This window comes from Nocardia sp. NBC_01009 (genome assembly GCF_045208035.1).
Classification (GTDB): Bacteria; Actinomycetota; Actinomycetes; order Mycobacteriales; family Mycobacteriaceae; genus Nocardia.
The window spans coordinates 6,725,471-6,953,119 of record NZ_CP108695.1 but is presented as its reverse complement, the minus strand read 5'-3'; the positions used below and the strand labels follow the sequence as shown (position 1 = coordinate 6,953,119).

General features: G+C 66.1%; 215 protein-coding genes, 4 tRNA genes, 3 rRNA genes and 3 pseudogenes (1 of these 225 running past the window's edge). 121 read left to right on the top strand and 104 right to left on the bottom strand.

Features of this window, described 5'->3' with window-relative positions; genetic code table 11:
* Window positions 1-108: 108 nt before the first annotated feature.
* The 3 genes from OHA42_RS31280 to OHA42_RS31270 form a co-directional block, all read right to left on the bottom strand.
* Complete coding sequence (locus tag OHA42_RS31280) at window positions 109-945, bottom strand: glutamate ABC transporter substrate-binding protein (protein WP_406231329.1); 837 nt, start codon at window positions 943-945, stop codon at window positions 109-111.
* Window positions 946-993: 48 nt separating this feature from the next.
* On the bottom strand, window positions 994-1,722 hold the full coding sequence (locus OHA42_RS31275; protein WP_328413222.1) for an amino acid ABC transporter ATP-binding protein: 729 nt from the start codon (window positions 1,720-1,722) through the stop codon (window positions 994-996).
* Between the two features lie 179 nt (window positions 1,723-1,901).
* Complete coding sequence (locus OHA42_RS31270) at window positions 1,902-2,537, bottom strand: HD domain-containing protein (protein WP_406231328.1); 636 nt, start codon at window positions 2,535-2,537, stop codon at window positions 1,902-1,904.
* A gap of 676 nt (window positions 2,538-3,213) precedes the next feature.
* Between OHA42_RS31270 and OHA42_RS31265 the strand changes: the two genes are divergently transcribed.
* The 3 genes from OHA42_RS31265 (at window position 3,214) to OHA42_RS31255 (ending at window position 7,028) form a co-directional block, all read left to right on the top strand.
* Window positions 3,214-4,200 (top strand): GlxA family transcriptional regulator, encoded by a 987-nt coding sequence (locus tag OHA42_RS31265; RefSeq protein ID WP_406231327.1) that lies wholly within the window; start codon window positions 3,214-3,216, stop codon window positions 4,198-4,200.
* A gap of 319 nt (window positions 4,201-4,519) precedes the next feature.
* On the top strand, window positions 4,520-6,055 hold the full coding sequence (gene miaB, locus OHA42_RS31260; RefSeq protein WP_406231326.1) for a tRNA (N6-isopentenyl adenosine(37)-C2)-methylthiotransferase MiaB: 1,536 nt from the start codon (window positions 4,520-4,522) through the stop codon (window positions 6,053-6,055).
* A gap of 379 nt (window positions 6,056-6,434) precedes the next feature.
* Window positions 6,435-7,028, top strand: coding sequence for a hypothetical protein (locus tag OHA42_RS31255; RefSeq protein WP_406239714.1), 594 nt, complete (start codon window positions 6,435-6,437; stop codon window positions 7,026-7,028).
* A gap of 60 nt (window positions 7,029-7,088) precedes the next feature.
* Here the strand turns inward: OHA42_RS31255 and OHA42_RS31250 are convergent, their stop codons facing one another.
* Window positions 7,089-8,471 (bottom strand): DUF349 domain-containing protein, encoded by a 1,383-nt coding sequence (locus tag OHA42_RS31250; RefSeq protein ID WP_406231325.1) that lies wholly within the window; start codon window positions 8,469-8,471, stop codon window positions 7,089-7,091.
* A gap of 276 nt (window positions 8,472-8,747) precedes the next feature.
* Between OHA42_RS31250 and OHA42_RS31245 the strand changes: the two genes are divergently transcribed.
* The 8 genes from OHA42_RS31245 (at window position 8,748) to OHA42_RS31210 (ending at window position 17,711) form a co-directional block, all read left to right on the top strand.
* The gene (locus OHA42_RS31245) at window positions 8,748-9,533 is read left to right on the top strand and encodes a hypothetical protein (protein ID WP_406231324.1); all 786 of its coding nucleotides are present in this window, start codon (window positions 8,748-8,750) and stop codon (window positions 9,531-9,533) included.
* Window positions 9,530-10,468 (top strand): tRNA (adenosine(37)-N6)-dimethylallyltransferase MiaA, encoded by a 939-nt coding sequence (gene miaA, locus OHA42_RS31240; RefSeq protein ID WP_406231323.1) that lies wholly within the window; start codon window positions 9,530-9,532, stop codon window positions 10,466-10,468. Before OHA42_RS31245 ends, miaA begins: the two co-directional genes overlap by 4 nt.
* Complete coding sequence (locus OHA42_RS31235; RefSeq protein ID WP_406231322.1) at window positions 10,465-11,304, top strand: TrmH family RNA methyltransferase; 840 nt, start codon at window positions 10,465-10,467, stop codon at window positions 11,302-11,304. The genes miaA and OHA42_RS31235 overlap by 4 nt, the downstream gene beginning before the upstream one ends.
* Window positions 11,305-11,360: 56 nt before the next feature.
* Window positions 11,361-12,242: a diaminopimelate epimerase gene (dapF, locus tag OHA42_RS31230; RefSeq protein ID WP_406239712.1), complete on the top strand. Its 882-nt coding sequence runs from the start codon at window positions 11,361-11,363 to the stop codon at window positions 12,240-12,242.
* A 201-nt stretch (window positions 12,243-12,443) separates the two neighbouring features.
* A complete protein-coding gene (gene hflX, locus OHA42_RS31225; protein ID WP_406239710.1) occupies window positions 12,444-13,955 on the top strand; it encodes a GTPase HflX in 1,512 nt (503 codons plus the stop codon).
* A gap of 170 nt (window positions 13,956-14,125) precedes the next feature.
* Window positions 14,126-15,028, top strand: a complete 903-nt coding sequence (locus OHA42_RS31220) for a lysophospholipid acyltransferase family protein (RefSeq protein WP_406231321.1) — start codon at window positions 14,126-14,128, stop codon at window positions 15,026-15,028.
* A gap of 60 nt (window positions 15,029-15,088) precedes the next feature.
* Window positions 15,089-16,156: an alpha/beta hydrolase gene (locus OHA42_RS31215; RefSeq protein ID WP_406231320.1), complete on the top strand. Its 1,068-nt coding sequence runs from the start codon at window positions 15,089-15,091 to the stop codon at window positions 16,154-16,156.
* A 409-nt stretch (window positions 16,157-16,565) separates the two neighbouring features.
* Window positions 16,566-17,711, top strand: a complete 1,146-nt coding sequence (locus OHA42_RS31210; RefSeq protein ID WP_406231319.1) for an acyl-CoA dehydrogenase family protein — start codon at window positions 16,566-16,568, stop codon at window positions 17,709-17,711.
* A 139-nt stretch (window positions 17,712-17,850) separates the two neighbouring features.
* On the opposite strand, the gene OHA42_RS31205 is transcribed toward OHA42_RS31210, so the two are convergent.
* The gene (locus OHA42_RS31205) at window positions 17,851-18,459 is read right to left on the bottom strand and encodes a hypothetical protein (RefSeq protein WP_406231318.1); all 609 of its coding nucleotides are present in this window, start codon (window positions 18,457-18,459) and stop codon (window positions 17,851-17,853) included.
* Between the two features lie 506 nt (window positions 18,460-18,965).
* Between OHA42_RS31205 and OHA42_RS31200 the strand changes: the two genes are divergently transcribed.
* Window positions 18,966-19,916, top strand: a complete 951-nt coding sequence (locus OHA42_RS31200; RefSeq protein ID WP_406231317.1) for an alpha/beta hydrolase — start codon at window positions 18,966-18,968, stop codon at window positions 19,914-19,916.
* A gap of 388 nt (window positions 19,917-20,304) precedes the next feature.
* On the opposite strand, the gene OHA42_RS31195 is transcribed toward OHA42_RS31200, so the two are convergent.
* The 12 genes from OHA42_RS31195 to OHA42_RS31140 all read right to left on the bottom strand — a co-directional run bounded on the left by OHA42_RS31195 (window position 20,305) and on the right by OHA42_RS31140 (window position 30,696).
* On the bottom strand, window positions 20,305-20,967 hold the full coding sequence (locus OHA42_RS31195) for a histone deacetylase (protein WP_406231316.1): 663 nt from the start codon (window positions 20,965-20,967) through the stop codon (window positions 20,305-20,307).
* Between the two features lie 267 nt (window positions 20,968-21,234).
* On the bottom strand, window positions 21,235-21,624 hold the full coding sequence (locus OHA42_RS31190) for a VOC family protein (RefSeq protein ID WP_406239708.1): 390 nt from the start codon (window positions 21,622-21,624) through the stop codon (window positions 21,235-21,237).
* A 2-nt stretch (window positions 21,625-21,626) separates the two neighbouring features.
* Window positions 21,627-21,917 (bottom strand): ArsR/SmtB family transcription factor, encoded by a 291-nt coding sequence (locus OHA42_RS31185; RefSeq protein ID WP_406231315.1) that lies wholly within the window; start codon window positions 21,915-21,917, stop codon window positions 21,627-21,629.
* 207 nt (window positions 21,918-22,124) lie between these two features.
* Window positions 22,125-22,721, bottom strand: coding sequence for a hypothetical protein (locus tag OHA42_RS31180; RefSeq protein ID WP_406231314.1), 597 nt, complete (start codon window positions 22,719-22,721; stop codon window positions 22,125-22,127).
* Between the two features lie 38 nt (window positions 22,722-22,759).
* Window positions 22,760-23,746 carry an MlaD family protein gene (locus OHA42_RS31175; RefSeq protein ID WP_406231313.1) on the bottom strand — a complete coding sequence of 329 codons (987 nt, stop codon included), beginning with the start codon at window positions 23,744-23,746 and terminating at the stop codon, window positions 22,760-22,762.
* The gene (locus OHA42_RS31170) at window positions 23,743-24,816 is read right to left on the bottom strand and encodes an MlaD family protein (protein ID WP_406231312.1); all 1,074 of its coding nucleotides are present in this window, start codon (window positions 24,814-24,816) and stop codon (window positions 23,743-23,745) included. The genes OHA42_RS31175 and OHA42_RS31170 overlap by 4 nt, the downstream gene beginning before the upstream one ends.
* Window positions 24,813-25,901, bottom strand: coding sequence for an MlaD family protein (locus tag OHA42_RS31165; RefSeq protein ID WP_406239706.1), 1,089 nt, complete (start codon window positions 25,899-25,901; stop codon window positions 24,813-24,815). Before OHA42_RS31165 ends, OHA42_RS31170 begins: the two co-directional genes overlap by 4 nt.
* An 11-nt stretch (window positions 25,902-25,912) precedes the next feature.
* Window positions 25,913-26,941 carry an MlaD family protein gene (locus OHA42_RS31160; protein WP_406231311.1) on the bottom strand — a complete coding sequence of 343 codons (1,029 nt, stop codon included), beginning with the start codon at window positions 26,939-26,941 and terminating at the stop codon, window positions 25,913-25,915.
* Complete coding sequence (locus OHA42_RS31155) at window positions 26,929-27,948, bottom strand: MlaD family protein (protein WP_406231310.1); 1,020 nt, start codon at window positions 27,946-27,948, stop codon at window positions 26,929-26,931. Before OHA42_RS31155 ends, OHA42_RS31160 begins: the two co-directional genes overlap by 13 nt.
* Window positions 27,945-28,997 (bottom strand): MlaD family protein, encoded by a 1,053-nt coding sequence (locus OHA42_RS31150; RefSeq protein WP_406231309.1) that lies wholly within the window; start codon window positions 28,995-28,997, stop codon window positions 27,945-27,947. The genes OHA42_RS31155 and OHA42_RS31150 overlap by 4 nt, the downstream gene beginning before the upstream one ends.
* Before the next feature lie 5 nt (window positions 28,998-29,002).
* Window positions 29,003-29,869, bottom strand: coding sequence for an ABC transporter permease (locus OHA42_RS31145; RefSeq protein WP_406231308.1), 867 nt, complete (start codon window positions 29,867-29,869; stop codon window positions 29,003-29,005).
* Window positions 29,869-30,696: an MlaE family ABC transporter permease gene (locus tag OHA42_RS31140; RefSeq protein WP_406239705.1), complete on the bottom strand. Its 828-nt coding sequence runs from the start codon at window positions 30,694-30,696 to the stop codon at window positions 29,869-29,871. The genes OHA42_RS31145 and OHA42_RS31140 overlap by 1 nt, the downstream gene beginning before the upstream one ends.
* Window positions 30,697-31,180: 484 nt before the next feature.
* On the opposite strand from OHA42_RS31140, the gene OHA42_RS31135 reads away from it, so the two are divergent.
* Both OHA42_RS31135 and OHA42_RS31130 read left to right on the top strand, forming a co-directional pair.
* Entirely contained in the window at window positions 31,181-31,789 is a 609-nt protein-coding gene (locus tag OHA42_RS31135; protein ID WP_406231307.1) for a TetR/AcrR family transcriptional regulator, read from the top strand.
* Window positions 31,790-31,793: 4 nt separating this feature from the next.
* Entirely contained in the window at window positions 31,794-32,444 is a 651-nt protein-coding gene (locus OHA42_RS31130) for a TetR/AcrR family transcriptional regulator (RefSeq protein WP_406231306.1), read from the top strand.
* Window positions 32,445-32,503: 59 nt separating this feature from the next.
* Here the strand turns inward: OHA42_RS31130 and OHA42_RS31125 are convergent, their stop codons facing one another.
* Entirely contained in the window at window positions 32,504-33,289 is a 786-nt protein-coding gene (locus tag OHA42_RS31125; protein ID WP_406231305.1) for a GntR family transcriptional regulator, read from the bottom strand.
* A 100-nt stretch (window positions 33,290-33,389) separates the two neighbouring features.
* The gene (locus OHA42_RS31120; protein ID WP_406231304.1) at window positions 33,390-34,976 is read right to left on the bottom strand and encodes a flavin-containing monooxygenase; all 1,587 of its coding nucleotides are present in this window, start codon (window positions 34,974-34,976) and stop codon (window positions 33,390-33,392) included.
* Between the two features lie 159 nt (window positions 34,977-35,135).
* Here OHA42_RS31120 and OHA42_RS31115 point away from each other — a divergent pair, with 159 nt between their 5' ends.
* The 8 genes and pseudogenes from OHA42_RS31115 to OHA42_RS31080 all read left to right on the top strand — a co-directional run bounded on the left by OHA42_RS31115 (window position 35,136) and on the right by OHA42_RS31080 (window position 44,301).
* Window positions 35,136-35,558: an AraC family transcriptional regulator ligand-binding domain-containing protein gene (locus OHA42_RS31115; RefSeq protein ID WP_406231303.1), complete on the top strand. Its 423-nt coding sequence runs from the start codon at window positions 35,136-35,138 to the stop codon at window positions 35,556-35,558.
* Window positions 35,555-36,133 (top strand): helix-turn-helix domain-containing protein, encoded by a 579-nt coding sequence (locus tag OHA42_RS31110; RefSeq protein ID WP_406231302.1) that lies wholly within the window; start codon window positions 35,555-35,557, stop codon window positions 36,131-36,133. The genes OHA42_RS31115 and OHA42_RS31110 overlap by 4 nt, the downstream gene beginning before the upstream one ends.
* Window positions 36,134-36,578: 445 nt before the next feature.
* A 16S ribosomal RNA gene (locus OHA42_RS31105) occupies window positions 36,579-38,095 on the top strand.
* Window positions 38,096-38,437: 342 nt separating this feature from the next.
* A 23S ribosomal RNA gene (locus OHA42_RS31100) occupies window positions 38,438-41,569 on the top strand.
* A 122-nt stretch (window positions 41,570-41,691) separates the two neighbouring features.
* Window positions 41,692-41,808 (top strand): 5S ribosomal RNA (gene rrf, locus OHA42_RS31095).
* The 16S, 23S and 5S rRNA genes sit together here, the layout of an rRNA operon.
* A 115-nt stretch (window positions 41,809-41,923) precedes the next feature.
* Window positions 41,924-42,589 carry a class I SAM-dependent methyltransferase gene (locus OHA42_RS31090; RefSeq protein ID WP_406231301.1) on the top strand — a complete coding sequence of 222 codons (666 nt, stop codon included), beginning with the start codon at window positions 41,924-41,926 and terminating at the stop codon, window positions 42,587-42,589.
* Window positions 42,590-42,773: 184 nt separating this feature from the next.
* A pseudogene (locus tag OHA42_RS31085) lies at window positions 42,774-42,995 on the top strand (carboxylesterase family protein); the annotation flags it as partial.
* Window positions 42,996-43,107: 112 nt separating this feature from the next.
* On the top strand, window positions 43,108-44,301 hold the full coding sequence (locus OHA42_RS31080) for a carboxylesterase family protein (protein ID WP_406231300.1): 1,194 nt from the start codon (window positions 43,108-43,110) through the stop codon (window positions 44,299-44,301).
* Window positions 44,302-44,352: 51 nt separating this feature from the next.
* On the opposite strand, the gene lexA is transcribed toward OHA42_RS31080, so the two are convergent.
* Window positions 44,353-45,063: a transcriptional repressor LexA gene (gene lexA, locus OHA42_RS31075; protein WP_406231299.1), complete on the bottom strand. Its 711-nt coding sequence runs from the start codon at window positions 45,061-45,063 to the stop codon at window positions 44,353-44,355.
* A 209-nt stretch (window positions 45,064-45,272) separates the two neighbouring features.
* On the opposite strand from lexA, the gene OHA42_RS31070 reads away from it, so the two are divergent.
* From OHA42_RS31070 to nrdR, 3 genes are all read left to right on the top strand, one after another.
* The gene (locus OHA42_RS31070) at window positions 45,273-45,752 is read left to right on the top strand and encodes a hypothetical protein (RefSeq protein WP_406231298.1); all 480 of its coding nucleotides are present in this window, start codon (window positions 45,273-45,275) and stop codon (window positions 45,750-45,752) included.
* Window positions 45,753-45,876: 124 nt separating this feature from the next.
* A complete protein-coding gene (locus tag OHA42_RS31065) occupies window positions 45,877-47,223 on the top strand; it encodes a hypothetical protein (protein ID WP_406231297.1) in 1,347 nt (448 codons plus the stop codon).
* 150 nt (window positions 47,224-47,373) lie between these two features.
* The gene (gene nrdR / locus OHA42_RS31060) at window positions 47,374-47,850 is read left to right on the top strand and encodes a transcriptional regulator NrdR (protein ID WP_328403605.1); all 477 of its coding nucleotides are present in this window, start codon (window positions 47,374-47,376) and stop codon (window positions 47,848-47,850) included.
* 39 nt (window positions 47,851-47,889) lie between these two features.
* Here the strand turns inward: nrdR and hrpA are convergent, their stop codons facing one another.
* Window positions 47,890-52,161, bottom strand: a complete 4,272-nt coding sequence (gene hrpA / locus OHA42_RS31055; protein ID WP_406231296.1) for an ATP-dependent RNA helicase HrpA — start codon at window positions 52,159-52,161, stop codon at window positions 47,890-47,892.
* A gap of 160 nt (window positions 52,162-52,321) precedes the next feature.
* On the opposite strand from hrpA, the gene OHA42_RS31050 reads away from it, so the two are divergent.
* From OHA42_RS31050 to OHA42_RS31035, 4 genes are all read left to right on the top strand, one after another.
* The gene (locus OHA42_RS31050) at window positions 52,322-52,954 is read left to right on the top strand and encodes a Pr6Pr family membrane protein (protein WP_406231295.1); all 633 of its coding nucleotides are present in this window, start codon (window positions 52,322-52,324) and stop codon (window positions 52,952-52,954) included.
* Window positions 52,955-53,113: 159 nt separating this feature from the next.
* On the top strand, window positions 53,114-53,521 hold the full coding sequence (locus OHA42_RS31045) for a Pr6Pr family membrane protein (RefSeq protein ID WP_406231294.1): 408 nt from the start codon (window positions 53,114-53,116) through the stop codon (window positions 53,519-53,521).
* A gap of 19 nt (window positions 53,522-53,540) precedes the next feature.
* Window positions 53,541-53,738, top strand: a complete 198-nt coding sequence (locus OHA42_RS31040; RefSeq protein WP_406231293.1) for a Pr6Pr family membrane protein — start codon at window positions 53,541-53,543, stop codon at window positions 53,736-53,738.
* 28 nt (window positions 53,739-53,766) lie between these two features.
* Complete coding sequence (locus tag OHA42_RS31035; protein ID WP_406231292.1) at window positions 53,767-54,990, top strand: aspartate aminotransferase family protein; 1,224 nt, start codon at window positions 53,767-53,769, stop codon at window positions 54,988-54,990.
* Between the two features lie 20 nt (window positions 54,991-55,010).
* Here OHA42_RS31035 and OHA42_RS31030 read toward each other — a convergent pair whose 3' ends face one another.
* Complete coding sequence (locus OHA42_RS31030; protein WP_406231291.1) at window positions 55,011-55,580, bottom strand: DUF1152 domain-containing protein; 570 nt, start codon at window positions 55,578-55,580, stop codon at window positions 55,011-55,013.
* A gap of 209 nt (window positions 55,581-55,789) precedes the next feature.
* Entirely contained in the window at window positions 55,790-56,314 is a 525-nt protein-coding gene (locus tag OHA42_RS31025) for a GNAT family N-acetyltransferase (protein WP_406231290.1), read from the bottom strand.
* Window positions 56,315-56,550: 236 nt separating this feature from the next.
* Between OHA42_RS31025 and OHA42_RS31020 the strand changes: the two genes are divergently transcribed.
* A complete protein-coding gene (locus OHA42_RS31020; RefSeq protein WP_406231289.1) occupies window positions 56,551-58,191 on the top strand; it encodes an acyl-CoA synthetase in 1,641 nt (546 codons plus the stop codon).
* A 16-nt stretch (window positions 58,192-58,207) separates the two neighbouring features.
* Here the strand turns inward: OHA42_RS31020 and OHA42_RS31015 are convergent, their stop codons facing one another.
* Window positions 58,208-58,936 (bottom strand): SDR family NAD(P)-dependent oxidoreductase, encoded by a 729-nt coding sequence (locus tag OHA42_RS31015; protein ID WP_406231288.1) that lies wholly within the window; start codon window positions 58,934-58,936, stop codon window positions 58,208-58,210.
* Between the two features lie 207 nt (window positions 58,937-59,143).
* On the opposite strand from OHA42_RS31015, the gene OHA42_RS31010 reads away from it, so the two are divergent.
* A complete protein-coding gene (locus tag OHA42_RS31010; RefSeq protein WP_406231287.1) occupies window positions 59,144-60,205 on the top strand; it encodes an AraC family transcriptional regulator ligand-binding domain-containing protein in 1,062 nt (353 codons plus the stop codon).
* Here OHA42_RS31010 and OHA42_RS31005 read toward each other — a convergent pair.
* On the bottom strand, window positions 60,122-60,589 hold the full coding sequence (locus tag OHA42_RS31005; RefSeq protein WP_406231286.1) for a hypothetical protein: 468 nt from the start codon (window positions 60,587-60,589) through the stop codon (window positions 60,122-60,124). The two genes, OHA42_RS31010 and OHA42_RS31005, sit on opposite strands and share 84 nt — an antisense overlap.
* Before the next feature lie 108 nt (window positions 60,590-60,697).
* Between OHA42_RS31005 and OHA42_RS31000 the strand changes: the two genes are divergently transcribed.
* Entirely contained in the window at window positions 60,698-61,366 is a 669-nt protein-coding gene (locus tag OHA42_RS31000) for a DUF5134 domain-containing protein (RefSeq protein ID WP_406231285.1), read from the top strand.
* Here the strand turns inward: OHA42_RS31000 and OHA42_RS30995 are convergent, their stop codons facing one another.
* The 4 genes from OHA42_RS30995 to OHA42_RS30980 all read right to left on the bottom strand — a co-directional run bounded on the left by OHA42_RS30995 (window position 61,367) and on the right by OHA42_RS30980 (window position 64,407).
* On the bottom strand, window positions 61,367-62,041 hold the full coding sequence (locus tag OHA42_RS30995) for a PhzF family phenazine biosynthesis protein (protein WP_406239703.1): 675 nt from the start codon (window positions 62,039-62,041) through the stop codon (window positions 61,367-61,369).
* A gap of 237 nt (window positions 62,042-62,278) precedes the next feature.
* On the bottom strand, window positions 62,279-63,106 hold the full coding sequence (locus OHA42_RS30990) for a hypothetical protein (protein WP_406231284.1): 828 nt from the start codon (window positions 63,104-63,106) through the stop codon (window positions 62,279-62,281).
* 121 nt (window positions 63,107-63,227) lie between these two features.
* Complete coding sequence (locus tag OHA42_RS30985) at window positions 63,228-63,767, bottom strand: carboxymuconolactone decarboxylase family protein (protein WP_328403579.1); 540 nt, start codon at window positions 63,765-63,767, stop codon at window positions 63,228-63,230.
* Between the two features lie 52 nt (window positions 63,768-63,819).
* Window positions 63,820-64,407, bottom strand: coding sequence for a peroxiredoxin (locus OHA42_RS30980; protein WP_328403577.1), 588 nt, complete (start codon window positions 64,405-64,407; stop codon window positions 63,820-63,822).
* Window positions 64,408-64,518: 111 nt separating this feature from the next.
* Here OHA42_RS30980 and OHA42_RS30975 point away from each other — a divergent pair, with 111 nt between their 5' ends.
* The 5 genes from OHA42_RS30975 to OHA42_RS30955 all read left to right on the top strand — a co-directional run bounded on the left by OHA42_RS30975 (window position 64,519) and on the right by OHA42_RS30955 (window position 67,688).
* Window positions 64,519-65,475: a hydrogen peroxide-inducible genes activator gene (locus OHA42_RS30975; RefSeq protein WP_406231283.1), complete on the top strand. Its 957-nt coding sequence runs from the start codon at window positions 64,519-64,521 to the stop codon at window positions 65,473-65,475.
* The gene (locus OHA42_RS30970) at window positions 65,453-65,953 is read left to right on the top strand and encodes a gamma-glutamylcyclotransferase family protein (RefSeq protein ID WP_406231282.1); all 501 of its coding nucleotides are present in this window, start codon (window positions 65,453-65,455) and stop codon (window positions 65,951-65,953) included. Before OHA42_RS30975 ends, OHA42_RS30970 begins: the two co-directional genes overlap by 23 nt.
* A 122-nt stretch (window positions 65,954-66,075) precedes the next feature.
* On the top strand, window positions 66,076-66,666 hold the full coding sequence (locus tag OHA42_RS30965; RefSeq protein ID WP_406231281.1) for a TetR family transcriptional regulator C-terminal domain-containing protein: 591 nt from the start codon (window positions 66,076-66,078) through the stop codon (window positions 66,664-66,666).
* Between the two features lie 84 nt (window positions 66,667-66,750).
* Window positions 66,751-67,491, top strand: coding sequence for an SDR family NAD(P)-dependent oxidoreductase (locus tag OHA42_RS30960; RefSeq protein ID WP_406231280.1), 741 nt, complete (start codon window positions 66,751-66,753; stop codon window positions 67,489-67,491).
* Window positions 67,491-67,688: a 4-oxalocrotonate tautomerase family protein gene (locus OHA42_RS30955; protein WP_328403569.1), complete on the top strand. Its 198-nt coding sequence runs from the start codon at window positions 67,491-67,493 to the stop codon at window positions 67,686-67,688. The genes OHA42_RS30960 and OHA42_RS30955 overlap by 1 nt, the downstream gene beginning before the upstream one ends.
* A 55-nt stretch (window positions 67,689-67,743) precedes the next feature.
* Here OHA42_RS30955 and OHA42_RS30950 read toward each other — a convergent pair whose 3' ends face one another.
* Complete coding sequence (locus OHA42_RS30950) at window positions 67,744-68,343, bottom strand: TetR/AcrR family transcriptional regulator (RefSeq protein ID WP_406231279.1); 600 nt, start codon at window positions 68,341-68,343, stop codon at window positions 67,744-67,746.
* Between the two features lie 18 nt (window positions 68,344-68,361).
* Here OHA42_RS30950 and OHA42_RS30945 point away from each other — a divergent pair, with 18 nt between their 5' ends.
* A complete protein-coding gene (locus OHA42_RS30945) occupies window positions 68,362-69,810 on the top strand; it encodes an amidase (RefSeq protein ID WP_406231278.1) in 1,449 nt (482 codons plus the stop codon).
* 94 nt (window positions 69,811-69,904) lie between these two features.
* A complete protein-coding gene (locus OHA42_RS30940) occupies window positions 69,905-70,438 on the top strand; it encodes a cation:proton antiporter (protein ID WP_406231277.1) in 534 nt (177 codons plus the stop codon).
* Between the two features lie 38 nt (window positions 70,439-70,476).
* Here OHA42_RS30940 and speD read toward each other — a convergent pair whose 3' ends face one another.
* From speD to OHA42_RS30920, 4 genes are all read right to left on the bottom strand, one after another.
* Entirely contained in the window at window positions 70,477-71,685 is a 1,209-nt protein-coding gene (gene speD / locus OHA42_RS30935; protein WP_406231276.1) for an adenosylmethionine decarboxylase, read from the bottom strand.
* An 8-nt stretch (window positions 71,686-71,693) separates the two neighbouring features.
* Window positions 71,694-72,794 carry a type III PLP-dependent enzyme gene (locus OHA42_RS30930; RefSeq protein ID WP_406231275.1) on the bottom strand — a complete coding sequence of 367 codons (1,101 nt, stop codon included), beginning with the start codon at window positions 72,792-72,794 and terminating at the stop codon, window positions 71,694-71,696.
* A gap of 126 nt (window positions 72,795-72,920) precedes the next feature.
* On the bottom strand, window positions 72,921-75,419 hold the full coding sequence (locus tag OHA42_RS30925) for a DEAD/DEAH box helicase (protein ID WP_406231274.1): 2,499 nt from the start codon (window positions 75,417-75,419) through the stop codon (window positions 72,921-72,923).
* A 61-nt stretch (window positions 75,420-75,480) separates the two neighbouring features.
* On the bottom strand, window positions 75,481-76,434 hold the full coding sequence (locus OHA42_RS30920) for a PAC2 family protein (protein ID WP_406231273.1): 954 nt from the start codon (window positions 76,432-76,434) through the stop codon (window positions 75,481-75,483).
* Window positions 76,435-76,723: 289 nt separating this feature from the next.
* Here OHA42_RS30920 and OHA42_RS30915 point away from each other — a divergent pair, with 289 nt between their 5' ends.
* Both OHA42_RS30915 and OHA42_RS30910 read left to right on the top strand, forming a co-directional pair.
* On the top strand, window positions 76,724-77,401 hold the full coding sequence (locus OHA42_RS30915; protein ID WP_406239701.1) for a DUF5642 family protein: 678 nt from the start codon (window positions 76,724-76,726) through the stop codon (window positions 77,399-77,401).
* 168 nt (window positions 77,402-77,569) lie between these two features.
* Window positions 77,570-78,772, top strand: coding sequence for a DUF4192 domain-containing protein (locus OHA42_RS30910; RefSeq protein WP_406231272.1), 1,203 nt, complete (start codon window positions 77,570-77,572; stop codon window positions 78,770-78,772).
* A 189-nt stretch (window positions 78,773-78,961) separates the two neighbouring features.
* On the opposite strand, the gene galE is transcribed toward OHA42_RS30910, so the two are convergent.
* Both galE and OHA42_RS30900 read right to left on the bottom strand, forming a co-directional pair.
* Window positions 78,962-79,942, bottom strand: coding sequence for a UDP-glucose 4-epimerase GalE (galE, locus tag OHA42_RS30905; RefSeq protein WP_406231271.1), 981 nt, complete (start codon window positions 79,940-79,942; stop codon window positions 78,962-78,964).
* A 3-nt stretch (window positions 79,943-79,945) separates the two neighbouring features.
* Window positions 79,946-80,632: an iron dependent repressor, metal binding and dimerization domain protein gene (locus tag OHA42_RS30900; RefSeq protein WP_328413207.1), complete on the bottom strand. Its 687-nt coding sequence runs from the start codon at window positions 80,630-80,632 to the stop codon at window positions 79,946-79,948.
* A gap of 285 nt (window positions 80,633-80,917) precedes the next feature.
* Here OHA42_RS30900 and OHA42_RS30895 point away from each other — a divergent pair, with 285 nt between their 5' ends.
* Both OHA42_RS30895 and OHA42_RS30890 read left to right on the top strand, forming a co-directional pair.
* A complete protein-coding gene (locus tag OHA42_RS30895; protein ID WP_406231270.1) occupies window positions 80,918-82,144 on the top strand; it encodes an acetoin utilization protein AcuC in 1,227 nt (408 codons plus the stop codon).
* Window positions 82,137-84,920 (top strand): GNAT family N-acetyltransferase, encoded by a 2,784-nt coding sequence (locus OHA42_RS30890; protein ID WP_406231269.1) that lies wholly within the window; start codon window positions 82,137-82,139, stop codon window positions 84,918-84,920. The genes OHA42_RS30895 and OHA42_RS30890 overlap by 8 nt, the downstream gene beginning before the upstream one ends.
* A gap of 202 nt (window positions 84,921-85,122) precedes the next feature.
* On the opposite strand, the gene OHA42_RS30885 is transcribed toward OHA42_RS30890, so the two are convergent.
* The 3 genes from OHA42_RS30885 to OHA42_RS30875 form a co-directional block, all read right to left on the bottom strand.
* A complete protein-coding gene (locus OHA42_RS30885) occupies window positions 85,123-86,091 on the bottom strand; it encodes a sigma-70 family RNA polymerase sigma factor (RefSeq protein ID WP_406231268.1) in 969 nt (322 codons plus the stop codon).
* Between the two features lie 191 nt (window positions 86,092-86,282).
* The gene (locus OHA42_RS30880; RefSeq protein WP_406231267.1) at window positions 86,283-87,800 is read right to left on the bottom strand and encodes a methyltransferase; all 1,518 of its coding nucleotides are present in this window, start codon (window positions 87,798-87,800) and stop codon (window positions 86,283-86,285) included.
* Window positions 87,801-87,901: 101 nt separating this feature from the next.
* Complete coding sequence (locus OHA42_RS30875; protein WP_406231266.1) at window positions 87,902-88,642, bottom strand: VOC family protein; 741 nt, start codon at window positions 88,640-88,642, stop codon at window positions 87,902-87,904.
* 294 nt (window positions 88,643-88,936) lie between these two features.
* Here OHA42_RS30875 and OHA42_RS30870 point away from each other — a divergent pair, with 294 nt between their 5' ends.
* Window positions 88,937-90,193, top strand: a complete 1,257-nt coding sequence (locus OHA42_RS30870) for an MFS transporter (protein ID WP_406239699.1) — start codon at window positions 88,937-88,939, stop codon at window positions 90,191-90,193.
* Window positions 90,194-90,211: 18 nt separating this feature from the next.
* Here the strand turns inward: OHA42_RS30870 and OHA42_RS30865 are convergent, their stop codons facing one another.
* Window positions 90,212-90,628: a DUF3099 domain-containing protein gene (locus OHA42_RS30865; RefSeq protein WP_406231265.1), complete on the bottom strand. Its 417-nt coding sequence runs from the start codon at window positions 90,626-90,628 to the stop codon at window positions 90,212-90,214.
* Window positions 90,629-90,735: 107 nt separating this feature from the next.
* On the opposite strand from OHA42_RS30865, the gene OHA42_RS30860 reads away from it, so the two are divergent.
* Window positions 90,736-90,972, top strand: a complete 237-nt coding sequence (locus OHA42_RS30860; protein ID WP_328403537.1) for a DUF3039 domain-containing protein — start codon at window positions 90,736-90,738, stop codon at window positions 90,970-90,972.
* Here OHA42_RS30860 and OHA42_RS30855 read toward each other — a convergent pair.
* The gene (locus OHA42_RS30855) at window positions 90,945-92,213 is read right to left on the bottom strand and encodes a YihY/virulence factor BrkB family protein (protein WP_406231264.1); all 1,269 of its coding nucleotides are present in this window, start codon (window positions 92,211-92,213) and stop codon (window positions 90,945-90,947) included. The genes OHA42_RS30860 and OHA42_RS30855 overlap by 28 nt on opposite strands.
* A 189-nt stretch (window positions 92,214-92,402) precedes the next feature.
* Between OHA42_RS30855 and OHA42_RS30850 the strand changes: the two genes are divergently transcribed.
* Together OHA42_RS30850 and OHA42_RS30845 are read left to right on the top strand one after the other, a co-directional pair.
* Window positions 92,403-94,154: a DEAD/DEAH box helicase gene (locus tag OHA42_RS30850; protein WP_406239697.1), complete on the top strand. Its 1,752-nt coding sequence runs from the start codon at window positions 92,403-92,405 to the stop codon at window positions 94,152-94,154.
* A 6-nt stretch (window positions 94,155-94,160) separates the two neighbouring features.
* Window positions 94,161-94,406 carry a hypothetical protein gene (locus OHA42_RS30845; RefSeq protein ID WP_328403533.1) on the top strand — a complete coding sequence of 82 codons (246 nt, stop codon included), beginning with the start codon at window positions 94,161-94,163 and terminating at the stop codon, window positions 94,404-94,406.
* A gap of 12 nt (window positions 94,407-94,418) precedes the next feature.
* On the opposite strand, the gene OHA42_RS30840 is transcribed toward OHA42_RS30845, so the two are convergent.
* Window positions 94,419-95,036, bottom strand: coding sequence for a TetR/AcrR family transcriptional regulator (locus tag OHA42_RS30840; RefSeq protein WP_406231263.1), 618 nt, complete (start codon window positions 95,034-95,036; stop codon window positions 94,419-94,421).
* A 106-nt stretch (window positions 95,037-95,142) separates the two neighbouring features.
* Here OHA42_RS30840 and OHA42_RS30835 point away from each other — a divergent pair, with 106 nt between their 5' ends.
* Entirely contained in the window at window positions 95,143-95,883 is a 741-nt protein-coding gene (locus OHA42_RS30835; RefSeq protein ID WP_406231262.1) for an SDR family NAD(P)-dependent oxidoreductase, read from the top strand.
* Here the strand turns inward: OHA42_RS30835 and OHA42_RS30830 are convergent, their stop codons facing one another.
* Window positions 95,884-96,669 (bottom strand): AraC family transcriptional regulator, encoded by a 786-nt coding sequence (locus OHA42_RS30830; protein ID WP_406231261.1) that lies wholly within the window; start codon window positions 96,667-96,669, stop codon window positions 95,884-95,886.
* A 54-nt stretch (window positions 96,670-96,723) separates the two neighbouring features.
* Here OHA42_RS30830 and OHA42_RS30825 point away from each other — a divergent pair, with 54 nt between their 5' ends.
* Window positions 96,724-97,299, top strand: a complete 576-nt coding sequence (locus OHA42_RS30825) for a class I SAM-dependent methyltransferase (protein ID WP_406231260.1) — start codon at window positions 96,724-96,726, stop codon at window positions 97,297-97,299.
* A gap of 81 nt (window positions 97,300-97,380) precedes the next feature.
* On the opposite strand, the gene OHA42_RS30820 is transcribed toward OHA42_RS30825, so the two are convergent.
* Window positions 97,381-97,935 (bottom strand): SWIM zinc finger family protein, encoded by a 555-nt coding sequence (locus OHA42_RS30820; protein WP_406231259.1) that lies wholly within the window; start codon window positions 97,933-97,935, stop codon window positions 97,381-97,383.
* Window positions 97,936-98,162: 227 nt separating this feature from the next.
* Here OHA42_RS30820 and OHA42_RS30815 point away from each other — a divergent pair, with 227 nt between their 5' ends.
* Window positions 98,163-99,380 (top strand): IS110 family transposase, encoded by a 1,218-nt coding sequence (locus OHA42_RS30815; protein ID WP_406231258.1) that lies wholly within the window; start codon window positions 98,163-98,165, stop codon window positions 99,378-99,380.
* Window positions 99,381-99,385: 5 nt separating this feature from the next.
* Here the strand turns inward: OHA42_RS30815 and OHA42_RS30810 are convergent, their stop codons facing one another.
* Window positions 99,386-101,212: a DEAD/DEAH box helicase gene (locus OHA42_RS30810; RefSeq protein ID WP_406231257.1), complete on the bottom strand. Its 1,827-nt coding sequence runs from the start codon at window positions 101,210-101,212 to the stop codon at window positions 99,386-99,388.
* Between the two features lie 118 nt (window positions 101,213-101,330).
* Here OHA42_RS30810 and OHA42_RS30805 point away from each other — a divergent pair, with 118 nt between their 5' ends.
* On the top strand, window positions 101,331-102,104 hold the full coding sequence (locus OHA42_RS30805; protein WP_406231256.1) for a TetR/AcrR family transcriptional regulator C-terminal domain-containing protein: 774 nt from the start codon (window positions 101,331-101,333) through the stop codon (window positions 102,102-102,104).
* A gap of 71 nt (window positions 102,105-102,175) precedes the next feature.
* Here OHA42_RS30805 and OHA42_RS30800 read toward each other — a convergent pair whose 3' ends face one another.
* Window positions 102,176-102,370, bottom strand: a complete 195-nt coding sequence (locus OHA42_RS30800; protein WP_029903635.1) for a hypothetical protein — start codon at window positions 102,368-102,370, stop codon at window positions 102,176-102,178.
* Window positions 102,371-102,643: 273 nt separating this feature from the next.
* Here OHA42_RS30800 and OHA42_RS30795 point away from each other — a divergent pair, with 273 nt between their 5' ends.
* The gene (locus tag OHA42_RS30795) at window positions 102,644-103,003 is read left to right on the top strand and encodes a DUF952 domain-containing protein (RefSeq protein ID WP_379065536.1); all 360 of its coding nucleotides are present in this window, start codon (window positions 102,644-102,646) and stop codon (window positions 103,001-103,003) included.
* On the opposite strand, the gene OHA42_RS30790 is transcribed toward OHA42_RS30795, so the two are convergent.
* Together OHA42_RS30790 and OHA42_RS30785 are read right to left on the bottom strand one after the other, a co-directional pair.
* On the bottom strand, window positions 103,004-103,651 hold the full coding sequence (locus tag OHA42_RS30790) for a response regulator (RefSeq protein WP_406231255.1): 648 nt from the start codon (window positions 103,649-103,651) through the stop codon (window positions 103,004-103,006).
* Window positions 103,648-104,853, bottom strand: a complete 1,206-nt coding sequence (locus OHA42_RS30785) for a sensor histidine kinase (RefSeq protein ID WP_406231254.1) — start codon at window positions 104,851-104,853, stop codon at window positions 103,648-103,650. The genes OHA42_RS30790 and OHA42_RS30785 overlap by 4 nt, the downstream gene beginning before the upstream one ends.
* Window positions 104,854-104,960: 107 nt before the next feature.
* On the opposite strand from OHA42_RS30785, the gene OHA42_RS30780 reads away from it, so the two are divergent.
* Genes OHA42_RS30780 through OHA42_RS30770 form a run of 3 tightly spaced genes read left to right on the top strand, consistent with a single transcriptional unit; the run spans window position 104,961 to window position 107,369 of the window.
* The gene (locus OHA42_RS30780; RefSeq protein ID WP_406231253.1) at window positions 104,961-105,656 is read left to right on the top strand and encodes a GAP family protein; all 696 of its coding nucleotides are present in this window, start codon (window positions 104,961-104,963) and stop codon (window positions 105,654-105,656) included.
* A 44-nt stretch (window positions 105,657-105,700) separates the two neighbouring features.
* Window positions 105,701-106,183: a cation:proton antiporter regulatory subunit gene (locus tag OHA42_RS30775; protein ID WP_328403509.1), complete on the top strand. Its 483-nt coding sequence runs from the start codon at window positions 105,701-105,703 to the stop codon at window positions 106,181-106,183.
* A gap of 4 nt (window positions 106,184-106,187) precedes the next feature.
* Entirely contained in the window at window positions 106,188-107,369 is a 1,182-nt protein-coding gene (locus OHA42_RS30770) for a cation:proton antiporter (protein ID WP_406231252.1), read from the top strand.
* Here OHA42_RS30770 and OHA42_RS30765 read toward each other — a convergent pair whose 3' ends face one another.
* Window positions 107,370-108,131 (bottom strand): rhomboid-like protein, encoded by a 762-nt coding sequence (locus OHA42_RS30765; protein WP_406231251.1) that lies wholly within the window; start codon window positions 108,129-108,131, stop codon window positions 107,370-107,372.
* A 175-nt stretch (window positions 108,132-108,306) separates the two neighbouring features.
* On the opposite strand from OHA42_RS30765, the gene eat reads away from it, so the two are divergent.
* From eat to eutC, 3 genes are all read left to right on the top strand, one after another.
* On the top strand, window positions 108,307-109,728 hold the full coding sequence (gene eat, locus OHA42_RS30760; protein ID WP_406231250.1) for an ethanolamine permease: 1,422 nt from the start codon (window positions 108,307-108,309) through the stop codon (window positions 109,726-109,728).
* Window positions 109,725-111,137, top strand: coding sequence for an ethanolamine ammonia-lyase subunit EutB (locus tag OHA42_RS30755; protein WP_406231249.1), 1,413 nt, complete (start codon window positions 109,725-109,727; stop codon window positions 111,135-111,137). The genes eat and OHA42_RS30755 overlap by 4 nt, the downstream gene beginning before the upstream one ends.
* 158 nt (window positions 111,138-111,295) lie before the next feature.
* A complete protein-coding gene (gene eutC / locus OHA42_RS30750; RefSeq protein WP_406239695.1) occupies window positions 111,296-112,096 on the top strand; it encodes an ethanolamine ammonia-lyase subunit EutC in 801 nt (266 codons plus the stop codon).
* On the opposite strand, the gene OHA42_RS30745 is transcribed toward eutC, so the two are convergent.
* The 3 genes from OHA42_RS30745 to ppgK all read right to left on the bottom strand — a co-directional run bounded on the left by OHA42_RS30745 (window position 112,071) and on the right by ppgK (window position 115,479).
* Window positions 112,071-112,937, bottom strand: coding sequence for an MHYT domain-containing protein (locus OHA42_RS30745; protein WP_406231248.1), 867 nt, complete (start codon window positions 112,935-112,937; stop codon window positions 112,071-112,073). The genes eutC and OHA42_RS30745 overlap by 26 nt on opposite strands.
* 219 nt (window positions 112,938-113,156) lie before the next feature.
* The gene (locus OHA42_RS30740) at window positions 113,157-114,503 is read right to left on the bottom strand and encodes an RNA polymerase sigma factor (protein ID WP_406231247.1); all 1,347 of its coding nucleotides are present in this window, start codon (window positions 114,501-114,503) and stop codon (window positions 113,157-113,159) included.
* Window positions 114,504-114,720: 217 nt separating this feature from the next.
* Entirely contained in the window at window positions 114,721-115,479 is a 759-nt protein-coding gene (gene ppgK / locus OHA42_RS30735) for a polyphosphate--glucose phosphotransferase (protein WP_406239693.1), read from the bottom strand.
* Between the two features lie 169 nt (window positions 115,480-115,648).
* Here ppgK and OHA42_RS30730 point away from each other — a divergent pair, with 169 nt between their 5' ends.
* Complete coding sequence (locus tag OHA42_RS30730) at window positions 115,649-116,566, top strand: inositol monophosphatase family protein (protein WP_406231246.1); 918 nt, start codon at window positions 115,649-115,651, stop codon at window positions 116,564-116,566.
* 60 nt (window positions 116,567-116,626) lie between these two features.
* Here OHA42_RS30730 and cei read toward each other — a convergent pair whose 3' ends face one another.
* Window positions 116,627-117,307 (bottom strand): envelope integrity protein Cei, encoded by a 681-nt coding sequence (cei, locus tag OHA42_RS30725; protein ID WP_406231245.1) that lies wholly within the window; start codon window positions 117,305-117,307, stop codon window positions 116,627-116,629.
* Between cei and OHA42_RS30720 the strand changes: the two genes are divergently transcribed.
* Window positions 117,291-117,557 (top strand): hypothetical protein, encoded by a 267-nt coding sequence (locus OHA42_RS30720; RefSeq protein WP_406231244.1) that lies wholly within the window; start codon window positions 117,291-117,293, stop codon window positions 117,555-117,557. The two genes, cei and OHA42_RS30720, sit on opposite strands and share 17 nt — an antisense overlap.
* A 126-nt stretch (window positions 117,558-117,683) precedes the next feature.
* Window positions 117,684-117,986 (top strand): DUF4193 domain-containing protein, encoded by a 303-nt coding sequence (locus tag OHA42_RS30715; RefSeq protein WP_062988999.1) that lies wholly within the window; start codon window positions 117,684-117,686, stop codon window positions 117,984-117,986.
* A 19-nt stretch (window positions 117,987-118,005) separates the two neighbouring features.
* Here OHA42_RS30715 and OHA42_RS30710 read toward each other — a convergent pair whose 3' ends face one another.
* Window positions 118,006-118,539: a DUF3093 domain-containing protein gene (locus OHA42_RS30710; protein WP_406231243.1), complete on the bottom strand. Its 534-nt coding sequence runs from the start codon at window positions 118,537-118,539 to the stop codon at window positions 118,006-118,008.
* Window positions 118,540-118,642: 103 nt separating this feature from the next.
* Between OHA42_RS30710 and dut the strand changes: the two genes are divergently transcribed.
* Together dut and OHA42_RS30700 are read left to right on the top strand one after the other, a co-directional pair.
* Complete coding sequence (dut, locus tag OHA42_RS30705; protein ID WP_406239691.1) at window positions 118,643-119,089, top strand: dUTP diphosphatase; 447 nt, start codon at window positions 118,643-118,645, stop codon at window positions 119,087-119,089.
* Between the two features lie 5 nt (window positions 119,090-119,094).
* Window positions 119,095-120,069, top strand: a complete 975-nt coding sequence (locus OHA42_RS30700; protein WP_406239689.1) for a DUF3710 domain-containing protein — start codon at window positions 119,095-119,097, stop codon at window positions 120,067-120,069.
* A 221-nt stretch (window positions 120,070-120,290) separates the two neighbouring features.
* On the opposite strand, the gene OHA42_RS30695 is transcribed toward OHA42_RS30700, so the two are convergent.
* Window positions 120,291-120,986 carry an alpha/beta fold hydrolase gene (locus OHA42_RS30695; protein WP_406231242.1) on the bottom strand — a complete coding sequence of 232 codons (696 nt, stop codon included), beginning with the start codon at window positions 120,984-120,986 and terminating at the stop codon, window positions 120,291-120,293.
* Window positions 120,987-121,115: 129 nt separating this feature from the next.
* On the opposite strand from OHA42_RS30695, the gene OHA42_RS30690 reads away from it, so the two are divergent.
* The 3 genes from OHA42_RS30690 to OHA42_RS30680 all read left to right on the top strand — a co-directional run bounded on the left by OHA42_RS30690 (window position 121,116) and on the right by OHA42_RS30680 (window position 123,156).
* Window positions 121,116-121,493, top strand: a complete 378-nt coding sequence (locus OHA42_RS30690) for an OB-fold nucleic acid binding domain-containing protein (protein ID WP_379065571.1) — start codon at window positions 121,116-121,118, stop codon at window positions 121,491-121,493.
* Between the two features lie 3 nt (window positions 121,494-121,496).
* A complete protein-coding gene (locus OHA42_RS30685; protein WP_406231241.1) occupies window positions 121,497-122,279 on the top strand; it encodes a DUF3159 domain-containing protein in 783 nt (260 codons plus the stop codon).
* A 244-nt stretch (window positions 122,280-122,523) separates the two neighbouring features.
* Window positions 122,524-123,156: a sigma-70 family RNA polymerase sigma factor gene (locus OHA42_RS30680; protein ID WP_406231240.1), complete on the top strand. Its 633-nt coding sequence runs from the start codon at window positions 122,524-122,526 to the stop codon at window positions 123,154-123,156.
* A gap of 40 nt (window positions 123,157-123,196) precedes the next feature.
* On the opposite strand, the gene OHA42_RS30675 is transcribed toward OHA42_RS30680, so the two are convergent.
* Both OHA42_RS30675 and OHA42_RS30670 read right to left on the bottom strand, forming a co-directional pair.
* Complete coding sequence (locus tag OHA42_RS30675) at window positions 123,197-123,868, bottom strand: potassium channel family protein (protein ID WP_406231239.1); 672 nt, start codon at window positions 123,866-123,868, stop codon at window positions 123,197-123,199.
* A 2-nt stretch (window positions 123,869-123,870) separates the two neighbouring features.
* Window positions 123,871-124,536, bottom strand: a complete 666-nt coding sequence (locus tag OHA42_RS30670) for a potassium channel family protein (protein WP_406231238.1) — start codon at window positions 124,534-124,536, stop codon at window positions 123,871-123,873.
* 237 nt (window positions 124,537-124,773) lie between these two features.
* On the opposite strand from OHA42_RS30670, the gene OHA42_RS30665 reads away from it, so the two are divergent.
* The 3 genes from OHA42_RS30665 to OHA42_RS30655 are packed head-to-tail and all read left to right on the top strand — an operon-like array spanning window position 124,774 to window position 128,480.
* Window positions 124,774-126,765 carry an APC family permease gene (locus OHA42_RS30665; protein ID WP_406231237.1) on the top strand — a complete coding sequence of 664 codons (1,992 nt, stop codon included), beginning with the start codon at window positions 124,774-124,776 and terminating at the stop codon, window positions 126,763-126,765.
* The gene (locus OHA42_RS30660) at window positions 126,762-128,150 is read left to right on the top strand and encodes a class I SAM-dependent RNA methyltransferase (protein ID WP_406231236.1); all 1,389 of its coding nucleotides are present in this window, start codon (window positions 126,762-126,764) and stop codon (window positions 128,148-128,150) included. Before OHA42_RS30665 ends, OHA42_RS30660 begins: the two co-directional genes overlap by 4 nt.
* A 30-nt stretch (window positions 128,151-128,180) precedes the next feature.
* Entirely contained in the window at window positions 128,181-128,480 is a 300-nt protein-coding gene (locus OHA42_RS30655; protein WP_406231235.1) for a DUF1330 domain-containing protein, read from the top strand.
* 4 nt (window positions 128,481-128,484) lie between these two features.
* Here the strand turns inward: OHA42_RS30655 and OHA42_RS30650 are convergent, their stop codons facing one another.
* From OHA42_RS30650 to glsA, 3 genes are all read right to left on the bottom strand, one after another.
* On the bottom strand, window positions 128,485-129,288 hold the full coding sequence (locus OHA42_RS30650) for an enoyl-CoA hydratase (protein ID WP_406231234.1): 804 nt from the start codon (window positions 129,286-129,288) through the stop codon (window positions 128,485-128,487).
* A 195-nt stretch (window positions 129,289-129,483) separates the two neighbouring features.
* On the bottom strand, window positions 129,484-130,170 hold the full coding sequence (locus OHA42_RS30645) for an SIMPL domain-containing protein (RefSeq protein WP_406231233.1): 687 nt from the start codon (window positions 130,168-130,170) through the stop codon (window positions 129,484-129,486).
* Between the two features lie 80 nt (window positions 130,171-130,250).
* Entirely contained in the window at window positions 130,251-132,116 is a 1,866-nt protein-coding gene (glsA, locus tag OHA42_RS30640; RefSeq protein WP_406231232.1) for a glutaminase A, read from the bottom strand.
* Window positions 132,117-132,395: 279 nt separating this feature from the next.
* Here glsA and dxs point away from each other — a divergent pair, with 279 nt between their 5' ends.
* Window positions 132,396-134,291 (top strand): 1-deoxy-D-xylulose-5-phosphate synthase, encoded by a 1,896-nt coding sequence (gene dxs, locus OHA42_RS30635; RefSeq protein WP_406231231.1) that lies wholly within the window; start codon window positions 132,396-132,398, stop codon window positions 134,289-134,291.
* A gap of 762 nt (window positions 134,292-135,053) precedes the next feature.
* Here dxs and OHA42_RS30630 read toward each other — a convergent pair.
* The gene (locus OHA42_RS30630; protein ID WP_406231230.1) at window positions 135,054-135,644 is read right to left on the bottom strand and encodes a CGNR zinc finger domain-containing protein; all 591 of its coding nucleotides are present in this window, start codon (window positions 135,642-135,644) and stop codon (window positions 135,054-135,056) included.
* A gap of 102 nt (window positions 135,645-135,746) precedes the next feature.
* Here OHA42_RS30630 and OHA42_RS30625 point away from each other — a divergent pair, with 102 nt between their 5' ends.
* Window positions 135,747-136,163, top strand: coding sequence for an SRPBCC family protein (locus tag OHA42_RS30625; RefSeq protein ID WP_406231229.1), 417 nt, complete (start codon window positions 135,747-135,749; stop codon window positions 136,161-136,163).
* Between the two features lie 51 nt (window positions 136,164-136,214).
* Here the strand turns inward: OHA42_RS30625 and OHA42_RS30620 are convergent, their stop codons facing one another.
* On the bottom strand, window positions 136,215-137,498 hold the full coding sequence (locus OHA42_RS30620) for an HRDC domain-containing protein (protein WP_406231228.1): 1,284 nt from the start codon (window positions 137,496-137,498) through the stop codon (window positions 136,215-136,217).
* Between the two features lie 22 nt (window positions 137,499-137,520).
* On the bottom strand, window positions 137,521-138,072 hold the full coding sequence (locus tag OHA42_RS30615) for a DUF3000 domain-containing protein (protein ID WP_406239687.1): 552 nt from the start codon (window positions 138,070-138,072) through the stop codon (window positions 137,521-137,523).
* A gap of 325 nt (window positions 138,073-138,397) precedes the next feature.
* Here OHA42_RS30615 and hemE point away from each other — a divergent pair, with 325 nt between their 5' ends.
* From hemE to hemQ, 4 genes are all read left to right on the top strand, one after another.
* Window positions 138,398-139,462 carry a uroporphyrinogen decarboxylase gene (hemE, locus tag OHA42_RS30610; RefSeq protein ID WP_406231227.1) on the top strand — a complete coding sequence of 355 codons (1,065 nt, stop codon included), beginning with the start codon at window positions 138,398-138,400 and terminating at the stop codon, window positions 139,460-139,462.
* Window positions 139,463-139,570: 108 nt separating this feature from the next.
* Window positions 139,571-140,116 (top strand): uridine kinase, encoded by a 546-nt coding sequence (locus OHA42_RS30605; protein ID WP_406231226.1) that lies wholly within the window; start codon window positions 139,571-139,573, stop codon window positions 140,114-140,116.
* Between the two features lie 22 nt (window positions 140,117-140,138).
* Window positions 140,139-141,485, top strand: a complete 1,347-nt coding sequence (locus tag OHA42_RS30600; protein ID WP_406231225.1) for a protoporphyrinogen oxidase — start codon at window positions 140,139-140,141, stop codon at window positions 141,483-141,485.
* Window positions 141,486-141,701: 216 nt separating this feature from the next.
* Entirely contained in the window at window positions 141,702-142,397 is a 696-nt protein-coding gene (gene hemQ / locus OHA42_RS30595; protein WP_328403444.1) for a hydrogen peroxide-dependent heme synthase, read from the top strand.
* 188 nt (window positions 142,398-142,585) lie between these two features.
* Here the strand turns inward: hemQ and msrB are convergent, their stop codons facing one another.
* The 4 genes from msrB to OHA42_RS30575 form a co-directional block, all read right to left on the bottom strand.
* Complete coding sequence (msrB, locus tag OHA42_RS30590; protein WP_406231224.1) at window positions 142,586-143,029, bottom strand: peptide-methionine (R)-S-oxide reductase MsrB; 444 nt, start codon at window positions 143,027-143,029, stop codon at window positions 142,586-142,588.
* 47 nt (window positions 143,030-143,076) lie between these two features.
* Entirely contained in the window at window positions 143,077-144,438 is a 1,362-nt protein-coding gene (locus tag OHA42_RS30585; protein ID WP_406231223.1) for a glycosyltransferase family 87 protein, read from the bottom strand.
* Window positions 144,439-144,491: 53 nt separating this feature from the next.
* A complete protein-coding gene (locus OHA42_RS30580; protein ID WP_406231222.1) occupies window positions 144,492-146,048 on the bottom strand; it encodes an alpha/beta hydrolase in 1,557 nt (518 codons plus the stop codon).
* Between the two features lie 79 nt (window positions 146,049-146,127).
* The gene (locus OHA42_RS30575; RefSeq protein ID WP_406231221.1) at window positions 146,128-146,889 is read right to left on the bottom strand and encodes a pyrimidine reductase family protein; all 762 of its coding nucleotides are present in this window, start codon (window positions 146,887-146,889) and stop codon (window positions 146,128-146,130) included.
* A gap of 35 nt (window positions 146,890-146,924) precedes the next feature.
* Here OHA42_RS30575 and zapE point away from each other — a divergent pair, with 35 nt between their 5' ends.
* Together zapE and OHA42_RS30565 are read left to right on the top strand one after the other, a co-directional pair.
* Window positions 146,925-147,944, top strand: coding sequence for a cell division protein ZapE (gene zapE / locus OHA42_RS30570; RefSeq protein ID WP_406231220.1), 1,020 nt, complete (start codon window positions 146,925-146,927; stop codon window positions 147,942-147,944).
* Between the two features lie 93 nt (window positions 147,945-148,037).
* Entirely contained in the window at window positions 148,038-148,832 is a 795-nt protein-coding gene (locus OHA42_RS30565; RefSeq protein ID WP_406231219.1) for a tyrosine-protein phosphatase, read from the top strand.
* A gap of 55 nt (window positions 148,833-148,887) precedes the next feature.
* Here the strand turns inward: OHA42_RS30565 and OHA42_RS30560 are convergent, their stop codons facing one another.
* From OHA42_RS30560 to OHA42_RS30550, 3 genes are all read right to left on the bottom strand, one after another.
* Complete coding sequence (locus OHA42_RS30560) at window positions 148,888-149,382, bottom strand: GbsR/MarR family transcriptional regulator (RefSeq protein ID WP_406231218.1); 495 nt, start codon at window positions 149,380-149,382, stop codon at window positions 148,888-148,890.
* A gap of 152 nt (window positions 149,383-149,534) precedes the next feature.
* The gene (locus OHA42_RS30555) at window positions 149,535-150,314 is read right to left on the bottom strand and encodes an ABC transporter permease subunit (RefSeq protein WP_406231217.1); all 780 of its coding nucleotides are present in this window, start codon (window positions 150,312-150,314) and stop codon (window positions 149,535-149,537) included.
* Window positions 150,315-150,366: 52 nt separating this feature from the next.
* Window positions 150,367-151,254 (bottom strand): ABC transporter ATP-binding protein, encoded by an 888-nt coding sequence (locus OHA42_RS30550; RefSeq protein ID WP_406231216.1) that lies wholly within the window; start codon window positions 151,252-151,254, stop codon window positions 150,367-150,369.
* Window positions 151,255-151,384: 130 nt separating this feature from the next.
* Here OHA42_RS30550 and OHA42_RS30545 point away from each other — a divergent pair, with 130 nt between their 5' ends.
* Complete coding sequence (locus OHA42_RS30545) at window positions 151,385-152,140, top strand: alpha/beta fold hydrolase (protein WP_406231215.1); 756 nt, start codon at window positions 151,385-151,387, stop codon at window positions 152,138-152,140.
* Here OHA42_RS30545 and OHA42_RS30540 read toward each other — a convergent pair.
* Together OHA42_RS30540 and OHA42_RS30535 are read right to left on the bottom strand one after the other, a co-directional pair.
* On the bottom strand, window positions 152,137-152,676 hold the full coding sequence (locus OHA42_RS30540; protein WP_406231214.1) for a GNAT family N-acetyltransferase: 540 nt from the start codon (window positions 152,674-152,676) through the stop codon (window positions 152,137-152,139). The two genes, OHA42_RS30545 and OHA42_RS30540, sit on opposite strands and share 4 nt — an antisense overlap.
* Complete coding sequence (locus OHA42_RS30535; RefSeq protein ID WP_406231213.1) at window positions 152,673-153,914, bottom strand: MFS transporter; 1,242 nt, start codon at window positions 153,912-153,914, stop codon at window positions 152,673-152,675. Before OHA42_RS30535 ends, OHA42_RS30540 begins: the two co-directional genes overlap by 4 nt.
* Before the next feature lie 309 nt (window positions 153,915-154,223).
* Between OHA42_RS30535 and OHA42_RS30530 the strand changes: the two genes are divergently transcribed.
* Both OHA42_RS30530 and OHA42_RS30525 read left to right on the top strand, forming a co-directional pair.
* A complete protein-coding gene (locus OHA42_RS30530; RefSeq protein ID WP_406231212.1) occupies window positions 154,224-155,540 on the top strand; it encodes a cytochrome P450 in 1,317 nt (438 codons plus the stop codon).
* A gap of 51 nt (window positions 155,541-155,591) precedes the next feature.
* On the top strand, window positions 155,592-157,121 hold the full coding sequence (locus OHA42_RS30525; RefSeq protein WP_406231211.1) for a flavin-containing monooxygenase: 1,530 nt from the start codon (window positions 155,592-155,594) through the stop codon (window positions 157,119-157,121).
* On the opposite strand, the gene OHA42_RS30520 is transcribed toward OHA42_RS30525, so the two are convergent.
* Window positions 157,118-157,627: a YncE family protein gene (locus OHA42_RS30520; protein WP_406231210.1), complete on the bottom strand. Its 510-nt coding sequence runs from the start codon at window positions 157,625-157,627 to the stop codon at window positions 157,118-157,120. The genes OHA42_RS30525 and OHA42_RS30520 overlap by 4 nt on opposite strands.
* A complete protein-coding gene (locus OHA42_RS30515; RefSeq protein WP_406231209.1) occupies window positions 157,617-158,135 on the bottom strand; it encodes a hypothetical protein in 519 nt (172 codons plus the stop codon). Before OHA42_RS30515 ends, OHA42_RS30520 begins: the two co-directional genes overlap by 11 nt.
* Window positions 158,136-158,293: 158 nt before the next feature.
* Between OHA42_RS30515 and OHA42_RS30510 the strand changes: the two genes are divergently transcribed.
* Entirely contained in the window at window positions 158,294-159,232 is a 939-nt protein-coding gene (locus tag OHA42_RS30510) for a LysR family transcriptional regulator (protein WP_406231208.1), read from the top strand.
* A gap of 360 nt (window positions 159,233-159,592) precedes the next feature.
* On the opposite strand, the gene OHA42_RS30505 is transcribed toward OHA42_RS30510, so the two are convergent.
* Window positions 159,593-160,786 (bottom strand): hypothetical protein, encoded by a 1,194-nt coding sequence (locus OHA42_RS30505; protein WP_406231207.1) that lies wholly within the window; start codon window positions 160,784-160,786, stop codon window positions 159,593-159,595.
* Between the two features lie 624 nt (window positions 160,787-161,410).
* On the opposite strand from OHA42_RS30505, the gene OHA42_RS30500 reads away from it, so the two are divergent.
* Window positions 161,411-162,298, top strand: a complete 888-nt coding sequence (locus tag OHA42_RS30500; protein ID WP_406231206.1) for a hypothetical protein — start codon at window positions 161,411-161,413, stop codon at window positions 162,296-162,298.
* Between the two features lie 17 nt (window positions 162,299-162,315).
* Here the strand turns inward: OHA42_RS30500 and OHA42_RS30495 are convergent, their stop codons facing one another.
* From OHA42_RS30495 to OHA42_RS30470, 6 genes are all read right to left on the bottom strand, one after another.
* A complete protein-coding gene (locus OHA42_RS30495) occupies window positions 162,316-163,533 on the bottom strand; it encodes a sigma factor-like helix-turn-helix DNA-binding protein (RefSeq protein WP_406239685.1) in 1,218 nt (405 codons plus the stop codon).
* A 51-nt stretch (window positions 163,534-163,584) separates the two neighbouring features.
* Entirely contained in the window at window positions 163,585-164,019 is a 435-nt protein-coding gene (locus OHA42_RS30490) for a dihydrofolate reductase family protein (RefSeq protein ID WP_406231205.1), read from the bottom strand.
* A 426-nt stretch (window positions 164,020-164,445) separates the two neighbouring features.
* Window positions 164,446-164,958, bottom strand: a complete 513-nt coding sequence (locus OHA42_RS30485; protein ID WP_406231204.1) for a DUF2199 domain-containing protein — start codon at window positions 164,956-164,958, stop codon at window positions 164,446-164,448.
* A 380-nt stretch (window positions 164,959-165,338) separates the two neighbouring features.
* Window positions 165,339-165,413, bottom strand: a tRNA-Val gene (locus tag OHA42_RS30480).
* A 1-nt stretch (window position 165,414) separates the two neighbouring features.
* A tRNA-Cys gene (locus OHA42_RS30475) sits at window positions 165,415-165,485 on the bottom strand.
* A 48-nt stretch (window positions 165,486-165,533) separates the two neighbouring features.
* Window positions 165,534-165,606 (bottom strand) — tRNA-Gly (locus tag OHA42_RS30470).
* Between the two features lie 480 nt (window positions 165,607-166,086).
* On the opposite strand from OHA42_RS30470, the gene OHA42_RS30465 reads away from it, so the two are divergent.
* Window positions 166,087-166,158: transfer RNA gene (locus OHA42_RS30465), tRNA-Val, on the top strand.
* 46 nt (window positions 166,159-166,204) lie between these two features.
* On the opposite strand, the gene OHA42_RS30460 is transcribed toward OHA42_RS30465, so the two are convergent.
* A complete protein-coding gene (locus OHA42_RS30460; RefSeq protein ID WP_406231203.1) occupies window positions 166,205-166,339 on the bottom strand; it encodes a hypothetical protein in 135 nt (44 codons plus the stop codon).
* 1,114 nt (window positions 166,340-167,453) lie between these two features.
* Between OHA42_RS30460 and OHA42_RS30455 the strand changes: the two genes are divergently transcribed.
* Window positions 167,454-167,759, top strand: a complete 306-nt coding sequence (locus OHA42_RS30455; RefSeq protein WP_406231202.1) for a hypothetical protein — start codon at window positions 167,454-167,456, stop codon at window positions 167,757-167,759.
* A 444-nt stretch (window positions 167,760-168,203) separates the two neighbouring features.
* Here the strand turns inward: OHA42_RS30455 and OHA42_RS30450 are convergent, their stop codons facing one another.
* The gene (locus OHA42_RS30450; protein WP_406231201.1) at window positions 168,204-168,374 is read right to left on the bottom strand and encodes a hypothetical protein; all 171 of its coding nucleotides are present in this window, start codon (window positions 168,372-168,374) and stop codon (window positions 168,204-168,206) included.
* Between the two features lie 359 nt (window positions 168,375-168,733).
* On the opposite strand from OHA42_RS30450, the gene OHA42_RS30445 reads away from it, so the two are divergent.
* Window positions 168,734-169,480 (top strand): hypothetical protein, encoded by a 747-nt coding sequence (locus OHA42_RS30445; RefSeq protein ID WP_406231200.1) that lies wholly within the window; start codon window positions 168,734-168,736, stop codon window positions 169,478-169,480.
* 79 nt (window positions 169,481-169,559) lie between these two features.
* Here OHA42_RS30445 and OHA42_RS30440 read toward each other — a convergent pair whose 3' ends face one another.
* The 7 genes from OHA42_RS30440 to OHA42_RS30410 all read right to left on the bottom strand — a co-directional run bounded on the left by OHA42_RS30440 (window position 169,560) and on the right by OHA42_RS30410 (window position 176,067).
* The gene (locus OHA42_RS30440) at window positions 169,560-169,973 is read right to left on the bottom strand and encodes a hypothetical protein (protein WP_406231199.1); all 414 of its coding nucleotides are present in this window, start codon (window positions 169,971-169,973) and stop codon (window positions 169,560-169,562) included.
* Window positions 169,970-171,523 carry an FAD-dependent oxidoreductase gene (locus tag OHA42_RS30435; RefSeq protein ID WP_406231198.1) on the bottom strand — a complete coding sequence of 518 codons (1,554 nt, stop codon included), beginning with the start codon at window positions 171,521-171,523 and terminating at the stop codon, window positions 169,970-169,972. The genes OHA42_RS30440 and OHA42_RS30435 overlap by 4 nt, the downstream gene beginning before the upstream one ends.
* A 409-nt stretch (window positions 171,524-171,932) precedes the next feature.
* The gene (locus tag OHA42_RS30430; protein WP_406231197.1) at window positions 171,933-172,523 is read right to left on the bottom strand and encodes a DUF202 domain-containing protein; all 591 of its coding nucleotides are present in this window, start codon (window positions 172,521-172,523) and stop codon (window positions 171,933-171,935) included.
* Entirely contained in the window at window positions 172,481-172,834 is a 354-nt protein-coding gene (locus OHA42_RS30425) for a YidH family protein (protein ID WP_406231196.1), read from the bottom strand. The genes OHA42_RS30430 and OHA42_RS30425 overlap by 43 nt, the downstream gene beginning before the upstream one ends.
* A gap of 225 nt (window positions 172,835-173,059) precedes the next feature.
* Entirely contained in the window at window positions 173,060-173,761 is a 702-nt protein-coding gene (locus OHA42_RS30420) for a hypothetical protein (protein WP_406231195.1), read from the bottom strand.
* 101 nt (window positions 173,762-173,862) lie between these two features.
* On the bottom strand, window positions 173,863-175,188 hold the full coding sequence (locus tag OHA42_RS30415; protein ID WP_406231194.1) for an MFS transporter: 1,326 nt from the start codon (window positions 175,186-175,188) through the stop codon (window positions 173,863-173,865).
* A 162-nt stretch (window positions 175,189-175,350) separates the two neighbouring features.
* Window positions 175,351-176,067: a hypothetical protein gene (locus OHA42_RS30410; RefSeq protein WP_406239927.1), complete on the bottom strand. Its 717-nt coding sequence runs from the start codon at window positions 176,065-176,067 to the stop codon at window positions 175,351-175,353.
* 135 nt (window positions 176,068-176,202) lie between these two features.
* Here OHA42_RS30410 and OHA42_RS30405 point away from each other — a divergent pair, with 135 nt between their 5' ends.
* A complete protein-coding gene (locus OHA42_RS30405; RefSeq protein ID WP_406231193.1) occupies window positions 176,203-176,889 on the top strand; it encodes a TetR/AcrR family transcriptional regulator in 687 nt (228 codons plus the stop codon).
* A 758-nt stretch (window positions 176,890-177,647) separates the two neighbouring features.
* Here the strand turns inward: OHA42_RS30405 and OHA42_RS30400 are convergent.
* The gene (locus OHA42_RS30400; RefSeq protein ID WP_406231192.1) at window positions 177,648-178,994 is read right to left on the bottom strand and encodes a family 1 glycosylhydrolase; all 1,347 of its coding nucleotides are present in this window, start codon (window positions 178,992-178,994) and stop codon (window positions 177,648-177,650) included.
* 266 nt (window positions 178,995-179,260) lie between these two features.
* On the opposite strand from OHA42_RS30400, the gene OHA42_RS30395 reads away from it, so the two are divergent.
* The 3 genes from OHA42_RS30395 (at window position 179,261) to OHA42_RS30385 (ending at window position 180,990) form a co-directional block, all read left to right on the top strand.
* Window positions 179,261-179,707 (top strand): winged helix-turn-helix transcriptional regulator, encoded by a 447-nt coding sequence (locus OHA42_RS30395; RefSeq protein WP_406231191.1) that lies wholly within the window; start codon window positions 179,261-179,263, stop codon window positions 179,705-179,707.
* Between the two features lie 62 nt (window positions 179,708-179,769).
* Window positions 179,770-180,426, top strand: a complete 657-nt coding sequence (locus tag OHA42_RS30390; protein ID WP_406231190.1) for a hypothetical protein — start codon at window positions 179,770-179,772, stop codon at window positions 180,424-180,426.
* Between the two features lie 240 nt (window positions 180,427-180,666).
* Window positions 180,667-180,990 carry a putative quinol monooxygenase gene (locus tag OHA42_RS30385; protein WP_406231189.1) on the top strand — a complete coding sequence of 108 codons (324 nt, stop codon included), beginning with the start codon at window positions 180,667-180,669 and terminating at the stop codon, window positions 180,988-180,990.
* A 225-nt stretch (window positions 180,991-181,215) separates the two neighbouring features.
* Here OHA42_RS30385 and OHA42_RS30380 read toward each other — a convergent pair whose 3' ends face one another.
* Window positions 181,216-181,878, bottom strand: a complete 663-nt coding sequence (locus OHA42_RS30380) for a GntR family transcriptional regulator (protein ID WP_406231188.1) — start codon at window positions 181,876-181,878, stop codon at window positions 181,216-181,218.
* 80 nt (window positions 181,879-181,958) lie between these two features.
* On the bottom strand, window positions 181,959-183,311 hold the full coding sequence (abaF, locus tag OHA42_RS30375; protein WP_406231187.1) for a fosfomycin efflux MFS transporter AbaF: 1,353 nt from the start codon (window positions 183,309-183,311) through the stop codon (window positions 181,959-181,961).
* A 262-nt stretch (window positions 183,312-183,573) separates the two neighbouring features.
* Here abaF and OHA42_RS30370 point away from each other — a divergent pair, with 262 nt between their 5' ends.
* The 7 genes from OHA42_RS30370 (at window position 183,574) to OHA42_RS30340 (ending at window position 191,658) form a co-directional block, all read left to right on the top strand.
* Complete coding sequence (locus tag OHA42_RS30370) at window positions 183,574-184,485, top strand: dihydrodipicolinate synthase family protein (RefSeq protein WP_406231186.1); 912 nt, start codon at window positions 183,574-183,576, stop codon at window positions 184,483-184,485.
* Window positions 184,486-184,515: 30 nt separating this feature from the next.
* On the top strand, window positions 184,516-185,976 hold the full coding sequence (locus OHA42_RS30365; RefSeq protein WP_406231185.1) for an aldehyde dehydrogenase family protein: 1,461 nt from the start codon (window positions 184,516-184,518) through the stop codon (window positions 185,974-185,976).
* Window positions 185,973-187,208 carry an NAD(P)/FAD-dependent oxidoreductase gene (locus OHA42_RS30360; RefSeq protein ID WP_406231184.1) on the top strand — a complete coding sequence of 412 codons (1,236 nt, stop codon included), beginning with the start codon at window positions 185,973-185,975 and terminating at the stop codon, window positions 187,206-187,208. Before OHA42_RS30365 ends, OHA42_RS30360 begins: the two co-directional genes overlap by 4 nt.
* 153 nt (window positions 187,209-187,361) lie before the next feature.
* Window positions 187,362-187,619 (top strand): (2Fe-2S)-binding protein, encoded by a 258-nt coding sequence (locus OHA42_RS30355; RefSeq protein ID WP_406231183.1) that lies wholly within the window; start codon window positions 187,362-187,364, stop codon window positions 187,617-187,619.
* A 118-nt stretch (window positions 187,620-187,737) separates the two neighbouring features.
* The gene (locus OHA42_RS30350) at window positions 187,738-189,165 is read left to right on the top strand and encodes an FAD-dependent oxidoreductase (protein WP_406231182.1); all 1,428 of its coding nucleotides are present in this window, start codon (window positions 187,738-187,740) and stop codon (window positions 189,163-189,165) included.
* The gene (locus OHA42_RS30345; protein WP_406231181.1) at window positions 189,165-190,166 is read left to right on the top strand and encodes a proline racemase family protein; all 1,002 of its coding nucleotides are present in this window, start codon (window positions 189,165-189,167) and stop codon (window positions 190,164-190,166) included. The genes OHA42_RS30350 and OHA42_RS30345 overlap by 1 nt, the downstream gene beginning before the upstream one ends.
* 103 nt (window positions 190,167-190,269) lie before the next feature.
* Window positions 190,270-191,658, top strand: a complete 1,389-nt coding sequence (locus tag OHA42_RS30340) for an amino acid permease (protein WP_406231180.1) — start codon at window positions 190,270-190,272, stop codon at window positions 191,656-191,658.
* Window positions 191,659-192,126: 468 nt separating this feature from the next.
* On the opposite strand, the gene OHA42_RS30335 is transcribed toward OHA42_RS30340, so the two are convergent.
* Both OHA42_RS30335 and OHA42_RS30330 read right to left on the bottom strand, forming a co-directional pair.
* Window positions 192,127-192,453 (bottom strand): winged helix-turn-helix domain-containing protein, encoded by a 327-nt coding sequence (locus OHA42_RS30335; protein ID WP_406231179.1) that lies wholly within the window; start codon window positions 192,451-192,453, stop codon window positions 192,127-192,129.
* Window positions 192,454-192,637: 184 nt separating this feature from the next.
* The gene (locus OHA42_RS30330) at window positions 192,638-193,225 is read right to left on the bottom strand and encodes a hypothetical protein (RefSeq protein WP_406231178.1); all 588 of its coding nucleotides are present in this window, start codon (window positions 193,223-193,225) and stop codon (window positions 192,638-192,640) included.
* Window positions 193,226-193,463: 238 nt separating this feature from the next.
* Here OHA42_RS30330 and OHA42_RS30325 point away from each other — a divergent pair, with 238 nt between their 5' ends.
* A complete protein-coding gene (locus OHA42_RS30325; RefSeq protein WP_406231177.1) occupies window positions 193,464-193,745 on the top strand; it encodes a hypothetical protein in 282 nt (93 codons plus the stop codon).
* Between the two features lies 1 nt (window position 193,746).
* Here OHA42_RS30325 and OHA42_RS30320 read toward each other — a convergent pair.
* The 3 genes and pseudogenes from OHA42_RS30320 to OHA42_RS30310 form a co-directional block, all read right to left on the bottom strand.
* Window positions 193,747-193,966 (bottom strand): annotated as a pseudogene (locus OHA42_RS30320) (type II toxin-antitoxin system RelE/ParE family toxin); the annotation flags it as partial.
* Window positions 193,967-194,254: 288 nt separating this feature from the next.
* Entirely contained in the window at window positions 194,255-194,425 is a 171-nt protein-coding gene (locus OHA42_RS30315) for a hypothetical protein (protein ID WP_406231176.1), read from the bottom strand.
* Between the two features lie 24 nt (window positions 194,426-194,449).
* Window positions 194,450-194,748: pseudogene (locus OHA42_RS30310) on the bottom strand (transposase); the annotation flags it as partial.
* Between the two features lie 110 nt (window positions 194,749-194,858).
* Here OHA42_RS30310 and OHA42_RS30305 point away from each other — a divergent pair.
* Complete coding sequence (locus tag OHA42_RS30305; RefSeq protein ID WP_406231175.1) at window positions 194,859-195,602, top strand: hypothetical protein; 744 nt, start codon at window positions 194,859-194,861, stop codon at window positions 195,600-195,602.
* A 329-nt stretch (window positions 195,603-195,931) separates the two neighbouring features.
* Here OHA42_RS30305 and OHA42_RS30300 read toward each other — a convergent pair whose 3' ends face one another.
* A complete protein-coding gene (locus OHA42_RS30300; protein WP_406231174.1) occupies window positions 195,932-197,524 on the bottom strand; it encodes an ADP-ribosyltransferase domain-containing protein in 1,593 nt (530 codons plus the stop codon).
* Window positions 197,525-197,626: 102 nt separating this feature from the next.
* On the opposite strand from OHA42_RS30300, the gene OHA42_RS30295 reads away from it, so the two are divergent.
* From OHA42_RS30295 to OHA42_RS30225, 15 genes are all read left to right on the top strand, one after another.
* Complete coding sequence (locus OHA42_RS30295; protein ID WP_406231173.1) at window positions 197,627-198,304, top strand: macro domain-containing protein; 678 nt, start codon at window positions 197,627-197,629, stop codon at window positions 198,302-198,304.
* Between the two features lie 496 nt (window positions 198,305-198,800).
* Complete coding sequence (locus OHA42_RS30290) at window positions 198,801-201,032, top strand: SulP family inorganic anion transporter (RefSeq protein ID WP_406231172.1); 2,232 nt, start codon at window positions 198,801-198,803, stop codon at window positions 201,030-201,032.
* Between the two features lie 270 nt (window positions 201,033-201,302).
* On the top strand, window positions 201,303-203,549 hold the full coding sequence (locus OHA42_RS30285) for a SulP family inorganic anion transporter (protein ID WP_406231171.1): 2,247 nt from the start codon (window positions 201,303-201,305) through the stop codon (window positions 203,547-203,549).
* 99 nt (window positions 203,550-203,648) lie between these two features.
* Window positions 203,649-204,080 carry a TIGR02611 family protein gene (locus OHA42_RS30280; RefSeq protein ID WP_406231170.1) on the top strand — a complete coding sequence of 144 codons (432 nt, stop codon included), beginning with the start codon at window positions 203,649-203,651 and terminating at the stop codon, window positions 204,078-204,080.
* Window positions 204,077-204,691: a (2Fe-2S)-binding protein gene (locus OHA42_RS30275; protein ID WP_406231169.1), complete on the top strand. Its 615-nt coding sequence runs from the start codon at window positions 204,077-204,079 to the stop codon at window positions 204,689-204,691. Before OHA42_RS30280 ends, OHA42_RS30275 begins: the two co-directional genes overlap by 4 nt.
* Window positions 204,692-205,003: 312 nt before the next feature.
* Entirely contained in the window at window positions 205,004-207,064 is a 2,061-nt protein-coding gene (gene thrS, locus OHA42_RS30270) for a threonine--tRNA ligase (RefSeq protein WP_328403292.1), read from the top strand.
* On the top strand, window positions 207,061-207,648 hold the full coding sequence (locus OHA42_RS30265) for an HIT family protein (protein WP_406231168.1): 588 nt from the start codon (window positions 207,061-207,063) through the stop codon (window positions 207,646-207,648). Before thrS ends, OHA42_RS30265 begins: the two co-directional genes overlap by 4 nt.
* Window positions 207,649-208,323 carry a phosphatidylinositol phosphate synthase gene (gene pgsA, locus OHA42_RS30260; protein ID WP_328403288.1) on the top strand — a complete coding sequence of 225 codons (675 nt, stop codon included), beginning with the start codon at window positions 207,649-207,651 and terminating at the stop codon, window positions 208,321-208,323. It begins immediately after the preceding gene.
* A gap of 61 nt (window positions 208,324-208,384) precedes the next feature.
* Entirely contained in the window at window positions 208,385-209,338 is a 954-nt protein-coding gene (locus OHA42_RS30255; RefSeq protein ID WP_406231167.1) for a phosphatidylinositol mannoside acyltransferase, read from the top strand.
* Window positions 209,335-210,459 (top strand): glycosyltransferase family 4 protein, encoded by a 1,125-nt coding sequence (locus OHA42_RS30250; protein WP_406231166.1) that lies wholly within the window; start codon window positions 209,335-209,337, stop codon window positions 210,457-210,459. The genes OHA42_RS30255 and OHA42_RS30250 overlap by 4 nt, the downstream gene beginning before the upstream one ends.
* Complete coding sequence (locus OHA42_RS30245) at window positions 210,459-211,502, top strand: NUDIX domain-containing protein (protein ID WP_406239684.1); 1,044 nt, start codon at window positions 210,459-210,461, stop codon at window positions 211,500-211,502. The genes OHA42_RS30250 and OHA42_RS30245 overlap by 1 nt, the downstream gene beginning before the upstream one ends.
* A 491-nt stretch (window positions 211,503-211,993) precedes the next feature.
* Window positions 211,994-212,914, top strand: coding sequence for a pyridoxal 5'-phosphate synthase lyase subunit PdxS (gene pdxS / locus OHA42_RS30240; RefSeq protein WP_328403282.1), 921 nt, complete (start codon window positions 211,994-211,996; stop codon window positions 212,912-212,914).
* 330 nt (window positions 212,915-213,244) lie between these two features.
* A complete protein-coding gene (locus OHA42_RS30235; RefSeq protein ID WP_406231165.1) occupies window positions 213,245-214,135 on the top strand; it encodes a LysR family transcriptional regulator in 891 nt (296 codons plus the stop codon).
* 161 nt (window positions 214,136-214,296) lie between these two features.
* Window positions 214,297-214,788 (top strand): hypothetical protein, encoded by a 492-nt coding sequence (locus OHA42_RS30230; protein ID WP_406231164.1) that lies wholly within the window; start codon window positions 214,297-214,299, stop codon window positions 214,786-214,788.
* 110 nt (window positions 214,789-214,898) lie between these two features.
* Window positions 214,899-215,633 (top strand): SDR family oxidoreductase, encoded by a 735-nt coding sequence (locus tag OHA42_RS30225; RefSeq protein WP_406231163.1) that lies wholly within the window; start codon window positions 214,899-214,901, stop codon window positions 215,631-215,633.
* Between the two features lie 609 nt (window positions 215,634-216,242).
* Here the strand turns inward: OHA42_RS30225 and OHA42_RS30220 are convergent.
* The gene (locus OHA42_RS30220; RefSeq protein ID WP_406231162.1) at window positions 216,243-216,863 is read right to left on the bottom strand and encodes a hypothetical protein; all 621 of its coding nucleotides are present in this window, start codon (window positions 216,861-216,863) and stop codon (window positions 216,243-216,245) included.
* A 246-nt stretch (window positions 216,864-217,109) separates the two neighbouring features.
* Here OHA42_RS30220 and OHA42_RS30215 point away from each other — a divergent pair, with 246 nt between their 5' ends.
* A complete protein-coding gene (locus OHA42_RS30215; protein ID WP_406231161.1) occupies window positions 217,110-217,931 on the top strand; it encodes an acyl-CoA thioesterase in 822 nt (273 codons plus the stop codon).
* Between the two features lie 56 nt (window positions 217,932-217,987).
* On the opposite strand, the gene OHA42_RS30210 is transcribed toward OHA42_RS30215, so the two are convergent.
* Complete coding sequence (locus OHA42_RS30210) at window positions 217,988-219,679, bottom strand: APC family permease (RefSeq protein ID WP_406239682.1); 1,692 nt, start codon at window positions 219,677-219,679, stop codon at window positions 217,988-217,990.
* Window positions 219,680-219,897: 218 nt separating this feature from the next.
* Here OHA42_RS30210 and pdxT point away from each other — a divergent pair, with 218 nt between their 5' ends.
* Window positions 219,898-220,548: a pyridoxal 5'-phosphate synthase glutaminase subunit PdxT gene (gene pdxT, locus OHA42_RS30205; RefSeq protein ID WP_406231160.1), complete on the top strand. Its 651-nt coding sequence runs from the start codon at window positions 219,898-219,900 to the stop codon at window positions 220,546-220,548.
* A 161-nt stretch (window positions 220,549-220,709) separates the two neighbouring features.
* Complete coding sequence (locus OHA42_RS30200) at window positions 220,710-221,465, top strand: YebC/PmpR family DNA-binding transcriptional regulator (protein ID WP_406231159.1); 756 nt, start codon at window positions 220,710-220,712, stop codon at window positions 221,463-221,465.
* A 247-nt stretch (window positions 221,466-221,712) separates the two neighbouring features.
* Here the strand turns inward: OHA42_RS30200 and OHA42_RS30195 are convergent, their stop codons facing one another.
* A complete protein-coding gene (locus OHA42_RS30195; RefSeq protein ID WP_406231158.1) occupies window positions 221,713-222,666 on the bottom strand; it encodes an NADP-dependent oxidoreductase in 954 nt (317 codons plus the stop codon).
* Window positions 222,667-222,736: 70 nt separating this feature from the next.
* Here OHA42_RS30195 and OHA42_RS30190 point away from each other — a divergent pair, with 70 nt between their 5' ends.
* The gene (locus OHA42_RS30190) at window positions 222,737-223,738 is read left to right on the top strand and encodes a GlxA family transcriptional regulator (RefSeq protein ID WP_406231157.1); all 1,002 of its coding nucleotides are present in this window, start codon (window positions 222,737-222,739) and stop codon (window positions 223,736-223,738) included.
* Window positions 223,739-223,895: 157 nt separating this feature from the next.
* On the opposite strand, the gene OHA42_RS30185 is transcribed toward OHA42_RS30190, so the two are convergent.
* Together OHA42_RS30185 and OHA42_RS30180 are read right to left on the bottom strand one after the other, a co-directional pair.
* Window positions 223,896-225,350 carry an alpha/beta hydrolase gene (locus OHA42_RS30185; protein ID WP_406231156.1) on the bottom strand — a complete coding sequence of 485 codons (1,455 nt, stop codon included), beginning with the start codon at window positions 225,348-225,350 and terminating at the stop codon, window positions 223,896-223,898.
* Window positions 225,351-225,423: 73 nt separating this feature from the next.
* Window positions 225,424-225,630, bottom strand: a complete 207-nt coding sequence (locus OHA42_RS30180; RefSeq protein WP_328403260.1) for a DUF5988 family protein — start codon at window positions 225,628-225,630, stop codon at window positions 225,424-225,426.
* Window positions 225,631-225,720: 90 nt separating this feature from the next.
* On the opposite strand from OHA42_RS30180, the gene OHA42_RS30175 reads away from it, so the two are divergent.
* From OHA42_RS30175 to ruvA, 4 genes are all read left to right on the top strand, one after another.
* The gene (locus tag OHA42_RS30175) at window positions 225,721-226,236 is read left to right on the top strand and encodes an O-acetyl-ADP-ribose deacetylase (protein ID WP_406231155.1); all 516 of its coding nucleotides are present in this window, start codon (window positions 225,721-225,723) and stop codon (window positions 226,234-226,236) included.
* 71 nt (window positions 226,237-226,307) lie between these two features.
* Window positions 226,308-226,754: an acyl-CoA thioesterase gene (locus OHA42_RS30170; RefSeq protein WP_406231154.1), complete on the top strand. Its 447-nt coding sequence runs from the start codon at window positions 226,308-226,310 to the stop codon at window positions 226,752-226,754.
* Window positions 226,755-226,858: 104 nt separating this feature from the next.
* Window positions 226,859-227,428 (top strand): crossover junction endodeoxyribonuclease RuvC, encoded by a 570-nt coding sequence (ruvC, locus tag OHA42_RS30165; RefSeq protein WP_406231153.1) that lies wholly within the window; start codon window positions 226,859-226,861, stop codon window positions 227,426-227,428.
* Window positions 227,425-227,649, top strand: the 5' end (the start) of a protein-coding gene (gene ruvA / locus OHA42_RS30160) for a Holliday junction branch migration protein RuvA (protein ID WP_406231152.1). 381 nt of this gene lie beyond the right edge of the window; the window shows 225 of its 606 coding nt (coding positions 1-225); it begins with the start codon at window positions 227,425-227,427; its stop codon lies beyond the right edge, outside the window. The genes ruvC and ruvA overlap by 4 nt, the downstream gene beginning before the upstream one ends.

Below are 227,649 nucleotides of genomic sequence, written 5' to 3'. Positions count from 1 at the left end.
GGATCATCCTGGCCGCGCGATGTGCAGGGCTTGTAGCGACGGTGAAAACCATCCCTCAGCACGTCGAGAGCGATTGGGTGGCCCTTCCGGACCACCCAATCGGCAATCTCAGTACCGGTTCACCGTCGGCGGAGTCGGGGCCTGGTAGCCCGAGACACCGACCGTCGTGTCGAACGCCTTCTTCCAAGAGCCGTCCGCAATCATCGCCTCGATTGCGTCGTTGACCTTGTCGCGGAGTTCCTTGTCGCCCTTCTTCACGCCGATGCCGTAGTTCTCCGTGGTGAACGGCTTGCCGACGACCTTGTACGAGCCCGCACTTTGCGCGGCATAACCGGCCAGAATGATGTCGTCGGTGGTCACCGCATCATACGAACCTGCCGAGAGGCCCTCGAGGCACAGCGAGTAGGTGTCGTTGGTCTGCAGCTGGGTGTCGGGGTAGTTCTTCTCGATGTTCTGGGCGGGGGTCGAGCCCTTCACCGAGCAGACCTTCTTCCCCTTCAGATCATCGGGGCCGTTGATGGTGCTGTTGTCGGCCTTCACCAGCAGGGACTGGCCGGCAACGTAGTAGGGCCCGGCGAAGTCGACCTTCTCCTTGCGCTTGTCGTTGATCGAGTAGGTGGCGATGATGTAGTCGACCTGTCCGTTCTCGATCAGCGTCTCGCGCTGGCCGGACGGGGCCTCCTTGAAGGTGATGCTTTCCGGCTTCACGCCGAGCTTGCCGGCGACGTACTTGGCGACCTCGATATCGAACCCGCTGTAGGAGCCGTCCTTGTTGCGCAGGCCGAGGCCGGGCTGGTCGAACTTGATCCCGACGGTGAGTTTGCCGTCCTTGGCGTTGTCCAGGGCGGTCTTGCTGTCGCCTCCGCCACAAGCGGCTGCGGTCGCGGCGGTCAGCGCCAGGGCGATCGCCCCGACACCGATTCGAAGCGCACGGTTGATCCTCATCGAGTTCCTTCCCTCATATGGTTTTCGATGGCCGTGATTGTCAGATGGTCAGTGGCTCAATATTTTCCCGAGGAAATCCTTCGCGCGCTCGGATTTCGGCGCGGTGAAGAATGCCTCCGGCTCGGCATCCTCGACCACCTGTCCGTCGGCCATGAACAGCACCCTGTTCCCGGCGCGACGAGCAAAACCCATTTCGTGGGTGACCACCAGCATGGTCATCCCTTCTTTGGCCAGCGACACCATCACATCGAGCACCTCTTGGACCATTTCCGGGTCCAGTGCGGAGGTCGGCTCGTCGAACAGCATCACCTTAGGGCTCATTGCCAAGGCGCGCGCGATGGCTACGCGCTGCTGCTGGCCACCCGACAACTGCGCCGGGTATTTGTCGGCCTGGTTGGCGATGCCCACACGTTCGAGCAGTTCCATCGCCCGGGCGCGGGCGTCGTTCTTGGCGATCTTGCGCACCTTGAGCGGCGCGAGCATCACGTTCTCGACGATGGTCTTGTGCGCGAACAGGTTGAAGGATTGGAACACCATCCCGACATCGGCGCGCAATGCGGCGAGCGCGCGGCCCTCGGCAGGCAGCGGCACACCGTCGATGGCGATATCGCCGGAGTCGATCGGCTCCAGTCGGTTGATGGTGCGGCAGAGCGTCGATTTCCCGGACCCCGAGGGGCCGAGAACAATGACGACCTGTCCCTTGGGAACTTCGAGGTTGACATCCCGCAGCACATGGAGCTCACCGAAGTGTTTGTCCACATTGCGCATCGAGATCATCGGCGCACTGGTCGCGGCGCTCTCATCCCCGGTCGTGGCGGCCCCGGTCGTGTCGGGCGCGGCAGCGGCGTCGGTCATGCATCAAGACCTTAAGCGGAAAATACGAATTTGCCCGAGTTTCCGCGACACACCGCCCCGCCGCGCCGAATCGACACGTGCCTGTAACCTTCCGGTCGGCCCTACTCGGGCCAGCTCGAGCCCTCGATCACCTCGACGAAATCGGTTCGCTCGAAGCCGGGCACGAATCGGGCGAGCACGTCGGCTTTGACATTGCCGAAGGTGGTCTGCGGCCGATCCTCGATGCCGTGCGTGAACGCGGCGAGAATTCGCTTCTTGAAGTCCGGGCGCGGGTGCGCGGCGACTATGGCGTCACGAATGTCGGCGGGCAGATCGCGGTAGCCGATCCCGAGGACATCGAGTTCGACACCCGCGGTGACCAACGCGATCTCCGGTCGCATCCAGTGCGGGATCTCCGGTGTGGTGTGCAGCGCGATGGCATCCCACACCAGCCCCACCGACTCCTCCGGAATGCCGTGTGCGCGCAGGAACGCCGCAGCCTGCTCGGCGCCGTCGATCTCGAATCTGCGGTCAGAGGTGCGGTATTCGTCGGTCAGGCCGAGGTCGTGGAACATCGCTCCGATGTAGAGCAGCTCCGGATCGAACTCGAGGCCGCGACGGGCGCCCTGCCAGGCACCGAACAGGTAGACGCGGCGGGAATGGTCGAACAGTAGATCGTCGGTGGCGTCGCGAACCAGTTCGGTTGCGGCGGCGGCCAGGCGGCTGTCGGGGATGACGATGTCGGCGATGTGGCTCATGGGGACTCCTGGTGTTGGTGTTCTCGTCATCGAGTCTTGTTGCGGCCGAAGGTCGCAGCCATGTCTGTATGGACAGGTATCCCTCGGATTCGGCCATATTTCCGCGATAGGCTCGCGGTATATCTCGCGAGGTTCGCCACATCGTTGTTTCCCTGCCTACCACGGCGTGCGACAGCTCGACATCACCGGACCGCTCGGGGTGTCATCGCTAGCTCTAACGCCGTCCTGACCCGGGATCGCGGTGGACCTGCCCACGTCAGCCGCGTCGAGAAACGCGTTGTCCTGCGATGGTGGGACTGCTCGTGGTCAGCGGTCCGAGTCCTCGAGTATCGGCGTAACCGTGTCTCGCGCGGGATCGGCCGGGCGGCATACGGTGAGCAGCCCTTCGCGGACGAGGCGGCGGATGAGCACCACACGCCCTTGTTTGTCGATATGGCCGGGTAGCTGATTCGCTGCGCATTCTCCGGTTTCGGGGAGAGCGCTTGGATACAGAAGATCGTTCAGGCCCACGGTGACCCCTGGATGTGAATGACACGACTTCGGAACGGGCCTAGTGCTCGTTTACGGGTTGTTCCTGTTCAGGCCGTGGAGTGTTGTTGCGGCTGAAGACCGGGTGATGTCCGTACGGACATATATCCCTCGAATTCGGACATGGCCAGGCGAATAGGCTTGCGGCATGTCTCGCAAGGTTCGTCACATCGTGTTCCTGGCCTACAACGGCGTGCGGCAGCTCGATATCACCGGACCACTGGAAGTGTTCGCGACCGCCCGCGACCTCGGGGCGCGGTATCGATGGTCGGTGTGCTCTGCCGATGGCGCGGACGTGACCACGGCGACGGGTCGACTCGCTGTCGACGGCCGGGTCGAGCGCGTCCCGATCGACACCGTGGTGGTCCCCGGTTCCGCGGATCTCCCGCGCAACCGAATCCCCGCGACTCTGCTGACCGATCTCGCCGCGCTCGCTCCACGAGTGCGCCGGGTGGCCTCGGTGTGCACCGGCGCGTTCGCGCTGGCCGAAGCGGGCATGCTGGACGGCCGCCGCGCGACCACCCATTGGCGACACGCCGCCACGCTGGCTCACCGCTATCGCGCCGTCCGCGTCGAGCCGGATGCCATCCACGTCCGTGACGGACATGTGCTCACCTCCGCAGGCGTGACCGCGGGCATCGACCTCGCCCTGGCGATGGTGGAGGAGGATACCGGCGCCGCCCTGGCCCGCGAGGTTGCTCGTGACCTGGTGGTCTTCATGCAGCGCCCCGGTGGACAATCGCAATTCTCTGCCGCGCTGCGCACCCCGGCGGTCCGCCACGATCCGCTGCGCGCGGTCGTCGACGCCATCGCCGCCGACGCCGCGGCCGACCATTCCGCACCAGCCCTTGCCGCTCGCGCGGGCCTGAGCATCCGCCACCTGACCCGCCTGTTCCATGACCAACTCGGCACAACCCCCGCCGCATACGTCGAGTCCGTGCGCGTCGAGGCGGCACAAGCCCTGCTCGCCGAGGATGCAACAGTTACCGACACGGCCCTGCGCACCGGCTTCGGCAGCGACGAATCGCTGCGGCGCGCATTCGGTCGTCGCCTCGGCATCACGCCCTCGGCATACCGCGCGCGCTTCCGCACCACAGCCAACGGCACCGCCGAGACCGACACCCATCACGCCTAGCCCGAACGGGCACACTCGCTCGGCTCGGGCGAAGGCGAGGCTGCCGCGCGCCGCTCGATCGGGCGTAGCTGGACGGAGTCCGCTGTCAGTCGCGCTTGGCCCGAGCGAAGGCGAGGCCACCGCTCGATTGGGCGTAGTTGGGCGGAGTCCGCTGTCAGTCGCGCTTGGCCCGAGCGAAGGCGAGGCCACCGCTTGATCCGGCTCAGTTGGGCGGAGTCCGCCGTCAGTCGCGCTTGGCCCGAGCGAAGGCGAGGCCACCGCATACCGAGGCGCTGAACGGCGCGGATGCCGGCGGCCTTACCCTGGATAGGTGAATTCGATGGGCCAGGTAGAGGGAGCAGTTCGCAGCTACGAGGTGCGCACCTTCGGCTGCCAGATGAACGTGCACGATTCCGAGCGTTTGTCCGGTCTGCTGGAGGACGCGGGATACGTGCAGGCCGCGCCGGGGGCGACGGCCGACCTGGTGGTTTTCAATACCTGTGCGGTTCGCGAGAACGCCGACAACAAGCTCTACGGCACCCTCGGCCACCTGGCTCCGATCAAAGCCGAACGGCCCGGTATGCAGATCGCGGTAGGCGGCTGCCTCGCGCAGAAGGATCGCGACACCGTGGTGCGCAAGGCGCCCTGGGTCGACGTGGTGTTCGGCACCCACAACATCGGCTCGCTGCCGGTGCTACTGGAGCGGGCCAGGCACAACCACGAGGCGCAGGTGGAAATCCTGGAATCGCTCGAGGCGTTCCCCTCGACGCTGCCCGCCAAACGGGAGTCCGCGTATGCGGGCTGGGTGTCGATCTCGGTGGGCTGCAACAACACCTGCACCTTCTGTATCGTGCCGTCGCTGCGCGGCAAAGAGGTCGACCGTCGCCCAGGTGACGTACTGGCCGAGGTGCAGGCACTGGTCGACCAGGGCGTACTCGAGGTGACGCTGCTCGGGCAGAACGTGAACGCCTACGGAGCTTCCTTTGCCGATCCCGAGGAACAACGTGATCGCGGCGCATTCGCCAAGCTGCTGCGCGCGGCCGGACGGATCGAAGGACTCGAGCGCGTGCGTTTCACCTCGCCGCACCCGGCCGAGTTCACCGACGACGTGATCGAGGCGATGGCGGAGACGCCCAATATTTGCCCACAGCTGCACATGCCGCTGCAATCCGGCTCGGACCGAGTGCTCAAGGCGATGCGCCGCTCCTACCGCAAGGCGCGCTACCTCGGCATCATCGAAAAGGTCCGTGCGGCAATGCCGCACGCGGCGATCACCACCGACATCATCGTCGGCTTCCCGGGCGAAACCGAGGAAGATTTCCAGGAGACCCTGGACGTGGTGCGCCAGGCCCGCTTCACCAGCGCCTACACCTTCCAGTACTCCAAGCGTCCCGGTACGCCCGCCGCCGATATGCCCGATCAACTGCCCAAAGAGGTGGTCCAGGAGCGCTACGAACGGCTCATCGCGCTGCAGGAGGAAGTCTGCCTGGACGCGAACCGCGAGCTGATCGGCACCGAAGTGGAGCTGCTGGTCGCCGAGGGCGCGGGCAAGAAGAACGCGGCCACCGCCCGCATGAGCGGCCGAGCCCGCGACGGCAGGCTGGTGCACTTCCGCCCGCCCGTCACGGAATCGGGCAGCGCCGGCACGATTCGGCCCGGCGACATCGTCACCGTCGACATCACCGGCGCGGCTCCCCACTACCTGATTGCCGATGGACCCGTGCGCACCCATCGCCGCACCCGCGCGGGCGACGCGCACGAGCGCGGCATCACGCCTAAGACCGAACCGATCGGAGTCGGCCTCGGCCTGCCTCGCATCGGCGCCCCGGCCCCGGAACCGGCCGCCGCGGGCTGCTCGACCGGCTGTGGCGCATGAGCGTGCACAGCGAGGCAGTCGCTCCAGCGCCCATCGCGAGGGCGCCGCGGTTCGGCGTGGTGGTAGGCGCGCGGAAATCGTGTTCGGAGTGTGGACGAGGTGTGCCGAAACTGAGCATCGACGAGGTAGCGGCATGAGCGGCGCGCCGGACGAGGACAGCGACGCGACGCGCGAACCCGGGGGAGCGGAGCTCGCGTCCGGCCGCAGCGCGGACGGTGCGAATCCGCTTCCGGCCGAAGGCGAATCGAACCCTGGCGCCTCGGATTCGGCAGCAAATACTACCTCGCGTAGTGGGTCGGCTGCCGGTGTCGGACGCACCGATGGCACAGTTGTCCCGGGGAGTGCCGACCATGATGACGCCGAACGAAACGAGGGCTCAGTGAATTCGGTCGAGAGCAGCAAAGACTTCGAGCAGTTCCGCGACGACCTCGACGCCGTCGAGCGCCGTGTCGCCGGTGAGATCGATCCCGGCATCCGCGCCATGGTGGTCGCAGGCGCGGTGTTCGTGCTGCTGGTGTCGCTGGTGCTGCCGCACGCGGGCACCGCACGCGGCTTCGACGTCTTGCTCGACACCAGCGCCGCAAGCTTCGAGCACATCGGCCTGCCGTCCCGGATTTTCGTCTGGTTCGTCGTCATCTTCGGCATCGGTTTCTCATTGCTCGCCCTGATGACCCGTCGCTGGGCATTGGCCTGGATCGCGGTCGCCGGATCCGCCATCGCAGGTGCCTTCGGTGTTTTCGCCATCTGGCACCGCCAGACCCCCGGTGTCGGCGGCCCCGGCGGCGCCAACTACTACGGCGCAGGCCCCGGCATCGGCCTGATCCTCGGCGCACTCGCCGCCATCGTGCTGACCTTCCACTGGGTGCGCGTCGTATGGAGCCGCACCGCAATGCAATTGGCCGCGGAAGAACAGCGCCGCATCGCCGCGGCCGCCGCGGAAGAGCGCGACCGCCGCCGCTTGATGGGCGAGTAACCCACCCGACCTGCCGGATGGCCGTTCCTGGAATCGGTCTGACAGACCGTCTCCCCGGTGTCAGAGGTTGCTGACAGCGCCCTCTGCCGCCTCGGCCCATTCACGCCACTGCTTGGCCTGTTCCATGGCTTTCTCGGCGTCACGCTTATTGCCCGCCGCGGTCGCCTTCGCTGCCTGCTCCTCGAATTGCGCTACCCGCTCACGGAATTGGGCGGCCCTGGCCATTGCCTCCGGATCGGTACGGCGCCACTGTGCGTCGACCGCGTCGCGGACCCGCTTCTCGATGGCGCGCAGCTTGCCTTCCAATTCCTGGATCCGCTCCCGCGGCACCTTGCCCAGTGCATCCCACTTGTCCTGGAGTTCGCGCAGCGCGTTCCGTGCGGTATCGAGGCCGTTGGCCGGATCGATGTGCTCGTAGGCGTGCAGCAGCTCTTCCTTGGCGATGGCATTGTGTTCGAACTCGGCGTCACGTTCGTTGACGGCGGCATTGCGCGCGGCGAAGAACACATCCTGGGCGCTCTTGAATCGCCGCCACAGCGCCTCGTCGGCCTCGCGCGGCGCGCGGCCCGCGGCCTTCCATTCGGCGAGCAGGTCACGGAACACACCCGCGGTGCCGACCCAGTCGGTAGAGCCCGAGAGTTCCTCGGCGCGCACGCACAGTTCTTCCTTGCGCGTCTTCGCGGCCGAACGTTCCCGATCGAGCTCGGCGAAGTGTGCGCCGCGACGGCGGTTGAACGCCTCACGGGCCTTGGAGTAGCGCTTCCACAACGCGTCGTCGACCTTGCGGTCCACGCCGCGAATGGACTTCCACTCGTCGAGGATTTCGCGCAGCCGATCGCCCGCGGCCTTCCACTGGGTGGACTCGGTAGCGATCTTCTCGGCCTCGGCGCACAGCACTTCCTTGCGTTCGGTGTGCTCGTGCCTGGCCTTTTCCTTCTCCTCCTTGGCGTGTGCCGCCGCCTCTTCGGAGTGCTCGGCGATCGCGGCGAGCCGGCGAGACAGGCTATCGATATCGCCGATCACCGCTGCGGTGGACAGCGACTCGGCGATGGTGATCGCCGCCGCCTTGGTCTTGCGTGCATCCGCGCCCGCGGCCAGCCGCGCCTCCAGCAAGGCCACCTCGGTGGCCAGGTCGTCGAATCGGCGACCGAAATGCGCAAGGCCTTCGGCGGCGTCACCGGCCTGCCAGGAGCCGACGATGCGTTCACCGTCGGCGGTCTTCACCCACGCGGTGCCGTCCTCGTCGACGCGGCCCCAGACACTGGGATCGCTGGCGGTCGGGACGACCACAGGATGGGGATGTTCGCCGGGAGCCGGCTTGATAGCGTGCGGCTTGGGATGAGCCTGCGCGGCGCCCGGTTTGGGGGCGCCGGGCTTCGGGACGTCCGAGGGGCGCGGTGTCGTGCCGGGGGTGGCCTTCGCGGTTCCGTTGCTGTCCGTCATTGCTCCTCGTCCCTGCCGCGCGTCACGGCTGCCTGGTTACGCCCTAGCTCATCCCATTGAACCCGGTTCGAGCCCTGCAAACTATCGATCGACGTCCTCACGCGGATGATTCCCAGGGAATGCAACCCGTGATGACCTGGGTTGTAGCACCTCGAACACTATCAATCTCGGCCAAGTTTGCGGCAGAGACACTCGAACCCGACCGGCCGCGGGGTCGCCCGGGGACCGGTACCCGCGGTGCGTGGCGCCGGTATTGCGAACGACTACGGTTACGTCGTGTTCTCCATTGCGGCCCTGGTCCCGTCGCCGCCGATCCTCGTGCCCGAGCTCTGTGGCGGTGTCGCGCATGTGACCGGGGCGGATCCCGTCGGTGTGCCCGCCCTGCTGCGTGCGGCGGCACTGGAGGCCGCAGGCGCTTTGGCGGTCGCACAGCATTGGCTGGTGATCGGGGCAGGCGCCGCCGACGCGCAGCTCGCGCCCGACACACTCGGCACATTCCGTGGGTTCGGGGTCGACACTCGGGTCGCACTATCGAATCCAGCCCTCTCGACAAGGTCTGCTGACGACGTGCCGGACCCACAGCTTCCGCTGCCGGTGTTGATCGCCGGATGGTTGCGGGGGCAGGTCGCGCCGACCACGGAGGCTGCGGCCCGTATCGTCGCCGCGGATACCTCGACGGCCCGCTGCGCCGAAATCGGCGCAGAGCTACGAACAGTGCTCGACGATGCACCCGAACCACTGGGCGTGCTGGTGATCGCCGACGGTGCAGCAACACTGTCCACGGCCGCACCCGGCTATCTGGATACCCGCGCCACCGCCGTCCAGGACGATCTCGATCGCGCGTTGGCCGCGGGCGATCGGGCCGGACTGCGCGCCTTGGATCCGGCATTGTGCGCCGAGCTGGCGATGGCAGGGCGGGCCGCCTACCAGGTGCTGGCCGGGCTGTTCGCCGCCGATCCGAGCGATCCGGAGGTCGAGACGCTCTATCGGGACGCGCCTTTCGGCGTCGGCTACCAGGTGAGTGTGTGGCGCCCGGTGCGCGAGCAGGGTGATGCGCCGTGACGATCACCCCGATCGCCGTCGTCGGCCCCACGGCCACTGGCAAATCGGATCTCGGCCTCGACCTCGCCGAGCGACTCGGCGGCGAAATCGTCAACATCGATGCGATGCAGCTCTACCGCGGCATGGACGTGGGCACCGCCAAACTCGCCCCCGGCGAGCGTCGCGGCATCCCGCACCACCAGCTCGACGTACTCGACGTGACCGAGACCGCCACCGTGGCCGCCTACCAGGCCGCCGCGATCGCGGACGTCACCGCGATCATCGCGCGCGGGCACACTCCGGTCATCGTCGGCGGTTCGATGATGTATGTCCAAGCGCTGCTGGATGATTGGGAGTTTCCCGCCACCGATCCCGAGATCAGGGCGCGCTGGGAGACCCTGCTCGCCGAACAGGGCCTCGTCGCGGTGCACGAGGCGTTGCGGGCGGCCGATCCCGCCGCCGCGGCGACCATCCTGCCCACCGACGGCAGGCGGATGGTGCGCGCACTCGAGGTCGTCGAACTCACCGGCCGCCCGTTCGCGGCCTCGGCGCCCGCCATCGGCGAACCGCGCTGGGGCACCGTGATCATCGGCGTGGATCGTGATACCGCCGAACTGGATTCGCGCATCGAGCGGCGCACCGCGCTGATGTTCGAGTCCGGACTGGTCGAGGAGGTACGCGGTCTCATAGATGTCGGCCTGCGCGACGGCGTCACAGCGCGCCGGGCGATCGGCTACGCACAAGTCCTGTCCTACCTGGACAACGAATACGACCTGAACCACGCGCAGGAACGCACCCTGATCGGCACCCGGCGTTACGTCCGGCGCCAGCGCTCGTGGTTTCGGCGGGATCCCCGGGTGCACTGGGTGGACGGCGCCGACCCCGAGCTGGTCGCCACCGCGCTGTCTCTGCTGCCCGCGCAACGTCTCGACAACACAGAACGGACTCCGCAGTGACAAGACGTGTGAGTACCCGCAATGCCTCGGTCCAGGTCTGGCAGGCATACCTGAACAATCGCACCAAACGCCACCGGGACAGCCGTTTTCTCGTCCAGGGCGTGCGCCCGATCACCCAGGCGATCGCCAACGACTGGCCACTCGAGACGATGCTCTACCGGCTCGGCGCGCCCGAGCTGTCGAGCTGGGCACGTGAACTCCTCGACACCAGCGGCGTGCCGCAGGTCGGCCTGGTGCCGGAGCTGATGGCCGAACTCGGCGAAAAGGCAACCGGCATACCGGAATTGGTGGCCGTTGCGGTATCGCGGCAGCCCGAGCTGGACACGTTCGAACCCGGTGAGCCCGGTGACACCGCACCGCCGGTGGTCGTGGTCTTCGACCGCCCCAACTCGCCGGGCAACCTCGGCACCCTGATCCGCTCGGCGGACGCCTTCGGCGCGAGCGGTGTGATCGTCACCGGCCACGGTGCCGACCAATACGACCCGCAGGCCGTCCGCGCCTCCACCGGCTCGCTGTTCGCCATGCCGGTCTACCGCGCCGCCGGCGCCGCGCAAGTGCTCGAATTCCGGGACCGGCAGGTGCAACGCGGCATCCCCACCCGCATCGTCGGCACCGACGAAGATGGTGCGAGCGCGGTCTTCGACCACGACTTCACCGAGGCGACCATTCTGGTGATCGGCAACGAGACCAGCGGCATGAGTGCGGCCTGGCAGGATGCCTGCGACGACATGGTCTACATCCCGATGGGCGGCACCGCCAGCTCGCTCGGGGCGCCGTCGGCCGCGGCGGCCACGCTGTACGAAATTTCCCGCCAGCGCAGGACGTTTGTCAGATGACTCACCCGCGATCAGCCGGGAGCACACCGAACAGAGAGAATGGGAACGTGGCAGACATCGAATTTTCGAAAGGGCACGGCACCCAGAACGATTTCGTGGTGCTGCCCGACCCGGAGGTTCGGCTGGAGCTGACCCCGGAGCGGATCGCTGCGCTGTGCGACCGCCGGCGTGGCCTCGGCGCCGACGGTGTGCTGCGTGTGGCGCGCGCAGGCGCACTGCGCGAGCGCGGTGTGCTCGACCGGATCCCCGACGGCATCGACGCCACCGACTGGTTCATGGACTACCGCAATGCCGACGGCTCGATCGCGGAAATGTGCGGCAACGGCGTCCGGGTTTTCGCGCACTACCTGGCCACCAGCGGCCTCGAATCGCGTACGCAGTTCGTGGTCGGCAGCCGAGCCGGGGCACGCCCGGTCACCGTGCACGCCGCCGACCCGGTCAACGGCGATGTCACCGTCGACATGGGTGTGGTCCGCGAGCTGGGTCTCTCGACGGCCACCGTCACGGGCTGGGCGTTCTCCGGAATCGGGATCGACGTCGGCAACCCGCACCTGGCCTGTGTCGACCCCGGCCTGTCGGTCGATGCGCTGGCCAAGCTCGATCTGACCGCCTCACCCGGCTATGATCCTGATCTGTTCCCGCACGGCGTCAACGTCGAGATCGTCACCGCGCTGGATGCCGACAACTCCGTCGACATGCGTGTCTACGAGCGTGGTGTCGGTGAAACCCGTTCCTGCGGAACAGGAACCGTCGCCGCTGCCGCCGCGGCACTGGCGGACTCCGGATTCGCGATCGCCACCGACAGCGGCGAGGTCCGGGTCCGGATCCCCGGTGGCGAGGTCATCGTCACCCTCCGCGGCGGATCCGCCCAGCTGCGCGGCCCGTCGGTGCTCGTCGCCTCCGGCCGCATCGCCGCAGGCTGGTGGCAGGCGCTCTGAAATTCCGGCCCGGCGCGGCGTCGCAATACTCGGATGCGCTATGTCGGTGGATCGTGGGACCATGGATCTTGTATGACGAAACAAGAGACGTATGAATTCACGCCGGCAGCCGACGATGACGACTTCACCACGGCCGCCGATGAGGCGAGCTTGGACGAAGTCGCCGACACCGGTGACGTAGTAGCCGAGCACAAGGCGCGCATGGCGCGTTCGGGCTGGACCAGAGAATCCAAGTCCGCGGACCCGACAGTCGGCGAGATGCAACTGCAGGACCGCAGCTCACTGCGTCGTGTCGCGGGTCTGTCCACCGAGCTCACCGACATCACCGAGGTCGAGTACCGGCAGCTGCGCCTGGAGCGGGTCGTGCTGGTCGGCGTCTGGACTTCGGGCAGCACCGTGCAGGCCGAGGCAAGCATGGCCGAACTGGCCGCGCTCGCCGAGACCGCGGGTTCCGAGGTACTCGAAGGTCTGATCCAGCGCAGGGACAAGCCGGACCCGGCTACCTACATCGGTTCCGGCAAGGCCGACGAACTGCGCGCCGTCGTCCTGGAGACCGGCGCGGACACGGTGATCTGCGATGGTGAGCTCACTCCCGCGCAGCTGACCGCGCTGGAGAAGGTCGTCAAGGTGAAGGTGATCGACCGGACCGCGCTCATCCTGGACATCTTCGCCCAGCACGCCACCTCCAGTGAGGGCAAGGCGCAGGTCGCCTTGGCCCAGATGGAATACATGCTGCCGCGCCTGCGCGGCTGGGGTGAGTCCATGTCCAGGCAGGCCGGTGGCCGTGCAGGCAGCAACGGCGGTGTGGGTCTGCGTGGTCCCGGTGAGACCAAGATCGAAACCGATCGTCGCCGCATTCGCGAGCGAATGGCCAAGCTGCGCCGCGAGATTCGTGAGATGAAGACCGCGCGCGACACCAAGCGGGCCCGCCGCAATTCCAGTGGCATCCCGTCGGTCGCGATCGTCGGCTACACCAACGCGGGCAAATCCAGCCTCATGAACGCGCTGACCGGTGCGGGCCTGCTGGTCCAGGACGCGCTGTTCGCCACCCTCGATCCGACTACCCGGCGCGCCGACCTCGACGACGGCCGCGAGGTCGTCTTCACCGACACCGTCGGTTTCGTGCGCCACCTGCCGACCCAGTTGGTCGAGGCATTCCGCTCAACCCTCGAAGAGGTCACCGGTGCCGACCTGCTGCTGCACGTCGTCGACGGCTCCGACTCGCTGCCCGCTGAACAGATCAAGGCGGTCCGCGAGGTGATCACCGACGTGATCAAGGAGTCCGGCTCGGCCGCGCCGCCGGAGCTGCTGGTGGTCAACAAGATCGACGCGGCCGATCCGGTGGAGCTGACCCGGTTGCGCGGGGTGCTGCCCGACGCGGCCTACGTGTCGGCCCACACCGGCGCGGGCATCGCGGCACTGCGCGAGCGGCTGGCCGAGGTCCTCGGCGGACTCGATGTCGAGGTCAGCGTGCTGCTGCCCTATACCCGTGGCGATCTGCTCGCCCGCATTCACGCGGACGGCCGGATCACCGCATCAACCCACGAAGAAGGTGGCACCCGGGTGCGGGCACGAGTACCGCAGGCACTGGCCGCGGCGTTGTCGGAGTACGCCCACGCCGGGTCCGCCGCAGAGGTTTACAGCGCTCCCGACACCAACGGATATGCCGAGACCAATGGACATTCGGAGACGAACGCCCCATTGCAGGACTGATCGCCGCAACGCGGAACCAGGTGTGACGTAACGCTCACCGTTCTGTTGTGCGAGCGTGCACGGCCCGCCGACCATCGGTCGGCGGGCTTTGTGCATTCCGGGTACACAACTGATGCGACGCAGTCGATTTCGTTACGATATCGTCGTCGAATCGACATCAGGAGGGTTCCATGTCGCACGACAACTCCGGCTCGGCCGTTTCCCGTGATCGGCCATCCGGTGACTCGTCGCACACCGGCGTGCTCAGTGACGGTGCGCCGCTTTCGGTTTCACTGACCGACACCGATCTTCGGGTGCTCGACACCCTGCTCGCGCCCCTGCGCGCCTGGACGAGCCCCCGCTACTACGGCCTCGGGAACATCCCTGCCGACGGCCCGGTTCTGTTGGTCGGCAACCACAACCTGATGGGCGGCATCGACGCACCGCTGCTGCTGCCGGAAGTTCTGCGCCGCCGCGGCAGGCTCATTCGCGGCCTCGCCGAGAATGTCCTCATCTCGGTCCCCGGTGTGCGCGAACTGCTGCACCACTTCGGTGCCGTTCGCGGCAATCGGCGCAACTGCCTTGCGCTGCTGGCCCGCGGTGAGGCCGTCATCGTCTTCCCGGGTGGTGGTCGCGAGGCGGTGCGCCGCAAGAACGAGAAGTACGTCCTGAAATGGGAGGGCAGGTCCGGATTCGCGCACATGGCGATCGAAGCGGGCGCGCCGATCGTGCCGGTGGCGATGATCGGCGTCGACGACGCCTACGACATCGTCTTCGACGGCGATCATCCCGTGCTGCGACCGCTGCGCTGGGTGGTCGAGGCCCTGGGTCTCAGCAAAGATCTGACCCCGCCGCTTATCCGTGGCATCGGTCCGACCGTGCTGCCCCGACCGGAGCGCTTCTACTTCTCGGCGGGTGCTCCGATCGATCCTGCGCCGTGGCGCGACGCGGTCGACAAGCATGCTGCCGCAGTGGAATTGCGCGATGTCGTGCGCAAGGAGCTGGAGGAGGAGCTGAAGTTCCTCTTCGCCGAGCGGGAGCGCGACTCCGGTCGAACCCTCATCGGTCGGCTGCGTGGCCTGCTGAATCGTTGACGATCGGGCCTCACCTGCGCTGTCAGCAAATTCTCAGTTAGTGGCAGCTACGGTGGTCCCATGCGTTGGACACGAAGACGAACGGCGGTAGCGGCGGGTGCGGTAGTGATGTTCCTGGGGGTACCTGCAGCGTCAGGTGGCCTCGCTACCGCGGTGTCCGCACCGTCGGATCCGATCATCGCCTCCGGTTCGCTGCTCGCCTCGCCCCGTTCGTCGGACGGTTCCCGCATCGACAGCTTCACCATCACCGACGATCGCAACCTCGTCCTCCAGGTGTTCTCTGCCGCTATGAACAAGAACATCGAGGTCAAGGTGCAGCGCCCCGCCGATGCCTCGGTCGCGCGTCCCACGCTGTACCTGCTTTCGGGAGCGGGCGGCGGCGAGGATGAGGCCACGTGGGACTTGAAATCGTCCGCATCACAATTCTTCGCCGACAAGGATGTGAACGTCGTCCAACCGGTCGGCGGCGCGTGGAGCTACTACGCCGACTGGCGCACCTCTGACCCGGTGCTAGGCGTGAACAGATGGCAGACCTTCTTCACCGAAGAATTGCCGCCGCTGATCGACTCCGCGCTCGGCGCGAACGGCACCAACGCGATCGCGGGCATTTCGATGTCGGGCACGCCGGTGCTGCAACTCCCCATCGCCAAGCCCGGTCTCTACCGGTCGGCCGCGGCCTACAGCGGTTGCGCTCAGATCAGCGACCCGATCGGCTGGAACTTCGTCAACACCGTCGTCGCGGCAGGCGGCGGCGAATCCGTGAACATGTATGGGCCGCAAGGTGATCCGATGTGGGCGGCCAACGACCCCTACGTCCATGCCGACCGACTACGCGGCACAAACCTGTTCATCTCCAACGGCCCCGGCATCCCCGGCCAGTGGGACACCCTGAACGGTCCCTACGCCCTACCCGGCGTCGGCGGCCTCGCGAACCAGGTGACCCTCGGCGCCGGCCTCGAAGCCGCCGCCAACTACTGCTCCCACAACATGCAGAATCGTCTCAACCAGCTCGGCATCCCCGCCACCTATGACTTCCAGTCGACCGGCACGCACTCCTGGGGCTATTGGCAGCAGGCGCTGGTCGCCTCCTGGCCAGTTCTTGCCAAGGGTCTGGGCCTGCCTGCTTGAGCCGGTGATCGCCAGGATCTCCGGCGACCAGTGCTCGCCGTCTCCTGGCCCGAGCTGCCCGAAGCCTTTCATCTGGAGACCGGGCGTTGTCGGAATCTCGAGGGATGCGCTCACCGCGCCGCGGGCAGGCCGGCCGAGGGCTGCGGCCTCCCAGCTCGGGCTCGTGGTTGCCGGGATCTCGAGGAGGTCGCGCCAGTCGACGGTTCGTCGGATCTCGCCATGGTCGAGCCTTGCCGCTCGGGTCACGGCGTTTGCCGGGAATCTCGATCTGCTGCGGAAATCATCGCCACCAGACCAGGTAAGGCAATAAATTTCGGATGCGAAGTGAACTGGCATTCTCTTTCCGGGTACCGTATGTAGCAACAACGGGTCGGTGTGGACCGGCCGCTGTGGTCACTAGGAGGTTGGTGTGGAGCGCACATTGTTCGAACCCGAACATGAACTGTTCCGGGAGTCGTTCCGCAAGTTTCTCGATCAGCACGTCGCGCCGAATCATCCGAAGTGGGAAGAGCAGGGCATCGTCGATCGCGGGGTCTGGCTCGAGGCAGGTAAGCAGGGATTCCTCGGCATGGCCATGCCTGAGGAGTACGGTGGCGGCGGCGTCAAGGACTTCCGCTACAACGCGATCGTTGCCGAGGAATCCGTCCGCGGCCAATACTCCGGCCTCGGCTTCGCCCTCCACAACGACGTCATCGCTCCCTACCTCTCGGAGCTCGCCAACGACGAGCAGAAACAGCGCTGGCTCCCCGGCTTCTGTTCCGGCGAAATCATCACCGCCATCGCCATGACCGAACCCGGCACCGGCTCCGACCTCCAGGGCATCAAAACCCGCGCGGTTCGTGACGGCGACGACTGGATCCTCAACGGCGCCAAGACCTTCATCACCAACGGCATCAACTCCGACATCGTCATCGTCGTAGCCCAAACCGACCCCGACAAGGGCGCCATGGGCTTCAGCCTCCTCGTTGTCGAACGCGGTATGCCCGGCTTCGAACGCGGCGCCAACCTCGACAAGCTGGGTCTCAAAGCCCAAGACACCGCCGAACTGAGCTTCACCGACGTCCGCGTTCCCGGCAAAAACCTCCTCGGCACCGAAGGCATGGGCTTCATCCACCTCATGCAAAACCTGCCCCAGGAGCGCCTCTCCATCGCCGTCATGGCAGCCGCCGCAATGGAAGCCTGCCTGGACATGACCATTCAGTACGTCCGCGACCGCAAAGCTTTCGGCAAGCCCATCGGCGCCCTTCAGAACACCCGCTTCGTGCTGGCCGAACTGGCCACCAAAACCACCGCCGTCCGCGTCCTCGTCGACCGTTTCATCGAGGACCTCAACGCAGGCAAGCTCTCCGTCGAGGATGCTGCCATGGCGAAGTGGTGGAGCACCGAGGAGCAGGTAGACCTGATCGACCGCTGCCTCCAGTTGCACGGTGGCTACGGCTACATGAAGGAATACCCGATCGCCAAGGCATACATGGACGCTCGCGTCCAGACCATCTACGGCGGGACAACCGAGATCATGAAGGAAATCATCGGACGGTCGCTGAAACTGTCCTGACGGCAAGCGGTTTCGGACTCCAGTCGGCGGCAGATGTCAGCCGTCGACTGGAGTCCGTACGTTTGGATCCGGCCGAGGTTCGAGAGTGCTCGCACGGTGGCGCCTGGACCCCATTCGGCGGCGGAAACGGCCGCGGGCGCTATTTGTCGTCGAGGACCTTGATCTGCTCGAGGATATTGGCCCATACCTCCTGATACTTCTCGATGGTGTTCGCCCCATCATCGGTGATGGTCGACAGTTGTTGTTTGGCCGAAAGATGGATCATGTCCAGTCGTTGGGCGTCCATCAGCGCTTGGCGAATCTTTTCCAGCGGTTTGTAGACGCCCGCACCGATCAGATCTACCAGGGCAGTAGCGCCCAACCCGCTCGCGAGGGCCGTATTCCCCAGCGCCAGACCGACAATCGCACCCACGATCGTCCCGATCAGCACCGTCGCGATAAGCAGAGCAATCGCCAATCGGATCTTGAAAACAAGGTCGATTCTGCGTCGTGCCTGACGGAAGAACTCATCGGTATCGGTGAGAGCAAGCCCACCTGCGACATTGGACAGTGCCGTGTCCGCCGTGGGCGCAGCGGAGGCGCCGAGTTCATCGGTGAGCTGCCGAATTTCCTGTGGTGTGAGAACAATCCGGTCTCCACTCGGAAGCGTCACATCCGCAGACTCCCCGGTGCTGCGACTACGACGGATCGCCTCCACCATCGCCGTCGCCGAATTGGCCGCAACCATTGCTACCACCGCTTCGATCACCGTTCTCTCCCTCGCATCGTCATGCTGAACGGATCGGTCTGCGATGCTACGTCGGCGAACCGGGTACACGCAGGGTTTTGCCTGCGGACGATCGAGGGCACCTGAGTCGGCGCGGTCGACCTCTGGTTCCAGGCGTGACGCCGTGCTGCTAGCAAGCCCGCCTCCTACTCCCCGGCAACTTGCAGACGTGGGTGCCCCGCTCGGCCGCGATCAACCGTCGTCTCTCGAAAGCATTGCGCACGAACGCGACACGCTTGTGAGGCATGTAACAGGAGAGTTGTCTCGGCCGACTACCACTGCATCGCCGCTCGGTATGCGGTGCCGATGCAATACGGGTCAGCATTCGGACCGGCTGAACCCGGATCTACCTGCGCGGGTGGGTGCCCGCTGCCCCGAAACAACCCGAACCACCGAACCCTGACGTCGTGGTCACCGCTGACGCTTGACTACTGGCTGCTCAGGACGCACCGGGGTTATGCACTGCAAATCTCGGGTACAACGGAAACATGAGGGCTTCAAGGCATTTGGTGTTGCTCGTCAGCGTGCTGGTCACCGCGGTATCCGCGCTCGGCCTGTCCGCTTCCCCTGCCGCAGCAGCCCCGGCCGGAGCGGATGTGGTCGACGATATTCCCCTGGACGGCTCCGTATCCAGGATGGACGTCTACTCGCCATCGATGGATCGTGTGGTGAGCAACAGGGTGATTCGGGCTGCGGGCGGCTCGGCCCCCACCCTGTATTTGCTCACCGGTCTCGGGGGCGGTACGGATGGGATCTCGTGGTGGGACGACACGGATGTCCGAGAGTTCTTCGCCGACAAGCATGTCAATGTGGTGATGCCGGTCGGGGGCGCCTACAGCATGTACACCGACTGGCTCACCGACGACCCGGCGGTCGGCCGTAACCGGTGGCAGACCTACCTGACGCAGGAACTGCCTCCAGTTCTCGACAGGAAACTCGGCAGCACCGGACGGAATGCGATAGCAGGAGTGTCGATGAGTGCGGCCTCCGCGGTCGACCTCGCGATCCAAGCGCCCACGGTGTACAGCGCCGTGGCCGCCTACAGCGGGTGTCCTTGGGCTGCGGATCCGCTCGGGGTGGCGATGATCACCGCGCAGGTGGGGCGTGGTGGCGGCAACCCGGTCAACATGTGGGGTGCGCTCGGCCAAACGGTTTGGCGTGCGCACGACGCGTTCGCCAACGCGGGCGTTCTCGCCGGAAAGACCATTTACCTCTCAGCAGCTACCGGTACTCCCGGCGCGATCGATGAAGGTGGACTGCCGTTCCCGCCGATCGAGGCGATCGCGAGCTCGTGCACGTCGGCCTTCGCAGGCAGGCTCGCCGAGCTCGGTCTGCCTGCGGTGCATGTCAACCGCCCGGAGGGCTCGCACACCTGGGGACAGTTCGAAACAGACCTGCACGATTCCTGGCCGCATTTGGCTCGTGCGCTCGGTTCGTGAGATATCCGCCAGGGCGAGCACGTCCGCAATCGAGATGAGCTCACCGCGCCAACGGACCGCGTTGTGCGCTGCCCGCATCCGCACCGAACCATCGACGAGTGGCACATGACTGTGGCAATTTCGACAGCCCTCGCTCATGCGCCACTCGACGAGTGCTGAGGACCGAAGCCCATTGAACGCCAGGTGGGATCGCTGCTGAAACGACGCCTGGGCGGGCGGGGCGCTGAGGATGCCTGGCTTGATCGGTGGGTTGAGGGTGGCTATCGCCTGTCGAACAACACGACGGTTCGGCATGGTCGGTCCGATCACGCGCCGATTTGGGGCGAGTCGAGCAGTCGCGACGAATGCGGAATTCATCGGCGCGGGACCGAGTGCGGTTTCGACGGGTTCATGAGGCGAGTAGGGCGGCGATGGAGTCGGCCGACCAGCCGGTGTCTACGCCCGGGCATGTCACCAGGTAGGCGGCGATCTGTTCGGTGGTCCATCCGTGCGAATCAGCAAGGCCTGCGGCTAGATGAAGGAGATAGGCGGCCGCAGGCGGATTGCCGGGGAGGTCGGCGAAATGCGGAGGGGCGGTCAACGTGAGGAGGGGGTAGCCGTCGTGAGTGCCTGCGCAGACCAGTGTTTCGTACCGGCCGGGGCCAAGTGTGCTGCGACCCGCGGCGATTGCTTCGGTCAGGTCCAGATCGGCGCCTGGTTCGCGGTACATCTCCTGTGCGGCGATATCGGAAAACTGAGCGGCGGTGATCAGGTGGGCGCGGGCGGCCATCGTGCCGGGACTGTCTGGGGCATAGAAAGCTCGGCCGCCGGTCCAGACCAGTGATTCGGTGGCAAAATACAGTTGGCCGCGCAGCATGACCGGGACGGAACGTGCCGGGTCGGCGGGGTTGCGGCAGCCGGGGAGGGCCAGGGCAACACCTTCGGGGGTGCCACCCGCGAGGTAGCACCGTAACCGCGGCAGATGCATGTTCGACCCGTAGGCCGCGTACCAGACCAGGCTCGTCCCGTCGTCGGATCGGCCTGCCGTGTGGAAAGAATCGTTGCCAGGCATCGCCTCGACGATAGGCACTGCGGCCAGGTCCACGGCGGAGCAACGCGATGTCGCGGGCGGATCGGTCGCCGAGCGCGGGGTGGCGGAGAAGATCGACAGCATCCCGCAGGGTTGGCTGCTCCGCAACCGGTGCGTGAAATCAATCTCCCCTTCAGGAAGTGCCAACTCCAGACTAGATTGTCTGAGACACTTTGGGAATCTGATTGTCTCCGCTGCTCGACTTCGACATCGCTGGGCTATATCCCGGAATTCAGGGGAGGGCGGAGCTCAGTTCGTCTGCTGTGCGATCTGGATGAGATTGCCGCAGGTGTCATCGAGAATCGCGACGATCACGGGCCCGTGGTCCAGTGGCTCCTGCGTGAAGCGGACGCCGAGAGCGCGCAGCCGGTCGTATTCGGCGCGCACGTCGTCGACGGCAAACGAGGTGAACGGGATGCCGTCCTCGACGAGAGCCCTCTTGAACGGGCCCGCCGCGGGGTGGCCGTCGGGCTCGAGTAGCAGCTCGACGCCGTCCGGCTCCTGTGGAGACACCACGGTCAGCCAGCGGGCCTCGCCGAGCGGGATGTCGGTCTTCTTCGTGAAGCCGAGCACGTCGGTGTAGAAGCGCAGGGCCTTGGCCTGATCGTCGACCAAGACGCTGGTCACGTTGATTCGGATCATCATTCCTCCTCGAGCCAGCGGTCCGTGAGGTGCCGCAGGGGCTCACGATTCAGATGGTGGAACTTGTATCGGCCGTCCCGGCGGGTGCTGATCAGGCCGGCGGCTTCCAGCACGTCGAGGTGCTGCGAGACAGCTTGCCGGGATGAGGCGAGCCGGTGCTTCATGGTGAGCCTGCTGCAGATCTCGAATAGCGTCTGGCCGTCGCGGTCGGCCAGCTCGTCGAGGATCGCTCGGCGGGTCGGGTCGGCCAGCGCCTTGAAGACGTCGCCGGGCTCGGCAACAGTACTCACGCTCGTCAGGATAGGCAAGTGGCTACTTGCCTGTCAAACGTCTCGATCTGCGCATCCGCTGTTACCGGACTGATGCATCAGTCGGTTAATCCGGGGCACTGTCCGAGTCTGTACCGGTGTGGAGGATTTTCGGCAGGGAAGCCCTGGCCGAGCAGGTGAGACCCCACTGTGCCGGACAGCGTTCGTGGGCACGATCAGCAGGTCGTACTACTTGACCGGGAGCGTGCCGTCCAGGCCACCGACATCGGTGATCTTCCAGTCGGAGCCGCGGTCGACGGTGATGTTGTAGGTGACCGTAGTCTGCGCCCCGGCGGGGTTCTGTGCGTTCGTGGAGCTGACGGTGACGAAGACTGTCACCCGGTAGACGCCGTCGCGCTCGGACAGGATCTTGGCCGTGATCGGGCTGCCGGTCGATGCCCACTTCAACGGGGTGAGCAGCTCTTGCAACTTCGGTGCGGTCGCATCGAACTTGTTGGCAAGGGCGGGTGCGGTGTTCTGCTTGAGCCGGCCGACCCAGGAGGCGAACTCGGCGTAATTGACGGTGGCGGCGCCGACGGCGTAGTCGGTGGCGATCTGCTCGGCGTGGCGGTTGTCGGCGGCCACCCGGTCACGCTCGGCGAGGTCGCCGCGTGCCGCGAAGAGGAAGCCGGCGAGCGTGACGGCGAGGATCGTCAAGGCAGTGGTGGCCGCCGCCCATGCCACCGTGGTGACCGGCAGTGAAATAGACCGCGGTGCGGCATCGGTTTTCGACGCGACCACCTCGGTAGTCTCGGCGTCGGCGGTCTTGGTGGTGTCGACGTTCATTTCGGCTCCGAATGATCAGTTGTCGGACTGCGTTGGCGCTATTTGACGGTGAGCTGAAGATTCAGCGTCCCGTCGGGGCTGGTGGTCTCGAGCGCCTGGGTGATGAGGCTGCCGATGTCGAGTGGCCGCACCGCATTCGTCGCGAGCGGGATCAGCGGTTGCAGCAGCGGGATCATCGTCGCCAGGTCCGGTCCGATCGCATTGATCCGTTCGGCCAGCTGACGTAGGAACGGGACGAGTCCGACGGTCTCCGGGGTGTCGATGACGTAATCGGCTGGGACGTTGCCCTTTCGGATGACCCGCGCGATCGCCGCCGCCACCTCGCTGACCCGAGGACCGAAGGCGGCCCACGGTCCGGAGGCATCGGTCAGCGCGGGCCCCGACCACGCCATATCGTTCGCGTTGGCTTGGAACGCTATGAGCATCTCGCGGATGACATCAGAGCGGGCCAGCAGTGTTGCGGCCAGCAGGTCTGTCGCGCGGGACAGTTGCGGGACGACCGTTTCGGTGCCCGCCAGCCCCTCGGTGAAGGTCTGGATGATGGCGGCCATCGCCTGCGGATCCAGCTGGTTGAGCAGCCGGGTGGCGGTCTGTGCTACCTGCGGGATCGAGATCGGCATCGTGACCTCAGCGGCATCCACGATCTGTCCGTCGCGCAGGTATGGTCCGTCACCGCTGGCGGGGCGGAAGTCGAGATACGGTTCGCCGAGTCCGGACAGTGTTTCGATGCGGGCCATGCTCGAGCTCGGAATTCGGTATCTGTCGTCGATGCGGAACTGCACCGAGACCGTGGTCCCGGTGTGCGACACCGAGGTCACAGTGCCGATCTCGATGCCCGACAGCAGCACCTTGGAGCGCGGCAGCAGACCGCCGGAATCGGTCAGCACCATGGTCGCCTCGGTGTACTCGTTCAGCCAACCGACCCGCACCACCCCGAGGGAAAGGTAGGTGCTGCCGACAAGGAGGATCGCGACGATAGCGCCCAGGGATGCCATCGAGCCGGGTTTGACCGAGGAGACCTTCACCGGACCGCTCCGATCATCCGCAGCGTGGCGACGATCCGATCGACCTGGTCGTCGGTGGCCACGGGGCTTGCCGCACCGGTCTCCGCCGCGATGCGGGTCAGGTTCACCGTCGGCCCGCGTTCGACGAACGGGATGACCTTGTCGCGCAGCAAGGCCACCAGCCGATTCAGATTGGCGGGCGCGGACAGGTCGAGTGGGTTGGCGGCCAGCAGCATCGGCACGAAGGCCTCGGCCGCGGCGTCACCCGCCTGCAGGAGGGGGCCGAGCCAGGCCACCGCGTGCCCGACGATGCCGAGGGCGCCGACAACGCCGAGCGTCAGCACCAGGGAATTCGCGAAGGCCGGGATGTCACGCGCGCCGCGTTCGGACAGCAGGACGTCGAGTTCTTCCCAATTGTCCTGCACTGCCGTCACATCCTGCTGGATGGCGTCGAGGAATCGGCCGACACTGTCCAGATTGTCGGCCACGTCCTGGGTGTCGCGGCCGAGCGTCTCGAATATCCGAGCCGTGTCTGCTGGTCGCTCCGGCAGCACGGCATTGGTCCGGTTGATGATCTCCTGCACGCTGTGCAGCGCACCGCCGCCGATGAAGGTCGACATGCCTGCCATCAGGTCCTCGATCTGCAGTGCGGGGCGGGTCTGCGGTAGCGGAATCGTGCCGCCCGGCGGCAGGGTCTCGGCGAAATCTTTCGGGGGAGTGGTGAGTCCGATGTAGATGTCACCGAGGATCGTGTTCTGCCGCAGCTGCGCGGTGGTGGTGGTCGGCAGCCGCACCGACTCGGAGATCTCGACGATCGCGTCGATGCGTCCGGGATGCTGTGTCGAAGGATCGACGACGGTCACGGTGCTCAGCGTGCCGATCTGCGCGCCATTGGCCACCACCTTGGCCTGCTTGGGCAGGTTCAGTGCGTTCGCGAACTCGATCCGGACCTGATAGGTCGGGCCGGACACGGATGCGCCCGGCACCGGCACCGACGAGGGATCGAAACCGCAGCCGCTGACCAGCATCCCCGCCGCGAGCGTGCTGGCAAGCCAGGAACCGGTGCGCCGCACCACTGTCCGCCTTCTCATCGGGCACCCACCGATCCGAGCACGATTGCGGCCAGGTCGACACCGGCAAGGCCGTTGTCCGATGTCTTGCATCGGCCGGGTGTCACCGTGTTGACCGCAGCGCAGATCTGATCGGCATCCGCCTGTGGCAGAGCGATTTTCGGCGTGGCCAAGGTAAGCCGGACCTTGCCGGTCTCCGGGTCGATCGCGCGCTGGAATGCCCCGACCAGGGCCGGGATCATATCGATGACCTGTTTCAGTGATCCGACGCCCGCGCCGAGCAGCCGCAGGTATGGGGCCAGATCATCGACGCCGCCGAGTATTTCGCGGCCGTACTTGCGGGCGATGTCGTTGAACATCGGAAAGTCGACCAGGAGTGAGTCGACGATCTGGATGACCTGTTGCCAGACCTCGTTGACGAAGGCGATGCCGGGCCCGGCATTCAGCAGCGTCGTCTTGATGTCCTGCCAATTGACCGAGATGCTGGTCGAGAGTTCGCCGAGCGCGTCGAGCAGCGCACCGATATGGCCGATGGCGGCGTCCGGTGCGCGCAGTGCGGTGCCGAGATCCTGGATCAGGGCATTCATCTTCGGCCCTGTCCCGGAGGTGGCGCGCTGGAAGGCGGCGACAGTGTCATGGATCCGGCTGCGCTCCGCGGGGCCGCCGTTGCCGCCGAGCTGGTCGGCCAACGCCGAGAAGGCCGCCAAGGTTTCTGCCATGCTCTTCGGTGTGAATGTCCTTGTCACGCAGGTATTTCGGTTCCAATCTGGTGCACCGGGTTCGCCGAGCATCGCGAGATTGCGATCGGCGACGAGAGTGTCGGCGACCGTTGTCGCGATGACCTGCCCGGTGAGCGGGTGGTCGGCGTCGACGTCGAATTCGACACGGACGCCGGCACCGTCGGGCGCGAGCGCCGTCACGGTACCGACCGGCATGCCGAGCATGGTCACGTGGTTGCCGGGGTAGAGGCCGACGGCATCGGGCAGGATCGCGCAGTAGCCGATGGTCTTGTCCAGCGGACGGAAAGCGACGAAATAGCCTGCAACGGAGAGGATTGCAACGAGGACGCCGCCGATCAAGGTGACGAAACCCGGCGAGGCGAGCATGCGTTGCACGATCAGCACCCCTTTCCCGGCACCGGGACGCAGACGGCCGGTGCGGATATCGTGTCCGCGGACTGGTCGACGACGATGCCGTCCTGTGGGGTCACCGCGGTCTGCAGCCGGTCGTGGGCGGTGCGCAGGGTGCCGAGCGCGCCGTCGAGTTTCCCGACGAGCTCACGCAACGCGGGCAGCGTCGCCGAGAGCTTGTCGACCATCGGCTGAAGTTGTTCGCGCCAAGACGGTTCCAATGCCGCGATTCTGGACAACAGTTCAGCGGCGATCCGCAATGCTTCGGTGATCTCCGCCTTTTTGTCGAGGCCTTGCACCTCGAGCAGGCCGATCTTGCGGACGAACTGTCCCACCAGCGACCGGTTGCCGTTGATCGCGGTCAGGAACTCGTCGGTGACGATCAGCGCCCGCGACACCTCGGCATTCTGCTTGGCGAGGATCGTCACGAACGACTGCATGGCGGCGCCCATCCGGCGCAGCCCGTCGGGACTCCGGTCGAGGGAGGTCTGCACTGCGGCCAGGTTCTCGCGCAGCGTGCTGCCGTTCACCTCGGCCACCGGTTTCGCGGCATCCTGAAGCGTCCGAACCAGGCTGTAGGGCAATGTAACCCGTTCGGGTGGGATCGACTTGCTGCCCAGCGGCGTCGTCCCGGCGGGAATCATGGCGACGTAGTGGCCGCCGACGACGGTGAGCATCCTGATCTCCAAAGTGGTTGCGTCCCCGACGAAGACATCCCGATCCACGGTGAACGTCATCCGCACCCGGTCCGGCTGCAGCTCCAGCGAGGAAACCGTGCCGACCGAAATCCCCGCGACCCGTATCTGATTGCCCACCCGGATCGACTGTGCCTCCGACAGGTACGCGGTGTACGTGCGTTTCCCCAGCGGCAACACAGAGAGGACGGCGGTCGCGGCGAGCGCGATAACGATCAGAATCGCGCCGATCACCCCAAGGCGCAGTTCGCGGCGATTCTTGGTGGCCTCGTGCCGGTCGCGACCTCGACGCCCGGGCAGCCTGATGGTCAGTTCTTGCATATCGCAATCCTTTGCCCGGCGATCAACACCGCGACCATCGACGGCACCTCGGCATTACCCTTCGAGCAGGTGAGATCGACATGGACCGCGGACCCGCTGGCGGGCACCAGCGTCGACAGCGACTGCAGCAGGCCGGGTAACTTGCCGAGCTGGTCCAACGCGATGTCCGGGTCCGGAAACAGCAGGCGCAGGTCGCGTTCGAGATGTGGGTTGGTCGTCTCGGTGAAACCCAGGGTGGCAAGCAAGCTGTTGAGCGGGCCCAGCGCGGACGGTGCGACGCTCGCAAAGTCGATCAGGCCGTCGAGCTTCTCCTGAAAAGCGGTGAACACGTCGGTCAACCCGCGCAGCAGGGTGATCAGATGCGGTGACTTGCCGCCGATCCTGGTGGAGATCGACTCGAGATTCGCCACGATGGTGGAGATCACCGTCTGCCGATCGGTCACGTACGCGCTGAGCTTTTCGATCGCGTCGAGGGCGGGCCCGATCCCCGAACCATTGCCCTCGATCACCGCGAGCACGCTCTCGGTGAACTGGTTGAGCGCACCGGGAGAGAACTCCTGCAGGACCGGCTGCAGTCCGTTGAAAAGCCGGGTGATGTCGAAGGATCCGATGGTGCGATCGGTCCCGATGATGCCGGTCGACGCCTGCTTCGGGGTCGGATGCTCGGGCTGGCGGATGTCGATGTAGCGCTGTCCGGTCAGTGACTGGTACCGGATGGCAAGGGAACTCGCGTCGTAGAGGGGCCGGTCGCTGTGCACCGTGAATTCGACCCGCGCGCGGCCCTGCACCAGCGAGATTTCCGCAACCTTGCCGACTGCGACCCCGAACATGCGGACATCGTCACCGGTCTTCAAGCCGCTGGCATCGGTGAAATCGGCTCGGTAGCTGTCGGTATCGCCGCCGATGGGCCGAATAATGGCCGCCGCGATCATGGCGAGCAGGGTGATCATCGCCGCGGCGAACAGACCGAGCTTCCATGCGATCGGGAAGGTCGACGTCGGTGTCATCGCGTCCCTCCCGGCGCGGCGAATCCGGCCTGACCGAGCAGCGGCACCGAGAGTCCGGGGACACTGCGCAGGGTGACCGATGCGTTGAGGGTCGGACCGTTCGGGGTGTCGGCGAATATGCGGTCGAGTCGTTCGATCAGTTCGGTGAGTTCGGCATGCGAGCGCGCCGGGTGCGGCACCGTCGCGGCGATGGCTGCGATGAGGGGCGCGAGCATGTCGGTGTAGCTCGAGAAATGTTGTCTGGCAACATTTCCGATGGCGCCGATGTCCGGGAACGCGTCGTCGACGAGCATGCCGATGGTCGCATCGAATTTTTGCCGGTCGTTCTGGAACACCTCGATGTCCAGCACGGCTTTCAGGAGTTTGAAAGTGGCCGAGGTGAACGACCCCAATCCGTCGTAGAACCTCGCGAATTGGTCGATCAGGAACGAGGAAGGGTACCGCTGAGTGTCGGCGACCGCCCGGCTCAGCATGACGACGGCTTCCAACATCGGAGTGAAGGCCTGCAGGTCACCGCTGAATGTCCGGAGCACCTCGGCGAATTCGGGAGTGAAGACCTCGGTCGAGGTCTCGGTGAGTGCCCGCAGCAGTCGGCCCATGGTCGCGTCGGCCACGCGGTGCGCGTTGGCGCCCGCCAGATCGATGACCGCTCCCGGCCGTAGCGGCGCGCCGCCCTCGGCCCGCTTCAGCGCGACGGTGCTGATGCCGAAGAGATTCTGCGGTGCGTAGTCGACCGCGAGATCTTCGGTGAGACCGGCCGTTGGGGATCGGTCCAGGTCCAGGGTGATCAGCTGGCGGCCAGCACCGATGCTCGCGATGTCGGTGATCTTGCCGACGTCCACGCCGTCCAGGCGCACCGTGGTGCCCTCGATGATGCCTTCGCCGATGCGCTCGGTGCGTAGCTGGATCTGCATGCGCGTGTCGTCGGGGGCGTTGTGGTACCCGGTCCAAGCCAGTGCCACCGCGACGATCGCAGCCAGCGCGGCCCCACCGAGCACCTGAGAACTGCGCCGCCCCATGGTGACCCCGGGCAATCCGTAATTCGGCATTCGGCTCACCCCGGGAATTCGATCGAGGAGTTGACGCCCCACAGCAGCAGGGTCAGCAACATATCCAGCGCGATGATCGCGACGAAGCTCGCGCGCACTGCCCGGCCCGAGGCGATACCGACGCCTTCCGGGCCACCGGAGGCAAAAAACCCGTAGTAGCAATGGATCAGGATGACCGCGATGCCGAACACCAGAATCTTGATCACCGCAGCGAGCACGTCGTAGCCGCTGGTGAACTGGAAGAAATAGTGGTCGTAGACCCCGCCCGCCTGGCCGTGCAGCAAAACCACCACAGTGTCGCAGGCCAGGTAGCTCAGAATCAGGGCGATGAGGAAAGTCGGTACGATCGCGATCGCACCTGCGATGACCCGGGTGGTCACCACGAACGGAATCGAGCACAGTCCAAGGGATTCGATCGCATCGATCTCCTCGGAGATCCGCATGGAGCCGATCTCGGCTGTCATCCGGCAACCAGCTTGGGCGGCGAACCCGACCGCGGCCGCAATCGGCGCCAGCTCACGGGTATTCGCGAACGCGGACACCACACCGGTGACCGGGCCGAGGCCGATCAGATCGAGCGTGGTGAACGACTGGATGCCGACACCGGCTCCCATCGCGATACCGAGCACCACCAGCATGGGCACCGTGCCGCCACCGACGATGACCGAGCCGCGGCCCCACGTCATATCGGTGATGGTGCGCATGGTCTCGGCGCGATAGCGGCGTAGCGTCAGCGGAATCGCGGCCAGCGCCTGCAATACGAAGCCGACCGCGAACCCGGCACTTTCCAACGGCGTCAACACCCGGCCGCGGTTGCGCACGAGGCAGCTGACCGAGCGAAAGCCCTTGGGCACGTAGGGAGTAGCTGTCATCACGCCACCCGCAGCGGCAGGAACATCGCGACGACCTGGGTGATCACCAAGTTCACCACGATGATCGATGCCACCGACAGCACGACGGCAGCATTGACGCCGTCGGCGACGCCGCGCGGTCCGCCGCTGGCCTCCAGACCGCGTTGGCAGGCGACGATGACGACGATGAACCCGAACAGCATCGACTTCAACAGCGAAATCCACACGTCGGTGAGCACCGTGAAAGAGCCGAAGGTCGCCCAGTAGCTGCCAGGGGTGACGTTCTGTGCGCCGATCGCGACCGCGTAACCGGCGACAATGCCGACGAAGATGATCAGGATGTTCAGCAGCGGCGCGACGAGCAGCATCGCCGAGACACGCGGAATCACCAGTCGGTGTACGGGATTGATGCCCATTGTCCGCAACGCATCGATCTCCTCGCGGACCGTACGCGCGCCGAGATCGGCAGCAATCGCCGAAGCGCCCGCGCCGCCGAGCAACAGGCCCGTTGCGATCGGGGCACCCTGCTGGATCACCCCGAGGCCACCAGCCGCGCCGATCAGCGAGTCGGCGCCCAACTGATGGATCAGCTTGCCTACCTGCACGGAAACCACGACACCGAACGGCACCGCCATCAGCACGGCGGGGATCGCGGTGACGGTGACCAGATACCAAGCCTGACGCAGCATTTCGGGCCACTGGAACCGCCGCGCGATGATGTCGGAGACCGCGCCCCGCGTCGACTCCAGTCCCAGGTCGACCACCCGCCCGAACGTCCGCAGACTCGACAGTGTCGTGTCGGTGACGTTCTTACGCGCGATCTGTGCCGCCGTCGGTCCGCCTTTCATTGCCATCGGCGCTTCGGATTCCATCGATAGTCCTCCATCGACCCCCCGCCGTGGACCGCAGCCGCAGCGATCCGGAGGCCTTCCCCAACGCTAGGTTTCGCGGGCGACGTTGCCCATGACGTCACGCGTCACAGTGTTGACGGTTTCCGGCAGCTCGTATCAGAGCGATCACCGACGACTATGAGCGTGCTCACGACGTACCCCGAATGTGATCGATGCCATGCACTGTTCGCGACGACGCTAACACTGCCGAATAGTGAAAACAACGGTATCAATTTCGCCCCTGGACCGGGGTGCAACCAGGTAAGTTCGATGACCGTCCGCGTCGCCGAAAGATCTCGGATGTCGTTGTGGTGCTACACCGATCGCGCCGACTTCTCGATGCAGGAATGCCGGAACCTGGCAAACATGCCGCGTACACTGGCGCGACAGTCCATTGGCCACGATCGCGAGGCAACGGCAACCGACGACACGGGGTGAGCTGATGACAACCCGACGCGAGGGCATCCTCGACGCGGCACGGGGACTCATCGTGCGTGCGGGGTACGCGAGCGCAAGCATGCATGCCGTCGCGCGTGCGGCAGGCGTCACCCGGCCCGCCCTCTATGCGGAGTTCGGTGACCGCGACGAGTTGTTCGCGGCGCTGTTGGCTCGTGAGGAGGAACGAGTGCTGGCCATGGCGGCCGCCGCGACGCCGGAACTTGCCGATGACGCCGATCTGTCGACTATCGACGTGGCCGTTCTCGGAACGGACGCCGTCGACATCTTTCTCGATCAGGTGCTCGCTGCACCGGAAACCTGGCAGTTCGTCCTGATGCCGGGCGACGGTCTGCCGCCCGCAATGCACGAGCGGGTCACGCAGGGGCGCAATGCGATTCGGGCGCGCAGTGAGTTGCTGTTCGCCGTGATCGCGGCACTGGCCGATCGGGAACTCGACACCGAGATGATGAGTCATGCCTCCATCAGTGTGAGCGAGACGGCGGCTCGGATCATCGTGTCCGAGGGCGGACGCGGCAAGCGTGCGGCGTTGTCCAAGACCATGCGCTGGATGGCACGCCGGATGGTCGCTGGCACCGGAATCGAGAAGGGATAGTGCGGTGGCACAAGTGAAGCGGGCGGCCGGCACGCCGGCCCGGCGGCGCTACGCCAAGCGCCTGCAACCCGCTGATCGACGTGAACAGCTGCTCGACGTCGCGCTGAATATCGTTGCCGAGAGCGGATTCGCCGATGTCAGTATCGCGGCAGTGGCGGAGCGGGGTGGGGTGACCCGGCCGGTCGTGTACGACTCGTTCGGTAGCCGCGATGAACTACTCGCGGATCTGGTCGAGCGGGAGACCACCCGGATGCAGGAGGCTGTCCTGCGGGCGATGTCGGAGGTCGACGGTTCGATCAGGTCGGGCGCCGACCCCCGGGATGTGCTGGCGGCAGCGCTCGTTCGATTCCTGGCCGAGGTACGGGCCATGCCGGAGACCTGGCGGCTGGTCTACTTCCCTCTCAGCGGCGTGCCCTCGACCCTGCGGGAACGCGTCGTGCAGGCGCACGACCAACCGCGGGGCCCGCTGCATCGAGTGCTCGGTGCCTGGCTGACCGGCCGGCCGGATGCCGACGAGGTCGACCTCGATGTGCTGGTGCAGCTGATCCAAGGGTTGATCCAGACGGCTGCGCGGCTTGTTCTCGACGAACCCGACCGGTTCGACGTCGACCGGATTCTCGCGCAGTTCGATTTGGTGCTCTTTCAGGAGTCCTGACGCCGGATCAGTCGTTCTCACCGGCTGCCGCCGAGGAACTTCGGGAGCCAGCCGTGAGGTCACGGCGTCACTGCGGACACCTCGGCTCGTGGCTGCGCGGCGGCAGCAGCCGTGACGAGTTGCCGAAAATGCTCGATGACCTGATCGTGATACGCCCGGATCAGGGTGTCGACCATGTCGATCGCCGCGTCCTCGACCGTGGCATCCGACTGCCACAGTGCGAGCAGTTGCCGGGCAACCCGCACATGACCCTCGGGTTCCAGCGGTTCGTAGAAGGCCGCACCCGCTTCGGGTGTGGCGATGAGGATGTCGCCGACGGAATTGAACAGGTTGAGAAACGCGCTCTGTCCGACCGCGGCGAAGCCGACGCGCAACACGTGCAGCTCGGCCTCCATGATCTCGCTGACTCCTGCCCGCCCGGCGCTGACGAGCAGCTCGAACCGGTCCACCGCGCGCGCCAGTGCGGTCAGGTCGTAGCGGCGCGGGTCCGCGGCCACGGTGCGGATAGTCTGCATGAGCAATAGATGATCGACATCGATGATGTCGGCGAAGATCTTGGCGGCGCGCTCGGGCAGCTGCCTGGAGTGCCGGAAAATGTAGTGCGCGGTATCGATCCCGCCGTAGAGGTAGATGTCGCGAACGATATTGCCGAGTCCGCGGCGGGCTTCCACGAACCCGAGGGCGGCCAGCCTGCCGAGCGCGCTGTTCGCGGTCGGTGTGCTGATACCGAACTCCGCGGCCACCTGACGCACCGATGGCAGCAGCTCGCCGGGTGGGTAGACGCCCGCGGCGATCCGATAGGCGAGCTCGTCGGTGATCTCGTCGACGATCGTCGGGTTCTTCACGCTGGGATTCTCCCAGGTCCCCACGGCAGCGGGCACAGGCCGGACGAACTGTGGCGGGCCGCCCGGCCCGTGCGACCTCGGCAGCGCGGTGGCCGATGGATTACGCACCGGCCCTGGAGTCGGCGGCGCGGCGCACGCCGCCACCGGTCGATGTCGATTGCGGTGTCTCGTACCGGTAATCGTCCAGCGGAAACTTCCGGTTGCCCCGGCGCGCCTCGAAGAATCCCGACGGCCGCACATAGGTGGTGTCACCGTGGGAATTCCGGTAGTAGGTCGGCACATGCCCGTTCAGCTCGGTGAGGTAGTACCGCAGCGATTCGCCCTGCCGGTAGATCGCACGGTGGTAGGCGTCGGCGGCCTCCTTGCGGACCTCCACCACCGTGGCCTGCCGGGTGCCCGCCTCGGTGATGGCGCGCACCGCGTGGTCGGCGGTCATTTCGACGAAGGCGTGCCAGCCACTGCCGGTCCACGAATAGGGGCCGCACAGCGTCCAACGGTTCGGCAGCCTGGGCACCGACACGCTTTGATACGCCTGCAGACCTTCCTCGTTGTAGAACCTCGCGAGGTCGAAGCCATTGCGGCCCACCACCGTTCCCGGTCGGTAGGTCTCCGGATCGGAGAACACCTCGTAGCCGGTGGCGAGCACGATCACATCGAATTCGTGCAGGTTGCCGTCGCGGGTCCGGATGCCCGTTGTGGTGATCGCGTCGATCGGGTCGGTCACCAGGGCGACATTGTCTCGGTTGTAGGCCTTCAGGTAGCTGTTGGACATCGTCGGCCGCTTGGCCAGGACGCCGAAGTCTGGTGTCAGTCCCGCGCGGGTGACGGGATCCTTCACGACCCGGTCCAAATACTTCCGGTAACAGGCGATGCAGGCGGCGTCGAACCTGTCCATCGCAGGGCGCACAAGGCCCGTCGGCGCTTTGACGACCCCGCGCAGCACCAGATCGACCAGAACGAGCGCGCTTCCGTGCAGCCCTGCCTGCAGTCCGGGAATGCCGAGCAGGCGTTGCACGGCGGCGGGCACCTGGAAATCGGGCTTGGGCACCGACCACACCGGGGTGCGCTGGAAGACCTCCAGCCGGGCCACCTCGGGTGCGATGGCCGGAATGATCTGCACCGCACTGGCTCCGGTGCCGATCACGCCGACCCGCTTTCCAGTGAGGTCGTACTCGTCGTCCCAGTCGGCGGGTCGCTGGATCTTGCCCTCGAACGACTGCTGGCCCGGGATGCCCGCGTCGTCCTTGGGCCGGACGAACGCTCCGACGGCACTGATCACGAAACGTGCGGTGACGACGGAACCGTGCTCGGTATGCAGCTTCCAGTAGTTGCCCGCGTCGTCCCACTCCTCGCGTGCGACGTTGGTATGGAATCGCACGTGCGAGTAGAGCCCGAACCGCCGCGCGACCTCGGCGTGATAGGCCTTCACCTCTGCACCGAGCGGAAAGAAACGGCTCCAGCGCGCATTGCGGGCGAACGAGTACTGATAGGCAATGGCCGGGATGTCGACACCGATGCCCGGGTAGTGGTTCTCGTGCCAGCTGCCACCGACGTCGTCGGCGCGTTCGAGGATGACGAAGTTATCGATGCCGGCCTTGCGCAGCTTGACGCCTGCCGCGATGCCGCCGGGTCCGGCCCCGATCACCGCCACCTCGAATTCCGGTGGCATTGCTTCCTCGACCGCCATGAGTCCTCCAGATTCAAGCGACACTGTTGTTCACACTGTATAACACAGTTGAGGTCTTCCGTCTGAGACAATATCTCGGTCAATCGCCGGCGCCGGTGGATTCGGATCGCTACATTTCGCCAACTGGGACAGAACCGGTTCGATGAGGATGCAGTTCACGTGTTCGATGGGGATCTACTCCGCAGCACCTCGAGCGTGCGTGTCCTCATGCAATGGGCGGACGGGCGCATCATGACCGGCATCCACACCATCGGCCAGGACATGCTCTCGGCCGCAATCCCGATGAGCAGCGTCCGTTTTCGACATGCGGCGCCCGCGGACACCACTCGTCACCGCGCGGTTTTCGAGCTCGAGCCGGAATTCCGCGCGGAGGTCAATGAACTGGCGTTCGACTGCGCTTACCTCGACATTCCGCTGCCGCAGGCCAACGACTGGGCCCGAGACGCCTGCGAGCAGCCGTGTCGCGATCTGCTCACGGCTTGCCGCGCGCGGACCGGCGTCGCAGGCTCGGTGCGTGACCTGATGGTCCGCAACTTGGCGAAATTCCCGACCAACTCGCGGTCGCCACCGGACTGTTCATGAGTCCGCGCACGCTCTCGGGCCGATTGCGCGAGGAGGGGACGTCGTTCCGTGTGCTGGTCGACGAGGTGCGGCAGATGATGTCGAAGGCGCTGCTCACCCACACCGGCATGACCACCGAGCAGGTCGCAGCGCAACTCGGCTATGCCGAAGCGGCGTCCTTCATTCGGGCGTTCCGACGGTGGGGAGGCCGCCCGCCGCAGGAATTTCGGGCGCGCGCCTCGGGGTCGCGAGCATCGGCGGCCGAGCTCTCCGTGAGCACCTTTCTGGACGAGCACATCCACCTCACCAATGACACACAAAGAGATGGCGGAAACCTGCTCGCCTTGATCTATGGACCCGCAACACCCACAGGGTGGGATCGTTGGGCGCAGTTCGTGCCCGGGCGGTTGTCGGCAGAGTCGAACGGAAGCCGGGCAGCCGGCTATTCGAATCGATCCAGGCGCCGTTCCATCCGATGTCGGCATCAATCCGAGTCCCACGATCGTTGCCATGGAGGTAAAGCGGTGATGGCGATGCGTCCGCGGCCGGGGGAGCTCGGCCCGCATCGGCTATTCATGCCGCAAAACCCCCGGTAATCAGGCGATTTGCATATTCGCCAAAGCGTCACGTAATGTTCTCCAAGTCAGAGCGACACGGACACCGACCCGGAGCCGAGAAGCCCAGCGGAAACGCTGAGCGGAGGGCCTGGGAAACGAGGTAGGACGAGGAGCGCCTGGCCACCCGGCTCAACCGAGACCCCGATTTGGTTCGGGTTCAACGCTGAGCTAAGCTTGAACAAGTGCCTCACCGATCAATCAGAGTAAATCTGGGCGATGGTGTGTGCGTGTGTTCTTTGAGAACTCAATAGTGTGTCGATGAATGTCAGTGCCAATTATTTAATTGGTTCCGGCCTTGCATACCCCCCGGTTGTAGGGTTGGACATTTAGTCAGCAAATCTTTTTGCTGGCGTTTTGTTTTGCTAGGTTTTCGGACTCTAGTTATTCTTCTGATTGCACCCTTTCGGGGTGTGGTTGTGAGTCTTCAACGGAGAGTTTGATCCTGGCTCAGGACGAACGCTGGCGGCGTGCTTAACACATGCAAGTCGAGCGGTAAGGCCCTTCGGGGTACACGAGCGGCGAACGGGTGAGTAACACGTGGGTGATCTGCCTCGCACTTCGGGATAAGCCTGGGAAACTGGGTCTAATACCGGATATGACCAAGAGCTGCATGGTTTTTGGTGGAAAGATTTATCGGTGCGAGATGGGCCCGCGGCCTATCAGCTTGTTGGTGGGGTAACGGCCTACCAAGGCGACGACGGGTAGCCGACCTGAGAGGGTGACCGGCCACACTGGGACTGAGACACGGCCCAGACTCCTACGGGAGGCAGCAGTGGGGAATATTGCACAATGGGCGAAAGCCTGATGCAGCGACGCCGCGTGAGGGATGACGGCCTTCGGGTTGTAAACCTCTTTCGACAGGGACGAAGCGCAAGTGACGGTACCTGTAGAAGAAGCACCGGCCAACTACGTGCCAGCAGCCGCGGTAATACGTAGGGTGCGAGCGTTGTCCGGAATTACTGGGCGTAAAGAGCTTGTAGGCGGTTTGTCGCGTCTTCTGTGAAAACTTGGGGCTCAACCTTAAGCTTGCAGGCGATACGGGCAGACTAGAGTACTTCAGGGGAGACTGGAATTCCTGGTGTAGCGGTGAAATGCGCAGATATCAGGAGGAACACCGGTGGCGAAGGCGGGTCTCTGGGAAGTAACTGACGCTGAGAAGCGAAAGCGTGGGTAGCGAACAGGATTAGATACCCTGGTAGTCCACGCCGTAAACGGTGGGTACTAGGTGTGGGTTTCCTTCCACGGGATCCGTGCCGTAGCTAACGCATTAAGTACCCCGCCTGGGGAGTACGGCCGCAAGGCTAAAACTCAAAGGAATTGACGGGGGCCCGCACAAGCGGCGGAGCATGTGGATTAATTCGATGCAACGCGAAGAACCTTACCTGGGTTTGACATACACCGGAAACCTGCAGAGATGTAGGCCCCCTTGTGGTCGGTGTACAGGTGGTGCATGGCTGTCGTCAGCTCGTGTCGTGAGATGTTGGGTTAAGTCCCGCAACGAGCGCAACCCTTATCTTATGTTGCCAGCGCGTAATGGCGGGGACTCGTGAGAGACTGCCGGGGTCAACTCGGAGGAAGGTGGGGACGACGTCAAGTCATCATGCCCCTTATGTCCAGGGCTTCACACATGCTACAATGGCCGGTACAGAGGGCTGCGATACCGTGAGGTGGAGCGAATCCCTTAAAGCCGGTCTCAGTTCGGATCGGGGTCTGCAACTCGACCCCGTGAAGTTGGAGTCGCTAGTAATCGCAGATCAGCAACGCTGCGGTGAATACGTTCCCGGGCCTTGTACACACCGCCCGTCACGTCATGAAAGTCGGTAACACCCGAAGCCGGTGGCCTAACCCTTGTGGAGGGAGCCGTCGAAGGTGGGATTGGCGATTGGGACGAAGTCGTAACAAGGTAGCCGTACCGGAAGGTGCGGCTGGATCACCTCCTTTCTAAGGAGCACTTCTGCATCGCACCCCGAAGAGTCGGGGATGGTAAACGTTGATGCCAGAGACCGTTTAGTTCCCGTATGTGGAGCTGCGGACGCTCATGGGTGGAACGCTGACAAGCTCTCCCGCATTGTGGTCGGTCCTTCAGTGGCCGGTCCCGCGGTTGATATATCGACACACTGTTGGGTCCTGAGAGAACACGCGAGTGTTTCCTCTTAGGCAAGATAACGATCCGGTTCGGGCTTCACGCAGACCGCACTTGTGTAAATGAGTGGGCATGGTGGTGGTTCGGTTCGTACTGGGTGTGTTGTTTGAGAACTGCACAGTGGACGCGAGCATCTTTGTTAGTAAGTGTTTAAGAGCGTACGGTGGATGCCTTGGCACCAGGAGCCGATGAAGGACGTAGGAGGCTGCGATAAGCCTCGGGGAGCTGTCAACCGAGCTGAGATCCGAGGATTTCCGAATGGGGAAACCCAGCACGAGTGATGTCGTGTTACCCGCATCTGAATATATAGGGTGTGTGGAGGGAACGTGGGGAAGTGAAACATCTCAGTACCCACAGGAAGAGAAAACAACAGTGATTCCGTGAGTAGTGGCGAGCGAAAGCGGATGAGGCTAAACCATGTGGATGTGATAGCCGGCAGGCGTTGTCCATGTGGGGTAGTGGGGCTCATTTTCTTATCACTGCCGTGATGAGCGAGAGTTAGAAACCGTTGGGTTAGTCGAAGTGGTCTGGAACGGCCTGTCGTAGAGGGTGAGAATCCCGTAGACGAAAACCTGGCGGCTCTCGTAGTGAGTGCCCGAGTAGCAGCGGGCCCGTGAAATCTGCTGTGAATCTGCCGGGACCACCCGGTAAGCCTGAATACTCCCTGGTGACCGATAGCGGACTAGTACCGTGAGGGAAAGGTGAAAAGTACCCCGGGAGGGGAGTGAAATAGTACCTGAAACCGTGCGCTTACAATCCGTCAGGGCCTGCGCCAACTTCGGTTGGGTGGGTGATGGCGTGCCTTTTGAAGAATGAGCCTGCGAGTTAGTGGCATGTGGCGAGGTTAACCCGTGTGGGGTAGCCGTAGCGAAAGCGAGTCCGAATAGGGCGTTTCCAGTCGCATGTTCTAGACCCGAAGCGGAGTGATCTACCCATGGCCAGGGTGAAGCGACGGTAAGACGTCGTGGAGGCCCGAACCCACTTAGGTTGAAAACTGAGGGGATGAGCTGTGGGTAGGGGTGAAAGGCCAATCAAACTCCGTGATAGCTGGTTCTCCCCGAAATGCATTTAGGTGCAGCGTCGCGTGTTTCACACCGGAGGTAGAGCTACTGGATGGTCTAGGGGGCCTACAAGCTTACCGAAATCAGCCAAACTCCGAATGCCGGTGTGTGAGAGCGCGGCAGTGAGACTGCGGGGGATAAGCTTCGTAGTCGAGAGGGAAACAGCCCAGATCGCCGGCTAAGGCCCCTAAGCGTGTACTAAGTGGAAAAGGATGTGGGGTCGCGAAGACAACCAGGAGGTTGGCTTAGAAGCAGCCACCCTTGAAAGAGTGCGTAATAGCTCACTGGTCAAGTGATCCTGCGCCGACAATGTAGCGGGGCTCAAGTACACCGCCGAAGCCGCGGCATTCACACAATACATCCGCCATTCCCTGCGGGGGGTGGTGCAGTGGTGTGGATGGGTAGGGGAGCGTCCTGTAGCCAGGGAAGCGGCGGAGTGATCCAGCCGTGGAGGCTACGGGAGTGAGAATGCAGGCATGAGTAGCGAAAGACGAGTGAGAAACTCGTCCGCCGAATGACCAAGGGTTCCTGGGCCAGGTTAATCCGCCCAGGGTGAGTCGGGACCTAAGGCGAGGCCGACAGGCGTAGTCGATGGACAACGGGTTGATATTCCCGTACCCGTGTATCCGCGCCCATGATGAATCAGTTGTGCTAAGTGTCCTGAACTTCCGAGAAGACCTTCGGGTCTCGAGTGGAGGGATGCACATGACCCCGGCTGGTAGTAGTCAAGCGATGGGGTGACGCAGGAAGGTAGCTGGGCCAGTCAGTGGTTGTACTGGTGTAAGCCTGTAGGGCGTTGTGTAGGCAAATCCGCACAGCATGTGCCTGAGAGGTGATGCGTAGCCGATTGAGGCGAATTCAGTGATCCTATGCTGCCGAGAAAAGCCTCTAGTGAGTTGGTACACGGCCCGTACCCCAAACCGACACAGGTGGTCAGGTAGAGAATACTAAGGCGATCGAGAGAACTGTGGTTAAGGAACTCGGCAAAATGCCCCCGTAACTTCGGGAGAAGGGGGACCCGGTCTGGTGATGAGATTTACTCTCGGAGCTGGGTTGGGTCGCAGAGACCAGAGAGAAGCGACTGTTTACTAAAAACACAGGTCCGTGCGAAGTCGTAAGACGATGTATACGGACTGACGCCTGCCCGGTGCCGGAAGGTTAAGAGGACCGGTTAGCGCTTCGGCGCGAAGCTGAGAATTTAAGCCCCGGTAAACGGCGGTGGTAACTATAACCATCCTAAGGTAGCGAAATTCCTTGTCGGGTAAGTTCCGACCTGCACGAATGGCGTAACGACTTCTCTGCTGTCTCAACCACAGACTCGGCGAAATTGCATTACGAGTAAAGATGCTCGTTACGCGCGGCAGGACGAAAAGACCCCGGGACCTTCACTATAGCTTGGTATTGGTGTTCGGTACGGTTTGTGTAGGATAGGTGGGAGACTGTGAAGCGGGCACGCCAGTGTTTGTGGAGTCATCGTTGAAATACCACTCTGATCGTATTGGACCTCTAACCTCGGACCATGATCTGGTTCAGGGACAGTGCCTGGTGGGTAGTTTAACTGGGGCGGTTGCCTCCTAAAATGTAACGGAGGCGCCCAAAGGTTCCCTCAGCCTGGTTGGCAATCAGGTGTCGAGTGCAAGTGCACAAGGGAGCTTGACTGTGAGAGCGACAGCTCGAGCAGGGACGAAAGTCGGGACTAGTGATCCGGCACCGGCAAGTGGAAGCGGTGTCGCTCAACGGATAAAAGGTACCCCGGGGATAACAGGCTGATCTTCCCCAAGAGTCCATATCGACGGGATGGTTTGGCACCTCGATGTCGGCTCGTCGCATCCTGGGGCTGGAGTAGGTCCCAAGGGTTGGGCTGTTCGCCCATTAAAGCGGCACGCGAGCTGGGTTTAGAACGTCGTGAGACAGTTCGGTCTCTATCCGCCGCGCGCGTCAGAAACTTGAGGAAGGCTGTCCCTAGTACGAGAGGACCGGGACGGACGAACCTCTGGTGTGCCAGTTGTTCCGCCAGGAGCACTGCTGGTTAGCTACGTTCGGAAGGGATAACCGCTGAAAGCATCTAAGCGGGAAGCCTGTTCCAAGATGAGGTTTCTCACCACCTTGAGTGGTTAAGGCCCCCCACAGACCATGGGGTTGATAGGCCAGAACTGGAAGCTCGGTAACGGGTGTAGGTGACTGGTACTAATCGGCCGAGGACTTACCAACGAAGAGGCTACGCGTCCACTGTGCGGTATCTGAAACAATACACAGATACAGAAGCACCTTGATGAAGCAGATTGTTTTCTGTTTTTGATGGTGTGCTCTCTGTGTGGATAGTTTCATAGAGTTACGGCGGCCATAGCGGCAGGGAAACGCCCGGTCCCATTCCGAACCCGGAAGCTAAGCCTGCCAGCGCCGATGGTACTGCACTCGACAGGGTGTGGGAGAGTAGGACACCGCCGGAACATCATTCGCGAGAGCCCCCCGACTTCGGTCGGGGGGCTTTCGTCGTTTACTGACGAGATACACGCAGACACTTCCCGGCGATTATGCTGACTGGACCGCGCCGAGGGAGTGAAAATGGTTGACGTCAGGCAGGTTTGGCAGAATCCGGTGTTCGGCGCTGTCGGCGCCCGGGTCTACGATACGGTCCTCGACCGCCCTTCGATCGCGAGGCCGGTGGGCCGGGCACTGTGGGGGTGCGACACCGACCGGATGTATGCGGCGATGGATGTCGTGAACCGGATCTCGGACGGCGCAAGCATTTTGGATCTGCCAGTCGGCGGCGGCGTCACATTGCGCCGTCTCGATCCGTACCAGAAGGTTCGCTATGTCGCCGCGGACATCTCCGACCACCAGCTGGGCGCGGCGCGGCGCGTTGCCGAGCGCAATGGTCTGTCCGAGATCGAGTACGTGCGGGCGGACGTTGTCGAGCTGCCCTTCGCTGATGACGAGTTCGACCTCGTGGTGACTTTCGCGGGCCTGCACTGCATGCCCGACCCGGGTGCAGCGATTGTGTCGCTCGCCCGTGTCCTTCGCCCCGGTGGCACCATAGTGGGCAGCTGCGTGGTTTCGGGTGTCGCCGCTCGCTATGACCGGCAGATTCAGGCTCTTGGTGAGGTCGGTGTGTTCGGTCCGCCGTGTACCGCCGACGAACTTCTCGGTTGGCTCGATGCGGCAGGTCTGAGCCGAGATGAGTTCTACTGCAACGGATCTCTCGCCCAGTTCGTCGCAATGAAGCGATAGTGGGGGCGATACGGAGCGGCGCAGCGGTGTCGCGGTCATGCACTGAGCCCCGGCGACGGGGTGTCCTCGGGCCGCAGTGACCGGGCGTCCCGGCCCGGAACAGTGCCAGACGGCACGGTCTTCTGGAAGCTGTGCGGTGCGGCGGCAGCGCAGGCGCGGGAGTGCTGGTTAGCGTGCTTTTGTGATGAAACATGCCTGGTCGGCCATCGTTGGTCTGCCCATTGTGCTGGTCGGGTTCGCTCTACCGGCCTCGGCAGCACCGGTGGTGGCTGCGTCTGATGTGGTCACCATCGACACCGGACAATTGCGCGGCAGGCAGTCTGCCGGTCTGCGGTTGTTCGAGGGGATTCCCTATGCAGCGCCACCGGTGGGAGAGCTGCGCTGGCGACCGCCCGCGCTACCGGGGTCGTGGTCCGGCGTACGGGATGCCACCAGCGCGGGGCCGAGTTGTCCGCAGGGAAACGGGGCGTTCGAGGTACTGGGTTCTGGCATCGCGAAGTCGGAGGCAGCAGTTGCCGGTGCTGGTCTGGTTTCACGGCGGGAGCTTCACCAACGGGTCCGGCGATACGTATGGCGCGGGCCCGCTCATCACCGGCGGCGATGGCGACGTCATTGTCGTGACAATCAACTATCGGCTCGGTGCGCTCGGCTTTCTCGCCGCGACGGCGCTGAATGAAGGCTACGGTTCCGGCAATTACGGTCTGCTCGATCAGCAGGCCGCATTGTGGTGGGTGCAGCACAATATCGCCGCGTTCGGCGGCGATCCGGATCGGGTCACCCTGGCCGGCGAGTCCGCGGGCGCCAGTTCGGTGTGTTCGCAGCTTGCCGCGCCGAGCTCGCGGGGACTGTTCCAGGCCGTGATCATGCAGAGCGGGCCGTGCGCGGGTGCGGTGCCGATGGCGCGAGCGATGAGCGATGGCGACGCTTATGCGGCGCGGCACGGCTGCTCTGGATCGGATGTCGCGGCCTGTCTGCGTGGGCTGCCCGATGATGTGTTGGTGGCGGATCCGGTTACCGATACTGTGTCCGGTGGCGCGTTCCTGCCCAGTGGTCCGCGGGCGGCCGTGCGCGGCGGCGCCATACCGCAGCTACCGATTCTGGTCGGTGCGAACCACGATGAGATGGCACTGCGCGTGTACACGAGGTACGGGCTGGGCATGCCATTGACCGCCGAGGGGTATCACGACGCGTTGGTCGCTGCCATGCCGGATCTGACGCCGGAGCAGATCACCAGCGTCGAACACCGATACCCGGTGTCGGACTACGCGCAGCCCGCGCTCGCACTGACGAGGGCGTGGACCGATCGGGTGCTGTCGGGGCTGATCGTCGAATATGCGGAATTGAGCCGCACCAACCCGACCTATGTGTACTCGTTCGACGATCCCACGCCGCTCGGGCCGCCTTCCACTTTCCCGATGGGCGCTTATCACGCGAGCGAGTTGCTCGGGCTGTTCAACATGCGGGACCTGAGCTGGGTCTACAGCGCGGTGATCAGCCCGGATCAGCAGCGCCTGGCCAGCGACATGCGAAGGTACTGGGGTCGTTTCACGATCGCAGGCAGTCCTGATCCGGCCGGACTCCCACCCATCCCGGCCTACGATTCGGCCGCGCCGCAAGTCATGTCGTTCCGACCCGGCGGAAGCAGGCTCGTCGACAACTATGCCGCCGAGCATCAGACGGACTTCTGGTCGACTATGCCGACGCGGTGGTAGCCGACGCGGTGCGCGGGCCTCGGGGCCTCGCGCACCGCAATGACTCTCGCGTCAGATCTTGCGGATGACAGTGACGACCTTGCCGAGGATCCGCGCGTCGTTGCCCGCGATCGGCTCGAACAGCGGGTTGTGCGGCATCAGCCAGACATCCTTGCCGCTGCGTTTGAAGGTCTTGACCGTCGCTTCGCCCTCGATCATCGCGGCCACGATGTCACCGTTGTCGGCGACGTTCTGCTGACGCACGACCACCCAGTCGCCGTCACAGATCGCCGCGTCGATCATCGACTCACCGACGACCTTGAGCAGGAACAGCGATCCGTCGCCGACCAATTCGCGGGGCAGCGGGAAGACGTCCTCGACCGCTTGTTCGGCCAGGATCGGGCCACCGGCGGCGATTCGGCCGAGGACCGGGACGAAGGTCGGTGTCGGCCTGTTCGGGTCGGATTCCTCGACCGAGGACAGGCTGGTCACCGCGCGGACTGCCTCGTCGAGACCGCGAACATCCACGGCGCGTGGACGATTCGGGTCGCGGCGAAGAAAGCCTTTGCGCTCCAGCGTCCTGAGTTGGTGGGCCACCGACGACGTGGAGGTCAGCCCGACGGCATCGCCGATCTCCCGAATGCTCGGCGGGTAGCCGCGCTCGCTCACCGAGGTGCGGATGACCTCCAGTACCTTGCGCTGACGCACGGTGAGATCCGCCCCGGCCCCGGATGGGTCGGTGCCTCCTACGCTCTCGTCGCCCGTGTCGTCTGTGTGGCTCACCGCAACCGCCCTTCACCCGTCGTTGATTTCGTCTTACGAATCTAGTCCGGTCGAGCCGATGTTTCAAACATCTGTTCGAGGCATGTCGGGCGTTTCTACTGACTTTGTCGATGTCTCGTGGTAGAAATCGAACACAAGTTCTTCGAACACGTGATCGAATAGCTACCCATCGAGTCTCCAGCCAGCAGCCCACCACGGAGGTTTGTCCGATGAGCACAGCGATCAGCGACATCAGCACCATCGACGCGGCCGGCGCCGTCGAATCGGCCGAAGGCCGGGCCGATGTCGATCTCGGTTTCGATTCTGTTCCGCGGGTGCGGCGTCCGCATCGCGGTGCGGTGCGGGTGTTCGACTCGGCGCAGCGGTCTGTCGCGGACCGACGCCCGCGTGGAAACCGGCCGCGTGGCACGGTGGCGTTGTACGAGCGTCGGGTGCGGACTGCGCCGTCGGTGCAGCAGGCGCGGGGCCCGCACCCGACGGAGATGGTCGAGCAGGCTCAGGTCGGTTTCGCGGTGCTCGCGGTGGCTGCGTTGCTGAGTGCGTTGGTTGTCACGGCTTTGATCGGACTTGCGCACCTGCGGGCGGGCGCTTTCGACAAAGATGGGCCGACGACGGTGCCCGCAGTGTTCGAGCAGGGTGTCGACGGGCAACTCGTCCCCGACGTTGCTGGGGCCGGGGTGCCGCGCTAGTACGGGCCGCTGTGGCGGAGGCATCGACCGATCCGCCACGAATGGTGGCCGAATTTGTTGATCGCAAAGTAGAACATGTTGCTACTGTCCTGAAAACGTGACTCAGGCAACAGGATTCCATGCGATGACGCACCTCAGTACCGCTCGAACCATCGGCATTACCGACCGACCGAGCGCCGGCGGACGATCAGGCGGTTCCGATCGGCCCGGCCTGATGAATCGGCTCGGCTCGGCCGGACACCGCGCTCGGCTGTTTGCCCGGGTCGTTGGGCTGTTCGCCTGTCTTGTCGTCGGGTTCACGACTATTCCCGCCGCGCATGCCGCTCCCGCGTATGAGGCGTATTTGGATCTGCCCACGATCAACGGCGACGGCGGTGCGGGCGGCGGCCTGAACCCGGTTGTCCCGCTGGATGAACCGGCGTTGCGCGCGGCGCTCGACGAGGCCAGAGCCGACGCGGTCGCCCCGCAACGGTATGCCACTCTGCTACATCAGTACTGGCTGGTGGTCTCCACCCGCAACGCCGCGATCGACCTGGCGACCTGGGATCCGGCGCGCGGTGTGCGCGCCAACCAGAACACTTTCAATCTGGTGTATATCAACTACTTCCGGCTCGCCAACCAGCATCCGGAGTTCTGGTGGGCGGGCCTCGCCGGCATCGCAGGGGGTTCCTTCGCCTCGGGATTCTTCGATCTCGGCGATATCGGTGTCGTGCTCGACGTGCCCGGCATCCATCAGCTCGGCAATGCGGTGGCCGACCTGTTGCGCGCTACCCCAGAGGAATTGGTGCGCAAGGTGCCTGCAGACATCAGGTTGCTCGCCACCGAGGGCGCACGCCTGAGCGCCGAGGACCTCGCCTGGTATCAGACCCGGTTGATGATCATGCAGAAGCACATCTTCACCGACCTGGTGCCCATGCATGAAGCCTATGTCGCGCTGGGGATGGCGGGGATCGACGAGATGTATAACGCGGGGGTGATCGACGCGGATATCCGTGCCGCCTGGCAGTCGATCGACGCGCACACACCGGGCGGGTACGAAGACGCGCTGGTCCGGATGACCGATCGTGAACAGAATCGAGTCGTTGCCGACCAGTGGGACGCGACTTCCGCAGGTCGCGGCACGATCGGCCGGGTCCTCACCTACATGAGCACCGTGGCGGGCAAGCCTGCCGTGCCGGGCGTCCTGGCGCCGGGAGTGTTCGCTCCGGCGACCGTTCGCGCCGACGTTGCCGGACGCACCGTGGCGCTGCGCACCCCGCTGCCGGACTTCAACTGGGCCGACCGGGACACCCGCTGGACCTACATCACCAGCGACCTGGTGCCGCGCCATGTGGACATGGAGCGCAATCCGCCGTTCGCCGCCGCCTGGCTGGGTGAGTCGTTCTGGAACAAGCTCGCCCGCGGCCGGATGATCCAGCGAATCCCCGAACTTATCGCGGACATGACAACGCAGTGGCGGATCGGCGAGTGACGCGAGGGAATGCCACCGACCCGGCCCGGGTATCCTCGAAGTGCTATGGACGTATAGGTCTAGACCCCTGTACACGTGCTCGCCGGAATGGTCACCCCAATCGGAGCCCGGCCCGGACGCGAGCGCGCGCATCGACGAAGGATCTCCCGGATGCATTGCCCGTACTGCCGACACCCAGACTCGCGGGTCGTCGACTCGCGTGAGGCCGAGGAAGGCGCTGCCATCCGCCGCCGTCGTTCCTGCCCGCAGTGTGGCAGACGCTTCACCACGGTCGAGACCGCGATTCTGTCCGTGGTCAAACGCAGTGGCGTCACCGAGCCGTTCAGCCGCGAGAAGGTCATCCGCGGCGTGCGTCGTGCCTGCCAGGGACGCGAGGTCGCCGAGGACGCGCTGAACCTACTGGCCCAGCAGGTCGAGGACGCCGTGCGGGCCAAGGGTTCGCCGGAGGTGCCGAGCCACGAAGTCGGACTGGCCATCCTCGGCCCGCTGCGTGATCTCGACGAGGTCGCCTACCTGCGCTTCGCCTCGGTCTATCGGTCCTTCACCTCCGCCGACGATTTCGAGCGCGAGATCGCGGACCTGCGCCGACATCGGGACGAGGCGACTGTCGCGGCGACCGTCGACTGACGCCATGCTGAACCAAACGGCTGAACCAAACGGCCGTACCTAGCGACGTACCGTGTCGATCGCCTTCTCGATGCGCTTGGCCGAGACCGGGTACGGTGTGCCGAGCTTCTGGGCGAACAGGCTGACCCGGAATTCCTCGATCATCCACCAGATTTCGGTGACGGCGGTGGCGTGCTTGCGGTGCTCCGGAAGGACAGCGATGAGCCGGTCGTAGGCGGCCAGCGCCCGGTCGAGCTCGATCGTGGCCTGACGGTCGCGGACGGCCGAGCCGGGCAGTGACTCCAGGCGGACGGTCGCTGCCCGCAGATACCGGGGCAGTTCGCGAAGCCGGGTGCCGCCCCATTCGGAGATGAAGCCGGGGAACACCAGCTCGCCGAGCTGATGGCGGACATCGTCGGCGATGTCGCGGTCGGTCGCCGCCGCGAGTGCCACCGAAAGCTGGTGTGCGCCAGCAAGGACCGGGACCACCAGGCGCACGCAGCGGGTGACGGCGTCGGCGAGCTTCGGCCGGATAGCGGCGACGAGGGCGTCGAAACGGTCGGGACTGCGAACGGGACCGCCCGCGGCGGCGATGAGTTCGTCGGCGGCCGCGGCCCGGCAGTCCTCGACGAGGGCCTCCAACGAACCATACGGGTTCTGGCTCAGCGCAAGCCGGTCCGCGGCGGACAGCCCGGCTGTCACGGTACGCGGCGAGGTGGGAATCGCACGCAGCACCAGCGCGCGCGTGCCCGCCCGCATCGCGGCGACCTGTTCGACCGGCGAGCTGAGCACCCGCACGGCGACACCGTCGCCCTCCGGCACCAGCGCCGGATAGCCGGTGACCGTCTGACCGGCCACTTCGCGGCGAACGGTGGATTCGACCGTGCCGAGGGACTCCGAGGTCCACACCGTGGCAGGGGCCCGCTCCGCGCCTGCGGTGGCGCGGGCGACGGAGGCGGAAACCTGTGCGGCCAGCTGGGTTTTCAGCTGAGAGAGACTCTTGCCGCTGGCCAGGGTGCGGCCGGAGGCGTCGGTGGCCGCGAAGGTCATGCGCAGATGGTCGGGCAGAGCGGCGGGGTCGAGATCCTTCGGGGTGATCGTGACCGAGCCGAGGCGCGACAGCTCCCGTGCCAGACCGGTGCGCAGCGGTTCGGCGCGCGGGGTGAGCGCGGCGAGTGCCGCCGCGGCGAAGTCGGGCGCCGGAACAACGGTGCGGCGCAACGTCTTCGGCAGTGTCTTGATCATGGCGGCGGCGAGTTCGTCGCGCATGCCCGGCACCAACCAGTCGAACCCGACCGGCCGAACGTGGGCCAGCTGTGCTACCGGGATGCGGACCGTGACGCCGTCGTCGTCGTTGCCCGGCTCGAATTGGTAGGTGAGCGGGAAGCTCAGCTCGCCCTGACGCCACGCGTCGGGGAAATCGGTCGGATCGAGGGTCGCCGCGCCCTCGTTGACGACGGTGTCGGTCGAGAAGTCCAGCTGTGCGGGATCTTTACGCTTCGCGGTGCGCCACCAGGTGTCGAAATGCCGCACCGACACGATGTCGGCCGGGATGCGTCGATCGTAGAACTCGAAGAGCACCTCGTCATCGACGAGAATGTCGCGCCGACGGGCACGATGCTCCAGATCGGCCACATCGTCGAGCAGGGCGCGGTTGCGGTGGAAGAACTCGTGGTGGGTTTGCCATTCGCCCTGCACAAGTGCGTGTCGAACGAATAGTTCGCGCGACAGCTCAGGATCGATACGCCCGTAATCGACGGGGCGGCTGGTCACCAGCGGGACGCCGTAAAGGGTGACGCGCTCGTAGGCGCGGGCGGCGCCGCGCTTGGCAGACCAATGCGGTTCGGAGTAGGTGCGTTTGACCAGATCTCCGGCTAGGCGCTCGGCCCATTCCGGTTCCACCCTGGCGGCCATCCGGCCCCACAGCCGCGATGTCTCGACCAGTTCCGCGGCCATCACCCAGCGCGGCGGCTTCTTCGCGAGGGAGGAGCCGGGGAAAATCATGAACTTGGCGTTGCGGGCGCCGACGAATTCGCGTGATTCCGCTTCTCGGACACCGATATGCGACAGCATGCCTGCCAGCAGTGCCTGATGGATCGAGGTGGAATCCCAGGGGGTGCCGTCATCGTCGAGGGGTGCTGCCTGCACTGTGGAGTCGGGCTGTCTACCGCGCCGCGATCCGGTCTGCTGTCCGGATGCGGCAGCAGTGGACGCGTTGTCGGCCTTGGGGTTCGATGCACGTCTGTCGCGGCGTCCGCGGCGCGGGCCGGGCTCGCCATCTGCTGGGGAATCGGATATCCGGCCGCCGGGGGCGCCGCCGTCCGGCTGTGTCGACCAGCCGAGTCCCCGCGTGATGGTCCGCAGTTGCCCGTGTAGGTCCTGCCATTCCCGAATCCGCAGGTAGTGCAGGAACTCGTCGCGACACATCCGGCGGAACTGGTTGGCGGACAGCGATTTCCGCTGCTCGGTGAGGTATTCCCATAGTCGTAGGTAGGCGAGGAAATCCGAGCCCTCCACGACGAACCGTGCGTGCTTGGTGTCGGCGGCCTGCTGGTGGTCGGCGGGGCGTTCACGCACATCTTGGATCGATAGCGCGGCCACGATGACCAGGACATCGGCCAGGCAGCCGTTTCGGTTTGCCTCGACAAGCATGCGCGCCATGCGCGGATCGACCGGTAGTTGCGCCATTTCGCGCCCGATCGGCGTCAGCGTCAGCGTGGCGTCGCCGGTCGGCTTGCTGTCGAGAACCGGTGTGTGTGCGGCGTTGTCGTCACGCTGCTGTTGCTCGCCTGCGCCCCGGTCGGAACCGCGCTGTGCCCGGTCGTCGATTTCGGTCGACGGGGGTCGCCGCCGCGTGGGTTCGGCCGTAGCGCGCGGAGCGAGTGCCCCGAGTTCCTCCAGCAGCGCGATGCCGTCGCGGATGGCGCGACGGTCCGGCGCCTCCACGAACGGAAAGTTCTCGATGTCACCGAGGCCGAGCGCTGTCATCTGCAGGATGACAGCGGCCAGATTGGTGCGCAGGATCTCCGGTTCGGTGAACGCGGGCCTGGATTCGAAGTCGTCCTCGGAGTAGAGGCGAATGCAGATGCCGTCGGCCACGCGACCACAGCGCCCGGCGCGCTGCCGGGCCGAGGCTTGCGAGACCTCTTCGATGGGCAGGCGCTGCACCTTGGTGCGCATCGAATACCGGGAGATGCGCGCGGTGCCGGGGTCGATGACGTAGCGGATGCCAGGCACGGTGAGCGAGGTCTCCGCGACATTGGTGGCGAGCACCACACGACGCCCGGGATGTGGGGCGAACACCCGGTGCTGCTCGGCGGTCGACAGGCGCGCGTACAGCGGGAGGATCTCGGTGCGCGGGAGCTTCAGATCGCGCAGCGCGTCTGCGGCGTCGCGGATTTCGCGCTCGCCGGACAGGAACACCAGGACATCGCCGTCGCCCTCGGTGAAGAGTTCACCGACCGCGTCGCCGATGGCGTCGACCGGGTCGCGGTCGACGACCTTGGTGTCTTCGTCGTCTTCTTCGTCGGAGGAACCGGGTAGTTCGAGCGCGAGTGGCCGGTAGCGGATCTCCACCGGATAGGACCGGCCGGAGACCTCGACAATCGGTGCGGGAGTGCCGGATTCGTCACCGAAGTGGCGTGCGAACAGTTCCGGGTCGATGGTCGCGGAGGTGATGATCACCTTGAGATCGGGCCTGCGCGGCAGTAACTGTTTGAGGTACCCGAGCAGGAAATCGATATTGAGGCTGCGTTCGTGCGCCTCGTCGATGATGATCGTGTCGTAGCGGCGCAGCAGCCGGTCGCGCTGGATTTCCGCGAGCAGGATGCCGTCGGTCATCAGCTTGACCAGCGTGCGATCGGACGCCTGATCGGTGAACCGCACGGTGTAGCCGACAACGTCACCGAGTTCGGTGCCGAGCTCCTCGGCGATGCGTTCGGCGACGGTGCGTGCGGCCAGCCTGCGCGGCTGGGTGTGCCCGATCGTCCCGCGAATGCCGCGGCCGAGCTCCAGGCAGATCTTGGGGATCTGGGTGGTTTTACCAGAGCCGGTCTCGCCTGCCACGATCACCACTTGGTTCTCGGCGATCGCCTTCGCGATGTCTTCGCGGCGTGCGGAGACCGGCAGCTGTTCGGGGTAGCGGATTTCCGGTACCGCCGCGCGGCGGGCCTCGATGCGTCCCTCGGCCGCCGTGATATCGACCGCGACGGCGGTGAGATCGTCGCCGCGGGCCCGGTCCAGGCGTCGGCGCAACCGGTGTTCGTCGCGGAGGGTTACGGCGGCCAGGCGGTCACGAAGCTCGCGGAGAGTCGGGTCGGCTGTCCTGGTCATTGCGTCTACCAGCGTAGCGAAGCGCTCCTGCGGACCGCTCGTCGAACCCCGGTCGGGTCCGGGCATCCAGCAAGCACACCGTGCGTGACGGCGGTGACACTGCGATGTCGACGAGCTGGGTTCACCCGTGAAAGCCATCCTGATGTGCGACGATCCAGAAATGACCGCCGGTGCTGCTCCGCTGTGGATTCGTATCCCGCGCTTCGCGTTTGCCGCACTCGGCATCTTCGCCCTGGTGTGGATACCTATCCGCAACGTCGACGACGCCGGCTTCTCCGTCGCCAACTACTTCAGCTACTTCACCATCCAGTCCAATGTTCTCGCTGTCATCGTCCTGCTGGTCGGCGCCGTGCGTGACCCTCGTGATCGCCGTTGGCAGGCCATCCGTGGTGCGACCGCGCTGTACCTGCTCATCACCGGCGTCGTCTATGCCGTCCTGCTTGCCAAGGTCGACGTAATGCTCACCGACAAGTGGATCAACGACGTCCTGCACCGCATCCTTCCCATCGTCGTGGTGCTGGACTGGATCCTGGTCCCCGCAACCCTCAGCATCACCCGCACACTGGTCGGCGCCTGGCTGATCTACCCAGCTGGCTACGGCGCCTACACCCTCATCCGCGGCGCGATAGTCGACTGGTACCCCTATCCCTTCCTCGATCCCCGCGAGCAGGGCTACATCTCGCTGATCATCGGTCTGGTCATCCTCTCGGGCGTCTTCGCCCTGCTTGCCGTAGCCGTTGTCTCTCTCGGCGCACTCACTGTCCGCCGGCGCGAACCTGCCACGACGGACTGAGCGCGGTCACTCACCCCTCGGGTGCGTTCGAATTCGGCTGGGCGCGTCCGACATTGGACTGGTCCGCACCGACAATGGCCAACACGTGGGTGCACCGGTCGGCTCCGGCACCCCCTGAGCAATGGTCTGGCAGTTCCCACGCTATGCAACAATCGCACCGTGAACGCCGTCGGGATGGCTCCATGGTGGGCTCGTGTCCTGCGTATCGGGTTCGCTGCACTGGGGCTGGTGGCGCTGATCTGTGGTCCTATCCACGACCATGGATCGTTCGGCTACTCGCTGGACAACCATTTCAGCTATCTCACGATCCAATCGAACATTCTCGGGGTGATCGTGCTGCTGGTCGGCGCGCTGCTCGATCCGATCGATCGGCGGTGGCAGCTGGTCCGCGGCGCCGGCACGCTGTATCTGGTCACTACCGGCATCGTGTACGCGGTACTGCTCACGCACAACCACGCCGGGACCGAACAGCGCTGGGCCGATGACGTGCTCCATCGGATCATGCCGATCGCGATGATCGCGGATTGGGCCCTGGTGCCGGTGGCGATCGGGGCAGCGGTCCGCTGATCGCGGGCTGGCCTACCCGGTGGCATATAGCGCTTACACCCTGTTCCGGGGCGTTTTCGTGGAGTGGTATCCGTACCCGTTCATCGACCCGCGGCGTCAGGGGTATGTGTCGATGACCATCGGCTTGGTGGTTCTGGTTGTGGCGTTCGCGCTGCTCGCGGGTGCCGTCGCCGCCCTCGGCGATCTGAGCAGCCGCTGGCGGGGTGCGGACGAATGATTCGGTTCTCGAGGTAAAGGTGGTTGGTATGAGTGCACTATGGCATGGGTTCGCCGATATGGGTGCCGTCGAACGGGACGGGGCATTCGTTGTCGCGCGCGGGGAGGGCGCCTACATCTGGGACGAGGCGGGTACCAGGTATCTGGATGCGACCGCGGGCCTGTGGTTCACCAATGTCGGGCACGGGCGCGCCGAGATCGCCGATGCTGTCGCCGCGCAACTGCGCACCATCGCGCACTACTCGAACTTCGGCGACTTCGCCGAACCCGCCACCCAGCTGCTCGCGGAGAAGCTGGCGACGATCGCACCGGTGCCCGACAGCAAGATCTTCTTCACCTCCGGTGGCTCGGATTCGGTCGACACCGCGGCGAAGCTGGCACGGCGGTACTGGCACGAGATGGGGCGGCCGGACAAGACGATCGTGGTCGGCCGTCAGCGCGCGTATCACGGAATGCATGTCGCGGGAACGGCGTTGGCGGGCATCCCGGTCAATCGGGAAGGCTACGGCGAACTGATGGCCGATGCGCGCACCGTCGAGTGGGATGACGCGAAATCGCTGCTTGCCTTGATCGAGGAAATCGGCGCCGAACGCATCGCGGCGTTCTTCTGCGAACCCATCATCGGCGCGGGCGGTATCTATTTGCCGCCGGACGGTTATCTGGCCGAGGTCCGCCGTATCTGCCGCGACAACGACATCCTGTTCGTGGTCGACGAGGTCGTCACGGGGTTCGGCCGTATCGGCGGATCCTGGTTCGCCTCGTCCCGATTCGATCTCGAGCCCGACCTCATGACCACCGCGAAGGGCCTGACTTCCGGCTATGTTCCGATGGGTGCAGTCTTCATCGCCCCGCGCATTGCGGAACCGTTCTTCAGCGGGGGCGTGTGGTGGCGTCACGGCTACACCTATGGCGGTCATGCCGGTGCCGCCGCGGCCGCGCTGGCGAATTTGGAGATCGTCGAGCGCGAGGGCTTGCTGAACGAGGCGAAGCGCCTGGAATCGACCCTGCACGACAAGTTGGCACCGTTGGCCGAGCATCCGCGCGTCGCCGAAGTGCGCAGCGGTCTAGGTGCGGTCGCCGCGATCCAGCTCGCCGACCCCTCGGAAGGGCTTCCGCTGGTGAAAACCCTTCGTGCACATGGTGTTTCGGGTCGAGCGGCGGGTCAGGGGGCGATGCAGATCTCGCCTTCGTTCGTGATGACCGATGATCAGGTCGTCGAGCTGGTCGCGGGGTTCACCGCCGCCCTCGGCTGACCCTCGCAGGCTCGTGGCGGTCAGTGCGGGAACGTACGAGGCGACCGCACGGTGATCTGCGCTCGGTACTGCCCGATCCGGAGCGATATATCGGCGATATCCACGGTGTCTTCTAAAGTCGGCAGATACGCGTTGCGTGCTGCCAGCCCCGGCAGGTCGAAAGTGAAGTACATGGCCATCAGCGGGTTGACGAAAAGGTCGGTGGCCCGGCTTCTGCCACCGATCGGCACGTGGCCGTGCCGCCCGGATAGTGCTGCCGCGATCTGCCCGTTGACCAAACTCGGGCGCTTGGGCGTCAGCGCCGCGGCATGCTCGACGGCCGCGCGGTAGCGTCGAGCTTCTGGGCAATCGCCGGGTATCGAGAACGCGCCCAAGTAGGCGCCTGCCGTGTCGAGCTCGGCGATATTCTCGAGCACCTGGACATGGTTGACCCCGTGAAACGCATCGATGCCGAAGCCGAGTGCGGCGACCAGTCGCACCGGCGTCTCATCGATTCCGGCGACCGCGGCAAGACTGGCCGCGTCCTCCTCAGGTGTGCCGAGCAGATACTCATCGCCGCAAAGCAGGATGTCGGTCCCGCCGTCGATCAATACGATGGCGTCTATATCGAGCAGGTCTCCAGTCGTGTGAACGAGAGATTGGCCAGGTGGACCGAAACTCCTGCCGCGCGGAGCGCGAATGCCAGTGGGAGACCGGCGTATACGTCGAATCCGCCACCCGCCCCCGCGATCAGCACTGATGTGCGGCCGTCGAGGCGAGTGAATATTTCTGGTGTTCGCATCCGATCGGTCCGGTTCAGTCAGAGGGCGCGGGTCATGTAGACGCTGTGCGGGTCGGCGGTGTAGTCGGCGAACGGCGCGCAGCGTTCGAAGCCGTGGCGGGTGTAGAGACGTTGGGCGGGGGTGTAGAAGTCCGAGGCGCCGGTTTCCAGGCTGAGGCGGTGGTAGCCGCGGGAGCGGGCCGTCGTGATGATGTGGTCGAGCAGCAGTGTGGCGATGCCGCGACCGGCGTGGGCGGCGGCGGTGCGCATGGACTTGATCTCGCCGTGGGCGGGATCGAGTTGTTTGAGGGCACCACAGCCGAGGAGGTCGGTGTCGTCCCACACGCTCCAGAAGGTGATGCCGGGGGCACGCAGCGCGTCGAGGTCGAGAGCGTGCATGCTGCAGGCGGGGGAGTTGGCCTGCATATCGGCCAGGTGCTCGCCGAGCAGAGCGGCGATCCGGGGGCCGGAGAGGTCGTCGACGATGATCTGGACCGGGGGCGTGGTTGTCGACGCCCGTGGTGCGCGCGGTCGCAGTAGGTGCTCATCGGTGTCGCTCGGCATTCGTCCATCATGGACCGGATCCTCGGGCCGTGCGGGCGGGGTGGGGTCGGTGGGGTGTGCCACTCACTCGACGAACACGTTCGGCACGCCTTACTGTGAGGGCGCTCGCCCTCACCTCGGGTGCGGCCGACCACGCAACACCCGCCTCGATGGGTGCGGATCAGCAAGACCTCGGCCACGAGCACACCTCGGTCGACGGCGTTCGGTCGGGCACTGCCCAGCAGGGGAGCTGAATCATGAAGTTGATCGACAAAGTTGGGGCGCTGGCCGCTACCGCGGTGCGTCGGGCCGCCGATGAAACCTATTACGCCGCGCTCACGGTCCGCGCCGGACTGGCGGCGCCGGAGCGCCCGGACCGGCTCGCCAGGATGGGTGTGGCGGTGCTGCGCTCGGGCATGCTCGGTGGGCTCCCGACGGTGGCCGCCCTGCGCTATCGGGATCGCGCCGCCATCATCGACGAAATCGGGACCGTTACGTTCCGCGAACTCGACGAGCGCAGCACCGCGCTCGCCAATGCGTGGCGTGCCCGAGGTCTGCGCGACGGTGAGGGTGTCGCGATTCTGGCGCGCAACCACCGCGGCTTCCACTACGCGGTGTTCGCCGCGGCCAAGTGCGGAGCCCGAATCGTGTTGCTGAACACCGATTTCGCCGGTCCGCAGCTGCGTGAGGTCGTTGCCCGTGAGGGCGCCGATCTGCTGGTCTTCGACGACGAATACTCCGGCATGCTCGGCGATCTCACGCCGCGGCGTGGCCGCTATCGCGCCTGGGCCGACAAGCCCGGCGTCGACACCCTCGACAATCTGATCGCGGGCGGTGCGCACATGGCGCCACGTCGGGCCACCACCACCGCCAAGATCATCCTGTTGACCAGCGGGACGACCGGCACCCCGAAGGGTGCGCCGCGCAACGAACCGACCTCGCTCGCGCCGCTGGGCGCCATCCTCGGCAAAGTGCCGTTCCGGGCCCGCGAGATCACCGAATGCCCTGCGCCGCTGTTCCATACGCTCGGCTTCGCGCACGCCATCCTGGCCGTCGGCTTCGGCTCCACCCTGGTGATCCGGCGTCGCTTCGATCCGCAGGCCGTGCTCGACAGCTTGGCCCGGCATCGCGCCACCGCGCTGATCGCCGTGCCGGTCATGTTGCAGCGTCTCGTGGATGCCGGTCCGAAAGGCTTCGCCGGGTACCGCTTCCCACGCTTGCGCATTATCTTCGTCGCCGGTTCGCAGCTGGGTGCGGAGCTGTGCGTTCGGGTGACAGCGGCCTTCGGCCCGGTGGTCTACAACGTCTACGGGTCCACCGAGGTGGCCTACGCGACCATTGCCACGCCCGCCGATCTTGCCGTCGAGCCGGGGTGTGTCGGCACCCCGGTGCCCGGCACCGTCGTGAAGATCTTCGACAGCAAGGACACCGAGGTGCCGCTCGGCGTGACCGGCCGCATCTTCGTCGGCAACAACTACCAGTTCGAGGGCTACACCGGCGGCGGCGACAAGGCCCGCATCAGCGGCCTGATGTCGACCGGCGATGTCGGCCACTTCGATAGGGCGGGAAGACTTTTCGTCGACGGACGCGACGACGACATGATCGTCTCCGGCGGCGAGAACGTCTTCCCCGGCGAGGTGGAGGAACTGCTCGCCGCGCACCCGGCCGTCGCGGAGGTGAGTGCGTTCGGCGTCGCTGATGAGAAGTACGGCCAGCGCCTGCGCGCGGTGGTCGTCGTCCGTGATGGGCACACCCTCACCGAAGACGAGGTCCGCGAGCACGTCAAGACCCATCTTGCCCGCTTCAAGGTCCCTCGCGACGTGCTGTTCATCGATGAACTGCCGCGCAATCCGACCGGAAAGGTGCTCAAGCGCGTGCTGCGTGAGCTGTCGGCCTGATCGGTGAGCCGAGCCGCTACATGATGCCGAGCATGCGGCGCATCGTGTGGCGCAGATGCACGGGATCGGGCATGACGGTACGAAACCAGCCCGAGGGTGGCACTACCAGTAGCCCGCCGCGTTGGTGCTCGACACAGTCGACGATGGCGTCGGCCACCGCCTCGGCGTCGGGCTCGAAACCGGGCGTGACGGTGCTGACGATGACGCCCTGTTCGGCGAGTCCGCGGTGCAGGGCCGTGCCGAGTCCGACGACCGCATGCTTGGTCGCGCTGTAGACGGCGGCTCCGAGTGCGGCGGTGACCCCGACTGCCGAGCCGATGTTCACGATCTGGCCGTGGCCCTGCTCGATGAAGCGTGCGCCCGCCAGTCGGGACCCGGTGATGACCGCGCGCAGGTTGACTTCGATCTGGAGGTCGGTGTCCGTATCGAACTCGGAAAGAAACGAACTGGTAGGCAGGAGTTCTGCGGCGTTCACCACCACGTCCAACCCACCCAGTTTCTGTTCCGCGGTGGACAGAAACTCGGCGAATCGGACACTGTCGGTGACATCGAGCGGTAAGCCGAGCGCGGTGCCGCTGTGGATACGGTTGAGTTGATTCGTGACTGCGCGAACTCTTCCAGCATCGGAATCGCCGATCGCGATCTCGGCTCCCGCGGCCAGGAAGGCCAACGCCGCTTCTTTGCCGATGCCGTCGGTGCCGCCGGTGATCACGACGCGCTTGCCGGCAAGTGTCTTCTTCGACATTTGTTTTCGCCCGCTTTCGTCTTGCTTCGACACTATGGCGTCGACCGGCGGCACTCCATGCGATATCGGGTCATGGCCTTGCGGATACCGGCCAGCTGGAAATTTGCGGGTTGTGGTGCGAAGGCCGTTCGACCGCACGAGAATTCGGCCATCCGAACTCTGGCTATTTTCCTGCGGGCTTCGGACAACCTGGACGACGATGAGCCAGTGGCCTCATGGGAGTGGCGGCGGTCGGTGGCGAATTCGGCGATCCTCGTCGAAGTCGCCGAAAGCCATGGACTCGGTCTCTCGGAGTGTTTGTGTGGCACGGGCATCGCGCCGCAGCTGCTGATTACGCCCAGCGCCGAGGTCACCGCGGCACAGGAATTGGAACTTGTCCGCAACATCGTCACCGCGCTCGGCGATCCATGGGGTCTCGGCATCGAGGCGGGTGTACGTACGCACATCACCACCTACGGCGTGTTCGGACTTGCCGTCATGAGCAGTCCCACGATGCGTTCGGCCACCGAGGTCGCCATGCGCTACTTCAGCCTGATGACTTCGTTCTCGCGGGCCTGGCATGTCTATAACGACGAAGAATTGTGGCTCTACGTCGACGATCAGGATGTGCCCGCCAATCTGCGCGGCTTCCTCGGTGAGCGTGACGTCGCCGCGCTGCTGACGAATTGGGCGCTGGTGTTCGGCGTCGCGCCGCCGGTACTGCGCGGCGAAATCGGGGGCGGTTACCGTGAGCGGTTGCTGCCGATGCTGGAGGAGTTCGAGATACCGAGCACCGATGCCACAGGCCCGCACCTCGCGATATTCGACGCCACCGGCATGGACGCCCCGATGCCACAGGCCAGCCCCCTCACGGCCCTGTTTTTCGAAGAGCAATGCGCCGATCTGCTGCAACGGCGCGGTCTTCGACACGGGCTTTCCGGTTCGGTGCGCGAGCTGCTGATGCACCGGCTCAACGGTCGCCTCGCGCAGGAGGATGTGGCGGCGAGCCTGCATATGAGTCTGCGTACCATGCGTCGTCGGCTGGCGGAGGAGGGCACGTCCTATCGTCAGCTGTGCGTCGAGACCTATGGCAATCTGGCCGAGGAGTTGTTGGCCACCGGGCTCACCGTGGAGGATGTCGCCTTCCGGATGGGTTACTCGGGCGCGCCGAGCTTTTCGACCGCGTTCAAGCAGTGGCGCGGTATCTCACCGGGCCGATTCGCCCGCGCCGCTACCGATCGCAACCGTCCCGCAGTGCCCCGCTGTGCGGATCACCTCGAGCAAGCGTGATTTCCGGATCGTCTGAGCCTTCTCTGCGAGCACCACCTCGACGCCCGACTCGGTCAGGCGGCCGCCGTCGACCATAGCCAGCTCGAATGCACTTTCGGCCTCGGTCAGGGTGAGTCCTAGGGCGGCCCTGGTCAGCCGATCGCGGCCCCGGTCGTCGAGGCGCACGGGCACGGTGTCGGCGTTCGCAGTGACCATGCCATCGAGCAGGGCGCGGAGCTCGTCCTCGCCGGGTAGTGCGAAATCGACTACAGTGACGTCTTTTTCGAGCTCCAGCGGAGTCCGCAGGATCGGTGAAACGAGGATCGCCGCGCGAGCGAGATCACCCGTGCGGAAGGCGCGCACCAAATCTCGCAGCTGTGTGAGGGTGCGGCGAAAGGGATGCACGGATCGGATCGTAGTCGCGCGGCCCAATCGCCTCCGTCGGAAAAGGGTGCCCTAAGGGTGCGTGGGTGCGAGCATGGAGATGCTGCCCGCGACGAGAGGTGGTGGAGTGTGGCGGAGTTCGTTCAGGAGTACGCCGCGTTGCGGTGGTCGGTGGTGGTGGCGTTCCTGTGTGCGTCGGCGATCGTGGTTGTCCGGTTGGTGACGCCGTCCGCAGCCGGTGCGATGCCGTGTCCTGCTGGGGATGCGCAGGCTGAATATGCGCGGCGGTGCGACAATTCGATCGACAGCGACGGGTCGAATACCTGTCATGAGTCCGATGCCGCGCATCTGATCATGTGCCTGGTCATGTTGACCATGCTGGTCTTTCCTGCGGGGGCGAATCCGCTTGCGTTACGCGGGGTGCTGACCGCGATAACGGTGGTATTCGCGGTGTTGCTGCTCGGCCGGATCGCAGAGTGGCACAGCGAGAGTCGAGCGATGCCCGCCGATCGGATGGTCGCGCTCGGATATCACGTCGTGGCCGCGGGGGCGATGCTGTACGCGATGTCGGGGCATCGGGACGGTGGGCACGGCGGCGGCCCCGAACCTGGCCCCGCCCTGGTTTTGGCGATGCTTTTCGCCGTGGACGCGGTCGTGGCGATAGTCGCGGTGAGCGCGGGGTGGCGGTATCACTGGCTCGGTCATCCGGCCGGGCGAGTGCTCTCCTCGGCGATCGTGCCCCACGTCGTGATGGACGTGGGGACCGCCTACATGCTGATCGCGGTGGTCTACGGGTGATCAGATGTCGATGACCGAGTCCGCGACGACGCGTCCGCCGAGGCGCACCCAGCCGTCGGAGTCCCATTCGGTGAAAAGCTGGGAGCCCTTGCCCTGGGTGATCACCAGGCCGCGGCGCAGTAGTGCGGTCAGCGCGACGGCGCCGGCGCCGGTGGCCTCGTCTTCGGCGATGCCCATGGAAGGTGCGAACATCCTGGAGCGCAGCGCGCCGCGGTGCTCATCGGTCCACGCCCACAGGTAGTGATGTCCGGTGGAGAAGTCGTCCGGGTTCAGCGCCGCCAGCTCCTCGATGTCGGCGAGCTGATGGAAGGTGAATTCGGGCGCCCATTCGCCCCGGGCTGTGATCCAGGTGAGCCCGTCGGTCAGTTCGACGGCCACCGGTCCCGCGAGCAGATCGAGCACCTGCACCTCGAGGCCCTGCTCGGCGAACCACCACCCGGTGCCTACCGATGGGTGACCAGCGAACGGCAGTTCCACGGCGGGCGTGAAGATCCGCACCCGGGCGGATCCCTCCACGGGGTCGTCGACTACGACGGTTTCACTGAAACCGACACGCGCCGCGAGCGCCTGCCGGTCTGCGTCGGCAACCTCGTCCGCACGGGCGATTCCCAGCTCGTTCCCGAACCGTCCGGCCGGGTCGGTGAACACCCGCACAACCTCGACCCGCGTGCTCATGACCTCCAGCTCATCCTGTGTGCCCATGGTCGTGAGCCTACCGGGACTTAGGGCGTGCTCCCAGGTATGGATATGGTCGAGATCCGACTGGGCGGCGATCCTTGCAACCGATCGGCTATCTGTCGGTGCTCGCGTGGGCGTGAGCCGCTGGACGCACGGAAATTTGTCCTATAAGTCCGAATTGTCGCTCGGCGATGGGGGATTGGTCACCTAATCGGGGGAGGCGTGGAGCGAAAGTCATCGGGGCATCGTCGGAGATCCCGGTGTGCTCGCGTCATCGGGTGTCGAACACGCGGCCAGGTCGGGTATGGCCTCGGTCAGCAGTTGTTGGGCTCTCGCGGGCAGCTCATGACGGATGGCTGCGGCGAGGTCGCGATGGCCTCGGGCATGATCCAGGAAAGCGCCCTCGTTACCGGGTTGGTCGACCCGGGCGGCAAGTACCCGCAGGGCGCGGGCGGGTAGTCGCCTCGCGGCCGCAAGTAGTGCCGCCGTGGTGCAGTCGCGCCATGATTCGTTGGCCGCGGCGAGCAGGGCGCGCAGGCGTCGGATGACGGTGACAGGCGGATCGGTGAGACCGGTCGCAACCCAGTAGTTCACAGAATTCGAATTCGGATACCACTCATTCGGTACGAGTGAGTCGAACTCGCAGTGGATGCCCGCGAGCGTGGCCGTGATCGATGTGGCGAGTTCGAAGCCGTGGGTGTGGACCAGATAGTCGGCCAGATCCGTGTTGTCGTCGAAGTACCTGCCGATGCCGTCGGGATTCAGGGTATAGGCGTCGATCCCGACTGCCGCGTAGACGGCGGCGCCGATCGGATCGGCGCCGGGTGCGGACAGGTAGGCCAGGCCACGCTGCCGGAATTGGTTGTGCGAGCGTGGATGCCGTAGCGCCGAGCGAATCTTGTCGGCCGACCGCGCCAGCGTATCGGCCACAGCGGCAGCGGCCGCCGCGTTCACTGTAGTTTTTCGTGTGGGACCGAGCCCGCGGAACGGATCGGACTTCGACCACCAGGCCCTCGGTACGGCCCAGTCGTCTTCGCTCGTCGGTGGTGTGCGGACGGCCATCGGCCCGTCTCCCTCTGTGGCGCTGGGTGTTTCGCCGACAGGCTAGCGACGGCGTCTGACAACTCCCGGCCGTGAGACGAACGACGGCCCCGTCCTGGACGGGGCCGTCGGGTATGAGACGTCAGACCGTGGCGGCGGCCAATGCCTCCGTGGACTGGACCGCCTGGCCGACACCGGCGACGATGGCGGCCACGCGCAGCGATTCGAAGATCACCTCGCGTGAGACGCCCGCCTCGCGCAGCACGTTCTCGTGCGCCTCCAGGCAGTGTGCACAGCCGTTGATCGAGGACACGGCGAACGACCACAGTTCGAAATCGGCCTTGTCGACGCCCGGCGTGCCGATGATCTGCATGCGCAGGCCGGCCCGCAGGTCGTCGTAGCGGCCGCCGAGGAATGCCTTGCCTCGGTAGAACACATTGTTCATGCCCATGATCGAGGCCGCGCCGAGTGCGGCGTTGTACGCCTCCGACGACAGGGTGTCGGCGGCTTCCTCGGCGATCTCGCGCAGCGTGGTCGCCGACCGGGTTGCGGCCGCCGACGCGAGGAGTGTGCCCCACAGCTGCTGCTCGTTCAGCACGGTGGTGCGTGCGATGGACGACAGGTTGAGCTTGAGGTCCTTGGCGTACTCGGGGAGTGAGTTCTTCAGGGTCTCGATGCTCATTCGGCGAATCCTCTACTCATGCTCGGTTTTCGGTGTATTCGGACGATGGATCTCAGACGCTGGCGGCGAGCAGCTCGCCCGCGTCGATGGTCGGGTCGCCCTTCTTCCAGTTGCAGGCGCACAGCTCGTCGGATTGCAGCGCGTCGAGCACCCGCAGCACCTCGTCGACGTTGCGGCCGACCGAACCGGCTGTCACCGAGACGAACTGGATCTCATTGTTCGGGTCGATGATGAAGGTGGCGCGGTCGGCGACGCCGTCGGCATTGAGAACACCGGTGGCGGAAGCGAGTTCACGCTTGAGGTCCGAGAGCATCGGGAACGGGAGGGTCTTGAGGTCCTCATGCTGGGCGCGCCACTGGAAGTGCACGAACTCGTTGTCGACCGAGGCACCGAGCACCTGCGCGTCGCGGTCTGCGAACTCCTCGTTGAGCTTGCCGAAGGCGGCAATCTCGGTGGGGCACACGAAGGTGAAGTCCTTCGGCCAGAAGAAGACGATCCGCCACTTGCCCGCGTGGTCGTCGGAGGTGATCTGGGTGAAGTAATCGTCAGGCTGCTGAGCGTCGACCTTCGACAGGTCACCGCCGATGACCGCGGTGAGGTTGTATGCCGGGAATTGGTCGCCGATGGTCAGCAAGGCCATGCTTTTCTCCTCGTCATGTTGGTTTGCTAGCGCTGTGCGAAAAGCTCACTTGTGATCTTGCCCAAAGCCCGGTGAAAGGTAAACGTGATCAGTCGCACTACACTGATAGGCGTGACTGATCAGACTTATCAGCCGACCCTGTCGCAGCTGCGTGCGTTCGTCGCGATCGCGGAATATCGCCATTTCGGCACTGCGGCAGCCAGGCTCAGTGTGAGCCAGCCCACGCTATCGCAGGCGCTCGCGGCGCTGGAACACGGCCTCGGGCTGCAACTGATCGAACGCAGCACGCGGCGCGTGCTCGTCACCGCTGCCGGGATGCGGCTGCTGCCGCAGGCGATCGCGACCCTCGAAGCGGCCGACCGATTCGTCGCTTCAGCGGCTGGTGACGGGCTCGGTGGCACACTGCGTCTCGGCATCATTCCGACAGTCGCCCCGTATGTGCTGCCTGCGCTACTGCCCGAATTGCGTACGCGGGTACCGGCGTTGGTGCCTCAGGTGATCGAGGACCGGACCGCGCGACTGCTCGACGGTCTGCGTACCGGAGTGCTGGATGTCGCGCTGCTCGCACTGCCGACGGAAATGTCCGGAGTGGTCGAGATATCGCTGTATACAGAGGAATTCGTGCTGGTCACCCCGCGCGGTCATGAACTGGCCGGGCGCACCGACATCGCGCCGGCGGCCCTCGATGCGCTGCCGCTGCTGCTGCTGGACGAGGGACACTGTTTGCGCGACCAGACGCTGGAGTTGTGTCGCACCTCCGATGTGCATCCTGCTGGCGTCGGCGACACACGTGCGGCGTCGCTGGCAACTGTAGTGCAGTGCGTGGCAGGAGGTTTGGGTGTCACGCTGATTCCAGAGATGGCGGTCGCCGCCGAAACCGCCCGCGGCACACTGGAAACCGCGCGCTTCGCGGCGCCCGCGCCGGGCCGCACCCTGGGGCTCGCCTTCCGGGCTTCTACGGCGCGGACCGAGGACTACACGCAGCTGGCCGAGATCATTCGCGATATCGGTCCAGCGGCCGAAGGCGTGACAACGGAAGGTAGCAGTGGAGCGGTTCGAGACACCTGACGCGGATACGCGCGCGGTGGCGCCGATCGGCAACGGCACGGCAGATCCGCGGCGGCTCGGGTTTGTCCGCGGCGTGGACGATGTGCTTTTCGTATACGGGACATTGCAGTTTCCTGCGGTATTGATCGAACTGCTCGGTCACTGTCCGAGTCTGGAGCCGGTCGAGGTGTCGGGCTGGCGGGTGGCGGCGCTGCCGGGTCGCCTTTATCCCGGACTCGTGTCGCGGCCTGCGTCGGTCGCTGGCGGTGTGCTGCTCACCGGACTTGCCGACGCCGAGTGGAAAGTGTTGGACGCCTTCGAGGATGCCGAGTACGACCTGAGTCCGCTGGTAGTCCCCGGACATGCGCGAGTCCTGACCTACGTTTGGACTGCGGAGGTCTCGCCGGAGGACTGGGATGCCGACCGGTTCGCGCTCGATCATCTGGCCGAGTTCACCGCCAGGTGCGTGCGGTGGCGTGCCGGCTTGTCCACGTTCTAGCCGGACCTATCGGGGCATTTCGGGTCGATCACGCGGGTTGTGCCGCGGCGGCCGACGACGAGCACTCGCTTCGGTCGGATTCGCATTTGCCATTCCAAGACGACCGGTCGTATATTGGTCTCATGGCGCGACCGCGACGGAGTGACGACACTCGGCAGCTTCTGGTCGAGGAAGGTGCTGCCGGGTTCTTGGTCAACGGATATCACGGCACCGGAATCAAGCAGGTGCTTGATGCAGTCGGTGTGCCCAAGGGTTCGTTCTACAACTACTTCGACAGCAAGGAAACCTTCGGGCAGGCGATCATCGACCATCATTCGCTGTGTGTGCAGCGGAACCTGGCCGAGGCGCTGGGCGCTGCGCCGGATCCGGTGGCGGGGCTGCGGGCGTTCTTCGGGCGGCTGATGGAGGAGTTCGTCGAGGCCGAGTACACGGGCGGGTGCCTGATTGCGAACCTCGGCGGCGAGCTCGAGGGTAGCGATGTGCTGCGCGAATCGCTTGCCGGCGCATGGCATTCGTGGCGCGACGGGGTGGCGGAGGCGCTGCGCCGAGCGCAGCAATCGGGTGCTATTCGCGCCGATATCGACGCGATGGATCTCGCGGACCTGCTATTGGAGTCCTGGGAGGGGGCGGTGATCCGGATGAAGATCGACCGCTCGCTCGAACCGCTGCAGAAGTGTTTGCGCCGACTGCTGGACGACTACTTCCGGCCATAGCCCCTCCGCATTGCGTACGGATCGTTGCTGTACGCCCATTTCAAGACGACCGGTCGTATCAAATTCACGAGAAAGCGAGAAGGTATGTCCACATCGAAAACGGTCATCGTGACCGGATCCTCCAGCGGGATCGGGCGCGATGTCGCACGGGCCTTCGTGGAGCGTGGCGACAACGTCGTGCTCAACGGGCGTGACGCGGACAAGCTCGCGGCGGTGGCCGACGAGCTGTCCACGGCGGATCAGGTGGCGGTGTTCGCGGGCGATATCGGCTCTCCTGCAACGGGAACCGAGCTGGTTCGGGTCGCCGTCGAGCGGTTCGGCCGGGTCGACGTGCTGGTGAACAACGCGGGGATCTTCGGAGCCAAGCCGTTCGTCGACGTCACCGAGGCAGACCTCGACAGCTACCTGAACGGGAACCTGAAGGGCACCTACTTCACTACCCAGGCAGTGGTCCGGCAGCTGCGAGCGCAGCGCAGCGGCGGCAGCATCGTCAATATCGGCACGGTGCTGATCAATCACGCGCTGGCCGGGCTGCCCGCCTCTGCGGCACTGGTCAGCAAGGGCGGCGTTCATGCGCTGACCACCAGCCTTGCCGCTGAGCTCGCGGCCGACGGCATTCGGGTGAATGCTGTTGCGCCAGGGATCATTCGCACCCCGTTGTTCGGCGACGGTGATGAAAGCTCCTCGGGCAAGCTGGCTTTGCTGAATCGGATCGGTGAGGTGAGTGAGACCACCGCCGCCGTGCTGTATCTCGCGGATGCCGCGTTCACAACCGGTCACATCTTCCCCGTCGACGGCGGGTTCATCTCGGGAAGGGCTGCGTAATGCCGTACGTCAACATCAAAGTCACCAATGAGGGCGTGACGCGGGAACAGAAGTCGCAGTTGATCAAGGGGGTCACCGATCTGCTGCGGGATGTGCTGGGCAAGGATCCCGCGACGACGTTTGTGGTGATCGATGAGGTCGAGCTGACCGATTGGGGTATCGGCGGCATGAACGTCGAGCAGTACCGCGCGCAATAGGCTCTAGTCGATGTTCGGGCGCCCACGCCGGGCGCCCGAACGTGTCTCGGCGGAGCTACCTCTTACCCCGGGATTCCGACAGTGCGGCCCAAGAGTTGATGAGCAGCTCGCTTGCCACCGCGACGACGTCGTCCAGAATCCCTTCGGGTGTCAGCAATTTCTGGATGAGCAGACCGTCCTCCAGTGCGTGAATGATCAGCGCGAGGAAGGCGGGATCGGCCGGCGGCCGTGGTAGCTCGTCGGCGACGCCCGCGGTGATGGCGGCACGGGCGAGTAGTTCGCGCTCGGCGAGGCGTGGTCGCAGGTCGGGGTTGCGCAGGATGTGCAGTATGAGCTCGAGGCGCAGTGCGAGCCAGTCGGTGAGATGCTCGGCGCGATCGCGGTTGAACTGTCGCAGCGGCTCGCGGGTGGTGTGGTCGAGCCGGCTGACCTCGTCGATTTCGCGCTTTGTTCGCTGGACGAGCAGTTCGACGATCAATTCGTGTTTGTCGGTGAAGTTGCCGTAGACAGCGCCTCTGGTGTAGCCGGCGCGTTCGGCGATCTGTTCCACCGAGGTGCCGTTGACGCCCCGCTCGACGAACAGTTCGGCGGCAGCGGCGAGCAGTCGATCGCGGGTCTGTTGTCGGCTCTGCTCGCGGGTGAGTCGCTCCTTCATATTCAGTAGTGTATCTGGATGCAGGTATGTATCTTCCTGAACGTGGAGATTTGTGGAGCAACCGCGAAACAGCTCGCGGCGGCGGTGTCGGCCGGAGCGGTCAGTGCGGTCGAGGTGATGACCGCGCACCTGGCGCGCATCGAGGCGGTCGACCCGGTGGTGAACGCGGTGACGAATGTGCTGGCCGACAGCGCCCTGAGGGCGGCCGAGCAGGTCGACCGGCGGCTGGCTGCCGGTGCGCGGGTGGGGCCGCTGGCGGGGGTTCCTTTCACCGTGAAGGAGAACATCCACGTCGCGGGGTCGGCGACGACGATGGGGGTGCCGCGGTTACGTCACCTGGTGGCTCCGGAGGATGCGCCACCGGTCCGGCGACTGCGGGCCGCGGGGGCGATACCCATCGGCCGAACCAACCTGCCGGACTTGACGATCGCGGGCATGCACACGACCAGCACGCTCTACGGCGACACCCGCAACCCATGGGACCCGGCAGGCCGTAGCCCGGGCGGCAGCAGCGGTGGCGATGGTGTTGCGGTGGCCACCGGGATGACGCCGTTGGGGCTCGGCAACGATTCCGGTGGCTCACTGCGCATTCCGGCGACGTTCAACGGCGTGGCCGCGCTCAAACCGAGCTACGGCCGGTTCGCGGCGGATCACCGCCTCGGTGGGCAGGAGCCGACGTTGGCCTCACAGGTGCTGCCCGTCGATGGGCCGATGGCGCGGTCGGTGGCAGATCTGCGGCTGGTGTACGAGGTATTGGCGGGAGCCGACCCGCAGGACCCGCGGGCGGTGCCCGCGCCCGTGGACGGCGCGGCGCTCGCTGAACCGGTTCGGGTCGGACTGGTTGTCGATCCGGGTGGCCACGGCGTGCACCCTCACGTCCGAGCTGCGGTGCAGACCGCGGCGGCGGTCTTGCGGGAGGCCGGATACCTGGTCGAGGAGGTGGAGACGCCCGCGTTGGCCGAGGCTTTGGAGGTCTATGCGGGCCTGATCAGCACCGAGTTCTCCTTGGTGTGGTCGAATATCCGACCGTTGTTGAGTGTGAGCGGCCGACGGCACCTGGAGCTGATCATGCAGCGGCGACCGCCGTTGGACCTGGCTGGATACGTCCAGCTGACCGCTGCCCGGCTGGGGGCGCAGCGACAGTGGGCGAGCTTCTTTGCGCGCTATGCGTTGCTCTTGGGGCCGGTGTCGACCGAGCTGCCACCGGCTCCACTGGTCCCGACCGATGCGCAGGAGCATGAGCGAATGATGGGGCCGGTGCGGTTGTGCACGGCGAGCTCCCTGGTCGGAGTCCCCGCGGTAGCAGTTCCCGTCGGTGTGACCGAGGGATTGCCCCAGGGCGTGCAGATCATCGGCGGAATGTACCGAGAGGACCTGTGTCTGGCCGCGGCCGGTGTCATCGAGAATGCGGTGGGGGTTGTGACGCCCCTCGACCCCCGCCTTAGCAGGCCTGCCGAATCGAGTTAGCCTGCACCGCAAGGCATTCAGCCGATCGCGGTGTAGGCCAGGCGCGCGGCAAGAAAACGGTAAGTCGCGCGAGTTACCCTCCGGATACGGGGAAGTGGTCGGATATCTGCTGCTGCCTGCCTTTTTCATCTACACCGGACTCAACACGAAACTCGGTGTGATCGTCGAACCCGCGGTGCTGGTGATGACTGCCGTGGTGTTGGTGGTGTCGTTCGCCAGCAAGTTCGGTGCGGTAGGACTGGTCGCCCGAACCCAGGACATGGGCTGGCGGGAGGCGGGTGCGATGGGCGCACTGGCCAACGCCCGCGGATTGATCGAGCTGGTGCTGCTGAACATCGGCCTGACCGTCGGGCTGATCACGCTGGAGCTCTACACCATTCTCGTGGTGATGACCACGGTCACGACCTTCATCGCGACGCCGGTGCAGCGCATGTTCGAACGCAGCGCTCGGAAAAACGGCCAGGTCTTCGGACCCACTGGCGAGGAGCCGAAGCCGCTCGCGGAGCCGACGCCGGCCGGGGAGTCGAAACATACCGTGCCGGTGGCGACGTATCCAGAGCGAACCCGTCAGGGCACCCGGTCGTCCAATAGTGGCAGACATCTCCGAACGCACCGGCGCCCGCGGTGAATTCCGCAGGGAGCCGGTGCGTCTCGGTCTATCGACAATTACTGCTGCGCGCGCAGTGCGTGCGGCTCGATGGCTCCGCGTACCAGGGCGCGATCGTCGATCGTCTCCGGACGGTAGGGCAGCGTGACCAGCCGGTTGGTCATCGCCTGCACCGGGTCGGCGATCGCCTCGACGAGTCCGAACAGGAACGACCACTCGTGCTCGTCACTGCCGTAGTGCACGACCGTGCCGAACTGCTCGTGGAAGCGCTGCCAGGACCGCTTGAGGGTTTCGTTGCGCCACATGGTCGCGCAACCGGCCTGCGCACACAGCACACCGCCGGGTGCGAGCAGGGCCCGACATCGCTGCAGGAATTCCGCCTCGTACAGGCGATTGTGCTGCGCGTCCTCGACTCGCTCGTCGGGCAGGTCGATCACGATGACGTCGTATCGGGTGCCCGCCTCGGCCGCCTCGGCGAGGAAGTCCCAGCCGTCGGCGTAGTGCACCGTGATCGGGCCCTCGCCCTCGACCGCTGCGGTCAGCTCCGCGGTCGTGTAGCCGTAGGGCAGGTGCTCGGCGCACAGCTCGACCTCGAGTTGATCGATGTCGACATGGTCGACATGGGTCGCGCCCGCCGCCACCGACATCTGGCTTGCCACGCCCTCACCGGAACCGATGATCAGCACGTTTTCCAACTTCTCGGCCAGCACGAAGGCGGGAACCATCATCGCCTCGTGGTAGGTGAGCTGCGAGAACTCGGTGGACTGCCGATCGTTGTCGGAGAACAGGCTGATGCCCTGCTCGGTCTTCGCGATCAGCATGTGCTGGAAGGGCGTGTGGGTGTCTACGATGACGTCGGAGACATCCCAGATACGGGTCAGGCCTTCGCCGACCGGCTCTTCGACCCGATGCCCGGCCCGGCCGCGTCGGATGGTCGACATGCGAACTTCTTTGGGCGACAACTCATCCCGAAGCAGCTCCACGGCCTTCGAGGCGCCCTCGCCGATGCTCCCGCAGGTGAAGACGTCGACGAAGATGTCACCCGACTCCGGGTAGGTGTGGATGGAGGCATGCGATTCCGACAGCAGCGCAAGCACGGTGACGCCCTGCGGCTCGAATTTCTTGTGCACGACATCGCAGATCGTGACTCCTGCGGCGATCAACGATTTTCGCATCGCCGCTTCGAGTCGTTCGAGGTCATCGCAGAGGGCCGCGTCGACACCACCGAACTCGGCCAGCACGTGCCAGCCGGTGAATTCCGCCGTCATGGGGCAACTCACTCTCGCTCAGCGCCCGAGACATGAACGGTCAAGGGCGGAAAACCATTGAAGGACACCGACGAATAGCTCGCGGTATAGGCGCCGGTGTCGAGGATCTGAATGCGATCACCGGCTCGCAACGTGGTCGGAAGGAGGACTCGCGTGCGTTGATACAGTACATCGTCGCCGTCGCAGGTCGGACCGGCCACCACCGCCTCGTCTACGGGATCACCGTCACGTTCGGTGACGAAGCGGTAAGCGATGTACTCGTTCTCTGTCTCGGCCATCCCGTTGTAGCGGCCGATGTCGAGATACACCCAGCGCCGTCCATCAGGCGCGATGCGCACGCCGACCACCTCGGCGTGAATAGTGCCCGCCGACCCCACGAGCGCACGGCCCGGCTCGATGACGAGTCCGGCGGTCTCGGGCAGGAATTCAGCGGTCGCGGCCGCAACAACGGCCGCGATGTCGTCGAGCGCGGGCGCCGCCTCGACGTAGGAGATGGGTAGGCCGCCGCCGATGTTCACCGACTCGACTCGAATATCTTTGTCCGCCAACGCCGCAGCGATGTCTCCGGCCTGTTCGATACCGATCCGCCAGGCCTCGGGGTCCAGCTGTTGCGAACCGACGTGAAAGTACGGTCCTGCCACGATCAGCCCGAGATCGCGGGCGCGCACCAGCAAACGCAACGCCTCGGCGGGGCTGCAGCCGAACTTGGTGCCGAACGGGGTCTTGGATTCGGGGGCCGCGGACAGGAAGCGGCATTCGACCTCGGAGCCCGGTGCGTGTGCAGCGATGCGCAGTAGGTCGTCCTCGGTGTCGAAGGCGTAGCGGCGCACACCGGCGGCATCGGCGGCCGCGATGTGGGCGGCCTTTTTGATCGGGTTCCCGTAGCACATCCGCGCCGGGTCGACACCCGCACGCAGGCACAGTTCGATCTCGCCGACGCTGGCGACGTCGAACTCCGCGCCCTCCTCCGCCAGCAGCCGGATGAGCTCCGGAACCGGACTTGCCTTGACCGCGAACCGAATTCGCGCCGTGGGCAGCGCGGTGTGGAGTGCACGGAAGTTATCGCGCACTCGCTCGGGGTTGATGACCAAGAAGGGTGATTCGGGCATGTTTGAACTGATCAATCTAAGGGAACTCTCCATGGTTTGTGCTGCTGCCTTCGTTCAGGCACCGCGCGAGAGAGTATCAGCGCAATGGCCCCGATAACGAACTCGTTGACGACACCTTGACCATGATCACCCCGCGGACACCGTGACCTCGTCGAATACGACCTCACCTGCGGCATCGGACTCGGCCAGATCGACGACTGCTTCCAGGGCCCAGCCGTGGTCGTTGGCGGGGTCGTCGAGCACCTGGCGCACGTGCCAGAACTCGGGGCGTTGTTCCACCTGGAACAGTTGCGGACCGCGCGCGTCGGGACCGGTGCCGATGCGTTCGTACTCGGCAAAATAGGGGGCCAGGTCGGCTTCCCAGTCCGGGCCGGTGCCCATCCCGGCGAGCAGGTCCCAGCGGCGTAGGGCGGCGAGCTCGACGCGGCGGAACATGGCGTTGCGGATCATCACCCGGAAGGCGCGTTCATTGGCGGAGATCGGGCGGATCGTCTCGGCGCCGAAGGCGAGCTGGTCGGCGTCGGTCTCCGCGCCCGGGTTGGTGAGCTGCTCCCATTCGTCGAGCAGGCTCGAGTCCACCTGGCGCACGAGTTCACCGAGCCATTCGGTGATGTCGTCGAGGTCCTCGGTGCGAGCCGACTCCGGCACGGTGCGGCGCAATGCGCGGTAGGCGTCGGCCAGGTAGCGCAGCACGACGCCCTCGGAGCGGGCCAGCTCGTAGTGCGAGATCAGCTCGGCGAAGGTCATCGAACGCTCGATCATGTCGCGCACCACCGACTTCGGTGACGGCGCGAACTCCGACATCCACGGATGCCCGCCGCGGTAGGTTTCGAAGGCCGGATCGATCAGCTCGGCAAGCGGTTTGGGCCAGGTGACCTCTTCGAGCAGTTCCATGCGCTCGTCGTATTCGATGCCGTCGGCCTTCATCTCGGCGATCGCCTCGCCACGGGCCTTGTGCTGCTGGGCCATCAGCAGCTGGCGCGGATCCTCCAGCGTCGACTCGATGAGTGAGACGACCTCGAGGGTGTAGGCGGGAGATTCCTTGTCCAGCAGCTCCAATGCCGCGAGTGCGAACGGCGAGAGCGGTTGGTCGAGGGCGAAGTCACGTTGCAGGTCCACGGTGAGCCTGGCTCTGCGGCCTTGTGCGTCGGGCTCCGGAAGCTGTTGCACCACACCGGCATCGCGCAGCGCCCGGTAGAGCCGGATGGCGCGCAGGATGTGGCGGCGCTGGGCGGGGCGCGGCTCGTGATTGTCTTCGAGGAGGTGACGCATCGCCTCGAAGCAGTTGCCCGGTCGGGCAATCACGTTGAGCAGCATGGAGTTCGTGACCGCGAAGCGCGACACCATCGGTTCCGGGGCCGCGGCGACCAGGCGATCGAAGGTCTCCTCGCTCCAGGACACGAAGCCCTCCGGCGGTTTACGCCGCACCACCTTGCGTTGCTTCTTGGGATCGTCGCCCGCCTTGGCAATCAGCCTGGTGTTCTCTACCTCGTGGTCGGGCGCTTGCACCACGACCGTGCCAAGGGTGTCGAATCCGGCGCGGCCCGCGCGACCGGCGATCTGATGGAATTCGCGGGCTTTGAGCCTGCGGGTGCGCACGCCGTCGTATTTGGTCAAGCCGGTGAGCAGCACGGTGCGGATCGGCACATTGATGCCGACGCCGAGGGTGTCGGTGCCGCACACCACCTTCAGCAATCCGTCCTGGGCCAGGCGTTCCACCAGGCGGCGGTACTTGGGCAGCATGCCCGCGTGGTGCACGCCGATGCCGTGGCGGATCAGTCGTGACAGGGTCTTGCCGAATCCCGAGGAGAAGCGGAAATCCCCCAAAGCTGTGGCGATGGCGTCTTTTTCGGCGCGGCTGGCGAAGTTCACGCTCGTCAGCGCCTGGGCGCGTTCGAGCGCAGCGGCCTGGGTGAAGTGCACGACATAGACGGGGGACTGGTTGGTGGTGACGAGGTCTTCGAGCGTCTCGGTGATGGGTGTGCGCGCATACGAATAGCTCAGCGGCACCGGGCGTTCGGTGCCCGCGACCACGGCGGTCGGGTTGCCGGTGCGGCGCTCCAGGTCGGCGGCGAAGAAGTCGACTTCACCGAGAGTGGCCGACATGAGCAGGAATTGGGCGCGCGGCAGCTCCAGCAGCGGCACCTGCCAGGCCCAGCCGCGATCGGGGTCGGCGTAGAAATGGAACTCGTCCATCACCACCTGGCCGACATCGGCGGCTGCGCCCTCACGCAACGCCATGTTGGCCAGGATCTCGGCGGTCGCGCAGATGATCGGCGCCTCCGGGTTCACCGCGGCGTCGCCGGTCACCATGCCGACCTTGTCGGCGCCGAACACCTCGCACAGCGCGAAGAATTTCTCGCTGACCAGCGCCTTGATCGGGGCGGTGTAGTAGGTGCGCTGACCTCGGGTCAGTGCGAACATGTGCGCGCCGACGGCGACCAGTGATTTGCCGGAGCCGGTCGGGGTAGCCAAGATGACATTCGATCCGGACGCCAGCTCCAGCAGCGCTTCGTCCTGTGCGGGATATAACGGCGTGCCCTGCTCGGCCGCCCACGCCCCGAACGACTCGTACAGTGCGTCGGCGTCGGTTCCCGGTATCTCGAGCAGTTCGGTCAGATCCACTCCGACCACCCTACGGGCTACCTTCGGGTGGCCGACCGCCCGGTGATCGCCGCTGAATCCCTTACTTGGTCTCGTCGCCCTCTGCGTCGGCGTTGCCCTCGTAACCGCCCTGTTCGGCAAGGAAGCGCTCGAACTCCGCGCCGAGCTCGTCGCCGCTGGGCAGTTCGCCGTCGCCGACGAGCAGGCTCGACTGGTGTTCCTGCGCGGTCACAAAGCTGTCGTACTGGCGCTCCAGCGCGTGCACGACCGTCTCCACCTCGGAGTTGCCCGCGATGTGCTCGTTGACCTGTTCACGCACCCGCGCGGCAGCCTCACCGAGCGCGGCCAGCGGAATCTCCAGACCCGCATTGCCCGCGACATTCTCCAATAGCGTCTGTGCGGCCTCCGGATAGGCGGTCTGTGCGAGGTAGTGCGGCACATGCACCGAGAAGCCGATGGATTCGTGCCCGTGCTGCGCCATCCGGTACTCCAGCAGCGAGGACGCACTTCCGGGCACCTGCAGCTCGCCCGGCCAGCGCTGATGCTCGGCGATGAGGTCGCTGTCGGAGGAATGCGCGGTGATGCCGAGCGGACGGGTGTGTGGGATCGCCATCGGAATCGCGCTCAGCCCGATGCAGCGCCGCACGCCGAGCTGTTCGGCGAGCAGCCGCACCGCGGTGGTGAACTTCTCCCAGCGCAGGTCCGGCTCCAGGCCCGAAAGCAGCAGGAACGGCGTGCCCGCGGTGTCGCGCAGCGCCCATAGGTTGAGCTCGGGCTCGGCGTAATCCGAGAAGTGATCGGTTTTGAACGTCATGAGCGGTCGCCGCGAGCGGTAGTCCAACAGCTCGTCCACATCGAACGAGGCGACCAGTTCGCTTTCGAGGCTCTCGCGCAGGTGCGTAGTCGCCAGCCGCACCGCATGCCCGGCATCGGTGAAGCCTTCCAGTCCGTGCACCAGTACCGGACCTGAGCCATCGTCGGATGACAGCTGCGGAGCGGGGAACTCCAACTCGTACATTCGCGACTCGTGGTCCATCGCGTACTCCTTCCTGCGCGGTCCATCGATGCGAGCCGCAAGCTATCCGAAGAACTTCCAAGTCTTCGGCGTGTTGCCGTCTCGCAGCGGGCGAACCACTGTCCATTGTCCCCCATGGCGCAGACGGTCGCGCTCACGGCCGGACACCGACCCATATCAACAGCCAACCGCCGTGCTGCCCGCCGCATTCCCGTGCACGGCGTGGCATCGCGGTCGGGCATCGGGAATTTGGCACAGTGGTCGAGTGACTGTGCCCGATTCGATGCGCAGAGGGCAACTCAAATCCGCGATGTCGGGCCGGCTGCCTGCCGTTGCGGGTGCGCTGTTGCTTGCCGGCTGTGCATCGACGGTGACCGGTCACCCGGTCGCGTCCGCGCCGACCGCTGTGCAGCGCCACATCGGTGCCCAACTCGCGGCGCTGTTACCAGATCCCGCGCAGTTCCCGGCCCGGTATCCGGCGATCGTGCTGCCACCGGAGGCAGCCGCACAGGCCGCCGGCGATCTCACCGGTATCGGGCGGGGTTCGACCGTGCGGCCCGAGGGCTGCCTGCCGCCCGAGCAGCGGTTCGGGCCTGATCAGACGGCCATCGCGGTCGGCACCGACAACGACAGCCGCGCCACCGTGACCGTCGAGCTGACCAGGACCGACCAGCCGTTGTCTGCGCTGCGCAACCAGCTGAAACGGTGCGAAACGCTGCAGGTCGCGCGGGCCGGCGCCACCACGACCGTCACCACCCAACTGCAGCCACCGCCGCCGATCGACGCCGACGACACGCTGGCGTTGCGGCGCACCGTGGCGCCGGAGGTCGGCGGAGCCCGGCTGACCCAATCCATGCAGACGTTGACCGGTCAGGTCGGTGACGTGCGGATTGCGGTGACCTACATGTCCTTCAGCGACGCGAAGCCGGATACGGCCGTGCTGGACGAGTTGTTCACGACGGCCGTGCAGCGGGTCAAGCAGGCATAGGCCGCGCAGCGGGACCGGCGGCGGACAGTAGCAGGCGGCACCGACAAGGCTGGGCAACTGCTCCGGTTCCAGGGCCTATTCGCCCACAGGACAAGGGTTTCCCCCAGGGCAGCGGAAAGGCCTGGTCGGCCACCCGGACACGGTGACAGGCGAGCGCACTCTCGACGCATGACCACTCCCGTTAACCCCGCCCCAGTCGAGGATTCCGGCGATCGCATGCGCCGCACCGTCACTTGCGCGGAGCAAGCCCCGCGGTTCGAGTCAGCCGCACCGATGCAGCTACGCATCGACGATCCAGGCGAATTGATCGCGGCGCTGCCCGCAATGGTCGGGTTCGTGCCGGAGCGCTCGCTCGTCGTCACGGTGTTGCGCGCCGCTCCCGAGCACGTCGACATCCCGATCATCGATGCGGTGGTCCGGTTCGATCTGGAACAGGGTGACCGCGGCAGATGCGGGTTGGCGGCGGTGTTCGCGGAGCAGGTCGGACGGATCTGCCACGGCGAGAACGCGAGCGAGGTGCTGGCGGTGATCGTCGACGACCGCGTTCGTGCACCAGCGCGACGGCGTTCCGACGCTCGCCGCGTCCCCCGCACCGGGTCGCACGGTGCACTGATCGCCACCTTCGCCCGGCGGCTCGTCGACGATCACGGCGTCATCCTCGGGGGCGCTTGGGCTGTCCGCGCGATCGACAAGGATGAGCGCTGGTGGAGCCTGCCAGACGCGGAACGGCTTGGGGCGCTGCCGGATCCGGCGACCTCGATGGTGACGGTGGCACATGTGCTCGACGGCAGGCCCATCCACCGCGCCCGCTCGGAGCTGACCGCCATGGTGGCCGCGGACGGCGCACTGCGCTCACAGGTCGCGGCCCAGCTCGGGGACGCGGTCATCGCCGCCCGCGAACGGTATGCGGGGGCGGTCCGGCGCGGCGATCCGGACGGCTACCACCGCCGTATGCTCGAGCACGTCCTGTGGCAGATCGCCAATACCGAATTCGGCACCAGGCTCACGGCGCGAGAACTGGCGGAACTGGCTGCTGCACTGCGTGATCGAGTGGTGCGTGATGCGCTGTTCGCGCTGGCGGTCGGGGACCACGCCGCTTCGGCGGAGCGACTGTGGGCGGAGCTGGTCCGAGTGCTGTCGGATTCCGATCGCGCCGATGCCGCCGCGCTGCTCGGCTACAGCGCCTACGTCCGCGGTGACGGCCCGCTGGCGGGCATCGCCTTCCATGCGGCGCTGGAGGCCGACCCGTCACATCAGATGGCGATCCTATTGGAAACTGCGCTGCACGCGGGTATGCGGCCGGATCAGTTGCGCAGACTGGCCCGCTCCGGTCTGGAGACCGCAGCCGATCTCGGCATCGAGTTGTGCTGAACGATGGCGGCGGGGTCACCACGGCCGCCGGCTCATTGCGTCGACGACGGCAGGGCCCAGGTGCGCTCGGGCTGTTGATGGTGCGCCAGTGCGCCCGCTCCGCGAACGCACGCCGAGACAGCAGGTCGATGGTTGCGCACGCGGCCCTGGATCGGCCGAGTTGGTGGGCTTCCGCTTCCCGGCGCTCGTCTAGGGTGCCGAGTGGGCGCGAGAACCCAAGGCGCGCAGGAACTCCCAGGCATCGGCGACGATCTCGTCGAGGTCGTTGTGCTTCGGGAACCAGCCGAGTTCGGCGACCGCGCGATCACTGGAGGCGATCAGAGTCGCGGGATCGCCCGCGCGGCGCGGGGAATCCTGTGCGGCGATCGGCAGGCCGGTGACGCGTTCGCAGGCCGAAATCACCTCGCGGACCGAGAATCCGGTGCCGCTGCCGAGGTTGAAGACCCGGTGTGTGCCCGATTCGGCGGTGTCCAGCGCCAGCAGGTGGGCCTGGGCGAGGTCGCGGATGTGGATGTAGTCGCGGACGGCGGTGCCGTCGGGGGTGGGCCAGTCGGTGCCGAAGACCGAGATCGCCTTGCGGTGCCCGAGGGCGACCTGCAACACGAGGGGGATGAGATGAGTTTCCACCACCCGGTTTTCGCCGAGCCCGCAGTAAGCGCCCGCGACGTTGAAGTAGCGGAGGCTGGTCGCTGCCAGCCCGTGCGCGTTCGAGTAGGAGGTGATGGCGTGATCGATGGCAAGCTTCGACGCACCGTACGGGTTGGTCGGGCGGGTCGGCGCATCCTCGGTGATCGGCACCTGCTCGGGCTCGCCGTAGACGGCCGCGGTCGAGGAGAACACCAGCCGTGGCGTGCCCGTGTTGCGCATCGCCTCCAGCAGCTCCAGTGTCTTCACCACGTTGCCCTGCCAGTACTTCTCCGGCTGCTGCACGGACTCGCCGACCAGCGATTGCGCGGCGAAATGCAGGACGCCGTCGAAGGTTTCGGCGGCAAGCAGCGCGGGCGCGGCACTGGCGACGTCACCCTCGACGAAGCGGACGCCGGCCGGGACGCCGTCGGCATTGCCGGTCGACAGATCGTCGACCACCACGACCTCATGACCCTCTTCGAACAGGACCTGTGCACACACCCCGCCGACATAGCCTGCGCCGCCGGTGACCAGAAGTTTCACGTGTCAGACCAGCTTCACCTGGACGGCGTGGGCCATTTCGTCCGAGAGCTCGAAACCCTCATGGCCCGGCACCGTGATGACCACCGAACCCGGCTTGGTCTCGACCGTCACGCGCGCGTCGGGCACCACGCCCGCCTCACGCAGCTGGCCGATGACCTCGGGGTCGGTCTGGATGTGCTCGGCGAGCCTACGCACTACGACTGCGTGCACCTGCCCGTGCGGCAGATCCGACAGTCGCACCAGGGTCTCCTCGGAGCCTGTGGGCGGAATGATGCCCAGTTCGTCGAGGCCAGGGATGGGGTTGCCGTAGGGGGAGGTGGTCGGATGGTTGAGCACCTCGACCAGCCGCCGCTCGACATCCTCGCTCATGACGTGTTCCCAGCGGCACGCCTCCGCGTGCACGTTCTGCCAGTCCAGGCCGATGATGTCGACCAGCAGGCGTTCGGCGAGGCGATGTTTGCGCATCACCGCGACAGCCATGCTGCGTCCCTTGTCGGTCAGCTCGAGATGACGGTCACCGGCGACCAACAGCAGACCGTCGCGCTCCATGCGAGCGACGGTCTGGCTCACCGTCGGACCACTCTGCTCGAGGCGCTCGGCGATCCGGGCGCGCAGGGGCACCACGCCCTCCTCCTCGAGGTCGTAGATGGTACGGAGGTACATCTCCGTGGTGTCGACCAGATCCTTCACCTGTATTACCCCTTCGTCGGCACGAATTCTACCCACGCACAGCGGCACCACCGTGTGCCGGACCGTCTCGCGCTCCGGTGTCACGATCCAATGCACTGTGCTGCGGGAATCCTGTCGGCGCACGGCGGTGTCGCCGTGTTCGCACTTGCCTGTAGTTCTACTGCATACGAACAACCTGTGGGGTTGTTAGCTTCCCGCCGGAGCGTGTCGACAACTCGATCGACATCTGCGCTGCTATACCGGCAGGCACCGACAAGTGGCTCGAAACGTTCTAGCGTGGCAACCATGGCCACCGCTACCGGAACCGTTGTCTGGACCGACCGGTTCCTCGACTACACCTGGACGCCGCAGCATCCGATGAAACCGGCGCGGCTGAAGTTCACCATGGCGTTGGCGGAAAGTCTCGGATTGCTCGACGGTGTCGAGCGGTTGGAGCCCGCCGCAGCCGACATCGCGGATCTGCTGCGCATCCACACCCCGGCGTACATCGAGGCCGTGACGCACGCCACCGCGCCGGTCGGCTCGCCGCTGGCGCCGGACTACGGACTCGGTTCGCCGGACAACCCGATATTTCCGCGGATGCATCAGGCCGCATCGGTGATCGTGGGCGGCACCCTGGCCGCGGCCCGCGAAATCGCGGAGGGTCGCACGCGGCGGGCGGTCAGCATCGGCGGCGGCATGCATCACGCGATGGCCGATTCGGCCGCCGGGTTCTGCATCTACAACGACGCGGCCGTGGCCATCTCATGGCTGCTCGATCACGGCTTCGACCGCATCGCCTACATCGACGTGGATGTACACCACGGCGACGGCGTGCAGCGGGCCTTCTACTCCGATCCCCGGGTGCTGACGATATCGATCCACCAGCATCCGGCCACTCTGTGGCCCAACACCGGATGGCCGGAGGAGACCGGCAGCGGTACCGCCGAGGGCACCGCGATCAATCTTGCGGTGTTGCCGGGCATCCGAGACGCCCAGTGGCTGCGCGGTTTCCACGCGGTGGTGCCCGGTGCGGTGGCGGCATTCCGGCCACAGATCATCGTCAGCCAATGCGGCGTCGATACCCATCGCGAGGATCCGCTGGCCGATCTCGAGCTCACCGTCGACGGCCAGCGCGCGGCCTTCCTCGCTATGCGAGAGTTGGCCGACCGGCATGCGGAAGGCCGTTGGCTGGCCGTCGGCGGCGGCGGATACGGCCTGGTCCGGGTGGTGCCGCGGGCCTGGACGCACCTGCTGGCGACCGCGCTCGACCGCGCAGTCGCACCGGAAACCGCAGTGCCGCAGGACTGGATCGACCGCGTCCGCGTCGAAGCGCCTGCCGCCGACCTGCCGCGGACTATGGGTGACGGTGGCGACATCGCCTACCGCCGGTGGGACGGGCCCGGCGGCACCGGGGAGACTGGGGACGCGCGGATCGACCGCGCTCAACGTGCCATCGACACGGCCGTATTGGCCACGCGCCGGGCCACCTTCGGGTTGCTCGGCCTAGATCCGGAGGACCCCCGTGACTGAGCCGACACCTGTCCCGGATTCCCCGGATTCCCCGGATTCCCCGGATTCCCCGGACACCCCCGCGGCGCCGCCCCAGCACTGGTTCGCCGACGTGCTCGCCTCCGACGGCGGCGTGGTGCGGCTTCGCCCTATCACTCCCGACGACGCCGATCGACTGCAGCAGTTCCACGCCGCGCTGTCCGACCGCACCAGGTATCTGCGCTATTTCGGTCCGTACCCACGTATTTCGCCCAAGGACCTCTACCGCTCCACCCACGTGGACCACCGCGACCGAGTCGGGTTGGTGCTCGAACTCGGTGAGGCGATCATCGCGGTCGGCCGCTACGAGCTACTCGCTCGCACCGGACCGCGCGCCGCGGAGGTCGCGTTCGTAGTGGCCGACGAGCATCAGGGCCGCGGCCTGGGCTCGATTCTGCTCGAACATCTGGCAGGCGCCGCCGCGGAGAACAAGATCGAGACATTCGTCGCAGAGGTCCTCGCCGAGAACACCGTCATGGTGACGGTCTTCCGCGACGCGGGCTATCAGGTCGAGCGCAGCAGGGACGGTTCGGTGCTGCACCTGGAATTTGCCATCGACCCGACCGAAGCCCTTCTCTCGGTGCGTGATTCGCGTGAGCGGGCCTCGGAGGCGCGCAGTGTGGGCAATCTGCTCGCGCCGGGTTCGGTGGCCGTCATCGGCGCGACCCCTGGCACCGGGCGGGTGGGTGGGGTTGTGCTGGCGAATCTGCTCTCCGGTGCGTTCCAGGGGCCGGTGTTTCCGGTCAATCCGAATCGGAAGTCGGTGCGTGGAGTGCGGGCTTATCCGACGGTGCGCGACATTCCGGACGAGGTGGATCTGGCGGTGGTCGCCGTGCCTGCCGCGGCCATCGGTTCGGTCCTCGACGACTGTATGGCCAAAGGCGTCAAGGGTCTGGTGGTACTGACCGCGGGTTTCGGGGAGACCGGCGCGGACGGCGTCGCCGCCGAACGCGAGTTGGTCGCCGCCGCGCGCGGGCACGGGATGCGTGTGGTCGGTCCGAGCGCGCTCGGCATCGCCAACACCGATCCGGCGGTCGCGCTCAACGCGACCCTTGCCTCGCTGCTGCCGGGACGTGGGCGCATCGGATTCTTCTGTCAGTCCGGACCATTGGGCGCCGCGATTCTCGGTGAAGCGGCCGCACGCAATCTGGGATTGTCGACCTTCGTGTCCGCGGGCAATCGCGCCGACGTGTCCGGCAATGACCTGCTGCAGTACTGGGACACCGATGCCGCCACGGAGGTAATCCTGCTGTATCTGGAGAGTTTCGGTAATCCGCGGAAGTTCTCTCGCATTGCGCGCCGGGTCGCCAGGACCAAGCCGATCGTCGCAGTGAGCAGCGGCAGGCTCGCGGCGCGGGCCCAGCCGACCGGCGATATGGACCGCTCGATCGTGCGGGATCTGTTCGCGCAGGCGGGCATCGTTCAGGTCGACTCGATCTCGGAGCTGTTCGACTGCGCGGCTCTGCTGGGCTACCAGCCGCTGCCCGCCGGTCCCCGGGTCGCGGTGATCGGCAACAGCGCCGCGTTGAACTGGCTTGCCGTCGATGCGGCCCGAGGGGAGGGGCTGGAGGTGCGACGACCGACGAGTGGCGCGACCGAGAGCGCTCGACGCCCCCGTCCGACCGAGCGCAGCGTCGACGAGCAGTCGGTGGGCGAGCCAGTGGACCTCGGCCCGGAGGCGACGCCTGGCGCCTACCTGGACGCCGTGGTCGCGGCACTGCGGTCGGATGAGATCGACGCGGTAATCGTGGTTTTCGCCCCTCCGGTGCCGCTGCCGATAGCCGGATTCGCCGACGCCATCCGCGAGGCGGCCATGGCCGTGCCCGACTCCGGCAAGCCGATCCTGACCACTTTCGTTGCCGAACAGGGGATTCCGAACCTGCTGGCGATGCGCGGGCAAGGCGGGGCGGCCGTGCGCGGCTCGATACCGTCCTACCCGGACCCCGAACGTGCCGCGCGTGCGCTGGCCAGGGTGCGGCGCTACGCGCAGTGGCGCACCAAGCCGGTCTCGGTGGTCCGCCGCCCGAACGATATCGACACCGAGCGGGCCAGGGGATTGGTGGCGCAATGGATGGCGGACCCCGCCGGGCGCAGGCTGACCGACCAGGAAACCGTCGACCTGCTGGACTGTTACGGCATCCACGTTGTGGAATATCGCGAAGTGCACAACGCCGACGAGGCCGTCGCAGCGGCAGCAGAACTTGGTTATCCGGTGGCGGCCAAGGCGACCGGGGAACTGTGGCGGCGCAGGCCCGACCTCAGTGGTGTCCGACTTGATCTGTGGCGGCCCGAGGCGGTGCGCCAGGCCTATGCCCATCTGGCGGAACTCAGTGGCGACCCCGTCTTGCATATCCAGAAGATGGCGACCCCCGGCGTCGGTTGTGTGCTACGCGTGCAGGACGATCCGTCGTTCGGTTCCGTGATCGAATTCGGTCTGTCCGGTCTGATCATCGAACTCCTCGGCGACCGTGCCTACCGCGCCCTACCGCTGACCGAGGACGAGGCCACCGCCTTGATCGACGCGCCGCGCGCCGCGCCACTGCTGTCCGGCACCCCGGCCAGCCCGCGTGTCGACAAGGCTGCCCTCGCCGAACTGGCCCAACGCATTTCGGCCCTCTTCGACGACATCCCCGAACTTCGTGAACTGTCCTTCGATCCGGTTCTCGCCTCGGCGGCCTCGGCCTCGATCCTCTACGCCCGAGCCCGAATAGGCCCGGAACCCAGCCGTTTCGACGCGGGCCCGCGGCGCTTGGGCTGAGCGGGACATAAATGAGCACTGCCGGCCGCCGAAAATAAGCATCGCCGACCGGCTCGCGCGAACCCGGAGGGGACGGGATGCGCGGACACCGGTCGGCGTTTGCAGGTGACCGATACGGTCACCGAGCCGGGGCGCCGAACCGGCTTCGAAGTGGCTCGGCGCCATGGGGGTGCCGGGGTCGCCGGCGCGAATTACCTTGCGATCAGCTGGCGTAGGCGCGCAGCCGGTCGGCCCGCTCACCCTTGCGCAGCTTCGACATGACCTCGCGCTCTATCTGACGCACCCGCTCGCGGGAGAGTCCGAAGAGCTTGCCGATCTGGTCGAGGGTGCGCGGCTGGCCGTCGTCCAGGCCGAAGCGCAGCCGGATGACCTGCTGTTCGCGCTCGTCCAGGGTGGCGAGCACGCTGCGCACATCGTGGTGCAGCAGACCCGCGATGACCGCGGACTCGGCCGAGGTGGCCTCGGAGTCCTCGATGAAATCGCCGAGCGGGGCCTCTTCGTCGTTGCCGACCGGCATATCGAGGCTTACCGGGTCGCGGCTGTGATCGAGCAGATCGGAGATCTTCTCGACCGGAATGCCCGACTCGTTGGCGAGCTCGGCGTCGGTGGCCTCGCGGCCGAGCTGCTGATGCAGCTCGCGCTTGATCCTGGCCAGCTTGTTGACCTGCTCGACCAGATGGACCGGTAGCCGGATGGTGCGGCTCTGATCGGCCATGCCGCGGGTAATGGCCTGCCGAATCCACCAGGTGGCGTAGGTGGAGAACTTGAAGCCCTTGGCGTAATCGAACTTCTCCATCGCCCTGATCAGGCCGAGGTTGCCCTCTTGGATCAGGTCCAGCAGCGGCATGCCGCGGCCGGTGTAGCGCTTGGCAAGCGAGACCACGAGGCGGAGGTTGGCCTCGAGCAGATGCGACCGGGCGGACTGGCCCTCGCGGACGACGATGGCCAGATCGCGTTTGCGCGTGGCCGACAGCCGCTTGCCGGTCTCCAGCAGATGCTGGGCATAGAGGCCCGCCTCGATGCGCTTGGCCAGCTCGACCTCGTCGGCGGCCGTGAGCAGTGCAGTGCGACCGATCCCATTCAGGTACACGCGTACCAGGTCGGCGGCGGGGCTCTGGGCGTCGAGGTCCATATCGCTGGTGCGCACACGAGTGGTGGCGGGGCTGGTCATGACTTGCCTCCTGTCGGTGGTGTCTCACTCCGAACAACGGACCCGACAATGAGAAAGTTCCCCGCTACCGCCCAGATAAACCGCTCTGAACTGCGGTTTCCGTCACTTCCGTCTGAGAAGTTCCTGAGAAGCATCCGGAATCGGAACACTCGTTGTCGAGCGCGTCCGCCGCCCACCGGTGCGGCCGTCGGTTAGACGGGTCGCACCAATCCGTGGCGGACCAGTCCGGCCACCACCGACAGTGCGTCGGCCATGAACTCCGTGGTTACCTCGTCGGATCCGGTGGCAACCGCCAGCAGTTCGATCAACTCGTACAACGGCATCCCGTCCGCCCGCATTCCCGCGACGAGGGCGATGGTGGATTCGTCAACCTCGTGCTGCCAGCGTGGTCCGTCACCGCGGTGCAGCCGAGCGACCTGCTGGGCCCAGCCGTCCTCGCCCGGCAGATAGACCCGTTCCAGCGCGGTCGCCGGATCCACTGCGAAACGGGAAGACCAGGCCAGGTTTTCGTCGCCTGCGGCGGCGCGCAGCCAGGCCGAGCGCTCGAAATACCTGGTCGCCTCGTTGCCGAGCGGGTCGTCGAAGCCGTGTGTGAGGTCCTCGGCGAGCAACTCGGTCGAGCCGTCGATGGCGCGCAGATAGACAAAGCCGAAGCCGATGCCCTCGACATCGGCCGCGGTGAAGGCGTCGAGCCACTGTTCGGCGCGAGCCTGCGCGGCCGGGTCGCGCGGATCGAGTCCGGCGTCGCGCAGCCAGGTGCCCACATACAAGGCGGGGTCGGCGACATCGCGCTGCACCACCCAGGCGTCGACGCCGTGCGCGGGCAGCCAGGACGACACACGGTGCCGCCAGTCCTCGCCGTCCACATGCACCCACGCCGCGAGCATCGCCGCGGTGCCGCCGGGGGCGAGTAACTCCGAGGCCTGGGAGATCACCAGTTCGCTCGCGCCGTCGAGGGCGAGGCCGGAATCGCGGTATGTGTGCTCGATGCGGGCGGGGCCGACGACGAAGGGTGGATTGGCCACCACCTGGTCGAAGCGACGTCCTTCCACCGGCTCGAACCAGGAACCGTCCAGCAGCTCGATGTCGAGGCCGTTGAGTGCGGCGGTCGCTTCGGCAAGCCACAGCGCGCGCGGGTTCACGTCGGTCGCGGTCACCCGGTCGGCATAGGAGGCCGCGTGCACGGCCTGCACGCCACAGCCGGTGCCGAGATCGAGTACCGAACCGACCTTGCGGGTCGGCGTCGCGCGCAGCAGCGACAGCGAAGCGTGGCCGACACCGAGTACATGCTCTTCGGTCAGCGTGCGCCTTCGCATCGAGTCGTCGAGATCGGACAGGATCCACCGAGTGCCGACGCCGACGTCCACAGGGCGCAGGTCCAATGCCGCGCGCACCAGATCACCGTCCCGGTCCAGCAATCCTGCCGCGACGGCGCGCTCGATATCCACAGGTGCGAGCGCGGCGGCGACCTCTCGCTGGGGCAGTGCGTCGCCGAGCAACAGCAACCGGATCAGGGTGCCAAGTTCGCCCGCGTCCCGTGCGGCGCGGCGCACCGGCACGGGCTCCGACCGGCCGAGCGCCGCGTGCACGTCGACTCCGAGCACCTCGAGCAGCGTGTCCGCGTCGTAGCGGACGCGGGTCAGCGCGGTCCGCAGATCCGGGCACAACGCGGTGAGCAGCGATCCGGTCGTCGTCTGGTTCGTAGGCACATCGGTACTCTGCCACCGCAACCGCACAGCACTCGCCAGGTGTTCGCCGTGTCACAGATCCGCGTGCCGTCGACGCTCGGCCGGGTGCCGCTCGGCGGCCGTCAGACTCCGCTCGGGTCGCGGGAGGTGATGCAGTAGGTGGCGTCGGCGGGGTCGGACATGACGATCCAGTGTTCGTGATTCTGCATTCGGGTCGCGCCGAGGGATTCGTGCCAGGCGGCGGTGGCGTGGATATCCGACGACGACAGGTCGATATGCGCACTGGTCGGGCGGTGCGCACCGAGGCGCTGCAGCAGCAGTTGGAGGGGCAGCTGGTTTTTTGCGCGCAGCCGGGAGAATTCCGGCAGCCTGCCCTGCTGGTGCTCCCAGCCGGTCAGGACGGTCCAGAAGTGTGACTCGGCCTCGTGATCGGCGGCGCCGATGTCCAGGCACACCTGATCCAAACGGGTCAGCGTGCCGTCCGGCGCGATGACGGCCGGCGCGGGCTGGCCCTTGGCGCGGCCGCTGGGGGTGAAGCAGAACGTCTGGCCCGACGGCGAGCGCAGGACGGCGTAGTCCGGGTGGTTGGCGACCAGGTCGGCGCCGAGGTCGAGCGCGATGCGGACGGCGGCGGCGATGTCGTCGACATCGAAGTCGATGTGCACGCCGCCGAGGCCGGTGACCGACTGCATTTTGACCCCTGCGGCGGCGAACAGCGCGGGATCCGGTAGGAGCGTGAGGAATTCGTCGTTCGCGCCGCGGCGGGGCGAGAGCTGGGTGCCGGTGACGGTGGACCAAAACGTCGCGCAGTCGTCGAAACGCTGCGTGGGCCGATCGAGGAAGGCCCAGGCCCACCGAATCATGCTGTCTCCTCTGTCCTGCGGGGTATGCCCCGACGGCCGCGTGAACGCTGGTGCGGCACTGCGCCTCTTGCCTGCCGCGTGACTGTGTGCCACGCCACAACGACGTTCTGTCGAATTCCCCCGCCACACAGTAGGGGGCGGCCGGTGCGCTGTCGAGGCGGCGCCGGTCGCGCCGGAGTGGCACGATCTTGGCGGTTAATGGCATCCCGGCCACTCGTTCCCCGAGGGAGATTCCGGCACGCTCAGCAGGTGACCGAACTGCAGACGCCCCCGGCGCAGGGACCTATCGATTCCATGAACCGGCCGTGGCTGCATCCGGCATGGATTGTGGCGGGTGTGGGGTTCGTCGCACTGCTCGGCGCCGCGGCTTTCCGGTCCGTGCCGAGCGTGCTGATGGATCCGCTGCACGAGGAATTCGGGTGGTCGCACGGCACGATCGGCGCGGCGGTTTCGCTGAATATGTTGTTGTACGGCCTGATTTCGCCGTTCGCAGCCGCGCTGATGGACCGCTTCGGCATCCGCAAAGTGGTGGCGTGCGCACTGCTGCTCGTCGCGGCGGGCAGCGGGCTGACCGTGTTCATGACACAGCCCTGGCATCTGGTGCTGACCTGGGGTCTGCTGGTCGGTGTCGGCGTCGGCTCGATGTCGATGCCGTTCGTGGCGACCATCACCGGCCGCTGGTTCGTGCGCCAGCGTGGACTGATCACCGGAGTGCTCACCGCTGCGGGCGCGACCGGGCAGCTGATCTTCCTGCCACTGGTGTCGGCGGCGGCACACGATCACGGCTGGCGGGTGCCGTCGCTGATCGTCGCCGGCGCCGCGTTGGCCGTGGTGCCGCTGGTGTGGCTGTTCATCCGCGATTTCCCCAGCGACGCAGGCGTTTCCGCCTACGGCGCGGAAGCGGGCAGCTCGGTGGGCTTGCGCACGCCCGCGACCGGCGGTGCGATGCGCGCGCTGACCGTGCTCGCCACCATTGCGCGCCGACCCGGATTCTGGCTGTTGGCAGCCGGATTCGCGATTTGCGGCGCATCGACCAACGGCCTGGTCGGTACCCACTTCGTCAGCGCCGCACACGACCACGGCATGCCGTCCACCACCGCGGCCGGCCTGCTCGCGCTGGTCGGCATTTTCGACGTCGCGGGCACTATCGCCTCGGGCTGGCTCACCGACCGGGTCGACCCCCGCTACCTGCTGGTCGGCTACTACACCCTGCGCGGACTATCGCTGCTCATCCTGCCGTCGCTGTTCTCGCCACACACCCAGCCCAGTATGTGGGTGTTCATCATCTTCTACGGCCTCGACTGGATCGCCACCGTCCCGCCGACGGTGATGCTGTGCCGCGAACTGTTCGGCGCGGATGGTCCGGTCGCTTTCGGCTGGGTGTTCGCCGCGCACCAAATCGGTTCGGCGATCGCCGCGACCGGCGCGGGCGTCATCCGCGATCTCCAGGGCAGCTACACCACGGCCTGGTATATCGCGGGCGGGCTCTGTGGCATCGCGGCACTGCTCTCGGCGGGAATTCGGCGCATGACCGCCCCGGTTCCCGCATAGTCCCGTTAGGGCGGGAACTCAGCTGTCGATGGCGTTGTGCGGACGCGATTCGATGGCCTTGCGGCGTTCGTCCCAGCGGCTCGGCTCGTCCTTGCGGCGCGGCGGGCGATCGTTGGCGATCAGCACAGCGATCCAGGGCAGCGGGATGGATGCGGCGATAATGAGAATCGAGATCAGGGCATTGCTGAAGGCGCTGTAGGCGAACGCGGCCAACACCAGGCAGGGGATGCGGAAGGCCATGATGATCGTGTACCTGCGGACGCGGGCGCGATGCTGATCTTCCAGCGACGGTGCGGCCTCGGTGATCAGCACCGGGTGTTTGTCGTCGCTGCCGGGAAAGTAGCCGGAGGTGCGTTCGGGAGTGGGCACCGTCACGTCCGGGCGATCACCGCGGCCGATGTCGTCGGCGTTGGGGGAATCGCCGTACTGCTGCATACCCTCGAGTCTTCCACTGTCGGCGTTCAACCGCACATGACCTGGTCAGCGAGTTCTGCCGCCACCGTGTTCGGCCACTCGCGCGCGGATGCGGCATCATGGAATCCGTGAGTACCGAGACTCTGGTTCGCCCGGACACGACTACCGACGAGACGACGGGCGACGACACCCCGAAGTTCTTCCACTATGTGAAGAAGAACAAGATCGCCGAGAGCGCCGTCATGGGCACCCACGTGGTTGCGCTGTGCGGCGAGGTCTTCCCGGTGACCCGCTCCGCGAAGCCCGGTTCGCCGGTGTGCCCCGAGTGCAAGAAGGTCTACGACGGGCTACGCAAGGGCGACTGATTCGAGTCGGCCCCACCCGGCGGCGTCGTGATCGATGCCGTTCGGGTATTCGATTGTGCCTGCGGCCCTGAGTTCGGCTCGGGGCTTTGTGCTGTCTCGGGGCGCGGCGTCTTCGACAGGCGCACGGATTCTGTCTCCGCCGCGCGATTCGGCGCGGATTCGGTATCGGCGCTCGCGGTGTCCGAGGCGGGAATGTCGGCTGCCGGCTCCTCGTCATCGGCCACATCACCGAGAATCTGGTTGGACAGCCACTCCTTCATCTGATCGATGCGGGTGCTGCCGGCAGGCCAGAACTCCTGGACCGTGGCATTGAATTCCGCGCCGAGGATCACCGCGAACCCGAGGAAGAACGTGAACAGTAGGAACGCGATCGGGGTGGCGAGTGCGCCGTAACTGACACCGGTCTTGGTCACCCATGACAGATATCGGCGCAATCCCTCGCTGGCGGCCATGAAGAACACACCCGCGACCAGGGCCCCGCCGAAGAGTCGGTGCCACGGCAGCGATCGGTGCAATGCCAGCTTGTAGAGCGTGGTAAGGCCGATGATCAGCAGCAAGCCGACACCCGGGTAGTAGAACGAGTCGATCAAGCGCAGTCCCGGCTCGCGCCACGAGTCCGGTAATGCCCGCCCGATCAGCGCCGGTCCGAGTGCGATCAGCGGCAGGATGAACACCGCCGCGATCAGGAACAGCACATACAGCAGCAACGCGAAGATCCGCTGCCACACCGGATGCCGGGCATCCTGCTGTCCGTGCGCCTCGACGATGGAGTCGACGAAGGTCGCCATCGCCGAGGATCCTGCCCACAGCGACAACACGAAACCCACCGACACGAAGGCGGCCCGCCCGCGCCCGAGCACATCGGTGACCGTCGGCTCGATCAGGTCCGACACCACGGTCGTGCTGAACAGATCCCGGCTGAACGCGATGATCTTCTGCTCGACGATCTCCACTGTGTCGGGCCCGAACCACTCGCCGACGTAGCCGAGGCTGCCGAGCACGCCGAGCAGCAGCGGCGCCAGCGACATCGTCTGCCAGAACGCCGCGGCCGCGGACTTCGCGAAGATGGAATCGTTCCATGCCTTCACCACGACGCGGGCGACGAGCCTGCCGCTCTGCCGGCCCGCGCGCGCCAGCCAGGCGGCCGTGCCGCGGACATAGCGGGCCGCCCCGACGGGTTCCGCGCCGCCGCCGCTGTGGATAGCGGTGGTGGCGCTCGATAGGGCACTGTCGTCGGTCATGGTCTCTACAGCATCGCGCACAAGTCGGTTCGGCACCGCTTCGACGGTGCAATGTGTCGGCGTGCGGCAGGTGAACGCGGCGGGAACTCCAGGGTCGACATGTGATGCCGGTCGCCTCGGCCGCGTCGGTTTGGCGACACGCCATACCGGGCCAGTAGGGTCTTCTGCGTGACTGGGTCGGGCGCCGCTGTGGCGGGAGAAGCGGAAACGCCGGGCAATTCTGAAGCATCGAGCGCCACGGTTTCAGGTGGTTCGCTGCGTGCGTGGCAGCGTCGCGCACTGACGAAATATCTGACGACCAAGCCGCGGGACTTTCTCGCGGTGGCCACCCCCGGCGCGGGTAAGACCACCTTCGCACTGCGGGTCGCCGCAGAGTTGCTCGCCGACCGCACCGTCGACCAGATCACCGTCGTCGCGCCGACCGAGCACCTGAAGCATCAGTGGGCGCAGGCCGCGAACCGGGTCGGCATCGCGCTGGATTCGCGATTCTCCAACGCGACGGGCGGCACCTCCGGCGACTACCACGGTGTCGTGGTCACCTACGCGCAGGTCGCCTCGCATCCTTCCCGGCATCGGGTGCGCACCGAGAACCGCAAGACCCTGGTGATTCTCGATGAGATCCACCATGCGGGCGACGCCAAGACCTGGGGTGACGCGGCCGCCGAGGCTTATGGCGATGCCACCCGAAGACTCGCGCTGACCGGTACCCCGTTCCGCAGCGACGACAGTCAGATCCCGTTCGTCACCTATGAACCCGACGAGGGTGGGTTCCCGCGTTCGCGCGCCGACCATGCCTACGGTTACGCCGAGGCGCTCGCCGACGGCGTGGTGCGGCCGGTGGTGTTCCTCGCGTACTCCGGCGAGGCGCACTGGCGCGACAGTGCGGGCGAGGAATACACCGCGCGCCTCGGCGAGCCGCTGAGCGCCGAGCACACCGCACGCGCCTGGCGTACCGCGCTGGACCCGGCCGGCGACTGGATTTCCGCGGTGCTGCGCGCCGCCGACACCCGCCTGCGGCAGAAACGCACCTCCGGCATGCCCGACGCGGGCGGGTTGGTGATCGCCACCGATCAGGAGCGCGCCCGCGATTATGCCGAACTGCTGGAGCACATCTCGGGGGAGCGGCCCGCGGTGGTGTTGTCGGATGATCCCGACTCCTCCAAGCGGATCGCCGAGTTCAGCAATAACACCCAGCCGTGGATGGTCGCGGTGCGGATGGTGTCCGAGGGCGTCGACGTGCCGCGCCTCGCGGTCGGCGTGTACGCCACGAGCGCCTCGACCCCGTTGTACTTCGCCCAGGCCGTCGGCCGCTTCGTGCGTGCGCGCAAGCCGGGTGAGACCGCGAGCGTGTTCTTGCCCTCGGTGCCGGTGCTGCTGGATCTGGCCGCGCAGCTGGAGTTGCAGCGCGACCACGTCATCGGCAAGCCGCATCGGGAGAAGGACGGCCTCGACGACGAGCTGCTTATCGATGCCAACAAGCAGAAGGACGAGCCGGGCGAGGACGAGAAGCCGTTTGTCGCCCTGGCCGCCGACGCCGAGCTCGATCAGGTGATCTACGAGGGTTCCTCGTTCGGCACCGCCACCATCGCGGGCAGTGCCGAGGAGGCGGACTATCTCGGCATCCCTGGTCTGCTCGACGCCGATCAGATGCGGGCGTTGTTGCGCGATCGCCAGTCCAGACAGATCGCCGAGCGCGGCGAGTCGAGCACCCCCGACCCCGGCCCGCAGGTCGCCAGCGCGGCGCAGCGAGTCGCGACTGCCGACCGGCTCGGCGAGCTGCGCCGCGAGCTCAACAGTCTCGTCGCCATGCACCATCACCGCACCAACAAACCGCACGGCGTCATCCATGGCGAGCTGCGCCGCGAATGTGGCGGCCCGCCAACAGCTTTGGCTACGGCGGATCAGCTGGTCGAGCGCATCGCGGCGCTGCGGAGGAAGTAGCGCCGGGTGTCACGCAACTACCGAGTTCTGCCCGACGGCCGCATTCCGCTCTGGGTGATGCTGGCGGTCGAAGATGCCGCGTACGCGGTGACGCCGTGGCATCGTGCCGATCGGCCGATGCGGCTGTCGGTCGAGGACATCGCTGACGACTGCGATATCTCGGCGGTCGAGGTGGTCGGCCGGGAGTTCACCGCGATCGGCGATTCGACTGCGCTGCACAGCTTTCGGCTGATGCACGATCCGCGCCTGTAGTTCGGAGCGTCCTTATGGCGCGCTCGGTACCGAGATGTCGGCGGGCCAGGCCGCCATGGCGCAGTCGATCGACCGTGTCAGCTCGGCCAGATCGGCGCGGTCGCGGGCCTGGATGGATAGCCCGTAGAGGACCGTCGTATAGAAGCTGGCCAGTGCGGCGGTGTCGGCAGTCGGGGCCAGATCGCCTTCGGCGACACCGCGATCGAGCCGTCTGCGGATGTTTTCGGTTGTCTCGCGCCGCTTTTCGATGAGGAAGTCGCGCACACTCTCGTTGCGGGTGGTGTAGGTGGAGCCCGCGAGCACGACCATGCAGCCGTGCGGCTTGTCCTCGACGGTGTAGGCGACCGCGTTGTCGCGCAGCATCGCCTCGATGCCGGCGCGGGCGGTGGGTTCCTCGCGCAGGGCGCGGTCGGTGTAGCCGCCTTCGGTTTGCCCGTAGAGCGAGATGGCCTCGCGGAACAGTGCTTCCTTACCGCCGAATGCGGCGTACAGGCTCGGTGAGTTGATGCCCATCGCGGAGGTGAGGTCGCTCATCGACGAACCTTCGTAGCCGTGCTCCCAGAACACCTCCATGGCGCGTCGTAATGCTTCGGTGCGGTCGAAAGCGCGCGGGCGTCCGCGGGTCGCCATGGCGGTCTCCTTTCTGTGTCGATCGTTAAATATACCCCTTGACGCGGGCCTGGGTATGCGCTTAGCTATTTATGTACTGATCGACACAGAAATTGGAGGAGCGACAATGTCGGACCTGACAGGCAAGGTGGCGCTGGTGACCGGTGGTAGCAGGGGGATCGGCGCCGCGATCGCGCGGCAGCTGGCCGCCGCCGGTGCGGATGTGGCACTGACCTACCAGAGCGCCGATGTGCTGGCGAAGTCCGTGGTCGCCGAGATCGAGGCGCTCGGTCGCCGGGCCATCGCGATTCAGGCCGATAGCGCCGACGCCGCCGATGTCAAGGGCGCCGTCGACCGGACCGCCGCCGAACTGGGCGGGCTCGATGTGCTGGTCAACAATGCGGGCATCTTCCCGGCCAAACCGTTCGAGGAGTTCACGGTGGCGGAGGTCGACCGCGCGCTCAATATCCACGCCCGCGCCGCTTTCGTCGGTGCACAGGCCGCGGTGGCGCATATGACCGACGGCGGCCGCATCATCAGCATCGGCACGAATTTGTCCGAGCATGCGCCGTTCGGTGGGCTTTCGCTGTACAACCTCAGCAAGTCCGCGCTGAACGGATTCACCAAAGCGCTTGCGCGCGAACTCGGTCCGCGCAACATCACGGTCAACCTGGTGCAGCCGGGCTCGACCGACACCGACATGAATCCGGCCGACGGCGACCATGCCGCCCACCAGCGGGAACTGTCCGCGCTCGGTCGTTTCGGCGCCGCCGCCGACATCGCCGCAATGGTGACCTTCCTTGCGGGGGAAACCGGCCGCAGCATCACCGGTGCGTTCTTCACCGTCGACGGCGGTACGAACTCCTGATCAGCGCGCGAAGTAGCGCCCGGGCGATACGCCGACCGCGCGCCGGAACGCCGCAACATACGCACTCGGTGTCGAGTATCCGACCCGTCCGGCGATCCGCGCGATCGGCACGCCAGCGGCCAGCGGCGGAAGCGAGGCGGCAAGCCGGATCTGAGTTCGCCACTGGCCGAAGCTCATTCCGGTTTCCGCGACGAACAGTCTGGCCAGCGTGCGCGGCGCGGCGGACACGTGGACGGCGAACTGGCCGAGGGTGCGATCATCGGCCGGATCGCGGGTGAGCGCATCGGCCACCTGCCTGGCTCGTGGATCCGACGGCGGATGCGCGCCGATCGGGATCACGTCGACCGGTTCGAGCAGATCGAAAACCACTGCCTCCGCGCGGCGACGTGGCGCGGGGGCAGTGTCGGGTGCGGTGAGATGGTCGAACAATTCGTGCAGGAGCCGGGTGACCCGCAGCATGGTCGGCGCGCCGAAGGCGACCGGACACCGGTCCGGTTCCACGAAGATGCCGTGCATCGTGGCCCCCTCGGAGGTCCCGGTCCGGTGCCCGGTGTTGCCGGGAATCCACAGCGCCCGGGTGGGTGGCAGCACCCAGTGGCCGTCGCCGATCTCGACCACGAGGACACCCCGTGCGGCCCAGGCGATCTGATGCTGCGGATGCTCGTGGGTGTCGAACCAATGGCCTGCGGGCAGCACGCCGGCGCCGAAGACCATCGCGGTGTCGTCGGCGGTGGCCGGGAGCACCAGGGATCGGCCGAAGACCGAAGGTTGGCCGTTCTGCGACACAGTGTGTCACCGTAGCCTGTCGTGGCCGCGCCCGCGCGCCCCTAGCGTGAGCTGATGGCGATGAATTACTTCCACCGAATCCTCTGCCGGTCGGCGATGTGGGAGCGGGCGAGTGCGACGAAGATCGTTCCGTGGGCGCTGTCGGGTCTCGAACTCGGTTCCTCCGCACTGGAGATCGGCCCCGGCTACGGTGCGAACGTGCGCGCCCTACTGGAGCGAACCAGCACCCTCACCGGACTCGAGATCGACACCGCACTGGCCGATCGCCTGCGTGACCGGCACGGCGGCGCGATGACCGTGGTCGAGGGCGACGGCGCTGAAATGCCGCTGCCGGACCGCGAATTCGACACCGTGGTGTGCTTCACCATGCTGCACCACGTCCCGACGGTCCGGCAGCAGGACGCGCTGTTCGCCGAGGCGTTCCGGGTGCTGCAGCCGGGCGGTGTGTTCGCGGGCAGCGACGGACTCGACACCCGAGCCTTCCGCCTGATGCACCTGGGCGACACCTGCCTGCCGGTGCCCCCGCAAGATGCCGCGGAGCGCCTCGCCAGAGTCGGTTTCACCGATATCGAGATCGACACCGGCGCAGGCAGTTTCCGATTCCGTGCCCATCGGCCAGGAACCCGGTGAAGATCGGCGACGGCACCGCGCGAGTCTTCGGGTTCATGCGTCGACAGCGAGTGCAATCCCCAAGGTCGCGACCTCAGCCGGTCAGCTCGGGTGCGATCCGAAGTAGTCGACGGGGTCGAGGGTGTTGATCGGCACCCATCGCGGTGCTTCCACTGTGGTCGCCGCCGCATCCTGCGCCGGCCGGAAATAGCCCTGGAGTTCGAGGGCGAGGCGGGGGTTCTCGTCGACGCGTCGGACGATCTCGTAGAACACCGCCAAGACGTGCACGCAGCGGGCCGAACGGGCCGAGCACGAACAGTCGGTGCCTGCGAGCACGGGCGCCGTGGCGACGCTCGCTGTAACGAGTGCCCGGTGCATGTCGTCGGTGAGGACCGTCGGGTCGGTGATGATCTCCGCGATCGCGGTGACGGCGGCGCGGGGCAGCGGCGTCACCTCGACGTGGGTGACCGAGGCCTGGCCGCCACGGTGGATGGCGCCGCGGACGACGTGGCCCTCGATCGTGGCCTGGACGCCGTTGTTGCGGGCGATGCTGCGGGCTCGGGGGAGCAGTGGTTCGGGACGGGTCTGGCGTATCGGCTCGGCAAGGCGAACCCAGTCCATGCCCCAGGCGGTGTAGCCGAATTCGTTGTCCGCCATCAGTTCTCCATAAGGTTGTAGGTGTTCAGGGCCGGGTGCCTTGAATGCCCAGGGCGGCGGGGTGTGGCTGATCAGTTCTTGCCGCTGGGTGGTTTCGAAGGAGTGGCCGCCCTGCCGTTCTGGACGCCTTGGCCGCCGATTGAAATCTGTGCGCGTAGTCGCTGTTTATGGAGATGCAGGCAGGGTCGTCCGCGGGGTCGGGTTGTGCGAACGGGAGGTCGGGCCCGGTGAAGGTCCGCGAAAAGGTTTGGGTCGGAATCGATGTCGGCAAGGCTGCCCACCACGTCTGCGTGGTCGATGGGGCGGGCAAGGTCGTGTTCTCGCAGAAGGTGGTCAACGGTCAGCCCGCGATCGATGCGTTGATCGCCCGGGTTCGAGCCAAGGCCGTCGAGGTCCTCTGGGCAGTGGACATGACCTCCGGCGCGGCGGGGCTGCTGCTGGCTTTGTTGTCGGCCACCGCGGATCCGGTGATGTATGTGCCTGGCCGGTTGGTCAACCGGATGGCCGGAGCGTTCACAGGTGAAGGAAAGACCGATGCCAAAGACGCCCGCACCATCGCCGAAACCGCCCGCATGCGTGGGGATCTGACACCGATCACCAGCCCCGATCAGATCGTGACCGATCTGAAGGTGCTCATCGCGCGCCGCGAGAACCTGATGACCGACTGGGTGCGTGGCATCAACCAACTGCGTGAGATGCTGGCCTCGATCTTCCCCGCGCTCGAACGCGCCTTCGACTACTCCACCCGCTCGGCGTTGATTCTGCTCACCGGATTCCGAACCCCCGCTGGTCTGCGGGCGGCCGGGCACGACGGTGTGCGGACCTACCTGCTCGAGCACGGCGCCTGGGCCAAGGGCATCGCCGTCATGACCGACAAGGCCCTGGCCGCTGCCGGTGAGCAGTCCATCGCGTTGCCCGGCGAGGCAGTCACCGCGCCCCTGATCGCCCGGCTGGCAGCTCAGCTGCTCGACTTGGACCGCGAGATCAAAGCCCTCGACAAACAGCTCACCGAGCGATTCGGTGAGCATCCTCATGCCGCGGCCATCACCAGTGTGGACGGATTCGGCCCGATTCTGGGCGCGCAACTGCTGGCCGACGCCGGCGGTGACCTGCGGTCGGTCTTCGGCAGCGCGGGGCGGCTGGCCGCTTACGCCGGGCTGGCACCGGTGCCCCGCGACTCCGGCAAGATCACTGGAAACCTGCACCGCCCCAAGCGATATCACCGAGGCATGCGCAAAGTCTTCTACATGGCCGCGCTGTCGAGTATCCGCCGTGCCGATGGTCCCTCCCGCGCTTTCTACCAGAAGAAACGAGCCGAGGGGAAAGCCCACACCCAAGCACTCATCGCCCTGGCCCGCCGCCTTATCGACGTCATCTGGGCGCTCATCCGCGACAACCGCACCTTCACCATCGAGGCACCAGCCCCGATCAGCGCTGCGGCTTGACACCATCATTGAAACTCCCTCTTGCGGCGCAGGATCTCGACCAGCTGGTCGTCGTCGAGCTTTGCCAGTGCGGCGATACCTGCCGAATCGCCGAGGTCCGAGAGCGCGGACTTGCGGTCGTGCATCCCCGCGATGTGCTCCTCGACGGTGGTGCCCGAGGTGAGGGAGGTGATGGTGACGGTCCTGGTCTGACCGATCCGGTGCACCCGGTCGGAGGCCTGGGCCTCCACCGCCGGGTTCCACCACCGGTCGAAGTGGATGACGTCGGCGGCGCGCGTCAGCGTGAGGCCCGTGCCCGCCGCCCGCAGGCTCAGCACCAGCACCGGCGGTCCGTCCTCGGCCTGGAACCCGGAGACGATCGCGGCCCGTTCCGACTGGTTCAGTCCGCCGTGGAAGAACGGCGCGCTCACCCCGAACTGTTCGGCCAGGTGTCGCACCAGCAGTTCGCCGGTCTGCCGGTACTGGGTGAATATCAGTGTCGGATCACCGGTTTCGAGATTGTTGGCCACGATGTCGGTGCACAGGTCGAGCTTGCCGGAGCGACCTGCCAGCTCGCCGAGCTCGCCGGTGATCAGGCCGGGGTGGTTGCAGACCTGTTTGAGTGCGGTCAGTGCCGCGAGCACCCGGCTCTGGCGCTGGGCGCCGTGGCCGAATCCGTCGTCGATCGCCCGATCGAGCAACTGGTCGTAGAGCGTCTCCTGTTCCGAGGTGAGATCGCACAGCAGATCGCTGTGGATCTTCGCCGGCAGCGACGCGGCGACCTGAGTCTTTTTGCGCGCCAGCACCACCGGTTCGATCGCATCGCGCAGCCGCGCCGCCGCGGCGGCAGAGCCCTCGTGGATCGGCCGCACGAACCGGCGTCGGAACTGGGTGCGGTGCCCGAACAGTCGGGGCGCGACCAGGTTCAGTAGTGCGAACAGTTCCTCCAGGTGATTCTCGACCGGGGTTCCGGTGAGCGCGACCCGCGCGTCGACGGTGAGTGCGCGTGCCGCCTTGGCGATCTGGGTGCGCGGATTCTTCAGCGCCTGCGCCTCGTCGAAAACTGCTGTCGCCCAGGTTCGGTCGTTCAGTGCGCCGCCGTGCAGGCGCAGCGTCGGGTACCCGGTGATGATGACCTCGCCCGCTGTGGCGGCGAGGTCGCCACCACGCCACACGACCGGGCGTAGCTCCGGCGCGAACCGGGTGATTTCCTGCGCCCAGTTGCCAACCAGCGAGGTGGGACAGACCACCAGCTGCGGTCCTGCCGAGGCCCGGCCGAGTAGGAAGCCGATGGTCTGCACCGTTTTGCCGAGCCCCATCTCGTCGGCCAGCACCGCGCCACCGTGCGCGGCGACGGTCTCGTGCAGCCAGCCGACGCCACGTGCCTGATACGGTCGCAGCTCGGCCTTCAGTGTGGAACGCAATTCCGCGGCGATGGAACGGGTTTCGTGTAGCACGCGCAGCGCGCGTTCGGCCGCGTAGATCGACGTGCCGACCGCGTCGGGGACAGCGTGTGCCGCAATCGGAAGCGTCGGTCCGATCGGCTGCGTCGCGGCGGCAGGCGAAGCGGCGTCCGGCTGGCCCGACGTCTCGTGGGTGGTGTTGCCCGCAGTGGCCGCGGGGTCCGACAGCTCGCCGGTGTGGCGGAGGGCGGCCTGCCAGGCGTCGACGGATGGCCCCGCGCTCTCGATGGTCAGACCGAGCAGATCCTCGGGGTCGACGAGCGCGCAGTCGACGTCCGCGACCTCGATGGCGTTGCGCGCGCCGGTCGGTACCGCGAGCCGCATGGTCTCGTGGTCGCCCTCCGGTGCGCGTCCGACGGCATGCCCGGTCCAGGTCCACAGCGCGAACATGTGACGGTCGGGAAGATATGTGGCCTGTGTGCTTGGCAGAGCGCACCCCTAGTTCGTCGTATGGCGTACGGAGTATTGTAACAACGTACACCGTACTGGATTTATTTCGAGGAGGCACGTGACCAACGGCACCACTCCCGACCAGGCGAAACAGCTGATTGGCCTGCTCTGGCGGCATACCATGCCGCAGCGTCTCGGCGGTCGCGGACCCAAACAGACAGTCAGCCTCGACGCCGTGGTCACCGCCGCGGTCGCCCTCGCCGACCGCGACGGCTACCAGAGGGTGTCCATCCGCACGGTCGCTGCCGAACTCGGTCTCAAACCCATGAGCCTCTACACCTATGTGCCGAGCAAGGACGCGCTGGCGGTGCTGATGGTCGACGCGGTGGCCGACGAGGATGCGCCCATCCCGGGCGACGTGCCCGTGCGCGATCGGATGGCCGCCATCGCCACCCAAGTGCGCACCGAGCTGATCAACCATCCGTGGCTGCTCGAGGTGCCGCCGTGGCGACTGGTGCTCGGCCCCGGCCGAATGCGGCGCTACGAACGCCAATTGGGCGCGATAGACGGGATCGGTCTATCGGATGTGGCGATGGACCGGGTCATCGCCGTGCTATCGGAATTCGCGACCGGAAACGCGCGCATGGCTATCGCCGCGACCCGCAGTACCGCCGAACTCTCGGATGCGCAGTGGTGGGTGCAGCACGGTCCGCTGCTGACACAGGCGATGCCGGTGGCGCAGTTCCCGCTGTCCTCGCGCGTCGGGGCGGCCGCGGGCGAGCACTATCAGGCGCCGGCGGATCCGGACGGCGCGTTCGCGTTCGGCCTTGCTGCACTGCTGGACGGCATCCTCGGCGAGTGCGGTGCAACGCCAACAGCGGGCGACGTGTAGGTCGCCCGCTGCTGGTATTCGCGATGTTCTGTTGTTCGATGCTGTTGTGTCGGGACGCGAAACTGGACGGGTTATAGGGCGGGGGCCGATTCCGTATCGATCACGGCTTCGAGCTCACGCAGTCGATCCATGTGTTCGTTCGCGTGGTGCTGGCAGAAGAGCAACTCGCCACCTGCGGGCAGTACGGCACGCACTCGTGCAGCCGCCCCGCAGCGGTCGCAACGATCGACCGCGGTCAGTGGGGTGCTTGTCAGGGTTCCTGGCATGACTCCTCCGTCCTGGCTCCCGGCACTACAGTCCGTTCACCTGGTGTGGGGCCCGTGGTCACTCCGCGGGCTCGCTACCGCTACTTCCCAGCAGGGGTATGACTACTCTGTCAGACGTTCGGGACGGGGGCTTTGTTCCCGGAAGTGATTCTGTGTGTTTTCTGTAACACGACCTGGGATTTCGCTAAAGGCGAACATCACTGGTCACGTACCGAACCCCACGCGATCACGATCACGAACAGGCCTATCCAGTTGTCTACCGGGAGATTACCCGTGATCCACGACACTCACACTCTCGTTCACATTTGCACTCTGTCGGAGTGGCTGACCACGCGCCAGACCGGCGAGCACCGGCCGGCTTCGCTCGACGAGGTCGGGTTCATCCACCTGTCCGCGCCGCAGCAGGCACACCTGCCTGCCAATCGGCTGTTCGCGGGTCGCCGGGATCTGGTGCTGCTACGCATCGACCCGGCGCGTGTCGGCGCGCCGGTGAAGTGGGAGCCGGGTGTGCCGAGCGACCCGGAGTCCATGCTGTTTCCGCATCTCTACGGTCCGCTGCCCGCAGGAGCGGTCACTGCCGTCGTCGAGTACCTGCCCGGCCCCGACGGCACCTTCGCCCCACTGGATCGCTGACTACCGATCCTTGGCTTCCGTGGCCAGAATCGCAGCCTGAACCCTGGACCGCACACCGAGTTTGGTGAGCACCCGCGAGACATGCGTCTTCACGGTCGTCTCGCCGATGAACAGTCGGGCGGCGATCTGCGCGTTGGTCAGCCCATCGCCGAGACAGTCGAGCACCTCGCGTTCGCGTTCGGTGAGATCGGCGAAACCCTGGGGCGCGGGCTCGGTGTCCTCGATGGTGGTCGTGGCGAAGGCGTTGATTACCGCCGCGGTCACCTCCGGCGCGAGCACGCCATCGCCCGCGGCCACCGCGCGCACGGAGTCCACCAGCGATTGTCCCGACGCGGATTTGAGCACGAACCCCGAGGCGCCGGCTCGCAACGTTCGGAAGACGTACTCGTCGAGATCGAAGGTGGTCAGGATGAGGACCTTGGCCAGTGCGTCGGCGGTGATCCGGCCGGTGGCGGTGATGCCGTCGACTCCGGGCATTCGCACATCCATCAGCACCACATCCGGGCGCAGCGCTTTCGCCTGTGCCACAGCAATATCCCCGTCTGCGGCCTCGCCGACCACCTCGATGTCCGCGGTGGCGTCGAGGATCATCCGCAGGCCGGCCCGGATTGCGCCGTGGTCGTCGGCGATCAGCACCCGAATCGTCACGATGTCTCCTTGGTGGTCGAAATCGGTAGTCGGGCAAGCACTTCCCAACCCCCGGTAGCCGGTCCTGCGGTGAAGCTGCCGCCGAGTGCGGCGGCGCGCTCACGCATGTTCACCAGGCCGCGCCCTGCCTCCGGGTCCTCGGACTGCTGCCGCGTCGTCGATCTGACCTGATTGCGCACCAGCACAGCCACTGTCGTCGCCTCGACGGACACGTCGATGTCGACCGCTTGTCCCGGTGCGTGTTTCATCGCGTTGGTGAGTGCTTCCTGGACGATCCGGTAGGCGGCCTGGTCGACCGCGCTCGGCAGTTCGACGCCGTCGATGTCCGTGGCCACCCGCACGGTGATCCCGGCCGCGTGGGCCGCGTCGACCAGGATCGGCAGCTGCGCGAGCCGCCGCGGCGCGGCCGGATCGTCCTCGGCGCCGTCGTCGCGGCGCAGCAGCCCGATCATGGTCCGCATCTCCTGCAATGCGCTGACACTGTTGGACCGGATCGAGCCGACGATGCCGGTCACCGACGGGTCGGCCGATTCCTGGCGGGACAACACACCGAGCGCCGCTTCGGATTGGATGGCGATCGCCGAGAGGTGGCCCGCGATCACATCGTGTAGGTCGCGCGCCATCGTCTTGCGCTCGTCGGCGATCGCCGCCCGCCGGTCCAGCTCGGCGACCAGGGAAAGTGCTTGCGCGCGTGTGCGTTCGGCACCCGCGATCTCCCTGTGGTGCCGCACCGACAGCGCCCACCAGATCGAGGTGCCGATGAAGGCGACCGCCGCGGTGATCGCCAACGCCATCACGCGCCAGTCGCCGGTGAGCACCAGGGCGAGCACCGCCGCCACCGCCGACAGCACCGCGCCCGCCGCCACCACGAACCGGGACCGAGCGGGCGGTGCGTACAGGACTGCGGCATAGATCAGATCCGAATACATGATCCAGATCGGCACCGTCGCACCGAGCCACAGGTCGATGCCGAGCGGCACGAGTCCGAGGGCCAGTGCCCACATCGGGGTCCTGCGGCGCACCGGCGACACCGCGCACATCAGCGCGAGCACGCCGAAACGCACCGCTAGCGACGGATCGATACTGTCGGAGGTCATCGGATACAGCCCCGCGACATACAGCGTCGCGCCGAAGGCGAACACAAAGGCGGCGATCAGCGCGTCCTGCGCCATCGCCGACAACGCCGACCACTGCCTCCTCACGTCCCCATCACAGCACACCGAGCCGCGCGCAGGTCCACCGAAGTGATGAGCGGTCGTCGGTCCGACGGCCGACGCCGACGCCGCCCAACACGAGGGAGTCTCGGTCGGTGACACTGATACTCGCCCTGATCGGACTTGCCCTGGTGGACAGCACCAGCATCGGTACGCTGATCGTCCCCGTGTGGTTGCTGCTTGCGCCGCAGCGCCCACCTGCCCGCCGAATGCTGGTCTATCTGGCTGCGATCACGGCCTTCTATTTCCTCGTCGGTGTGCTCGGCCTGTTCGTCGTGGATTCGGGTCTGGAGCGTTTCCGCGACGCCGCGCGCAGCCCGTGGCTGCTGGTGCCGCAACTGGCGCTCGGCGTCGCGCTGTTCGCGGTCTCGTGGCGATTCGACTCCACCAAGCGCCGAGCGCGTGGAGAGCTGGATCGGACCGCCGCGTGGCGCACCCGGGTACTGGCATCGCAGTCTTCCGTGGCCGGGCTCGCGGTGCTCGCGCTCAGCGCGGGGACGCTGGAGGTGTTCTCGATGGTGCCCTACCTGGCCGCCATCGGTCTGTTGGCGACCAGTCACCTGTCGATCGTCTCTTCGGTGATATTGCTGGCCGGTTACTGCGTGGTGATGGCCGGGCCGGCGCTGGTGCTGATCGCCGCACGGACGATGTGGCACAGCAGGATCGAGCCGCTGCTCGTCCGGATCGACAACTTCCTGAGCAGGCACGCCGACAGCGCGACCGGCTGGGCGCTGGCCATCGCTGGAATCGTGCTCGCGCGCGGTGCGATCGGTGGACTCGTCGGCAGTTAGCCTCACCTGAATGTGTGTCGTACTCGAGCGCTAGGGTGGACAGTGTGAATGTCGATGTCACCGCTCTTCCCGGGATCGGGGTCCGCAAGGATTTCTCGGCGCGCTCGGGTCGCCGAATCGGCGTGGTCGACCACCGTGACGGCGGCATCGATCTCATCGTGTCCAAACTGGACGATCCCGATGCTTGCGCCGCCCAGATTCCGCTGACCGCCGACGAGGCCGCCGTCCTGGCGAACTTGCTCGGCGCACCCCAGTTGGTCGCGAAGCTGCGCGAGGATCATCGGGATCTGCCGGGCATCACCACCAGACAGCTGCCCATCGGCGAGGATTCGCCGTACGAGGGCCGCACCCTCGGCGAGACCGGAATGCGCACGCGGACCAAGACATCGATCGTTGCGGTGATGCGTGCGGGCCAGTTGCACCCCTCACCCGGTCCCGATTTCACCTTCGCCGTCGATGACCTGCTCGTGGTCGTCGGGACGCCCGACGGTCTGGACGCGGCCGCCAAAATTCTTACGCACGGGTGAGCCCGTGACGGAAACCGCGCTCGCACTACTCGAGCTCGGGGCTGTCCTTTTCGTCCTTGGCATGCTGGGCAGAGTCGCAGGCCGCTTCGGCATGTCGCCGATCCCGCTGTACCTCTTAGGCGGGCTGGCGTTCGGCCAAGGTGGCTTGATAGAACTCGGTGCGGCCAACGAATTCGGCCGTCTCGCCAGCGAAATCGGCGTTGTTCTGCTGTTGCTGCTCCTCGGTCTCGAGTACACCGCGCCGGAGCTGGTGACCGGTTTGCGGCGCTCCTGGGCCGCGGGTCTGCTCGACATCGTCTTGAACGCGACTCCCGGCGCGGTGGTGGCAGTAGTGCTCGGCTGGGGCGTGAACGGCGCGATCACCATGGCGGGGGTCACCTACATCTCGTCCTCGGGGATCGTCGCCAAGGTGCTCAACGATCTCGGACGGCTCGGCAACCGGGAAACTCCGGTGATCCTGTCGATTCTGGTGTTCGAAGATCTCGCGATGGCGATGTATCTGCCGTTGCTCACCACGATTCTGGCGGGTCTCAGCTTCTTCAGCGGGTTGAAGGCACTGGCCATCGCGCTGGTGACAGTGACAGTGGTGCTCGTTGTCGCGCTGCGTTACGGCCGCATCGTGTCGGCGGTCGTCGACAGCTCCGACCGCGAGGTGTTCCTGCTGAAGCTGCTGGGCGCCGCACTGCTGGTGGCAGGGGCGGCCTCCGCATTGAACGTCTCTGCGGCGGTCGGCGCGTTCCTGCTCGGTATCGCGATCTCCGGTTCGACCGCGCACGAGGCGACGAAATTGCTGGAACCGATCCGGGACCTCTTCGCGGCCATCTTCTTCGTGGCCTTCGGGCTCAGCACCGATCCGCAGGCCATCCCACCTGTCCTCGGCTGGGCCATCGCGCTCGCCGTCATCACGATGCTGACCAAGATCGCCACCGGGTGGTGGGCCGCCAGCAGGCAGGGCATCCGAAGGATGGGCCGCGCACGGACGGGCGCGGCACTGGTCGCACGCGGCGAATTCTCCATCGTCATCGCGGGACTGGCGGTCACCATGGGCGGGGTCGACGGCGACCTCGCCGCGCTCGCCTCGGCGTATGTGCTGCTGATGGCGGTGCTCGGCCCGATCGCGGCGCGCGTGGTAGAACCCGTTATCGGCCTGGTGCAGCGTCGCGTCGCGCCACCGGCCACGGCCTGATCACACCTCCTGATCAACCTCGTCCGACCGGTTGCGCACTCGTTCCACACGTCGCCAGAACGTGCTCGCGACCGTGCCGACAAGCAGTCCGATCAATGCCGCGCAGAGGTGGCCGTAGTCGGTGAATGTCGGGCCGACGACCAGGGCGGCGGCCAGCGAGACGAGGATGAGGCCGATCCACGCCACCCGGACCTTGCCGCGGAAGAGGAACGCCATCGCGGCCAGCACTGCGGTGAATCCGTAGCTGGTGCCGACATCCGCGGCGACTGCGACCCTTGTCGGAATGATGCCGCGGGTGATGAGACGGTCGATCGCGGTCACGGTCAGCAAGGTCGCCCCGATGTGCCCGGTCGCGAACAGCAGGATCCAGCGTCCGGTGCCGAGCCAGCGTTCCGCGGCGGCCATCAGCAGCAGGAACTCGGCAATAGTCACCCACGGGAACTCGCCCTCGGTCCAGAATGCGGAGGCGACCAACACCTGAATCGGGTTGTGCTGCATGTTGTAGAGGTTGGTCGAGGCGGAGAAGATCAGCCTGCGCTCGACCGAGCCGCCAACGCCGCGCAGGGTCCACCAGGTCACGAAGAGGGTGAACGCATACGCGGTGCTCGCGGGTGCGGCGGAGAGGTGATAACGCACCGCGGGGGGAATCCGACGCAGCAGGCCAGGGCGGCTTACCCAGGCCCACGCGGCGCGCACCTCCGTGTCGAGATCGAGGGTGTGTGTCCAGGGTGCCCGAGGCCGGCGCGAAGTGGGAGCAACCACGCTATGCAGTCTGCCGTGCGCCACCCGGTCGTGTCGCCCGACCCGCCCTCGGTGTGCCCGGGGTCACCTGACCTGGCGGTTCGCTCGTAACGTCCGGTCACCTCCGCGCAACATGTCCATCCCAGAATTGGGCCACCGACCGCGTGGGCCGGTGGATGAGGAGTGTGCAGCAAACATGACGATCGATGAGGGGAAGGTCGGCAGCCCGACCGGCGACGACTATCTGGCCAAGCGGACGTTGCGCTCCGGCACGGCGGGGTGGGTGCTGCTCGCGGGGCTCGGGGTGAGCTATGTGATCTCCGGCGACTACTCCGGCTGGAATTTCGGGATCGCACAGGGCGGCTTCGGCGGCTTGCTCATCGCCACTGTCGTGATCGCGGGCATGTATCTGGCAGTGGTGCTCGGCATGGCCGAGCTGTCGGCGGCCTTGCCGACCGCGGGCGGGGGCTACACCTTCGCCCGGCGCGCGCTCGGTCCGTGGGGCGGCTTCGCCACCGGCACCGCGGTCCTGCTGGAATATGCGATCGCGCCCGCCGCCATTGCCACCTTCATCGGCGCATACATCGAATCGCTGAATCTGTTCGGTATCACCGACGGCTGGTGGGTGTATCTGGCCGTGTATGCGCTCTTCATCGGCGTGCATCTGACGGGTGCAGGGGAGGCGCTCAAGGCGATGTTCGTCATCACCGCCATCGCGCTGGTCGGTCTCGCGGTGTTCGCAGTGTCGGCATGGGGACTTTTCGACGCGGGCAACCTGACCGATATTCCGGCCGACCCGAATGCCGCGGGCAGCTCGTCGTTCCTGCCGTTCGGCGTGTTCGGCATCTGGGCCGCCATTCCGTTTGCGATCTGGTTCTTTCTGGCTGTCGAGGGTGTGCCGCTGGCCGCCGAGGAGGCGCGCGAGCCGGAAAAGAACGTGCCGAAGGGCATCATCATCAGCATGCTGGTGCTGATCGTCACCGGCGCGGCCGTGCTTGTCCTTGCCACCGGAGCCCTTGGCGCCCAAGCGATTTCGACCTCCGGTAACCCGCTTGTCGAGGCGCTCGGCGACGGATCGACCGCCAAGCTGGTGAACTACATCGGGCTCGCGGGCCTGGTGGCCAGCTTCTTCTCCATCGTGTACGCCTACTCGCGCCAGACCTTTGCGCTCTCGCGGGCGGGCTACCTGCCGACCGGCCTGTCGGTCACCAACAACCGCAAGGCCCCGGTGCTTGCGCTGATCGTGCCCGGCGCCATCGGTTTCGCGCTGTCGTTGACCGGCGAGGGTGCGATGCTGCTGAACATGGCCGTCTTCGGCGCGGCGGTGAGTTACGTGCTGATGATGGTCAGCCACATCGTATTGCGGGTCCGCGAGCCGAACATGCCACGGCCATACCGCACCCCGGGCGGCATCGTCACCACCGCGTTCGCGCTCGTGATCGCCTGCGCCGCCGTGATTGCCACCTTCCTCGTCGATCCGGTGGCCGCATCGTGGACGCTCGCCGCGTTCGTCGCTTTCCTGCTCTATTTCGCTCTCTACAGCCGCCACCGGCTGGTGGCGAACTCGCCGGACGAGGAGTTCGCCATGCTGGCCCGCGCGGAAGCGGAACTGGAATGACGCGCTACACCCAGCAACTCGGCGTCACCACCTATGTCTTCGACGGACTGGTCGAACTGCTCGCGAAGGCCACCCCGTTGCGCAGTGGCGATGAACTCGCGGGCTGTGCGGCCGGGTCCGATGCCGAGCGGGCCGCCGCCCAGTGGGCGCTCGCCGAGGTGCCGCTGCAGGAGTTCCTGAACGATCCCGTTGTGCCGTACGAGTCCGACGAGGTCACCCGGCTCATTATCGACACCCATGGCCGCACCGCATTCCAGCCGATTTCGCATCTCACCGTCGGTGGGCTGCGGGACTGGCTGCTCGAGGTCTCGGCGGGCGTCGGCGCGGCGGTGACCCTGGCGGCCGTTGCGGCGGGCCTGACGCCGGAAATGGTCGCGGCGGTGAGCAAGATCATGCGCAACCAGGATCTGATCGCGGTAGCGCGCGCCGTCGAGGTGACTACGGGTTTCCGCACCACCATCGGCCTGCCGGGGCGGTTGGGCACGCGGTTGCAGCCGAACCATCCCACCGATGATCCCCGCGGCATCGCCGCCGCCGTGCTCGACGGGCTGCTGCTCGGCTGTGGTGATGCGGTGATCGGCATCAATCCCGCCACCGATTCGCCGCAGGCGACCGCCGATCTACTGCATCTGCTCGACGAGGTGCGCACGCGCTTCGATATTCCGACCCAATCCTGTGTGCTGTCGCATGTGACAACCACGCTGGGGCTGATCGAGGCCGGTGCGCCGGTGGATCTGGTGTTCCAGTCGATCGCGGGCACCGAGGGCGCGAATGCGGGCTTCGGGGTGAACATCTCGTTGCTGCGCGAAGCGAACGAGGCCGGCCGCTCGCTCGGCCGCGGCACGGTCGGCGATAACGTGATGTACCTGGAAACCGGTCAGGGATCGGCGCTGTCGGCGGGTGCGCACCTGGGCGCCGGTGGCAAGCCCGTCGATCAGCAGACCTTGGAGACCAGGGCCTATGCGGTGGCACGCGACCTGGACCCGCTCCTGGTCAACACGGTTGTCGGCTTCATCGGCCCGGAATACCTCTACGACGGCAAGCAGATCATCAGGGCGGGCCTGGAGGACCATTTCTGCGGCAAGCTCCTCGGCCTGCCCATGGGCGTCGACGTCTGCTACACCAACCACGCCGAAGCCGACCAGGACGACATGGACACGCTGCTCACCTTGCTGGGTGCGGCGGGCTGCGCCTTCGTCATCGCTGTGCCCGGCGCCGACGACGTGATGCTCGGCTATCAGAGCCTGAGCTTCCACGACGCGCTGTATGCCCGGCGTGTGCTCGGGCTGCGGCCCGCGCCGGAGTTCGAGGCGTGGCTGGACGGCCTCGGCATGATCGATGCCACCGGTCGCGTGCTGCCCGTCGAGCCGCTCGCCTCGCCGCTGCGCGCATTGGCGGTGGCACGATGAGCGGCGACAGCTCGGCCGCGGACTTCGTTGTGCTGTCCGAGTTCGATGCCCGCACCGCAGCGGCGGGCCACCGGCAGAGCGCGGTCGTCGAAGGGCGGCCCGCAGACGCCGTGCCGGGTGCCGATCGACAGGAAGCAGGCAGCGTGGCGTCGCCGGTGATCGGATCGGATTACGCTGCGGAGCAACGGTTCTGGCAAGAACTGCGGCGCACCACCCAGGCCAGGATCGGACTCGGCCGCACCGGTGACGCCCTCCCGACGGGACGAGTGCTGGAGTTTCGTGCCGCGCATGCGGCGGCCCGCGATGCGGTGCACATGCCGCTGGGTGTGACCGAATTGGCCGAGCAGATCACGGGGCTGGGATTGGGGGACGTTGCGCATGTGCGCAGCCGGGCCTGCGACCGCGCCGAGTACCTGCGCAGGCCCGATCTGGGGCGAGTGCCCGCCACTTCATCGGCAGGCGAGGCTATGTCGCATGTGCCGCACAGCGGTGCGGAGATCGGATTCGTACTGGCAGACGGGCTTTCGCCGCGTGCACTGACCGATCACGGCCCTGCCATGGTCGCCGCCCTCATCGAGGAACTCGCGCCGCGGTATTCGATCGCCGCCCCGGTGATCGCCACGCAGGCGCGGGTCGCCCTCGGCGACCACATAGCCGAATTCATGGGTGTGGCAACGGTCGTCGTGCTGATCGGCGAGCGGCCGGGACTGTCGGTGGCTGACAGTCTCGGCATCTACCTGACCCACCTGCCGAGGCCGGGCCGGACCGATGCCGACCGCAACTGCATTTCCAACATCCACCCGCCGGACGGGCTGGGTTATGCGCAGGCGGCAAAGGTGGTGGCGGGCTTGGTTTCCGGCGCTCGGCTGCTCGGCAGGTCGGGCGTCGACCTGAAGGACACCTCGCGCACCGATGCGGTCGGCGCGGGGGAGATCATCTCGATCGGGGCCGGTCAGTGATCTCGATGGTCGGCCAGTAGGCCGTCGCGGGCTCCAGCGGCTCGGGCTGCGCGATCGAAACCCTCCGTGCGGCAGCACTTTCCGTGCGCACATTGCTCAGTTTCAGTGGCGGCAGGTCGATACTGCGATCGATGTCGGTGAGGCTGACGCTGATGAGCAGCAGCATGCTGACCACGCTTATCACCACGATCACCGGGGCGATCAGCTCCATCGCGCCGGTGCCCGACGGTGGCATCGCATGGTCGTTGCGGTGTGCGTGCATCGACGCCATCCCGGTGTAGTGCATGCCGCACACCGCGACGCCCATGATCAGCGCCGCGGCGACGGTGGCGAGAAGACCCGTGACGCGCAACGTGAACCAGAGCGCGACGGTCGCGGCGACGACGGCGATCACCATCGACAGCGCAACCAGCGTCGAGTCGTAGGCGATGTCCGCGTCCGACTTCATCGCGTACATCCCGGTGTAGTGCATCGCGCCGACCCCGATGCCGGTGAAGCTCCCGCCTGCCAGCAGACCGAGCACTGTCGGCTGCGGCCTGATCACGATGACCAGCCCGATGCCGACCACCGCCATCGCGGTGACCGCGCTCAACAGGGTGAGCGGGACGTCGTAGCGAATCTCGGTGCCGCGGATCGAAAAGCCAAGCATCGCAATGAAATGCATGACCCAGATGCCGGTGCCGCCGATGGAGATCGCGGCGGCGACGATCCAGCCGCCGCGGCTGTCTCCGGTGCGTGCCCTTGCGGCGCACTGCAATCCGAGCAGGCATCCGGTGACGGACATGGTGTAGGCCAGAAGTGGGGTGAGCAACCCGTAACTGAAATGATGAATATCTAGCACGTAACGCCCCCTATACCGGAGTAAGAACATCCGGCTATTGAAACGACAGCGGGTCAGACGATACGGCAGGACTGCGCGGCTCGAGTCTCGAAAATTCAATCCGCAGAAGTGGTTTCGGTCACTTCATGGTTTGGTTGAAACCGAAATTGGTTAGCGGTCGGATAACGAAACAGGCCCGCATCCGCTGAGCGGATACGGGCCTGTCGGAACCGTTTCGATCTAGTCGAGGTAGTCCCGCAGCACCTGAGAGCGGCTGGGGTGGCGCAGCTTGCTCATGGTCTTCGACTCGATCTGCCGGATGCGCTCACGGGTAACTCCGTAGACCTGACCGATCTCGTCGAGTGTGCGCGGCTGGCCGTCGGTCAGACCGAAGCGCAACCGGACCACGCCCGCCTCGCGCTCCGACAGCGTCTCCAGCACCGACTGCAGCTGATCCTGCAGCAGCGTGAAGCTCACCGCGTCGACCGCGACAACGGCTTCGGAGTCCTCGATGAAGTCACCGAGCTGGCTGTCACCCTCGTCACCGATGGTCTGGTCCAGCGAGATGGGCTCACGCGCGTACTGCTGGATCTCCAGCACCTTCTCCGGCGTGATGTCCATTTCCTTGGCCAGCTCCTCCGGAGTGGGCTCACGGCCCAGATCCTGGAGCAGCTCGCGCTGGATGCGACCGAGCTTGTTGATGACCTCGACCATGTGCACCGGGATACGGATGGTGCGGGCCTGGTCGGCCATGGCGCGGGTGATGGCCTGCCGGATCCACCAGGTGGCGTACGTGGAGAACTTGTAGCCCTTGGTGTAGTCGAACTTCTCCACCGCGCGGATCAGGCCGAGGTTGCCCTCCTGGATCAGATCCAGGAATGCCATGCCGCGACCGGTGTAGCGCTTGGCCAGCGAGACAACCAGGCGCAGGTTGGCTTCCAGCAGGTGGTTCTTGGCGCGGTTGCCGTCGCGCACGATCCAGGTGTAGTCGCGGCGCATGGCGACCGGCAGCTTCTCACCCTGCTCGGCGAACTCGCGCACCTTCTCCGCCGCGTAGAGGCCGGCCTCGATCCGCTTGGCGAGTTCGACCTCCTCCTCGGCGTTGAGCAGCGCGACCTTGCCGATCTGCTTGAGGTAGGCGCGCACCGAATCGGCCGAGGCGGTGAGCTCGGCATCCTTGCGGGCCTGCCGCAGTGCCTCGGATTCCTCCTCGTCCCAGACGAAGTCGCCGGAAGCCTTGTCGGCTGCCGTCGGCTCGGCCTCGGCTTCGTCGTCGGCGGCCTCGGCAGGGTCGTCGACGACCTCCTCCTCGACGAGGTCGTCCTCGGACACCTCCAGATCGCCGAGGTCCTCGAGATCGAGCGACTCCTCGTCGAGGTTTTCCTCGCCGGGCTCGCCATCGGCCTTCTTGCTCGCGGCCTTCTTTGCGGGCGCCTTGGCAGCGGCTTTCTTGGCCGGAGCCTTCTTGGCTGCGGCCTTCTTCGCCGGGGCCTTCTTCGCAGCAGCCTTGCGGACCGGCCGTGCTTCGGTTACATCTGCGGAGTCGGCCTCGGCCGAGTCGGCGGTCTGACGGGTCGTGGCTACCACGTACGCCCTTTCGTGACGGTCTCGTGCGGCGTCACGCCAGAGTGGTGTTCCGGCGGAGCGGTCTGTCGGGTTTCACCGGCGGAGTGCCGGGCTGGGGGTTTCCGGCTCGCGGCCGGAGTACTTTCCATTGTAACGATCGAACCAGGGTACCCATGGCCACCTGTCGCATTGGCGGTTCCTCGGAACCTCGGCCCGGCGCACAAAACGCCGCGCCGCATCACGGCGCGATGCCCGCGTCGATGGCCATCGCCGCGCCGACGATGCCCGCGGTATTGCGCAGATCCGCGGGAATCACCGGAGTTCGGTTGGTCAGCAAAGTAATCCACTGGTCCGCATCGCGGCTGATGCCGCCACCTGCGACGATCACCTTCGGCCAGAAAAGATTCTCCAGACCGCTCAGCACCGTACTCACCTCCGCCGCCCACTGTTCGTAGGACAGGCCGTCACGGTCCTTGATCGAGGCGGCGGCCCGATGCTCGGCCTCCATGCCGCCGAATTCGAGATGGCCCAATTCGCTGTTGGGCACCAGCGTGCCGTGGAAGATCAGCGCCGAGCCGATGCCGGTGCCGAAGGTCAGCAGCAGCACCAGGCCGGCGAAATCCTTTGCCGCGCCATAACGGTCTTCGGCCAGGCCGGCCGCGTCCGCGTCGTTGAGCACGGTGACCTCCCGGCCGCCGAGGGCGTTGGAAAACAGCGCCCGCGCGTCGGTGCCGATCCAGGCCTTGTCGACATTGGCCGCGGTGCGTGCGACGCCCTCGAGCACCACACACGGCAGCGTGACGCCGACCGGACCGTCCCAGTCCGCCTGGGCGACGACCTTGGCCACCGTGTCGGCGACCGCCTGCGGTGTCGACGGATGCGGTGTCGCGATCTTGATCCGCTCATGGACGAGCGCGCCGGTGGCCAGATCCACCGCGGCGCCCTTGACGCCGCTGCCACCGATATCGATACCGAATGCGTGCCCCCGAGCGGACATGACGATTCCCTCGTTCCCTGTGCTGGCCGGTGTGATGATGACGCCGCCGCACAGTCCCGCCACGGCCGCAAGGCACGCGAATGAGCTTGTGCCCGACGACGGCGCTGTGTCGTGCACGACAAGAGTAATGGCGTGCGCTGCTGCGCGTTCGGCGAGGATCTGTGATGCGATGGAGGCCGTGCTGAAAACCACGTCGCCAGTCACTGTTGAAGCCCCTTCGACGCCCTCGGGCGACGAGGCCGAGCTGCGCCGGATCGCCGTCTATCTCGCGCAGACCGCTGCCGCACATGTCCGGGCGCGCCGTCCCGAAGTCTTCGGTCCGGACGGTGCGCGCGTCGCAGGTGACGTGCAGACGAAAGGACATCCCACCGACCCGGTGACCGTCGTGGACACCGAGACCGAGGAACTGATCCGCGAGCTGCTCGCCGACCTGCGTCCCGGTGACCCGATCCTCGGCGAGGAAGGCGGCGGCAGCCTGGCAGGCGGCGCCGAGGACACGATCTACTGGGTGGTCGACCCGATCGACGGCACCGTCAACTTTCTGTACGGCATTCCGGGCTATGCCGTGTCGGTCGCCGCGGTTCGCGGCGGACGCCCCGTCGCGGGCGCGGTTGTCGATGTTGCGCGGGCATCGACCTACAGCGCCGGACTCGGTCTCGGCGCGGCGCGGGAGGATGCCGACGGCACCGTCGAACACTTGCGCTGCACACCGGTCGAGTCGATGTCGCTGGCATTGGTGGCCACCGGATTCGCCTATGGCACCCACCGGCGTGCCAGGCAGGCCGCCTTGGTCGCCGAGGTGCTGCCGAACATTCGGGACATCCGGCGGTTCGGTGCGGCGGCCCTCGATTTGTGCCTGGTTGCGTCCGGCCGCGTCGATGCCTACTACGAGCACGGGCTCAATGCGTGGGACTGGGCGGCCGGGGCCCTGATCGCCGCGGAGGCGGGCGCGCGGCTCGTTCTGCCACCGGCTATCAACCCCGGCGCGGCAGGCGATCTGGTGGCTGCCGTGGCACCGGGAATCGCCGATGAGTTGATCGAGCTGCTCGATCGGGTCGGCGCCACCGACCCGATTCCGGGCGCCTAGCGAACCCGGTGCGGCAGGCTCGGTGCTGAACGGTTCAGCACCGAGCCCGGGACGCGAGGTTCAGCAGCGGCTCTGTCGTGCGGCCGCCAGCAGCGTGCCGTCGATCGACGGCGACCCACCCGGCGCCGGGTTCTTCAGCGAACGCAGCACCTCCTCGGCATCGGCACTCGGCCGCAGTGACTCACCGAACACCGATCCGAGCACCAGATCCACGGTGTCGTCGCCACGCTGATCCTCGATCAGCTCGGCACACGGCGCGACCAGCTGCACGGAGGCGGCGGCCGAGCGGCCGTTCACGCCGTAGCGGATCTGGCCGGTGCATTCCAGGTCGCCGTTGACGTATATCTGATCGTTACCGAATTGCTGCCCAGGCGCGCTCGCGAAGCCGAGATCGCCGAGCGCCGTGGCGATGTGCGAGGCCTGCCCGCTCTTGTTGTTGGCATTGAGTACCCGGACCTTCGACGAGGCCAGCGGCGCCGGATCGACGTCCTGCAGCCGCGACGATCCGACCCGCTGCCCTAACGGCGCAGGTGGCGGCGCTTTCGCGTCGGTTGCCGGGCTCGGAGAGTTGCACGACATGGCCGTGCCGCTGTCGTCCTCGGTCGTCAGAGCCCTGACCCACACAACTGTGCAGATCAGCACCAACACGCCGACCAGGATGAGCCATGGCTGATTACGCCGCCGGAGGAAGGGTTGACCCCGTTGATCCGTTGCGCTGCCTTCGGTGATCAGTGAAACCACGAGCACACTGTACGAAATTGTCTCGGTGACGGTGCGCAAGGTCTCGGCGAGTTCGACGAACGGTGTCGATTCGTCGTCGGTTTCGACTCGTCTGTGTTTTGATTGCGACTTTTGCCGCGTGGTCCGCTATTGTCTGGCGGCCCAGATCGAATCACTGGCGGCGAAAATGGTGGTCGGTCGCGGGAACAAGCAGGGCATGTCCTGCGTTCACCAGACGCTATCAGTGATCGATCGAATGGGTCCGACCTGATAGGTGACCGGTGCACGTGTGATGTGCACCACCGGCGGGGCGGTGCGGGTCAGCACGATTCCGAGAGGAATCGTGACTGATGCGGCCGGTCCGGGATATACGGAGTAAGGACGAGGGGAAGACGACATGGCAACCGACTATGACGCACCGAGGCGCACCGAAACCGACGAAGTGTCGGAAGATTCGCTGGAGGAGCTGAAGGCTCGTCGCAACGAGGCACAGTCCGCCGTCGTGGATATCGACGAATCCGATACCGCGGAGTCGTTCGAGCTTCCCGGCGCGGACCTGTCCGAGGAAGTGCTCACGGTTCGAGTGATCCCGAAGCAGGCCGATGAGTTCACCTGTTCCAGCTGTTTCCTGGTTCATCACCGGAGCAGGCTGGCCAGTGAAAGCGGCGGTCAGTTGATTTGCATGGACTGCGCCGCCTGATCTCGCAGCGAGATCGAGGTCAGCCCGCGCTCGGCACGCCAGGCTCTGTGCCAGGTATGCCAAGCGCGGCAAGGACCCGTTCGGGCCGTCGCGTACTGACCAGCCAGTACGGCGTCGGATCGTCCGGGTCGTCGAGCACGAGCACAACCATCGGCCCGATCCACGGCCGATGTTGTACATAGGCGGCCGGGTCGAGCTGGCGACCCAGCGCCGCGCTTTTCGCTGTCGGCGCAACAGCTGCCGCGCGTGCCACGAAGGTCGCGGGCAGATGTGCGCGATCGACGCGCAGCTCCGGCGTGCCGGTCGAATCCGGCGCGACCTCCACCCGATGGCGGCTCAGCCACAACAGCACCCACACCGGCACCGGGAACAGCGCCACATACGGCAGCCACGCCCGGACTCCGGGCGCGCCCATATGAATTTCGGCGGCAAGCAGCCCGGTGATGGCGAAGGCCACCGGCCACCACCACAGCGGCACCCACAGGCGTTCGCGGTAGGGGTGCTGGCTGTTGTTTTCGTGGTCCGTCGTCGCGGGATTGGGCTGGTCCGACACGACTCAACACTAAGTCACGGTGGTCAGCGGCTTACGCGTAGGCTCGATCAACGTGAACGCACTTTCACCCATACCCTTGCTGCGGCTTGATCCCGGCATCCCCATGCCCGCGCGCGCCCATCACGGTGACGCGGGCGTGGATCTGTGCACCACGGAAGACGTCATCCTGGAGCCGGGCGAGCGGGTGCTGGTCGGCACCGGCGTCGCCGTTGCGCTACCGGTCGGCACCGTCGGCCTCATCCATCCCCGGTCGGGCCTTGCGGCCAAAACCGGGCTGTCGGTGGTCAATACCCCCGGCACGGTCGACGCGGGGTATCGCGGTGAAATCAAGGTGTGCCTGGTCAATCACGACCTGCGCACCCCGATCGAGCTGCGGCGCGGCGACCGGATCGCGCAGCTGCTCGTGCAACGAGTGGAGCTTGTCGATTTCGTCGAGGTCGACACTCTCGACGACACCGCGCGCGGCGCGGGCGGATACGGCTCGAGCGGCGGTCACGCGAGTCTGACCGCGCAGGCCGATGGGGCGGGCTCGGCCGGTAAGGAGGCATGACAGCAATGTTCGGAAGGAAGAAGAAGTCCGACGACCGGTATGCCGATGAGCTGTACGACGAGGCGCCCGAATACTTCGACGCCGAGTACGCGCAGCCGGGCTACGACGATGAGCCCATCACCGACGAAAATCCCATCATTCCAGTTGATGAGCCCATCACCGACGAAAACCCCATCGTCCCAGCCGATTACGTCCCGGCCGCGTACGCCGCGGCCGACTACGACGACGCTGACTATGACGACGCCGATTACGACGACGCCGATTACGACGACGACACCGACGCGCCGAAGTCCGGCCCCTACGACTACAACGACGTCGCCGAGCTGCTCGAGGATGTGGCCGACCAGCGCCTCGACCTCGGATCGGTGATCCTGCCGGTGCCGCCGGGCGGCCAGCTGCAGGTCGAGATGACTCCCGACGGCACCCCGCAGGCGGTGCACCTGGCCACCGAACACGGCCGAATCACCGTCGCGGCCTACGCTGCGCCGAAGTCGGCAGGCCAATGGCGCACGGTGGCAGCCGATCTCGCCGAATCGTTACGCAAGGACGGCGCCAGGGTTGCAGTCGAGACCGGACCGTGGGGCCGCGAGCTGCTCGCCATCACCGAGGGCGCCGACCTCCGGTTCATCGGAGTCGACGGGAGCCGCTGGATGGTCCGTCTCGTCGCCGCGGGCCCGGCAGGCGCCGCCGACGCGGGCGGACCGCTGGTCACGGCCGCGCGAGCCATCCTCAGCGAGACCGTGATTCGCCGCGGCGACGACCCGATGCCGGTGCGTGAACCCCTCGCCGTGGTCCTGCCGCAGGAGCTGGCCGAGCAACTCGCGGCCGCACATCAGCAGCAGGTGGAGGCGCAGCAGCAAGCCGCGGCCGCCCAAGCCGCGGCCCAGGCCACGCCAGCCACAGTGCTCCCGCCGCGGATGCCGCAGGAACCCCGTCGTGGCGCCGACGGGTCCGCGATGCAGCAGCTCGGCTTGAACTGATCTGTGTTGGATTTGCAGCGCCTGCGGCGCTGCGTGTTCGCGGCTGTGTTTGTTTTGCAGCGCCTGCGGCGCTGCGTGTTCGCGGCCCCGAAGGCTCGCGTCCGAGCGGCCGAGACTCGCGACTTCGTCGCATGCGCTTCGGCCACTCGGCCACGCGCCGGCCGCGAACGGTCGCTCGTAAGACTCGCTCCCTCGTGGTAGGCCGACGCTGTCAGCGTCTCTCAGCCGAATGCGGCCAGCCCGGTTTTCCCGAGGATCGCAGGATCTTCGCCCAGCTCGGAGAGGGTGATCCGGATCAGCTCGGAGCGAGGGATCAGCGTGGCCCATTCCTCGGCGACCGTGAACGGGTGCACCGGGTCGTCGACCGCGGTGACTACGGCGACCGGGACGTCGAGTGTGACGAGACGCTCGGCGCCCGGCCACTTGTAGTCGGCGGCTTCCTCGAGCGCGTCGGGCAGCTGCGGCCACTGGGCGCGCCAGGACTGGGTGAGCGCATCGGCCAGCCAGCGTGGGCTGCTGGCCCGCATCCGCTCGATCACCGCGTCCAGACCGTCTGCCCGCAACTGTGCGGCTGTCGCGGCGGCGCTCAGCGCGGCGGGGCATGCGGCGGTGTCGGATCCGGTCCACGCGGGCAGCGCCGCCACCACGCCGACAACGGCGTCGGGGTGCTCGGCCGCCCATTCCACGGCAATTGCGGCGCCGAGGGAGATTCCCGTCACGAGCACCGGTCCGGAGCGGGCCGCGGTGTCCAATGCAGCCCGGCACGATGCGACCACGGCGCCCGGGTCCGGTTCGACAGCCAGGAACGGGGTTTTACGGGCTACGCAGGCAGGTTCGAATGCGCGGCGCGCGAAGTCGGCGTCGGATCCGGTGCCCGGCAGCGCGACGACAACCGCGGGAGAGGGGGTCTCGAACATCGGACCGAGCGTAGCGGGGGCAGGGTTGCCCATCTACAGTGGCGGGTATACGGCCAATAGCCGGTCGTTACCGGAAAACCACGATGGCGTGCAACCCACGCCGTCTTGCTCCATGCAGGAGAGCGTGCAATGCCATCCGCTGCCTCAGGTTATTTTCGCCGTTTGGGCCGCAGACTGACCGAGGACCTCGATCGGTTGGACGCCGAAGAACTCGCCGAGACAGCAGATGCCTCGGGAGCGTGTCGGGCATCGGAGTGTCGGCGCGGTGACGAAGCCACCATGCTCGGCCGACTACGGAGTGTCGAGGCGTGTCCGAAGTCCGCGGGCGCCAGTGTTCAGGCAGAATTCTTCGACGGCACCGACGCCATCACCTTGGTGTGGATCGGGCGCAGGCGCATTCCCGGGATCGAGCCGGGCCGGCGCATCCTGGTCCGTGGCCGGGTCGGCGACCGCGACGGCCGCAAGGTGATCTACAACCCCTACTACGAATTGCGCGGGAACAGCTGACGTATGCCATCGAGCAACGAGAACGCCGCCGACAAGTCGATCGATACCGGGATGCGTGAGCCCGCCGAACCCGGAGCGGTGGTGGAGGACGCACGGCGCACCGCGGTCGATTCCGGTCGGCACCGGCAGGCAGATCCCGCGCGACCGCTCGACGAGACAGCGGACACGGTCGAGCAGACCCTGCTCGAGCAGTTGGGCGGTTTCAGCGGCCTGATCTATTCGACGCTGCCGGTCCTCGTGTTCGTCCCCGTGAACACCTTCGCCGGTCTCACCGCGGCGATCTGGGCGGCCCTTGGCGTGGCCGCCGCGATTCTCATCTGGCGGCTGATACGACGCAGCCCGATTCAACCTGCCATCTCCGGTTTCCTCGGTGTCGGCATCTGCGCGTTCATCGCCTACCGTATGGGTGAAGCAAAAGGCTTCTTCCTGTTCGGCATCTACACCAGCCTCGTCTATGCAGGCGTCTTCCTGGTGTCGATGCTGGTGCGCTGGCCGTTGGTGGGCGTCATCTGGGGAGTGTTGAACGGGCACGGCTCCGACTGGCGGACCGATCGGCGTGTGGTGCGCCTCTACGACGTCGCGACCACTACCTGGGTGCTGGTGTTCGCGGCCCGCTACCTGGTGCAGTCGCAGCTCTACGACTCCGACCACACCGGCTGGCTTGCCGCGGCCCGCATTGCGATGGGGTGGCCGCTGACGGCGGTCGCACTGGCCGTCACCGTGTGGGCGGTGCGCCGGGCCGGGCACATGCCGGTCCGCCGTGCGACTACTGCCGAAGCTGCCTGAGGACCTGCCGCGGAGCGGCCCGAGAAATTCACGCGGCCGCACGGACCTAGGGGTTCCGCGACTGTCGCGGTCCCGTGAGACCGGGGGATATCGCCCCGGAGTCCGGAGGATTCACGCCGGGGTGCGGTAACACGCACCGCGGAGGTGGGGAGTACCCACCCTGGGGTTACTGGTTGGAACGCCGAGTTCATCAGACGATCGTTGCGAGACAAAAAAGCGCAACATCGGCGAAAGGACTCGGAAGATGGCTACCGAGCACAACATTGCGGCACTGTCGAAGACCCGCAGCCACAACAACCCGGCACTCTCGGAGAGCCGCCGAATTTCCGCGGAGCTCGACACTTTCATCGGACCCGCCGCGGCGGGCGACCGACAGGCCGTCACCGAGATCGTGCGCCTGGTCCATCCGCTGGTTCGCCGGTATTGCGGTGCGCGCCTCGGCAATACCTCACACCTGCACGTCACCGCCGACGATGTGGTGCAGGAAATCCTGATGGCCACCGTCAACGCCATCCCGCGCTACCGGGATCAGGGAAAGTCGTTCCTGGCCTTCGTGTACGGGATCGCGGCGAACAAGGTCGCCGATGCGTTCCGGCGTTCGCAGATGCACCCGAGCTACCCGATGGCCGACGTGCCGGACACCATCTCGACCGCGGCAGGCCCGGAGGAATGGGCGTTGGCGTCCGAACGTCGCGACGTGACAAGGGAATTGATGAAGATCCTGGCGCCCGCGCACCGCGAGGTGCTGGTGATGCGGATTGTGCTCGGCTGGAGCGCCGCGCAGACTGCGGAGGCGATCGGCACCAGCCCCGGTGTGGTTCGGGTGATGCAGCACCGCGCGCTCAACAAGCTGCGTGCCGAGCTCGCCGCCGCCTGATTCGGCCGGATCCGCATTGGCATCCGGCCGTATCGGGGTGTTATGGCTTGATGCCGTGGTGGGCCAGCGCCACCCGCAGATCTTCTTCGGCCTCCACGGAGGTCACGAACAGCAGCTCGTCGTCGCCCTCGAACGGGTCGTCGGGCTGCGGCACGATCACCCGGCCGCCCCGCAGGATCGTCACCAGGGCGGCGTCGCGCGGCAGGGTGAGTGTGCTTACCGGCTTGCCTGCCAGCGCGGTGTCGGCGGGCAGGGTGATCTCGACGAGATTGGCCTGACCCTGCCGCAGCGTCATCAGCCGGACCAGGTCGCCGACCGACACCGCCTCCTCGACCAGCGAGGCGAGCAGCCGTGGCGTCGACACGGCGACATCGACGCCCCAGGAGGGGTCGAAGAGCCACTCGTTGCGCGGGTCGTTGACCCTGGCCACCACGCGGCGCACTCCGAACTCGGTCTTGGCGAGCAGGGCATGCACCAGATTTGCCTTGTCGTCGCCGGTGGCGGCGATGACGACCTCGTAGGTCTCCAGCCCCGCGTCCTCGAGCAGCGCGAGCTCACAGGCATCGGCATGCACCCACACAGCGTCCGGGATGGCGGTCGGATCGATGTGGTCGAGCTGACGTTCGAGCAGCATCACGCGGTGGCCGCCGCGCAGGAGTTCCCTGGCTATCGATCGGCCCACGGCGCCGGCTCCGGCGATCGCCACTTTCATGTTCAGTCCTCGCTTGCTGGGGGCTTACCGGCCAATGCGACGGCCTCGCCGACGCTGCCGGAGGTGGCGGCGACGTAGACGATGTCGTCGGCCTGAACCATGGTCTTGCTTTCGGGCAACAGTCCTTGACCGAATCGGATGATGAACGCCACCCTCGCGCCGACCGCGCGTTCCAGGTCGCGCACCGTGCGGCCGTACCACTCCTCGTGCAGCGTCAGCTGGGCGACGGCGACGGTGCCGGTGGGGTCGCGCCACGTGGTGGGGCCGCTGTCGCCGATGAGCGCGGTGAGGAATCGGTCGGTCGTCCAGGGCACCGTGGCGATCGTCGGAATACCGAGACGTTCGTACACCGCGGCGCGTTTCGCATCGTAGATGCGGGCCACGACGCGCTCGACGCCGAAGGTTTCGCGAGCAACGCGCGCCGAGATGATGTTGGAGTTGTCGCCGGAGGACACTGCGGCGAACGCGTCCGCACGCTCTATTCCGGAGCGAATCAGCACGTCCCTGTCGAAACCGACGCCGACGATCTGTTCACCCGGGAAGTCCTCGCCGAGGCGCAGGAAGGCGCTCGGGTCCCGGTCGATCACCGTGACCTCGTGACCTACCCGGACCAGGGCGCGTGCCAGCGACGAACCCACGCGCCCGCACCCCATGATCACTACGTACACCGTGCAACCTCGTTCCTGGAAACGATCCAACAGCCGGACAAGGTCCGTCGACGCCTGTGGCGTCGAGCCGAGCGAAGGCGATGCAGCCGTTCGTGCCGTTCGGTCTGCTTGTCTTCGGCAAAACCGTACCCGCCGAGGGCGTCCATGGCCCACTTTCCCCCTCTGACCGGAAGTCAAACCTGCGACGCGGGCCGCCCCCAGGCGCGATCAACCGTTCGGGGATCTATGCTCGCTCCAGTGTCCAAGTTGACGACGGCAGCGAAACGGGTGCTGCTGGGTAGGCCTTTCCGTAGCGATTCGCTGGGCCACACCCTGCTGCCGAAGCGAATCGCGCTCCCTGTGTTCGCCTCCGATGCCATGTCGTCGGTCGCGTACGCGCCAGAGGAAATCTTTCTGACCCTGTCGGTGGCCGGAATTTCGGCCTACGTGTACGCCCCGTGGGTCGGACTCGCGGTCGCCTTCGTCATGGCCGTGGTGGTGGCCAGCTACCGGCAGAACGTGCACGCCTATCCGTCCGGCGGCGGTGACTACGAGGTTGCCACCACCAATCTCGGCCCCAATGCCGGGCTCACCGTCGGCAGCGCACTGCTGGTCGACTATGTGCTCACTGTCGCGGTGTCGATTTCTTCCGCGGCCTCCAATATCGGGTCGGCGATCCCGTTCGTGGATACCCACAAGGTGCTGTTCGCCGTGGTCGCCATTGCCGTGCTGACCGCGATCAACCTACGCGGAGTGCGTGAGTCTGGCACCGCGTTCGCGATTCCGACCTATGCGTTCATCATCGGCATGTTCGCGATGCTCGCGTGGGGGCTGTTCCGAATCTTCGTCCTCGGTGACGACCTACAGGCGGAATCGGCGGGCTTCCAGCTCAACGCCGAGGAGGAGCACCTCTACGGTCTGGCCTTCGCCTTCCTGATCGCGCGCTCGTTCTCCTCCGGTTGTGCCGCGCTCACCGGTGTCGAGGCGATCAGCAACGGGGTGCCCGCCTTCCGGAAACCGAAGTCGCGCAATGCCGCAACCACTCTGCTGATGCTCGGCAGCATCGCGATCGTGCTGTTGATGGGCATTATCATCCTGGCCCAGAAGATCGGGATCGTGTACGCGCACGACGTGTCCGATCTGTCCGGTGCGCCTGCCGACTACCATCAGAAGACGCTTATCGCGCAGCTCGCCGAGACGGTGTTCCACGGGTTCCCGCTCGGCTTCTTCTTCATCACCAGTGTGACGGCGCTGATCCTTGTGCTCGCCGCCAATACGGCGTTCAACGGATTCCCGGTGCTCGGCTCGATTCTGGCGCAAGACCGATACCTGCCTCGGCAGCTGCACACCCGTGGTGACCGGCTCGCCTTCAGCAACGGCATTCTGTTCCTCTCCGGTGCCGCCATCGCCTTCGTCGTGCTGTTCGGCGCCGAGGTGACCAAGTTGATCCAGCTCTACATCGTGGGTGTTTTCGTGTCGTTCGTGCTCAGCCAGACGGGCATGCTGCGGCACTGGACGCGCTTGCTGCGCACCGAAACCGATCCGACGCAGCGCGCCAGGATGAAGCGCTCACGGGTGATCAACGCGATCGGGCTCACCGCGACCGGCGCGGTGTTGGTCATCGTGCTCATCACGAAGTTCTTCGCGGGGGCCTACATCGCGATCTTCACCATGGTCGCGATCTTCGTGGTGATGAAAATGATTCGCCGCCACTACGACTCGGTCTCGCGCGAGCTCGACGAACACGAGTGGGACGGTGTGCTGCCCAGCCGCTCGCATTCGATCGTGCTGGTGTCCAGACTGCACCTGCCGACCCGCAGGGCGCTGGCCTATGCCCGTGCCACCCGCCCGGACACCCTGGAGGCGGTGACGGTGAACGTCGACGAAGCCGACACCAGGGGGTTGGTCCGGGAATGGGAACAGAGCGATATCAATGTGCCGCTCAAGGTGATCGAATCGCCGTACCGCGAAATCACCAAACCGGTGCTCGATTACGTGAAGCGGGTGCGTAAGGATTCGCCGCGTGATGTGGTGACGGTGTTCATTCCGGAGTACGTGGTCGGGCACTGGTGGGAACAGGTGCTGCACAACCAGAGCGCGTTGCGGCTCAAGGGCAGGCTGCTTTTCGAGCCGGGGGTGATGGTAACGAGCGTGCCGTGGCAGCTGAGTTCCTCCACCCGGGCCCGGCAGGCAGGCGTGATCAACGCGCCGGGTGCGGTGCGACGTGGGTACGAGGACAGGACCGGATGACCGACTGGCGCAACACCACCTTCGAGGTGCGGCTCGGCCCGCCGGGGCACGGCGGCTTCTGTGTGGCCCGCCACGACGGGCGAGTGGTTTTCGTCCGGCACGGACTGCCCGGTGAGCTGGTACGGGTCCGGGTTTCCGAGGACCGCGGCGGTTCGTTCTGCCGGGCCGACGCCATCGATATTCTCGAAGCGTCACCGGATCGGGTTCCCGCGACCTGCCCGGTGTCGGGACCGGGTGGTGCAGGCTGCTGCGACTTCTCGTTTGCCACACCGGCGGCGCAGCGGGAATTGAAGGCGATGGTCGTCGCCGAGCAGTTGCGTCGGATCGCCGGCGTGGAGCGGGAGATCACGGTGGAGCCGATCACCGGCTCCGCCGACGAGATCGGTGGTTGGCGCACCAGGGTTCGATTGGTGGTGGACGCGAAGGGCCGGGCCGGAGTGCATCGGCTGCGCAGCACCGACGTGATCGCCGATCTGCGCTGCCCGCAACCGGTTCCCGGCGCGTTGGACGGGGTGGCCGAGCAATCCTGGACGCCCGGCGCGGATCTGGTGATCGCGGTCGACGGCGACGGGGTGCGGAATATCGTCGAACTCGAGGTGCCGGTGCCGGTTTCGGCGGGTGGTCGCGGAGATGACCGGCGCGGCAGCGAGCGGCCACGGAGCAACGAGCGTGGCGGTGAGCGCCGTGGCAGGCGCGACAGCGGGCGACCCGACCGGCGGGCGCTGCGCACTGGCGAGGCGCAGGCGAGCGAACGGCGCAGCGCATCGGCGCGTCGCGCGGCGACACATGCGCCACGCGAGGAGTCGGTGCTGGACGGCAGCGGGCGCACGGTCGAGTACGTGGCCGGCCGTCGCTGGGAACTATCGGCGACCGGCTTCTGGCAGGCGCATCATGGTGCCGCGCAATGCTATTCGGACATTGTGGCCGAGTGGTCCGGACTCGGTTCCGGCGATCTCGCCTGGGATCTGTACAGCGGCGCCGGGGTTTTCGCCGCCCGGCTGGCCGAACAGGTCGGTCCGGACGGATCGGTGCTCGCCGCGGAATCCGCCCGCACCGCCGTAGCCGACGGCAACGCGGCCCTGCTGGACCTGCCATGGGTGGATCTGCGCGCGGACCGGGTCGAGCGCTGGCTGACCGAACAGGGCAGTGCCGCACCGGAAGTGGTGGTGCTCGACCCGCCGCGCACCGGTGCGGGCAAGGAAGTTGTCTCGGCACTGACCGAGCACGATCCCGCCCGCATCATCCACATCGGCTGCGACCCAGCCGCTTTCGCCCGCGACCTCGGGCTGTACCAGTCGGCGGGCTACCGGCTCACCCGACTGCGGGCCTTCGACGCGTTCCCGGCCACCCACCATGTCGAATGTCTTGCGCTGTTGGAGCGTTGATCGTACGGTCGGCGGCATAGAGTCGCGCCCATGACCGTGTACGTCGTCGCACAGCTGAAGTTCGCCGATCGTGCCGTCTATGACTGCTATCAGGCGCACTTCACGGAGATTTTCGTTCGATACTCGGGCACGCTGCTTGCTGCCGACGAGAACCCGCAGGTGATCGAGGGGCAATCGGATCGGGAGAAGGTGGTGCTGATGTCCTTCCCCGACGAGCCGGCGTTCCAGGAGTGGGCGCAGTCACCGAAGTACCTGAAGATCTCCGAAGACCGGCAGGCCGGCGCGGATACGGTGACCTTGCTGGTGAAAGGTCTCGGGCACCGGTCGTAGGCGGTCAGTCTTCGTAGCTGGGCGGGCGGCGGTCGCGACGCGCGCGGATGGCTTCGTCGAAATTGCCGGTGGTGAGGCGGACGTAGAGCTGCGCCATGCCCTCGTGCTGCATCTGGGATTCGAAACTGCCCGCTTCCATGCCGCTCCACAGCATCCGTTTGGTGAGCTCGGTGCCGACCCGGCTGAAGCTGATGATCCGCTCGGCCAGGTCGTAGCAGGTTTCCAGGAGTTTCGCGGTGGGCACGGTGCGGGAGACCAAGCCGATGCGCTCGGCCTCGGCGGCATCGACGTCGCGTCCGGACAGCATGATCTCGAACGCGCGGGAGGAGCCGATGGCACGGGGCAGCAGGTAGCTGATGCCCAGTTCCGCGGACGTGAGCCCATTGTTGATCCCCGCCGCCCGGAAGTAGGCGTCCGTGCCCGCGATCCGGATGTCGGTGGCGACGCTCAGGCAGAAGCCACCACCGATCGCCGCGCCGTTGATCGCACCGATGACCGGTTGGTTCATGCGCCGCAGGGTGATCATCACGTCGTTCAGCAGATCCATCGAGCGCCGCGCGACGCTGGTGACGGTCAGCCCCTCGGTATTGGGCACCTTCCCCGCACTCTGTAGATCTGCGCCGGAACAGAAACCGTGCCCTGCTCCGGTGAGCACCACGACCCGCACGTCGTTGTCGGCACTGACCTCCTCCAGTGCCTCGCGCAGCGGAATCATCACATCGAAGGCCATCGCATTCATCCGGTCCGGCCGGTTCAGCGTCACCAGGGCGACGTGTGGGCGCGGTTTATCGATGAGCACGAACGACATGCGAAATCCTCACCGGCAGCCCTGACGGTGGCCACCGATTCTTCAATATAGGCGAGGACCTCGCCGTGCCGTGGCAAATCCGACCGACCGACCGGGTTCCCGGAATACGTTGCCGCCTCGGATATCTCGCGGCCGCACCGCGTCCAACCGGTGGTCGTCGAGCTTCTCGTGGCCGCCGATCGGTTCGGTCACGGTCTAGTCGAGCTGCCAGGTGGCGCGGATGGCGGCACTGATTTCGGATTCGCCGAGCTCGACGGGTACCGGAGCAGCGCCGTAGGCGGCGTCCATGGGCGCGGACATCGCTTGGAGGCGAGGGTATGCCGGCGGTGCCGAGGTGGTGTTCTCGGTGATTTCGAGCACCGGCCCGAGCGTGCGGCCTGCGCGGGCGGCATATTGTTCGGCCTTGGCGAGCGCGTTGTCCCATGCTGCATCGCGCGCCTGGGTGAGCAGGCTTTCCTGGTCGGCGAAGGTCAGGGTGAGGCCGCCCAACCGGACATCGTCGCCGCCCGCATCGACGGCGTTGGCGATGATGGTGGCCGGTCCGGGAACGGCGTTCTCGCCGATATCGCGCAGCGCCACGGTCAGGTCGGTCGTTGCGAGATAGCCGGTGATCTTCGAACCGCCACCTTCGATCCAGACGGTCTCGGTGCGCACCGACAGGCCGCTCGTAGCGATGTCAACTCCCGAAACCCCGTCCGAGCGCAGCGCATCGGTGACGGCGGCGACCTGCTCACCGGCCTGCCCGTACGCGAGCGCGACCTTGCTCGCCCGCGTTTCGATCGAGATGGTCACGCGCATGAGGTCGGGAGTGGCGCGGGCGCTGCCGCTCCCGATGGTGGTCACCGTGCCCGCGGCGGCTTCGTCGGATTTCTTTTTGCTCACGGCGCTCTCCTGACTCGGTGGGATCGTGGTCTCGCAGGGCTCAACGGCCGATACCACGCAAATGTCCCCGCCCGCCGAACTCAGTAGTCGCCACCGCGGACCGCGATCGCGTGTACAGCGGCGTCCATCTGCGCGTACGCGCCCGCGGCCAGGCGCTCGAGCAGGGCAAGTTTCAGCTCGGGCGCCTTCTCGGTGAGCACATCGAACCGTTCCGGGCTCAGCACCGCGACCCGCACACCGCTCTCCGCGCGGGCTTCGTTGACGAACGGTGTGCCGACCAGCATCGGGATCTCGCCGAACGACATCCCGGCCGACAGCGACACCAACCGGTGCGTGTGCCCGTCGGCGCCCTCGAAGGTGAGCCGCACCCGTCCCTCCAGGATCAGGTACAGGCCCGAGCGGGTGCTGCCGCGGCGCGCGATCACTTCACCGCGGGCGATGGTGCGCACCTCGAAATCCTTTGCCAGTCGCGCCCGGTTGTCGGGGCTCAGTGCGGCGAGCGCGGGATGGTCCTCGATCGGAATGGAGGTGCACGCCGGTTCGTCAGCGGGCCGGTGGTGGTCGAGCACGATGTCCTCGCACCATTCGGTGGCGGTGTCGCGATCGATGAAGACGCGTCCGCGCGGGTCATTCGGAACCAGGCTCGAGACCAGGTGGCCCATCTTGCCGTCGGGATCGACGATGGCGATGCGGCAGCCCGCCACGGCGAGTTCGTTCTGCAGTTCGTCGAGCATGTGCACCGCGATCTCGCTCACCTCGCCCACCCGGCGCAGGTCGATGACCAGCGCCGCCAACTCGCCCGACTGCTCCTCGATGGCCCGCACGGCACGTTCCGCGCCCGCGAACAGTAGGTCGCCGTGCAGCTCGTACACGCGAGCGCGGTCACCGTGCTCGGCGAGCACCGCCATCTCGTCGGTGGTGCGCCGCAGCCGAGAGGGCGCCTCGGCCACCGAATACGCAGCCCGGATCGCGGTGCGCCCGGATCGCGTCACGTGCAGGAAGTGCAGTTCCAGTCGTTTCGACAGCGCACGGCAGGCGGCGACGCCGCGCACACTGTTGCCGTGCTCGTCCAGCCGAGGGGAGTAGACGGCGATCCCGATCTGACCGGGCAGCACCGCGAGTATCCCGCCGCCGACACCGCTCTTCGCCGGCAGTCCGACGGTGGTCACCCAGTCGCCCGCGGCGTTGTACATGCCGCAGGTGGTCATCACGCTGAGCACCTGCTCGGTCAGCGCGACCGACAATGCGCGCTCGCGCGTCACCGGGTTGAGACCGTTATTGGCCAACGTCGCAGCCATCAGCGCGAGGTCGCGGCAGGTGACATCAATCGAGCACTGCCGGAAATACCGATCGACCGCCTCGTCCGGATCGGAGTCGATGATGCCGAAGGAGCGCAGCATGTAGCCGATGGCGCGATTGCGGAAGCCGGTGCGCGCTTCGGAGGCGTACACTGCCTCGTTCATCGTCAGCTCGCGTCCGGCGAATCGGGAGTAGCAGCGCCGGATGCGTTCGAACTTGTCGGCGGGATCGTCACCGGTGACCAGGGACGCGGCAGTGATGGCGCCCGCATTGATCATCGGATTGCGCGGTCGCTCGGTCACCGGGTCCAGGCTGATCTCGTTGAACGCCTCGCCGGAGGGTTCCACGTCGATGCGCTCGGCGACGGCGGCGGGGCCCTTGTCGGCCAGGGCGAGCGCATAAGTGAACGGTTTGGAAATGGATTGGATAGTGAACATGGTGGCGACATCGCCTGCGCCGTAGAACCGGCCGTCCGCGGTGGCCAGGCACACCGCGAACGAATCGGGTTGGACCGCAGCGAGTTCCGGAATGTAATCGGCCAGTGCGCCGGATTCGTCGGCGCGGTAGAGCTGGTACACATCGGCGACCAGACGTGCCACGACGCCGGGTTCGACCGCCTGCGGAACCTTCTGCTCGGGCTCGGCCACACGTTCACTGTAGGCGCGGTAGCGTATGTGCCGTGGTCGATCCTTCGTCCGCTGAGCGCGTGTCTTCGGATGGATTTCCTCCGGTCGCCGCGCCGCGCCGCGGTCGGATGTTCGCCCATCCTCGTTTCTCCGGACAGGTGCTTTTCGCCCGGTGATTCGTGTGGAGACTCACATTTCAGCGCCATGTCGGCAGGTGACGTGCCGTCGTCGTGCGGGGACGCCACCGCGGCTCCGTAGACTGTTCGGATCAGATGCACTATCCGGAGGGAGCGAGTTCAGGTGGGAGTGCTTTCCCGGGTCGATGCGCCCGAAGACCTGCGCCGGCTGAACGTGGCCGAGCTGCGGGAGCTTGCGGCGGAGATTCGCGAGTTCCTGGTCGAGAAGGTCGCGGCGACCGGCGGTCACCTCGGACCCAATCTCGGTGTGGTGGAACTGACCATCGCCCTGCATCGAGTCTTCGACTCGCCGACCGATCCGTTGATCTTCGACACCGGGCATCAGGCCTATGTGCACAAGATCCTGACCGGCCGCAAGGACCAGTTCGATTCGCTGCGGAAGCGGGGCGGGCTGTCGGGCTACCCGAGCCGGGCCGAGAGCGTGCACGACTGGGTGGAGTCCTCGCATGCCTCGGCGTCGCTGTCGTACGCCGATGGCCTCGCGAAAGCGTTCGTGCTGACGGGCCAGGATCGGCATGTGGTCGCGGTCGTCGGTGACGGCGCGCTCACCGGCGGTATGTGCTGGGAGGCGCTCAACAACATTGCCGGAGCTCCCGATCGTCCGGTGGTCGTGGTGGTCAACGACAACGGCCGCTCCTACGCGCCCACCATCGGCGGCCTCGCCGACCGGCTGACCGCGCTGCGCACCCAGCCTGCCTACGAGCACGCGCTGGATGCGGGTAAGCGGATCCTCAAGAGCATCCCGCGCGTCGGCGAATCCGCGTACTCGATGGTGCACGCGGTGAAGGCCGGGATCAAAGACGCCGTCAGCCCGCAGGAGCTGTTCAGTGATATCGGACTCAAGTACGTCGGCCCGGTCGACGGCCACGACGGTGTCGCGCTGGAAGCAGCCCTGCGCAGGGCGAAGGATTTCGGTGGTCCGGTCGTCGTCCATGTGGTGACGCAGAAGGGCCGCGGGTACTCACACGCCGAGAACCACGAAGCCGATCAGATGCATGCGTGCGATCCGATCGACCCGCTGACAGGCCGGCCGCTCGGCGCCAAGGCGCCCGGCTGGACCGCGGTGTTCTCCGAGGAGTTGATCGCGCACGCGGAACGCCGCGACGACATCGTCGCCATCACCGCCGCCATGCCGGGGCCGACCGGCCTTTCGGCATTCGGTGAGCGTTTCCCGGACCGGATGTTCGACGTCGGTATCGCCGAGCAGCACGCCATGGCCTCCGCCGCGGGTCTCGCGCTCGGCGGCATGCACCCGGTGGTCGCCATCTACTCCACCTTCCTCAACCGCGCCTTCGATCAGCTGCTGATGGATGTCGCCCTGCTGAAGCAGCCGGTCACCGTGGTGCTCGACCGCGCGGGCATCACCGGAAACGATGGCGCCAGCCACAACGGCATGTGGGACCTCTCGGTGCTGGGCATCATCCCCGGCATCCGCGTGGCCGCCCCGCGCGATGCGGGCACCCTGCGCGAAGAACTCGCCGAGGCGCTGGCCGTCAGTGACGGCCCGACCGCCATCCGCTTCCCGAAGGGAAGCGTCGTCGAAGATATCTCGGCCGTCGAACGCCTCGAGGGCGTCGACGTCCTTCGCCTGCCCGAGCAGGACGGCGGCTCCGCTCAGACCCAGCGTGGCGACGTCCTCCTCGTCGCCGTGGGCCCCTTCGCCGAACTGGCGCTGCAGGTAGCGGATCTACTACAGCCAGAAGGTATTTCGATCACCGTCATCGATCCGCGCTGGGTCCTCCCGGTGTCCGACACGATCGTCAAACTCGCCGAAAACTATCGCCTTCTGGTCACTCTCGAAGACGGCGGCCTGCACGGCGGCATCGGCTCCACCATCTCCGCCCGCCTCCGCGGCGCGGGCCTGGACGTGCCGACCCGCGATCTCGGTGTCCCCCAACACTTCCTGGAGCATGCCTCGCGCAACCAGATCCACGAGGAATTGGGCCTGACGGCGCCCGACATCGCCCGCCGCATCACGGGTTGGCTCGACGCCCGCTGACCGCGGTGACAACCTACCTGGGCGCGCTGTCCTACATGAGTCGAGTGGCATGTCATCGTGAGTGCCACTGGCGGTGACGCGGGTGTGCCACTCACCGAACGCCCAGAGAACTCGGCAAGTCCCGATGGAACCGAACCGCCGCCCGGTGAGACAACCGCCCCTGCACCAACTCCCGACAAGAGGGACACGGCTGCGGCAACATCGAGAGCGGCCACTGTCATGTCCCGTTCGCCACGATCAGCGGCCGAGCGCTAGCGGACCGGCCTGATGCCGACGTCGAGCGCCGCGTCCAGCCAGCCGGATATCAGGACTCATTGGACGACGGTGCCGTCGGCGATCGGTGGGAGGCGGGTTCTCTCCAACGGACTCGCTCCATCGGTAGTAATACTTGACCAGGTGCTTCCCGAGAAGTATTTCTTTTGCCCATCAGAGAATTCGTGAAGGTAGTCCGAGTACCCGAACCGTCGGGGAGGGTGGCATAGGCGAATTCCGCAGCCAGGACATGTGGTGTCTTCGCGTTGGGCGATCAGCGGATTCGACGATGCCTCGCTCATCGCGTCGGGCCGTTCGGGTCGACCGTGATCAACTGGGCCGCGTTCGAGCCGTACCCATCACCGCCCTCCCGCGGTCACACCACGCGCCGGGGAAGTGTCAGTGGTGCGCCGCGTATCCGGCGCGATCGCCAACGTCGTTCCCCACCAGGATCTTCGAGTTCTGTTCACTCGTTTCGACGGTCCCGCTCGGCGGGAGTGGGCTCGGATGCTATCGCGCGGAGTTGCGGCGATGGGAGGCGCGGACTTTCACGCGATTGCCGCAGACGTTCATCGAGCACCAGGTGCGGCCACGGTTGCGGGAGTGGTCGTAGAAGGCCCAGCGGCAGCTTGGTTCGCGGCAGGTTTTGAGGCGGGACCAGGTGCCCGCGGCGACGGCAGTGGCGATGTCGGCGAGCAGGGTGGCCAGGGCGGTGTCGACCGATCCATGGGTGGCGGGCACCAGGGTCGGGGGCATGCTGGTGACGTCGAGTGTCAGGGGGAGTTCTGCGGTCATGGCCGACAGCTCGGCATGTGCTGTGGGGTCGAGTCCGTCGGGTCGTGGGCTGCTCACGGGGTCGGCATTGTTCTGGGCGAGCATGGCGCGCAGTCCTTCTCGGACTCGGGCCGCGCGGTCGCGTTCGTGGGCGGTGACGGCGGTGTCGCGGGGCAGTAACGCGTGATCGTGCAGCCAGGTTGCCAGCTGGTCCGCGGTGCCGATGGCGTCGCCGTCGGCGCGGCGGGTGTTGACGAATTCCACTAGTCGACGCATCGCCGCGGGCGTGAGGTCATCGGCGGCCGTGGTCTCGGCTCTGGTGGGCATGACTACATGGTAACTACCCATTGACGATAGGAGGTTAAGTAACTACCGTTCCTTTAACGCCAGTTACTGGGTTTCAGGCCACCACACGCAGGAGAGTTCGCCATGGGATCGATCAAGAAGGAGATCGTCGTCGAGGCCCCCGTCGAAGACGTATGGGCGATCATTCGCGACTTCGGCCAGGGCCCGATTCGCATGGCGCCCGGTTACGTCACCGAGTGCCGGCTCGATGGTCCCGGAGTTCGGGTGGCCACGTTCGTGAACGGAACGGTGCTGCGTGAGCGTCTGATCGCGTTGGACGAGGCGGAGCACCGATTCGTGTACTCCATCGTCGGCGACAGTGTCGCGCCGGTGCACAACAATGCGTCGATGCAGGTCTTCCCGGACGACAACGGCAGCCGGTTCGTCTGGATCCACGACGTGCTGCCCGACGAACTCGCGGTCGCGTTCGGTGTGGGCATGGACGAAGGTTTGCGGGTCTTCAAGGAAACCGTAGAAGGCGCGGTCACCGCCAAATCCTGACCTGTTCCGCGTCTCGCCCGGCAGGCGAATGGTGCGGCGCAGGAACGGGCGTTAAGCGTCGCGCGGTTCCGGAGTCAGCGCCGCCGTCAGCCGAGGTACCGCCAGTTCCCGCTGCCACGGCCGCGCCCCGCCCGACTTGAGGAATCCGTCGATGGCCGCCGCCAGGTCGGCGGGTGAGTCGGGGATACGGTCGTAATCCGGCAGCCCGTCCCAGCACAGGCGCCGCACCAAGTCGGGGGAGAGCAGGTTCTCCACCGGGATGGCGTGTTCGGTGGACAGTTCACCCATCTCAGCACGCGCCCTGGCCAGCCGGGCGGCCGCAGCGGCATCCCGGCGTTCCCACCGGTTCACCGGAGGCGGGCCGTCGAAGGGCTGGGTCAGTGGCGGCAGCTCACTGTCGGGCAGCGTCCGACCGCGGTCGACGGCGCCGAGCCACTCCCGGGAGTACCGCCGCTGCCGTGGCCCGCCGAAGACCGGCAGCGCTCGCAGCTGGGCGATGGTGCGTGGCTCGGTGGTCGCGGCGGAAACGATCGCGGAGTCCGGCAGGATGCGCGCGGGCGCGACGTCGCGGGATCGCGCCAACCCGTCCCTGGTGTTCCACAGTTCGCGCACGATCGCCAGCTGCCTGGTGCGGCGCAGTTGGTGGATGCCGGAGGTGCGCCGCCACCGATCGGCCTTCGGTGCGCCGGGCTCGGTGCTGCGAACGTGCTCGAATTCCTGTGCGGCCCAATCTGTCTTGCCCTGTTCGTCGAGTGCTTTCGCGACTTCGTCACGCAGTTCCAGCAGCAGCTCGACATCGAGCGCGGCGTAGTTCAGCCACTCGTCCGGCAGCGGCCTTGTGGACCAGTCGGCCGCGCCATGGCCCTTGCGCAGCGCCCTGCCGAGCAGTTTCTCGACCATCGCCGCGAGCCCGACGCGTTCGAAACCGGCCAGCCTGCCACCCAATTCGGTGTCGAACAGCCGCGCGGGACGCAGACCGAGTTCGGCGAGACCCGGCAGATCCTGGTCCGCCGAATGCAGTACCCATTCGAGATCGTTGATCGCCTCGGCCAGCGGGGCGAGCTCATCGGTCACCGGAATCGGGTCGACGAGGAAGCTGCCCGCTCCGGCGCGGCGCAGTTGGATCAGGTAAGCGCGGGCCGAATACCGGAAACCGGACGCACGTTCGGCGTCGACAGCCAGCGGACCGGTGCCCGCGGCAAGGCGGGCAGCGGCATCGGCGATCTCGTGGGCGGTAGCCAGTACGGGTGGAACACCCTCTGCGGGGACCAGCAGCGGCTCCGCTGCGTTGTCTTCCGCTGTGCTGCCCTGGTCGGACTCGTCTGCTACCGGCATAAACTTGAACTTTACGTGGCGGTTAGATGTGGTCGTTGCTGGTATAGGACTCTGGCCGCAGATGGGTGATACCGGCGGGCGGCAGCCCGGCCGCGTAGGCGAGCACTTCGCAGAACGCTTCCACGTGTGGCCGCATGTCGGTGGTGACCGCAGTCCACGATGCGCGCAGCTCCAATTGGTGCGCCCGTGGCGGCCCGGCGATGTCGCCGTAGCGCACCGAACTCGTCGAGGTGACGGTGCCGCCCAGGGCTGTGAACGGCTCGTTGCGCGTTTCGAGAGCGTCCACCAGCCAACTCCAGGCGACCTCCGGTAACAGCGGGTCGGTGGCCAGCGCGCCGTCGATGTCGGCCTGGATATAGGCGACCAGACGGAAGGTGCCGTGCCATGCGTCGTCGCCGTCCGGATCGTGTAGGAGGATCAGCCTGCCGAACGCATCGCCCTCGGAATCGATTGGCACGACAGCGGTTTCGGGGTGTTTGACTTCGGCGCCGAGCGCGTACGAATAAGGGGCCAGGCGTTGCGGCGGGCGGATCGGTGCCAGCTCGATCCGAGGGTGCACGGCAGCGGTGGCCATCGCCTCGACCGCGGCACGAAATTGAGCTGGCTCATCGGGTCCCTCGGTCGGTGCGGCTCCGTCGCGGAAGTCGAGCGGTGTCACGAAAGCGACGGTAGACCTAGTCCCCCCGACGCGGTCGGAGGCGCGCCGCCGAGCCGCTTTCTGCACCGTCGGATGCGGTGTTTCTGCGCCGCGGAGCGGGGCGAGTGAAGACGAGTCAGGCCGGCTGTCGGGTGTGGCTCGCCGCGGGCACCGCCCGGCCGGCCGCGGTCGCATGTCGGACGTCGTCTCAGGAGTGGCTCTCCGCCCGGCCGAGCGAAGACCGGGCGGTGGCCCGCTTACGATGAAGGCGATGAACACTCACACCCGCCGCCGGTTGACCGATGCTCCGTTCCTGGCCGCCGCCACTGGCACCGCACCGAGCCGTCGGCCGGTGTGGTTCATGCGTCAGGCCGGGCGGTCGCTGCCCGAGTACCGCGAACTGCGTAAGGGCATCGGGATGCTCGAATCCTGCTTCGATCCGGAGCTGGTGTGCGAGATCACCATGCAGCCGATCCGCAGGCACGGCGTGGATGCGGCGATCTTGTTCTCCGACATCGTGGTTCCGTTGAAGGCCGCGGGCATCGACCTCGACATCGTGCCGGGTGTCGGTCCGGTGATCGCGTCGCCGGTACGCACCACCGCCGATGTGCGGGCACTGCCGCGACTGCGTCCTGAGGAAGTGGGCGCGGTCACCGACGGCGTACGGCTGTTGACCGACGCGCTCGGCGACACGCCGCTGATCGGGTTCGCGGGCGCGCCGTTCACGCTCGCTTCGTACCTGGTGGAGGGCGGACCGAGCAAGAACCACGAGCGCACCAAGGCGATGATGCACGCCGACCCGCAGACCTGGCACGAGCTGCTCGGCGTACTGACCGACATCACCATCGCGTTCCTGCAGGCGCAGCTGGCCGCGGGCGTCGACGCGGTGCAGCTGTTCGACTCGTGGGCGGGCGCCCTCTCACTCGCCGACTACCGGACCTTCGTGCTGCCACACTCCGAGCGGGTGTTCGCCGAGGTTGCTGCCGCAGGCGTGCCGCGCATCCATTTCGGTGTCGGCACCGGTGAGCTACTCGGCGCGATGGGAGAGGCGGGTGCGGACGTCGTCGGTGTCGACTGGCGGGTACCGCTGACCGAAGCGGTGCGTCGTGTCGGACCGGGAAAAGCGTTGCAGGGCAACCTGGATCCCGCGGTCCTGTTCGCCGGTCCGGCAGCCGTCGAGGCCGAGACGCGCCGGATCGCCCGCGAAGCCGACGAGGCGATCACCATGGGCGCGGCAGGACACATCTTCAACCTCGGCCATGGCGTACTGCCCGACACCGACCCCGGCGTGCTGACGGCCTTGGTCGAGCTGGTTCACGAGCTCTGAGCTTGCCCTTTGCGCGATCGCTGCTCGGTCGATTCGTACCGGCCGGTGGTCTCGTCCGCAGATATCGGGAACAGGGCTGATCAGCGGAGGGTTCATACCGTGGTGGATGTGTCGGTGCAGGAGATTGTCGCGCGGATATTCGCGCATCAGCCGCGGCTCGGGTCGACGCGTCTGGTGGCGGTGGACGGGGGCGGTGGCGCCGGGAAATCCACGCTCGCCGCGTCTTTGGCCGCGGAGTGTGGCGCGCAGGTGGTGCACACCGATGATTTCGCGGCCGAGAACAACCAGCTCGCGTGGTGGCCGCGGTTGGAGGAGCAGGTGCTCGAACCGATCGCGTGCGGCAGGCCGGGGCGGTATCAGCGCTACGACTGGGTCGATCGGGCCTTGGCCGAGTGGCACGAGGTCACACCAGGTGGCGTGATCGTGCTGGAAGGCGTGTCCTCCGCGCGTGCCGCTGTGCGTGGTCGGCTGTCGTTGGCGGTGTGGGTCGAGACACCGCCCGACGTGCGGTTGGCCCGTGGGCTCGAGCGGGACGGTGCCCACACGCTGCCGCTGTGGCAGCGGTGGATGGCGACCGAGGACGCGCACTTCGCGGCCGATCGCACCCGGGAGCAGGCAGACCTGATTGTCGGTGGCGACACCAGCGGCCGATAGCGGGCAGGTTACGGTCGAAGGTATGAGAATCGCGGTTGTCGGCGGCGGAATCACGGGATTGGTTGCCGCGTATCGATTGCGGACACTGCTCGGGCCGCGAGCCGACATCGTGGTCATCGATCGGGCCGATCGAGTGGGCGGCATTCTGTACACCGGTGAATTGGCCGGGGAGCCTTTGGATCTCGGAGCTGAGGCCTTCGTCGGCCGGCGGCCGGAGGTGCCGGGGCTGGTTCGTGAACTCGGATTGGAGCCGCAACTGGTCGTTCCGGCGGGACTGCGTCCGCTGCTGTGGTCGGAGAGCAGTGCGCATCCGATGCCGGAGCGCACTCTGATGGGCATCCCCGTGGATGCCGAGTCGATGCGCGGGCTGGTCGACGCCGACACACTCGCGCGGATCGACGCGGAGTCCAATAGGCCGATGGCCTGGTACCCCGAGGCCGATATCGACGTCTACAGCCTGATCGCCGACCGGTTCGGCGCGCAGGTCGCCGAGCGCAGCGTCGACCCACTGCTCGGTGGGGTGTACGCCGGCAGCTCCCGTTCGATCGGTGTACGTGCGGCGCTGCCGACGCTGGCCGCGGCACTCGACGACGGCGCACCGAGCCTGACCCACGCGGTCGCCGCTGCCATGCCGCCGCCGTCCGACGCGCCCGTCTTCGGCGGCATCCGCGACGGCTATCGAGTACTGCTGGAAGCACTCTCGGCCAGATCCGATGCGAAGTTCGTCACCGCGACACCGGCTACTCGGCTGGCCCGCGGCGGGCGCGGCTGGGTCGTCGACCCGGTCGGTGCCGTGGACGCGGTCGTGCTCGCCACCCCGGCGCCGGTGACCGCCCGCCTGCTGCGTACCCTCGCGCCCGCCGCGTCCGCCGCAGCGGCAGGCATCGAGCTGTCCTCGTCTGCCCTTGTCGCACTGGCACTTCCGCGGGACACGGCGCTTCCGCAGAACTCCGGCATCCTTGTCGCCACCGGAGAATCTTTGCGGGCCAAGGCATTCACCCTGTCCAGCCGCAAATGGTCTCATCTGGCGCAGCGCGAAACCGCAGCTGTGCGTGTCTCCTTCGGCAAATTCGGCGACGATTCCACCCTGTCCTGGTCCGACGCCGACCTGATCGCCGCCGCCACCGAAGACCTCGCCACCGTCACCGGCGCCACCATCGAACCGATCGGCGCGCTCGTCCAACGGTGGCCGGGCGGCCTCGCCCAATACGCCCCCGGCCACACCAACCGTGTCGCCGAAATCGAGTCGGCGACAGCAAATCTCGATGGCCTCGCCGTCGCGGGCGCCTATCTCCACGGCGTCGGCGTCCCGGCCTGCGTAGCCTCGGGTACGGCGGCTGCCCACCGGATCGCAGGTGGACAAGCGTGAACCCAGCCCCTGCTGCTCGGCCTCCGGGCCGTGCGAGGAGCTGACGCGGTCTGCGATTCGTATCGTTCGAAGGTTCTCGGCGTGTGATGCCAGCAGTCGGCGCGGGCTTCGATGATGAGTTTCGTCGGCGATAGGGGCGAGCCGTGCGATCGTTCGGCATGGTGACTTCGCTCGGCCCGTGGGCGACCGCGTTCGGTCGAGTGGCACGATGGAGGCATGGCGCGACTCGACTACCAGGCCCTCAACTCCACCATCCGGTACCTGATGTTCTCGGTGTTCCAGGTGAAACCGGGTGTGCTCGGGGAAGATCGGGCGAAGGCCATTGCCGATGCGCAGGCGTTTTTCGAGGGGCTTGCCGATCGTGACGTGGTGGTGCGCGGCATCTACGACGTCGCGGGCATGCGGGCCGACGCCGACTTCATGATCTGGACGCACGCCGAACGTGTCGAGGACCTGCAGGCCGCGTACGCCGACTTCCGTCGCACCACAGAGCTGGGTAGGGCGAGCACTCCGGTGTGGAGCAACGTGGCGTTGCATCGGCCTGCCGAGTTCAACAAGAGTCACGTCCCGGCGTTTCTTGCCGGTGAAGACCCGGGCAATTACATCTGCGTCTATCCGTTCGTGCGGTCCTACGAGTGGTACCTGCTGCCCGATGACGAGCGCCGCAAGATGCTCGCCGATCACGGCAAAGCCGCCCGTGGCTACCCGGATGTGCGCGCCAACACCGTCAGCTCGTTCGCCCTCGGCGACTACGAGTGGATTCTCGCCTTCGAGGCGCCGGAGCTGCACCGCATCGTGGACCTGATGCGTGATCTGCGCGCCACCGAGGCTCGCCTGCATGTGCGTGAAGAGGTTCCGTTCTACACCGGTCCGCGCGTCGAGGTAGACAAGCTCATCGCCGCGCTGCCCTGAGCCGGGCAGTCTTCGGCGGCGACATCGGAGCCTCCCCGCCTGCGGTCACCACGGATGCGGGCCATAGCGCGGTGTTGCGGCTGCCGACCGGGTCGACGTGACCCGAGACGCGGCAGACCGCATGCCCCAATATTTCGGGGCATGCGCACCGTGACCGCGATCCGTATCTTTCCGCTGAGCGCCGAAGACTACTGCGCTGCGGTGCCCGAGGGGTGCAGTTGCAGCGCGATGGAGTTGATGCAGTAGCGCTTGTCGGTGGGCGTGTTGTACCCCTCGCCCTCGAACACGTGGCCGAGGTGGCTGTGGCAATTCGCGCACAGCACTTCGACCCGTCGCATGCCGAGGGTGTCGTCGGAGCGCAGGATGACCGCCTCCGACTCGGCCGGATCGAAGAACGAAGGCCACCCGCAGTGCGAGTCGAACTTCTCGGTGCTACGGAACAACTCGGCCCCGCACGCACGGCACACGTAGACGCCTTCGGTCTTGGTGTCGGTGTACTCGCCGGTGAAGGGGCGTTCGGTCGCGGCCTGCCGCAGCACCGCGTACTCCTCGGGATTCAGCTTGGCCTTCCACTCCTGCGGCGTCAGCTGGATGCGAGGCGCGGGCAGGGTCGTGTCAGCGTCGGAACTCATTGCTCCACGCTAATAGGTTTTCGGCTGCCGCGCCGCAAGCCAGGTCGCTACTTGACTGCGCTCGGCTCGGGTTCCCGAAGTCCGGACCGTTCGCTGTCCTCGGTGTCGATGTCTTCGGAGTCCGTCGTGCTCGCACTCTGCGGCACGGCGTCGGAAACCGTGCCGCCGCCGGAATCGGGCGCCGACGCCATCCAGGTCGGGTCGATGCCGAATTGCAGTCGACCGTCACGCTTGGCCGCCAGATAACGGTCAGCGAGCACGCAGAAGATCACGATGAGCAGCAGACCCCAGCCGAAGGTGATGCGCAGGTACTCCAGATTGCGCCCGAAGCCCTGCCAGCGGTCCGAGAGCCACTTGTCGTAGGACATGAACCCGAACACCGCCAGCCAGGCAGGCCAGTTGCGCAGCACCGAATTGCGCAGCACCACCGACATCAGCAACGGGAACAGCATCATCGAGTAGTACATCTGCCCGAGCGAGGGCAGCAGAAACGACGCGGTCATCAGCACACCGGACGCGGTCGTGACGAAGAACAGCTCGTCCTCGCGGTAGTAGCGGTACAGCAGCCACAGCGTGATGGCGACCAGAACGCCCATGAAGATGCGCATGCCCCAGGTCAGCCACAGCGGCAGGCCGTAGTAGGCCGCATTGCCGACGATGGCGCTGTTGAAGTAGTCCCGCGACTCGACGATGTAGCGCGCGGTGCGGGTGAAGAATTTGTCCGCGTCCTTCGACAATGGCCAGGCGATAGCGGTCAGCGCGACCGGTACGCCGATCGCGGTGTAGAAGACCTTCCACTGCCCGCGCGCGGCCGCGATCAGGATCAGCGGTGCCAGTGTCGGTTTCACGGCGATGCTCAAGCCGAGTATCGCGCCTGCCCAGAGGTCTCGGCGCTGCAGCAGCAGATGCAGGAAGATCACCTCGGCCAGCAGAATGCAACCGTTGACGTTGGTGAAAACCAGTGTGTTGGTGACTGTTTCGGAGATGAACATCGCGAACAGCAGCACCGGAGCCGCCACCGAGGACAGCGTGAACTTGAACAGCTTCAGCAGCAGGTAACAGGCCAGGATGATGGCGGCGGCGTTCAGCAGGATGAAGCACCAGCGCGACTTTTCCGGATCGACCAGGGCCAGCGGCGCGATCAACAGGGTGCCACTCGGCGGGTACAGGTAATGCGGGTCCACCGAGTCGAAATTGGCGGTATACACCGGGTTGCCGTTGAGGAAGGCCAACGACGCGTTGTAGACCGGTTTGAAGTCGTCGGTGATGAACCCGTTGACAGCCTTGATGAAGACCCGATTGAGCACAGTCATGACCGCTAAGGGCCAGAGTGCGAACTTGATCGCTTCGGCGGTGGTACGAGCGGTGCGCGGCTCGAGCTGTCGAAGTAACACTGGGGCACGGTACACCGGATCAGCTCATGACGGTTGCGGGGACCTGCCCGGCGCGCCATATCAGGGGGTCATGCGGGGCACGCGGTGCCATCCTTGGGCAACTTCGTGTCCTTCAGATAGTCGAGCAGCGCCTGTTGCGCACAGCCGGAGTGGGTGGAGACCGGATGGCCCCAGCCCTGCCATGTCACCGAGGCGTGGCGGGCGCCCGCTGCGCCGAGCGCGCCGGTCACCGACGCCTGGCCACTGGTGCCGACGACCGGATCCGCGATCCCGCCCAGAACGAGAACCGGCAGGTCGAGCTTTGCGGGCAGCGGTGGCGCACCCGCGACCGGCCAGGCGGCGCACGCCATCATGGCGATCGCGGCGGCCTTGCCGAAGACCGGATACTTCTGTCCCCACTCGGCACTGAGTTCCGTGGCCCGGCTGGGGGTCGGCGGCGTCTGATTGTCGGTGCAGCGGTTCACGAATTGCCCGTCGCTCGCGGTGGCGGCGGATTCCCGCAGGATGAGGTTGCCGAGCGCACCGCGGTCGCCGCGTCCGGCCGCCGAGAGTGCGTCGGCGAGTTCGGCAATGCGGTTGGCCTGGTCGGCGCGCGGTCCGCCGAGGAAACCGGTCACCGCGGTCAGCAGCGCATTCGCGGAGATATCGCCGAGACCGCCGGTGCTCGCGCGTTTCAGCAGATCGGTGACCGCCGCGCGCGGGTCCGCGCCGAGCGAACAGTTGATTCCGGTGCAGCGCTGCGCGAAGGCGGTCAGCGCCGCCTCCGCGCCCTGGACCTGCTGTTCGGTCCTGGTGGTCGCGTCGGCGCCGACGGCTTCGGGGGAGTCGAGGACCAGCCGCGACAGGTGGTCGCCGTACCTGCGGGCGAAGCTCAGCGCCACCTTGGCGCCGTTGCCGCTGCCGAGCAGGTCGATATGTTCGACCTGCCACTGCTTGCGCAGCTGTTCGATGTCGTCGGCAGCGTGCGGGGCGTCGAAGGTGCCCTCGTAGGGGTGCAGGAAGTCGCGGCACGCGATGGTGGCGTCCTGGCTGAACCCGGTCACCGCCTCGGCGGGATCGGTTGCGCCCGGCGCGAATTGAGCGTTGTCGGCGAGGCCGCGGCGCACGTCGATCGGCAGGCAGTCGATCGGTTGCGAGGTGCCGAGGCCCCGGCGGTCCACCGCGACAATCGGACGCGTGGTCAGCAGACTGCTCGCCGGTCCGACGGCCAGCCCGGCCAGGGTGGCCGAGGAGGACCGATCCGCTCCGGAGGTGAGCACCAGTGGGGCGGCGTCGGCCGGGGTCTGCGGCAGGCGGGCCCGCATGGCGCCCGCCCGGAAGCTGCCGAGCACCGAGCCCGTCCCGTCGATCGGTGTCGAGAACTCCGCGCAATCCAGGACCAGGCCTGCGGGCGCCGGGCCGAGCCCGAGCAGGTCGAGCGTCGGCGCCGTGCACTCCCGCCAGCTCAGGTCGGTCTTGGGCAGCTCGGCCTTGGGCGGCGGTGGCGGGGTCGACGTGGCGGCGGGCCCCCCGACGGCGGGCGCGCGCTCGACGGCGACACCGGGGCGATCGGAGGGTCCCGCACCGCATCCGGCGATCATGATCGAGAGTGTCGAGGCCAGCACGGCGGCCCGAGTCCAGCGCATGCGCTACAGCCTGCCAGGTTCGCCCGGTTGTTTCACAAAGGAGCCGTAGATGAGCACTGGGGCGTGGGTGTCGCGCACGTCAGCGACGGGCCCAACGGGTGAGTATTGTGCCGTCGTCGTCGAGCAGGATGTGCGTGCGTGCCATGGGGGTGCGGAACTCGTGCGCGGACAGCGAAATTCGTCGCGCCGTCCCGCCGACCAGCACGGGTGCGGTGGTCAGGCACAGTTCGTCGATCGCGTCGGCGTCGAGCAGCTCACCGAACAGGTGGGGGCCGCCCTCGCACAGCACGCGGCGTAATTCGAGCTTCTCCAACGCGCGCAGCAGCCCTTTCGGTGTGACCGCGATATCGCCCGCCTCGACGACCCGCGCGCCCGCGTCGCGCAGCTGCTGCTTGCGATCCTGCGGCGCCGCCGCGGTCGTAATGATGATGGGTGCGACGGAGGTATCGGTGCACAACCGCGAGCCGGGTTCGATCGCGGCGCTCGCAGTGAGCACGGCGATCGGCGGCGGTGCGCCGTCGCGGTGGCCGCCGAGTCCGCGGTTGTAGAGCGCACGGCGTCGTTGCGGGTCGGCGCGGGCGCCGCCGTAGTTCTCGGCTCGCACGGTGCCTGCGCCGACGAGGATCACATCGGCCAGCTCGCGCAGCATCGTGAACACCGACTTGTCGGCGGGCGTGCCGAGCCCCTCGGACAGTCCGCCGCTGGTGGCGGCGCCATCGATGCTGGACACGAAATTGGCTCGGACCCAGGGCCGGTGGAGCCGGGCGGGGTAGGCGTACAGCTCGGCCAGGTCATCGTCGCTCAGCCGTGTGAGCTGGGTCGCATTGTGGATACGCTGCATGAAGCAACATCACACCACGTCATTAGGCTCCGTCTATGCAAGAACGCCTTGTCGATCGCCATCCGGAGGTTCCGGCAGACCAGTTGGTCGCGCAGATGGTGCCCCCGCCCATGTTCGACGAGGTCAGTTTCGCCTCCTACATCCCGGATCCGAAGGAGCCGAGCCAGGCCGCCGCGGTGGGCAAGGCCGAGGACTTCGCCGGCCAGGTCGCCAAGATCAACCACGCGGCCAATAAGAAGAGCCTTTTCGGCAAGAAGAAGCCGGTCAGTGGCGCGGGCCTGTATCTCGACGGCGGATTCGGTGTCGGCAAGACCCACCTGCTTGCCTCGATCTTCCACAGCGCGCCCGCGCCGAAGTCGTTCGGCACCTTCGGTGAGCTCACCAATCTCGTCGGTGCGCTCGGCTTCAACAATGCTGTCGAGCGGCTGGCGGCCAACAGTGTGCTGTGCATCGACGAATTCGAACTCGACGATCCCGGCGACACCATGCTGGTCTCGCGACTGCTGACCGAGCTGTCCGCGCGCGGGGTGTCGATCGCCGCGACCTCCAACACGTTGCCCGGTCAGCTGGGCGAGGGCCGTTTCGCCGCGCAGGACTTCCTGCGGGAAATCAAGAAGCTCGGCTCGATTTTCGAGGCCGTGCGTGTCGACGGCCCCGACTACCGCCACCGCGATCTGCCGCCTGCTCCCGAGCCGACCTCGCCGGAGCTGCTGACCGAACGGGCCACTGCCACATCGGGATCCACGCTCGACGAGTTCGACGCGCTGCTGCAACACCTGAGCACGCTGCATCCGTCGAAGTACGGTGCACTGATCTCCGGAGTGTCGTCGGTGTACATCTCGAACGTGCACCAGGTCAACGACCAGGCCGTTGCACTGCGCATCGTGGTGCTCGCGGACCGGCTCTACGACGCGAGCATCCCGGTGACCGTGTCCGGCGCCAAGCTCGACAAGATCTTCTCGCAGGAGATGCTCGACGGCGGCTACCGCAAGAAATACCTGCGCGCGATCTCGCGACTGCTGGCGCTGTCGCGTTTCGAAGCGGCTGCCGCATAGGGTCACGGCACAAAGTTGACCTACTGGTATTTCAATTGGTTGGGTGGGTCTCGAAGCCGAGGGGCTGTTCGTTCAACCGATGGGAGACTTGTCATGGTCAGTCGTTCGATCCGTGTCCCGGTGGCACTCGCCGCCGGTCTCACTGTCGCCTTCGGGCCCGTGACAGGCGTTGCCCTCGCCGACCAGCCGAACGTCTCGGCGACCGTGTTCGACCGTTCGCTGAACCTGCAGGGCGTGCAGAACGCGCGTGACGCGGGCGGCTACCGCACCGTCGACGGCCGACTGGTACGCACCGGCCTGGTGTACCGCACCGGCCAGCTGAACAATGCGACACCGGCCGATCTCGCCGACCTGACCCACCGTCAGGTCCGCTACGTCGACGACCTGCGCACCGTCTACGAACGCGCCATCGGCCCCGACAAGGTGCCCGCCAGCGCCACCGCGCACTGGGCCGATGTCATCGGCCAGGCGCCGCCACAGACCCTGATCACCACCCTGACCGGTGGCGACGACCTCTATCGCGCCTTCATCACCGCCCCCGGCGCCAACGAGGCCTTCGCCGCGGTGCTGCGCGACATCATCGACACCGAAGGCGGCGCCGTGCTGTTCCACTGCACCGCGGGCAAGGACCGCACCGGCTGGACCTCCGCGGTCCTGCTGACCATTCTCGGCGTCGACCGCGACACCGTGAACCAGGACTACCTGCTGTCCAACCAGTACCGCAACACCGGCCCGAACGACACCATCAACGGCGTCCAGCAGCCGTGGCTCGACGCCGCCTTCGATCAGGCCGCCGAGACCTATGGCAGTTTCGACAACTACGTCCGCGATGGCCTGCGGCTCTCGACCGCCGACATCGCCGCGTTGAAGGCCAAGATGCTGGCCTGATTTCGGCTGTCACACAAGGGATCCCGGCTGATGCCGGGATCCTCGGATGCCCGGATCAGGAGCGCGGGTGCGCGGCGTCCCAGCGATCGAGCAGCACGGGGATCTCCTTGGAGACGAAGAGGAAGAACTCGTGCATATCGCGGACACGGGCGGCTTGTTCGCCGTTCGGGTCGTCGAACAACGCGAGGCCGCGTGTGGTCGTGTCCGTGAGATCGGTGTATTGAGCGAGCTGCTGGCGCTGCAGGTCGGGGAGGATTCCAGGCCGGATCGAGTAGTAGTCCCTGCGATCACCCGGCTTGGATGTCTTGTCCACCCAACGCATGGCGACCAGGGTCTTCAATGCGCTCGAGATGGATCCCTTCGATGCCTGCAGCGCGTCGGCGATCTGGCCGAACGTCTGCTGGGGTGGGTCGCAGATCAGCAGCCAGGCCGCCGCCCGGCCGACCATCCGGACCAGGCCCATTTTTTCGAATACAAGCGCCAAATCCTCGACGAACGCCAACCGTTCCGGGGTGGGGTCATTGGTCGGCTCGTTGTCCGTGCTGCTCATGATCGGGCCTCGCCAACGCTCTGTTCCATGATCCCCAGTGGCGCTGTGCATGTGTTTCGTTCGCTGCGCTCGCTCATCGGTCGAGTATCCCTTCGGTGGTATCGATATGGGTAAACGGGGCGGGCCGTGTCGGCCCGCCCCGTTCGGAAAAATCAGACCGCCAGGTCGCGGCGGTCGAAGGCGCTCAGCGCGGCCGCCACGGCGACGACAACCACGGCGACGAGCACCGCGAGGTTGATGCCGTTCCAGCCGTTGACCAGTGGCGAGTCACCGATCGCGTAGTAGAACGGCGACAGCTTGCGCAGCCATTCGGTACCGTCGAACATTCCGCCGAGGTTGTTGGCCAGGTAGGCCGCCAGCGCGACCAGCGCGGCGAATCCCAGTGTCAGCGTACGCTTTCCGGTGAGCGCGCCGATCAGCAAGGTGATCGTGCCGACGACGAGGGCGAGCAGACCGAGTCCCGCGCTTGCGGCAACGATATTGGCCGCCGGAATGTTCATTTGTCCCGCGTTGGCGCCGGCAATGATGCTCAGGGTGAAGACAGTGGTGACGATTCCGGTTTGCACCGCCAGCGCCGCGAACCGTTGTGCGAGCAGACCCCGGCGGTTGATCGGTTGGGCCAGTAGCAGATCCAGCGTTCCGCTGTCTTCCTGGGCGGCCGAACGCGCTGCGAAGGTGACCGCGAAGATGAGCAACAGCAGCGTACCCATCATCGCGTACACCATGGATTGCATATAGCCGGTGGCACTGGCGAAATCGCCCATACCCATGGCTTCGTACATCTTGTTCTGCTTGATGTCGAGCGAGCCCTGCTGCTGCAGCGATTGGAAGTTGGGCAGGTACATCATCGGGACTACGGCCAAGCCGATCGACCAGCCGATCAGGCCGCGGCGCTGTTCCTTCAGTGTCTGGGTGAAAACCGAGCGGGTCATGACGAGTTCTCCTGTGCGATAAGTATTCTGGTGGTCTTCAAATGAGTGTGGGTCAGCGGCCGTAGAGGCTGAAGAAGATCTGTTCGAGATCCGGCTCGGTGGAGAGCACGCTGACCAGGCGGTACTTCGCCGCCATCTTGAACAGGTCGTCGACTTCGCCTTCGGTGGTGCAGCGCAACGTTTTTCCTTCGATGGTCAGATCGCGCACATCGGGCAGCTTTGCGAAGTCATCGGCGAAAATGTCCTCGCCGAATACCAGCTCGACCGAGCGCGGCGAACGCCGCCGCAGATCCTCGACGTTCTCGGTGCCGAGCAGCTTGCCTGCGCGCATGATGACGGCCCGATCGGCGGTCTGCTGCACTTCGCTGAGAATGTGGGAGGACATGAACACCGTCTGCCCGTTGTGCTTCGCCGCGGTGACCAGGTCCAGGAAGCGCTGCTGCAGTAGCGGATCCAGGCCGGAGGTCGGCTCGTCGAGGATGAGCAGGTCGGGGTTGTGCATGAAGGCGGCGATGATGCCGACCTTCTGCTTGTTGCCCTTGGACATCGCGCCGACCTTCTTGGACAGATCCAGATCGAGCAGATCGGCGAGGTCGGTGATCCGATTCGCCGGGACCGTGCCGCGCAGATCGGCCAGGAACCCGAGCAGGTCGCGTGCGGTGTTGCGGCCCTCGATCTCGAGTTCGCCCGGCAGATAGCCGATGCGCTTGCGCAGTTCTGCACCGCCTGTGCGCGGATCGACGCCGAGAACTTCGACGTGGCCCGAAGTCGGCCGGATCAGATCCAGCAGGATGCGGATGGTGGTGGACTTGCCCGCGCCGTTGGGGCCGAGAAATCCGAATACCTCGCCCTGGCCGACCTCGAGATTCAGCTCGGTGAGGGCGACATGCTTGCCGTAGTGCTTGGTCAGGCCCTCGGTGCGGATCGCGGCGGTGGTCATGATGCTCCTTCGAAAAGTTCTCGATCAGGTTCTGTATGTCTTGCGATTTCCGTAAGAACTGATATGTTCAGTAAAGACTGAACATCCAGAACTTGTCAACCCCTGGATTGGACCCCATTACGATGCGGGCATGACGAAGTTCAAGACCTGGGACGGGTTGGAGCTCAACTACCGAGTGTGGGAGGGCGACGGGGTCCCGGTCGTGCTACAGCACGGGGTCGTCGCCGACACCAACGCCAACTGGATGGGCACCGGTGTGGTGCAGGCCTTGCAGGCTGCCGGGCACACCGTCGTCTCGCTCGACGCCCGCGGACACGGCCGCTCGGACAAACCGCACGATGCCGCGCGGTACTCGTGGGCGGCGATGGCGAAGGACGTCAGCGCGCTGTACGACGAGCTCGGCTTCGATCGCGTTGTGCAGGTCGGCTATTCGATGGGCGGGGTCATCTCGCTGCTGGTCGCGGCCGCCGACGATCGGGTGACGAAGCTGGCCGTCGGCGGCATCGGCTCGGGTGTGCTCGACTGTGGTGGCGTCGACCGCCGCGTCATCGACATCGACGACCTGCGCACCGCCATGCACGGCGACGGCGCGGGCGCATCCCAGGTCGCCATGATGTTCCGGATTCTCGCCGATGCGATCAGTGCCGACCGGGCGGCCATCGAGGCGGTCGCGACCGGTCTCGACGACGAGCCGATCACCACACTGGCCGGTGTTACCGTGCCCACGCTGGTTCTGGCAGGCGCCGCCGACCCCTTCGCCGCCGAACCCGAACGCCTCGCCGCGGCCTTACCCGACGGCACCCTGGCCGTGGTGCCCGGCGACCATTTGATGGCCGTGATCGAACCGGCATTTCACGCGGCGCTGGTGAATTTCGTGAAGAGCTAGAGCGCCATTTGCATCACGAAGTCGTGATGCAGCTGGTTGCCGACGTGGAAGGTCTTGGTGCCCACCCTGGTGAACCCGTGCTTGGCGTAGAAACGTTGGGCGCGGGTGTTTTCCTGATTGACCCCGAGCCAGACTCCCGCGGCCCCCTCTTCGCGAGCGCGCTGGAGTACGGCGCGCATCAGCGCCTTCGACACCCCACTGCCGTGATGGCCCGGCAGCACATACATCTTGCTGATCTCGACGACCGGCCGCAGATTCACCGCCGTGGCGACCTGGAGATCGGCCGGATCGCCTGCGTGCAGCATCGCGTAGCCGACGATGTCACCGTTCGCGACCGCCTTCAGCACAGTGCGCGTCGGGTCGGTCAGGTATTCGCCGAAGCGCTCTCCGGACAGCACATCGCTGATGAAGATCTCGATGTCGTCGGCGGTGGCGCCGGGCGGGCAGGCTAGTGGAAAGGTCGCGGCCGCAACGTCACTGAGGGCCTCGGCGTCCCACAATCCGGCCCGGTCGACGGTGACTGGGATGTTGCTCATCTGTCCAGTACAGCATGATCGTCGCCCTCTGCGAGAAACTTGCCCGCTTCGGAACGTGAATGGAATACGCGTGCGAGCCCGATGAGGACCGCCGCGAAGACGAGTGGAATGACGAATCCGGCACGGTGTCCGAACCCGGCGGCGATTGCGCCGACCACACCGCCACCCACGAGCGTGCCCGCGTAGTTGAACAGGTTCAGCCGCGCCATCAGCGCGTCCAATGCGCGTCCGGTGGTCAGCTGGCCCGCCTCACTGAAACACAGCGGTGCGATCACCGGCATCCCGAGGCCCGCGACCAAGAAGCCGACAATGGCGACCACCGGCCCAGGAGCCGCCACCACCACCGTAAGGCCGATCACCCCGATCGTGGCGGCGACCTGCACGACCCGGTGCGGCCCGAAGCGCCGGACCCAGAGGTCGCCGGTGAGCCGGGCGATCAGCGAGGTGCCCTGATAGGCGGCCAATGCCAAGGCCGCGGTCGCCGAACTTGCGAGCAGGTCGTCGGTCAGATAGAGCGCAGACCAGTTGCCGACCGCGAGGTCGATCGCGAACACCAGCGCCATGGCGATGCCGAACACCAGATACGCCGAGAACGCGACGGTCCCCGATGGTTCCGTTGCTCCGGATTCGCTCTCGGCCGCAGCCGCTTCGGCCTGACCTGCTTCCGCCTCGTCGGCGCCGAGCAGTCGCGGTCCGAGTACCAGCCCGAGCACGAGTACCACCCCCGCCGCCGTCAGGACCGATTCGCGCAGCGTGACCTCGAGTGCCTCGCAGCCGGACACGAACAGCGCGCCGGTGATCGATCCCGCGCTCCAGGCTGCGTAGAACGACGACAGGATGAAGGTGCCGTACCCGTGCTGGATGAACACCGCCTGCATATTGGTGCTTGCATCGACGATGCCGACCGCGAATCCGTAGCAGCCGAGCGTCACCAACAGCACGATCGTGTTCGGCGCCATCGCGATCGCGCAGCCAGTGATCGCGATGCCCAGTAGACCGATGCGCAGGGTGGTGCGGCTCGACCAGCGGATCGCCAGTTGCTCGGCCGCCACGCTGCCGCCACCGGCGAGCAGCGACACCAACACCACCGACCCGACGATCAGGCCGTCGGACAGGCCGAATCGCTCCTTCTGCTGCGGCAAGTGGGTCAGCACCACGGCGAAGAAGAAACCCTGCAACCCGAACGCGAAGGAGTTCGCGATCCGGGCGCCGCGCAGCACAGGCGAAATCGAACTCATTCCCGCAGGGTAACGACACCGACGGCGGCACGCCCGCCGAATCGTGCGCGCCGGGAGCTGTGCCGCGTCCCCGTTCTGCACGTTGGCCGCTCATGGCATCGCGTGCCAGTATCGAAGGGGTGCAAGGCAACCCGCCCGGCGGAGGGATCATCGAGATCAGACCGTCGGCGGATTTCTTTCGTGCACCGTAGGCCCGCCGTGCGCACTACGGTAGGCGGGCCCTCGGCCTTTCATGCGGTCGGCGGAATGTGCGACATTGGCTCGTGACCGGACACAAGGATGCCTCCGGCCTCGGATTCGGAGGAAGCTATGACAGCAACGTATCCGCCGGGCCCTCCGCTACCGGCATTCGTGCAGGGCTTCTTGTACATCCGCCGCCGGGCACTGATCTTGCCGCCGCTGCGTCGCCACTACGGCGATGTGTTCGCGCTGCGCGTGCCGCCCTTCGCGGACAAGCTCGTCGTGTTCACTCGGCCCGAACACATCAAGCAGATCTTCGCAGGCGACCCGCGCGACCTGCATGCCGGTGAAGGCAACCAGATTCTCGGGCCGATCATGGGCGCGCATTCGGTCCTGATGACCGACGAAGCCGAGCACGCCAGGGCGCGCCGATTGCTGATGCCTGCCTTCAACGGTGCGGCACTGCGCGGCTACCGGGACGTGGTCGCCGAGATCGCTGGCGCGGAAGTACATCGCTGGCAGCCCGGTTCAACCGTGATCACCCTCGATCGGATGAACGCGCTCACCCTCGAAGTCATCATGCGGGTGGTGTTCGGCGTCACCGACGCACGCACCCGCGCGGCACTCGCACCGCGGCTGCATCGCATCGTCACCATCGGCACTATCCAGTACATCGGCTTCCTGAAACCCGCGCTGCAGCGGTTCGCGCCGTGGAAGGACTTCCAGGACAACCTGGTCGCCATCGACGATCTGCTCTACGCGGAGATCGCGGCCCGCCGCACCGCGCCCGACCTCGCCGAGCGCACCGATGTGCTGTCGAGGCTGCTGCAAGCGGGCGGTACGACCGACGCCGATCCGCCGCTCACCGATGCCGAATTGCGCGACCAGCTGATCACCCTGCTGCTGGCCGGGCACGAAACCACCGCCGCCGCACTGTCATGGGCCCTGCACGAACTTGCGGTCCACCCCGACCTGCAACAGCAGGCATTCGAGGCGGTGCGCACCGACGACGACAAAGCACTCGAAGCCGTCATGAAGGAAGCCATGCGGATGCGTACCGTGATTCCCGGCGCCGTCCGCAAACTCACCGACGATATGACCATCGGCGGCTGGCAGCTGCCCGCGGGCACCGTGGTCAGCTGCTCCATCCTGCTGGCGCACCGCAGCACGGAGAACTATCGCGACGCCGCCGCATTCCGGCCGTCGCGTTTCCTCGACGGCGAGGTTGAGCCGAACACCTGGCTCCCCTTCGGCGGCGGGGTGCGCCGCTGCATCGGTGCGGGTTTCTCGCTCATGGAGGGCACCACCGTGCTGCGCGAAATCCTGAGCAGATACCGCCTGTCGGCGCCTGCCGGCGCAAGGCCGGAACGCGGTCGTGTACGCAACATCACTACCGTGCCGCGCGGCAAGGCCAAGATGGTCGTCACTCCGCGTTCAGACGGGTGAAATCATAGGCGGGCTTTGCCGCACGGGCGCAGGCGACGTAATCTCCGTCCCATGACGAGCGGGAACCGCATCGCGATCGTAGGTGCGGGCATCGCAGGCCTCGCCTGCGCGAAGGTGTTGCGACAGGAGGGATTTCCGGTCGAGGTATTCGACCGGACTCCCGACGTCGGGGGTGTGTGGAGCGCGACGCGCCGGTATCCGGGGCTGCGCGCGCAGAACAGTAAGCACACCTATCACTTCTCGGACTATCCGATGCCCGCGGACTACCCTCGCGTGCCCGACGGGCAACAGATGCAGGCGTACCTGGACGGATACGTCCGCCACAACGGCCTGGGCGAGCATCTGCGGCTCAATACCGAGGTGGTCGCCGCCGATCCCGTCGACAGCGGTTGGCTGCTGGAGATTCGTGACAGGGGCGGTATCCACCGCGCCTCCTGCGACCACCTGGTGATCGCCAACGGCGTGTTCAGCGATCCCGTGCTACCCGACTTCCCCGGCGTCGACCGTTTCCGCCGCGCGGGCGGGCAGTTGGGTGTCGCCTCGAAATTCCATGACGTCGAAGCCGTGCGTGGCAAGTCGGTCGTGGTGGTCGGCTACGGCAAGTCCGCCTGTGATATCGCCGAAGCGGTCAGCCACGTCGCCGCCTCGACCAGTGTGGTCGCGCGACGGCTGCTGTGGAAGATGCCGCGCAAGCTGGCCCGCGTCCTGGATTACGAGCGACTGATGCTGACCCGCCTGGGGGAGGCACATTTCCGCTATCAGGAGCTCGGCCGGTTCGAACGCTTCCTGCACGGCCGTGGCGACTCGTTCCGTGACACCAATTTCGATGTGATCCAGGAACTCGCCACCAAGCACATGAACCTGCGGGAATTGGGTCTGGTGCCCGAGGGCCGGTTCGAGGAGATCGCGGAAAGCACCGTCGGCCTCACCACCGAAAACTTCTACGAGCAGGTGGCAGCGGGCCGTATCGCGGTCCATCGTGACGCCACCATCGCGGAGATGCTCGGCGACAACGGACCCGGCGTACAGCTGTCCACCGGCGAGAAGATCCAAGCCGACGTCGTCATCTGCGCTACCGGATTCCATCAGCGTGTCCCGTTCCTCACCCCGTACATCCAGCGTCAGCTCACCGACGACGACGGCAATTTCCGCCTGTACCGCCAGATCCTGCCGGTCGGCGTTCCGAACCTGACCTTCGTCGGCTACAACTCCTCGGTGATCAGTGCGCTCAACGCCGAGGTCGCCGCGCACTGGACCGCCGCATTGCTCGGCGGCAGGCTCGCACTGCCCAACGCCGAGACCATGGGCGCGCAGGTCGACGAACGCCTGCAGTGGATGGCCGAGCGGACCAACGGCCACCACGCCCACGGCACCGCGATCACCCCTTTCTCCATCCACAACATCGATGAGATGCTCGCCGACCTGCACTATCGGTTGCCGCTGAGAACTCGCGCCGCCCAATGGTTCCGGACGATCAAACCGTCGTCCTACCGCGGACTCGGCGAGCGTCGACCACCGGCGAAGGAAACCACGCCGGGGGTGCAGGTGCCCGCCGGAACCCAGGCGGTGCCAGGCAGCTAGGCGACGGCCGGAATGTAGGCCATGCCGTGCGCATTCTGATTGGGGATCGATCTGTCCAGCGGCAGATCATTGCCGCGATCCACCTCCAGAGTCGCGGTGACCGCGGCGTTGTCGATGTCGACGACGCTGACGGTCCCGGATTGCAGATTGCTCACGAATCCCAGTGCTCCATCGGGAGTCGAGACAATGTTGATGGGTCCGGCGCCCACCTCGATCCGGTCGAGCGGAGCGAATGAGATCGCGTCGTAGATCGAGAGCAGCCCGGCGCGCAACGGCGAGCCGACGTCACCGAATCGCCACTGGCCAACCAGCAGGCTGTTCGCGGTGACATGGACCGGGCACGGTGCCGCGAGCGCGGAAATCGTGTCGACCACAGCGTCGGTGCCGACATCGATGACCTGCACCGCATACGACGCTGCCGGATCGGGCGGGATACCCATGACGGGTGTCGCCACGAACAACAGTGCACCGTCGGCCGACGGGGCCAGGCTCTCGCTACCCGGCACCGGTATCCGTCGTGCTGCCGCCCCATGACCGGCGAGATCGAGCACCGAAACGAATGGTGCCCGTTTGTTGCTGGTGGACACCTTTATTGCCATCCGCAGTGAGTGTGGCCCAGTGCGGGATCGCGGCGTCCGCCGAGATGCGGCGCACGATATGTCGGTATTCCAGATCGATCGCTACGAGCCCGCCCGGTCCTGCGTGTCCCTCCTCGACACTCGCGTACAGCAGCCCAGCATCGGAGTCGAGCAACAGTTCGTGCGGTGCGTGCTCCGGAGACGGGTCGATGACATCGACGACGTCATGGGTGTCGACATCGACCACGGTGATCTCGTGGCTCTCGGCCGCATGGGCCAGCCAATGGCCCGAGCGATAGGTGCGGCTGGCGTATAACAGCCGTGAGCTGGGATCGAAACACAGTTCGTGTCCTTCGGGGAGGACATCGATTCGTGCTGGTCGGGTTCGGGTGGTGAGGTAGAAGAAGCTCAGTGTGCAGCCGCTCTGGCTCAGCACAGCGAGCTGGGGATGGGGGACATAAGTGGATGCGTCCTTCCGACAGTGGATTTCGAGATCGGCAGGACGGCGCCGTCTGTCGACAACACCAGGAGCCGACACGGATTATCACCAGTGCAATGTTGGTAACTTGTCTTTCCGATGGTGATAATCCAGGGGTGGAAGCCTTGGACATGAACCTGTTGGTTGCTCTGGATGCGCTACTGGACACCCACAGCGTCACGCGGGCTGCCGAGCGGTTGCACACCTCGGCCCCCGCGATGAGCCGAACGTTGGCTCGGTTGCGGCGCGTGCTCGGCGATCCACTGCTGGTGCGCGCAGGCCGTAATCTGGTGCCGACGCCGCGCGCGCTGGAGTTGCGCTACGAAGTGAGCGTGTTGGTCGAGCAGGGCCGTGCGCTGCTCACCCCGCGCGGCGCCCTCGACCCCGCGGGGCTCAAGCGCAGCTTCGCCGTGCATGCCGGCGACACGGTGCTGACCGAACTCGCCGCCCCGCTGCTGACCGCCGTCCGGACCCGAGCCCCTGGCGTCACAGTGCATTTTCTGCCGGACACTCTCGAAGGGACGGCAGCGTTACGTGACGGTCGAGTCGACATCGAGGTCGGCGTCATAGACCACACCGATCCGGAAACGACGGTGCAACGGGTGCTCGGCGACCGCGTGATCGGCGTCGCCGCGCCCGACCACCCGCTCGTCACCGACCGCGTCACGGTGGCGGCCTTCGCCTCGGCCGCCCACCTCGCCATTTCCCGACTCGGTCGCGCCCGCGGACCCATCGACGATCGACTGGCCTTGCACGGGCGCACCCGCCGCGTCGTGGCGACCGTCCCGAACCTCACCACCGCATTGCTTGCCGTCCGAGCGGGTCACCTGATCTGCCCGGCCCCCGCGGCCCTCAGCGCCACCACACTGACCGCACTCCAGTTGTGTGCCTTCAAGATTCCGCTACCTCTGCCGGAGGTGACCATCGGTATGGCCTGGCACCCCCGCAACACTGCCGATAGCGGCCACCGCTGGTTTCGTGAGCTGATCCGCGCCGTCCTCACCAGCGCTGTCGATGGCGCCGACTCGCGCCCTCGCCACGGCGACCGACAGTAGGCCGCCTCGGCCGTGCCCTGTCGACATCAGACGCGCGGGGTTCGTGAGCAACCGGTAGTCAGGACAGTCCGCCGTCGACATCGGCTCGCCCGCCTCGATCGTGCCGAGCCCGCCGAGCCGCGCGGACACCAGGTCGAGGTGTGTGCGCTCGCGGGCGTGGTGATGGCTGTTTCAGGACGGCATCGAAGTCGCAGGCAGGCCTTGGACACCCGGTTCTGCGGTCTCGAACAAGGGCCGTCGGCGTCGTCGCCCGAGAGTTCTATGCGGGGTTCATTTTCTGCGATCGGTACGGCTTCGGGTCGGCGGCGGTGGCGTGTTCAGGGGGCGAACAGCCCGCGTCAGGCACCGGAGGGCCGCTGACTACCCCTCGGTTCGCACCGCGAAATGCGGGTCGATACCGGGCAATTCGCCCTGAGAAGGCGCCTCGGGGCGAGCACCGAAGGGGCCGTTGCGCTTGAGTTCGTCGAGCATCGCCTGCAGCTTGTCCACGTGAGAATTGTCTTCGGTGTTTGTGGCGGCGGCGCGATGGGCTCCCGGCGGCATGGGGACGACTTCTTCGCGGTCGTTGCGGGGCGCGGTCATGCTGGAATCGGGTCGGGACGGGGGCGGTTCTAGGCGGCCGTTGCTCGAACCAGGCGTGCGGTAGTCGGTCCGGCCGTTGCTCGATCCTGCGGTGTTGTAGTCGACCCGGTCGTGGTTCGTGGTCGGCGTGGATGCGCTGCGGCCGTTGCCCGCAGCGGGTGTGCCGAAGTCGGCCCAGTCGTTTCGGGATGCCGGGGGAGGGGGAGTGAGTCGTTCGTTGCTCCGGGTCTCGGCAGGTTCGGGTCGCTCGGAGTGTGTAGTGGGGGCTGCCTGCGCCCATTCGCCAGGGGGCGGCGCTAGGGGCTCCAGGCGCTCGTTGCCGAAGGTCGGTGCCGTCTGCTCGAGCCGGGAGCTACGTGGCTCGCTGTGTGTTGCGGGACCGAAGGGTTCGTTGTGGAACGGGGCTGCGGTCGACTCGGCGCGTGGTGTGCGTGGGGTGATTGTCGCCGGCTCGACCTGCTCGTGCTGCATTGGAGTCGCCAGGGATTCGGGCCGTTCGTTGCGGAAGGCGGGTGCCGCGGGCTCGGTCCGGCTATCCGGAGTCACGGTTGAGGCGGGGTCTCGGCGTGCCGTCGCCGGAGTAACGTCGAAGGGCGCTGTCGGTGTCCGTTCGGACTGGTCGGCGAGCGGCGGTATCGCGGTCGCTTCGCGGCGTTGCGCGCGCGAGGGCAGCTTCGGCGAATTCGGACGGCTCGCGTCGAGCCTGCTAGGAGCGGCCTCGACGGTGTCCTTGCTCATGGCGCCGCCGGATTCGACGCGTTCCAATCGCCCGTCCAGCTTCGCCATATCGTCCCCGGCACGAAAAGCCCACGCCTCCAGCTTCGCAAGGCGCTCGACCACGTCGTTGTCTTCGCGATCCTCGTCCACGCGGCCGGCCACAGCGTCCAGCTTGTCGCTCACCTCGCGCAGGGTCGTCGCGAGGCTCGACAAGAGCGCGCCGATCGACTCGCCACCCGGCTCGCCGTGGTCCATTCGTTTACCTTCTTCCCCGTATGTGCCCGAACTCCGCCCGTGGCCGGCCGATTCTATCCGTCGATCGGTAGATACGCGGCTCGAGGCAACCAACACCCAGTGGGCCGCGGCACTTTTCGTTCGCTTGGGAAACTACTCGCTGTCGTGCGCTATCGCTGCAGCGGTGATCGACCGATAGTAGATCGGCATGGAAGCGAGCGACTGTGTCGAGGGGGCTGTACGAGTGGCATGGACGCCTCGGCACAGACGGCCGAACGTCTCGAATGCACGTGCGTCGTGGTCCGGGCGTGTCACGGAATGGCGGCAAGTGTCGATCCGCCCGGAACTTCTGTGGTGATGCTCTCGTATGTCGCTGCGAAATCCCTTGTGACGCACTGCACATTGGCTGGTAAGCGGTGGTTCTCCAATTGTGGCGCACCCGAGCGCGGGGTAAAGGGGACTGGCGGGCGATGGAAGTCTGACGCACTCTTGATCTATGGCCGGCGATCGAGGTCGTCGGAAGTGCGGTGGTTTGGGTAGGGGAGTGGTCGCGTGAGGACGAAGCAGCGAGTGGACACTGCTTGCGGGCGTCGGGCGATGCTCGCCGAATTGGGCATATCGGATAGTCGCGCGTCCGAAGGTGCGGTGTCCGAGGGGCGTGTGCGCGGACCGGAGCGGGACGAGTCCGGATATGCCTGTCGGTGCCCGGAATGTGTCGACGCGCAATGGAATATTCGGCGGCTGAAGTATTGGCTGGCCGCCAGGATGCTCGCCTACGGCGCCGACGAGGCCGAGGTCGATCGCCGCGTCGGCGACGTGCCGGTGGACATCTACTGGCGGGTCGGCGACCGGCAGTTCGCCATCGAGGTGCGCAGCGGGCCGCTGGATCGGGAGTCGGCACAACAACATACCGAGCGGCTGCGTGCGTCCGGGTGTGCCGGTGTGCTCTGGCTGTGCGCGCCGGGCTATTGGGTGGCCTACTTGCCCGCGATCGGGGTCGCCGATCTTGCACCACCCGCCTGCGACTACCTCATCGACCTCGGAATGCTCGACGCCGCGCGCAGTGCCGTGGTCGTTCCGCAACGCGAACCGTACGAACTGCGCGACTTTCTGCGGGGCTGGGTCACCGGTGACATCGTGTGGGGCTACCGCGACGTGACGACAGGAGGATGGGCAACCGTGACCGACTGGGAACACCACACCAGAACGCAGGCCAGCGTCATCGCCCGCCAACGCCGGGAACTGGTCAATCAGCGCACCACGCTGGCCCTGTCCCGGAAATCGGTGCGGGACAGGCAGAAACAGATTATGAAGCTCACCGCCCGGTTGGAGCGCGCCGAGGAATCCACCCAGGAGCACGCCGACTCACTTGCCGCAGCGCAGCGCAGGCTCGCCGACCACAACCGAGTCGACACCAGCCTGCGCGCCACCATCACCAATCTCCAGCAGACCATCAGCCACTGGCAACTGATCACCTGCTGCGCCATGATGCTGATCGTCACCTTCCTGGCCGGTGCGATGGTGGTGCGCTGAGGTGGATGACGGCCGCGTCAGCGGCCCGCAGTCAATCGGAACGGCGCACGATCCCAGCGCCATTCGTTGCGCAGGACCAGTGTGGTGAGGTCGAGCAATTCGAGTCCGGTCTCCGTCCGCAAACGCTGTATCGCAGGCCAGTGCACCGGCCCGCTGTCGACCAGCTCACGCAGCCGACTCTCGGACTGCGAATCGACCTGCCGCCCACGCAGTTCCGGCACACCGAGTCGGCTACCTGTCCAGACCAGCCATCCCCACCCGTTGGCGTGCGCGTAGGCACACCCCGCAGCCGACTTGGCCCTATTGATGTGAAAGCCGACGTGTCCCAGCGGTTGGACATCGATCAGCACGACCCGTTTGTCGGCCAGCTCGGCGACGATGCTCGGGTAGAAGACCCGATCGGTGCCGTCCACCTGATATTCGACGGCGCTCGGCTGCTCCTGGAACGTGGCGATCAGATCGCTCGCGTTGAGGATCCGCAACAGCCGAGCCTCCAGCCCGGAATCGAACGGCACGTCGCGCCCCACCTTGCCCAGATAGAACCTGCCCCTACCGTCGTCATCGCCGTCGACGACCCGCGCCGACCCGCGGGGCAGCGCAGCAGCAACCACCGACCCGGGCCGATCAACTTGCCTCAGCCACGAATTCACCTCATCGGTGGCCGACGGTTCCGCATGGTGCAACTTCGCCAGCCGCCGATTCGTCTTCTTCTGCCATGCCATGATCCGCTGCATCACGAACCCCGCGATCCGCCGCGCGTCCTCCCCGGCATGCCCCGCAAGCCGCAGCTTCAGATACGACAACTCGTTGGCCGCGATATCGCTGTCCGTCGCGTACGTCTCCACCAGCAACGCCCGCACCAACTGCGAATCCCGTGTCCCCACCGGATATCGCGCCGCGAACACCCCCGCCGCTCGATGCCCGCTCAGCTGCGCTTCCCGAATGATCTGCCCCACCGCCCGCGTATGCAACTGCCGAATTCGATCCCGCGACAGGTCATATCGCGCCCCGATCCGCGCCAACGTCTCCGGCGCCTCCCCGCTCACCCCCAACCGGAACCCGACGATCTCCGCATCCCGCCGCCGCCGATCCCCATGCATCTCGACCAGTTCACCCAACAACTCGTTGATCTCCTCGAGCCCGAGCGACACATCCCCCTCGATGTCGTCGACAAGCTCGAACTCCGCATCATCGTGGCCGCCATCGCCCGCACTCGGCACCAGGCCTCGATCCATCGTCAACGCGGCAACCCCCTACCTCGACTCCACAACGCAACGCGGCAAAGCCTAACGCCGCCCACCGACATCCCGGTCGATCCAGCGCACGCAGTCGAACGCGCCGTTGTCGTGCGCTGACGTCGACCGTTCGCCACTCCGCCGCCGACTGTCCACGCCCGCCGCGGCCTGGCGCCAACCGTCATCGCTCGGTGACGACACTCTCTCGGTCGGCATCTTTCGCCGGTGTGGCCGGTCGGTACCGTACATTGACGGCCGACGTAGGGTCGCCTTCGCCGATCCGGTGTAGACGGATCGGCGCACCGCCGGGTTGTCGTACAGCCGGATGCCCTCGCCGAGCAGGATCGGTGCGATGTGCAGGTCGACCTCGTCGATCAGTCCCAGTTCGAGGAGCTGACGGCCGATGGTCGGCGAGCACACTTCGAGGTTCTTCCCGCCTGCCGCCGCCAGCCCGATCCGCACCACCTCGGCCGGGCCGCAGTTCAAGAACGTGACTCCAGCGGCCGGCGTCGCGTGTACAGGCGAAGGTTGCCGACGTCGGTCGTTGTCTCAGTGTGCCGCAGCGTTTCTCGACTGTCAGTCGTCTCTGTCGCACCCGCATTGTTTATCCTCGGGTACGAGCGGAACACTGCGGCTGATCGTGCTTCCGGTTGTAGAAGTCGGTCCGATCGGGTCAGGTCGGATCGCGCGTTCTCGAATCTTATTGGCGGGCTCGCGGTTACAGTGTCCGAGTGGGTTCGGATCGGTGCTGTCCGAATGATCTGATCATCGCCGCCAGCACATCCAGCCGCCGGGATTGGCCAACTACCGCTGAGAGTCACACGGTATCTGTCACCAAATGTCCAGACTTGTTGTCAGCAATCATCCGACATGTTTGCCGAGGCCATGCGGTTGGTGGGGCGACGGCTGTCGTCACTGCTGAGGGTGTAGCAGCAGTTCGGCGATGGCTTGCACGCGGGTGAGAGTGATGCCGGTTCGCTGTTCCACAGCCAAGGGGTGGTCGGTGGGTTCCAGTTCCACCATCGGACGAACACCGACGGGCTGGCTGTGCACCTTGGTCTTCAAGTTCAGAGTCGTCGGTTCGTAAGTGGGCAACTCGGTGGACAGCCAGCTGAAATGAGGTGGTTCCTGCACCCGCTCCGGGCTGGTCCACAACTCTGTCGCGCGGGCGAAGCTGGACTCGCTCAGCGAAACCCACACACCCCATTCGAATTCGCTCTCCGAGTCCACGATGGGCAGGATCAGGCGAGCCCGGATGAAGAAGTGCTCCCCGCCGATCACGCACTGCTCGTCGCCGAGGACGCTTCCCGCGCCGCCCTCCAGGCCCTCATTCCAGTAAGCGGGCGCGACTGCGCCATAGCTGAATGGCAAGCCATCGTGTTCCTTACCGCAGTATGAGCAGAGGAACCCCAGATCCAGTGACATGTCCGACAGCATAGAAACCGGACAATTCCGCACCTGAATCGACTGTCCACCTGCCCAATGACGACGCTGCCCGATCGAGATTGATCGCGCCGACAAGCGGCATTTACTGGACAAGCTGGTCACGGCGGCTACAACTGGGGCACAGTCGATTTGGCTGCGATGGGGCGTTCCGCCGAATTTGGGCGCGAGGTTCAAGAACTATTCGACCGAGGTCGCTCACGGCCGCCGTTGCTGCCGAGTTCGACCTACCGAAGTCCAGGACACAACGGCTGGCCAAGGGCTGTCGAGACTACTGCCACCGCAAAGCCCACGAACATCAGCTGTATCTGGCACGACACAAGAAAGACCCCCTCGAAAGGGGGCCTGACCTGGTACTACGGTGGTGCGCGATACTGGGATTGAACCAGTGACCTCTTCCGTGTCAGGGAAGCGCTCTCCCGCTGAGCTAATCGCGCGAGGTGGAGACGGGAATCGAACCCGTGTGCACGGCTTTGCAGGCCGTTGCCTCACCACTCGGCCACTCCACCGCGCAAAGGAGGACGGCATAAAGAATATTTAGCCTGGCCTACCTCTCGAGCGGATGACGGGATTCGAACCCGCGACCCTCACCTTGGCAAGGTGATGCGCTACCAGCTGCGCTACATCCGCATTTTGCATCTCGGAGGCGGTCTTGCTGTCCTCCGTGGTGCGAGATGAAACATTAGACGACGTTTGCGGAAAGGTACAAATCCGCTGGTAGGAGGGGTCGAATTCGAATCACACAAGTGTTGTTCAGTTGGCGGTCCGGGTGTTGGTGCTGCGGACTGCGCGCGATTCGGCTAGAGGTGCGGTGCCGGGGGCTCGGTGGCGACCGTGGCAGGCGTACGGGACACGCGGCCTTAAGGGGGTGGGGTGTGTCGAGATCGGGTGTCCAGAAGGTAGGTAGCCCTCGGGGATGGTCGAGCCGCTGACGGGGCCGGGTTGCGATGCGGAGTAGCTCGTCGGACCCGCGACCCACGCCGCCCGATCGCAAGTGCGGCTTGGCATCCCGGCGTCATCGAGGTGGCGATTTGGCAGACGCCCGGTGGTGCGTGCTAATGTTCCTCCTCGTTCGGATGACGCTTCAGCGCCACCCGGGCGGCAGAGTTCGGTCCCATAGCTCAGCGGGAGAGCGTCCGCCTCACACGCGGAAGGTCGCTGGTTCGAAACCAGCTGGGACCACTCCATACTTGCAGGTCAGCGAGTTTTTGGGTGATGTTTCCCCGTCTCATGCAATATGCATGTAATAACTATCCACGGTGTTTGGTCGGGGTCGCGGACGCATCGCCTTGTCGAGGTCTTCGATCGCAATGCGTATCTGGCCCCTGAATCGGTAGGCAGGCAAGGTGCCATCAGCGATCATCCGCCTGATCGTGTCCTTGCTGACGCTCGCGCGATGGGCCGCAAACCCGATCGATACGTAGCGGCTCGGGCCTGGAGTCGGCTGGATCTTGCGCTCACCGGTGCCACGTTCTGGTCGTCGATTATTCGGCCCGCTGGGTTGGTCCGCCGGTCGTGGCCGCTCATACGCCTGAACTCCAGTATCTGGCTGGGAAGCCGACGCTGGAGCGTCGGGAAGTGATCGGAGCTGCAAATGTTGGGCTGCCGCGGGGTTTGCGTCCGGTCTGGGCGACTTCACTGTTTACCTTCGGTGGCCGGGGTTGGTGTCGTTGAAAGGCATGAACACTTCTTTCTTTGTCCAGCCTGCTGATTCTCCCAACTCTATGAAGGCTGATTTTGGCTGATGGCGTCACATCAATTCTCGAGGAGAGGACCGGGCCTGGTCGGCATCGGTTCGACCTGATCGGCTTCGATCCCCGCGGCGTCGGCGCCACCACCCCGGCCGTCGACTGTTTCACCGATGAGCGGTCGCGGTCGTTCTGTGGTGAATGCAGCGACATGTTGTGAACCTGCAGGTGAGAGGGATCCCCGCCCGGACCGGTACCGGAGACCATAACGAATCCCCGCTGCTGCACGGCAGGGCAGAGACCGCACACGACGACATCGGGTCTCGAGTGTCGCGCCGTCGCGCGGCGCGCCACCTCGCCTGGTAACGCCGGATCAGCGTCATACCAGCGGGCCCCCGAGCGCGTCGTCGGCTCGGGTCGCGCCGCGCCGGGATCGAAGGTCCGCCGGCTGCGCCGCACACCGACACACGGCGCCGTCGGATAAACCAACCGAATTCGATCACCGAATTTGATCTTCGAATCCGCGTCCGGGGTGAAGATCAAATGCGAGATCGGCTCCGCCGCACGCCGATACGGCGCCGTCGAATAAATCGAACCGAATTTGATCTTCGATATCGCATCCGGAGTGAAGATCAAATTGCGTTACCTCGACACAATAGAGTGTTAGCCCATTATTAACGGTGATTCATCTCACAATAATATAAGTGGATTTACAGATCTCTATTTCATAACGTTGCTGGTGCCGCCCGTTATGGCGTCGTTATCCATCCGTGGAAGGAAGCTCCGTACATGTTCTCTCGCAAGATCCTCGCCGCCGCCGGCACCCTCTCCGCCGCCGCCCTGTTCTTCGGCCCGGTCGCGGTGGCCTCCGCCGCCACCTCCGCTGACTCCGCCGCCACCGGCTCCGCGGGTTCGGCCTCGGGTTCGGCCTCGGGTTCGGCCGGCTCCTCCACCGGTTCGGCCGGCTCGTCCTCCGGTTCGGCCATGCTCGACTCCGGCAGCTCGGCCCTCGACGGCGGCACCTCCGCCATCGTCAACATCATCGATGCGATCACCGGCGTCAGGGACCTGAGCCAGCCCAAGCCCGCCGCCTGATTCGGTCTCGGTAGAGCACCGCTTCGTCCGTCGGGGCCGGATTTCTTTGTGCCGCTACGCTACGCATCAGCGAGCGCGCGCTATTGCAGTGAATTTGCCAGAACCGCACCGGTCATTCCCGGTGTCGGACGCCTCGGGGCGCTAGCACATTTCGATGTGCCTGCCCCGGGTGGGTGAACGGTTCGCTCGCCGAGTCACCGGCCAGCCCACAAGCATTCAACGCCGAATGCCATCCGCGCCAACGCCGCCGCGGTCGGGAGTACGTCGCGAAACTGGTCGGTGCCGGTAGCGGTTACCACGGTCGGCAGATGGTGATCGGCCATGTACACCATCAGCTGCGCGCGTCGCGTTCCCAGATGTCTTACGCCGCACAGCGGCCTTCATAGCATCGAGATCTTGCCGAGGCGGAGTGTCGGGTTGGCTGAGTCGACGCTGTGGGGACTGTCAACCAGTGAGCCACGGACCCCGATACGTCTCTCGCAGCGGAGCGGGCAACTCGATTCCGGCCCGTTCCACTCCGAACGTCACCACGATCGTGTCCGCGGCGTGGCTGATCGACCAATCGAATCGGTTGGCAGTGGTGGCGGGTTCGGCGGGGGAGGCCGTGGATGTCATCGGATTCGTCGGTGTAATCAGTGTGTCCTCCCTTTTCGAGCATCGACAGAGTTCGCGGAACGCACAGATGCCCAGACTTCGGTGGTGGGACGACATATCGTTGCGCTGGCCGATCGATTTGGGGGAGGACCTCGGGCATCGCCTTGCCCGAGGTCCTGCTATCGGGGGTCCAGGTTTGTTCGAGCGGGATGTCGTGGACCCAAGACCGTTTCGGTTGATGTTCGCGAAATCGAGCGAAAAGTAGCTACGAACCGACTGATTGACATGTCGAAAACATCTAGCTATCTAATTGAGATTTAATTGAGATCAGTCCGGTAAATCCGTGAACTGTGCGTATCTCCTCGCTAGAGTCCTCGGCTATGACCGATGGGCACGTAAACGGCTGCGGGTACTCCTTTGCGCGCGATATGTGGGCAACCGAGAGGTTATGGCTGTCACGGTCCGTGCGGGCCATCCTGGTCGGACTCGCCGGCCAACTGAGCGGGCTCGGACCACAGGCATGGACCCGCTATGAAGACGGTGAGCTGGAATTCGCGGAGGCTCGTGAGTTCCAACTAGCCCTGCTGCGAGTGCACAGTGTGCTCGCGAACGAGATCGATGCCGGGATGTTGGAAGCTGCTGCTGCCGCCCTCGACCATACGGCCGGGCTGGGCGACATCGCCTCTGTCACGGGCCTGGATCGGGCGAATGCCTATCAGCGCTGGGGTGCCCTCACTGCGGTCGGTGAACGTATTGCGCTCATCATCTCGCAGCCGTGGCCGGATGGGGGGCCGTCTGCCCTCCGATCCCCCGAAGCGCTCTACGAGCGAGATCGGCGATGGTGGCGGGTGAGCAGCGCCGCGAGACGCAACGCCCATTACGCCATCGTTGTCGTCGACCGACTCGTCGCGCGGGTATACGGGCTCGACTCGGACGGTTGGCAACCGGATTCCACGGGAACACGGTGGGAGTTCCGGGCACTCGGGTCTGAACCGCTATCGCAGATGCACGTGGACCGTGCATACCGAAAGGGTCACCTACCGGCCCGATTGGGCGACCCCTATCCCGCCCGGCTGGATCGCGCGTGCGTCCCCAGTTACTTCTCGGGTGGGCACGATGGCGACTGAACGAGCCACCCGGACCGAGATGTCGTCGGGGCGTCCGGCGTTCGGCGGTACGAAATAGCCAGCCCCCTCATCAGTTCAGTCAGTGGGCGGGTGTGTTGTCGTGGGGTGTGGGGTAGTAGCGGCGGATGTCGTCAGCGGTGGCGGTGGCGGAGTAATTGAATATGAACCGGCAGTCTGGTTGCAGGGTGTGGGCGGCGTTGACGATGGTCTCGAACAGCAGGGTGTTGGAGGCGACGAGCCGGACTCCGGCGCCGATGAGGACGGCGTCGTAGGATTTGGCCGCCAGCGCGCGGCGGGCGGTGTCGGCCCCGGAGGTTCCGAACTCGATCAGGCAGTTGTCGACTTCGTATCCGGCGGCGCGCAGGGCGGCGACGTTATCGTCGTTGGCGCGGCGCAGGACTTCCTTGGTGAGCCCGCCGAATTGGGTGAAGTCGGGCGATGTGTAGTCGATGACGTCGGGGTGCAGCCCGATCTGGATGGCGGTGACGGTCATCGTGCTTCCTTCCGTGGTGGTCGCGTTGATGGAGGGTCATGCGGTGTCGGGGTGTGCGAGCCGATCCACGATTGCCACGCCTGCCGCAGGGCCTGGCTGTGGGTGGAGGGTCCGGCCCAGGCGATGTAGCCGTCGGGGCGGACCAGCAGCGCCGGACCGGAGTCGGTGCGCTCGGCCTGCGGCAGGTCGATGTCGACAGATGGGGCACCGTGCTCGCGGATGAGGACGAATCCCCGTGTGCGTTGCAGCACGGTGAGACGATCGCCGGTCAGGGGTGTTTCGGTGGCGAGGGTGCCGACCAACCGGTGCTCGCCGCGGCGGCGGGGGTAACGCAGTGTGGTCCCGGCGAAGCTGCCCGCGATCGTGTTCGCGATGGGCCCGAATCCGAGGGCGGTGGGGGCGATGCGGTCGCGTAGCCAGCGGGCTGGGCGTGGGCGCAGGGTGACCCCGCGCATCATCGCCCCGCTCTGCAGCAGCACTCGTTCGCCGATGGGGTGGCGTTCGGTGTGGTAGGTGTCGAGTACTCGGTCGTCGGCGCCGCCGAGGACGGCGTCGAATTTCCAGGCCAGGTTGGCGGCGTCCTGGATGCCGGTGTTCATGCCCTGCCCGCCCATCGGGGAGTGCACGTGCGCGGCGTCTCCGGCGAAAAATACTCGCCCGCAGCGGTATTGGCGGATTTGTCGTTCGTCGCAGTGGAACCGGGAGTGCCAGCTGATTTCGGCGACTCCGACGTCGCGGCCCATCGCGCGGTTGAGGACATCCTGTATCTCGGCGGGTTCGACGGGTGCGGTGTCGGGGAGTTGGTGGTGGCGGTCCCAGGTCATCGACCGGTACCAGTCGGCGGCGGGCCCGGTGCTGTAGGGGACGAGGAATCCGAAGCAGTCTCTGGTGCTGCCGAGAGTCAGCCCGCCGCCGGTCGGTCCGGCGGTGAGGCGCACGTCGGCCAGCACCACCGACGACAGCACCGATTTGCCGGGGAACTCGATACCCAGCAAGCCGCGGACGCTGCTGTGCGCGCCGTCAGCGGCCACCAAATACTGTGCCCACCAGCGTGTTTCGCTGTCACCCGGGGAAGCGTCTTTGGGGCGGGTGCTGACGGTGACGCCGTCGGTGTCCTGGTTGAGCGCGACGACCTCGACGCCGCGGTGGATCGCGGCGCCCTGGTGCTCGGCGTAGCGGGTCAGGGCCTGATCGACATTGGTTTGCGGAGTGATCAACCCGAACCGGTACCGCGACCGCAATCGGGTCAAATCGACTGTGGCACCGGCGAACAGGTGCACCGCGGGCGTGGTGGACCCGAGGGCGAGCAGATCGTCGGCCAGCCCGCGCGCGTCGAGGACTTCCAGGGTGCGGGCCATGGTCGCGAAGGCACGGCTGGCCGGGTTGATCTGCGGCCACCGCTCGAGCACGACGACCGACCGGCCAGCTCGCGCTAGATCCCCGGCCGCGGTCATCCCTGTGGGGCCGCCGCCGACTACGATCACATCGGCGCGGCGGTCGAAGGCGACCGCGGTCGGCGATTCGCTCGCGAGGTCGTTGTCGAGCACCATCAGGGCTTCCTCACTCTCGATGGCAGGTGTTCGGTCGCACTGTGCTTGCCCTTTCACCTTCGCCCAACGACGTGATCGAATCCAACGCTGATTCGTGATAGTGACCATCACCGACAGTGATTGGTTGTGGATGTGGCAGCCGTCGTATTTCGCCGCCGTTGGCGAGGAACGCAACTTCACCCACGGCGCCGGCCGCGTCAACGTCGTCTAATCCTCCGTTTCCGTAGGTCAAGGGGTTCGACTGGCCCGTAGTTTGCCCCCGTGCGTGGATCTCAGCGATACGGGTCAGACCGCGCGTGAACGTTTGCGCACCGGAGGCTGGGTGTATGCGCACAACCGGTTCGCCGATGAAGCCGCAGCGCTGTACGAGCAGGCTAGCCGGGATTCGGCGAGGTTCCTCGAGACCGAGTCATTGGACCCAGGGTCCGGTGTCTGAATCAGAGGTCGAATCATGCCAGGCCACCCATAGGACATGGCCAGGGCAACTGGTCGGCTGGTACGTGTGGGGGCGGTGAGGTAGTGACTCCGCTCGGCGTCGAGGTCTGGCCCCGTTCCGGGTCGCCGCTTCGGTGACTGGCGGATCGAGGACGGCACCCGTGTTGGAACTGAACGCTCCACCGACGGGCCTGGTTGCGTTGCTCACCGACTGGCATGGCCTCACAAGAGGGTCAGCAAGCACGCAACATGCTGCGGCGCCGATTCCTGCGCAGAGGAGCGCCCCTACCGTCTGGGGTATTGGACGTGGATCGTCGCCTCGGCGGCGATATCGTCGGCGGCGCCACCTCGTACCGATCGTGATCACGATGAGGACGGCGCTCAGTACGAGCGTTGCGGCCGTCAATGAGGCGGAAGGGCGGCCCGTCGCGGCTCGCGCGCACCCGGCACAGGCCACTGTTGCGGCGAGCAGGGTGCGTTGCCACGCGAGGATGGTGCGTTCGGGCTGCAGCCCCGGCGCGTTCACAGCGCCACGAGCGCTATCGCCAGTAACGCTGCTACGCATACTCCCACCACGGTGACCGGAACCATCGGCGGTCGCGGCAGGGGTTGATCGCGGCGCATGGCGACCTGTACGCGCCGCCACTGCCAGAACGCGCCTACCGCGATCGCGCCGGCAAGTATGACACAGACTGCACAGATTGCTTTGTGCCACAACAGGGTTGACGCATAGAACTGGCTGACCGCGATACCGCCCGCCAGCAAGCCCAGTGCTGTGCGTACCCACGCCAGGAAAGTGCGTTCGTTCGCCAAGGTGAATCGATAGTCCGGCTCGTGGTCCACGCTCGCCTCGACCGCACAACTATCCCGAACCATTCACCCTCCGTACGACAAGCTGACCAATAGTAGACTGGATGTACATATTTGTTCGAGGTGTCACCGGTGACCATTCGAACATCCTCGTCGAGTAAGCGCGGGCGCAGAGCCTGTGCGAATTCGTGGAGGTTGCTGAACTCGCGTGGCCGCGCACAGGAATCCTGTGTGCGGCCCGCGCTGTGTTCAGCGATCTGGTGGACTACGGCGAATACCCTGTGCGGCAGCCTATTTCGTAGGAGCGGGGCTGGGCTGGTTGATCGTCGTGAAGTACTGGGCCGCAGCCATCAGGATGAAGGGGGCGGTGATGAAAAGTTGCCCGGCGATGGTGCCCAGTGCGCCGACGGCGAGTATGCCGCCGACGCACCCGATGACGGCGGCGGGCAGGAATCCGCCGAACAGGCCGATGATCGCGGCAGCCGCGACGGTGGCGCCCGCGATGCCGCCGAGGACGCACCCGACCGCGGCTCCACCGAGAGCGCCGACGGTGCTGCCGATGGCGGCTCCCGCGGTGATGGTGGTTACCAGCCGGTTCCAGGCCGCCTGCTCGCGGTCGTACTCGGACTTCCAGGGGGCCTGGTTTTCGAAGGGCAGCGCGACAGGGCTGTAAGTGGCATGTTCGCGGTCGAAGCGCGGGGTGAGCGTGGCGGTGCGTCCGCTGATGTCGGCCGTGATCGGGAAGACGAAATCGTCGACCCGGAAGGACAATACGGCGCTGGCGAGCGCCTTACCCGTCGCATTGGCGATGGTGAGCACACCGTTGTCGGCGGTCACGGCGCCGGAGTCGGTAGTGATCACCGCCGCGGCGTCACCGAGCGTGGCCGTGTAGCCAACATTCGGGTCCGTCGGTGCGGGGTCCGCGGTGGCGGTGGCGGCCGAGACGGCGAGTGCGCCGATCAGCAGTGCGGAGGTCGTTGCGATATTCCTCATCTGGTTTCCTTTACTTTGTTGCGGGGGACAGCACGCATCGCCACCGAAAAGGCAATTCGATTCGGCGGGTGCGGTATTCGGTGCGGATCAGGGAATGCGGATCAGGCCGTGTGGCGCATATCGGCGCCGCCTGTTGCGGGAGTCCGGCCATGTCGCATACCTATCGCGACAGCAAGGCCGGCGAGGCCGACCACCGCTGCAACCAGGAAGGAATGCTGGAATGCCAAGTCCGAGTAGGTAATTCGCCCTGTGATGCGGTCTTGTCGCATGATGTTCTGCGCCATCACGACGCTGAGGACGGTAACCGCGATCGCATTGCCGAGTTGGCCGACGACCCCGAGCATGGCCGCCCCTATGGCGCTCTGCTCGGCCGGCACGGCGTCCATCACGAGGTTGGGCCCGGACGCGTAATACAGCCCCATCCCGATTCCGAAGACTGCGGACAGCAGCATGATCTGCCAGCGATGTTCGGGTAGCGCGGCGGCGGCCGCGAGGCCGGCGATCATCGCGCACACGGCACCGATGAGTGTCAGCCGCGCGCCTCTACGGCGTGCGACGGCACCGCCGAGTGGGCCGCAGACCATGGTCAGCAAGCCGGTGGGAAAGGTCCACAGTGCAAACGCGGTCGCCGTCAGCCCTGCACCGTAGGTGATACCGGCCTGGGCTGGGGTCTGCAGCAGCTGCGGCATGAGCAACCCGTATCCGGCGATCATGAACCCGATGAACAGATACGCCACCAGTGTTGAGCGCAGCGCACTGCCGGCCAGCAATCGGAGGTCGATGGCGGGTGCGGGGACGCGTAGCTCCCACACGACGAATGCGATGAGGAGCCCAGCCCCGCCGATCAGGGTCAGTAGCGTCGCGCTGCTGACCCAGCCCCACTTGGACCCTTGACTGATTCCGACCAGCACCAGCCCGACCCCTGAGCCGAGGAGTGCGACGCCGAACAGATCCAGCCGCTGATGCAGTCGCAGCGAAGACTCGGGCACGAGGATAGCCACCACCGGTATCAGCAACACGGCGTAGCCGAGCATGAACCAGAACACCGATTGCCAACCGTCGTTGTCGATGAACCATCCGGCGACGAACGGCGACGCGAGCGCGCTGACACCGATTCCAGCAGCCACGGTTCCGAGTGCGACTGGGACCCAGCGACGCGGGAAGGTATCGCGGACCAGCGCATAGGACACCGCGACCATCCCTCCTGCGGTGCCTTGCAGAGCCCGGCCGGTCAGCAGTACCGGGAACGAATCGGCGGTTGCCCAGATCAGGGATCCCGCGGCAAACAGCACGGCGAGGATGATCATCACCCGCTTCTTGCCGAAGGCGTCGGCAAGCTTGCCGACCAGCGGCAAGCTGACAACAGCAACCAAACTCACCATCGTCAGTACCCAGCCCAGGTGCAGTGTGTGGAAATCTGCCGTCATGTGTGGAATTGCCGGATAAACCAGTGTGATTTCCATCGGCGCGAGCTCGGATATCAGCACGATGAGCGCGAGCGCCGCGGCGTACCGCCAGCGTTGCCCCGACTCGGCGGATTGTCACCTGACTGTGGGGGAGGACTGGTGGTCGTGGTCTCGGTCATGGCACTAATGGCTGTTTCGCAAATGTGCGGAACGGCGGCGGAGCCGAAGCTGTTCCGTGCGCTCGGCGGCGATCACGGTCGGCGTCTCCGTGGGCAGGAATCTGCGCGCGTCATCGAAGGGCACGAGCTTCATGGTCGGATTCGGAACGCTGTCGGTCAGTAGCAGGCGGCCGTTGACGGTGCCGTGTGTATGCCCGCCGGTGTCCAGCCAGTTCGGCACGCCCGGGTCCCGGTGGGCGATGACCGCGCGGAAGACGCCGTCGTCATCGAGTCGGGCTTGGGCGTGATTGAGCGAGGATTGGCGAGAAAACCAGTTGACGGTCTCCCAATACCAGTTCCCCAGGCCGAAACTCCAGTAGTGGCAGGACGGCGGGGTGAACTCCAGGATGACTGCTTCGTCAGGGGCGCACCGGAAACTGCCCATGCCGTATGCCTGGTTCTGGAATCCACCCCACGCGCTCTCGCTCAGCGGAGTAAATGCCAGAGAGTTCGAAGGGGCATTCAGCGAGAGTTTGCACATTTTGTCCCAGTAGGCGCCGGCCTTGTCCAGCCAGCGCACCAGCCGCTCGGCGCGGGCAGCGACGTCGGCCTCCGACAGTGCGGCGGGCGGGGGATAAACGGCGTCGATGCACTCGATCACGAGATTGGCCGGGCGCTCGGTCGCCCAATCACTGAAGACCTGGCGCACACACAGCGAGCCCGCCTCGGCGTCGATCGTCAACCAATTTCCGATGTACCCAGCCGGCCGCTCGGGGCCCAGGAGCAACTCGAACTCCCCGTCAGGTTCGGCCACGAGAGAGCGACTGTCGATGTTGGAGTTGATTCGGTAATCGGGTGCTTCGCAGAAGTGCGGTGAGTGGACCTGAATATCGAAGTAGCATTGGAGGCCGGCAAGGTGACGTCGATGGAACGGTCGCGCGCGAATCCGATTGCCACTGCCGCGATCGAGCGGCTGTTCGACAAGCACCGCGGCGAGTATTTTGCGGAAGCCCAACGTCTGATCCAGGCTTGCAGCGGTCTCATCGCTGAAACTGGGCAGGTTGATCCACCCGTCAATGCGATCCTCGAACGAGCAGGTCTCGGAACCCGCGCGTTCTACCGGCTGTTCAATTCGAAGGAAGAGCTGATCATCGCTGTTCTGCAGGACGGCACCAGCTGGAAAATCAGCTATATCGAAGAACAGATGGCGATGGCAAGTACGCCGCTGGAGCGTGTGCGCGCATGGGTCGAAGCCGCCATCTCCCCCCACACCCGGGATGCGTCGCCGGGACATCGAGCGATCCTGCTCCATACGTACCGGTGGGAAATGATGTTTCCCAACGAACTAGCGGCGATGCGTGAGCAGCTTCTGCGGCCTCTTGTTCAAGCAATCGCTGATCTTCGCGGCCAGGATGACTCGAAATCTGCTCCGAACGCTGCCGAGATCATCTACGACTCGTTTTTCGGCGTTGCTTGCCGAGCTGAAGCACAACAACGATTGGTCGATGCCAACGAGGTGACGGCTCTTGGCCGAGTCGCGGAACTCATCGCCACTTCTTTTTGATCCTAGGGATTGAGCCGGTCCACCCGCTGACGGCAGCTGATCGTCGACGCCGCGTGGCGCGCTGTTCGGACCGGCCACGCGGCACTCCCGAAGATCTACGGGCCAAGATCATCTCGGCATCGGCATCGGCATCGGCATCGGCATCGGCATCGGCAACGCACTGAACTGCCGCATACCGCGCTGGCCGAACCGGCCACGGCATCGATGTCATGCAACGGGGCGTCGTCAGATTCCGATGCGACCTCCGACTGGCTCAGACCACCGTCCTGACACAGCAAGGAATCCTGACTTGGCTTGGCGCACCTACATCAGATTCACTGAGCACCATCGGATTTCGTGTCATCCGCATCAGACTGATTGAGCCGGTATCAGATCAACCGAGCCCGGACACGAGGTGGTTCAGCATGCGGCGGGCACGATCAACCTGACTTGGTCGGCGGATCTTCGAGCGTGAGCATGACCGGACCGCTCGGCGCCAGTCGTGCCAATCACTCTGTCCCCGAACGCTTCTGCCGTAGGAAGGGCAACGTCAGGTCGATGCCTTCGATATCTCCGAGCCAGGCTTCGTTCTCTGCGCGTGCCCGTCGGCCAACCAGGTCAGCTTCGATCTCGGACAGCGCGAGAGCATCTTGGGTTGATGTTGAGCATTGGGCATCGGATGCAGGCGATGGCATTTCTTCGGCCGAGTCGTGATCCACGGCTCCGCACGACGACCGGTCGTACCAGTGCGACTCTGGCCGCCACGCGAATTGGGGAGGCTACGGGACCGCGACCAGGGTCAGGCAGCTGGCCGGTGGATCGACCAGGAAGCAGAAGGCCGGGCTGCGGGTGGGACGGTAATCGGCGGGGACGCCGTTTGCGGCGACGAGCTGCGTGTAGGTGCCGACTGCATCGGTGGGGCGGCGAGTGAGGGCCGGGTCGGTGCGCACGTCGACGGTGTAGAGGCCGAATCGTGGTGTGTAGCTGCCCCATTCGTAATTGTCGGTGATGCTCCAGTAGTTGTAGCCGATGACGTTCATGCCGTCGGCCACGGCGCGCTGGATCCAGTAGACGGTGTCGCGCAGATGATCGCTGCGGGAGTAGCCGTCGGCCCGGGGGCGGCCGTTCTCGGTGGGCATGCCGTTCTCGACGATGTAGAGCGGTTTGTCCGGGAAGCGGCGCGAATAGTGTTGCAGCGCATAGTAGATGCCCTCGGTACGCAAGGGAAGATCCCAGATGTTCGTGCCTGGCAGGTTTGGAAGAGCAGATCCGGTGGCTTTGGTGATGGACCCGAGCAGCGACTGCGCTGGATCGTAGCCGAAGTAGTAGTCGATGCCGACGTAATCGAGCCGGTACGCGACGCGATCGAGGAATGCCCCGTTGACTTCGGCCTCCGAGCCGGCGACATAGCCGACGTTGCTGGTCACCTGTGCACCGGGCTGGATTTGGTGGATGTAATCGTAGATGGCGTTGTGCGCCTGCGCGATCCGCTCCTGCATCTCGCCGGGATCGGCGGCGCCCCTGCGGACCTCGTGCGAGATATAGGCGGCCGGCTCGTTCACCGTGACCCACAGCGGATTGCGGGAGGCGTAGCGATCGACCACCGTGCGCATGTTGGCCAGCCAGTCGTCGACCATGCCCGGACTGCGCCAACCCCCGCGGTCGACCGCCCAGCCCGGGTACACCCAGTGGTCAAGGGTGATCATCGGTCGCATCCCCGCCCGCACGATATTCGCGATGACGGCATCGTAGAAACGGAACGCGGCCTCGTCCCGAATCCCCGGTGCCGGCTGCAGTCGGGCCCATTCGATCCCGATCCGGAACACCCGCACGCCGAGCGCGGCCGCCAAGTCGATGTCCGACGCATAGCGGTCATAGAAGTCGACCGAATCGTGCAATGCGTCGTAATCGTGGTGCGAGGGAATGTAGCGCGTCCAATTGCTGTCGGGCGCATGGCCTTCGGACTGGAATCCGGAGGCCGCGACACCCCAGAGAAAACCCGAGTCCAGCGGCGGTGTGGCAGCGACCGGCCGGATCGGCGGGGCCGCCGGAGCGTTCGTACACAGCAGCATGGTCGACGCGGCGGCGAGTACAACCAGGGCATACCGACGAAACCGGAATCGCATCACGTCAGGGTAAGTGGATGTGCACCGTCGACACGCGGATTGTGCGATAACCGGTTTCCGCTTCCGCGAGTTCCTGCCCACAGTGACCAAATTTGTCAGGGACGCAGGCGGTTTCGTCATCAGCACAGACGAGAAGGACAAGGGTCCGGCGTCGCAACTGGCGGAGTTTCCACCAACCGGTCAGCGGCTGGGGGCAGCTGCCGGGTGATTGACCTGGCCGCTTCTGGGTTGTCTCAGGTTGTGGCCAGTGGTGTTGTCTCAGTTCGATGGCATTCTTCGGTGCGAATGTCTCCCTCATGTTGTTGCATCGTCAGATCACTGCTCGGGTGGCGCGTAACCCGATGGGCCCCTGTGGCGGTGACGACTGCGGCATCCGCGATGTGCTCGACCTGCTCGGCGATCGGTGGACGGTGCTGGTGATCGTGGAGTTGAGCAAGGGTGTGCGGCGGTTCCGTGAATTGGGGCGGGCGATTCCGGGGATCTCGCAGCGGATGCTGACACTGACGACCAAACGACTGTGCCGGGACGGCATGGTGGAGCGGGTCGCATATCCGACGATCCCGCCGCAGGTGGAGTTTCGGCTCACGGAGACCGGACACAGTCTGGCCGCGGCGATCGGCGCGCTCGCCGACTGGTCGCGAGATCACAAGGATGTCATCGCCTCGGCCCGGGAATGCTGGGATGTCGAACACGGCGTCGACGGAACCGAATGACCGCGATAGTTATCGCGGGGCGGTTGAATAGACAGAGATACCCGTCCGATAGGGAGGTTCCGATGACTGTTTCCGCCCGTGCGCTGCTCGACGGTATCCAGGCGGAGCTGGGCCCGCACGACGACGACAACCGCTTGATCCCGCTGATCGCGGCGGGTAAGGCGCCGCTGGCGGTCTTCGCGGCGATCGCGGCGGAGCAGCAGCGCATCACAAGCAGCGACTGGCGCAGCTTCCACGCCATGGCGGCGCGGGCGGACGAACCGCACGCCAGTGTCTTCTTCGGTGGGCTCCCACCGGGCGAGCAGCAGGCGAACGGCATGCTGGACGCGCTGGTGGCGGCGGTGGGGCCCGACCAGGGCATGGAGCTGCCGAGGGCGGGCTGCCAGGCGTATCCGGCCTATGTCGCCTGGTTGGCGATGCACGCCGAACCCTCCGCCGCCGCAGCGGGCATCTACTCGAATTTCACCGCATGGGGCCGCTACTGCAAGGCCGTAGCCGCGGCGATGCGCACCCACTACGACTTCGACGACCCCGCGTGCGCGTTCTTCGACTTCTTCGCTGCCGAGGTCTCCGAGGTCGAGCAGCGGGCCGTCGCCGCCATCCAAGCCGGACTCGACACCGGGCGGCTGAAGCCAGGCGAGGCGCATTTATACGCCAGGCTCTTCCAGAATTACGAGCTCATGTTCTGGAACACCCTCGCCGACGAGTTCTCGGCGTAGCAGCGCCGCATCGATCGCCGCTCTACTGCTCACCATCGAGACCCTGATCGTTGAAGAGATCATGGTCAACCCCGGCTCGATCATCGCCCCGGGATTCGGCGACCTGGCGATGGCCTGATTCGGCATTCCAACATTTACTGATCGACCGACAATGGGATGTTCGCAACTAGCACCGCCAAGCACCCACGGGAGTCGGGCGGTATCGCGGCAGCCCGACCCACCGTAGGAGGAAGGACCGACATGATCTTCATCGTGGTCAAATTCAAGACCAAGCCCGAATGGACCGACCGCTGGCTCGACCTCGTAGGACCGTTCACCGCGGCCACTCGTGCCGAGGACGGCAACCTCTGGTTCGACTGGTCGCGCAGCGTCGACGACCCGACCGAATTCGTTCTTGTGGAAGCCTTCCGAGACCAAGCCGCAGGCGGCGCCCACGTCGCCAGTCCCCACTTCAAGACCGCGATGAACGAACTACCGCAGGCGCTCGCGTCGACACCAAAGATCATTAGCCAGACCATCGACGCCACCGACTGGTCGGATATGGGTGAGATGACAGTCGGTTAGCCCCATGCGCTAACAGCGGGATGCGACGTAGTCCGGCGCGCTTTCTGAGCCGCTGGAACGTATCCGAGTAGTACTCCGGCCGGCACAGAGCGCCCGCGACGGCGTTGCCGGCGTTTGCGTCAACCAAGTGCACAACGCTGTAACCGGCCACGGCACCTGACCGTCCGTGGTGGCCCGGCGATCGGTCTGGTGGTCGGCCTACCTGATCTCTCAGGTCAGTACCCGCTAGTCTTCGGGCTTGGCCCAGCGACCACGGGCCTGCCTGATGTGGTCGCGCATGAAGCTTTCTACAGCATCCTGATCTCGGGATTCGATGAGGTCGACGATCGTGAAGTGCTCGCGGGCCACGTCGACGAGTTCGCCCTTCTTGGCGAGAGAAGCGAGGCCGAATAGGCGGGTGTGGTCGCGCAGGTCCGAGACGAGGGTGGTCAGGCGTGGATTGTCTGCGTAGTCGAGCAACGTCAGGTGGAAGATCTGGTCGGCCGCGGTGTATTCGACCAGATCCCCCTTTTCGGCACCTTCGACGATCTTGGCGGCGAGTTCGCGCAATCGGGGGAGGTCCTCCGCCGGAATCAGCGGCGTGACGTCGCCAACGATGGGAGGTTCGAGTAGCAGCCGGATCTGAGTGATGTCGTCGAGATCCTTCTCGGCGACTTCGGTGACGCGGAATCCCTTGTTGGGCACGATCGAGATGAGGTTCTCGCGCGCCAGATCGAGCATTGCTTCGCGGACGGGGGTGGCGGATACCCCGAATCGTGCTCCGAGGGTCGGCGCCGAATACACCACGCCCGGCTCCATCTCGCCGGCGATGATGGCCGCGCGGAGTGCCCGCGAAACCTTATCGCGCAGGCTGACCTTCTCCATCTGGGTGAACTGGTCGGTACTCACGTCATCGTTCCCCTGCCCATGGTCAGCTGATTCGATCGGTCGAAGGGATTCTATGCCATGTCACGTTGCATAGAACATCCTCACCGCTCGGCGGCCTCCGCGTCGACAGCTCGCAGCGACTTACCGGAGGTCTCTTTCGCGAGGCCGACCGCGATCACCGAGATCACCGCCGCCGCAACCAGATACAGCGAGATCGGGACCGAACTGTGGAATCCGTTGAGCAGGCTGATGGCGATCAGCGGGGCCAGCGAGCCCGCCAGAATCGGCGCGATCTGATAGCAGAACGACAGCGCCGTATAGCGGACGTGGGTCGGGAACATTTCGGTCATCAACGCGGAATATGGTGCGTAGGTGAGCGATTCGATGGCCAGCCCCAGCGTGATGGCGGTGATGATGGCCGCGTAGTTGCCGGTATCCATCATGGGGAAGGCCACGAATCCCCATCCGGCAGTGAGTACCGCGCCGGTGAGATACACCGGCCTGCGGCCGATCAGATCTGAGAGCAGACCCGCGGCCGGGATCATGAAGAAGTGCAGTAAGTGTGCCGCGAGCATCAGTGCCAGGATCGGAGCGGTATCCACCTGCACCACGAGCTTGAGATACGTGATCGAGAAGGTCACCACGATGTAGTAGAGGATGTTCTCGGCGAATCGGGCGCCGATGCCGATCAGCACCTCACGCCAATGGAAGCGGAGCACCTCGACGATGCCGAGCGAGCGGCGCTGATCCGCCTCGATCATGGCCTGCGCCTCGACGAAGATCGGTGCGTCGTCGACGCTGGAGCGCACCCAATAGCCGACGATCACGACAATGGCGGACAGCCAGAAGCCGATGCGCCAACCCCAGGACAGGAACTGCTCGTCGGTCAGATTCGCCGACAGGACCAGCATCACGACGGTTGCGAGCACGTTGCCCAGCGGTACCCCCGCCTGTGGCCAACTGGCCCAGAATCCGCGCCGGTGATCCGGGCTGTGCTCGCTGACGAGCAGTACCGCACCACCCCATTCCCCGCCGAACGCGAAACCTTGGATCAAACGCAGCGTCACCAGCAGGATCGGCGCCCAGTATCCAATGGTGTGGAAGGTGGGCAGGCAACCCATGAGGAATGTGGTGATACCGACGGCGACCAGGCTGAGCTGGAGCAATGCCTTGCGTCCGACGCGGTCGCCGAAGTGGCCGAACAGCAGTCCGCCGAAGGGGCGGGCGAGGAAGCCGACGGCGTACAGCGCGAACGCGGCGATGATGCCGTCGACGGCATTGCCGCTGGAACGGAAGAACACCTCGCCGAAGACTAGTGCCGAAGCCGTGCCGTACAGAAAGAACTCGTACCACTCGGCGACGGCGCCTGCCATGGCCGCGGCCACGATACGGCGTAGTCCGGTGGGGGCATCGGCCCGTAGCTGAGTAGTCGCGGTGTCGTCGACAGCGGTCATGGTGTTCACCTTCGTCGGAGATCGAATGGCGGGTCGGGTGAACCGAGCACGCCGGAGTCAGCGCTGCCGAGATGTTGATACCGGGCGCGAAAAACTTATGCACTGTGATGTGTGACATTGCACCATAGAGAAGTGATGCCACTCACGCAAGTGGTTGCGTGAGTGGCGCCACACCGCTAGCGTCAGTGCAATGTCACACGGCACTGAAGTGGCACTGGCGGCCGGGCGCTCTACCCGGACTCTCGATTCGATGGAGGCTCTCATGTCCGAAACGACCGCGACGGCAGCGAATAAGCCCTGGCATGGGGTGTTGGTCGCGACGACCTTGCCGTTCACCGAGGACCTCTCGGTCGATTACGACACCTATGGCGAACATGTGGCGTGGTTGGCGGCCAACGGTTGCCACGGCGTGAGTCCGAACGGATCGCTCGGCGAATATCAGACCCTCGGTGACGAGGAGCGCGCCAAGGTAGTGACCACGGCCATCGCCGCGGCCCCCGCAGGATTTACGGTGATGCCGGGTATCGCGGCCTATGGGGCGCTACAGGCGCGCAGGTGGGCGGAGCAGGCCGCCGAGGCCGGGGCGCATGCGGTAATGCTGTTGCCGCCCAACACCTATCGCGGCGGTCGGGATTCGATCCTCGATCACTATCGCACCGTGGCGCAGGTGGGCCTGCCGATCGTGGCGTACAACAACCCGATCGATACGCGCATCGACCTGACCCCGGACATCCTGGCCGACCTGCATGCCGAGGGCCTCATCGTCGGTGTCAAGGAGTTCACCGGCGATGTGCGCCGCTTCTACGAAATCAAGGAACTCGCCCCCGAACTGGACGTGCTCATCGGCTCCGACGATGTGGTGCTCGAGCTCGGTATCGCCGGCGCGGTCGGCTGGGTGGCCGGGTATCCGAATGCGATTCCGCAGGCGACGATGGAGCTGTACAACGCGTCGGTGAACCGGGACTTGGACAAGGCACTGCCGCTGTATCGCGAGCTGCACAAGTTGCTGCGCTGGGACTCGAAGACCGAATTCGTTCACGCGATCAAGCTGTCGATGGATCTGGCCGGACGTCGTGGCGGTGCGTGCCGCCCGCCACGGGTTCCGCTGGCGCCCGAGCTGGTTGCGAAGATCACCGCCGACACCCGTGATGTGCTTGCCAAGGGCTACCGGTAATCCCACGTGACTACGGGAGGTGAGAGCGCGATGACCTACATGGTCGAATCCGTCGCCGACACGACGGCGGACGAGGTCGATGCGATCGTCGAAGCTGCGGCGGCGGCAGCGGGGCCGTGGGCAGGGATGGCACTGTCCGACCGGGCCAGGGTGCTCGGTGGTATCGCGGACCGGCTCGACGCACATGCTGCCGAGTTGATCCCACTGGCCATGCTCGAGACACATCTGGCGCAACCGCGACTCGCGGGTGAGCTGAAGCGCACAAGCTTCCAACTGCGTCTGTTCGCGCAGTCGGTGCTCGACGGCGGATTCCTCGATGTACGCATCGACGGTGCGGATGCGGAGTGGCCGATGGGTGCGCCGCGACCGGATCTGCGCCGGATGAATGTTCCGCTCGGCCCGGTTCTCAACTTCTCGGCGAGCAACTTCCCGTTCGCGTTCTCCGTTGCCGGTGGTGACACCGCATCCGCGTTGGCTGCCGGATGCCCGATCATCGTCAAGGCCAATCCTGGGCACCCGGCCCTGTCCCGTGCGGTCGGCCGGCTCCTCGACGAAGTGATCGCCGAATGTGGTGCTCCCCATGGGACATTCGGTCTGATATTCGGCCGCGACGCCGGGGTGCGTGCGCTCCTGCATCCCGCAGTCGCTGCCGCGGCCTTCACCGGTTCCACCGCGGGCGGACGCGCGCTGTACGACTTGGCTGGTGGGCGGTCGGTGCCGATTCCGTTCTACGGGGAATTGGGATCGATCAATCCGGTGTTCGTTACGGCCGAGGCGGCGCGGGCGCGGGCGGCGGAGATCGCCGAGGGGCTGCTGATGGCAGTGAGTTCGAGTGCTGGGCAACTCTGCACCAAGCCCGGGCTGGTAGCGGTGCCCGAGGGGTCGCCGGTGCTGGCCGAGCTGATCCGTACCGCGCCGGTGCCGACGGGGGAGATGCTCAACGATCAGATCGAGGATGGCTTCACCAGGGCTGTCGAACAGGTGCGTGCACATCCGGATGTGCGGGTGCTGACCGGTGGCGGACCCCGGGAGGCATTGCTGCTCGCCACGACTGCGCGGGCGGTGCTGACCGATCGTGACCGGCTGATGCACGAGATGTTCGGTCCGGCAACACTGTTGGTGAGCTATCGAGATACCGCGGAGCTGCTGGAGCTGGCCCGGTCGGTCCATGGCGAGTTGACCGTGTCGATATTCGGCGAGCACGCCGACGACACCACCCGCGCGCTTCTCATCGCCGGGGCGGGTGCGGCCGGGCGAGTGCTCTGGAACTCCTGGCCGACGGGGCTTTCGGTGACCTACGCTCAACAGCACGGCGGACCATACCCGGCTACCACCGCACCGGCCACGACTTCAGTGGGTACCGCGGCCATTACGCGATTCCTGCGTCCAGTGGTGTTCCAGTCGGTACCCGATCAGCTGCTGCCGCCGCCATTGCGCACCGAGAATCCGCTCGGTGTACCTCGCTCGGTGAACGGGGCACTCGCGCAATGACTCTCGACTCGTCCCGTGCGGCGGCTCTGGCTGGGACCGACGTGCTGATTATCGGCGGCGGCATGATCGGATGTGCGCTTGCGGACCGGCTCGCGCTGGCTGGTGCGTCGGTGCGGGTCTGCGAGGCAGGCGGTGTTGCTTCCGGAACCACCGCACACGGCGAGGGTAACGTCCTCGTTTCGGATAAGGGTCCGGGGCCCGAATTGGAACTCGCGCAGTTCTCGCGCGGGCTGTGGCCCGGCATCCTCGAGCGCATCGCCGAGCGATTGCCCGAGGAAGTAGTCGCCGTCGAATGGGAACCCAAGGGCGGCATAGTAGTTGCCACCACGGCCGCCGGTGCCGCCGCACTGGACGAGTTCGCCCGTGGCCAACGCGCGGCCGGGGTGCATTGCGAAGATCTGGACGCGGACCGGCTGGCCGAGGCCGAACCAGCATTGACCCGGGATGTGACCGCGGGCGTCTATTACCCTGACGACGCCCAGGTCCAGCCCGTCGGCGCGGCGGGGGCCCTGATCGGGTCCGCCGTCGCGGCCGGTGCACAGGTCGAGACCCGTTGCGCTGTTACCGGGCCCATCGTCCGCGACGGTCGGCTGATCGGCGTGCAGACCACCAAGGGGTCACGCTACGCCGATGTCGTGATCAACGCGGCCGGGCCGTGGTCGGGCCGGGTGTCCGACCGCCTCGGCGCACCGATCGCGGTCAAACCACGGCGGGGTGATGTCCTGATCACCGCACCCATGCCGCCCACCGTTTTCCACAAGGTCTACGACGCGGATTATGTCGGCGCAGTCGGTAGCTCGGATACCGGACTGCAAGCCTCCGCCGTGGTCGAGTCCACCCGCGGCGGCCCACTCCTACTCGGCTCGTCACGCCGTCAATGTGGCTTCGACGACCGACTGCGGCCGGACAGCCTGGCCGCGATCGCCCGCAGGGCGCTACACCTGTTCCCGGTATTCGCCGACGTCGCAATCATGCGCGCCTACGGCGGTTTCCGCCCTTACGTCGATGACCACCTCCCGGTGATCGGCCCCGACCCACGCCTACCCGGCCTCTGGCACGCGACCGGTCACGAGGGAGCCGGCATCGGTCTATCGGTCGGCACCGCGCAATTGCTCACCTCCGCCCTCATCGGCCGCCCGGACCGAGTCGACATCGCACCCTTCGCTGTCGACCGCCCAGCCGTCATCGTCTCCCATCCAGGCGAACCGACCAGGGAGAAGGTGTCCTGTTGAGCCCCAACCCGATTCGACCGCGGGTCGACCTGGTCGGCCGCCGATTGCGCACGGCCGCGGTGTCCCGTATCGCCCTGAAGATGGAGCACGTAATCCTATGAGCCCCAGCATGATTCCCCGGATGCCGACTCGATCGGCCGTGCGGATCGACCATTGGCGGTCGTCGTAGACGGTGCCGAAGTGCAGGGCGTATACGGCCAGACGCTCGCCTCCGTCCTATTGGCCGACGACCGCTCGCACTGGCGGACCGCGCCGAATGGCGGGCGTCGCGGCGTGTTCTGTGGGATCGGCATCTGCTTCGACTGCATCGCCACCGTCAACGGGGTCCCCGACATCCGACTGTGCCGTCGACCTGCACGTGATGGCGACACGGTGATCACTCGGACCCGCGTGATCGAGGGGGAGCGATGAGCGGTTATGCGCTGGCTGTCGGGGGCGGCCCTCTGTGTATCGACGCGGTGGGATCCGTGCGTGATGGCGACATGATTGCCACTCGGGTCCGGGTGACCGGGCTGGTGGAGGGGGAGCGATGAGTAGGCACGTCGTGGTGATCGGTGGTGGTCCGGCCGGTACGGCTGCGGCGGAAGCTGCGCTGCGCCATGGGGCGACGGTGACGTTGATCGATTCGAACGAGGCGCTCGGTGGGCAGTACAACCGGCGTATTCCGGCTGCCTATGGGGTTCGTCGACCGCTTGCCATCGGGCACGGTTATGACGCGTCCGAGCGGCGTGCGCGTTGGTTGATGGCGCATTCGCGCTGTGAATATTTGCCGTGGGCGGCGGTATATCAGATCGAGCGGCACATCGACGGTGGCTGTCCCGCTGTGCGACTGCTGGTCGGCGTCGAAGGTGATCAGCGAACGCATCGGGTCGTTCAAGGTGATGCGCTGGTGCTCGCTACCGGCGCTTATGACCGGGTGTGTCCGTTTCCCGGCTGGGATCTGCCTGGGGTTTATACCGCCGGTGCCGCACAGACTCTCGCGAAGACGCAGCGAGTTCTGGTCGGGCAGTCCGTACTGCTGTCGGGCACCGGTCCGTTCCTGCTGCCCGTCGCGCAGTCCCTTGCTGAGGGCGGCACTGATGTTCGTGCGGTGTTGGAGGCCAATCCGGGCCGCCGGATCGTTCGGCATTGGGTTGCCAGGCCATGGGAGCTGCGGCACAGCTTCGGGAAGGCTGCTGAGCTGGTGGAGTACATCAGTTCCGGTGTGCGACACCGAATTCCGTTGCACACCTCGAGTGCAGTTGTCGCGGTGGCGGGTGACGGTCGGGTGGAGGAGGCCACAGTTGCTCACCTCGACGAGAATTGGACGCCGATACCCGGCAGTCACATCACGGTGTCCGTGGATGCGGTTGCGGTGTCGCATGGCTTCACCCCGCAGCACGAACTCGCGGTCGCCGCTGGAGCGCGGCTTTCTGCCGACGGCTTCGCCTGCGTAGACGGTTCGCAGCGGACTACCGCCGAATCTGTCTGGGCAGCAGGCGAAATCACCGGTATCGGTGGGGCGCAGGTCGCTGAGATCGAAGGAGCCGTCGCGGGGCTTGCCGCAGCAGGCGTGGATCCCGACTCGGACCGCGCGCTTCGTGCCAGGCACCGTACGGCCGAGCAATTCGTCGCACGGCTCGCAGCCGCGCATCCCATCCGCCCCGGTGTACTGACGTGGTCACACCCCGACACCGTTATCTGTCGATGCGAGGCCACCACCTGCGGTGAACTGATGGCCGCTTGGGACCGTGCCGCGGGTGACGGCTACCGTCCCGCCAAGCTCGCCACCCGCGCCGGACTCGGACCGTGCCAGGGCCGGATATGCGCGGCCAACATCGAGGCACTGCGGGCGCGGGAATGCCCGGACACGGTCTCCGCCCCTGGCCTTGCGGCAGCCACCCCCGCCTGGCGTCCACTGGCCGCACCCATCCGCCTGCGCGAACTTGCCGATCTCGATAGTGAAGGACAGGCCTGATGCGCAGCAGCAAGATCATCGCCGCGATCGATACCCACACCGAGGGCATGCCCACCCGCGTGGTCACGGGCGGGGTCGGCACGATTCCGGGTGACACGATGGCACAGCGCCGGATGTATTTCATCGAGCATTTCGATGGGTTGCGCAAGCTGCTGGTGAACGAGCCGCGTGGACATGCGTCGATGAGTGGGGCGATCCTGCAACCGGCCACCACCGAGGACGGGCACTACGGCGTACTGTTCATCGAAGTCAGTGGCCTGCTGCCGATGTGCGGGCACGGCACTATTGGTGTCGCGACCGCATTGGTCGAGGCGGGCATGGTCCCGGTCACCGAACCAGTGACCGAGATTCGGCTGGATACCCCGGCCGGGCGCGTGTTGGCTACGGTGGCTGTCACTGCGGGGCACGCGGATTCGGTCACCATCCGCAATGTGCCCTCGTATTGCGACAGCCTGGACAACGAGGTCGACGTGCCTGGTCTCGGCACCGTCCGCTACGACATGGCCTATGGCGGAAACTTCTACGCCATCATCGATCTCGCCGAGCTCCGGCTGCCGTTCGACCGTGCGCACAAGGACCGGATTCTCGACGCCGGACTCCGAATCATGCAGGCCATCAACGAGTTCCGTCGTCCGGTACACCTCGAGGACGAGCGAATCTCCGGCTGCAAGCATGTGCTGTTCCTCGACCCGGCTTCCGAGCCCGCGCACACCCGAAACGCGATGGCCATCCACCCCGGCTGGTTCGACCGTTCGCCCTGTGGGACCGGCACCTCCGCACTGCTTGCTCGCCAGCATGCCCGCAGGTTGCTCTCCGGTGATCACGTGCTGCACAACGATTCGTTCATCGGCACTTCCTTCTCTGCGCGCGCGGTCGAAACCACCACGGTCGGTGGCCGTCCTGCGATCGTGCCCGCGATCACCGGCCGCGCCTGGCTGACCGGTACTGCGAACTATCTGCTCGACCCGTCGGATCCGTTCCCCGAGGGGTTCGTCTTTTAGTGCAAGCGATTTCGTGCACACCCATCGACCACCACCCTGTTTTACCGATCACCACTGAAAGGCCACGACAATGTCTGTCGTAACCAGGAGCCCCCGTCCCCCGATGACCAGAAGCGGGGTGATGCGGCGAATGCCCGTGACCGTCGCCGACACCGGCGATTTCAAGAAAAGCATGGGTCTATGGCAATTGGTGGCGCTGAGCCTAGGTGGGCTGGTGGGTGCAGGCGTGTTCTCGCTCGCGGGCGTCGTGGCCAATGAGGTGTCGGGTCCGGCGGTACTGGTTTCGTTCGCTATCGCCATCGTCGCCTCCGGTGCGGCGGGCCTGTGCTACGCCGAATTCGCGGGCATGGTCCCGAAAGCCGGATCGGCCTATACCTATTCCTATGTCGCGCTCGGCGAGATCATCGGCTTCATGATCGGGTGGGATCTGCTGCTCGAATACACTGCCATCGTCTCCGTCGTCGCGATCGCGGTATCCGGGTATCTGAACTACATCACCCACTACATCGGATTCGACCTGCCCACCTGGGCACTCGGTGCGCCGGGCACGGGCGACGGGCACCGGGTCGATCTGTTCGCGGTGCTGCTCTGCCTGCTGCTCGCCTTTCTCCTTTCGCGTGGCACCCGCGAATCCGCACGCGTGCAAACCGGACTCGTCGCACTGAAGATGGTGATCGTCGCGGTGGTCATCGTCGCGGGAGCCTTCCATATCAAGGCGGGCAACTACACGCCGTTCTTCCCATTCGGCGTCGGCAGCGCGGTTTCCGGTGCGGCGCTGGCCTTTTTCGCGGTGTACGGCTATGACGCGATGAGCGCGGCCGCCGAGGAATCCAAAGATGGCAAGAAGTTGATGCCGAAGGCGATTCTCATCAGCCTTGGCATCGCCTCGGTTGTCTACCTGCTGATCTGCCTCGTTATCGTCGGCATGGTCAACTACACCGAAATCAATGTGTCCTCGCCGTTTTCCAGCGCGTTCGACACGGTGGGCATGGGCATCCTCGGCCTTGTCATCGCGATCGGCGCCGTCGTCGGCGTCACCACTTCGGCCTTCGCGAATATGCTTGCCGTCACTCGCGTCGGCTTCGCGATGAGCCGTGACGGTCTGCTGCCGTCCTACTTCGGGAAGAGCAGCGAGCGCCGCAAGGTGCCCACCCGGGTGATCTGGCCGGTCGGTATCGTTTCTGCACTGATCGCGGGCCTGCTGCCCATCCGCGAAGCCGCGGAACTCACCAATGTCGGAATCCTGATGGCGTTCATCGTCGTCGCGGTGGGCGTGATCCGGCTTCGCAAGACCCGCCCGGACGCCGACCGGGCCTTCCGCACCCCGTGGGTGCCGGTGGTGCCGCTGATCGGCATCGGTTTTTCGATCTGGCTGATCAGCCACCTCGACATGATCACCTGGCTACGCTTCGTGATCTGGCTGCTGCTCGGCCTTGCGCTGTACTGGGGCTTCGGTTATCGGAACTCGAAACTGAATGAGCTGGCGAGCTGAATCGATTCCTCCCGACCACCCGCAGGTCATCGACCTGCGGGTGGTCGATCGTTCAGCTCGACAGGATCGGCTGTCGGTCGAGCGAGTTCTGGTCCCCGGCGCGATGCGGCGATCGTGCGGTGCAGCGCCGCCAGGCAACCAGGTCGATGCCGGGGTTCCACTCAGCAACCACACTCTGGGCTCGGATCGCTACCCGCCCAGCCTTTTCCACTATCGCCATAGCGGCAGTGTGACCAAGCAACCACAAGCCTGACCACAGAATTTCCGACGACAGGACGCTCCCCAGGCCACCCGAACACCATCATCAACAGGCAATCACCAGCGTCCGCACATGGCGATTACAGAACCCTCCATTGCACGGAGCCGCCTGGGACGTCCCTGATCCGGGTTACCAGGGCTCGTACGAAGGGTTCTACAGGCCCACGGTCACGGCCGAAGGCAACGAGGGCATTCCCAGTGAATGCGACATCAGCAGCATTCCTCGGTGGCAGAGTCCGGGCAGCATGCCGGGTCGACGGCCAGTACCAGCCCGGTCAGATCCTCCAGCGCCCGCCCGATTCGTGCATCGGCCAGCTCATAACGCGAACGCCGCCCTTCCGGCACTGCCACCACCAGACCGCAACCGCGCAGGCACGCAAGGTGATTGGACAGAATCTGACGCGAGACACCGATCTGATCGGCCAGATCCGACGGATACGCCGGTGCCCGGCGCACCGTTACGTTGCCTGGAGCCGAACGGGCACTCGAACATCCGGAGAATGCACCACACCCGGAAACGGTTGAATGCGACCTCACCAGTCCGGCACCCCATAAGCCGGGTGCAGTTCGATGGCTGCAATTGGGGTCTTTGCCATCTCTCGTATCTCGGCGACCCCGCCGATCAGGATTGATTCTCCATTAGCTCCGTAAACCAGTTGTTCACCCGCGCGACCCGGCGCCCCAGACCGCTGGGCGAACGAACACCACCGGCCGCGTTCGATCATCCGAACGTCTGACGCCACCAGTCGGTGACCGTGCCCGACAGGACTTGTTGGAAGAAGGCTTCTACCTTATTCGCCCACTCGGCGGGGCTCTCGACCAGCGACTGGAGGAATTCGAGATCCTTGGCCCACACGTCGTCGCTGAGGAATTGTGCGACGGTGGTAAATGTGTTGGCGATTATCTGCATCCAGTTGGGGTGCTCGCTGCCGAGGCTTGTGAGCTGCCCCTTCAACGTGCTCATCAGCTGGTTGAACTGGTCGGCATTGTCGTCTTCCACCTTGTCGATCAACTTGTTGAAATCCTTCTGCGACATTTGGCCGTCCACGTAGCGCTGCACGGCCGTGCCGACGGTGTCGCTGTTCTTGCTGAGCTGGGCCAGGGTCGCGGTCTTGGCGCCTTCGAAAACGTCCCCGACCCCTGGGGGGATTTCTGAGAATCTGATCTGGTGGTCAAGGATGTGGGCGGGAAGAGGGTACGCCGCGGCTCCGTCCTTGCCCGCGCGGATGTCCTTCAGTTGGGTCATGGTGTGCTCGGCGATGGCGTCGAGCAGGGAGGCGAGCTCCTTGTTCTGCATGTCGGAGGCCATAGAGGGAAGCTATAGCTCCACTGAGTCTGGCTGCGTCAGACTCGCCGACACCAGGTACCGTTCGGTCTCTTGGTTCTCGGCGGTCAGTCCGGGAATCGAATGGTTCGTGGTTCACTTATCGGCGGTCAGAAATCGCCTCTGTGTTCGAGTGTTTTCGACTCGAAATCGGGGCCGACTGTCACGACTGCCCCCTAGCGGCAAGGTGAGATGTCGGAGCAGCCGCCTACTGTCGGGCAGCATGACGACGGAATCGGTTGGGCGCTTGTACCTCACTCGGCAAGCCCTCGGAGCGCTGCCGCCAATACTTCGAGGCATCACCCTCGATGTGGTCGAGGGGATCCCGGTCGCGGATCTCACAAGAATCAGCGACACCGGCTGGCTCCGAGCCGACGCCATCCCGGACGATGACGACGGCAGCAACCACAACAACTGGGTCGAACTACGCCTGCCACCCACCGCGGTTGCGGCATGGCTCCCCAAGAAATCTGAGCCCTCGCAACGGCGCAAGCGCTTCCGATAGGTCAGAGGTGCAGGTCGACATCCATGCGCTGATGCAGAACGCGCACAACATCGACAACACCGTCGGCGGTTACCCGGTAGAACAGCGTGTGCGATCCGGCGGCGAGTTCGAGGTAGCCAGGGCGGATCTCGTCGCAGGCCCGCCGATGCGCGGTTCGCGGCGACGCGCTCGATGGTGTGTTGGAGTTCGCGCAGGTATTCCTCGGCCAGGTCGGCGTCCCACCCTCTACGGGCACCGCATCAGCGCTGGACAATAGGTAGGCAGGAGTGCCTGACCCAGTTCTGACCAATCGGCCGCCGTCGCTCGGCGCGGATCAGGCGGTGTCGGCTGCTGAGCCAGAACCCATCCATCGGGCCACACGGGCATGCCCGCGTGGCCCGATCGGGGTGGATCTCTGGCGTGTCCTGGCGTCGTCACACCACCTTCGTCGAACGGACGGTGATGTGTACTGCCCGCCAACGAGTCAGTCGGAATCAGGCCTGCGCGTTCGTTGGGTCGTCGGCGTCTGCTCAGACGTCCTTGATGGAGACGACGGCGGTGACGCGCTTGCCCAGCGGGATCGGTGCATGCTCGTCGGCTAGGCGGTAGATGCCGTGGGGTAGTTCCGACTGCGCGGCGACGACGTACCCTCCGCTGCCGCGGCTGTCGATGCGCCAGCCCAACCGTCGGGTCCATCTCACTAAAGGTGTTTCCGGCGGCTTCCATCAGTGGTTTCGAGCGTCAGGCCAACGGTCAGCGAAGGTGATCGCGATCGCGTTGACCGCGGGCTTCCAGCGCTTGGTCCATCGGATCCGACCCGACCCGACCAGGTCGGGTCGAGCGAACGAGTGACCAGATAGAGACATTTCAACGCGGCCTGCTCGGCCGGAAATGCCCTCGGACCTTGATCGCACGCCGGTAGATGGCGGTGAACGACTCGATCGGTTCGTCGAGCAGATGACCGGATCTCGATGTCATAGTCCAGGGACGAGATGAACTGCTCCCACGCGTTCTCCCAAAGCCGCTAGACGCGATCGAACGAGAAGATGATGCCCAGGCGAGAGAACTGGCAGAATTACATACAGAATCACGCATCCGCCGCCTCGTCGCCCTACGTTTGGAGCTCCGTGATCGATGAAGGAGACCGATAACTCTCCGGCCCCGGTGACCGTCGAGTCGCTCGCTTCTGCCGTCGCAAGACTGGCCGACGACATCTACCTGTCGCTAGCAACCATCGGGACCGCTATGGCGACCCTGTGGGATGGGCTCACCGAGAAGCTGGGGTCCGCTCCTCGGTCGACCGATCTAGCACCGCTGCGCGAGACCATTGTCGGAGAGCTCGAGCGGCGTGGGAATCTGTTCGACGGCGCAGGCGTTGTGCTGGCCGACGGCCTTCTCGTGGATCAGCCCCGGCATCTGGAATGGTGGCTTCTGGACGTGCAACGCGGACCGCGACGCCTGATGCTCGAATTGAATCCGCAGAGTGAATACTTCTACGACTACACCGGAATGGACTGGTTCGTGATCCCGCGCGACCAGGGTAAGCGGTGGGTGGACGGGCCGCACCGCGATTACGCGTGCACCAATCGGTGCGTGTGTACGTTCGCGATACCGGTCACGACCACATCGGGAGCCTTCCTCGGAATCGCTGGTGCCGATGTGTCGGCTGCCTCGATCGAGGAGGTCCTGCTTCCGCGTTTCCAGGTATTCGGTCAGCGGCTAGTGCTGGTCAACAGCGAAGGCTGCGTCATTATGGGGACCGATTCCGAATTCAGGACCGGGTCCAAGACGAGCCGGAGGGACCGATCTGCCGCGGCAGTGCCGATCGAGGCGATGCCCTGGTTGTTGCAGCCGCTGGGATCCATGCCGTCCCACTGACGCGCAGCACACTACTGTGGCAAGCCGGGTCAGGCCTCCACCGGGATATCCATGGTCCTCCCTCGGTTTTCGCGTGCAATATACATGCAATAACTCAGCCCATTTCTGCATACTGCTGCTGTCGTCTGCAACTCAGACACGCGTCAAATAGCCTGGTATAGGCCATTTTAGAGCAGGTTGGAGCACAGTCCGGAATGATTCTGTCGCTGTTCGAAACCAGCTGGGACCACCAAAAGAGGCTTATTCTCACCAGCGTCCGCTCGCTGGTGAGAATAGGCCCCTTTCGGCTTCTTTTGAGGATCATCCAGCCACTCGATGCAGCTCAACGCTCAGGACACGAGGGGTTGCTCCTCTGATTCGGTCAACTGCACGATGCACAACCCGCCGCGCTCGGCCTTGACGTCCGTTACGTCGAGCTGCGTGCCCGGCAAGAGGATGAATTCCTCTTCGTCGGTGAACGCGGAGAAACTCCGGATGCTCACGGCCCGAGTGGGGTGTACCTCGAAGAGCGTTCGCTTTCCCCGACTACCGAGGAATGCCTGTGCCACGTTGGGCTCGGATGTGCAGGAGGACACTCCCCACCACGTCACGGTCCGACCTAGTGGGTACTGCGCACGCAGGTCGAGCGATACCCCGCGCCACAACGGCTCGCTACGTGTGGGAAGCCGTGACACCGCCGAGAACAGCAGTCGCAGGTACGGGAGGTACGGGGCGAGTTTCGTGCGGTCGGGGGCGCGCAGGACGGCGTTGATCTCCCGATAGAACGCGGACTCGCAGGTGTAAATGTGGAGGGCGGCAATCGCGTTGGCGGAGAGTCTCCCGGCCGTCTGGTCCGCCCGCCTCTTGCCGAACTCGTGCGACAGCGCGGCGTGCCGATCGAGACCGGACAGCAGCTTGGCGATCGGGGCGATGGCGTCGTGGAAGTCCATGAGCGGGGTGTCGAATACGCCGGTGATCGCGGGGAGGACGAGCCCCTCGTCCTTGACGCTAGCGAGCCGTTCGAGGTAAAGCTGGTGCAGCTCCATGGTGGACGCGATGAACGCGCCCATACGTTCGGCAATGTCGTGGTCCGTCCCGCCGGCTTCCGCTGCAAGCTTGTTCCACCCTGTGCTCGGCAACCAGTCGATCTCGTCGGCGCCCAGCGCTGCGAGGGCCGCGTTCACCGTTGCGAAATGGTCACCGTTGCAAAAGATGTCGCCCTGCGCCGCAGGGTTGGCGTGGTCTACGTGCCGGACTTCGACCTGGGGGTACTTCTTCTGGAGTTGCAGGACGACCTTTTTCAGACTGCGCGCGTGGGTCCCCCACCAGGCGAAGACAACACCACGGTCGGCCTCGTCGGCGTTCTGCTTGGCCCGGAGGATCTCTTCGACGATCCGCTCGGCAACGGGACGCCAGAACGCAGTGTGCTGATCGGTTCCCATCGCGCCGTCGCTACTGGCGGTGAGCGCTGCGTTGAGCAGCAGTACACCCTGGGTGAGCATCGCCTGGAACCATTCCGGAGGCTGCACGGCGTCCTGCTCGTGCAAGAGTGCGCGAATGTCGGCAATCGGAGTCTTCTTCGGGATGCCGTACTTCCACATCGCCGCTGCTTTGATGATGCAGCGGATGCTGACGACCCGTCCGAACTGGCTGTTTTTCCAGTTGTGGAAGGTGTTGTCGAACATGGCGATGCCGGTGGCGCTCTCCGGCCGCGGGTATGGGTTCTGGCCGAAGACGACGACCTTCCACTTGTGCGGTGGATTGGGCTTGAGCGCCTGGAAGGTCAGTTCCCGGACGGGGACGATGCGCGGGCTACGGCCCGGGCCCATGAATGTTGCCGCGTCCGGCCGTGCCTCGATGACCGGCTTCAGCAGTGGCAGCCACGGCTCACCGCCGCCTTTGAACAATTCAGCAAGGGCCAGTGGATCATTCATGCTCACCATCGGCACTATATTTCATGAAATCTCCTCTGACAGAGGACATGTCGGTGGGTCGCGGTAGCGTCGTGAACGGGTGGGAGAACCGCATCTCGATTGGAGTTGACCATGACCATGAACCGTGTGCAGGCGCCGCTGCGGGTGGTGCTGACCGACATCAACCCGCACGTTGTGGAGGCGTGGCGGGCGGCGTTTGCCGACAACCCCGAAATCGAGATCCGCAGGGGCTCAATCCTTGACGAGCATGTCGATGCCTGGGTCACCCCGACCAACTCCCGGGGCCGGATGGACGGAGGGGTCGATGCGGTCATCAAGCGGCACCTCGGGGCGGGGATTCAACTGCGAGTGCAGCGGGCGATCCGTGATCAGTTCGCGGGAAGGCTTCCGGTGGGAAGCGCGGTGTGCGTTCCGTCCGGGGCGACCGACCCGAAGTTCTTGATCTCGACGCCGACAATGGAAACGTCCGTACAGAACGTCCGTGAGACCCTGAATGTGGCCTTGGCGTGTGCCGCCGGGTTCCAGGCGATCCACCGGCAGAACAACGACGCGCCGGGCAGCATCGAATCGGTGGCGCTGGTCGGCATGGGCGCCCAAACCGGCAGTGTGCCTGCACGCGTGTGCGCCAACCTGATGTGGACGGGCTACACGTTGTTCACCGACTACCGGTTCGAAGACTACGACGACCTGCGCAGCACAATCATTGCGCAACTCGACGACATCGAGAATGCGCCCAACGACCAGCGGGTACGCCTCGCGCGGCCCAAACGCCCCGCGACCAATCGCTGATCGACCGGACGGTGCGGTCGACCGGGGTCAGGGACTCCTCGGCCACCGGTGGCCCGGCAACGCCAGCGCCACCGGTGCCGACCTCACCTCGAGCGACTTCGACCTCGGTTGCGACGCCTGGCACACGAGCTGATGCTGTTCGACGAAGCCATCGCCGTTCTGCAGACCCGTTGCAATCCCGCCCGCCTTCACCGGCCATGACGACCTCGACTCGGGCGGCATCATCCATCGACTCGGCTGACGTACCGCCGGCATTCCTGCCAGCGAACCGTAGCTTGTTCAACTGTGATCGAGGTCACAGTTTGATAGCAGTTTGTGCGGCTTGCCTTCAAAAGCTTTCCATACGCTTTGCGAAGTCTTTACTATTTGCCTGACCTTCGCGTCATCGGGTCGCTGCTCCACGAAGCAACAGCTTCGCCCGCCGCTCGCTTTCGATGCCAGTACATGTTCGACCGATGAACCGGATCGGCTCCTGCCGATTCGGCGAAGGAGAATTATGTCCACCGACACCGATCCCGCACCACGGACGTCGCCGCCGCGCGCAGGTATTCCCGAACGTCTCGCCGCCATCGGCCGCCATGACTTGCCCGCTTCGGTCGTGGTTTTCCTTGTCGCACTACCACTTTCGCTGGGTATCGCAGTGGCCTCCGGCGCGCCCGTCGCCGCGGGCCTCATCGCGGCCGTCGTCGGCGGCGTTGTCGCCGGGCTGCTCGGCGGCTCGGCGGTGCAGGTGAGCGGGCCGACCGCGAGTCTCACCGTTATTGTCGCCGAGAGCGTGCATCAATTCGGCTGGGCAGCAACATGTTTCATCACCATGGGCGCGGGTGTGCTGCAGATTCTGTTCGGTGTGAGCCGGGTCGCGCGCGGGGCACTGGCGATCGCGCCGGTGGTGGTGCACGCGATGCTGGCGGGCATCGGCGTGATCATCGCGCTGCAGCAGGTACATGTGCTACTCGGCGGCAACTCGCTGAGTTCGTCGTTTGCCAGCCTCACGGCCCTGCCGCAACAGCTGATGTCGGTGCATCGCGGTGACCTGGCCATCGGTGTGGTTGTCATCGCCATTCTCATCGCATGGAAGTTCGTGCCGCGCCCGGTGCGTGTGGTGCCGGGTCCACTGGTCGCGGTCGTCGTCGCAACGGTTCTGTCGCTGGTGCTGCCGACGCATGTCGAGCGCATCGTGTTGAACGGGTCCATGCTCGATTCGATCGGCTTGCCCGCGATTCCGTCCGGCAGCTGGTCGGCCATCGCGGTGACGATGGTGACGATCGCGCTGATCGCCAGCGTGGAGAGCCTGTTGTCGGCCGTCGCGGTGGACAAGTCGCATCCGGACAAGCCGACGAACTTCGATCGTGAACTCATCGGACAGGGTTCGGCGAACATGGTGTCCGGCCTGCTCGGTGGGTTGCCCGTCGCCGCGGTGATCGTCCGCAGCATCACCAATGCCCATGCGGGGGCGCAGACCAGGGCCGCGACCGTGCTGCACGGTGTCTGGATCCTGTTGTTCGCGGTCGCGCTGGCGGGGCTTGTCCAGCAGATCCCCAAGGCGGCGCTGGCCGGGCTGCTCATCCTGATCGGCGTGCAACTGGTGAAATTGGCACACATCCGGCTGGCCCGCCGCACCGGCGAGCTGTATGTCTATGTGGCGACAGTGCTCGGCGTGGTGTTCCTGAATCTGTTGCAGGGCATGGTGATCGGCCTGCTGCTGTCGTTCGCGCTGTTGTTGTGGCGGGTGGTCCGGGTGACGATCATCGCCGAACCCGTGGCCGGTGCCGGGCGCTGGGTGGTGACGATCGACGGCACCTGCACCTTCCTTGCGCTACCGAAACTCGCCGCCGAACTGGCCAAGGTGCCCGCAGGTGCCGAGGTCACCATCGAGATGACCGTCGACTTCCTCGATCACGCCTCCTATCAACTGATCACCGACTGGGTAGCCAAGCGTGAATCCGACGGCGGGATAGTCGAATTCGTCGAAATCGGGAGCGCGCGGATGGCAAGGGCGGAAGCAGGTCCGCCGGAGCGCGGCCGTTCGAGGCAGGTCATCGACGAGGTGATCGGGCCGTGGCGGCGCACCGGCAACCGGGAGGATCCGATCGCCGCGGGCATCACGGCCTACCACCGTGGTCACGCCCATCTCATGCGCCCGCACCTGGATGGATTGCGTAACCGTCCCGACGCCGATTCCTTCTTTCTGACCTGTGCCGATGCTCGTATCGTGCCCAACGTCATCACCAACAGCGGTCCCGGTGATCTGTTCACCGTCCGGAATGTCGGCAATCTGGTCCCGGCGGGCAGCAGCGATGTTTCGGTGGAGGCTGCGCTGATCTACGCGCTGGAGAAGCTGGACGTGCGCGCTGTGGTGGTGTGCGGGCATTCCGGCTGCGGCGCGATGGAGGCGCTGCACCACGAGGTGCAGACAGGGGCAGGGCTGGGCGATTGGCTCGCGTATGCGCGACCGAGCCTGGACCGGTTTCGTCTCGGGCATCCGGTGGCCGACGCCGCGGCCCTCGCCGGTTTCGGCGAGGTGGATCAGCTCGGCATGGTGAATGTCGCGTTGCAATTGGAGCGGCTGTACGCGCACCCTGCGGTGCGTTATGGGATCGAGGAACGCGGTGTCGCGGTGTCGGGGCTGTTTTTCGACATAGCCACGGCACGCCTCATCGAGGTCACTGTCGACGGGATCGCCGAGTTCGACGATGCGGGTAGCCGTGTCGCCGCGGAACCTGTGTAGCGGTGGCGGTGTCGGCCGACCTTTTCCGGTCGGCCGGGGCAGTTGTGCGGAACGTCACGGTGTGGTTCGAGCATGGAGTCGGGCACCGCGGGGCTACTTCTCAGGCTTTGCTAAGTCTTTACCAATACCCTTGTTGGGATTTACATCTCGACCCGCTGCCGGGTCGGGAACTGCTTCACCGCGAGATGCCGGTTCGCGGTCTTATGCCCTGCTGGACATGTTGATCGTCAACCGACCTCGGCACCTGCCGAGTTCGGCGAAGGAGAGTCAATGGCCGTCGAGAACGATGTAGCCACACCGCTGTCACCGTCCAATGAATCGGGGGATGATTCTGGATCGCGATCCGGCCGCTTGGCGTCTGTCCTACGCCACGACGTGCCTGCGTCGATCGTTGTATTTCTAGTCGCTCTACCGCTGTCGCTAGGCATCGCCCTCGCCTCCGGCGCGCCGGTGGCCGCCGGGCTCATCGCCGCCGTTGTCGGCGGTGTCGTCGCCGGCACGGTCGGCGGTTCCGTGCTCCAGGTGAGTGGCCCTGCTGCCGGTCTCACTGTGGTCGTCGCCGAGTCGATCAGTGAATTCGGTTGGCGCGTCACCTGTTTCATCGTGGTGGCGGCCGGTCTGTTGCAGATCCTGTTCGGGCTCAGTCGCATCGCGCGTGCGGCGCTCGCGGTCGCGCCCGTTGTGGTGCACGCAATGCTTGCCGGCATCGGCATCACCATCGCGCTGCAGCAGATCCATGTGCTGCTCGGCGGTTCCTCCCACAGCTCGGCGTGGAAGAACATCGTGGAGCTGCCCGGTCAGTTGATGAACCTGCACGGTGGCGGTGCCTTCATCGGCGTGGTGGTCATCGCGATCATGCTCGGATGGCGTTATGTTCCTGCTCGGGTGCGTGCCATTCCCGGACCGCTGGTCGCCGTGTTCGCTGGCACCGTCCTTTCCTTGGTATTGCCCACAGGTGCCGAGCGAATTGTGTTGAGCAGCTCACTGTTCGACGCGATCGAGCTGCCGAGCCTGCCGAGCGGCGATTGGTCCGCGGTGGCGATCATGGTGCTGACCATCGCACTCATCGCCAGCGTCGAGAGCTTGCTTTCGGCGGTGGCCGTCGACAAGATGCACACCGGTCAGCGCACCAATTTCGACCGGGAACTCATCGGTCAGGGCTCCGCGAATGTGGCCTCCGGTCTGCTCGGTGGTCTGCCGATCACCGGCGTGATCGTCCGCAGTGCCACCAATGCGCAGGCGGGCGCGCGCAGCCGGGCCTCTGCGGTGCTGCACGGATTCTGGATTCTGCTGTTCTCGGTCGCGTTGGCTGGACTCGTGCAACAGATTCCGAAGGCCGCGCTGGCGGGTCTGCTGATCGTGATCGGCGTCCAACTGGTGAAGCTGGCCCACATCAAGCTCGCCCGGCGCACCGGTGATCTGCTGGTCTACACGGTCACCGTGGTCGCCGTCGTGTTCCTGAACCTGCTGGAAGGCGTGATCATCGGTCTGGCGCTGGCCTTCGGCCTGCTGCTGTGGCGCGTGGTACGAGTGGCCGTCGCCGCTATGCAGGTCCCGGGTTCGCAGCGGTGGCTGGTCACCATCGACGGTTCCTGCACCTTCCTGGCCTTGCCGAAGCTGTCCACGGAGTTGGCGAAGGTGCCCGCCGGTGCCGACGTCACCGTCGAGATGACCGTGGACTTCCTCGATCACGCCGCCTTCGAAGCCATCGAGGAATGGGTGCGCCAGCAGGAAAGCAGCGGCGGCACTGTCGAATTCGTGGAGATCGGTAGTGCGCGCATGGCCGCGGTCACGGCGGGCCCGCCCGCACGCGGCTTCGGTCGGGCGGTCATGGACGAGATTCTCGGTCCATGGCGTAGCGACGACAAGAACATCGATTCGGTCACCTCGGGCGTCGCGGCATACCACCGTAGCCATGCGCATGTGGTGCGCCCGCACCTGGATGACCTGCACGACTCACAGGATCCGCATTCGTTCTTCCTCACCTGCTCGGACTCGCGGATCGTGCCCAACATCATCACCAGCAGCGGTCCCGGCGACATGTTCACCGTCCGCAATGTGGGCAACCTGGTTCCGGTATCCGGTGACGCGTCGGTAGAGGCCGCGTTGATCTTCGCGCTGCAGGAGCTGGATGTGCGCTCTGTCGTGGTCTGCGGCCACTCCTCGTGCGGCGCGATGAAGGCGTTGTATTCCGGAACCGATACCGGTCCCGGGATCGGGCCCTGGCTGGCGCACGCGGACCCGAGCCTCGAACGCTTCCGCTTCGGGCACCCGGTCGCGGCGGCGGCCGAGGCGGCCGGGTTCGGTGCTGTCGACCAGCTCAGCATGGTGAACGTGGCGGTGCAGTTGGAGACTCTGCACCGGCATCCGGCGGTTCAGGCGGCCATCGCCCAGCGCGGCGTAACGGTGTCGGGCCTGTTCTTCGACATCGCCAGCGCGCGCGTCATCGGGATCACCATCGACGGGCTCGTCGAGATCGATGATGCCGGGCAGCGCAGCACACCCGAGCTGGTCTGAGATGTCGAACATCTCGAACCCGCCCCGGCCATGGCCAGGGCGGGTCAACCAGTGCTGGAGCCGAATCGGGTACCGCCGGATGGCTCGTAGGCTGGCGGGGTGACCACCGAGCTCGAACCGCATTCAGCGACCGAACCGACCCGCTGGCGCGCCTTCCGTAACGGACTGGCCGGGCGACCTACTCTGAACCTCGCCTACCGGATCGGGGTCGCGGTGATCGGCGTCGCGGTGCTGGTGCTCGGCATCCTGGCGATTCCCTATCCCGGTCCCGGCTGGGCGATCGTTTTCGCCGGCCTCGGCATCCTGGCGACCGAATTCGCGTGGGCGCACCGGGCGCTGGGTTGGCTGCGCGGGAAGTACCGGCAGGGTATGGCCTGGTACTCCAGCCGGGGTATGGCTATGCGGGTGTTCGCGGCGGCGGCTACCTTTGCGCTGGTCGTCGCGACACTATGGATATTGGGAACATTCGGGTTGGTCGGCGGCTGGATCGGAGTCGAATGGCAGTGGTTGCACAGTCCCCTCACTCGGTGAACACCGTTCAAGGGCGGACACTCACCCAACCGGACTGGCTCACCGCGCGAATCACGGAGATGGGCCAGTCCTGGGGCGCCACCTCGCTGCGCATCGCGGGCACGCTGTGGTGGTGCATGGTGGCCTCCGCCCTGGTCGAACAGATCGCGCGCGCCTACGCGCACGAGGAAACCGCGGCTGCGCCGGTATTGGACCGGATCACCTGCGAGGTCCGACCCGATGGTGGGGTCGAGCACATCAAGGTCGCCGGCCCCGGCGAAGACACTGTCGGATGCGGCGCGGCTCTGCGGGAAACCCTTGCCGCCGTGATCGCCCCGGTCGCCGAGGTGTCGGGCGCGGGCGTGCCGTCGCTCTGGGCGATCGTGGCCGACGCGATCGGCAACCGGGCACTGGACGCCGGTGTGCCGGCGGCAGGCGCGCGTCTGGCCGCCGAGATCGGTGACAAGCTGCCGACGCCCCGCTTCGTCGAGATCGGCGGGCGCACCTTCGTGCGCCGCATCTCCTGCTGCCTGGTCTTCGAGGTGCCCGGGTGCGAAATGTGTACCAGCTGCCCCAAACGCCCCGCTGCCGAGCGCAAAGCCCTCCTGGAGAAGCTGGCCGCGGAGAGCTGACATGTTGTCGCCTTCGCGAAACAAGTGGGTACCTGCGTAACTCACCGGGCAGTCCAGACGCCGATAGGACATGCGATCGCCGGTCCGCGGTCGTGGCACTGACGTCCGGCAAGAGTTATGGAAGACGGGGGAGCCCACGATTCGGCCAACTACGCGACCGTCGGCCCGCAATGCGAGTATTGACGCGCCCAACGACCGGCGGAAGACGCCGGGAGCCGGGCTAGCTAGCATGGTCGCGCCGGAGCAAATTTGTGTCCGGCTGATGAAACGCGGGAACAAGCCCGCCCACCAAAAGCCAAGGAGTCCGCTGCCGTGACCACCTCAGCCCCTATCAGCCCTGTCGCCCTCGTCCGGGTGCCGGCCGGGACGACGGCGGGCGCCGCGGTGCGCGAAGCGGGCCTGCCGACCAAGGGTCCCGACACCATCGTCGTCGTCCGTGACGCCGAGGGCCTCAAGGATCTGTCCTGGATTCCGGATACCGACGTCGAGGTGGAGCCGGTAGCCGCCAATACCGAAGACGGCCGCAGCGTCATCCGGCATTCCGCCGCGCACGTGCTCGCCCAGGCGGTGCAGCAGGAGTTCCCCGGCGCCAAACTCGGTATCGGCCCCTTCATCAAGGACGGCTTCTACTACGACTTCCAGGTCGACAAGCCGTTCACCCCCGAGGATCTGGCCAAGCTGGAATCCAGGATGAAGAAGATCGTGAAAGGCGCGCAGCGCTTTTCACGTCGGGTGGTCGAGATCGACGAGGCGCGAGTCGAGCTCGCCAAGGAGCCGTTCAAGCTCGAGCTGATCAGCGACAAATCGGGCATCGACGATCCGGAGGTCATGGAGGTCGGCGGCAAAGAGCTGACCATCTACGACAACCTCGATCCGCGCACCGGTGAGAAGGTGTGGGGCGATCTGTGCCGTGGCCCGCACATCCCGACCACCAAGTTCATCCCCGCGTTCAAGCTGACCCGCAGTTCCGCCGCCTACTGGCGCGGCGATCAGAGCCGCGAGGACCTGCAGCGCATCTATGGCACCGCATGGGAGTCGCAGGAAGCCCTCGACGAGCACATGCACCTGGTCGCGGAGGCGGAGCGCCGTGACCACCGCAAGCTCGGTCTGGAGCTGGACCTGTTCAGCTTCCCAGACGAGCTCGGCTCCGGACTGCCGGTGTTCCACCCCAAGGGCGGCATCATCCGCAAGGAGCTCGAGGAGTATTCGCGCCGTCGCCACGTGGCCGCGGGCTACGAATTCGTCAACACCCCGCACATCACCAAGGGTCATCTGTTCGAGGTCTCCGGGCACCTCGACTGGTACCGCGACGGCATGTTTCCCGCCATGCATCTGGATGCCGAATACAACGAAGACGGCACCGTCCGCAAGCCCGGCCAGGACTACTACGTCAAGCCGATGAACTGCCCGATGCACAACCTGATCTTCCGGGCCCGCGGCCGCTCGTACCGCGAACTACCGCTGCGGCTGTTCGAATTCGGTTCGGTGTACCGCTACGAGAAGTCCGGTGTCGTACACGGCCTCACCAGGGTCCGCGGCATGACCCAGGACGACGCGCACATCTACTGCACCAAAGAGCAGATGCACGCCGAGCTGACCAATACCCTGCAATTCGTGCTCGATTTGCTGAAGGATTACGGCCTCGACGACTTCTACCTGGAGCTCTCGACCAAGGATCCGAAGAAGTTCGTCGGCTCCGAAGAGATCTGGGAAGAGGCGACCGAAACCCTGTCCAAGGTGGCCTCGGCCTCCGGGCTGGATCTGGTGCCCGATCCCGGCGGCGCGGCCTTCTATGGGCCCAAGATCTCCGTGCAGGCCAAGGACGCGCTCGGGCGCACCTGGCAGATGTCGACCATCCAGCTCGACTTCAACCTGCCGGAGCGGTTCAACCTCGAATACACCGCTTCCGACGGGACCAAGCAGCGACCGGTGATGATCCACCGCGCGCTGTTCGGTTCGATCGAGCGCTTCTTCGGTGTCCTCACCGAGCATTACGCGGGCGCGTTCCCCGCCTGGCTGTCGCCGGTGCAGGTTGTCGGGATCCCGGTGGCGGAAGCCTTTGCGCCGCACCTGGATCAAGTGATCGAGCAACTGCAGGACGCCGGTATCCGGGCACAGGTCGACCGCAGCGACGATCGGATGCAGAAGAAGATCTTCAACAACACCGCGCAGAAGATTCCGTTCATGCTGCTGGCGGGCGAGCGCGATGTGACCGCGGGCGCGGTGAGCTTCCGGTTCCGCGACGGCACCCAGGTCAACGGGGTGCCGGTCGCCGACGCGGTGGCCACCATCGAGGCGTGGATCGCCAACCGGGAGAACGCTTCACCGACTGCGGAGGGCTTCGAGGTACTGACGGAGAAGGACCCGGCATGAGCGAGCGTACGGTGCCGGATGGGCTCGCCGAACCGACCGAGCAGGGGAGCATCGTGGACACCGGGGCCGGCGAACCGGACCGGTTGCAGCGGATCTGGACGCCGTATCGGATGTCCTACATCGCGGAGGCCGCCGCGACGACCCCCAAAGACGCCACCGGACACCCGTTTACCGATATCCCGAAGATGTCGGATGAGGACGGCCTTGTCATCGCACGCGGCGAAGTGGTCTACGCGGTGCTCAACCTGTATCCGTACAACCCCGGGCACATGATGGTGGTGCCCTACCGCAAGGTGGCCGACCTCGAGGACCTCACGCCCGCGGAGAGCGCCGAGCTCATGGCATTCACCCAGCAGGCGATCCGGGTTATGAAGCAGGTCTCGCGGCCTCACGGTTTCAATGTCGGCCTGAATCTCGGTGGAGTGGCCGGCGGTTCGCTTGCCGACCATCTGCACCTGCACATCGTGCCGCGCTGGGGCGGGGACGCGAATTTCATCACCATTGTCGGCGGGGTGAAGGTGATGCCCCAGTTGCTGCGGGACACATGGGCCCTGCTCGCCGAAGCGTGGAAAGAGGTCGAGTAAGTGCTGAGCTTCTTCGGCCGCGAGACGTTCTCCAAAGCGACCGCGCCGCTGGGTAAGGCGCTTGTGAAGACCGGGCTCACGCCCGACGCGGTGACCGTGATCGGCACGGTCGCCTCGATCGCGGCCGCGGTCACCCTGTTCCCGACCGGACATCTGTTCTGGGGAACCATGGTGATCTGGCTGTTCGTCATGTTCGACATGCTCGACGGCGCCATGGCCCGTGCGCGCGGTGGCGGCACGAAATACGGTGCGGTACTGGACGCCACCTGCGATCGGGTCGCCGACGGCGCGATCTTCGCCGGGCTGGCCTGGTGGGCGGTGTACCACGAGGACAGCAAGCCGCTGTTCGTGGTGACGCTGGTGGTGCTGGTGACCTCGCAAGTGATCTCGTATGCGAAGGCGCGCGCCGAGGCGAGCGGGCTTTCCGCGGACGGCGGGCTCATCGAGCGGCCGGATCGGCTGATCATCGTGCTGGTCGGTGCCGGACTTACCGGTATCGGCGGTTACTGGGGCATCGAATGGCTGACCTGGGCTGTGCACGTGGCGATGTGGATTCTCGCGGTGCTCAGCATCGTGACCGTGTTCCAGCGGATCTTGGCGGTGCGTAACTCGCCGGGCGCACGGGACGTGATCCCGCCTGCCCGTCCCGCCGCGGAATCTCAGGAACCCGCATGATCAACCGCGGCATGACGTTCGGTCGCACAAGCGCAGGTCTCGGAGCAGTACAGGGGTGGTTGTGAGTATCGGGGAACGGATCGGCGCCGCGGGGTATGCGGCAGGGTGGCGGCTGGTGCGCGCACTGCCGGATTCGACCGCGCGCAGGTTGTTCGATTGGGGCGCCGACCGGGCGACGCGCAAGGGCGGTCCGGACCAGTTGCGGCGCAACCTCGCTCGGGTCACGGGCGTCGCGCCCGAGCAGGTGCCCGACGAGCTGCTCAGGGCGAGCATGCGCTCCTACGCCAGGTACTGGCGCGAGGCCTTCCGGCTGCCGTCGATGGACCATGCGGCGCTCGGTGCCCAGCTGACCGTGGACGGGGTGCAGAACCTGGAAGCGGCGCTGGCACAGGGGCGCGGCGCGGTCCTGGTGCTGCCACATTCGGGGAACTGGGACATGGCGGGGGTCTGGCTGGTACAGAACCACGGTGGTCTGGCGACTGTCGCGGAACGGCTGAAGCCGGAATCGTTGTTCGAACGCTTCGTCGCCTATCGGGAAAGCCTCGGCTTCGAGGTGTTTCCGCTGACCGGTGGCCAGCAGCCGCCGTTTGTCGAACTGGCGGCGCGGCTGCACGAGAACAAAGCGGTCTGTCTGATGGGGGAGCGCGACCTCACCGGCCGTGGTGTCCCGGTGACCTTCTTCGGCGAGACCACCTGGATGCCGGCCGGTGCGGCGAAACTGGCCATCGAGACCGGTGCGGCGTTGATCCCGGTGCACCTGTGGTTCACCGTCGATGCCGACGGTCGCGAGGGATGGGGCATGAAAACCGAAGCTCCACTGGACGTTTCGGGCGGTGTTGCGGCGGCGACACAGGCATTGGCCGATCGGTTCGCAGCGAACATCGCCGAGCATCCCGCCGACTGGCACATGTTGCAGCCACAATGGGAGAACGACCTTTCGCCGGAGCGACGCGCCAGGATTGCCGCTGCGCAGGCCGCGTTCCAGGACCACGGCAGGGGAGGCGACACACCATGAAAATCGGCATGGTCTGCCCCTATTCCTTCGACGTTCCCGGCGGGGTGCAGGCGCATGTCGTGGAACTGGCGCGGGTGTTCATCGAACGCGGTCACAGAGTCAGCGTGCTCGCTCCTGCCTCGGAAAACACACCTCTGCCCGACTTCGTGGTCTCGGCCGGTCGCGCGGTCGCGATCCCTTACAACGGGTCGGTGGCGCGATTGTCCTTCGGCCCCATGGCCTACACCAGGATTCGCCGTTGGATCGACGGCAACGACTTCGACGTATTGCACATCCACGAGCCCAATGCGCCGAGCCTGTCGATGCTCGCGCTGAAGATCGCCGAGGGCCCGATCGTCGCCACCTTCCACACCTCGACGACGAAATCGTTGGTGCTCAGCACCTTTCAGGGCGTGCTTCGGCCGTATCACGAGAAGATCAGTGGTCGGATCGCGGTCTCCGAACTGGCGCGCCGCTGGCAGGTCGAGGCGCTCGGGTCCGACGCGGTGGAAATCCCGAACGGCGTCGACGTGCCTGCTTTCGCACGGGCGCCGATGCTGCCCGGCTATCCGCGGACGGGCGGAACGGTGCTGTTTCTGGGCCGCTACGACGAGCCACGCAAGGGGATGGAGGTACTGCTCGGCGCGTTGCCTTCGTTGGTGAGCAAGCATCCTGACCTGCAGATTCTCATTGTCGGGCGCGGCGACGAGGAGCGGCTGCGCCGCGAGACAGGCCCGCTGGCCGACCATTTGCGTTTTCTCGGTCAGGTCTCCGACGAAGACAAGGCCTCGGCGATGCGCAGCGCGGATGTGTACTGCGCGCCCAATCTCGGCGGCGAGAGCTTCGGCATCATCCTGATCGAGGCGATGGCCGCTGGAACTGCCGTGGTGGCAAGCGAATTGGACGCCTTCCGCCGGGTGCTGCGCGATGGATCCGCGGGCGTGCTCGTGCCGGTGGGTGATTCGGCTCGGCTCGCCACCGCGATCGATGGACTGCTCACCGACGATGCCCGCCGGAATGCGCTGGTGCAGAGCGCGACTCAGATTGTCAGCGAGTACGACTGGCCGGTGGTCGCCGAACAGATCTTGCGGGTCTACGAGACCGTGACCGTCGGCGACGTCCGAGTGCGGGCCGCTGGATGATCACTTTCTCCGCGACAACGGTCCTCGTACTCGCGCTGATCGCGGCGGTGTTTTTCGCGATCGGCATCTGGGCCTACTCGACGGCCAACCGACTCGACCGGTTGCACGTGCGTTCCGACCAGTCCTGGCATGCGCTGGATTCGGCGCTGGCCCGGCGGGCGGTGGTCGCGAGGTCGGTCGCGATTGCGATCGCGGTTCCGACGTCGGACCCAGCATCGGCCGATCGGGCCAAACTTCTGGCGATGCTGGCCGATCGCGCGGAACGAGCAAGCCGAACCGACCGTGAAACCGTCGAAAACCAGCTCTCGGCGGCACTTTCCGCGATCGACATCGCCCAGCTGCGCCCGCAGCAGGTGGCCGAACTCGCCGATGCCGAAGCACGGGTGCTGATCGCCCGCAGGTTCCACAACGACGCGGTCCGTGACACCCTTGCCCTGCGCACCCGGCGACCGGTCCGCATCCTGCACCTCGGCGGCACCGCCCCGCTGCCGACCTACTTCGAGATCACCGAGCGCGCCACCCCCGCCGCGTCGACCGGACTCGACGTGGACACCATTCGCACTTCGGCGCGGGTGGTGCTGCTCGATGACGACGATCGCGTGCTGTTGATGCGCGGTCACGACCCCGCGACGCCGGATATTTCGTTCTGGTTCACCGTCGGCGGCGGTGTCGATCCGGGGGAGACCCTGCGTGCCGCGGCGATCCGCGAACTGTGGGAGGAGACCGGTCACCGGGCCGATCCGGAGAGCCTGCGCGGGCCGATATGGCGGCGCGTCGCGGTGTTTCCGTTCGACGGCGACCTGATCCGCGCCGAAGAGCTGTTCTTCGCACTCCGCGTCCACGCCTACGAACCGCAGCCGGGCAACCTGACGGCAGTGGAGCGACGCTCCATCACCGGCAACAAGTGGTGCACGGCCGCGGACGTCGTCGCGCTGGACCAATCCGGCGAAACGGTCTACCCGTACCACCTGGATCAACTGATGTCCGAGGCCGCGAAAGTCGTTTCGACCGGCACCGATCCCGAGGTCCGTTCGATTCGCTAGCGTCCGGCTACGCCGCGGCAGCGGTGCGCTGCCGATCACATTGCCCTGTGATGTATTTCACGATCGTGATAGCGTCGCGACTGGATTGGCGCGGCCGGGGTAGTGCTTATCGGAAGGCACTCGGAAACCCGGTGTCGCGATCCCACCGAGGTGGGATGAAACATTGGTGCGTGGAGGTAAGTAGTAGATGTCCTACCTGTTGTTCGATTTCCTCTTGCCGTTGATCGGCCCCACCGCCGCGGAGTATTGGGCGCAGTTGCTGGTGGTCAACCCGATCTGATCATGAGCTCGGAATTCGCCGGGTCGACGAAACTTCTCGTCGGCCCGGCGAATCCGTGTTCACACCTCTGAAGTATCGGTCCAGTCCAGCCGGTTCGAGGTGAGACGTCCTGGTCGTGGGCAAGGCCAGTGGTGCTCAACTGGCTATCAAGTGGCCTGATGGGCCCGCCTAGAATCAGTGGCGTTCCATCCATGCGACCCGATTGGCGCACATGACCCAGGAGTTTGCCGTGACCACGCCCGAGACCACCAACACCATCGGCACCGCCCGCGTGAAGCGCGGGATGGCCGAGATGCTCAAGGGCGGGGTGATCATGGACGTCGTCACCCCCGAGCAGGCCAAGATCGCCGAGGACGCCGGTGCGGTCGCGGTGATGGCGCTCGAGCGAGTTCCGGCCGACATCCGCGCCCAGGGTGGCGTGTCCCGCATGAGCGATCCGGACATGATCGACGGCATCATCTCCGCCGTCTCCATCCCGGTGATGGCCAAGGCCCGCATCGGCCACTTCGTGGAGGCGCAGATCCTGCAGAGCCTCGGCGTCGACTACATCGACGAGTCCGAGGTGCTGACCCCCGCCGACTACGCCAACCACATCGACAAGTGGAACTTCACCGTTCCGTTCGTCTGTGGCGCCACCAACCTGGGTGAGGCGCTGCGCCGGATTACCGAGGGCGCGGCCATGATTCGCTCGAAGGGTGAGGCAGGCACCGGTGACGTCTCGAACGCCACCACCCACATGCGCAAGATTCGTGGTGAACTCCGCAGGCTGTCTTCGCTTCCCGAGGACGAGCTGTTCGTCGCAGCCAAGGAGTTGCAGGCCCCCTACGAGCTGGTCCGCGAGGTCGCCCAGACCGGCAAGCTGCCGGTCGTGCTGTTCACCGCGGGCGGCATCGCCACCCCTGCCGACGCAGCCATGATGATGCAGCTCGGCGCCGAGGGCGTCTTCGTCGGCTCCGGCATCTTCAAGTCCGGCAACCCGGCCGAGCGCGCGGCCGCCATCGTGAAGGCCACCACCTTCTACGACGACCCCGACGTGCTGGCGAAGGTCTCGCGCGGCCTGGGTGAGGCCATGGTCGGCATCAATGTCGAGGAGCTGCCGGTCGACCACCGGCTCGCCGAGCGCGGTTGGTGACTTCCGCTCAGCGAGGTCTCACGATTTTTCCACCACGAGCGGGGACTCAGCGGAGTCCCCGCTCGTGTGCATAGCCGGCACCTTGTGATGTAGCGCGGTCTTTCCCTTTCCGGCCGGCCTTTCCCTCGTGCCGCTCATCTCGGCACCAGGGAGATTGCGGCCGAGGGGCGGGATCTCGTGTGGCCGATGGTTATTCGTAGCTCGTTGCCGATGGTGCCGAGTTGATCGCGGGTTCCGGACGGTCTCAGTGTGCTCATAGCAGCAGCTGGTGCTCGCGGTGACCGGCTTTTCGGCTCGTCGGGCCGGGCGATGGCCACGTAACGTCTGGGTGTGGAGTTGCGGCAACTACGGTACTTCGTGGTCTTGGCGGAGGAGCTGCATTTTCGGCGGGCCGCGGAGCGATTGTTCATATCGACGCCTACCTTGAGTCAGCAGATCAGAGTGTTGGAGCGGGAGATGGGTGGGCCGTTGCTCACCAGGGAGCCGCGGGTCGAGCTGACCCCCGCCGGTGCGGTGTTGTTCCGCACCGGCAAGGACGTGTTGGGCACGGTGGACGAGGCGGTCCGGGAAACCAGGCGCGCGGCGAACGCCGGTGCGTCGATCCTGCGGTTCGGGCTGTTGAACGGAGTGCCGCCGTGGATTCCGGCGCGCATCGAGGAGCTGCTCGGCGCCCGACTGCCCGGCACCCGGATGGTGCTCACCGGTGGCACCACCGCCGACCAGGTCCGGCTGCTCGACGCAGATGAGGTCGACCTCGCACTCGTCCGCGCACCGGTGACTTTGCCGGACCGCTTCGACCAGGAACCGGTCGCGCGCGAGGAACTCGGTGTCCTGATGTCGTCGGCCCACCCGCTCGCCGCCGCCGAGGAGATCGAGCCGTCGGACCTCACCGGCCAGGAGCTGATTCTTTTCGCACGCGATTCCGCCACCGGCCTCCACGATGCGCTGTTGCGCGAGCTCCGTGAGCGCGGTGCCGAGGTTCGCCTCAGTGACAGCGCTATGGGCCACGCTCAGATGCTGGCCGTTCTCCCCTTGCGTCCAGATGCAATCGGCTTGAGCTCGGCACGGCCTGCCGACCTTCCCGGCCTCGTGTGGCGTCGGATGCGCGGCGCACCGCTGATGGTCACCTATGCCGCCGCATGGCGTTCGGCCAGCAGGAACCCGGCGGTGCGGGTGCTGGTCGACGCGCTGTCCCGGCGGCCGCTCACCGGCTCGGGCTGAGGCGCATTCCGGGAGCCTTCGGTGGACCACATCATTGCCTTACCACCGCCACAGAGTTGTTGGCTAGCTTAGGGATTCGATGCCCGTCCGCCCCCACGCGGGCGTTCGTGCCGCATCAGTGTCGGGTGACACGCGACCCATCGAACGCAAAGGACGAGCAGTTGAAGCTTCGCAAGACCGGACAGATCACTATCAGCGCCGTGGCGATCGCGGCAATGCTGAGCCTGACCGCATGCGGCAGCGATGATCCGAAGGACCCGCCGAAGACGACCCGCACGTCGACCTCCGCGGCAGCGAGCTCGAATCTTCCGCCGATCCCCAGCGCCGCCGACCTGAACACGGCGTTGACGCGGGCACTGGATCCCGCCTTACCGAATGCCGACAAGCTCGAACTGGTGCAGGGCGCACAGGCCGACCCCGAACTGCCCGGTCGCTTGGCCGAGGCCGCCAGAGCCGCGAACGCGCAGATCGTGGTCACCGACGTGACCGCTTTCGGTGACAGCGTGAACGCCAAGGCAAAGTTCATCGTCAACGGCCAGGAGAACATTGTCGACGTTCCGTTCGTCGCGGAGGACGGCAAGTGGAAAGTGCAGAAGACGTGGGCCTGCACCATGCTGACCACCTTCGGCCAGCAGTCGGTGGCCTGCGGCTAGCAGCTCCCGAACCACCGGCCGCGGCCAGGATCTGCGGTATTAGTCCTGATCTAACGCGAATTCGAGAGCGCGACATGGACACTCGGTGCTGCCGATGGTCGGGTGGAGTCATGACACAAACCACGACAATCCCCGAACGCGTCGTCATCGTCGGCGGCAGCTCCGGCATGGGACTCGCGCTGGCGGCCGCGCTGATCGGCCGGGGTGCCGAAGTCATTATCGCGGGCCGATCGTCGGCCCGGCTCGCCGACGCCGAACGCGCTCTGCCCGAAGGCCCCGGCACAGTGCGTTCGGTCGTCACCGACATCACCCGCGAGAGCGATCTCGAGCGATTGTTCACCGAGGCCGGTCCGGTCGACCACGTGGTGACCACCGCAGCGGACGCCAACGGCGCATACCAGCCCATTGGTTCTTTCGACGCCGAGATCGGCCGAAACTTCGTAGAAGCCAAGGTGATCGGCCCCACCCTCGTCGCCAAGCACGCCCGCATCGCGGCCGGCGGCTCCCTTACCTTCACCTCCGGCGTCGCCGCCTACCGCCCGGCCCCCGGCGCCTCCATCGTCGCGGCCGTCAACGGCGCTCTCGCCTCCCTCGCCTACGCACTCGCTGTCGAAATGGGCCCCATCCGGGTCAACGTCGTCTCGCCCGGCTGGGTGGACACCCCCATCTGGGACACCATCGCAGGCCCCGCCAAAACCGAACGCCACCAGCAAATGGCCGCCCGCCTCCCCGTCGGCCGAATCGGCCACCCCGACGACATCGCCCAAGCAATGCTCACCCTTATGCACAACCCTTTCATCACCGGCACCGTCCTCCACATAGACGGCGGCCACCGCCTCACCTAGTCCACAACGAGTGGCACGTCGTCGTGATGAAAGACCGCGAACGCTCTCCAACATGCGCTATCACCAGAGGAGAATTGCGCTGTGGCACAAGAGGTACGGTGCTGCACACCAGGCCGCCGGCTCAACTAGGCGAAGTGGCGCTTTGGCTCGGCGACGGCCAGCGGCATGGTCACGATGACAGACAGCGAAAGCGATAACTCCTGCGCATAGTGTGCAGCTATCGGGTTGGCGCGATCGAGTGCCTGCCTCCTGGCCGGGCCCGCAACCGGGAATGTGGCTGTGGCGCAGGCGATAAGGGCTTTCGTCACGGACCGCTGGCTCGACTGGCTGTGGCACAGGCAACAAAGTTCCACCAGGCTCCGCGGGCTCGACTGAGCGAGGTCGGGCGTTACCCCGGCGACGGCGAGTGGCACACGGTTGCGGCGACACACCACAGCCGCCTTGGCCATGTGCCACTTGACGCGCCTAGCACGGAGCTATCGGCGGGGTCCCGGTCTGCGCAGCTCTGCCACGGTGTTGTCCGCTGTTGAACGGGATATGGCTGCGGCATATCGCGAGGAAGTTTGCCAGTGTGTCCCGTTCGTGCGGTGACCGCTGTGGTGTGGATGCCTATCGGGGTGGTTCGGTGCGGAGGGCCGGGCGGTGGGGGTGGTCCCAGCGGATGAAGAAGGTTGGGGGGTCGGGGTTTTCGTGATGGTGATGGAGTAGGGCTGGGATGGTCCATTGATGGTCGGGTGGGGTGTTGCGGCGCAGGGCCGGTTCGGACATATCGAGGCGGAGGGTCAGGTCGAAAGGGAGGGTGCGGCCCAGGAGCATGGGGCCCGCGATGAGGACGACGGTGTCGGGGGCTGCGGGGCGGATGGCTGCGCGGGCCGAGCGGTCGGTGTTTTCGTTCCAGAGGGCGGGCAGCCAGCGGGCGGTGTCGTGGAGGGCGTCGACGACCTCGCGGCGGAGGGCTTCGTAGTCGAACCATGCTGTGCGATAGGACAGTTCGTCGTCACGGCCGTACTCCATGCGCAGCGATGCCGGGCGGACGTAATCGTGGAGGGAGACTACGTAGGCGGCGCGGCCGGTGGCCCGCAGGGCGGCGGCGATGAGGTCTGCGAGCGGGACCGGTTCGGCGGCATCGGCTCCGTCGACCGCGATTATCTGGCGGCCGGGCAGTTCGAGGATACGGTGGGTCACCAGCTCGACGAGGCCGTCTCGGGTGATCGCTGCGAACTGTGGCACCCGTCAATCACAACAAACCAGGATCCGGCGGTCGCGGCCGGCCGACCGACCGATGGTGTAGCGGTGGCGCATGTGGTCGTCGCCTGGTTTCTCGTTCAGTGCCGAGCGGCTGATTATGTGCCCGGCAGAACCGGCCGGTCAGGTCGGTCGCCGCGACCGGGTTGCGCATGAGCCACCGGTCGGCCCGACCGGAGCGACCGCCCAGCCGGGCGGGAGTGGTGGGCGGCGGCGGGTTAATGTCAGCGCATGGCGACAATCGAAGAGGCGCTGGAAATCGAGCGGCTCGAGCGGGACATCTTCCGTGGTGCTTCCACGAAGACCCAGCTCCCGCGCACATTCGGCGGACAGGTTGCCGGCCAGGCGTTGGTGTCGGCGGTACGCACGGTGGAGCCGCGGTATCAGGTGCATTCGCTGCACGGGTACTTCCTGCGGCCGGGCAATCCGGATCAGCCGACGGTGTACCTGGTCGAGCGGATTCGTGACGGCCGGTCCTTCTGCACCCGCCGGGTCACCGGCGTCCAGGATGGCGCGGCAATATTCACGATGTCGGCGTCGTTCCACGTCGGCGACGAGGGTCCCGAGCATCAGGACGAGATGCTTGCCGTGCAGCCGCCCGACGACCTGCCGGATGCCAGCACCACCATGAGCCCGGAGCGGCTGTGGGCGATGCGGGAGTGGGAGCACTGGGATATCCGCACGGTGCCGCAGAACAGCGTGGCCCGCCGCGACGGCGTGGTGTCCCAACAGCAGGTGTGGTTCCGCTACCGGCATCCGCTGCCCGACGACCCGCTGTTCCACGTGTGCACGCTCGCCTACATGAGCGATATGACGCTGCTGGGCTCCTCCAAGGTCATCCACCCCGACGAAGAGACCCAGAACGCGTCGCTCGATCACGCCATGTGGTTCCTGCGCCCGTTCCGCGCCGACGATTGGCTGCTCTATGACCAGTCTTCGCCGTCGGCGGGCTTCGGCCGTGCGCTGACCGGCGGCAAGATCTTCAACCGCGAGGGCCAAATGGTCGCCGCGGTCGTGCAGGAAGGTTTGATCCGCACCCTGCGGGAGCACTGACCGAACTGCTCGACGTGGCAGACCGGCACCACCACCGGGCCTGAGCTCGATCGGGCTCACATCACTTGGACGCGTAGGTGGCAGACCACGGTGTCGGTCATCCGACGCAGTTCCCGTTCGAGCTCGTCGCTGCGATGGCTGGGTAACACTCGCTCCCAGCCCATCGGCGGGTCGATCTCGGCGATCACCACCACCTTGCGCCGTCCGGTGAAGTTCGCCCGGACGTAGTGGGCGACCGGGCCGCCCACCGTCGAGTCACTGTCCTCGAGCAGCACCAGCTGTACCTCTGGATGCCAGGTCTCCCAGGCCTTGGTGAACGCCTTGACCGATTCACCGGGCAGGCAGACATGCACGGCGACGATGTCTCTGCCGATGGACATGGCCGCGGAGAGCGCCTCGCGGCTGAGTTCGGAGACCTCCGATATCGGGACGATGATGGCCGTGCCGGTCGCCTGCGGCTGTGCTGGCACCGCGCCGCTGCCGCGGCATCCGCTGATCCGGTTGTAGGCGTTGCGAATTCGCTCCATGCCGAGGACCAATGCGGGCAGGACCAGTACGATCAGCCAGGCGCCCTCGGTGAATTTCATTGCGGTGGTGACGATGGCGGCGAGGAAGGTCAGTAGTGCGCCGAAGCCGTTGAGCGCAATCCGCCACCGCCAGCCGGCGGCGCGGGTCAGCAACCAGTGCCGGACCATGCCGGTCTGCGAGATGGTGAATCCGACGAATACCCCGATGGCGAACAGCGGGACGAGCGCGTTCATGTTGCCGCCCGCGGCGACCAGCAGCACCGCCGAGCTCAGCCCCAGCGTGAGTACGCCGTACCGGTAGACCTCGCGCTGCGACTTCACCGCGAATCGGTGCGGCAGGCAGTTGTCGTCGGCCAGGATTCTGGTGAGCGTCGGCAGCCCGCCGTATGAGGTGTTCGCCGCGAGCGCCAACAGGATCACCGTCGCGAATTGCACAATGTAGTAACCGATTCCGTGACCGAGCGCCGCTTCGGTGAGCTGCGAGAGGACTGTGGTGCCCTCGATCGGCCGCAGCGAGGACTTCTCGATGAGCACGGCGAGGCCGATCAGCATGATGCCGAGCAATACTCCGAGGACCACCTCGGCGCGTTGCGCGCGAACGACTTTCGGTGCCGCGAAAGTGGGGACCGCATTCGCGATCGCTTCCACGCCGGTCAGTGCCGCACAGCCGCTGGAGAATGCCTTGAGCAGCAAGAGAACTCCGACCGTGTGCAGATCCGAGACCGCCGCGGCGCTGGCGGTGACGTCGGCGGGTTGCGCACGCAGTAGGCCGCCGACGATGACCGCGAAGATGCCGCCGACGAAGACGACCGTGGGGATCATGAATGCGCGGGCGCTCTCGGTGATGCCGAGCAGGTTCAATGCCGTAATGCCGACCAGGATCGCGAGGCAGATCCACACTGTGTAGTTGTGCAGTGCGGGAAATGCCGACGTCAGTGCGGCAACACCGGCGGCGACGGACACCGCGACGTTGAGCACATAGTCGACGATCAGCGAGGCGGCGGCGACCAGGCTGGTCCGGTGGCCGAGGTGCTTCTTCGCCACGGCGTACGCGCCGCCGCCGTCGGGGAAGGCCGCGATCACCTGACGGTAGGAGGCGACCAGTACGGCGAGCAGTCCGGCGATCGCCAGCGTCACCGGCAAGGTCATGCCGAGTCCGGCACCACCGGCGGTCGCAAGTACCAGCACGATCGCTTCCGGACCGTAGGACACCGACGCCATGGCGTCGAGGGACAGGCCCGCCAATCCGGTCGAAACGGTCAACCCGCGCCGGTTCGGGGTGGCCCCCGCATCTCCGCGCGGCTCTGGGGTCCGGCGCGGCAAGACAGCAATCACAGTGCGAGTGTCGACCTGTTCCTGGTCGTGCGGACCCGCGTTGACGGAACCTTGACGGCGACCGTGAGCAGGGCCACACCGCGGTGGCTCGTAAGCTCTCGATCGTGAACGCATCCTCGGTAGCCTCGCCGGCCGCAGGCGCGCAGCAGGTCCCTTCCCGGCCGACCATCGGCGTGCTCGCGCTGCAGGGTGACGTGCGCGAACATGTCGCGGCGCTCGCACTGTGCGGTGCGGAACCTGTTCTGGTGCGCCGCGAATCCGAGCTCGCCGCCGTCGACGCACTGGTGCTGCCCGGCGGCGAGTCGACCACTATCAGCAAGCTGCTCGAGGTGTTCGAACTGTTGGAACCGCTGCGTGCCCGGCTGCGTGCGGGCATGCCCGCCTTCGGTTCCTGCGCCGGGATGATCCTGCTTGCCTCCGAGGTGCTCGACACCCGCCCCGATGCCAAGCACCTGTCGGGCATTGATATGACGGTGCGCCGCAACGCTTTCGGCCGTCAGGTCGACTCGTTCGAGACCGATCTGGATTTCGCGGGCCTCGACGACGGCCCGATCCGCGCGGTGTTCATCCGGGCGCCGTGGGTCGAGCATGCAGGCGAGGGCGTCGAGGTGCTTGCCACGGTGCCGAGCGGTCCGTTCGCCGGAAGTATCGTCGCGGTGCGGCAGGGGAAGGTCCTCGCGACGTCGTTCCACCCCGAGGTCACCGGCGACCTGCGGGTGCACCGGATGTTCGTGGACCTGGTGCGCAAGGCGTAGCCGTAGCTCGAGCCGGGCGCATGCGCGGTGCGAATCCCGCCCCGATGTGAGCCTGGAGAAGGCGTGGCGGCAGGCCGAGTAGGCTGGGGGAGTTGTCTACCCGGCCGGTACGGGTACCGTGCGCACAATCAGACGTGCAGTCGACCTGGAGGAAGTAGGGAATGAGCGGCCACTCCAAATGGGCCACCACCAAGCACAAGAAGGCTGGGATCGATGCGAAGCGTGGCAAGCTCTTCGCCAAGCTGATCAAGAACATCGAGGTGGCGGCCCGCACAGGTGGCAGTGACCCGGCCGGTAATCCGACGCTTTTCGACGCCATTCAGAAGGCGAAGAAGTCGTCTGTGCCCAACGACAACATCGAGCGCGCCCGTAAGCGCGGCGGCGGCGAAGAAGCCGGTGGCGCCGACTGGCAGACGATCATGTACGAGGGTTACGGACCCAACGGTGTCGCGGTGCTGATCGAGTGCCTCACCGACAACCGCAACCGCGCCGCGGGCGAGGTGCGTGTCGCGATGACCCGCAACGGCGGCAATATGGCCGACCCGGGTTCGGTCTCGTACCTGTTCCACCGTAAGGGTGTCGTCACGCTGGAGAAGAACGGCCTGTCCGAGGACGACGTTCTCATGGCTGTGCTCGACGCGGGCGCGGAGGAGGTCAACGACCTCGGTGACACCTTCGAGATCATCAGCGACCCGTCCGACCTGATCGCGGTGCGCTCCGCGCTGCAGTCCACCGGAATCGATTACGACTCTGCCGAATCGGGCTTCCAGCCGTCGGTGTCGGTCGCGGTCGACGCGGATGGTGCGCGCAAGGTGTTCAAGCTGGTCGACGCGCTCGAAGACAGCGACGACGTGCAGAACGTCTACACCAACGTCGACCTGTCCGACGAGGTCCTCGCGGAACTCGACGACGAGTAGTCCGATTTTCGCAGTGCTGCACGGCAGGCAATAGCCGCCGTACTCGGGGCGGTCCGCAAATATGTGGGCCGCCCCGAAGCATGTGCTGGCCTTCTATCGCCGGGCGCGGGATGTAGTCGCCCCCGACATGTCGGTCGCATTTGTGCCGGCCGATCGTCCGACCGGGTTCTCGCGCGGCCGGTAGGGCAAGCATTCGACCCCTATCGGTTACGCATTCGGCCATGACTGTGCCTGCGGTCTGGTTGCGCTACGGCACCGTCAGCACCAACTTGCCTACGGTGCGGCCGGTGTCGCCGAGTGCGTGTGCCTTTGCGGCGTCTGCCAGCGGGAAGGTCCCGGCGATTGTCGGTCGCAGCGCGCCGCTTTCGGCGAGTTGTGCGAGCGCGGTCATGCCGGCGTGGTCGTCTTCCACCAGCATGCGGACTGCGCGCACGCCCAACTTGTCGGCCTCGGCCGCCAAATCGGCAGGGCCGAAGGCACGCAGGGAGATCAGCAGGCCGCCGGGGCGCAGGGTGTGCAGGGAGCGGAGGCTGTTCTCGTCGTCGATCGAGTCGAGCACCACGTCCACATCGCGGGCTGCCTCGGCGAAATCTGTTGTCCGGTAATCGATCGCCTCGTCGACGCCGAGAGCGCGCAGGAATTCGTGATTGGCCGCGCTCGCGGTGCCGATCACGTATGCGCCACGGGCCTTGGCGATTTGGACGGCGAAGTGTCCGACGCCGCCCGCGGCGGCATGGATCAGGACGCGCTGTCCGGCGGTGAGGTCCGCGGTATCGACAAGCGCCTGCCAGGCGGTGAGGGCGGCGAGTGGGATCGCGGCGGCTCGAATGTGGTCCAGCCCAGCCGGTTTCCGTGCGAAGGCGCGTGCCGGTCCGGTCGTGTACTCGGCGAGCGCGCCGTGACCGTACGGGTAGGGGAGCATGCCGAAGACCTCGTCGCCCGGCGCGAAGAGCGTGACGCCGATGCCGGTGGCGACCACGTCGCCGGATACGTCCCAGCCGAGTACGAACGGTGGCTCCGCTAGGAACAGGCCGGGCACTGCGCGGTGTCGCCAGTCGGTCGGGTTGAGGCCCGCCGCACGCACGCGAACCAGAATCTCGCCGGGCCCGGGCACCGGACGTGGCAGTTGCGCCTCGATGAGAACCTCGGGCCCGCCGAGAACGTCCTGGCTGATCGCACGCATTGTCTTGTCTTCACTCATGCACTCGACATTGCCTGCCGTAACCAATCGAGAAAATGGCACGATTGCCATTATTCGATATGATCGTGCCATGGTGGCGGATGCTTCGGTGCGTGATGATTCGGTCCGGCACCGCGTGGTCGTATTGGCGCTCGACGGCGTGTATCCCTTCGAGCTGGGAATTCCGAGCCGGGTGTTCGGTACCGCCCCGGACCGGTACGAGGTCATGACCTGCTCGATCGACGGGAGGCCGGTGGCGACCCGCTCCGATTTCGCGATTGCCGTCGAACTCGACAGCAGTGCGTTGGCCACCGCGGACACCGTGGTCATTCCGGCGTGCGACATTGCGATGACCCTCGATGGCGAGCTGCCGTCCACCGTGTCGGACGCGCTCGCGCGGATTGGACCGGGCGCCAGAATCGTGTCCATCTGCACCGGTGCGTTCGTCGCCGCGGCCGCCGGGTTATTGGACGGCAGGCCCGCAACGACGCATTGGAATCAAGCCGACCTGTTCCGCCGCACCTTTCCGAAGGTGCATCTCGACCCGGACGTGTTGTACGTCGACGACGGCGACGTCCTCACCTCGGCGGGCGCGGCAGCGGGCATCGACATCTGCCTGCACCTGGTGCGCCGCGACCACGGCAGCGAAGTCGCCAACCGGGTGGCCCGCCGCTGTGTCATCCCGCCCTGGCGCGACGGCGGCCAAGCCCAATACATCGAACAGCCGGTGCCGCCGTCGACCTCCACCGGCACCGCGGCCGCCCGCCATTGGGCGCTGGAAAACCTCGGATTGCCCTTGACCATGGACGATCTCGCCGCCCACGCCCGTATGAGCAAGCGCACCTTCGCTCGCCGCTTCCGCGACGAGGTCGGCATGAGCCCCGGCCGCTGGCTCATCCAGCAGCGCGTCTTCCGAGCCCGGGACCTCCTGGAATCCACCGACCTCCCGATCGATCGGATCGCAGGCGAAGTCGGCTTCGCCACCGGCGGCTCCCTCCGCCAACACCTCCACGAAGCACTAGGCGTCTCCCCCCGAACCTACCGCCGCACCTTCCGCCCCGACCCCACCCGAGACGTCGCCCCGACCCCGTAGCAATCGACCCGCAACCGCATCTCCGCGCAGCCGGAGCACGCACTATGAGCGGCATCCGAGGGAGGCGACATACGGGTGGTGCCCCGACCATGCGCCGCGACCGACCTCGAGCAATCAGGGGTAGGGGTGGTGCGCGCTTATGGGGTGATCCGATAGGTCACTGGGCATCGGGTACCGGAAGACCGACGCGGGCGACGATCCACGGGAACGAAGCGGTGAAGGCCGCCGAGGCGAATTGCCAGGTGTGCCCGCCCTGAGTGGTGTGGATCGTGCAGTCGATGCCGACCTCGCGGCCCTGCTTGCACAGCCGCTCGGCCGCGCCGACCTCGCCGGTGTCGGGCACACCGTCGTGGCCGCCCATGCCGGCCGAAGAGTCGTCGGCGGGTGGCCGGGGATGTCCACCCGTCCTGGCGTGCGGCGGCGGGGTCAGATCGTCGAAGAGTCCGGCGGTGCCGGTATACGGGCCGTGTTCGGCCATGACGGTCAGCGGGTCGAAGGCCGCCCATTGATCGGCGTCGCCGCCGAAGAGGCGGGCGATGGTCTGCGCCCTGGTGCCCGAGGCCGGACCGATGTCGCCCGCGATATCGACGAAGGTGCGCATGAGCTCCGGATGCATCACAGCCAGATCGACCGCGCAGGTGCCGCCCATTGACCAGCCGACCACCGCCCATTGCGCTGGATCCGCCGACGCGCCGAACCTGGACTCGACATACCCGGGCACAGCACGGGTGAGGTGATCGGCCGCATCGCCACGCGGGCCGTTCACGCACTCGGTGTCGTTGTTGAAACTGCCGCTGGAATCGACGAAGACGAGGATCGGCGCGCGGCCACTGTTGGCCGCGGTGAACTTGTCCACGGCGGGCATGATCTGGCCGCTGCGAACCCAGTCGGCAGGGGTGTTGAATTCGCCGCCGATCATCATCACCACGGGCAGCGCGGGTGGAGTCGGCCCGGCGAACCACGCGGGCGGCAGGTACACGTATTCGGTGCGATGCGGAAAACCACTGCCCGCGTCGGGGATCCGGACCGGCACGATCTTGCCGCTGCTGAGGTTGGTGCCGCGCAGCGCGGGCAGCGCGTCGAGGTCGGTCTGCTGTGGCAGCGGGCCGGCGGTGAGCGCGCTCCACGCGGATTGCACGGTCGGGTAGTAGCCGACCCATTGATCGAGCACGATGCCCGTGCTCAGCAGTGCCAGCGGAATCGCGAGAATCGACATCCCACGTCGCCACCATCGTGCGCTACGCCAGCCGAGCACCGCCACTGCGATCGCCGCGCCGGTCGCGACGACACACACCCACAGCAGCAGCGGGGCCGGATCCGACGCCAGCCCCTGGTCGTTGACATAGGCCCATGCGGCGACCGCGCCTGCGATACCCGACGCCACGCACACGGGTACGCCGACGAGACGCCAACGGCGCGTACGCCATCCGACGGCCGCGATGAGCACGGCGACTGCCACCAACTCGATGGTCGATGGCAGCCAACCGTGCAACACCGATAGTCCGTGATGAAAGGTGTTCTGGTAGTTGGGGTTCAGATCCGCCGATGGAAGTTGCGGCGGTGGCGGCACAGGGTTGGCCGGCGCGGCGAGGGGAGCTCGAAGGACGGGCACCTACGGCATTGTCGAGGTCATTGCTCGAGACAAGCTGTGAATCCGCTCCGGTGACGCTGTGACCGCTCGGGGCTCACTGCGCGATCTCGGTGCGCACCGTCCACTCATAGACGGGCAGGCTGCCCTCGGATGTGTCTTTATGCCTGGCGGTGACCTTGAAATGCTCGTAGCCGCCCTTGAACGCGACCTTGAGCTCGATCCCCGGTGGTGTGATGGGAACGATGCGGGCCGGCAAGTCCTCCGGCCCGCCCTCGAGGACTGCCTTAACAGAGTTGCTCATCTTCGGATCGTAGGGGCATAGCCAGACCGAATCAGACGATTCCAGGAAACGCCGGCCGCCGGCGTGCCGCTGCGATGGCAGAATTCGGTCATGGTCGCGCTGCAACTCGTGCGGGGAGACATCACCGAGCAAACGGTGGACGCCGTGGTCAACGCCGCGAATTCGTCGTTGCTCGGCGGTGGCGGAGTCGACGGTGCGATCCACCGCAAGGGCGGGCCCGAGATTCTCGATGCGTGTCGCAAGCTGCGCGCGTCGCACTACGGCAACGGCCTGCCCACCGGGCAGGCGGTGGCGACGACGGTAGGTCGACTGCCGGCGCGCTGGGTGATCCACACGGTCGGTCCGGTGTGGTCGGCGACCGGGGACCGCTCGGATCTGCTGGCTTCCTGCTATCGCGAATCGTTGCGGGTGGCCGATGAATTGGGTGCGGGCACGGTCGCGTTCCCGGCCATCTCCACCGGTATCTTCGGCTGGCCGCTGCCCGACGGCGCCCGGATCGCCGTCGAGACCGTGTCCGCGGCGGTCACCGCTGTGCGCGAGGTGCGGTTCGTCCTGTTCGACGAGCGTGCGTACGCGGCGTTCGCCGCACAGGTCGCGGCGCGGTAGCTCGGCCATCGGACCGGCCGAGTGCGGTCTGGCGGCCGAAACGTGTCGGTGGCCTCTGCCATGGTGGTGGCGTGACGAATACCCACGAACCGTTTCGGGTTCGGATCGACGTCCGCGTGTCCGACCTGGACCTCCAGCAGCATGTCACCGGCTCCGCCTACCAGCAGTTCGCCGACCACGCGCGGTTCGCCTGCGTGCAGGCGGCCGGGATATCCGTCGAGGCCCTGCTGAGCTCGGGCCTCGGCCCGGTCAACCTCGAGACGGTGATCAAGTACCACCGCGAACTGCGTGCGGGCGATTCGGTGGACGTGTCGTGCTCGTGGGTTTGGGGCGCTGGCAAGACCTACCGCGTCGAGCACACTTTCACCCGATCCGACGGTGCATTGTCGGCGACCATCACCTTCGTCAGCGGACTGCTCGACCTCCAGGCGCGTCGCCTGGTGGCAAACCCCGCGCACGAATGGGCCTCGCGTGCCACCGAACCGGCGCTGCTCGGCCTCGCGCCGGTGGCGCCCTGACTCCCTTCTCCCGTTTTCCCTGCACCCCGTGTCGCTGTCGCAGGCAGCGTGCGATGTCCTCTAGACTTCGAACAACTGTTCGCGTCTGTCGAAGGGGTGTTTTCGTGCGGGTGATGGGTGTCGATCCGGGGCTCACCCGGTGCGGCCTCAGCATCGTGGAGGGCGGGCTCGGCAGGAAGGTGACCGCACTGGCCGTCGGTGTGGTGCGGACGCCGCCGGACCTGGATTTGGCGCACCGCCTGCTCGGTGTCGCGGATGCGGCCGAACTCTGGATGGACACCCATAAACCCGAGGCGGTGGCGATCGAGCGGGTGTTCGCGCAGCACAATGTGCGCACCGCAATGGGCACCGCACAGGCGGGTGGTGTGATCGCGCTCGCGGCGGCCCGCAGGGGGATACCTGTGGCCTTCCATACGCCCAGTGAGGTGAAGGCCGCCGTCACCGGCAACGGCACGGCGGACAAGGCTCAGGTGACGGCGATGGTGACGCGTATCCTCGGCCTCCAGGTTGCGCCGAAACCCGCGGACGCGGCCGATGCGCTGGCCTTGGCGATCTGCCACTGTTGGCGCGCGCCGCTGCTGGATCGGATGGCCAAGGCCGAGGCGCAGGCGGCACAGGTGCAGCGGCGGTACGCGGAAAAGCTTGCTGAACAACGGAAGGCGGTACGCAGGTGATCGCGTCGGTACGCGGTGAGGTGCTCGAGATCGCCCTCGACCATGTGGTGATCGAGGCGGCGGGCGTCGGCTACCGCCTCAATGTCACCCCGGCGACGTTGTCCACGCTGGCTCGCGGCGAGGAATCCCGGCTGTACACCGCGATGATCGTGCGCGAGGACTCGATGACGCTGTTCGGTTTCGCCGATACCGAATCCCGTGACCTGTTCGGGCTCCTGCAG

Excerpts from the sequence above, each read along its gene's own strand:
- OHA42_RS30560 (WP_406231218.1), bottom strand. The coding sequence starts at position 149,382 with ATGAGCAGCACGGACAACGAGCCGACCAATGACCCCACCCCGGAACGG.
- OHA42_RS30810 (WP_406231257.1), bottom strand. The coding sequence starts at position 101,212 with ATGTTCGCGCTGTGGACCTGGACCGGGCATGCCGTCGGACGCGCACCG.
- OHA42_RS30680 (WP_406231240.1), top strand. The coding sequence starts at position 122,524 with ATGGCTACCGAGCACAACATTGCGGCACTGTCGAAGACCCGCAGCCAC.
- OHA42_RS31135 (WP_406231307.1), top strand. The coding sequence starts at position 31,181 with ATGACAACCCGACGCGAGGGCATCCTCGACGCGGCACGGGGACTCATC.
- OHA42_RS30660 (WP_406231236.1), top strand. The coding sequence starts at position 126,762 with ATGACCGACTGGCGCAACACCACCTTCGAGGTGCGGCTCGGCCCGCCG.
- OHA42_RS31110 (WP_406231302.1), top strand. The coding sequence starts at position 35,555 with ATGAGTCCGCGCACGCTCTCGGGCCGATTGCGCGAGGAGGGGACGTCG.
- OHA42_RS30930 (WP_406231275.1), bottom strand. The coding sequence starts at position 72,794 with ATGCCCGAATCACCCTTCTTGGTCATCAACCCCGAGCGAGTGCGCGAT.
- OHA42_RS31280 (WP_406231329.1), bottom strand. The coding sequence starts at position 945 with ATGAGGATCAACCGTGCGCTTCGAATCGGTGTCGGGGCGATCGCCCTG.
- speD (WP_406231276.1), bottom strand. The coding sequence starts at position 71,685 with ATGACGGCGGAATTCACCGGCTGGCACGTGCTGGCCGAGTTCGGTGGT.
- pdxS (WP_328403282.1), top strand. The coding sequence starts at position 211,994 with ATGACCCAGGAGTTTGCCGTGACCACGCCCGAGACCACCAACACCATC.
- msrB (WP_406231224.1), bottom strand. The coding sequence starts at position 143,029 with ATGAGTTCCGACGCTGACACGACCCTGCCCGCGCCTCGCATCCAGCTG.
- OHA42_RS30730 (WP_406231246.1), top strand. The coding sequence starts at position 115,649 with ATGGAGGCCGTGCTGAAAACCACGTCGCCAGTCACTGTTGAAGCCCCT.
- OHA42_RS30835 (WP_406231262.1), top strand. The coding sequence starts at position 95,143 with ATGTCGGACCTGACAGGCAAGGTGGCGCTGGTGACCGGTGGTAGCAGG.
- OHA42_RS30870 (WP_406239699.1), top strand. The coding sequence starts at position 88,937 with ATGAACCGGCCGTGGCTGCATCCGGCATGGATTGTGGCGGGTGTGGGG.
- OHA42_RS30840 (WP_406231263.1), bottom strand. The coding sequence starts at position 95,036 with ATGGCGACCCGCGGACGCCCGCGCGCTTTCGACCGCACCGAAGCATTA.
- nrdR (WP_328403605.1), top strand. The coding sequence starts at position 47,374 with ATGCATTGCCCGTACTGCCGACACCCAGACTCGCGGGTCGTCGACTCG.
- OHA42_RS30485 (WP_406231204.1), bottom strand. The coding sequence starts at position 164,958 with ATGTCACTGGATCTGGGGTTCCTCTGCTCATACTGCGGTAAGGAACAC.
- OHA42_RS30630 (WP_406231230.1), bottom strand. The coding sequence starts at position 135,644 with ATGCCCACCAGAGCCGAGACCACGGCCGCCGATGACCTCACGCCCGCG.
- OHA42_RS30305 (WP_406231175.1), top strand. The coding sequence starts at position 194,859 with ATGAAGGAGACCGATAACTCTCCGGCCCCGGTGACCGTCGAGTCGCTC.
- OHA42_RS30545 (WP_406231215.1), top strand. The coding sequence starts at position 151,385 with ATGACGAAGTTCAAGACCTGGGACGGGTTGGAGCTCAACTACCGAGTG.
- OHA42_RS30950 (WP_406231279.1), bottom strand. The coding sequence starts at position 68,343 with ATGAAGGAGCGACTCACCCGCGAGCAGAGCCGACAACAGACCCGCGAT.
- OHA42_RS30600 (WP_406231225.1), top strand. The coding sequence starts at position 140,139 with ATGAGAATCGCGGTTGTCGGCGGCGGAATCACGGGATTGGTTGCCGCG.
- OHA42_RS30695 (WP_406231242.1), bottom strand. The coding sequence starts at position 120,986 with ATGTTCGAGACCCCCTCTCCCGCGGTTGTCGTCGCGCTGCCGGGCACC.
- OHA42_RS30525 (WP_406231211.1), top strand. The coding sequence starts at position 155,592 with ATGACGAGCGGGAACCGCATCGCGATCGTAGGTGCGGGCATCGCAGGC.
- OHA42_RS31090 (WP_406231301.1), top strand. The coding sequence starts at position 41,924 with ATGGTTGACGTCAGGCAGGTTTGGCAGAATCCGGTGTTCGGCGCTGTC.
- OHA42_RS30685 (WP_406231241.1), top strand. The coding sequence starts at position 121,497 with ATGCCATCGAGCAACGAGAACGCCGCCGACAAGTCGATCGATACCGGG.
- OHA42_RS30175 (WP_406231155.1), top strand. The coding sequence starts at position 225,721 with ATGGTCGCGCTGCAACTCGTGCGGGGAGACATCACCGAGCAAACGGTG.
- OHA42_RS30195 (WP_406231158.1), bottom strand. The coding sequence starts at position 222,666 with ATGAGTGAAGACAAGACAATGCGTGCGATCAGCCAGGACGTTCTCGGC.
- OHA42_RS30715 (WP_062988999.1), top strand. The coding sequence starts at position 117,684 with ATGGCAACCGACTATGACGCACCGAGGCGCACCGAAACCGACGAAGTG.
- OHA42_RS31065 (WP_406231297.1), top strand. The coding sequence starts at position 45,877 with ATGACGCACCTCAGTACCGCTCGAACCATCGGCATTACCGACCGACCG.
- OHA42_RS30565 (WP_406231219.1), top strand. The coding sequence starts at position 148,038 with ATGGTCAGTCGTTCGATCCGTGTCCCGGTGGCACTCGCCGCCGGTCTC.
- OHA42_RS30995 (WP_406239703.1), bottom strand. The coding sequence starts at position 62,041 with ATGAGCACGCGGGTCGAGGTTGTGCGGGTGTTCACCGACCCGGCCGGA.
- hemE (WP_406231227.1), top strand. The coding sequence starts at position 138,398 with ATGAAGGCGATGAACACTCACACCCGCCGCCGGTTGACCGATGCTCCG.
- OHA42_RS31070 (WP_406231298.1), top strand. The coding sequence starts at position 45,273 with ATGAGCACAGCGATCAGCGACATCAGCACCATCGACGCGGCCGGCGCC.
- OHA42_RS31275 (WP_328413222.1), bottom strand. The coding sequence starts at position 1,722 with ATGATCTCGATGCGCAATGTGGACAAACACTTCGGTGAGCTCCATGTG.
- OHA42_RS30875 (WP_406231266.1), bottom strand. The coding sequence starts at position 88,642 with ATGATTCGGTGGGCCTGGGCCTTCCTCGATCGGCCCACGCAGCGTTTC.
- OHA42_RS30225 (WP_406231163.1), top strand. The coding sequence starts at position 214,899 with ATGACACAAACCACGACAATCCCCGAACGCGTCGTCATCGTCGGCGGC.
- OHA42_RS30580 (WP_406231222.1), bottom strand. The coding sequence starts at position 146,048 with ATGCGCTGGACTCGGGCCGCCGTGCTGGCCTCGACACTCTCGATCATG.
- hrpA (WP_406231296.1), bottom strand. The coding sequence starts at position 52,161 with ATGACCAGGACAGCCGACCCGACTCTCCGCGAGCTTCGTGACCGCCTG.
- OHA42_RS31020 (WP_406231289.1), top strand. The coding sequence starts at position 56,551 with ATGAAGTTGATCGACAAAGTTGGGGCGCTGGCCGCTACCGCGGTGCGT.
- OHA42_RS30415 (WP_406231194.1), bottom strand. The coding sequence starts at position 175,188 with ATGACGGCAGATTTCCACACACTGCACCTGGGCTGGGTACTGACGATG.
- OHA42_RS30215 (WP_406231161.1), top strand. The coding sequence starts at position 217,110 with ATGGCGACAATCGAAGAGGCGCTGGAAATCGAGCGGCTCGAGCGGGAC.
- OHA42_RS30250 (WP_406231166.1), top strand. The coding sequence starts at position 209,335 with ATGAAAATCGGCATGGTCTGCCCCTATTCCTTCGACGTTCCCGGCGGG.
- OHA42_RS30625 (WP_406231229.1), top strand. The coding sequence starts at position 135,747 with ATGGGATCGATCAAGAAGGAGATCGTCGTCGAGGCCCCCGTCGAAGAC.
- OHA42_RS31015 (WP_406231288.1), bottom strand. The coding sequence starts at position 58,936 with ATGTCGAAGAAGACACTTGCCGGCAAGCGCGTCGTGATCACCGGCGGC.
- OHA42_RS30400 (WP_406231192.1), bottom strand. The coding sequence starts at position 178,994 with ATGCGATTCCGGTTTCGTCGGTATGCCCTGGTTGTACTCGCCGCCGCG.
- OHA42_RS30350 (WP_406231182.1), top strand. The coding sequence starts at position 187,738 with ATGAGTAGGCACGTCGTGGTGATCGGTGGTGGTCCGGCCGGTACGGCT.
- OHA42_RS31215 (WP_406231320.1), top strand. The coding sequence starts at position 15,089 with ATGCGTTGGACACGAAGACGAACGGCGGTAGCGGCGGGTGCGGTAGTG.
- OHA42_RS31170 (WP_406231312.1), bottom strand. The coding sequence starts at position 24,816 with ATGAGAAGGCGGACAGTGGTGCGGCGCACCGGTTCCTGGCTTGCCAGC.
- OHA42_RS30295 (WP_406231173.1), top strand. The coding sequence starts at position 197,627 with ATGACCATGAACCGTGTGCAGGCGCCGCTGCGGGTGGTGCTGACCGAC.
- OHA42_RS30210 (WP_406239682.1), bottom strand. The coding sequence starts at position 219,679 with ATGGCGTCGGTGTCCTACGGTCCGGAAGCGATCGTGCTGGTACTTGCG.
- OHA42_RS30440 (WP_406231199.1), bottom strand. The coding sequence starts at position 169,973 with ATGACCGTCACCGCCATCCAGATCGGGCTGCACCCCGACGTCATCGAC.
- ppgK (WP_406239693.1), bottom strand. The coding sequence starts at position 115,479 with ATGTCCGCTCGGGGGCACGCATTCGGTATCGATATCGGTGGCAGCGGC.
- OHA42_RS30955 (WP_328403569.1), top strand. The coding sequence starts at position 67,491 with ATGCCGTACGTCAACATCAAAGTCACCAATGAGGGCGTGACGCGGGAA.
- OHA42_RS30345 (WP_406231181.1), top strand. The coding sequence starts at position 189,165 with ATGCGCAGCAGCAAGATCATCGCCGCGATCGATACCCACACCGAGGGC.
- OHA42_RS30855 (WP_406231264.1), bottom strand. The coding sequence starts at position 92,213 with ATGACCGACGACAGTGCCCTATCGAGCGCCACCACCGCTATCCACAGC.
- OHA42_RS30285 (WP_406231171.1), top strand. The coding sequence starts at position 201,303 with ATGGCCGTCGAGAACGATGTAGCCACACCGCTGTCACCGTCCAATGAA.
- OHA42_RS30455 (WP_406231202.1), top strand. The coding sequence starts at position 167,454 with ATGTTCTCTCGCAAGATCCTCGCCGCCGCCGGCACCCTCTCCGCCGCC.
- OHA42_RS30555 (WP_406231217.1), bottom strand. The coding sequence starts at position 150,314 with ATGACCCGCTCGGTTTTCACCCAGACACTGAAGGAACAGCGCCGCGGC.
- OHA42_RS30755 (WP_406231249.1), top strand. The coding sequence starts at position 109,725 with ATGACGCGCTACACCCAGCAACTCGGCGTCACCACCTATGTCTTCGAC.
- OHA42_RS30340 (WP_406231180.1), top strand. The coding sequence starts at position 190,270 with ATGACCAGAAGCGGGGTGATGCGGCGAATGCCCGTGACCGTCGCCGAC.
- OHA42_RS30825 (WP_406231260.1), top strand. The coding sequence starts at position 96,724 with ATGGCGATGAATTACTTCCACCGAATCCTCTGCCGGTCGGCGATGTGG.
- OHA42_RS30395 (WP_406231191.1), top strand. The coding sequence starts at position 179,261 with ATGGCATTCTTCGGTGCGAATGTCTCCCTCATGTTGTTGCATCGTCAG.
- OHA42_RS30390 (WP_406231190.1), top strand. The coding sequence starts at position 179,770 with ATGACTGTTTCCGCCCGTGCGCTGCTCGACGGTATCCAGGCGGAGCTG.
- OHA42_RS30420 (WP_406231195.1), bottom strand. The coding sequence starts at position 173,761 with ATGAGGAATATCGCAACGACCTCCGCACTGCTGATCGGCGCACTCGCC.
- OHA42_RS31050 (WP_406231295.1), top strand. The coding sequence starts at position 52,322 with ATGACCGCCGGTGCTGCTCCGCTGTGGATTCGTATCCCGCGCTTCGCG.
- OHA42_RS30450 (WP_406231201.1), bottom strand. The coding sequence starts at position 168,374 with ATGACATCCACGGCCTCCCCCGCCGAACCCGCCACCACTGCCAACCGA.
- OHA42_RS30700 (WP_406239689.1), top strand. The coding sequence starts at position 119,095 with ATGTTCGGAAGGAAGAAGAAGTCCGACGACCGGTATGCCGATGAGCTG.
- OHA42_RS30655 (WP_406231235.1), top strand. The coding sequence starts at position 128,181 with ATGACCGTGTACGTCGTCGCACAGCTGAAGTTCGCCGATCGTGCCGTC.
- OHA42_RS30540 (WP_406231214.1), bottom strand. The coding sequence starts at position 152,676 with ATGAGCAACATCCCAGTCACCGTCGACCGGGCCGGATTGTGGGACGCC.
- eat (WP_406231250.1), top strand. The coding sequence starts at position 108,307 with ATGACGATCGATGAGGGGAAGGTCGGCAGCCCGACCGGCGACGACTAT.
- OHA42_RS31195 (WP_406231316.1), bottom strand. The coding sequence starts at position 20,967 with ATGCCTGGCAACGATTCTTTCCACACGGCAGGCCGATCCGACGACGGG.
- OHA42_RS30370 (WP_406231186.1), top strand. The coding sequence starts at position 183,574 with ATGTCCGAAACGACCGCGACGGCAGCGAATAAGCCCTGGCATGGGGTG.
- OHA42_RS30190 (WP_406231157.1), top strand. The coding sequence starts at position 222,737 with ATGGTGGCGGATGCTTCGGTGCGTGATGATTCGGTCCGGCACCGCGTG.
- OHA42_RS30675 (WP_406231239.1), bottom strand. The coding sequence starts at position 123,868 with ATGAAAGTGGCGATCGCCGGAGCCGGCGCCGTGGGCCGATCGATAGCC.
- OHA42_RS30495 (WP_406239685.1), bottom strand. The coding sequence starts at position 163,533 with ATGGATCGAGGCCTGGTGCCGAGTGCGGGCGATGGCGGCCACGATGAT.
- OHA42_RS30800 (WP_029903635.1), bottom strand. The coding sequence starts at position 102,370 with ATGCCAGGAACCCTGACAAGCACCCCACTGACCGCGGTCGATCGTTGC.
- OHA42_RS30985 (WP_328403579.1), bottom strand. The coding sequence starts at position 63,767 with ATGAGCATCGAGACCCTGAAGAACTCACTCCCCGAGTACGCCAAGGAC.
- OHA42_RS31270 (WP_406231328.1), bottom strand. The coding sequence starts at position 2,537 with ATGAGCCACATCGCCGACATCGTCATCCCCGACAGCCGCCTGGCCGCC.
- OHA42_RS30325 (WP_406231177.1), top strand. The coding sequence starts at position 193,464 with ATGACGACGGAATCGGTTGGGCGCTTGTACCTCACTCGGCAAGCCCTC.
- OHA42_RS30535 (WP_406231213.1), bottom strand. The coding sequence starts at position 153,914 with ATGAGTTCGATTTCGCCTGTGCTGCGCGGCGCCCGGATCGCGAACTCC.
- OHA42_RS30960 (WP_406231280.1), top strand. The coding sequence starts at position 66,751 with ATGTCCACATCGAAAACGGTCATCGTGACCGGATCCTCCAGCGGGATC.
- OHA42_RS30385 (WP_406231189.1), top strand. The coding sequence starts at position 180,667 with ATGATCTTCATCGTGGTCAAATTCAAGACCAAGCCCGAATGGACCGAC.
- OHA42_RS30620 (WP_406231228.1), bottom strand. The coding sequence starts at position 137,498 with ATGCCGGTAGCAGACGAGTCCGACCAGGGCAGCACAGCGGAAGACAAC.
- OHA42_RS30200 (WP_406231159.1), top strand. The coding sequence starts at position 220,710 with ATGAGCGGCCACTCCAAATGGGCCACCACCAAGCACAAGAAGGCTGGG.
- OHA42_RS31250 (WP_406231325.1), bottom strand. The coding sequence starts at position 8,471 with ATGACGGACAGCAACGGAACCGCGAAGGCCACCCCCGGCACGACACCG.
- OHA42_RS30650 (WP_406231234.1), bottom strand. The coding sequence starts at position 129,288 with ATGTCGTTCGTGCTCATCGATAAACCGCGCCCACACGTCGCCCTGGTG.
- OHA42_RS31180 (WP_406231314.1), bottom strand. The coding sequence starts at position 22,721 with ATGAACGTCGACACCACCAAGACCGCCGACGCCGAGACTACCGAGGTG.
- OHA42_RS30330 (WP_406231178.1), bottom strand. The coding sequence starts at position 193,225 with ATGGCCTCCGACATGCAGAACAAGGAGCTCGCCTCCCTGCTCGACGCC.
- OHA42_RS31035 (WP_406231292.1), top strand. The coding sequence starts at position 53,767 with ATGAGTGCACTATGGCATGGGTTCGCCGATATGGGTGCCGTCGAACGG.
- OHA42_RS31220 (WP_406231321.1), top strand. The coding sequence starts at position 14,126 with ATGTCGCACGACAACTCCGGCTCGGCCGTTTCCCGTGATCGGCCATCC.
- hflX (WP_406239710.1), top strand. The coding sequence starts at position 12,444 with ATGGCGCGTTCGGGCTGGACCAGAGAATCCAAGTCCGCGGACCCGACA.
- OHA42_RS31200 (WP_406231317.1), top strand. The coding sequence starts at position 18,966 with ATGAGGGCTTCAAGGCATTTGGTGTTGCTCGTCAGCGTGCTGGTCACC.
- OHA42_RS31165 (WP_406239706.1), bottom strand. The coding sequence starts at position 25,901 with ATGCTCGCCTCGCCGGGTTTCGTCACCTTGATCGGCGGCGTCCTCGTT.
- hemQ (WP_328403444.1), top strand. The coding sequence starts at position 141,702 with ATGGCGCGACTCGACTACCAGGCCCTCAACTCCACCATCCGGTACCTG.
- OHA42_RS30910 (WP_406231272.1), top strand. The coding sequence starts at position 77,570 with ATGACCACTCCCGTTAACCCCGCCCCAGTCGAGGATTCCGGCGATCGC.
- OHA42_RS30575 (WP_406231221.1), bottom strand. The coding sequence starts at position 146,889 with ATGCAGCGTATCCACAATGCGACCCAGCTCACACGGCTGAGCGACGAT.
- OHA42_RS30445 (WP_406231200.1), top strand. The coding sequence starts at position 168,734 with ATGACCGATGGGCACGTAAACGGCTGCGGGTACTCCTTTGCGCGCGAT.
- OHA42_RS31150 (WP_406231309.1), bottom strand. The coding sequence starts at position 28,997 with ATGCCGAATTACGGATTGCCCGGGGTCACCATGGGGCGGCGCAGTTCT.
- OHA42_RS30615 (WP_406239687.1), bottom strand. The coding sequence starts at position 138,072 with ATGGCCACCGCTGCCGTGCACCCTCGGATCGAGCTGGCACCGATCCGC.
- OHA42_RS30430 (WP_406231197.1), bottom strand. The coding sequence starts at position 172,523 with ATGCGTAGCAGCGTTACTGGCGATAGCGCTCGTGGCGCTGTGAACGCG.
- OHA42_RS30290 (WP_406231172.1), top strand. The coding sequence starts at position 198,801 with ATGTCCACCGACACCGATCCCGCACCACGGACGTCGCCGCCGCGCGCA.
- OHA42_RS30550 (WP_406231216.1), bottom strand. The coding sequence starts at position 151,254 with ATGACCACCGCCGCGATCCGCACCGAGGGCCTGACCAAGCACTACGGC.
- OHA42_RS30915 (WP_406239701.1), top strand. The coding sequence starts at position 76,724 with ATGTCGGGCCGGCTGCCTGCCGTTGCGGGTGCGCTGTTGCTTGCCGGC.
- OHA42_RS30505 (WP_406231207.1), bottom strand. The coding sequence starts at position 160,786 with ATGGACCACGGCGAGCCGGGTGGCGAGTCGATCGGCGCGCTCTTGTCG.
- OHA42_RS30920 (WP_406231273.1), bottom strand. The coding sequence starts at position 76,434 with ATGGACCACGAGTCGCGAATGTACGAGTTGGAGTTCCCCGCTCCGCAG.
- OHA42_RS30435 (WP_406231198.1), bottom strand. The coding sequence starts at position 171,523 with ATGGTGCTCGACAACGACCTCGCGAGCGAATCGCCGACCGCGGTCGCC.
- OHA42_RS30180 (WP_328403260.1), bottom strand. The coding sequence starts at position 225,630 with ATGAGCAACTCTGTTAAGGCAGTCCTCGAGGGCGGGCCGGAGGACTTG.
- OHA42_RS31025 (WP_406231290.1), bottom strand. The coding sequence starts at position 56,314 with ATGCCGAGCGACACCGATGAGCACCTACTGCGACCGCGCGCACCACGG.
- OHA42_RS30945 (WP_406231278.1), top strand. The coding sequence starts at position 68,362 with ATGCAGGTATGTATCTTCCTGAACGTGGAGATTTGTGGAGCAACCGCG.
- OHA42_RS30265 (WP_406231168.1), top strand. The coding sequence starts at position 207,061 with ATGAGCGAGCGTACGGTGCCGGATGGGCTCGCCGAACCGACCGAGCAG.
- OHA42_RS30425 (WP_406231196.1), bottom strand. The coding sequence starts at position 172,834 with ATGGTTCGGGATAGTTGTGCGGTCGAGGCGAGCGTGGACCACGAGCCG.
- OHA42_RS31265 (WP_406231327.1), top strand. The coding sequence starts at position 3,214 with ATGTCTCGCAAGGTTCGTCACATCGTGTTCCTGGCCTACAACGGCGTG.
- miaB (WP_406231326.1), top strand. The coding sequence starts at position 4,520 with ATGGGCCAGGTAGAGGGAGCAGTTCGCAGCTACGAGGTGCGCACCTTC.
- OHA42_RS30990 (WP_406231284.1), bottom strand. The coding sequence starts at position 63,106 with ATGGCCGTCCGCACACCACCGACGAGCGAAGACGACTGGGCCGTACCG.
- OHA42_RS31155 (WP_406231310.1), bottom strand. The coding sequence starts at position 27,948 with ATGACACCGACGTCGACCTTCCCGATCGCATGGAAGCTCGGTCTGTTC.
- OHA42_RS30530 (WP_406231212.1), top strand. The coding sequence starts at position 154,224 with ATGACAGCAACGTATCCGCCGGGCCCTCCGCTACCGGCATTCGTGCAG.
- abaF (WP_406231187.1), bottom strand. The coding sequence starts at position 183,311 with ATGACCGCTGTCGACGACACCGCGACTACTCAGCTACGGGCCGATGCC.
- OHA42_RS30895 (WP_406231270.1), top strand. The coding sequence starts at position 80,918 with ATGGCCACCGCTACCGGAACCGTTGTCTGGACCGACCGGTTCCTCGAC.
- OHA42_RS30460 (WP_406231203.1), bottom strand. The coding sequence starts at position 166,339 with ATGATCGCTGATGGCACCTTGCCTGCCTACCGATTCAGGGGCCAGATA.
- OHA42_RS31160 (WP_406231311.1), bottom strand. The coding sequence starts at position 26,941 with ATGCAAGAACTGACCATCAGGCTGCCCGGGCGTCGAGGTCGCGACCGG.
- OHA42_RS30865 (WP_406231265.1), bottom strand. The coding sequence starts at position 90,628 with ATGCAGCAGTACGGCGATTCCCCCAACGCCGACGACATCGGCCGCGGT.
- zapE (WP_406231220.1), top strand. The coding sequence starts at position 146,925 with ATGCAAGAACGCCTTGTCGATCGCCATCCGGAGGTTCCGGCAGACCAG.
- OHA42_RS30980 (WP_328403577.1), bottom strand. The coding sequence starts at position 64,407 with ATGGCCTTGCTGACCATCGGCGACCAATTCCCGGCATACAACCTCACC.
- OHA42_RS30300 (WP_406231174.1), bottom strand. The coding sequence starts at position 197,524 with ATGGTGAGCATGAATGATCCACTGGCCCTTGCTGAATTGTTCAAAGGC.
- dut (WP_406239691.1), top strand. The coding sequence starts at position 118,643 with ATGCCCGCGCGCGCCCATCACGGTGACGCGGGCGTGGATCTGTGCACC.
- OHA42_RS30965 (WP_406231281.1), top strand. The coding sequence starts at position 66,076 with ATGGCGCGACCGCGACGGAGTGACGACACTCGGCAGCTTCTGGTCGAG.
- OHA42_RS30360 (WP_406231184.1), top strand. The coding sequence starts at position 185,973 with ATGACTCTCGACTCGTCCCGTGCGGCGGCTCTGGCTGGGACCGACGTG.
- OHA42_RS30820 (WP_406231259.1), bottom strand. The coding sequence starts at position 97,935 with ATGGCGGACAACGAATTCGGCTACACCGCCTGGGGCATGGACTGGGTT.
- OHA42_RS30885 (WP_406231268.1), bottom strand. The coding sequence starts at position 86,091 with ATGACCAGCCCCGCCACCACTCGTGTGCGCACCAGCGATATGGACCTC.
- OHA42_RS30690 (WP_379065571.1), top strand. The coding sequence starts at position 121,116 with ATGCCATCCGCTGCCTCAGGTTATTTTCGCCGTTTGGGCCGCAGACTG.
- OHA42_RS30365 (WP_406231185.1), top strand. The coding sequence starts at position 184,516 with ATGACCTACATGGTCGAATCCGTCGCCGACACGACGGCGGACGAGGTC.
- OHA42_RS31145 (WP_406231308.1), bottom strand. The coding sequence starts at position 29,869 with ATGACAGCTACTCCCTACGTGCCCAAGGGCTTTCGCTCGGTCAGCTGC.
- OHA42_RS31120 (WP_406231304.1), bottom strand. The coding sequence starts at position 34,976 with ATGGCGGTCGAGGAAGCAATGCCACCGGAATTCGAGGTGGCGGTGATC.
- OHA42_RS31140 (WP_406239705.1), bottom strand. The coding sequence starts at position 30,696 with ATGAAAGGCGGACCGACGGCGGCACAGATCGCGCGTAAGAACGTCACC.